The sequence below is a fragment of the Sphingopyxis sp. YF1 genome (assembly GCF_022701295.1).
Lineage (GTDB): Bacteria > Pseudomonadota > Alphaproteobacteria > Sphingomonadales > Sphingomonadaceae > Sphingopyxis.
Genome location: NZ_CP033204.1, coordinates 167,228 through 391,212, shown reverse-complemented (window position 1 = coordinate 391,212; position 223,985 = coordinate 167,228). Strand labels below are relative to the sequence as shown.

Annotated in this window: 228 protein-coding genes and 1 tRNA gene (2 of these 229 running past the window's edge); 117 read left to right on the top strand and 112 right to left on the bottom strand. The window is 68.1% G+C overall.

What is annotated here, in order from left to right:
- Both parC and EAO27_RS02035 read left to right on the top strand, forming a co-directional pair.
- On the top strand, nt 1-304 hold the end of the coding sequence (parC, locus tag EAO27_RS02040; protein WP_242776605.1) for a DNA topoisomerase IV subunit A. Its footprint begins 2,003 nt before the window's first position; the window shows 304 of its 2,307 coding nt (coding positions 2,004-2,307); its start codon lies beyond the left edge, outside the window; the stop codon is at nt 302-304.
- An 87-nt stretch (nt 305-391) separates the two neighbouring features.
- Entirely contained in the window at nt 392-2,071 is a 1,680-nt protein-coding gene (locus EAO27_RS02035) for an EAL domain-containing protein (protein WP_242776603.1), read from the top strand.
- Here the strand turns inward: EAO27_RS02035 and EAO27_RS02030 are convergent.
- The 4 genes from EAO27_RS02030 to EAO27_RS02015 are packed head-to-tail and all read right to left on the bottom strand — an operon-like array spanning nt 2,044 to nt 4,967.
- Nucleotides 2,044-3,252 carry a CCA tRNA nucleotidyltransferase gene (locus EAO27_RS02030; RefSeq protein ID WP_242780395.1) on the bottom strand — a complete coding sequence of 403 codons (1,209 nt, stop codon included), beginning with the start codon at nt 3,250-3,252 and terminating at the stop codon, nt 2,044-2,046. The two genes, EAO27_RS02035 and EAO27_RS02030, sit on opposite strands and share 28 nt — an antisense overlap.
- The gene (locus EAO27_RS02025; RefSeq protein ID WP_242776601.1) at nt 3,249-3,833 is read right to left on the bottom strand and encodes a CoA pyrophosphatase; all 585 of its coding nucleotides are present in this window, start codon (nt 3,831-3,833) and stop codon (nt 3,249-3,251) included. Before EAO27_RS02025 ends, EAO27_RS02030 begins: the two co-directional genes overlap by 4 nt.
- Nucleotides 3,833-4,417: a DUF1285 domain-containing protein gene (locus EAO27_RS02020; RefSeq protein WP_242776599.1), complete on the bottom strand. Its 585-nt coding sequence runs from the start codon at nt 4,415-4,417 to the stop codon at nt 3,833-3,835. Before EAO27_RS02020 ends, EAO27_RS02025 begins: the two co-directional genes overlap by 1 nt.
- Nucleotides 4,418-4,463: 46 nt before the next feature.
- Nucleotides 4,464-4,967 carry an N-acetyltransferase gene (locus EAO27_RS02015; protein WP_242776597.1) on the bottom strand — a complete coding sequence of 168 codons (504 nt, stop codon included), beginning with the start codon at nt 4,965-4,967 and terminating at the stop codon, nt 4,464-4,466.
- 89 nt (nt 4,968-5,056) lie between these two features.
- On the opposite strand from EAO27_RS02015, the gene EAO27_RS02010 reads away from it, so the two are divergent.
- Nucleotides 5,057-5,428, top strand: a complete 372-nt coding sequence (locus tag EAO27_RS02010; RefSeq protein ID WP_242776595.1) for a dihydroneopterin aldolase — start codon at nt 5,057-5,059, stop codon at nt 5,426-5,428.
- Complete coding sequence (locus EAO27_RS02005) at nt 5,425-6,192, top strand: SDR family oxidoreductase (RefSeq protein ID WP_242776593.1); 768 nt, start codon at nt 5,425-5,427, stop codon at nt 6,190-6,192. The genes EAO27_RS02010 and EAO27_RS02005 overlap by 4 nt, the downstream gene beginning before the upstream one ends.
- Nucleotides 6,193-6,322: 130 nt before the next feature.
- On the opposite strand, the gene EAO27_RS02000 is transcribed toward EAO27_RS02005, so the two are convergent.
- Together EAO27_RS02000 and EAO27_RS01995 are read right to left on the bottom strand one after the other, a co-directional pair.
- On the bottom strand, nt 6,323-7,756 hold the full coding sequence (locus tag EAO27_RS02000; protein ID WP_242776591.1) for an NAD-dependent succinate-semialdehyde dehydrogenase: 1,434 nt from the start codon (nt 7,754-7,756) through the stop codon (nt 6,323-6,325).
- 46 nt (nt 7,757-7,802) lie between these two features.
- Nucleotides 7,803-8,402 carry a TIGR02466 family protein gene (locus tag EAO27_RS01995; protein WP_242776589.1) on the bottom strand — a complete coding sequence of 200 codons (600 nt, stop codon included), beginning with the start codon at nt 8,400-8,402 and terminating at the stop codon, nt 7,803-7,805.
- A 46-nt stretch (nt 8,403-8,448) separates the two neighbouring features.
- On the opposite strand from EAO27_RS01995, the gene EAO27_RS01990 reads away from it, so the two are divergent.
- Both EAO27_RS01990 and EAO27_RS01985 read left to right on the top strand, forming a co-directional pair.
- Complete coding sequence (locus tag EAO27_RS01990; RefSeq protein ID WP_242776587.1) at nt 8,449-9,369, top strand: SMP-30/gluconolactonase/LRE family protein; 921 nt, start codon at nt 8,449-8,451, stop codon at nt 9,367-9,369.
- A 16-nt stretch (nt 9,370-9,385) separates the two neighbouring features.
- A complete protein-coding gene (locus EAO27_RS01985) occupies nt 9,386-10,075 on the top strand; it encodes a VIT family protein (RefSeq protein WP_242776585.1) in 690 nt (229 codons plus the stop codon).
- On the opposite strand, the gene EAO27_RS01980 is transcribed toward EAO27_RS01985, so the two are convergent.
- Nucleotides 10,072-10,455, bottom strand: coding sequence for a DUF488 family protein (locus EAO27_RS01980; RefSeq protein WP_242776583.1), 384 nt, complete (start codon nt 10,453-10,455; stop codon nt 10,072-10,074). The two genes, EAO27_RS01985 and EAO27_RS01980, sit on opposite strands and share 4 nt — an antisense overlap.
- Before the next feature lie 57 nt (nt 10,456-10,512).
- Between EAO27_RS01980 and EAO27_RS01975 the strand changes: the two genes are divergently transcribed.
- Complete coding sequence (locus EAO27_RS01975; RefSeq protein WP_242776581.1) at nt 10,513-11,619, top strand: DUF2855 family protein; 1,107 nt, start codon at nt 10,513-10,515, stop codon at nt 11,617-11,619.
- A gap of 69 nt (nt 11,620-11,688) precedes the next feature.
- Here the strand turns inward: EAO27_RS01975 and EAO27_RS01970 are convergent, their stop codons facing one another.
- The 6 genes from EAO27_RS01970 to EAO27_RS01945 all read right to left on the bottom strand — a co-directional run bounded on the left by EAO27_RS01970 (nt 11,689) and on the right by EAO27_RS01945 (nt 15,717).
- Nucleotides 11,689-12,243 carry a PepSY domain-containing protein gene (locus EAO27_RS01970; protein WP_242776579.1) on the bottom strand — a complete coding sequence of 185 codons (555 nt, stop codon included), beginning with the start codon at nt 12,241-12,243 and terminating at the stop codon, nt 11,689-11,691.
- A 103-nt stretch (nt 12,244-12,346) separates the two neighbouring features.
- Nucleotides 12,347-12,652 (bottom strand): hypothetical protein, encoded by a 306-nt coding sequence (locus EAO27_RS01965; protein WP_242776577.1) that lies wholly within the window; start codon nt 12,650-12,652, stop codon nt 12,347-12,349.
- A 104-nt stretch (nt 12,653-12,756) separates the two neighbouring features.
- Complete coding sequence (gene rpsI / locus EAO27_RS01960) at nt 12,757-13,254, bottom strand: 30S ribosomal protein S9 (RefSeq protein WP_242776575.1); 498 nt, start codon at nt 13,252-13,254, stop codon at nt 12,757-12,759.
- Nucleotides 13,254-13,733, bottom strand: coding sequence for a 50S ribosomal protein L13 (rplM, locus tag EAO27_RS01955; protein WP_242776573.1), 480 nt, complete (start codon nt 13,731-13,733; stop codon nt 13,254-13,256). The genes rpsI and rplM overlap by 1 nt, the downstream gene beginning before the upstream one ends.
- Before the next feature lie 164 nt (nt 13,734-13,897).
- Complete coding sequence (locus EAO27_RS01950; RefSeq protein WP_242776571.1) at nt 13,898-14,662, bottom strand: hypothetical protein; 765 nt, start codon at nt 14,660-14,662, stop codon at nt 13,898-13,900.
- 23 nt (nt 14,663-14,685) lie between these two features.
- Nucleotides 14,686-15,717 (bottom strand): COX15/CtaA family protein, encoded by a 1,032-nt coding sequence (locus tag EAO27_RS01945; protein WP_242776569.1) that lies wholly within the window; start codon nt 15,715-15,717, stop codon nt 14,686-14,688.
- Between the two features lie 101 nt (nt 15,718-15,818).
- Here EAO27_RS01945 and EAO27_RS01940 point away from each other — a divergent pair, with 101 nt between their 5' ends.
- The 5 genes from EAO27_RS01940 (at nt 15,819) to EAO27_RS01920 (ending at nt 19,730) form a co-directional block, all read left to right on the top strand.
- Entirely contained in the window at nt 15,819-16,742 is a 924-nt protein-coding gene (locus EAO27_RS01940) for a M48 family metalloprotease (RefSeq protein ID WP_242776567.1), read from the top strand.
- Nucleotides 16,743-16,795: 53 nt separating this feature from the next.
- Complete coding sequence (gene msrA, locus EAO27_RS01935) at nt 16,796-17,332, top strand: peptide-methionine (S)-S-oxide reductase MsrA (protein WP_242776565.1); 537 nt, start codon at nt 16,796-16,798, stop codon at nt 17,330-17,332.
- Between the two features lie 134 nt (nt 17,333-17,466).
- Nucleotides 17,467-18,012, top strand: a complete 546-nt coding sequence (locus EAO27_RS01930; protein ID WP_242776563.1) for a YfiR family protein — start codon at nt 17,467-17,469, stop codon at nt 18,010-18,012.
- Nucleotides 18,009-19,214: a diguanylate cyclase gene (locus tag EAO27_RS01925; RefSeq protein ID WP_242776561.1), complete on the top strand. Its 1,206-nt coding sequence runs from the start codon at nt 18,009-18,011 to the stop codon at nt 19,212-19,214. Before EAO27_RS01930 ends, EAO27_RS01925 begins: the two co-directional genes overlap by 4 nt.
- Before the next feature lie 18 nt (nt 19,215-19,232).
- Complete coding sequence (locus EAO27_RS01920) at nt 19,233-19,730, top strand: OmpA family protein (RefSeq protein ID WP_242776559.1); 498 nt, start codon at nt 19,233-19,235, stop codon at nt 19,728-19,730.
- A gap of 9 nt (nt 19,731-19,739) precedes the next feature.
- On the opposite strand, the gene EAO27_RS01915 is transcribed toward EAO27_RS01920, so the two are convergent.
- A complete protein-coding gene (locus EAO27_RS01915) occupies nt 19,740-20,516 on the bottom strand; it encodes a hypothetical protein (RefSeq protein WP_242776557.1) in 777 nt (258 codons plus the stop codon).
- Between the two features lie 129 nt (nt 20,517-20,645).
- Between EAO27_RS01915 and galU the strand changes: the two genes are divergently transcribed.
- On the top strand, nt 20,646-21,509 hold the full coding sequence (gene galU / locus EAO27_RS01910; protein WP_242776555.1) for a UTP--glucose-1-phosphate uridylyltransferase GalU: 864 nt from the start codon (nt 20,646-20,648) through the stop codon (nt 21,507-21,509).
- A gap of 34 nt (nt 21,510-21,543) precedes the next feature.
- Here the strand turns inward: galU and aqpZ are convergent, their stop codons facing one another.
- Entirely contained in the window at nt 21,544-22,269 is a 726-nt protein-coding gene (aqpZ, locus tag EAO27_RS01905) for an aquaporin Z (protein WP_242776552.1), read from the bottom strand.
- 99 nt (nt 22,270-22,368) lie between these two features.
- Nucleotides 22,369-23,655 (bottom strand): methyl-accepting chemotaxis protein, encoded by a 1,287-nt coding sequence (locus EAO27_RS01900; protein WP_242776550.1) that lies wholly within the window; start codon nt 23,653-23,655, stop codon nt 22,369-22,371.
- Nucleotides 23,656-23,832: 177 nt separating this feature from the next.
- Here EAO27_RS01900 and EAO27_RS01895 point away from each other — a divergent pair, with 177 nt between their 5' ends.
- Nucleotides 23,833-24,138 carry a hypothetical protein gene (locus tag EAO27_RS01895; RefSeq protein WP_242776548.1) on the top strand — a complete coding sequence of 102 codons (306 nt, stop codon included), beginning with the start codon at nt 23,833-23,835 and terminating at the stop codon, nt 24,136-24,138.
- Nucleotides 24,139-24,159: 21 nt separating this feature from the next.
- Here the strand turns inward: EAO27_RS01895 and EAO27_RS01890 are convergent, their stop codons facing one another.
- Nucleotides 24,160-24,825: a S24 family peptidase gene (locus EAO27_RS01890; protein WP_242776546.1), complete on the bottom strand. Its 666-nt coding sequence runs from the start codon at nt 24,823-24,825 to the stop codon at nt 24,160-24,162.
- Nucleotides 24,826-24,950: 125 nt separating this feature from the next.
- On the opposite strand from EAO27_RS01890, the gene EAO27_RS01885 reads away from it, so the two are divergent.
- Together EAO27_RS01885 and EAO27_RS01880 are read left to right on the top strand one after the other, a co-directional pair.
- Nucleotides 24,951-25,205 (top strand): hypothetical protein, encoded by a 255-nt coding sequence (locus EAO27_RS01885; protein ID WP_242776544.1) that lies wholly within the window; start codon nt 24,951-24,953, stop codon nt 25,203-25,205.
- Nucleotides 25,205-25,525, top strand: a complete 321-nt coding sequence (locus EAO27_RS01880) for a hypothetical protein (protein WP_242776542.1) — start codon at nt 25,205-25,207, stop codon at nt 25,523-25,525. The genes EAO27_RS01885 and EAO27_RS01880 overlap by 1 nt, the downstream gene beginning before the upstream one ends.
- On the opposite strand, the gene EAO27_RS01875 is transcribed toward EAO27_RS01880, so the two are convergent.
- Together EAO27_RS01875 and EAO27_RS01870 are read right to left on the bottom strand one after the other, a co-directional pair.
- On the bottom strand, nt 25,522-26,307 hold the full coding sequence (locus EAO27_RS01875; protein WP_242776540.1) for a hypothetical protein: 786 nt from the start codon (nt 26,305-26,307) through the stop codon (nt 25,522-25,524). The two genes, EAO27_RS01880 and EAO27_RS01875, sit on opposite strands and share 4 nt — an antisense overlap.
- Before the next feature lie 19 nt (nt 26,308-26,326).
- Nucleotides 26,327-27,550 (bottom strand): TIGR04063 family PEP-CTERM/XrtA system glycosyltransferase, encoded by a 1,224-nt coding sequence (locus EAO27_RS01870; protein WP_242776538.1) that lies wholly within the window; start codon nt 27,548-27,550, stop codon nt 26,327-26,329.
- A gap of 134 nt (nt 27,551-27,684) precedes the next feature.
- On the opposite strand from EAO27_RS01870, the gene EAO27_RS20900 reads away from it, so the two are divergent.
- From EAO27_RS20900 to EAO27_RS01840, 7 genes are all read left to right on the top strand, one after another.
- Complete coding sequence (locus EAO27_RS20900; protein ID WP_278190115.1) at nt 27,685-27,819, top strand: hypothetical protein; 135 nt, start codon at nt 27,685-27,687, stop codon at nt 27,817-27,819.
- Entirely contained in the window at nt 27,812-29,194 is a 1,383-nt protein-coding gene (locus tag EAO27_RS01865; protein ID WP_242776536.1) for a putative O-glycosylation ligase, exosortase A system-associated, read from the top strand. Before EAO27_RS20900 ends, EAO27_RS01865 begins: the two co-directional genes overlap by 8 nt.
- Before the next feature lie 180 nt (nt 29,195-29,374).
- Entirely contained in the window at nt 29,375-30,595 is a 1,221-nt protein-coding gene (locus EAO27_RS01860; protein ID WP_242776534.1) for a mechanosensitive ion channel domain-containing protein, read from the top strand.
- Nucleotides 30,596-30,688: 93 nt separating this feature from the next.
- Complete coding sequence (locus EAO27_RS01855; protein WP_242776532.1) at nt 30,689-31,147, top strand: MaoC family dehydratase; 459 nt, start codon at nt 30,689-30,691, stop codon at nt 31,145-31,147.
- 72 nt (nt 31,148-31,219) lie between these two features.
- The gene (locus EAO27_RS01850) at nt 31,220-32,401 is read left to right on the top strand and encodes an acetyl-CoA C-acyltransferase (RefSeq protein ID WP_242776530.1); all 1,182 of its coding nucleotides are present in this window, start codon (nt 31,220-31,222) and stop codon (nt 32,399-32,401) included.
- Between the two features lies 1 nt (nt 32,402).
- Nucleotides 32,403-32,987, top strand: coding sequence for a carboxymuconolactone decarboxylase family protein (locus EAO27_RS01845; RefSeq protein WP_242776528.1), 585 nt, complete (start codon nt 32,403-32,405; stop codon nt 32,985-32,987).
- Between the two features lie 17 nt (nt 32,988-33,004).
- Nucleotides 33,005-33,295, top strand: a complete 291-nt coding sequence (locus EAO27_RS01840; protein ID WP_242776526.1) for a putative quinol monooxygenase — start codon at nt 33,005-33,007, stop codon at nt 33,293-33,295.
- A 323-nt stretch (nt 33,296-33,618) separates the two neighbouring features.
- On the opposite strand, the gene EAO27_RS01835 is transcribed toward EAO27_RS01840, so the two are convergent.
- Both EAO27_RS01835 and soxR read right to left on the bottom strand, forming a co-directional pair.
- Nucleotides 33,619-34,104, bottom strand: coding sequence for a hypothetical protein (locus EAO27_RS01835; RefSeq protein ID WP_242776524.1), 486 nt, complete (start codon nt 34,102-34,104; stop codon nt 33,619-33,621).
- Between the two features lie 89 nt (nt 34,105-34,193).
- Nucleotides 34,194-34,664: a redox-sensitive transcriptional activator SoxR gene (gene soxR, locus EAO27_RS01830; protein WP_242776522.1), complete on the bottom strand. Its 471-nt coding sequence runs from the start codon at nt 34,662-34,664 to the stop codon at nt 34,194-34,196.
- A gap of 184 nt (nt 34,665-34,848) precedes the next feature.
- Here soxR and EAO27_RS01825 point away from each other — a divergent pair, with 184 nt between their 5' ends.
- Both EAO27_RS01825 and EAO27_RS01820 read left to right on the top strand, forming a co-directional pair.
- Complete coding sequence (locus tag EAO27_RS01825; protein ID WP_242776520.1) at nt 34,849-35,244, top strand: VOC family protein; 396 nt, start codon at nt 34,849-34,851, stop codon at nt 35,242-35,244.
- A gap of 63 nt (nt 35,245-35,307) precedes the next feature.
- The gene (locus tag EAO27_RS01820; protein ID WP_242776518.1) at nt 35,308-35,772 is read left to right on the top strand and encodes a pyridoxamine 5'-phosphate oxidase family protein; all 465 of its coding nucleotides are present in this window, start codon (nt 35,308-35,310) and stop codon (nt 35,770-35,772) included.
- A gap of 143 nt (nt 35,773-35,915) precedes the next feature.
- Here EAO27_RS01820 and EAO27_RS01815 read toward each other — a convergent pair whose 3' ends face one another.
- Nucleotides 35,916-36,905, bottom strand: coding sequence for a dipeptide epimerase (locus tag EAO27_RS01815; RefSeq protein WP_242776516.1), 990 nt, complete (start codon nt 36,903-36,905; stop codon nt 35,916-35,918).
- 24 nt (nt 36,906-36,929) lie between these two features.
- On the opposite strand from EAO27_RS01815, the gene EAO27_RS01810 reads away from it, so the two are divergent.
- Complete coding sequence (locus EAO27_RS01810; protein WP_242776514.1) at nt 36,930-37,325, top strand: DUF1232 domain-containing protein; 396 nt, start codon at nt 36,930-36,932, stop codon at nt 37,323-37,325.
- 405 nt (nt 37,326-37,730) lie between these two features.
- On the opposite strand, the gene phaZ is transcribed toward EAO27_RS01810, so the two are convergent.
- Nucleotides 37,731-38,951, bottom strand: coding sequence for a polyhydroxyalkanoate depolymerase (gene phaZ, locus EAO27_RS01805; protein ID WP_242776512.1), 1,221 nt, complete (start codon nt 38,949-38,951; stop codon nt 37,731-37,733).
- A gap of 272 nt (nt 38,952-39,223) precedes the next feature.
- On the opposite strand from phaZ, the gene EAO27_RS01800 reads away from it, so the two are divergent.
- Nucleotides 39,224-39,481 (top strand): YjhX family toxin, encoded by a 258-nt coding sequence (locus EAO27_RS01800; RefSeq protein WP_242776510.1) that lies wholly within the window; start codon nt 39,224-39,226, stop codon nt 39,479-39,481.
- Nucleotides 39,482-39,897: 416 nt separating this feature from the next.
- On the opposite strand, the gene EAO27_RS01795 is transcribed toward EAO27_RS01800, so the two are convergent.
- Nucleotides 39,898-40,290, bottom strand: coding sequence for a hypothetical protein (locus EAO27_RS01795; protein ID WP_242776509.1), 393 nt, complete (start codon nt 40,288-40,290; stop codon nt 39,898-39,900).
- Nucleotides 40,291-40,516: 226 nt separating this feature from the next.
- Here EAO27_RS01795 and EAO27_RS01790 point away from each other — a divergent pair, with 226 nt between their 5' ends.
- Complete coding sequence (locus EAO27_RS01790; RefSeq protein ID WP_242776508.1) at nt 40,517-42,304, top strand: ABC transporter transmembrane domain-containing protein; 1,788 nt, start codon at nt 40,517-40,519, stop codon at nt 42,302-42,304.
- A gap of 49 nt (nt 42,305-42,353) precedes the next feature.
- Nucleotides 42,354-42,896 (top strand): DUF1993 family protein, encoded by a 543-nt coding sequence (locus tag EAO27_RS01785; RefSeq protein ID WP_242776507.1) that lies wholly within the window; start codon nt 42,354-42,356, stop codon nt 42,894-42,896.
- A 68-nt stretch (nt 42,897-42,964) separates the two neighbouring features.
- Here the strand turns inward: EAO27_RS01785 and EAO27_RS01780 are convergent, their stop codons facing one another.
- From EAO27_RS01780 to EAO27_RS01725, 12 genes are all read right to left on the bottom strand, one after another.
- Complete coding sequence (locus tag EAO27_RS01780) at nt 42,965-43,585, bottom strand: nucleotidyltransferase family protein (RefSeq protein ID WP_242776504.1); 621 nt, start codon at nt 43,583-43,585, stop codon at nt 42,965-42,967.
- A 188-nt stretch (nt 43,586-43,773) separates the two neighbouring features.
- Complete coding sequence (locus EAO27_RS01775; RefSeq protein ID WP_242776503.1) at nt 43,774-44,208, bottom strand: biopolymer transporter ExbD; 435 nt, start codon at nt 44,206-44,208, stop codon at nt 43,774-43,776.
- 257 nt (nt 44,209-44,465) lie between these two features.
- Entirely contained in the window at nt 44,466-45,587 is a 1,122-nt protein-coding gene (locus EAO27_RS01770) for an OmpA family protein (protein ID WP_242776501.1), read from the bottom strand.
- Nucleotides 45,588-45,722: 135 nt separating this feature from the next.
- On the bottom strand, nt 45,723-46,169 hold the full coding sequence (locus EAO27_RS01765; RefSeq protein ID WP_242776498.1) for a DUF2793 domain-containing protein: 447 nt from the start codon (nt 46,167-46,169) through the stop codon (nt 45,723-45,725).
- Nucleotides 46,170-46,181: 12 nt separating this feature from the next.
- On the bottom strand, nt 46,182-48,359 hold the full coding sequence (locus EAO27_RS01760) for a phage tail protein (protein ID WP_242776496.1): 2,178 nt from the start codon (nt 48,357-48,359) through the stop codon (nt 46,182-46,184).
- A gap of 12 nt (nt 48,360-48,371) precedes the next feature.
- Complete coding sequence (locus EAO27_RS01755; RefSeq protein ID WP_242776494.1) at nt 48,372-48,806, bottom strand: NlpC/P60 family protein; 435 nt, start codon at nt 48,804-48,806, stop codon at nt 48,372-48,374.
- Nucleotides 48,799-49,620 (bottom strand): DUF2163 domain-containing protein, encoded by an 822-nt coding sequence (locus EAO27_RS01750; protein ID WP_242780393.1) that lies wholly within the window; start codon nt 49,618-49,620, stop codon nt 48,799-48,801. Before EAO27_RS01750 ends, EAO27_RS01755 begins: the two co-directional genes overlap by 8 nt.
- Before the next feature lie 2 nt (nt 49,621-49,622).
- The gene (locus EAO27_RS01745; protein ID WP_242776492.1) at nt 49,623-51,983 is read right to left on the bottom strand and encodes a DUF2460 domain-containing protein; all 2,361 of its coding nucleotides are present in this window, start codon (nt 51,981-51,983) and stop codon (nt 49,623-49,625) included.
- Complete coding sequence (locus tag EAO27_RS01740) at nt 51,983-52,552, bottom strand: tail tape measure protein (protein WP_242776490.1); 570 nt, start codon at nt 52,550-52,552, stop codon at nt 51,983-51,985. Before EAO27_RS01740 ends, EAO27_RS01745 begins: the two co-directional genes overlap by 1 nt.
- A complete protein-coding gene (locus EAO27_RS01735; protein ID WP_242776488.1) occupies nt 52,542-52,745 on the bottom strand; it encodes a phage tail assembly chaperone in 204 nt (67 codons plus the stop codon). Before EAO27_RS01735 ends, EAO27_RS01740 begins: the two co-directional genes overlap by 11 nt.
- Nucleotides 52,742-53,068, bottom strand: a complete 327-nt coding sequence (locus tag EAO27_RS01730) for a GTA-gp10 family protein (RefSeq protein ID WP_242776485.1) — start codon at nt 53,066-53,068, stop codon at nt 52,742-52,744. Before EAO27_RS01730 ends, EAO27_RS01735 begins: the two co-directional genes overlap by 4 nt.
- Nucleotides 53,065-53,472, bottom strand: coding sequence for a phage tail protein (locus EAO27_RS01725; protein WP_242776483.1), 408 nt, complete (start codon nt 53,470-53,472; stop codon nt 53,065-53,067). The genes EAO27_RS01730 and EAO27_RS01725 overlap by 4 nt, the downstream gene beginning before the upstream one ends.
- 48 nt (nt 53,473-53,520) lie before the next feature.
- On the opposite strand from EAO27_RS01725, the gene EAO27_RS01720 reads away from it, so the two are divergent.
- A complete protein-coding gene (locus tag EAO27_RS01720; RefSeq protein ID WP_242776481.1) occupies nt 53,521-53,856 on the top strand; it encodes a hypothetical protein in 336 nt (111 codons plus the stop codon).
- Between the two features lie 435 nt (nt 53,857-54,291).
- Here the strand turns inward: EAO27_RS01720 and EAO27_RS01715 are convergent, their stop codons facing one another.
- The 12 genes from EAO27_RS01715 to EAO27_RS01660 form a co-directional block, all read right to left on the bottom strand.
- On the bottom strand, nt 54,292-54,684 hold the full coding sequence (locus tag EAO27_RS01715; protein WP_242776479.1) for a DUF3168 domain-containing protein: 393 nt from the start codon (nt 54,682-54,684) through the stop codon (nt 54,292-54,294).
- A complete protein-coding gene (locus EAO27_RS01710) occupies nt 54,681-55,223 on the bottom strand; it encodes a hypothetical protein (RefSeq protein ID WP_242776477.1) in 543 nt (180 codons plus the stop codon). Before EAO27_RS01710 ends, EAO27_RS01715 begins: the two co-directional genes overlap by 4 nt.
- The gene (locus EAO27_RS01705) at nt 55,223-55,501 is read right to left on the bottom strand and encodes a hypothetical protein (protein ID WP_347567107.1); all 279 of its coding nucleotides are present in this window, start codon (nt 55,499-55,501) and stop codon (nt 55,223-55,225) included. The genes EAO27_RS01710 and EAO27_RS01705 overlap by 1 nt, the downstream gene beginning before the upstream one ends.
- Nucleotides 55,502-55,666: 165 nt before the next feature.
- On the bottom strand, nt 55,667-55,843 hold the full coding sequence (locus tag EAO27_RS01700) for a hypothetical protein (protein ID WP_242776475.1): 177 nt from the start codon (nt 55,841-55,843) through the stop codon (nt 55,667-55,669).
- Complete coding sequence (locus EAO27_RS01695; protein ID WP_242776473.1) at nt 55,840-57,186, bottom strand: hypothetical protein; 1,347 nt, start codon at nt 57,184-57,186, stop codon at nt 55,840-55,842. The genes EAO27_RS01700 and EAO27_RS01695 overlap by 4 nt, the downstream gene beginning before the upstream one ends.
- 123 nt (nt 57,187-57,309) lie before the next feature.
- On the bottom strand, nt 57,310-58,452 hold the full coding sequence (locus EAO27_RS01690) for a phage major capsid protein (RefSeq protein ID WP_242776471.1): 1,143 nt from the start codon (nt 58,450-58,452) through the stop codon (nt 57,310-57,312).
- A 113-nt stretch (nt 58,453-58,565) separates the two neighbouring features.
- Complete coding sequence (locus tag EAO27_RS01685; RefSeq protein ID WP_242776469.1) at nt 58,566-59,048, bottom strand: HK97 family phage prohead protease; 483 nt, start codon at nt 59,046-59,048, stop codon at nt 58,566-58,568.
- On the bottom strand, nt 59,045-59,362 hold the full coding sequence (locus EAO27_RS01680) for a DUF6127 family protein (RefSeq protein ID WP_242776467.1): 318 nt from the start codon (nt 59,360-59,362) through the stop codon (nt 59,045-59,047). Before EAO27_RS01680 ends, EAO27_RS01685 begins: the two co-directional genes overlap by 4 nt.
- A 15-nt stretch (nt 59,363-59,377) precedes the next feature.
- A complete protein-coding gene (locus EAO27_RS01675; protein ID WP_242776465.1) occupies nt 59,378-60,484 on the bottom strand; it encodes a phage portal protein in 1,107 nt (368 codons plus the stop codon).
- A 176-nt stretch (nt 60,485-60,660) separates the two neighbouring features.
- Nucleotides 60,661-61,887 carry a terminase family protein gene (locus EAO27_RS01670; protein ID WP_242780389.1) on the bottom strand — a complete coding sequence of 409 codons (1,227 nt, stop codon included), beginning with the start codon at nt 61,885-61,887 and terminating at the stop codon, nt 60,661-60,663.
- A 158-nt stretch (nt 61,888-62,045) separates the two neighbouring features.
- On the bottom strand, nt 62,046-62,600 hold the full coding sequence (locus EAO27_RS01665) for a hypothetical protein (protein ID WP_242776463.1): 555 nt from the start codon (nt 62,598-62,600) through the stop codon (nt 62,046-62,048).
- A 297-nt stretch (nt 62,601-62,897) separates the two neighbouring features.
- Nucleotides 62,898-64,124: a HEPN domain-containing protein gene (locus EAO27_RS01660; RefSeq protein WP_242776461.1), complete on the bottom strand. Its 1,227-nt coding sequence runs from the start codon at nt 64,122-64,124 to the stop codon at nt 62,898-62,900.
- Nucleotides 64,125-64,271: 147 nt separating this feature from the next.
- Here EAO27_RS01660 and EAO27_RS01655 point away from each other — a divergent pair, with 147 nt between their 5' ends.
- On the top strand, nt 64,272-64,895 hold the full coding sequence (locus EAO27_RS01655) for a GNAT family protein (RefSeq protein WP_242776459.1): 624 nt from the start codon (nt 64,272-64,274) through the stop codon (nt 64,893-64,895).
- An 11-nt stretch (nt 64,896-64,906) separates the two neighbouring features.
- Here the strand turns inward: EAO27_RS01655 and EAO27_RS01650 are convergent, their stop codons facing one another.
- The 3 genes from EAO27_RS01650 to EAO27_RS01640 form a co-directional block, all read right to left on the bottom strand.
- Nucleotides 64,907-65,527: a hypothetical protein gene (locus EAO27_RS01650; RefSeq protein ID WP_242776457.1), complete on the bottom strand. Its 621-nt coding sequence runs from the start codon at nt 65,525-65,527 to the stop codon at nt 64,907-64,909.
- 78 nt (nt 65,528-65,605) lie between these two features.
- Entirely contained in the window at nt 65,606-65,959 is a 354-nt protein-coding gene (locus EAO27_RS01645) for a hypothetical protein (RefSeq protein WP_242776455.1), read from the bottom strand.
- A 163-nt stretch (nt 65,960-66,122) separates the two neighbouring features.
- Nucleotides 66,123-66,959 (bottom strand): 2OG-Fe(II) oxygenase, encoded by an 837-nt coding sequence (locus tag EAO27_RS01640; RefSeq protein ID WP_242776453.1) that lies wholly within the window; start codon nt 66,957-66,959, stop codon nt 66,123-66,125.
- A gap of 237 nt (nt 66,960-67,196) precedes the next feature.
- Here EAO27_RS01640 and EAO27_RS01635 point away from each other — a divergent pair, with 237 nt between their 5' ends.
- From EAO27_RS01635 to EAO27_RS01625, 3 genes are all read left to right on the top strand, one after another.
- A complete protein-coding gene (locus EAO27_RS01635) occupies nt 67,197-67,382 on the top strand; it encodes a hypothetical protein (protein ID WP_242776451.1) in 186 nt (61 codons plus the stop codon).
- 41 nt (nt 67,383-67,423) lie between these two features.
- A complete protein-coding gene (locus EAO27_RS01630) occupies nt 67,424-67,924 on the top strand; it encodes a hypothetical protein (protein ID WP_242776448.1) in 501 nt (166 codons plus the stop codon).
- 149 nt (nt 67,925-68,073) lie between these two features.
- Nucleotides 68,074-71,652: an RHS repeat-associated core domain-containing protein gene (locus tag EAO27_RS01625; RefSeq protein ID WP_242776446.1), complete on the top strand. Its 3,579-nt coding sequence runs from the start codon at nt 68,074-68,076 to the stop codon at nt 71,650-71,652.
- A gap of 345 nt (nt 71,653-71,997) precedes the next feature.
- Here EAO27_RS01625 and EAO27_RS01620 read toward each other — a convergent pair whose 3' ends face one another.
- Nucleotides 71,998-72,213: a hypothetical protein gene (locus EAO27_RS01620; protein ID WP_242776444.1), complete on the bottom strand. Its 216-nt coding sequence runs from the start codon at nt 72,211-72,213 to the stop codon at nt 71,998-72,000.
- A 280-nt stretch (nt 72,214-72,493) separates the two neighbouring features.
- Here EAO27_RS01620 and EAO27_RS01615 point away from each other — a divergent pair, with 280 nt between their 5' ends.
- From EAO27_RS01615 to EAO27_RS01575, 9 genes are all read left to right on the top strand, one after another.
- Entirely contained in the window at nt 72,494-74,197 is a 1,704-nt protein-coding gene (locus EAO27_RS01615; RefSeq protein ID WP_242776442.1) for a M28 family metallopeptidase, read from the top strand.
- A 151-nt stretch (nt 74,198-74,348) separates the two neighbouring features.
- On the top strand, nt 74,349-74,591 hold the full coding sequence (locus EAO27_RS01610; RefSeq protein WP_242776440.1) for a hypothetical protein: 243 nt from the start codon (nt 74,349-74,351) through the stop codon (nt 74,589-74,591).
- Nucleotides 74,592-74,653: 62 nt separating this feature from the next.
- Nucleotides 74,654-75,964 (top strand): L,D-transpeptidase family protein, encoded by a 1,311-nt coding sequence (locus tag EAO27_RS01605; RefSeq protein ID WP_242776438.1) that lies wholly within the window; start codon nt 74,654-74,656, stop codon nt 75,962-75,964.
- Between the two features lie 116 nt (nt 75,965-76,080).
- A complete protein-coding gene (locus EAO27_RS01600; RefSeq protein WP_242776436.1) occupies nt 76,081-76,458 on the top strand; it encodes a BlaI/MecI/CopY family transcriptional regulator in 378 nt (125 codons plus the stop codon).
- On the top strand, nt 76,458-78,188 hold the full coding sequence (locus EAO27_RS01595) for a M56 family metallopeptidase (protein WP_242776434.1): 1,731 nt from the start codon (nt 76,458-76,460) through the stop codon (nt 78,186-78,188). The genes EAO27_RS01600 and EAO27_RS01595 overlap by 1 nt, the downstream gene beginning before the upstream one ends.
- 112 nt (nt 78,189-78,300) lie before the next feature.
- Nucleotides 78,301-79,062, top strand: coding sequence for a hypothetical protein (locus EAO27_RS01590; RefSeq protein WP_242776432.1), 762 nt, complete (start codon nt 78,301-78,303; stop codon nt 79,060-79,062).
- Nucleotides 79,059-81,149 (top strand): TonB-dependent receptor plug domain-containing protein, encoded by a 2,091-nt coding sequence (locus tag EAO27_RS01585; RefSeq protein WP_242776429.1) that lies wholly within the window; start codon nt 79,059-79,061, stop codon nt 81,147-81,149. Before EAO27_RS01590 ends, EAO27_RS01585 begins: the two co-directional genes overlap by 4 nt.
- A 105-nt stretch (nt 81,150-81,254) precedes the next feature.
- The gene (locus EAO27_RS01580) at nt 81,255-81,638 is read left to right on the top strand and encodes a reverse transcriptase-like protein (protein WP_242776427.1); all 384 of its coding nucleotides are present in this window, start codon (nt 81,255-81,257) and stop codon (nt 81,636-81,638) included.
- Between the two features lie 175 nt (nt 81,639-81,813).
- Complete coding sequence (locus tag EAO27_RS01575; RefSeq protein ID WP_242776425.1) at nt 81,814-82,854, top strand: rod shape-determining protein; 1,041 nt, start codon at nt 81,814-81,816, stop codon at nt 82,852-82,854.
- Between the two features lie 85 nt (nt 82,855-82,939).
- Here EAO27_RS01575 and EAO27_RS01570 read toward each other — a convergent pair whose 3' ends face one another.
- The 3 genes from EAO27_RS01570 to EAO27_RS01560 form a co-directional block, all read right to left on the bottom strand.
- Entirely contained in the window at nt 82,940-83,125 is a 186-nt protein-coding gene (locus tag EAO27_RS01570) for a hypothetical protein (protein WP_242776423.1), read from the bottom strand.
- A complete protein-coding gene (locus EAO27_RS01565) occupies nt 83,088-84,374 on the bottom strand; it encodes a radical SAM protein (protein ID WP_242776421.1) in 1,287 nt (428 codons plus the stop codon). Before EAO27_RS01565 ends, EAO27_RS01570 begins: the two co-directional genes overlap by 38 nt.
- A gap of 171 nt (nt 84,375-84,545) precedes the next feature.
- The gene (locus EAO27_RS01560) at nt 84,546-85,196 is read right to left on the bottom strand and encodes a TetR/AcrR family transcriptional regulator (RefSeq protein ID WP_242776419.1); all 651 of its coding nucleotides are present in this window, start codon (nt 85,194-85,196) and stop codon (nt 84,546-84,548) included.
- 65 nt (nt 85,197-85,261) lie between these two features.
- Here EAO27_RS01560 and EAO27_RS01555 point away from each other — a divergent pair, with 65 nt between their 5' ends.
- The 4 genes from EAO27_RS01555 to EAO27_RS01540 all read left to right on the top strand — a co-directional run bounded on the left by EAO27_RS01555 (nt 85,262) and on the right by EAO27_RS01540 (nt 90,026).
- Nucleotides 85,262-86,689 (top strand): efflux transporter outer membrane subunit, encoded by a 1,428-nt coding sequence (locus EAO27_RS01555; RefSeq protein ID WP_242776416.1) that lies wholly within the window; start codon nt 85,262-85,264, stop codon nt 86,687-86,689.
- Nucleotides 86,689-87,822, top strand: coding sequence for an HlyD family efflux transporter periplasmic adaptor subunit (locus tag EAO27_RS01550; RefSeq protein ID WP_242780387.1), 1,134 nt, complete (start codon nt 86,689-86,691; stop codon nt 87,820-87,822). The genes EAO27_RS01555 and EAO27_RS01550 overlap by 1 nt, the downstream gene beginning before the upstream one ends.
- A gap of 108 nt (nt 87,823-87,930) precedes the next feature.
- Nucleotides 87,931-89,484, top strand: a complete 1,554-nt coding sequence (locus EAO27_RS01545) for a DHA2 family efflux MFS transporter permease subunit (protein WP_242776413.1) — start codon at nt 87,931-87,933, stop codon at nt 89,482-89,484.
- A 65-nt stretch (nt 89,485-89,549) separates the two neighbouring features.
- Entirely contained in the window at nt 89,550-90,026 is a 477-nt protein-coding gene (locus EAO27_RS01540; RefSeq protein ID WP_242776411.1) for a hypothetical protein, read from the top strand.
- 20 nt (nt 90,027-90,046) lie between these two features.
- Here the strand turns inward: EAO27_RS01540 and EAO27_RS01535 are convergent, their stop codons facing one another.
- Entirely contained in the window at nt 90,047-91,072 is a 1,026-nt protein-coding gene (locus tag EAO27_RS01535) for an adenosine deaminase (RefSeq protein ID WP_242776409.1), read from the bottom strand.
- The gene (locus EAO27_RS01530) at nt 91,065-91,640 is read right to left on the bottom strand and encodes a phosphoribosyltransferase family protein (RefSeq protein WP_242776408.1); all 576 of its coding nucleotides are present in this window, start codon (nt 91,638-91,640) and stop codon (nt 91,065-91,067) included. Before EAO27_RS01530 ends, EAO27_RS01535 begins: the two co-directional genes overlap by 8 nt.
- 87 nt (nt 91,641-91,727) lie before the next feature.
- On the opposite strand from EAO27_RS01530, the gene EAO27_RS01525 reads away from it, so the two are divergent.
- From EAO27_RS01525 to EAO27_RS01505, 5 genes are all read left to right on the top strand, one after another.
- Nucleotides 91,728-92,786, top strand: coding sequence for an endonuclease/exonuclease/phosphatase family protein (locus EAO27_RS01525; RefSeq protein WP_242776406.1), 1,059 nt, complete (start codon nt 91,728-91,730; stop codon nt 92,784-92,786).
- A gap of 100 nt (nt 92,787-92,886) precedes the next feature.
- Entirely contained in the window at nt 92,887-93,342 is a 456-nt protein-coding gene (locus tag EAO27_RS01520; RefSeq protein WP_242776404.1) for a DUF983 domain-containing protein, read from the top strand.
- Nucleotides 93,335-94,696, top strand: coding sequence for a PLP-dependent aminotransferase family protein (locus EAO27_RS01515; protein ID WP_242776402.1), 1,362 nt, complete (start codon nt 93,335-93,337; stop codon nt 94,694-94,696). Before EAO27_RS01520 ends, EAO27_RS01515 begins: the two co-directional genes overlap by 8 nt.
- A gap of 289 nt (nt 94,697-94,985) precedes the next feature.
- A complete protein-coding gene (locus EAO27_RS01510; protein WP_242776400.1) occupies nt 94,986-95,873 on the top strand; it encodes a hypothetical protein in 888 nt (295 codons plus the stop codon).
- 91 nt (nt 95,874-95,964) lie between these two features.
- A complete protein-coding gene (locus EAO27_RS01505; protein ID WP_242776398.1) occupies nt 95,965-96,936 on the top strand; it encodes a magnesium and cobalt transport protein CorA in 972 nt (323 codons plus the stop codon).
- Nucleotides 96,937-97,134: 198 nt separating this feature from the next.
- On the opposite strand, the gene EAO27_RS01500 is transcribed toward EAO27_RS01505, so the two are convergent.
- The gene (locus EAO27_RS01500) at nt 97,135-97,785 is read right to left on the bottom strand and encodes a glutathione S-transferase family protein (protein ID WP_242776396.1); all 651 of its coding nucleotides are present in this window, start codon (nt 97,783-97,785) and stop codon (nt 97,135-97,137) included.
- Between the two features lie 208 nt (nt 97,786-97,993).
- Between EAO27_RS01500 and EAO27_RS01495 the strand changes: the two genes are divergently transcribed.
- From EAO27_RS01495 to EAO27_RS01475, 5 genes are all read left to right on the top strand, one after another.
- Nucleotides 97,994-99,637, top strand: a complete 1,644-nt coding sequence (locus EAO27_RS01495; RefSeq protein WP_242776394.1) for a CHASE domain-containing protein — start codon at nt 97,994-97,996, stop codon at nt 99,635-99,637.
- A gap of 22 nt (nt 99,638-99,659) precedes the next feature.
- Nucleotides 99,660-103,277, top strand: a complete 3,618-nt coding sequence (locus tag EAO27_RS01490; protein WP_242776392.1) for a hydantoinase B/oxoprolinase family protein — start codon at nt 99,660-99,662, stop codon at nt 103,275-103,277.
- 81 nt (nt 103,278-103,358) lie between these two features.
- Nucleotides 103,359-104,030: a DUF969 domain-containing protein gene (locus tag EAO27_RS01485; RefSeq protein ID WP_242780385.1), complete on the top strand. Its 672-nt coding sequence runs from the start codon at nt 103,359-103,361 to the stop codon at nt 104,028-104,030.
- On the top strand, nt 104,027-104,965 hold the full coding sequence (locus EAO27_RS01480; RefSeq protein ID WP_242776390.1) for a DUF979 domain-containing protein: 939 nt from the start codon (nt 104,027-104,029) through the stop codon (nt 104,963-104,965). Before EAO27_RS01485 ends, EAO27_RS01480 begins: the two co-directional genes overlap by 4 nt.
- A gap of 1 nt (nt 104,966) precedes the next feature.
- Nucleotides 104,967-105,959, top strand: a complete 993-nt coding sequence (locus EAO27_RS01475) for a DUF2891 domain-containing protein (RefSeq protein ID WP_242776388.1) — start codon at nt 104,967-104,969, stop codon at nt 105,957-105,959.
- On the opposite strand, the gene EAO27_RS01470 is transcribed toward EAO27_RS01475, so the two are convergent.
- The 4 genes from EAO27_RS01470 to EAO27_RS01455 are packed head-to-tail and all read right to left on the bottom strand — an operon-like array spanning nt 105,956 to nt 110,628.
- Nucleotides 105,956-107,191 (bottom strand): nucleotidyltransferase family protein, encoded by a 1,236-nt coding sequence (locus EAO27_RS01470; protein ID WP_242776386.1) that lies wholly within the window; start codon nt 107,189-107,191, stop codon nt 105,956-105,958. The genes EAO27_RS01475 and EAO27_RS01470 overlap by 4 nt on opposite strands.
- Complete coding sequence (locus EAO27_RS01465; protein WP_242776384.1) at nt 107,188-108,909, bottom strand: ABC transporter ATP-binding protein; 1,722 nt, start codon at nt 108,907-108,909, stop codon at nt 107,188-107,190. The genes EAO27_RS01470 and EAO27_RS01465 overlap by 4 nt, the downstream gene beginning before the upstream one ends.
- A 7-nt stretch (nt 108,910-108,916) precedes the next feature.
- The gene (locus tag EAO27_RS01460; RefSeq protein WP_242776382.1) at nt 108,917-109,402 is read right to left on the bottom strand and encodes a lasso peptide biosynthesis B2 protein; all 486 of its coding nucleotides are present in this window, start codon (nt 109,400-109,402) and stop codon (nt 108,917-108,919) included.
- Nucleotides 109,399-110,628: a cupin domain-containing protein gene (locus EAO27_RS01455; RefSeq protein WP_242776380.1), complete on the bottom strand. Its 1,230-nt coding sequence runs from the start codon at nt 110,626-110,628 to the stop codon at nt 109,399-109,401. The genes EAO27_RS01460 and EAO27_RS01455 overlap by 4 nt, the downstream gene beginning before the upstream one ends.
- 151 nt (nt 110,629-110,779) lie before the next feature.
- On the opposite strand from EAO27_RS01455, the gene EAO27_RS01450 reads away from it, so the two are divergent.
- The 13 genes from EAO27_RS01450 to EAO27_RS01390 all read left to right on the top strand — a co-directional run bounded on the left by EAO27_RS01450 (nt 110,780) and on the right by EAO27_RS01390 (nt 121,722).
- Nucleotides 110,780-111,373: an aspartyl/asparaginyl beta-hydroxylase domain-containing protein gene (locus tag EAO27_RS01450; protein ID WP_242776378.1), complete on the top strand. Its 594-nt coding sequence runs from the start codon at nt 110,780-110,782 to the stop codon at nt 111,371-111,373.
- Nucleotides 111,370-112,299 carry a hypothetical protein gene (locus EAO27_RS01445; protein WP_242776376.1) on the top strand — a complete coding sequence of 310 codons (930 nt, stop codon included), beginning with the start codon at nt 111,370-111,372 and terminating at the stop codon, nt 112,297-112,299. The genes EAO27_RS01450 and EAO27_RS01445 overlap by 4 nt, the downstream gene beginning before the upstream one ends.
- A 3-nt stretch (nt 112,300-112,302) precedes the next feature.
- A complete protein-coding gene (locus tag EAO27_RS01440; RefSeq protein ID WP_278190114.1) occupies nt 112,303-113,157 on the top strand; it encodes a sulfotransferase domain-containing protein in 855 nt (284 codons plus the stop codon).
- 52 nt (nt 113,158-113,209) lie between these two features.
- Entirely contained in the window at nt 113,210-113,494 is a 285-nt protein-coding gene (locus EAO27_RS01435; protein WP_242776374.1) for a PqqD family peptide modification chaperone, read from the top strand.
- Between the two features lie 130 nt (nt 113,495-113,624).
- On the top strand, nt 113,625-113,765 hold the full coding sequence (locus tag EAO27_RS01430) for a hypothetical protein (RefSeq protein ID WP_242776372.1): 141 nt from the start codon (nt 113,625-113,627) through the stop codon (nt 113,763-113,765).
- 245 nt (nt 113,766-114,010) lie between these two features.
- Nucleotides 114,011-115,834, top strand: coding sequence for an asparagine synthase-related protein (locus EAO27_RS01425; RefSeq protein WP_242776370.1), 1,824 nt, complete (start codon nt 114,011-114,013; stop codon nt 115,832-115,834).
- A 170-nt stretch (nt 115,835-116,004) separates the two neighbouring features.
- On the top strand, nt 116,005-116,463 hold the full coding sequence (locus tag EAO27_RS01420) for a sulfotransferase family protein (protein WP_242776368.1): 459 nt from the start codon (nt 116,005-116,007) through the stop codon (nt 116,461-116,463).
- Nucleotides 116,460-117,308: a glycosyltransferase gene (locus tag EAO27_RS01415; RefSeq protein ID WP_242776366.1), complete on the top strand. Its 849-nt coding sequence runs from the start codon at nt 116,460-116,462 to the stop codon at nt 117,306-117,308. The genes EAO27_RS01420 and EAO27_RS01415 overlap by 4 nt, the downstream gene beginning before the upstream one ends.
- Nucleotides 117,287-118,105 carry a sulfotransferase gene (locus EAO27_RS01410; protein ID WP_242776364.1) on the top strand — a complete coding sequence of 273 codons (819 nt, stop codon included), beginning with the start codon at nt 117,287-117,289 and terminating at the stop codon, nt 118,103-118,105. The genes EAO27_RS01415 and EAO27_RS01410 overlap by 22 nt, the downstream gene beginning before the upstream one ends.
- On the top strand, nt 118,102-118,857 hold the full coding sequence (locus tag EAO27_RS01405; protein WP_242776362.1) for a sulfotransferase family 2 domain-containing protein: 756 nt from the start codon (nt 118,102-118,104) through the stop codon (nt 118,855-118,857). The genes EAO27_RS01410 and EAO27_RS01405 overlap by 4 nt, the downstream gene beginning before the upstream one ends.
- Nucleotides 118,858-118,917: 60 nt before the next feature.
- Entirely contained in the window at nt 118,918-119,937 is a 1,020-nt protein-coding gene (locus EAO27_RS01400; RefSeq protein ID WP_242776360.1) for a LacI family DNA-binding transcriptional regulator, read from the top strand.
- Between the two features lie 140 nt (nt 119,938-120,077).
- On the top strand, nt 120,078-121,268 hold the full coding sequence (locus tag EAO27_RS01395) for a GGDEF domain-containing protein (protein WP_242776358.1): 1,191 nt from the start codon (nt 120,078-120,080) through the stop codon (nt 121,266-121,268).
- 157 nt (nt 121,269-121,425) lie between these two features.
- Nucleotides 121,426-121,722 (top strand): hypothetical protein, encoded by a 297-nt coding sequence (locus tag EAO27_RS01390; RefSeq protein ID WP_242776356.1) that lies wholly within the window; start codon nt 121,426-121,428, stop codon nt 121,720-121,722.
- Nucleotides 121,723-121,796: 74 nt separating this feature from the next.
- Here EAO27_RS01390 and EAO27_RS01385 read toward each other — a convergent pair whose 3' ends face one another.
- A complete protein-coding gene (locus EAO27_RS01385; protein WP_242776354.1) occupies nt 121,797-122,267 on the bottom strand; it encodes a MarR family winged helix-turn-helix transcriptional regulator in 471 nt (156 codons plus the stop codon).
- Between the two features lie 250 nt (nt 122,268-122,517).
- Between EAO27_RS01385 and EAO27_RS01380 the strand changes: the two genes are divergently transcribed.
- Complete coding sequence (locus EAO27_RS01380) at nt 122,518-124,854, top strand: EAL domain-containing protein (protein ID WP_242776352.1); 2,337 nt, start codon at nt 122,518-122,520, stop codon at nt 124,852-124,854.
- A gap of 27 nt (nt 124,855-124,881) precedes the next feature.
- On the opposite strand, the gene EAO27_RS01375 is transcribed toward EAO27_RS01380, so the two are convergent.
- Both EAO27_RS01375 and folE read right to left on the bottom strand, forming a co-directional pair.
- Nucleotides 124,882-125,568: an RNA polymerase sigma factor gene (locus tag EAO27_RS01375; RefSeq protein WP_242776350.1), complete on the bottom strand. Its 687-nt coding sequence runs from the start codon at nt 125,566-125,568 to the stop codon at nt 124,882-124,884.
- Nucleotides 125,565-126,227, bottom strand: coding sequence for a GTP cyclohydrolase I FolE (gene folE / locus EAO27_RS01370; protein ID WP_242780380.1), 663 nt, complete (start codon nt 126,225-126,227; stop codon nt 125,565-125,567). The genes EAO27_RS01375 and folE overlap by 4 nt, the downstream gene beginning before the upstream one ends.
- Nucleotides 126,228-126,343: 116 nt before the next feature.
- Here folE and EAO27_RS01365 point away from each other — a divergent pair, with 116 nt between their 5' ends.
- Nucleotides 126,344-126,874: a DUF4142 domain-containing protein gene (locus EAO27_RS01365; protein ID WP_242776348.1), complete on the top strand. Its 531-nt coding sequence runs from the start codon at nt 126,344-126,346 to the stop codon at nt 126,872-126,874.
- Entirely contained in the window at nt 126,871-127,197 is a 327-nt protein-coding gene (locus EAO27_RS01360) for a hypothetical protein (protein ID WP_242776346.1), read from the top strand. Before EAO27_RS01365 ends, EAO27_RS01360 begins: the two co-directional genes overlap by 4 nt.
- A gap of 22 nt (nt 127,198-127,219) precedes the next feature.
- Here EAO27_RS01360 and EAO27_RS01355 read toward each other — a convergent pair whose 3' ends face one another.
- The gene (locus EAO27_RS01355) at nt 127,220-127,852 is read right to left on the bottom strand and encodes a hypothetical protein (RefSeq protein ID WP_242776344.1); all 633 of its coding nucleotides are present in this window, start codon (nt 127,850-127,852) and stop codon (nt 127,220-127,222) included.
- A gap of 617 nt (nt 127,853-128,469) precedes the next feature.
- Here EAO27_RS01355 and EAO27_RS01350 point away from each other — a divergent pair.
- Entirely contained in the window at nt 128,470-128,742 is a 273-nt protein-coding gene (locus EAO27_RS01350; protein ID WP_242776343.1) for a type II toxin-antitoxin system ParD family antitoxin, read from the top strand.
- Nucleotides 128,739-129,110: a type II toxin-antitoxin system RelE/ParE family toxin gene (locus EAO27_RS01345; protein ID WP_242776341.1), complete on the top strand. Its 372-nt coding sequence runs from the start codon at nt 128,739-128,741 to the stop codon at nt 129,108-129,110. The genes EAO27_RS01350 and EAO27_RS01345 overlap by 4 nt, the downstream gene beginning before the upstream one ends.
- Here EAO27_RS01345 and EAO27_RS01340 read toward each other — a convergent pair.
- Nucleotides 129,006-130,481, bottom strand: coding sequence for an AAA family ATPase (locus tag EAO27_RS01340; protein WP_278190152.1), 1,476 nt, complete (start codon nt 130,479-130,481; stop codon nt 129,006-129,008). The two genes, EAO27_RS01345 and EAO27_RS01340, sit on opposite strands and share 105 nt — an antisense overlap.
- Nucleotides 130,482-131,028: 547 nt before the next feature.
- Here EAO27_RS01340 and acnA point away from each other — a divergent pair.
- From acnA to EAO27_RS01325, 3 genes are read left to right on the top strand one after another with little or no spacing between them, the layout of a single operon-like run.
- Nucleotides 131,029-133,701, top strand: coding sequence for an aconitate hydratase AcnA (gene acnA / locus EAO27_RS01335; protein ID WP_242776337.1), 2,673 nt, complete (start codon nt 131,029-131,031; stop codon nt 133,699-133,701).
- Between the two features lie 15 nt (nt 133,702-133,716).
- Complete coding sequence (locus EAO27_RS01330) at nt 133,717-134,022, top strand: ribosomal protein L7/L12 (protein ID WP_242776335.1); 306 nt, start codon at nt 133,717-133,719, stop codon at nt 134,020-134,022.
- 22 nt (nt 134,023-134,044) lie between these two features.
- Nucleotides 134,045-134,320 carry a hypothetical protein gene (locus tag EAO27_RS01325; protein WP_242776333.1) on the top strand — a complete coding sequence of 92 codons (276 nt, stop codon included), beginning with the start codon at nt 134,045-134,047 and terminating at the stop codon, nt 134,318-134,320.
- Between the two features lie 225 nt (nt 134,321-134,545).
- On the opposite strand, the gene EAO27_RS01320 is transcribed toward EAO27_RS01325, so the two are convergent.
- The 3 genes from EAO27_RS01320 to EAO27_RS01310 form a co-directional block, all read right to left on the bottom strand.
- Nucleotides 134,546-136,000, bottom strand: coding sequence for an amidohydrolase family protein (locus EAO27_RS01320; protein WP_242776331.1), 1,455 nt, complete (start codon nt 135,998-136,000; stop codon nt 134,546-134,548).
- Nucleotides 136,001-136,064: 64 nt separating this feature from the next.
- Nucleotides 136,065-136,140: transfer RNA gene (locus EAO27_RS01315), tRNA-Val, on the bottom strand.
- Nucleotides 136,141-136,193: 53 nt separating this feature from the next.
- Nucleotides 136,194-137,228, bottom strand: coding sequence for a MarR family transcriptional regulator (locus tag EAO27_RS01310; RefSeq protein WP_242776329.1), 1,035 nt, complete (start codon nt 137,226-137,228; stop codon nt 136,194-136,196).
- 230 nt (nt 137,229-137,458) lie between these two features.
- Between EAO27_RS01310 and EAO27_RS01305 the strand changes: the two genes are divergently transcribed.
- Genes EAO27_RS01305 through EAO27_RS01280 form a run of 6 tightly spaced genes read left to right on the top strand, consistent with a single transcriptional unit; the run spans nt 137,459 to nt 141,215 of the window.
- Nucleotides 137,459-138,034 carry a thermonuclease family protein gene (locus EAO27_RS01305; RefSeq protein ID WP_242776327.1) on the top strand — a complete coding sequence of 192 codons (576 nt, stop codon included), beginning with the start codon at nt 137,459-137,461 and terminating at the stop codon, nt 138,032-138,034.
- Nucleotides 138,035-138,093: 59 nt separating this feature from the next.
- Entirely contained in the window at nt 138,094-138,471 is a 378-nt protein-coding gene (gene crcB / locus EAO27_RS01300) for a fluoride efflux transporter CrcB (protein ID WP_242776325.1), read from the top strand.
- The gene (locus tag EAO27_RS01295) at nt 138,468-139,676 is read left to right on the top strand and encodes an RluA family pseudouridine synthase (RefSeq protein WP_242776323.1); all 1,209 of its coding nucleotides are present in this window, start codon (nt 138,468-138,470) and stop codon (nt 139,674-139,676) included. The genes crcB and EAO27_RS01295 overlap by 4 nt, the downstream gene beginning before the upstream one ends.
- A complete protein-coding gene (locus tag EAO27_RS01290; RefSeq protein WP_242776321.1) occupies nt 139,676-140,296 on the top strand; it encodes an FMN-binding negative transcriptional regulator in 621 nt (206 codons plus the stop codon). Before EAO27_RS01295 ends, EAO27_RS01290 begins: the two co-directional genes overlap by 1 nt.
- Complete coding sequence (locus EAO27_RS01285; protein WP_242776319.1) at nt 140,293-140,529, top strand: hypothetical protein; 237 nt, start codon at nt 140,293-140,295, stop codon at nt 140,527-140,529. Before EAO27_RS01290 ends, EAO27_RS01285 begins: the two co-directional genes overlap by 4 nt.
- The gene (locus EAO27_RS01280; RefSeq protein WP_242776316.1) at nt 140,526-141,215 is read left to right on the top strand and encodes an ATP12 family protein; all 690 of its coding nucleotides are present in this window, start codon (nt 140,526-140,528) and stop codon (nt 141,213-141,215) included. The genes EAO27_RS01285 and EAO27_RS01280 overlap by 4 nt, the downstream gene beginning before the upstream one ends.
- Before the next feature lie 24 nt (nt 141,216-141,239).
- On the opposite strand, the gene EAO27_RS01275 is transcribed toward EAO27_RS01280, so the two are convergent.
- From EAO27_RS01275 to EAO27_RS01265, 3 genes are all read right to left on the bottom strand, one after another.
- Nucleotides 141,240-142,247: an NAD(P)-dependent alcohol dehydrogenase gene (locus tag EAO27_RS01275; protein WP_242780378.1), complete on the bottom strand. Its 1,008-nt coding sequence runs from the start codon at nt 142,245-142,247 to the stop codon at nt 141,240-141,242.
- Nucleotides 142,247-143,986 (bottom strand): D-aminoacylase, encoded by a 1,740-nt coding sequence (locus EAO27_RS01270; protein ID WP_242776314.1) that lies wholly within the window; start codon nt 143,984-143,986, stop codon nt 142,247-142,249. Before EAO27_RS01270 ends, EAO27_RS01275 begins: the two co-directional genes overlap by 1 nt.
- A 79-nt stretch (nt 143,987-144,065) precedes the next feature.
- A complete protein-coding gene (locus tag EAO27_RS01265; RefSeq protein ID WP_242776312.1) occupies nt 144,066-144,875 on the bottom strand; it encodes a sterol desaturase family protein in 810 nt (269 codons plus the stop codon).
- Nucleotides 144,876-144,961: 86 nt separating this feature from the next.
- Here EAO27_RS01265 and EAO27_RS01260 point away from each other — a divergent pair, with 86 nt between their 5' ends.
- Genes EAO27_RS01260 through EAO27_RS01245 form a run of 4 tightly spaced genes read left to right on the top strand, consistent with a single transcriptional unit; the run spans nt 144,962 to nt 146,814 of the window.
- The gene (locus EAO27_RS01260; RefSeq protein WP_242776310.1) at nt 144,962-145,117 is read left to right on the top strand and encodes a hypothetical protein; all 156 of its coding nucleotides are present in this window, start codon (nt 144,962-144,964) and stop codon (nt 145,115-145,117) included.
- A 7-nt stretch (nt 145,118-145,124) separates the two neighbouring features.
- Entirely contained in the window at nt 145,125-145,961 is an 837-nt protein-coding gene (locus EAO27_RS01255) for a hypothetical protein (RefSeq protein WP_242776308.1), read from the top strand.
- Nucleotides 145,930-146,451 (top strand): hypothetical protein, encoded by a 522-nt coding sequence (locus EAO27_RS01250; protein ID WP_242776306.1) that lies wholly within the window; start codon nt 145,930-145,932, stop codon nt 146,449-146,451. Before EAO27_RS01255 ends, EAO27_RS01250 begins: the two co-directional genes overlap by 32 nt.
- Before the next feature lie 57 nt (nt 146,452-146,508).
- A complete protein-coding gene (locus EAO27_RS01245; RefSeq protein WP_242776304.1) occupies nt 146,509-146,814 on the top strand; it encodes an alkylphosphonate utilization protein in 306 nt (101 codons plus the stop codon).
- Nucleotides 146,815-146,964: 150 nt separating this feature from the next.
- On the opposite strand, the gene EAO27_RS01240 is transcribed toward EAO27_RS01245, so the two are convergent.
- The 16 genes from EAO27_RS01240 to EAO27_RS01165 all read right to left on the bottom strand — a co-directional run bounded on the left by EAO27_RS01240 (nt 146,965) and on the right by EAO27_RS01165 (nt 164,038).
- Nucleotides 146,965-147,483 carry a cupin domain-containing protein gene (locus tag EAO27_RS01240; RefSeq protein WP_242776302.1) on the bottom strand — a complete coding sequence of 173 codons (519 nt, stop codon included), beginning with the start codon at nt 147,481-147,483 and terminating at the stop codon, nt 146,965-146,967.
- Between the two features lie 84 nt (nt 147,484-147,567).
- Nucleotides 147,568-148,863: an acyl-CoA dehydrogenase gene (locus EAO27_RS01235; RefSeq protein ID WP_242776300.1), complete on the bottom strand. Its 1,296-nt coding sequence runs from the start codon at nt 148,861-148,863 to the stop codon at nt 147,568-147,570.
- A gap of 38 nt (nt 148,864-148,901) precedes the next feature.
- Complete coding sequence (locus EAO27_RS01230; RefSeq protein WP_242776298.1) at nt 148,902-150,245, bottom strand: phosphotransferase; 1,344 nt, start codon at nt 150,243-150,245, stop codon at nt 148,902-148,904.
- Between the two features lie 130 nt (nt 150,246-150,375).
- Complete coding sequence (locus EAO27_RS01225; protein ID WP_242776296.1) at nt 150,376-151,023, bottom strand: hypothetical protein; 648 nt, start codon at nt 151,021-151,023, stop codon at nt 150,376-150,378.
- 56 nt (nt 151,024-151,079) lie between these two features.
- Nucleotides 151,080-151,862, bottom strand: a complete 783-nt coding sequence (locus tag EAO27_RS01220; protein WP_242776294.1) for an enoyl-CoA hydratase — start codon at nt 151,860-151,862, stop codon at nt 151,080-151,082.
- Nucleotides 151,862-152,857: a cupin-like domain-containing protein gene (locus EAO27_RS01215; protein WP_242776292.1), complete on the bottom strand. Its 996-nt coding sequence runs from the start codon at nt 152,855-152,857 to the stop codon at nt 151,862-151,864. Before EAO27_RS01215 ends, EAO27_RS01220 begins: the two co-directional genes overlap by 1 nt.
- Before the next feature lie 92 nt (nt 152,858-152,949).
- Nucleotides 152,950-154,290: a DUF389 domain-containing protein gene (locus EAO27_RS01210; protein ID WP_242776290.1), complete on the bottom strand. Its 1,341-nt coding sequence runs from the start codon at nt 154,288-154,290 to the stop codon at nt 152,950-152,952.
- Nucleotides 154,291-154,296: 6 nt separating this feature from the next.
- Nucleotides 154,297-155,226: an electron transfer flavoprotein subunit alpha/FixB family protein gene (locus EAO27_RS01205; RefSeq protein WP_242776288.1), complete on the bottom strand. Its 930-nt coding sequence runs from the start codon at nt 155,224-155,226 to the stop codon at nt 154,297-154,299.
- Complete coding sequence (locus EAO27_RS01200; RefSeq protein WP_242776286.1) at nt 155,223-155,972, bottom strand: electron transfer flavoprotein subunit beta/FixA family protein; 750 nt, start codon at nt 155,970-155,972, stop codon at nt 155,223-155,225. The genes EAO27_RS01205 and EAO27_RS01200 overlap by 4 nt, the downstream gene beginning before the upstream one ends.
- Before the next feature lie 221 nt (nt 155,973-156,193).
- On the bottom strand, nt 156,194-157,402 hold the full coding sequence (sucC, locus tag EAO27_RS01195) for an ADP-forming succinate--CoA ligase subunit beta (RefSeq protein WP_242776284.1): 1,209 nt from the start codon (nt 157,400-157,402) through the stop codon (nt 156,194-156,196).
- Nucleotides 157,403-157,528: 126 nt separating this feature from the next.
- Nucleotides 157,529-157,837 (bottom strand): hypothetical protein, encoded by a 309-nt coding sequence (locus EAO27_RS01190; RefSeq protein WP_242776282.1) that lies wholly within the window; start codon nt 157,835-157,837, stop codon nt 157,529-157,531.
- Between the two features lie 139 nt (nt 157,838-157,976).
- Complete coding sequence (gene bla, locus EAO27_RS01185; RefSeq protein ID WP_242776280.1) at nt 157,977-159,116, bottom strand: class A beta-lactamase; 1,140 nt, start codon at nt 159,114-159,116, stop codon at nt 157,977-157,979.
- 143 nt (nt 159,117-159,259) lie between these two features.
- Nucleotides 159,260-159,934, bottom strand: coding sequence for a peptide-methionine (S)-S-oxide reductase MsrA (gene msrA / locus EAO27_RS01180; protein WP_242776278.1), 675 nt, complete (start codon nt 159,932-159,934; stop codon nt 159,260-159,262).
- A 273-nt stretch (nt 159,935-160,207) separates the two neighbouring features.
- Nucleotides 160,208-161,422: a pyridoxal phosphate-dependent aminotransferase gene (locus tag EAO27_RS01175; RefSeq protein WP_242776276.1), complete on the bottom strand. Its 1,215-nt coding sequence runs from the start codon at nt 161,420-161,422 to the stop codon at nt 160,208-160,210.
- Nucleotides 161,423-161,632: 210 nt separating this feature from the next.
- Nucleotides 161,633-163,465 (bottom strand): aminodeoxychorismate synthase component I, encoded by a 1,833-nt coding sequence (pabB, locus tag EAO27_RS01170; RefSeq protein WP_242776274.1) that lies wholly within the window; start codon nt 163,463-163,465, stop codon nt 161,633-161,635.
- 27 nt (nt 163,466-163,492) lie between these two features.
- Nucleotides 163,493-164,038: a hypothetical protein gene (locus EAO27_RS01165; RefSeq protein ID WP_242776272.1), complete on the bottom strand. Its 546-nt coding sequence runs from the start codon at nt 164,036-164,038 to the stop codon at nt 163,493-163,495.
- A gap of 133 nt (nt 164,039-164,171) precedes the next feature.
- On the opposite strand from EAO27_RS01165, the gene EAO27_RS01160 reads away from it, so the two are divergent.
- From EAO27_RS01160 to EAO27_RS01135, 6 genes are all read left to right on the top strand, one after another.
- A complete protein-coding gene (locus tag EAO27_RS01160) occupies nt 164,172-165,839 on the top strand; it encodes an AMP-binding protein (protein ID WP_242776270.1) in 1,668 nt (555 codons plus the stop codon).
- A gap of 136 nt (nt 165,840-165,975) precedes the next feature.
- Nucleotides 165,976-166,431: a MerC domain-containing protein gene (locus EAO27_RS01155; RefSeq protein WP_242776268.1), complete on the top strand. Its 456-nt coding sequence runs from the start codon at nt 165,976-165,978 to the stop codon at nt 166,429-166,431.
- A gap of 94 nt (nt 166,432-166,525) precedes the next feature.
- Complete coding sequence (locus tag EAO27_RS01150; RefSeq protein WP_242776266.1) at nt 166,526-166,990, top strand: Fur family transcriptional regulator; 465 nt, start codon at nt 166,526-166,528, stop codon at nt 166,988-166,990.
- A 97-nt stretch (nt 166,991-167,087) separates the two neighbouring features.
- Nucleotides 167,088-168,611 (top strand): fumarate hydratase, encoded by a 1,524-nt coding sequence (locus EAO27_RS01145; protein ID WP_242776263.1) that lies wholly within the window; start codon nt 167,088-167,090, stop codon nt 168,609-168,611.
- A 178-nt stretch (nt 168,612-168,789) separates the two neighbouring features.
- Nucleotides 168,790-170,325 carry a M20/M25/M40 family metallo-hydrolase gene (locus EAO27_RS01140; RefSeq protein WP_242776261.1) on the top strand — a complete coding sequence of 512 codons (1,536 nt, stop codon included), beginning with the start codon at nt 168,790-168,792 and terminating at the stop codon, nt 170,323-170,325.
- A gap of 10 nt (nt 170,326-170,335) precedes the next feature.
- A complete protein-coding gene (locus tag EAO27_RS01135; RefSeq protein ID WP_242776259.1) occupies nt 170,336-170,791 on the top strand; it encodes a VOC family protein in 456 nt (151 codons plus the stop codon).
- Here the strand turns inward: EAO27_RS01135 and EAO27_RS01130 are convergent.
- Nucleotides 170,788-171,831 (bottom strand): DUF481 domain-containing protein, encoded by a 1,044-nt coding sequence (locus tag EAO27_RS01130; protein WP_242776257.1) that lies wholly within the window; start codon nt 171,829-171,831, stop codon nt 170,788-170,790. The genes EAO27_RS01135 and EAO27_RS01130 overlap by 4 nt on opposite strands.
- A gap of 130 nt (nt 171,832-171,961) precedes the next feature.
- On the opposite strand from EAO27_RS01130, the gene EAO27_RS01125 reads away from it, so the two are divergent.
- On the top strand, nt 171,962-172,237 hold the full coding sequence (locus EAO27_RS01125; protein WP_242776255.1) for a hypothetical protein: 276 nt from the start codon (nt 171,962-171,964) through the stop codon (nt 172,235-172,237).
- On the opposite strand, the gene EAO27_RS01120 is transcribed toward EAO27_RS01125, so the two are convergent.
- The 5 genes from EAO27_RS01120 to EAO27_RS01100 all read right to left on the bottom strand — a co-directional run bounded on the left by EAO27_RS01120 (nt 172,209) and on the right by EAO27_RS01100 (nt 176,668).
- A complete protein-coding gene (locus EAO27_RS01120) occupies nt 172,209-173,195 on the bottom strand; it encodes a TraB/GumN family protein (RefSeq protein ID WP_242776253.1) in 987 nt (328 codons plus the stop codon). The genes EAO27_RS01125 and EAO27_RS01120 overlap by 29 nt on opposite strands.
- Complete coding sequence (locus tag EAO27_RS01115) at nt 173,192-174,331, bottom strand: MBL fold metallo-hydrolase (RefSeq protein ID WP_242776251.1); 1,140 nt, start codon at nt 174,329-174,331, stop codon at nt 173,192-173,194. Before EAO27_RS01115 ends, EAO27_RS01120 begins: the two co-directional genes overlap by 4 nt.
- Before the next feature lie 3 nt (nt 174,332-174,334).
- A complete protein-coding gene (locus tag EAO27_RS01110; protein WP_242780376.1) occupies nt 174,335-174,973 on the bottom strand; it encodes a DUF1013 domain-containing protein in 639 nt (212 codons plus the stop codon).
- Nucleotides 174,974-175,128: 155 nt separating this feature from the next.
- On the bottom strand, nt 175,129-175,584 hold the full coding sequence (locus tag EAO27_RS01105; protein WP_242776249.1) for a MaoC family dehydratase: 456 nt from the start codon (nt 175,582-175,584) through the stop codon (nt 175,129-175,131).
- A gap of 82 nt (nt 175,585-175,666) precedes the next feature.
- The gene (locus EAO27_RS01100) at nt 175,667-176,668 is read right to left on the bottom strand and encodes an NAD(P)H-quinone oxidoreductase (RefSeq protein WP_242776247.1); all 1,002 of its coding nucleotides are present in this window, start codon (nt 176,666-176,668) and stop codon (nt 175,667-175,669) included.
- A gap of 103 nt (nt 176,669-176,771) precedes the next feature.
- Between EAO27_RS01100 and EAO27_RS01095 the strand changes: the two genes are divergently transcribed.
- The 10 genes from EAO27_RS01095 (at nt 176,772) to EAO27_RS01050 (ending at nt 190,556) form a co-directional block, all read left to right on the top strand.
- Entirely contained in the window at nt 176,772-176,969 is a 198-nt protein-coding gene (locus tag EAO27_RS01095) for a DUF1192 domain-containing protein (protein WP_242776245.1), read from the top strand.
- Between the two features lie 194 nt (nt 176,970-177,163).
- Nucleotides 177,164-179,500, top strand: coding sequence for an ATP-dependent Clp protease ATP-binding subunit ClpA (gene clpA, locus EAO27_RS01090; protein WP_242776243.1), 2,337 nt, complete (start codon nt 177,164-177,166; stop codon nt 179,498-179,500).
- A gap of 151 nt (nt 179,501-179,651) precedes the next feature.
- A complete protein-coding gene (locus tag EAO27_RS01085; RefSeq protein ID WP_242776241.1) occupies nt 179,652-180,719 on the top strand; it encodes a hypothetical protein in 1,068 nt (355 codons plus the stop codon).
- Between the two features lie 66 nt (nt 180,720-180,785).
- Entirely contained in the window at nt 180,786-181,625 is an 840-nt protein-coding gene (gene map, locus EAO27_RS01080; protein ID WP_242776239.1) for a type I methionyl aminopeptidase, read from the top strand.
- An 8-nt stretch (nt 181,626-181,633) separates the two neighbouring features.
- Complete coding sequence (locus EAO27_RS01075; protein WP_242776237.1) at nt 181,634-182,404, top strand: DUF268 domain-containing protein; 771 nt, start codon at nt 181,634-181,636, stop codon at nt 182,402-182,404.
- A gap of 94 nt (nt 182,405-182,498) precedes the next feature.
- Nucleotides 182,499-184,685, top strand: a complete 2,187-nt coding sequence (locus EAO27_RS01070; RefSeq protein WP_242776235.1) for a PQQ-dependent dehydrogenase, methanol/ethanol family — start codon at nt 182,499-182,501, stop codon at nt 184,683-184,685.
- A 381-nt stretch (nt 184,686-185,066) separates the two neighbouring features.
- Nucleotides 185,067-185,405: a P-II family nitrogen regulator gene (locus tag EAO27_RS01065; RefSeq protein ID WP_011540464.1), complete on the top strand. Its 339-nt coding sequence runs from the start codon at nt 185,067-185,069 to the stop codon at nt 185,403-185,405.
- 71 nt (nt 185,406-185,476) lie between these two features.
- Entirely contained in the window at nt 185,477-186,889 is a 1,413-nt protein-coding gene (glnA, locus tag EAO27_RS01060; protein WP_062176552.1) for a type I glutamate--ammonia ligase, read from the top strand.
- 202 nt (nt 186,890-187,091) lie between these two features.
- Entirely contained in the window at nt 187,092-189,872 is a 2,781-nt protein-coding gene (locus tag EAO27_RS01055; RefSeq protein WP_242776232.1) for a DUF3857 domain-containing protein, read from the top strand.
- 165 nt (nt 189,873-190,037) lie between these two features.
- Nucleotides 190,038-190,556: a hypothetical protein gene (locus tag EAO27_RS01050; protein ID WP_242776230.1), complete on the top strand. Its 519-nt coding sequence runs from the start codon at nt 190,038-190,040 to the stop codon at nt 190,554-190,556.
- A 42-nt stretch (nt 190,557-190,598) separates the two neighbouring features.
- Here EAO27_RS01050 and EAO27_RS01045 read toward each other — a convergent pair whose 3' ends face one another.
- The 5 genes from EAO27_RS01045 to EAO27_RS01025 all read right to left on the bottom strand — a co-directional run bounded on the left by EAO27_RS01045 (nt 190,599) and on the right by EAO27_RS01025 (nt 194,981).
- Entirely contained in the window at nt 190,599-191,402 is an 804-nt protein-coding gene (locus tag EAO27_RS01045) for a crotonase/enoyl-CoA hydratase family protein (RefSeq protein ID WP_242776228.1), read from the bottom strand.
- Entirely contained in the window at nt 191,399-192,019 is a 621-nt protein-coding gene (locus tag EAO27_RS01040; RefSeq protein WP_242776225.1) for a DsbA family protein, read from the bottom strand. Before EAO27_RS01040 ends, EAO27_RS01045 begins: the two co-directional genes overlap by 4 nt.
- Nucleotides 192,020-192,040: 21 nt before the next feature.
- On the bottom strand, nt 192,041-192,523 hold the full coding sequence (locus tag EAO27_RS01035; RefSeq protein WP_242776222.1) for a hypothetical protein: 483 nt from the start codon (nt 192,521-192,523) through the stop codon (nt 192,041-192,043).
- A gap of 56 nt (nt 192,524-192,579) precedes the next feature.
- Nucleotides 192,580-194,103, bottom strand: coding sequence for an acyl-CoA synthetase (locus EAO27_RS01030; protein WP_242776219.1), 1,524 nt, complete (start codon nt 194,101-194,103; stop codon nt 192,580-192,582).
- Nucleotides 194,104-194,237: 134 nt separating this feature from the next.
- On the bottom strand, nt 194,238-194,981 hold the full coding sequence (locus tag EAO27_RS01025; protein WP_242776216.1) for a response regulator transcription factor: 744 nt from the start codon (nt 194,979-194,981) through the stop codon (nt 194,238-194,240).
- Nucleotides 194,982-195,068: 87 nt separating this feature from the next.
- On the opposite strand from EAO27_RS01025, the gene EAO27_RS01020 reads away from it, so the two are divergent.
- Complete coding sequence (locus tag EAO27_RS01020) at nt 195,069-196,601, top strand: class I adenylate-forming enzyme family protein (protein WP_242776213.1); 1,533 nt, start codon at nt 195,069-195,071, stop codon at nt 196,599-196,601.
- Here the strand turns inward: EAO27_RS01020 and EAO27_RS01015 are convergent.
- The 6 genes from EAO27_RS01015 to crtY form a co-directional block, all read right to left on the bottom strand.
- Nucleotides 196,598-197,563 carry an AAA family ATPase gene (locus EAO27_RS01015; RefSeq protein ID WP_242776210.1) on the bottom strand — a complete coding sequence of 322 codons (966 nt, stop codon included), beginning with the start codon at nt 197,561-197,563 and terminating at the stop codon, nt 196,598-196,600. The genes EAO27_RS01020 and EAO27_RS01015 overlap by 4 nt on opposite strands.
- A complete protein-coding gene (pnuC, locus tag EAO27_RS01010; protein ID WP_242776207.1) occupies nt 197,560-198,129 on the bottom strand; it encodes a nicotinamide riboside transporter PnuC in 570 nt (189 codons plus the stop codon). Before pnuC ends, EAO27_RS01015 begins: the two co-directional genes overlap by 4 nt.
- Complete coding sequence (locus tag EAO27_RS01005) at nt 198,126-199,085, bottom strand: phytoene/squalene synthase family protein (protein WP_242776204.1); 960 nt, start codon at nt 199,083-199,085, stop codon at nt 198,126-198,128. Before EAO27_RS01005 ends, pnuC begins: the two co-directional genes overlap by 4 nt.
- Nucleotides 199,085-199,666 (bottom strand): TIGR00730 family Rossman fold protein, encoded by a 582-nt coding sequence (locus tag EAO27_RS01000; protein ID WP_242776201.1) that lies wholly within the window; start codon nt 199,664-199,666, stop codon nt 199,085-199,087. The genes EAO27_RS01005 and EAO27_RS01000 overlap by 1 nt, the downstream gene beginning before the upstream one ends.
- A 99-nt stretch (nt 199,667-199,765) precedes the next feature.
- Nucleotides 199,766-201,247 carry a phytoene desaturase gene (locus EAO27_RS00995; protein WP_242776198.1) on the bottom strand — a complete coding sequence of 494 codons (1,482 nt, stop codon included), beginning with the start codon at nt 201,245-201,247 and terminating at the stop codon, nt 199,766-199,768.
- 8 nt (nt 201,248-201,255) lie between these two features.
- Nucleotides 201,256-202,410: a lycopene beta-cyclase CrtY gene (gene crtY, locus EAO27_RS00990; RefSeq protein ID WP_242776195.1), complete on the bottom strand. Its 1,155-nt coding sequence runs from the start codon at nt 202,408-202,410 to the stop codon at nt 201,256-201,258.
- 74 nt (nt 202,411-202,484) lie between these two features.
- Between crtY and EAO27_RS00985 the strand changes: the two genes are divergently transcribed.
- The 7 genes from EAO27_RS00985 (at nt 202,485) to EAO27_RS00955 (ending at nt 209,912) form a co-directional block, all read left to right on the top strand.
- Complete coding sequence (locus tag EAO27_RS00985) at nt 202,485-203,246, top strand: sterol desaturase family protein (RefSeq protein WP_242776192.1); 762 nt, start codon at nt 202,485-202,487, stop codon at nt 203,244-203,246.
- Nucleotides 203,191-203,601, top strand: a complete 411-nt coding sequence (locus EAO27_RS00980) for a DUF2141 domain-containing protein (protein ID WP_242776190.1) — start codon at nt 203,191-203,193, stop codon at nt 203,599-203,601. Before EAO27_RS00985 ends, EAO27_RS00980 begins: the two co-directional genes overlap by 56 nt.
- A gap of 461 nt (nt 203,602-204,062) precedes the next feature.
- Entirely contained in the window at nt 204,063-205,730 is a 1,668-nt protein-coding gene (lnt, locus tag EAO27_RS00975; RefSeq protein WP_242776187.1) for an apolipoprotein N-acyltransferase, read from the top strand.
- Between the two features lie 51 nt (nt 205,731-205,781).
- Entirely contained in the window at nt 205,782-207,008 is a 1,227-nt protein-coding gene (gene metK, locus EAO27_RS00970) for a methionine adenosyltransferase (RefSeq protein ID WP_242776184.1), read from the top strand.
- A gap of 109 nt (nt 207,009-207,117) precedes the next feature.
- Nucleotides 207,118-208,026: a hypothetical protein gene (locus EAO27_RS00965; protein ID WP_242776181.1), complete on the top strand. Its 909-nt coding sequence runs from the start codon at nt 207,118-207,120 to the stop codon at nt 208,024-208,026.
- Nucleotides 208,027-208,055: 29 nt separating this feature from the next.
- Complete coding sequence (locus EAO27_RS00960; protein ID WP_242776178.1) at nt 208,056-209,132, top strand: hypothetical protein; 1,077 nt, start codon at nt 208,056-208,058, stop codon at nt 209,130-209,132.
- Nucleotides 209,133-209,189: 57 nt separating this feature from the next.
- Nucleotides 209,190-209,912, top strand: coding sequence for a tRNA (guanine(46)-N(7))-methyltransferase TrmB (locus EAO27_RS00955; RefSeq protein ID WP_242776175.1), 723 nt, complete (start codon nt 209,190-209,192; stop codon nt 209,910-209,912).
- Nucleotide 209,913: 1 nt separating this feature from the next.
- On the opposite strand, the gene EAO27_RS00950 is transcribed toward EAO27_RS00955, so the two are convergent.
- The 5 genes from EAO27_RS00950 to dgcN all read right to left on the bottom strand — a co-directional run bounded on the left by EAO27_RS00950 (nt 209,914) and on the right by dgcN (nt 215,919).
- Entirely contained in the window at nt 209,914-211,155 is a 1,242-nt protein-coding gene (locus EAO27_RS00950) for a dicarboxylate/amino acid:cation symporter (protein WP_242776172.1), read from the bottom strand.
- A gap of 128 nt (nt 211,156-211,283) precedes the next feature.
- Nucleotides 211,284-212,168 (bottom strand): LysR family transcriptional regulator, encoded by an 885-nt coding sequence (locus EAO27_RS00945; RefSeq protein ID WP_242780374.1) that lies wholly within the window; start codon nt 212,166-212,168, stop codon nt 211,284-211,286.
- 97 nt (nt 212,169-212,265) lie between these two features.
- Nucleotides 212,266-213,900: an amidohydrolase family protein gene (locus EAO27_RS00940; RefSeq protein ID WP_242776169.1), complete on the bottom strand. Its 1,635-nt coding sequence runs from the start codon at nt 213,898-213,900 to the stop codon at nt 212,266-212,268.
- A gap of 34 nt (nt 213,901-213,934) precedes the next feature.
- On the bottom strand, nt 213,935-214,924 hold the full coding sequence (gene dgcA / locus EAO27_RS00935; protein ID WP_242776166.1) for an N-acetyl-D-Glu racemase DgcA: 990 nt from the start codon (nt 214,922-214,924) through the stop codon (nt 213,935-213,937).
- Nucleotides 214,882-215,919, bottom strand: a complete 1,038-nt coding sequence (gene dgcN, locus EAO27_RS00930) for an N-acetyltransferase DgcN (protein ID WP_242776163.1) — start codon at nt 215,917-215,919, stop codon at nt 214,882-214,884. The genes dgcA and dgcN overlap by 43 nt, the downstream gene beginning before the upstream one ends.
- Before the next feature lie 284 nt (nt 215,920-216,203).
- On the opposite strand from dgcN, the gene EAO27_RS00925 reads away from it, so the two are divergent.
- Genes EAO27_RS00925 through dacB form a run of 3 tightly spaced genes read left to right on the top strand, consistent with a single transcriptional unit; the run spans nt 216,204 to nt 220,230 of the window.
- Nucleotides 216,204-217,721: a permease gene (locus tag EAO27_RS00925; RefSeq protein WP_242776160.1), complete on the top strand. Its 1,518-nt coding sequence runs from the start codon at nt 216,204-216,206 to the stop codon at nt 217,719-217,721.
- Nucleotides 217,718-218,746, top strand: a complete 1,029-nt coding sequence (locus tag EAO27_RS00920) for a serine hydrolase domain-containing protein (protein WP_242776158.1) — start codon at nt 217,718-217,720, stop codon at nt 218,744-218,746. Before EAO27_RS00925 ends, EAO27_RS00920 begins: the two co-directional genes overlap by 4 nt.
- The gene (dacB, locus tag EAO27_RS00915) at nt 218,743-220,230 is read left to right on the top strand and encodes a D-alanyl-D-alanine carboxypeptidase/D-alanyl-D-alanine-endopeptidase (RefSeq protein WP_242776155.1); all 1,488 of its coding nucleotides are present in this window, start codon (nt 218,743-218,745) and stop codon (nt 220,228-220,230) included. The genes EAO27_RS00920 and dacB overlap by 4 nt, the downstream gene beginning before the upstream one ends.
- 20 nt (nt 220,231-220,250) lie before the next feature.
- On the opposite strand, the gene EAO27_RS00910 is transcribed toward dacB, so the two are convergent.
- Nucleotides 220,251-222,656: a penicillin acylase family protein gene (locus tag EAO27_RS00910; protein WP_242776152.1), complete on the bottom strand. Its 2,406-nt coding sequence runs from the start codon at nt 222,654-222,656 to the stop codon at nt 220,251-220,253.
- A gap of 252 nt (nt 222,657-222,908) precedes the next feature.
- Between EAO27_RS00910 and EAO27_RS00905 the strand changes: the two genes are divergently transcribed.
- Nucleotides 222,909-223,985 carry the 5' end (the start) of a TonB-dependent receptor gene (locus EAO27_RS00905; RefSeq protein ID WP_242776149.1) on the top strand. 2,091 nt of this gene lie beyond the right edge of the window, so only the first 1,077 of its 3,168 coding nucleotides appear in the window; its start codon is at nt 222,909-222,911; its stop codon lies off the right edge, out of view.

Below are 223,985 nucleotides of genomic sequence, written 5' to 3'. Positions count from 1 at the left end.
CCGCACGATCGGCGGAGCGCACGACAGCGTCGCGGCGGTCGGCGAAAACCGCAAGCTCGTCGTCTTCCCGCTCGCCGAGGTGCCGGTGATGGCGCGCGGGCAGGGCGTGATGTTGCAGCGTTACCGCGACGGCGGGCTGTCCGATGCGATCAGCTTTGCCTTTGCCGACGGGCTCAGCTGGACGATGGGCGGCGAGACCGGCCGCACGCGCACCGAAACCGACCTTGCACCGTGGCGCGTGGCGCGCGGCGCGGCGGGGCGCATGCCGCCCACGGGCTTCCCGAGGAGCAATCGCTTCGACTGATTATTTCCCTGTAGCCGTAAATAGCTTTTTTACCCCCCGCCCCCTAGGCACTGTCCAATGGGGAAAGGTCGCTTAAAACCCACACCGATGCCTATTGATCGAACCGACGAAGATCGGCCGTCGCTGTTTGTCGGCTGGATCGATGCACTCCCGGTGCCCGCGGCGCTGATCCGTCCGCTCGCGCGCGGAAACTTTCGCCTCCACGCGAGCAACGCCGCCTTCGACCGGCTGAACCTGTCGCCCGCCGGCGCCAATGCGCCGATCGAGATGCGCCGCGCAGTCGAGCGCGCCGAACAGAATCCCGACGACAGCCAGGAATTTTCGTGCCAGCTCGGCGAGGGCCCCTCCGCGCGCGACCTGCGCGGATCGATCGGCCCGCTGTCGGAGGATTGCGGCGCCGAAAACCTGTTCCTGCTGACGCTGATCGACCGCACGCAGGAAATGATGACCGAGCGCAACCTGCGCCGCGAACTGGTGTCGGACAGCCTGACCGGCCTCCCCAACCGCGCCGGTTTCGAGGAACTGGTCGAACAGCGGATCGTCGCCGACCCCGCGGCCGATCATTCGATCCTGCTGCTCGACCTCGCGCGCTTTTCGCGCATCAACGAACATATCGGGCCGCTTGCGGGCGACGAGCTGATCATCACCGTCGCGCGGCGACTGAAATCGAGCCTGCGCAGCGGCGACATCCTCGCCCGCACCGGCGGCGACGAATTCGCCATATCGTCGCGGATCGCGGGCGGCCGCGCCGACGTGCGCGAAATCGCGCGCCGCATCCGCGGCTGTTTCGATCATCCGTTCCGCATCGGGGAGCTCAAGGTCAGCGTCGATTGTGCGCTCGGCTGCACGATTCAGCCGGGGAGCGACACCGGGGTCGCCGACCAGATCCGCCATGCCCAGATCGCGCTCAAGCGCGCCAAGCAGACCGACCGGATCGAAATCTATGAACCCGAGGCCGCGATGCTGTCGGACAACCGCTTCGGGCTCGAGACCGCGCTGCGCAACGCGATCGAGGAAGACCGCCTCCACCTCGCCTTCCAGCCGCTCGTCGAACTGGCGACGGGCAAGGTCGCGGGCTTCGAGGCGCTCGCACGCTGGGACAATGCCAAGGGCGGTGCGATTTCTCCGACCGAATTCATCCCCATTGCCGAGGATTCGGGGCTGATCGTTCCGCTCGGCCAATGGGCGATCGCCAAGGCCGCGAGCACGATCGCCGAATGGGACGCACGCAACGGCGGCACGCCCGTCGACTGCTATTTCTCGGTCAACGTCTCGGCGATCCAGCTCGTGCGCGACGACGTCGCCGCGGTGGTGCGCCAGGCGCTCGCGGCGAACGCGATCGGTGGCGAACGGCTGATGATCGAACTCACCGAAAGCGCGATCATCGGCGATCCCGACCTCGCGCTGTCGGTCCTCTCCGAACTCAAGGCGCTGTCAACGCGCGTCGCGATGGACGATTTCGGCACCGGCTATTCGAACCTCGCCTATCTCCAGCGCCTGCCGCTCGACGTGCTCAAGATCGACCGCAGTTTCGTCGAGCATATGGTCGACGACCGCGACAAGGTGGCGATCGTGCGCACGATCCAGAGCCTCGCTGAAACGCTGGGCATGAAGACCACTGCCGAGGGAGTCGAGACCGCCGATCAGGCGCGGCTGCTCTCCGCGCTCGGCTGCGATTTCGGGCAGGGCTTTCTTTTCGCCCACCCGATGATCGCCGACAACGCCTTCGATTATTGGCGTCAGTCGCTCGCGCGCCCGATCATCTGATCGAGCAGCTGCGCAACGCGCGCCGCCCCCGGGAAATCCTCGGCAACCCACTGCGCCTCGACCGCCTTCAGGATTCGCGCGACTTCCGGCCCCGCCGTCACCCCGCGCGCGATGATGTCGCCGCCGCGGACCGGGAGATCGGGCACCTGCCAGCCTGACAATTGCTCCGTCGCCGCCGCGGCCGCCTGTGCATCGCCGGCGAGCAGGCAGACGTCGCGCGCGGCTTCAACCCCGATCGCATGCGCCAGCCGGCGCGCCGGCGGCAGCGCCGCGCCGCGATGCCCGGCCAGCGCCGCAAGATGCTTGCGCTGGCGCGTCGAGAAACGCAGCCGGCTCGCGACCTGCTCGGCGACGCCCGCGTTGGCGGGCAACAGCGCCGCCAGCCGGCGCAGCGCCGCGGGCTCCGCCCCCGTCGCCGCCTCGTTGCCGAGCAGGCGATCGAGCGTCGCCGCATGGTCGGGCGCCAGTTCGGGCAGGATCACCGCGAAAATGCCGTCGGCCGCCATCTGCGCGACGATGCCGCGCGGGTCGGGCAGCACCAGTATCTTGGTGAGTTCGTCGGCGACGCGTTCGCGCGACAGGCTTTTGAGCGACTGGCGCGCGGCGATGACCGCGGCATGGCCGTCGGGGTCGAGCCCGCCCTGCCCGAAGCGCGCCGCGAAACGATAGAAGCGCAGGATGCGCAGATGATCCTCGGCGATCCGCATCGCCGCGTCGCCGATGAAACGAATGCGCCCGGCCGCCAGGTCGGCCAGCCCGCCGAAATAATCGTCGACCTGCCCCGTCACCGGATCGGCGTAGAGCGCGTTGATCGTGAAGTCGCGGCGCGCCGCATCGTCGCGCCAGTCGTCGGCGAAGGCGATGGTGGCGCGGCGTCCGTCGGTCGCGACGTCACGGCGCAGCGTCGTCACCTCGTGCCGGTCGCCGCTGGCGATTCCGGTGACGGTGCCGTGCGCGATCCCGGTCGGCACGACCTTGATATCGGCCGCCTCCAGCCGCCGCATGACGTCGTCGGGGCGCAGCGTCGTCGCGAGGTCGACGTCGGTCACCGCCAGCCCGAGCAGCGTATCGCGCACCGCCCCGCCGACGATGCGCACCGCGCCACCGTCCTCCGACAATGCGGCGATGATCCGGCGCAGCCCTTCGCGATCCCACCACGGCGCTTCGACGAGCAGCTTCACCGGTGCCAGCCCGCCGGCATCCGCCGCGCCAGATTGATGATGATACCCGCCGTCACGCCCCATATCCGCCGCCCGTGCCAGTGCATGTCGTAAAAATGCCGGTCCTGTCCCTGCCAGTGCGCGTGCTGGCGATCGTAATTGCCGGGGTCGAAGAGGATGTCGAGCGGCACCTCGAACCAGTCCTCGACCTCGTCGGGGTTGGGATCGAGCGGCAGGTCGGGCGGGATCACGCCGAGCACCGGGGTGATATGATAGCCGCTGCCCGAACGATAGGCGTCGGTGATCCCCGCGATCGCGACATCGCGGCGGTTGAGGCCGATCTCCTCCTCGGCCTCGCGCAGCGCGGCGTCGACCGCATCGACGTCACCCGGATCGATCTTGCCGCCGGGAAAGGCCACCTGCCCGGCGTGACTGCGCAGCCATTGCGGCCGCTGGGTCAGGATCACGCCCGGATCGGGGCGGTCGGTAAAAGCGATCAGCACCGCCGCGTCGCGCAGCGTCGGGGTGCCGAGATAGGTCTCGTCCTCGCCTTCGCCGGGCAACAGATTGGCGAGCGCATCGCGCAGCTTGTCCGAGAGCATCAGGCGGTCACCAGCGGAAAGCGCGCACCGTTCGACCAGATCGCGGGCGGGTCCTCGCCATCGGCCAGCGCCATCTCGGCAATCTCGTAATAGAGCGCACGGTCGATCCGGGCCTCGAGCCCGTTGCCGGCCGCGCCGCGCACATGGAGCCGCGGGTCGGGCGCGTCGGGATCGGCTCCGAAGCACAGCGGATGATCGGGGCCCGCCATGACGAGATCGTCGGTGTCGAGGCGGAAGACCAGCCGGCGGGCCTCGCCATCCCCATCGCTCTTCATCTCGACCGCGCGAAAGGGTGTATCCTCGACCGCGATCGTCAATTTCTCGGCCGGCGTCACCAGCACATGGCTGCCGTCGGGCTCGCGGCGCAGGATCGTCGAGAAGAGCCGGACCATCGCGGGCCGGTTGATGCGCCCGCCCTCGTGAAACCAGCTCCCGTCGGCGCGAATCTCCATCGCGCTGTCGCCTTCGCGCACCGGGTGCCATTGCTCGACCGGCGGCAACCGGCGCGCCGCCAGCAGTTCGGCCGTCTCGGCCAGCGAGAGCTGCGAGAAATCGTCGGGGAGCGAGGGCGCGGGGCTGACCATGATCCCGACATAGGCGGGCTGGCCACAGGCGCAACCCCGCGCAGGCTCAGCGTGGCCCGATCATCCCCGCGCCCGTCGGAAGCGTATGACCGTTCACCGCACGCGCGAGCAGGCGGCGCTTTTCATACGGCCCCGGTAAATCCCATGCGCCGGTCGCATCGGCGGTGAAGCCGAAGAAGCGGCCGTAATATTCGGGGTCGCCGATCATCATCAGGGCGCTGTCGGCCTTTTGCTCGGCCGCCTCGAGCATCCGTGCCATCAACGCGCGGCCATAGCCGCCGCGCTGGAGGTCGGGGCGGACCGCGACCGGGCCGACCATCACCAGCGGCGTCGCGGTCCCGTCGGGCGCCCGGTGCGCGACCGGCCAGCACTGGATCGTGCCGACCAGTACGCCATCCTCGACGCGCGCGAAACTCAGCGCCGGAACCGCGGCCGTCCCTTCGCGAATGCGATAGGCGGTTCGGCCGAAGCGATCGCTTCCGAACGCGGCGTCGAGCAAAGCCTCGACCGCCGATGCCTCGATATTCGCCAATGGAAGTAACTCGACCAACGCATGCCCTTTCGCTAATGCGGCGGCGCTTTAGGGTCCGGGATCGGCGATGGAAAGCCGAATGTCGCCCCGCCGAACAGGAATTTCTTGTGACCGATACATTGTGGCTCGAGGTGGACGGGCTGACCGTCGATGTGCTTACCGGCATCTATTCCGAGGAAACCCATCTGCCGCAGCCGCTGCGCATCTCGGTGCGCGCAAAACTGGCGATGGCCGGCCATTATGATCCGACGACACCGCTCAGCCAGTCGAAGAATTACATGCACCTGAAATTCGCCGCAACCGAGGGACTGCCCAAGGATGTGCATTTCGTGCTGATCGAAAGCGTCGCCGACCATATCATCGACACGCTGTTCCTTCAGGACGACAAGGTCGAAGAGGTCGAGGTCAAGATCGTCAAGCTCGCGATCGCCGAGGAGGGCGAATCGATCGGCATCACGATGCGGCGCGCGCGCAAGTGACGCGGCCGCTCGCGCTCGTCACCGGCGGCCTGCACCGAATCGGCGCAGTGATCGCCGCGCGGCTGGCGCGCGACGGCTATGCGATCGCGATCCACAAGCGCAGCGACGGCGAGCCCGACGCGGTGCTCGCCGAAGCACTCGCCGAGACCGCCACCGACTGGCGCGACTTCGCCGCCGACCTGGGCGACCGCGACCAGGTCGATGCACTCGTCCCCGCGGTGATCGCGCATTTCGGGCGCGCACCGGCACTGCTGGTGAACAATGCTTCCTATTTTGCCGACGGCGACTGGCATCGGCTCGCGGGCCGGGACCTCGCGGAAGCGATGCAGGTCAACCATCATGCGCCGATCATGCTCGCGCGGGCGGTCGTCCAGGCCAACGCCGATGCGGATATCCGTCCCGCGATCGTCAACATCCTCGACCAGCGCGTCGTCAATCCGGTGCCCGACCAGCTCGCATACAGCCTGTCGAAACAGGCGCTCTATGCCGCAACATCAAGCCTCGCGGCGACCTTTGGCGGCAAGGCCCGCGTCAACGCGGTCGCGCCCGGCCTGACGCTGCCCACCGAGGATTACAGCGCGGCGCAGATGGAGCGGCTGGCGAAGCGGATGCCGCTCGGCGTGCTGCCGACCCCCGATCAGGTCGCGGACGCGGTGCTCTGGCTCGCGCGGGCCGAGGCCGTCACGGGGCAGACGATCTTCGTCGACGGCGGCGCGCATCTGGTGCAGTTCGACCGCGATTTCGTGGCGCTGGAGCGGGACTGAAACATCCTCCCTGCCGCGCAGCGAGGGCGAGGTGACGGCGCGAAGCGCAGACGGAGGGGCGAAGGACGCGACCTCGCGGCCTCCACCACCGCCTGCACTCCCCACGGCTTCGCCGCAGGGAGGATTTGCCTCAATAGATATGCACCGCCTTGGTCGCGAGATAGCCGTCGAGCCCCTCGGGCCCGCTCTCGCTGCCGAACCCCGATTCCTTGATCCCGCCGAAGGGCATGTCGTTCGCCGAGATCACGAAGCTGTTGATCCCGAGCATGCCGCTTTCGATGCCGTCGGCGATGCGGTTGATCCGGCGGCCGTTCTCGGTGAAGGCAAAGGCCGCGAGACCGTAGGGCAGCCGGTTCGCCTGTTCGAGCGCCTCGTCCTCGGTCGCGAAGGGCCGGATCAGCGCCATCGGACCGAAGGGTTCGTTGTTCATCGCATCGGCATCGAGGGGCACGTCGGCGAGCGCGGTCGGCTGGAAGAAATAGCCTTCGCCGGTCGCGGCGCCGCCCGCGATCAGCCGGGCGCCCTTGGCGGTCGCATCGGCGACCATGGCTTCCAGTGCCGGCGCGCGGCGCGCGTTGGCGAGCGGCCCCATCTGGGTGTCGGCGTCGAGTCCGCTGCCGACCTTCACCTTTGCGGTACGCTCGGCGAAACCCTTGACGAAGGCGTCGTAGATGGTCTGCTGGACATAGAAGCGCGTCGGCGAGACGCACACCTGCCCGGCGTTGCGGAATTTCTGCATCACGACGCGGTCGAGCGTCGCCTCGAGATCGCAATCGTCGAAGATCAGCACCGGGGCGTGGCCGCCCAATTCCATCGTGATCCGCTGCACGCGGTCGGCGGCGAGTTTCATCAGATGCTTGCCGACCGCGGTCGAACCGGTGAAGCTGACCTTGCGGATCACCGGACTGCCGAGCAGGTGCCGGCTGATCATGTCGGGGTTGCCGTAGACGAGCTGGACGACGTCGCCGGGCACGCCCGCGTCGGCGATGCAGCGCATGATCGCGCTGGTGCATCCCGGGGTCTCTTCGGGCGCCTTGGCGATCACGACGCAGCCCGCCGCGAGCGCGGGGGCGATCTTCTTGACCATCAGATTGACCGGGAAATTCCACGGGCTGAAGGCCGCGACGGGTCCGACGGGATGCTTTGTCACCATCGCGCGCTGGCCGGCCGGGCGCTGGAGCACGCGGCCCTCGATGCGTTTGCCCTGTTCGGCGAAATAGGCGAACAGCCCCGCCGCCGACAGTACTTCGCCGCGCGCCTCGGCGATCGGCTTGCCCTGTTCGAGCGTCAGCAGCGTCGCGATATGATCGACGCGTTCGCGGATGATCGCCGCGACCTTGTGCATCAGCGCGGCGCGCTCGTCGGGGGTCTTCGCCCGCCACACGGGCCAGCCGCGCGCCGCCGCGGCGAGCGCCTCGTCAAGGTCGGCGGCGGTCGCCACCGGCAGCTCGGCGATCGTGCCCGCAGTCGCCGGGTTGTGGACCGGCCGCGCCTCGCGCCCCTCGCCGCTCCGCCAGGCACCGTCGATGAAGAGCTGGAGGTCGGCGTCGTAGGTCGCGGTCATGGCATATCCCTTAAGGTGCTGGAGGATGGCTGCGATATAGGGCGGCTCAGCGATAGTTAAAGCTGATACTAATCCGTTCGCCCTTGCCGGCGTTGGGCATCACTTCGTGGCGCAGCCAGCTTTCCCACAGGAAGACGCGCCCCGCCGCAGGCTCGGCATAGACGAAGGGGAGCAGATGTTCGGGGGCGTCGTCGGTGCGCCCCGGCGCCGCCATCAACATCGCGAGCCGCGGGTCTTCGAGCTTGAGCGCGCCCGATCCCGGCGGGACCGCGACATAGAAAGTGCCCGACACGATGCTGTGCGGATGGATATGCCCGCTGTGGGTGCCGCCGGGCTTCAGGATATTGACCCACAGGCTGTCGAGCTTGAGCGGCTTCGCGAGGTCGAAATGGCACGCCCTGGCGAACGCCTTGACCTCCTTGTCGAGCAACCGCTTCAGGTCGTGGAACGCGGGATCGCGCTCGGGCAGGTCGCCGAGGCTCGCATAGCTGGTGTAGCCCCTGTAGCCATGCTCGCGGCTCCAGCTCCGCCCCGCGCGATCCTCTTCGGCGAACAGACGGCAGCTTTCCTCCAGTTCCTCCAGCAGGTCGGGCGTACCGACATCGGCTTCATAGAAATTTGTGGCGAAGAGCGAACGAACGGGCATGATGCGCGCAAAGCACAGCAGATGACCGAGAGCAAGGGAGACGAGGATGGCCGAGTTTGAACTGATCGCCGACGGATTGCGCTTTCCCGAGGCGCCCGTCGTCATGGACGACGGCAGCGTCATCGTCGTCGAGGTCGAGCCCGGACGGATCACCCGCTGCTGGCCCGGCGGCCGGAAACAGGTGATCGCGGAGCCCGGTGGCGGACCCAACGGCCTTGCCTTCGGCCCCGACGGCAAGCTTTATTGCTGCAACAACGGCGGGTTCAACTATGTCGAATCGAACGGCTATCTTGCCCCGCATGGGATCGCCGACGATTATTCGGGCGGGCGCATCGAACGCATCGACATCGAGACCGGCTCGGTCGAAATCCTCTACCGGTCGGGCGATCACGGCGTCACGCTGCGCGGCCCCAACGACATCATGTTCGACGCGCACGGCGGCTTCTGGTTCACCGACCATGGCAAGATGGACTTTGCCGCGCGCTGCCACGACATCGTCGGCATCTTCTATGCCAAGGCCGACGGCAGCTTCATCGAAGAGGTGATCTTCCCGAGCCACAATCCCAACGGCATCGGCATCTCGCCCGACGGCAGAAAGCTTTACGCCGCCGAAACCTATACCTGCCGCCTGACCCAGTTCAATATCATCGCCCCCGGCAAGGTCGACGGCGCGAGCGGCCCCGGCGGGCCCGGCATCCCGCTCTATCGCCCCGCGGGCTACAAATTCTTCGACAGCCTCGCGATGGAGGCGTCGGGCAATATCGCGGTCGCGACGATCGGCGAATGCGGGATCAGCGTCGTTTCGCCGCAGGGCGAACTGGTCGAATTCGTCGCGACCGACGACATCTTCACCACCAACATCGCTTTCGGTGGCCCCGACCGGCAGGATGCCTATATCACCCTGTCGGGCACCGGCCGGCTGGTGAAGACGCGCTGGGCCCGTCCGGGGCTGCAACTGCAATATTGAAAGGAAAAATGGGGCGATGCACCGCGAAACCCATGCCATCGAACGGATCGGCTGGCTGCGCGCCGCGATCCTCGGTGCCAATGACGGCATCGTATCGACCGCCAGCCTGATCGCCGGGGTCGCCGCAGCCGGCACCGCGCCCGATGCGATCCTGCTCACCGGCGTCGCAGGGCTGGTCGCGGGCGCGATGTCGATGGCGGCGGGCGAATATGTCTCGGTCAGCTCGCAGGCCGACGCCGAAAAGGCCGACATCGCCACCGAAAAGCACGAACTGGCGACCGATCCCGCCTTCGAGCTCGAGGAACTGACCCAGATCTACCAGGGCCGGGGACTCGACCGTCCGCTCGCGGAGCAGGTCGCGGCACAGCTCACCGCACACAATGCGCTCGACAGCCATCTGCGCGACGAACTGGGGCTGTCGCACACGACGCGCGCGCGGCCGATTCAGGCGGCGCTCGCCTCGGCGGCGAGCTTTGCGGTCGGCGCCGCGCTGCCGCTGCTGATCGTGCTGCTCGATACCGGAACCTCGCTGCCGTGGATCGTGTCGGCCGCCTCGCTGGTCTTCCTCGCGCTGCTCGGCGCGCTGGGCGCGTGGGCGGGGGGTGCTCCGCTGCTGCGCCCGGTCATCCGCGTCACCTTCTGGGGCGCGATGGCGATGGCGGCGACGATGGCGATCGGATCGTTGTTCGGGACGGCGGTCGGCTAGCGCGCGCGCAGCCACTCGCGCAGCGCGACGGCATTGTTCCGCGCTTCGTCCTTCGCGGCGTAGAGCAGGGTCACCGGGCCGGAGGTGACGGCGGCGTCGAACTGCGCCAGCGCCGCCGCGACCCCCGCGCCGCCCGCGTCGAGTTCGGCGAAATAGCCGCCGCGAAACGCGTCCCATGCCGCGTCCGACCCCGCGGTCTCGCCGTGGAAGCGCTTGCGCAGGTCGTCGCTCGGCGACAGCGGCCTGAGCCAGGCGGTCAGCGCAGCCTTCTCCTTCGACACCCCGCGCGGCCACAGCCGGTCGACGAGGAAGCGCGCGCCGTCACCCGGCCCCGCCGGTTCGTGGATGCGTTTGACCGCGATTGTCAGGGGCTTCGCCATCTGCAAGACTATCGGCCATCCCGCGTCCGCGGGCAAGACAATCGGAGGGGTCCGGCCATGAGCACAGCCAACTGGGCGATCGACATCGATCGCGACGATATCGCGCGCGCCGAACTGGTTGCCGATCCGCCCGCCCCGCTCGCGCCGGGCCAGCTGTGCGCCCGCATCGATCTTTATGCGATGACCGCGAACAACATCACCTACGCCGTGTTCGGCAAACCGTCGGGGCTGTTCGGCAACGACCAGGGCTATTGGGATTTCTTCGCCGACCGCGAAGCGCCCGGCCGCCTGCCGGTGTGGGGATTCGCCACCGTGACCGAGAGCGCCGCCGACGGCATCGCGGCCGGCGATCGCTTCTACGGCTATTATCCGATGGCCAGCGAGGCGGTGCTGACCGCAGGCAATATCGGTCCCGGGGGTTTCACCGACGTGACGCCGCGGCGCACGACCCTGCCCCCGATCTACAACCAGTATCAGCGGATCGAGGCGCTCCCCGACTATCGCGCCGCCGACCATGATTATTGGCCGGTGTTTCGCCCGCTGTTCCTGACCGGCTGGCTGATCGCCGACCAGTTCGAGGACGAGGGCGACTATGGCGCGGCGCAGATCCTGATCGCCAGCGCGTCGAGCAAGACCGCGATCGGTCTCGGCTTCTCGCTCGCCCGGCGGCCGGGGCCGCGCCCCGAGACGATCGGGCTCACCTCGCGCGCGAATGTCGTGAACCTTGCCGCGCAACATGTCTACGACCGCGTCATCGCCTATGAGGATATCATGACGCTCAGCCCCGCGGCGCCCGCGGCGCTCGTCGACATGGCGGGCAACGGCGCGGTGACGCGCGTCGTCCACAGCCATTTCGGAAACAATCTCAAGGCATCGATCATCGTCGGCAAGTCGCACTGGGACGCCGACGCAGGGCAGGCGGCGCTGCCCGGCCCCGAACGGCAGGGGTTCTTCGCCCCCGGCCGCAGCCAGAAACGCATCGCCGACTGGGGCGGCGCGGCGTTCGGCCAGAAGATCGCCGCCGCGTGGCTCGCCTTCATGGACGTCGCACCGCGCCTCGCGCGCATCGACCGGCGCAGCGGCGGCGCGGCGGCGCTTGCCGCCTACCGCGAGATGCTGTCGGGCACCGCCGATCCGGGCGCGGGGATCATCGTCGCGCCCTGACACGACCAATCCGCCGGTCGCCCCGCAGGGCTACGGCGGTGAATGATTCGACGCTAAACCGATCCGGCGTCAGCTCGCGGCCGCCATACCGATGAAGGCGACGAGCCCGACCGCCGATCCGATCATCGCGCCTCGCCGCAGGTTCGGAACGCGCAGCGCGACGATCAACCCCGACGTGACGAGGAAGAAAAGCCCGAGCGCAAGTACCGCCGCATAGATCTTGAACGGTGTCCCGCCCTTCGCCTTGTGCAGCTGGACGAAGAAGCGGTGCCAGCCGGTCTCCTTGACGATCAGCTTCGCGCTGGTCGCATCGGCACCGGGTTCGAGCGTCACGTCGCGGCGCGATCCGGTCCAGTCGAGCTGAAAGCTGCCGCCGACGGGCTTGACCGCAGCGCTTCCGGTCGGCGGGGCGATGTCGCGCGCCGCAAGCTCGCGGACGACGACCGCCTGCATCGCGGCGGCATCGTCGCTCAGCGGTGCCGACAGGGTCACGGCATAGTCGGTCGTCACATAGTCGCCCTTCACCCCCCAGGTGTAGAGCGACCCGGTCAGCAGATAGAGGAGGATGGCCGGAAAGAGGAAGGCGGCGACCAGCATATGCCAGCGAACCAGAAGGCGGTGCATGAAAACTCCTCGAAAACAGGCTCCGATCGGGCCGATCGGGAGCAATAATCAACCAGATCGCGACAGTTGCAACCCCATTTGGCGCCCCAAATGCGGGCGCCTTCTATCCCAGCCGGTGCGGCGCGGGATCGCCGCGCTCCGCGACGAGTTGCCGATAGGCCTCGGCGCGACAGCGAGCATGGATTTCGCCGAGTTCGGCGCGTGCGACCGGATGCTCCGCCGCCAGCCGGTCGAGGATCGCCGCATCGTCCGACAGCGCGATCCGGCGGACCAGTTCGTCGGCGGGCAGGCCGAGCGCCTCGGCGATCAGGCGAAAGCTCCGCGCCCGCTGGCGGAACTCGAAATCCATCAGCCGGGAGGATTCCTTTTCCTCCTTGCTGAGCAGGGCGCGGCGCAGATCGAACATCATGGCGGCAATCTAGGTCCCCGTGCGCGGCCCTGCAACGCGCCAACGAAAAAGGGCGGCCCGTTGCCGGACCGCCCTTTCCTTCTCCGCCCGTCGGCGGAAAACTCTTAGCGCTTCGAGAACTGGAAGCTGCGGCGAGCCTTGGCCCGGCCGTACTTCTTGCGCTCGACCGCGCGGCTGTCGCGGGTCAGGAAACCGGCCGACTTGACGGTGCCGCGCAGCGCGGGTTCGAAGCGGCTCAGCGCCTGCGCGATGCCGTGCAGCACGGCGCCCGCCTGGCCCGACAGGCCGCCGCCCTTGACGGTCGCGATCACGTCATACTGACCGACGCGTTCGGTCAGGCCGAACGGCTGGTTGATGACGAGGCGCAGCGTCGGACGCGCGAAATAGACTTCCTGATCGCGGCCGTTGACGATGATCTTGCCCGTGCCGGGCTTGACCCACACGCGGGCGACGGCGTCCTTGCGGCGGCCGGTCGCATAAGCGCGGCCCTGCGCATCGACCTGCTTCTCGCGCAGCGGCGCGGTGCTGATCGGGGCGGCAACGGTGCCTTCGACGGCGCCGGCGAGATCCTTGAGATCGGTCATGGTCTGTTCGTCAGCCATTATGCACCCACCTTGTTCTTGCGGTTCATCGACGCGACGTCGATCACTTCGGGGTTCTGCCCGGCATGCGGATGCTCGGTACCGGCGAAGATGCGCAGGTTGCGCATCTGCTGGCGACCAAGCGGACCGCGCGGGATCATGCGTTCGACGGCCTTTTCGAGCACGCGCTCGGGGAAACGGCCTTCCAGAACCTTCTGGGGGCTGGTTTCCTTGATGCCGCCGGCATAGCCGGTGTGCCGGTAATAGCGCTTGTCGGCCATCTTGTTGCCGGTGAACGCCACCTTCTCGGCGTTGATGACGATGACATTGTCACCGCAATCGACGTGCGGGGTAAAGCTCGGCTTGTGCTTGCCGCGCAGGATGTTGGCGATGATCGTCGCGACACGGCCCACGACCAGGCCCTCGGCGTCGATCAGCACCCATTTCTTTTCGACCGTTCCGGCATTCGCCGACTGGGTCGTCTTGGTCAGCGCCTTCATGGCACGCTCCTTGAGACAGGGACTTGGACGAATGGTTTCCGTCCGAAACAGACGCGCCGCACATGCCCGAGGCGGATAGAGCGGCGCTTCGGAGCGGGCCAATGGCCAAAGCGGCCCCGAAAGTCAAGCAGGCAGCGGCTTTGCTGACGGGTAAAATAATACCTTTACCCCGGATCGCCGGTGCTGAGCGCGCGAATGCGCTCCTCGGCAAGCGTCCTGCGGGCGCCATCGGGACTGTCGATCCAGCTCTGTCGTCGCTCGCCGAGGACCAGCCCGGTCCGGCTGTCGATCGACCAGTGCGTCTCGATGCCGAGCGGTGCGTCCGCGACCGGTTCCCCGCGCTCGGTCGCAACAATGATCTGCACCGCCCCGTCGCTGCGGATCGACACGCCCCCGCCCGCGACGCGGGGAATCGCGGCGTTGGCGGGCGCAACGAGCGCGCGAATGTCGGCCGTCACCAGCCTGTCGCGTTCGCCGGCCGGGAGCCGGGTGAGCAATTCGGCTACCCGCCGCGCCTCGGGCTCCTGCGCGGCCGCTGCGAGATCCTGCGTCCGTTGCCCCACGCGCGCCCACAGGGTTTCGGGATCGGCGAGCGCGACGTTCCGTCCGTCGCCGCCGACCAGATAGGAGACGGTTTCACCGACGATCGGCCGGAGCAAGCCGGTCAGGCCGCGAACCACCTCGGGCCGCGCATCGGATTCGATCCGGCGGAGCGTCGCATCGAGCCGGTAGCCGCGCCCCGCTTCCTGCCATTGCAGCGCATAGACGAGCGTGAAGCTGAGCATCGAGCCGCTTCGCCCGGCGCGGCGCGTCGTCACGCGGTAGGTCAGCGGCTGCCCGAGCGGCGGCGCAAAGCCCGGCACGGCAGCCGCGGCAGCCGCGGGCGAAACAACCGGAAGCGTGTCGGGCGCGGCGAGCAGCAAGGCCATGCTCGCCAAGGCGCCCGCCGCGATCATGCGGCGCGGCGGCCCAGTCGGTGCAACGCGGCCGCCGTGACCGCGACGAGGATCGCCCCGACCACCTGGTGCAGCACCGCGATCCACAGCGACACGCCGCTGAGCACGGTCCAGATGCCGAGCGACATCTGTGCCGCGACCACCGCGACGATCAGCGCCGCTTCGGTCCGGGCGCCGCGCCGCGCGAGCGTGCGCGCGAGCCACAGCAGCGCCAGCGCCGCCGCCCACGACCACCAGCGGTGCATGAAATGGAGCAGGAAGGGATCGTTGGTGATCGCGAGCCAGGCGCCGCCGCTCCAGTCGATACCCTCGGGCACCAGATGGTCGTTCATCAGCGGCCAGGTGCTGGCGACCTGGCCGGCATTGAGCCCGGCGACCCACGCGCCGAGCAGCAATTGCACGAACAGGATGCCGATCACGGCCAGCGAGAAGCCGGTCAGCCGCGCGGGCCGGGCCTGCCGGTTGCGCGCGAGCGCCGACAGGTCGCGCGCGGTCCAGACGAGCCCCGCGAGCAGGAAGAGCGCGGTGAGCAGGTGCGTCGCGAGCCGGTAGTGGCTGACGTCGACCCGATATTCGAGCCCGGAGGCGACCATCCACCAGCCGATCGCGCCCTGCAGCCCCACGAGCGAGGTCAGCGCGGCCAGCCGCCAGCCGTAGCCCGACGGGATCGCACGCCGCCAGGCGTACCAGAGCAACGGCACCACCATCGCCGCACCAACAAGGCGGCCGAGGATGCGGTGGACCCATTCCCAGAAGAAGATCGCCTTGAAAGCGTCGAGCGACATCCCCTTGTTGATCTCCCGATATTCGGGAATCTGCTTGTATTTCTCGAATTCCTTGACCCAGTCGGCCTCGTTGGTCGGCGGGATCACGCCCGATACGGGACGCCATTCGGTGATCGACAGCCCCGATTCGGTCAGGCGGGTAATACCGCCGACACCGACGACGACGACGACGAGCAGGGCAACGAGCCAGAGCCAGCGCGCGAGCGCGGTGGGGCGGGGAGCGGATCGGGGGGAATGCGCCATGGCCGCCCTATCGTCCTTCGCCCGCGGATAGGCAAGGGGCCGGGCCGCCAGGCCGCCGAAATTCATGGTCCGGTCGGCGCGCGCCTGATAGGCGGGCTGCGATGCGCCGCCGCCTGCCCCTCCTTCTGCTCGCCGCCGCGACCCTGCTCGCGCCCGGACCCGCAGCGGCAACGGACGTGGCGGCGCTCGCGCGGCAGGAAGCGCGCCTCGCCGACGCCGGCTGGCGGCTGACCACCGCGAGCGCACGCTGGTGCCCCGCGACCGCCCCGCAGCCCGGATGGATATTGAGCGATCCGCGGCGTTTCGATCCCGGCGACCGGCCGGGCGCCGAACGGGCCTATGGCGCGCGCGGCGACGGCCCCTTCATCGCCGCCATCGCCCCCGGATCGCCCGCCGCGCGCGCGGGACTGGCGGTCGGCACCCGCCTCGCCGCGATGGAGGGCGTCCCGATCCCGGTCTTCGGCGACGGCCCGACGCTCCGCATCGACGCCGTCATCGCGATGCTGGCCGTGCACGACCCCACCGCGCCGCTGACGGTGACCGACGGCGACGGCACACTCCACCGGCTCGACGCGGCGCCGGGCTGCGCCAGCGCGTTTCGTATCGAGCGCAGCGGCGCGCAGGCCGCCGCCAATGGCCAGCTCGTCCGGCTTCGTCTCGACCTCGCGCGATCGATCGCCGACGACGGCGAATTGGCCGCGGTGGTCGCGCACGAACTGGCGCACAACATCCTGCGCCACCGCGCGCGGCTTGCAGATGATCGCTCGATCGAGCGCGTCCGCGCGACCGAGATCGAGGCCGACCGGCTGTCGGTGTGGCTGCTCGCCGATGCGGGATATGATCCGCTGGCGGCGGTGCGCTTCTGGCAGCGGCACAAGAAACCGCTGATCCGCGCCGCCACGCATCCGCCGCGATCAAGACGCATCGCCGCGATCGAGGCGGAGATCGCCGCGATGCGCACCGCGCGCGTCGCCGATCCCGCGGCCAGACCCCCGCTGCTCGCCGCGCTTGCCCCCTTGGAATAAGTGGGCGCCGCCCTATTTTGAGGGGCTCATTCCACCCCAGCAAGGACCGACCCATGACCCGAGAAACCGCGATCTTCGCCGGAGGCTGCTTCTGGTGCACCGAGGCGGTGTTCCAGTCGCTCGCGGGGGTCGAAAGCGTCGAGAGCGGCTATATCGGCGGCAGCGTGCCCGACCCGACCTACAAGCAGGTGTGCGGGGGCGACACCGGCCATGCCGAGGCGATCCGTATCGCCTTCGACCCCGCCGTCCTGTCCTACGGCGACCTGCTCGACGTGTTTTTCGCGACGCACGATCCGACCCAGCTCAACCGCCAGGGCAACGACATCGGCACCCAGTATCGCAGCGCGATCTTCCCGCTCGACGCCGCGCAGGGCGATGCCGCGCGCGCCGGAATCGCGCGCGCGCAGCCCGACTGGCCGGCGCCGATCGTGACCTCGGTCGAGGCCGCATCGGACTGGTATCCCGCCGAGGATTATCATCAGGCCTATTGGGACGGCGAAGGCCAGCGCAATCCCTATTGCATGGCGGTGATCCCGCCGAAGCTCGCCAAACTGCGCAAGGGCTTCGCCGACCGGCTGCGTAGCAGCTAGGCCGATTCGTCGCGCCGGGCGCGTCAAAATGACGCCATGACACCGGTTTTCATTGACTTTCGGGCGGTTTGGGCTAGCGGACGCCGCCACATTCGGGCAGCCTGTCCGTCCTGTGATTGGGGGTCTGACGTCGCGTGCTGGCATCGCTGTTCCTGATCGGCGCGCTGTCGACGACGCCGCAGATGTCGGTTCAGGCGGCCAGCCAGACGATCGTCGAGGATGAGAGCGGCGGCGTGTCCGGCGCGGTCAACCGGATGCTCGGCGGCATCGTCTCCTATGTGCGCTGGCCCGCTCCTGTCGAACCGGTCAAGACTTTGTGCGTCGTCGGCGGTCCGCGGCTGACCGACCGGATCGCGCCCGACGTACCCGGGCGCGGCCCCGCGATCGCGGTGCGCCGCACGACCGTCGCGGCGGCAACCGCGGCCGGCGACTGCGACATCCTGTTCCTCGGTCGCCTGCCCGACGCCGACCGCAACCGGCTGATCGGCTGGGTCCGCAACCGCCCGGTGCTGACGATCAGCGACGACGATCCCGACTGCCTCCACGGCGCGATGTTCTGCCTCGTGCACCGGCGGGGCGGATTGAGCTTCTCGGTCAATCTCGACGCGATCGCGCGCGGACCGCTGCGCATCGACCCGCGCGTGCTGAAGATCGGCCGGGGCGACGGAGGCGGAACATGAGCCGCCGCCCCGCACCGCGCACGACGCTGCAAAAGCTGCTGTCGCGCTTTCATTTCGGCATCACCCTCTTTGCCGTCGCGCTGTCGGGGCTGACGATCCTGCTCGCGGGCATCACCGCGATGCGCGGCTACGCCGACCGCAATGTCGAGCTCGCGGCGCAACTCGGCGCCTATGGTGTCGAACCTGCGCTGGTGTTCAATGACGCCGTCGCCGCGCGCGAGGGGCTGGAGCCGCTGACCAAGATCGACGGTATCGCCCGGCTGCGCGTGCTCGATCACCGCGGCCGCCCGCTGACCGAATGGGCGTCGCCGCGCCCCGATCCGGCCCCGCTGCTGACGCGCGTCTTCTTTCCCGAACCCTATGCCGTCGCGATCCGGCGCAACGGGTCGGAGATCGGGACGATCGAGGTGTGGGGCGACAGTTCGACCGTCATCGACTATGTGCGGATCGGCCTGCTCGCGGGTCTGGCCTGCCTGGTCGTCACCGCGTTGGGGACGATCGCGCTCGCGCGCCGGTTCGAATATGAGCTGGTCAAACCGCTCAACGAGATCGCGACCGTGGCGCACGACGTGCGCCTGCACCGCCGCTTCGAAAAGCGTGTCCAGCCGCTCGGCATCGCCGAGCTCGACCGGCTCGGCGGCGATATCAACGCGCTGCTCGACGAATTGCAGGGCTGGCAGGGCCGCATGGAAAGCGAGCGTGCCGCGCTCGCGCACAGGGCCTCGCACGACGCGCTCACCGCGCTGCCCAACCGCGCCGCCTTCGACGAACAGCTCGCACTGCGCGTCGCCGCGGCGGCGCAGCGCGGCGACCGGCTCGCGCTGCTCTTCGTCGATGCCGACAATTTCAAGGCCGCCAACGACCGGTTCGGCCACGCTGCGGGCGATGCGGTGCTCGTCGCGCTGTCGCGCTGCATCCGCGACACGCTCCGCAACGGCGATTTCGCCGCGCGCATGGGCGGCGACGAATTTGTGGTTCTTGTCGATCCGCTCGACCCCGATACCGAGCCCGAGGCGCTCGCCGACCATCTGCGCACCTGTATCGCGCAACCGGTCACGCTGCCCGACGGCGCCGTCTATCGCCCGTCGGCAAGCGTGGGAGTCGCGGTTTTCCCGGACGACGCGGCCGACGCAACCGCCCTGCTCACCATGGCCGATGCGGCAATGTACGCCGACAAGCTGTCCAACCGCTCCCCCCTCTGAAACCGAAAGCGTGAACCGATGACCCCCGCATTGCCCCGCCCGATCCGTTCCTTCCTGATCCTTGCCGTCGCCACGCTGCTCGCGGCCTGCCAGAGCCTGCCGCCGCAGACCGGATTCAATGCCGAACAGGTCGCGGTCCTCAAGGCGGAGGGTTTCGTCGAAACCGACACGGGCTGGGAACTGACGCTCCCCGAACGCCTGCTCTTCGCGACCGACGATGCCAATCTGAAGCCCGAGCAGATCGAGGTCATCGCCAATGTCGCGCGGCGGCTGGCGTCGGTGGGCATCGTCTCGGCGCGGGTAGAGGGTCACACCGATTCGACCGGCAGCGACGCCTACAACCTCAAGCTGTCGCAGGCGCGCGCCGAGGTCGTCGCCGGCCCGATGCGCGCGAACGGCATGACGCTGTCCCCCGAACAGGTGGTCGGACGCGGCGAAGCCCTGCCGCTGTCGGACAATGCCACCGCCGAAGGACGCCAGGACAACCGCCGCGTGGTCGTGATCGTCGAACCCTGACGCCGGGCGTCAGGGCTTGGCGCTGCGCTGGCGCTCCTGTTCCTCGATGAAACCGAGCAGGGCATCGCCCAGCTCGCGCTCGACCCGCGCCTGGGTTGCCGGTGACAGGTCGCGGTTCATCCACTGCCGGTCGATTTCGTTCTTCTGGTCGACGAGCCGCGTCATCTTGCGCCCGGTCGGGGTCAGCCCGAAGCGCATGATCGCGATCCGCTGTTGCGGGGTCAGTTCGCGCACCCCCTTGCTCACCGCTTTCTTCTTGTCGGCTTCGACCGCGTTGCCGCTGATCTCGGGCGCGCCCTCCTGATCCAGCTGCGTCACGATTTCCTTCGCCGAGGACGCATAGTCCATGTGGCCGGCAACCGAACGCAGCAGCGTCTGCCCGACGTCGGATCGCCAGAAGGTCGCCAGTTCGCCAATCTCTTTGGTGGTGAAGTTGGCCGCGAAAAATTCGCCGACCGCCTGGTTATATTCGGGCAGGATCTGCGCCAGTTCGCTCGTCATGATCGGCCGCAGCGTATCGAGGAACAATTTTTCGATACCCGGATATTCCTGTTTGAGCGCGGCAAGATTGGGATCGGTCGTGAACGCGTGGGTCGCGATGGTCGTCAGCATCCGCTCGGCCTGCTGGTCGATCTGGTTCATTCCGTTGACGAACCGCGCCAGCTCGATCGCCGCCGCCATATGCGAATCGGTGGGCGCCGCCACCGGAACCGTCTCGCCGGCAGTGGACGCCGCCGGCAAGACGAAAAGCACGGCACCAAGGCTGGCAGTGATCAAAGCACGCATGGATTCCCCCCATCGACCGCTTGCGCAGCGCCCGCGCATCGCGCCATTCGACTTGCGCAGAAGTCGCCGCGATGCAACGGATTTTCCGCTTCTTTTCTTGGTCTCAATTCGGCGCTAAGCCCGGGCGCCATGAAACCGATCCGCAAAGCCGTCTTTCCCGTCGCCGGCCTTGGCACGCGCTTCCTGCCCGCGACCAAGGCGATCCCGAAGGAGATGCTGCCGGTCGTCGACCGGCCGCTGATCCAATATGCGGTCGACGAGGCGCGCGAGGCGGGGATCGAGCAGATGATCTTCGTCACCGGACGCGGCAAGAGCGCGATCGAGGATCATTTCGACATCGCCTTCGAACTCGAAAAGACGATGTCCGAACGCGGCAAGGACCTGTCGGTGCTCGAACCGACGCGGCTCGGCCCGGGCAATTGCGCCTATGTCCGCCAGCAGGAACCGCTCGGGCTCGGTCATGCGATCTGGTGTGCGCGCGACATCGTCGGCGACGAACCCTTTGCGATCTTCCTGCCCGACGAATTCATGCACGGCAGCCCCGGCTGCATGAAGCAGATGGTCGACGCCTATGCGCGCGTCGGCGGCAACCTGCTGTCGGTGCTCGAAGTGCCGCGCGAACAGGTGTCGAGCTATGGCGTCATCACCCCGGGGACACGCGACGGCGCGCTGACCGAGGTCCGGGGACTGGTCGAAAAGCCGCGGATCGAGGATGCGCCCTCGAACCTCATCGTCTCGGGCCGCTATATCCTCCAGCCCGAGGTGATGCGCGTGCTCGAACAGCAGGAAAAGGGCGCCGGCGGCGAGATCCAGCTCACCGACGCGATGGCCGAGATGATCGGCGACCAGCCGTTCCACGCGGTGACCTTCGACGGCGCGCGCTACGACTGCGGGTCGAAGGCCGGCTATATCCAGGCCAATCTGGCGGTCGCGCTCGAACGCCCCGACATCGCGGCCGACGTCCGCGCCTTCGCGGTCGACCTGCTCAAATAGGAGGGGCGGAGGCTAACCTCCGCCCGCCTCCCGTTCACTCGCCCTCGATATTGGGCTTTGGAAAGCTGTCGGCACCCACCTTGCGATAGAGAAAGCCGCCGACGAGCCCGCCGACGAGCGGTGCGAGCCAGAACAGCCAGAGCTGCTGCAGCGCCAGCCCGCCGACGACGAGCGCCGGGCCGGTGCTGCGCGCCGGATTGACCGACGTGTTGGTCACCGGGATCGAGATCAGGTGGATCAGGGTGAGCGCGAGCCCGATCGCGATCGGCGCAAAGCCGGCGGGCGCACGGCCGTCGGTCGATCCCATGATGATCCACAGGAAGAAGGCGGTGAGCAGGATTTCGATGATCAGCGCCGAGGTGATGTCGTAGCCGCCCGGCGACCCTGCCGCATAGCCGTTTGCCGCAAGACCCTTGGTTGCAAGGTCGAACGCCGGATTGCCCGCCGCGACATGCCAGAGCAGAAAGGCCGCGACGATCGCGCCGAGCACCTGCGCAATCACGTAGAGCGGGATATCGCGCGCGTCGAAGCGCCCGCCGGCCCACAGCCCCACGGTGACCGCGGGATTGAGATGGCAGCCCGAAATATGGCCGATGGCATAGGCCATGGTGACCACCGTCAGGCCGAACGCCAGCGAAACCCCGAGCAGGCCGATGCCGACGTCGGGAAAGGCCGCCGCCAGCACCGCGCTGCCGCAGCCGCCGAACACGAGCCAGAAGGTGCCGATGAACTCGGCAAGACCGCGTTGCATGTTACTCATATGACCCTCTCCTCCCCGCCGGGACGGTCAAGGCGCCGCCGGCGCGAGGGGAAGACTAGCGATTTTGCGCGCCACGGCAAGGATTTGGCAAATCACCCGTCAGGCGGCGGCGACCGCCTCGACGAAATGGCGCGTGCGCTGGTGGAGCGACAGCGCCGCGCCCGACAGGTCGGCCGAGAGGCGCCCGAGCATCGCAGCGTCGTCACCGACCGCCGCCGCGCCGCGGCCGATCTGCCGCACCCGCGTCTCGATCTCGTGGCCCGCACCGACCGCCTGCTCGACATAGGCGGCAATCGTCAGCGTCGTCGCGCTCTGTCCGCCGACCGCATGGTCGACGGCATCCGAAAAGCCGTTGGTCGCGTCGATCGCGCGCTCGACGTCGGCGAAACCCTCGGCGACATGTCCGACGATCGCACGGATGCGCTCGACGTGCCCCGCGATGTCGCCCGCTGCCGCGCGCGTCTGTCCGGCGAGCGCCTTCACCTCGGTCGCGACGACCGCAAAACCGCGCCCGGCGTCGCCGGCGTGCGCCGCCTCGATCCCGGCGTTGAGCGCGAGCATGTTGGTGCGGCGCGCCATATCGATGATCAGCGCCAGCATCTGTTCGATCGCCTGGCTCGCTTCGCGCAGCGCGGCGGTGCGCTCGCCCGCAAGGCGGACCTTCTGGTGCGCGTCGTGGCGTACCGAGCGGGCATGCGCGCCGTCGTCGACGATCCGCTGCATCGCCGCCGCGAGCGCCTGCCCCCGGTCGCCGAGTTCGTGGAGCCCGGTCAGCGTCTGCGCCGTTGCCCCCGCGACCGACACCGCGTCGCTTCCCGCCTGCTGCGCGCGCGCCGCAAGTTCGCCAGCGACCGCCTCGACGTCGCGCGCGGTCGCCGAAAGGGCGCTGGTCAGCGCCGCGACGTCGCGTTCGAAGCCGCGCCCGGCCGCATCGATCCGCGCCGCGCGCGCGCCGCCCTCCTGCGCCAGTTCAACCTCGCGCAGCATCGCGAGCCGCGCGAGCTGGCCGGCGTCGAGCGTCTCCACGAACCGCCCCTCGCGCACCAGCAGCAGGCCTTCGGCCCCGCCCGAACGCGACGCCAGCGCGAGCAGCGCCGCGGTCGTCTCGCCGACGTCGGCGACGGGGCACGGCTCGATCATCGACGCGATCGAACCGCCGATCGTCGGGTTCTGCATCAGCGAGAACCAATAGGGACAGAAGAGCAGTTCGCGCACGCGCTGTTCGCGGATGATCCCGACGGGGCGATCGCCGGCATCGAGCACCGCAAGGATGCGCAGCCGCGGGTCGCCGCGAAAGGCGTCGATCACCCGCGACAGCGACGCATCGGTGCGGACGGCGGCCTCGTGGCCGGAGACGGGGGCAAGCAGGTCGGGCGCGGCGGTCATGGCGATCTTTGGTCAGCGGATGGTCACGCCGACCTAGAACGCGATAGTAAAGACAGATTTAACCATTTGTTTCAGTGATATGACACTATGGCGCCGCGCACCGTCCGCCCGCCGCAATCCGCTGTTCAGCGGTGCCGCGATATGCGATGAAATCCGCCCGGCCAAAAGGATCGAACGATGCGCGCGATACTCCTTCCCCTGATCGCCCTTCCGCTGCTCGGCGGCTGCGTCAGCGCGGTCAAGACCGTCGTCACCGCGCCGGTGAAGGCGGTGAGTCAGGTCGCCGACTGGTCGACCACCAGCCAGGACGAAGCCGACCGCAACCGCGGCCGCGCGATGCGCGAGCGCGAGGAGACACTCGGCAAGCTGTCGCGCCAGCGCGACAAGGCCGCCGAAAAATGCCGCGACGGCCGCGAAGACCAGTGCCAGCGCGCCGAAGTGCTCGAACATGAGATCGAAGCGGTGATGGCGCAGCCGATCTGATCCGGCCGGGGCGCCCCGGCCCTATCGGACCCGGCGCCCGGTCCATACGACCCGGCCGATCAGCCGCACCGACGCCATCGGCAGGTCGAGGCTGGGATATTGCGGATTGTCGCTGATCACCGCGATGCGCCCGGCAGCACCGGCGCGCGCGATGCGCTTCACCATCAGAGCATCGTCGAGCCGCAGCACATAGATGCCGTCGCGCAGCCGCCCCGCGGCATCGCCGCCGTCGACCAATATATCGTCGCCGTCGTTGAGCGTCGGCGCCATCGAATCGCCCTCGACGCGGATGATGCTGAGCGCGCGCGGATCGGCGCCGAGCCCGCGCAGCCATTTGGGGTCGAACGCGACCTCGCCCTCGACCGCCTCGCCGTCGACCATGCGCCCCGCCCCCGCCGAGGCACCGATCGCGAGCTTGGGCACCAGCACCATGTCGGGCCCGCGCCGCGACGCCGGCGCCGCCACGCGCAGCGCGGGCCCGCCGAGCATCGCCTCCGCCACCCCCAGATAGGCGGCGATGCGCGCACGATCCTCCTCGCCCAGCCGCCGTGGCGATCCGCGCTTGATATATTGCTGGATATAGGCGGGATTGCGCCCGATCGCCGCCGACAGCTGCGCATAATCGATGCCCTTGTCGGCCAGCAGCCGCGCGAGCGCGGTGCGCGGATCGTCGACGAAATCGGTCACGGCATCGGTCCTTCCTATTTCGTGTGTATCAATAGGATTTTTCCTAGACAAGTAGGAAAATGCCTATCAAATAGGAAATATCCTATTTGGGCGAATCGCCCGTACCACGCGATCGGGAGGGACATATGGATGAAGGCCTGTTGCAGCGGATCGAGGCGTTCCTCGTCGAATCGGCGATCCCGCAAAGCGTGTTCGGCCACGAAACCGCGCGCGACCCGCGGCTGGTGCACGACCTGCGCGCGGGGCGCCGCTGCGGGCGCCGCCTTGTCTGTCGCATGGAACATTTCATGAACAAATGGCGTGCCGACCGGCGCGCGGGCCATGTCCGCCCGCGCGGCGACCTCCGCTTCAGCCAGCCGCGTCACCAGGGAGAAAATTGATGCTGTGGTCGCCCGTTCGTCCGATCCGTCCCGGTTGCCCGCACGGGCGCCTGCGCCGGCTGCTCGCGCGCGAACTGCCGCACGGCCTGCTGCTCGGCCCCTCGACGCTGCGCCCGTGGGCGAGCGCCAATTTCGTCGGCGCGCGCCACGCCTTTCCCTGCGCATCGGGGGCGGGCGACGCCGCGCTCGCACGTCCGGCGCTGCAGGCGCGCCTCGGCGCGGTCGAATGGCGGCTGCCGGGACATATCGTCGCCGACCTCGTCGTCGAGGCGGCCGGCGACGGCAGCATGCGAATCGAAATATTGACGGTGGAGGATTAGCCGACCGCGCGGCGGGTCATCCGCGACAGCGTGCTGAGCGCGGCTTCGAGCGCAAAGTCGACCTCGACCGGTCCTTCGGCGCTGGCAGCGAGCGTCGGCGGTGCCGCATCGGAAGCCCCCGCCGCCACCGCGCGGCGGCGTTCGAGCCCGGCTTCGAAGCGCGCAACCATCGCACCGAGGCTGGTGTCGGCCGCATCGGGCATCGTCCGGCCCGCCACCTCGGCGGGCTGGAGCCAGGGCGCGTCGGCATCGTCGGGATCATAGTCGACCGGTGCCAGGTCGGCGAGGATCAGCTCCTCCTCCGCCGCGTCGCCGGAGTCCGGCACGCGTTCCGGCATCGGCGGCGCCAGCGGACCGAGGCCGCCTTCGGGCAGTTCGCGACCGGCGCGGATCGGCGGGCGCGGACTGTCGTCGGGATGGGCGTCGGCGCGGCGCCGCGGCAACGCGTCGCCCGCACCCTGCCGCATTTGCAGGAGGCGCTTCACCGCACCGCGCGGGCTGGGCAGCGCCAGCGCCGCAAGCCCGGCGAGCAGCGCGGCGATCGCCGCCATGCCGACCGCGAGCGCAAGCCGGCCGCCATTGCCGACGGGCGGCACGAAGAAATCCGAAAGCCGGTCGAGATAAAGCTGCCAGCCGATCGAGGCGACCCAGGCGATCGGCATCACCGCGACGAACAGAAAGGTCAGCGCCGAAGCGCCGATCACCGCCGGAACGGCAGGACGCAGCGCCCGCCACAGCACGGCGAGCCTGTCCCCGATCGATTTGCCCTGTTCGTCGTCCATGCTTCCAGACCTTGTCCCGTCAGGCCGCGAGCGATCCGGAATCGCCGCGCAGCAACCGTTGGTAAACGGGCTCGTAACGCAAAATGTTTGACGACCAGTTACGATGCTCTTCGACGAAAAACCGCGCCGTGCGCCGCCGCTCGGGCCAGAGGCCGCGCGCGCCGAGCAGATCCGCCAGCGCCGCGGCGACCGCCGCGGGATCGTCGGGCGCGAACAGCGTCCCGGTCACGCCGTCCTCGATCAGTTCGCGGTGCCCGCCGACGTCCGACGCCGCGACCAGCTTGCCCTGCGCCATCGCCTCGAGCGGCTTGAGCGGCGTGACGAGGTCGGTCAGCCGCATCTTCTTGCGCGGATAGGCGAGGATATCGATCAGCGAATAATAGCGTTCGACCTGCGAATGCGGCACGCGGCCGACGAAATGGATGCGCGCCGCGACCGGTGACGCCGCGGCCTGCGCTTTCAGCGCCGCCTCCATCGGACCGCCGCCGACGAGCAGCAGCCGCGCCCCGGACTGCACCGCGACGAGCGCGGGCATCGCGGCGATCAGGTCGTCGATGCCCTCATAATCGTAAAAGCTGCCGATGAAACCGATCACCGCATCGCCCTCACCAAGGCCAAGCTCGCCCGCCAGCCCGGCGTCGCGCGGCGGCGGATCGCCGAACAGGTCGAGGTCGACGCCGTTCGGCGACACGATGATCTTGCCCGGATCGACCCCGCGCGCGATCAGGTCGCCGCGCAGCCCGTCGCAGATCACCGCGACCGCGTCGGCCGATTTGACCGCATGCGTTTCGAGCTGGCGGGTGAGGAAATATTTGGCGCTGCCTTCGCGCCCGGTCCCGTTGCCGACCGCCGCATCCTCCCAAAAGGCGCGAATCTCGTATAGCACGGGAATGCCCAGCTTTTTGCCGACGCGCAGCGCGGCGAGCCCGTCGAGCACCGGCGAATGCGCGTGGAGCAGGTCGGGCTGCCATTCGCCGACGAGCGCCTCGATGCGCCGGGCGAGCGCGCCGATCTCGCGCCATTCGCGAATCGGCGAGGGCGCGGCGGCGATCGGCGGCGTGCGATAGAAGGTCAGTCCGTCGACGGTCTCGCCGTCGGGGCCCGGCTCGGGGTGCCGTACCCCGGTGACCCCCGCGACCTGCCACCCCTTCAGGGCCTGGGCCTTCATCAGCGCACGCGTGCGAAATGTATAGCCGCTGTGCGCGGGCAGGCTATGGTCGAGGACGTGGAGAATGCGGGTCATGACACGCGTTCCATGTCACGGAAGCCTTAACGCCGCGTCAACCCCGTTGCGTTAGACCTCCGCCCAGGCCCAAAGCGGGCACGACGCAACAGCAAGGCCGGCAGCGACCGATGGTCGACAATTTTTCCATTGGTTTGACCCACGTCCTGATGGCGATCGCGCTGTGGCGCCTGCTCCACCGCGACGACCTCGACCATGAGGTCAGCCCGCGCATGCTGTGGCAGCGGCGCAAGGAAGAGGCCGAAATGCGGGACCGCGGCGATGCGTGACATCGCCTTCGTCGCCTTCCTCTTCGCCTTCATCGGCGTCGGCTTCCGCAAGCCGTTCCTGTTCGTGCTCGCCTTCTGCTACATCGACATCGTCGCGCCGCAGCGGCTGAGCTATTTCCTGATCAACTCGATCCCGATCTCGCTGATCGTCTTCGCGCTCGCCATCGTCGGCTGGCTCACGGTCGACGACAAGAAGGATACACGGTGGTCGGGGCGGCAATTCCTGCTCATCGCGCTGCTGCTCTATTGCTGGATGACGACGATCAACGCCGACTTTCCGGTCGAGGCGCAGGAAAAATGGACGTGGGTGTGGAAGGCGCTCGTCTGGGCGATCTTCCTGCCGCTGACCCTGCGCACCAAGCTGCGTATCGAGGCGCTGTTGCTGATCATGCTGCTCTCGGCGGCGTCGATCGCGATCGCGGGGGGGATCAAGACCGCGGCGGGCGGCGGCGGCTACGGTTCGCTCCAACTGCTGCTCAACGAAAATTTCGGCCTCTACGAAGGCTCGATCATGTCGACCGTCGGCATCTCGATCATCCCGCTCATCCTCTGGTACCGCCGGCACGGCACGATCTTTCCACCCGACTGGCGCGTCTCGACCTTCTGCTTCGCGCTCGTCTTCGCCTGCATGCTGCTCCCCGTGGGGACGCAGGCGCGCACCGGGCTCATCTGCATCGGCGTGCTCGCGGTGCTGTCGCTGCGCGCGGTCAAGCACCGCGTCCTCTACATCGCCGGCGCCAGCGCGCTGGCGCTCGCCGCGGTGCCATTCCTGCCGCAAAGCTTCACCCAGCGCATGGAAACGATCCAGGGCTACAAGTCCGACCAGTCGGCCTCGACGCGCGTCGCGGTGTGGGCGTGGACGTGGGACTATGCGAAGGACAATCCCTTCGGCGGCGGCTTCCAGGCCTATCTCCAGAACAGCCTGCGCGTCGAAACCACCGGCAGCAGCACCTATGACCCCGACCAGCCGCAGCAATCCGAATCGACGATCCACGACGAAAAGGCGCGCGCCTATCATTCGAGCTATTTCGAAATGCTCGGCGAACAGGGCTATCCGGGGCTCGCGCTCTGGCTGATCCTGCACCTCTCGGGGCTGGTGCAGATGGAGCGGCTGCGCCGCCGCTATCTCAAGACGCGCCGCGCCGAGGAACAATGGATCGCCCCGCTCGCGACCGCGCTCCAGCACGGACACATCGTCTACATGGTCGGCTCGCTGTTCGTCGGAATCGCGTTCCAGCCCTTCATCTACATGATGCTCGCGCTCGAAATGGGGCTGTCGACCTATGTCCGCCGCCGCGAGCGCGAGGCCGGCTGGCGCCCACTGATGGCGCGCCCCGCGCAAGTTCCTCCGCGGCAGCCCGCGGCCTCCGCCTGACCCCCGCGCCTAGGGGGTCGGACGACCGGGCACGGAACCTTCTGCCCATCCCGCACGCTATCCCGGTGATCGCCATCGCGCGGTCCGATCTTTCGCGTGCCGAACGCGGATTTTTGACCTATCTGGAGCGTGCCCCGCCGCGGCCGCCCTGCTCCGTTCCGCCCGACCCAGAGGAAAGACGTGATCCTTACGCTATTGACCGCCGCCGCCACTGCCGCACCGAAGACCGCCGCCAAGGCAGGCGAAACCGTCCGGACCACGGCGAACAATCCGATCGACGACCTGCGCTACTGGTGGGACGCCAGCCTCGGCTGGATCCAGAGCCACTGGCTGCAGATCGGCATCGCGATCGCCGCCGGGCTGATCATCTATGCCCTGCTGTCGCTGGTGCGCACCTTCGCGCTCAAGCGTGCGCAGGCGGCGCCGGGCCAGTTCACGCTGACCGACATCGTCGGACGCGTCATCCACAAGACCAAGTCCGGCGTGCTCGCGATCATCGCGATCCGCATGGTCGCGGGCTATGCCCAGCCGCCGTCGCTGATCATGTCGGTGATCCAGTTCGTCTTCACCATCGCGGTCGTGCTGCAGGTCGCGATCTGGGCGCGCGAAATCATCCTCGGGCTGATCCAGCGCCGCGCCGCCGAGGGGCATAACGAGACGCTGTCGAACGCGATGGGGATCATCCGCCTGCTGATCAGCGTCGCGCTCTTCGCGATCGCCGCGATCGTCATCCTCGACAATATGGGGGTCAATGTCACCGGCCTCGTCGCCGGGCTCGGGATCGGCGGCATCGCGATCGGCCTCGCCGCGCAGGGCATTTTCTCCGATCTGTTCGCGTCGCTGTCGATCATCTTCGACCGCCCCTTCCGCGTCGGCGAGACGATCAAATATGACATGAGCACCGCGACGGTCGAACGCATCGGGCTGAAAAGCACGCGGCTGCGCTCGGTCAACGGCGAGCTGCTCGTCGTGTCGAACACCAATTTGCTGGCAAAGGAGATCACCAACTTCGCGCATCTCCACCGCCGCCGCGTCACCTTCGCGATCGGCGTCATCTACCAGACGACGCCCGACATGCTGCGCGAGCTGCCCGCGCTGCTCGAGGAGCAGGTCCGTGCCGAAGGCCATGAATTCATCCGGTCGAGCTTCGTGACCTTCGGCCCGTCGAGCCTCGATTTCGAACTGCTGTTCGACGTGTTCAGCGAGGATTTCGAGGTGGTGACGAAGGCGCGGACCGCGGTTGCGATCCGGCTGTTCGATGCGATGGCGAAGGCGGGCTATGAATTCGCCTATCCGACCCAGACGACCTTCACCGCCGCCCCCGACGGCACGATGATCATGCCCTATGCCGAGTCCCCGAAAGCGCGCACCGCGGCAGCGAAAGCGACCGGCCCCGCGTGACGCTACGGCAGCCGTGTCCTGCCGCTTCGCCCTTGTGCAATGCGGCAAGACCGGCCTAGAACGCGCCCCTCACAGCAGATGAGGGGATGAGACATGGGCGCCATCACGCCGCAGGAAATGAAGGAACTGGTCGGACAATCGCTCGGCACGTCGGAGTGGCTGCTGGTCGACCAGGACATGATCAACAAGTTCGCCGACGCCACCGGCGACCATCAGTTCATCCATATCGACGAGGAAAAGGCCAAGCTGACGCCCTTCGGCGGCACGATCGCGCACGGCTTCCTGACGCTGTCACTGTTCCCGGTGCTGATGGCCAAGTCCGACTGCCCGCGCCCCGCCGGGGTCAAGATGGGCGTCAACTACGGCGGCAACAAGGTCCGCTTCCTCGCGCCCGTCCGTTCGGGCAAGCGCGTGCGCGGCCATTTCAAGCTGCTCGAACTCGACGAAAAGCGCCCCGGCCAGTGGCAGCAGACGCTCGAATTCACGGTCGAGATCGAGGGCGAGGAAAAGCCCGCACTGATGGCCGAATGGATCAGCCAGTTCTTCGTCTGACACCATCGACCAAGGTTTGACCCGGCCGACCTCCCCCGAAAAGAACCGGATCCAAGCAGAAGGAATATCGACATGCGTGACGCCGTCATCGTTTCCACCGCCCGCACCCCGCTGACCAAGGCGGCGCGCGGCTCGTTCAACAACACCCCCTCGCCGACCCTCGGCGCCTTTTCGGTCGAGGCCGCAGTCAAGCGCGCCGGGCTCGAAGGCGGCGAGATCGACGACGTCGTCTTCGGCGCCGCGATGCAGCAGGGTTCGCAGTCGCCGAACGTCGCGCGCCTGATCGCGCTGCGCGCCGGCCTGCCCGTCACCGTCCCCGGCATGTCGATCGACCGCCAGTGTTCGTCGGGCCTGATGACCATCGCGACCGCCGCGAAGCAGATCATCGTCGACCGCCAGGACATCGTCGTCGCCGGCGGCGTCGAAAGCATCTCGAAGGTCAGCGGCAGCGGCAAGGTGTTCATCGAGCCCGACGCCGAGCTGCTCGCGATGCACAAGGACACCTATATGCCGATGATCGGCACCGCCGAGGTCGTCGCCAAGCGTTACAATATCAGCCGCGAAGCGCAGGACGAATATTCGCTCCAGTCGCAGCAGCGCACCGCCGCCGCGCAGGCCGCGGGCAAATATGACGACGAGATCGTCGCGTGCAAGGCGACGATGGCGGTCGTGAACAAGGAAACCAAGGAAGTTTCCTATCAGGAAGTCGTCGCCGCCAAGGACGAGTGCAACCGTCCCGACACCACGCTCGAAGGCCTCGCGAGCCTCAAGCCCGTCATGGGCGAAGGCCACACGATCACTGCCGGCAACGCCAGCCAGCTCAGCGACGGCTCGTCGGCCTGCGTCGTGATGGAGGCGAAGCTCGCCGAGAAGCGCGGCCTGACCCCGCTCGGCCGCTATGTCGGCATGGCGGTCGCGGGCACCGAACCCGACGAAATGGGCATCGGCCCCGTCTTCGCCATCCCCAAGCTGCTCGAACGCTTCGAGCTCAAGATGGACGACATCGGCCTCTGGGAACTCAACGAAGCCTTTGCCGTGCAGGTGCTCTATTGCCGCGACAAGCTCGGCATCCCGAACGAGCTGCTCAACGTCAACGGCGGCTCGATCTCGATCGGCCACCCCTTCGGCATGACCGGCGCGCGCTGCGTCGGCCACGCGCTGATCGAGGGCAAGCGCCGCGGCGTCAAATATGCCGTCGTCACCATGTGCATCGGTGGCGGCCAGGGCGCAGCGGGCCTGTTCGAGGTCTTCTGATTTGCGCCTGACCAAACCGCGTATCGAGCCGGTCGATCTCGACCGGCTCGATGCCGACCAGCGCGCCGCGCTCGAACCCTTTTTCGCCAGCAACGGCGGCCGCGTCGGCGGCGGGCGCATCCTCAATATCTTCCGCACCCTCGCGCACGCGCCCAAGGCGATGACCGCCTTCCTCGGCTGGGGCAACTACATCCTGTCGCGGCGCAGCGCGCTCACCCCCCGCGACCGCGAGCTCGTCATCCTGCGCACCGGCTGGAACTGCCGTTCGGGTTACGAATGGACGCAGCACAAGCGCATCGGGCTCGACTGCGGCCTCACCGAAGCCGAGATCGAACGGATCAAGGCCGGCCCCGACGCCGACGGCTGGAACGACCTCGACCGCGCGATGCTGCGCGCGACCGACGAACTCACCAACGATCATTTCGTCACCGACGCCAGCTGGGCGGCGCTCGCGCCGCTCGGCGACAAGGGCCGCATGGACCTCGTCATGACCGTCGGCCAATACACCCAGGTTTCGATGATGCTGAACAGCTTCGGCATCCAGGTCGAGGACGGCTGGACCGTCGACCCCGACCTCAAGGCCTGACGCACGGGGAGAATCGAATGAGTGCCATCGGTATTATCGCGACGCTGCGCGTCCAGCCCGGCAAGGAAGCCGAATTCGAGGGCGTCTTCGCCGAACTCGCCCCCGCGGTCGCCGCGAACGAAGCGGGCAACAGCTATTACCGGCTGTTCCGCACCGACGAGGCCGGCGTCTACAAGGTCATGGAATGCTATGACGACGCCGCGGCGGTCGAGGCGCACCGCGCGTCGGACCATTTCCGCACGATCGGTGCCCGCCTCGGCCCCTGTCTCGCCGGCGCGCCGGAGATCGAACGGTTGAGCGCGGTCTGAATGGGGCGCGGTCTGAACGGAATGATCATCCGCTGAAGGGAAACTGCCGGTTTCGACCGGCAGCAACCGCTGGAGATGTGCACCCCGGCGAAAGCCGGGGCCCAGAGCACCGACGCGAACCCGGCATGTTCCTGCAATGGACCCTGGCTTTCGCCGGGGTGCATGGAGGGCTGGATTCGGTCATTTTCCGTCATCCCGGCGCAGGCCGGGATCCCGCCCTGCAAACCATGATGCACCGGCGAGATTCCGGCCTTCGCCGGGGTGACGACGGGAAATGAGGCGACGTTCGCTCGCCACCCCGTTCCGACCTTTCGCCGATCCCCTCAACGCACGCGGCTGAAATGGTTCGTCCGCATCGCCGGCACGCCGCCCGCTTTGAAATACACGACGGTCTCGGTCATCGTCTGGCCGTCGGCGGAGACCGTGTAGGTGCGCATCGATCCCGGCACGCCCCCGCGCGCGAGCGCGGTGACCATCACGCCGGGTTCCGGCAGCCGCGTCGCCGCGGTGTCAGCCTCGAAATGCCCCTCGACGGGAACCGCGCTGCCGTCGGGGACATAGGTCGAGGTCGCCTCGACGCTCTTGCCGTCGGGCAGGACTACGGCGACGTTGGTTTTCCATTTGCCGCCGCCCACATCGCTATAGGTGATGGTGACGCTTTTCGGCCGCGCCTCGGGCGGCATCGTCAGGCGCGCCGTATCGACCGCCCAGCTGCCGAGCAGCGGTGAGGCGGCCGGCGCCTCGGCCAGCGCCGGAGCCGCGTGCACCGCGGCGACTGCGAGCAGAATCGGATAGAAACTATTCTTCATGGAGCCTCTCCACGTGCAACGCCGATTTCCGGCTATGATACCGTTTAACATCAGATTTTTGTGGCCGTCGCCGGCTTTCTTGTCCCGGGTCATTCGATTTCGGCGATCTCGCGATAATGGTCGCCCAGCACATAGCGCGGCCCCGCGCCGCGCTGCGCCGCCTTGTCGCGCGCGTTGTAGAGCTTGCAATTCTTGAGGCTCAGGCAACCGCAGCCGATGCAGTTGCCCAGCAATTCCTGCGTCCGTTCGAGCGCCGCGATCTGCGCCGCGATGCGCGCGCGGAGCCCGGCGCTGATCCGCGCCCAGTCGGCGGCGTTGGGGTTTCGCCCCGCGGGCAGGCGCGCCAGTTCGGCGCCGATCTCCTCGAGGCTGAGGCCCATCTGCTGCGCGATCAGGATGAACGATATGCGGCGGATGTCGGCGCGCAGGAAGCGCCGCTGCCCGCCGCGCGTGCGCAGCGCCGCGACCAGTCCCTTCGCCTCGTAGAAGCGGATCGCCGACACCGCGACCCCGGTGCGCGCCGCCAGTTCGCCGATCGCGATCAGGTCGTTCCGGTGCATCCTGTCCCTCCCGTCATCGCGAGGCGCGAAGCGATGTGGCAATCCGGAGGCGCATAACCGCTCCCGATTGCTTCGCGTCGCTTCCAGTGACGATCCTCGAACGCGCCGCGTCATTTCCCCTTGATCTTAACCTCACTTGAGCTTTCATAACCCGCCGCGTCAACCCCGAATAGCGGAGCAAGCCATGACGCACGCCTTCATCGAACATGTGAACCTGACGGTCAGCGACCCCGATCGCACCGCCGGCCTGTTGTCGGCGATCTTCGGCTGGCACGAACGCTGGCGCGGCCCGGCGCGCGATGGCGGGCGCACCATCCACCTCGGCAGCGAAAGCGCCTATATCGCGCTCTACGCCGGCCCCGACGGCGACCATGCCGACGCGCGCTATCCGAAGGGCGAACCGCTCAACCATGTCGGCGTACAGGTCGACGACCTCGATACCGCCGAGATGCGCGTGAAGGCGGTCGGCCTCACTCCCTTCAGTCATGGCGATTACGAGCCGGGCCGCCGCTTCTATTTCCTCGACCCCGACGGCATCGAATATGAGGTCGTCAGCTATGCCGAGCCGCGCCCGCGCTGAGCCGGGCAACGGCGCGGCGGCTCCCGCGTTGATCCTTTGTCGAGGGGGAAGAAGGAGTTCCCCATGACCGACGACATCACGAAGCGTTTCTGGAAAGCGCTCGACGCCAGCCCCTGCCTGATGGTCGGCCTGACCGGCGAGCGCGACCATCGCATCCCGATGAACGCGCAGCTCGACAAGGATGCCGACAGCGCCTTCTGGTTCTTCACCGCGACCGACAACCGCCTCGCCGCGGGCGGTCCGGCGATGGCGCAGTTCGCGTCGAAGGGCCACGACCTCTTCGCCTGCATCGCGGGCACGCTGCGCACCGAAACCGACCGTGCCGTGCTCGACAGGCTGTGGAACAACGGCATCGCCGCCTGGTACGAAGGCGGCAAGAGCGACCCGAAGCTGCTCCTGCTCCGCTTCGACCTCGACAATGCCGAAATCTGGACCGCCGATCCCGGCATCAAGGGGCTGTTCAAACTGGCCACCGGTCTGACGATGAAGAATGGCGAACTGGGACAGCATGCCGAGGTGACACTGTAGCGCTGGCCTTCACCGCGGCAGCGCCGACAGCTTCACTCCTCCGTTCATGCCGAGCTTGTCGAAGCACCGTTCTTGCTTTCCATGGAAGGAAGAACGGCCCTTCGACAAGCTCGGGGCAAATGGTTCACATTGTGCGCACCGCGCTAGTTTGGCGCCACAATCCGCCCGTCGGCGTAGCGGAACCCGCCCTCGCGATCCTTCGCCAGCAGCGCCGGGCCGTCGAGGTCGACCCATTTCGCGCGTTGCGCCAGCACGAAGGCGGGGGCGATCGCCAGGCTGGTGCAGAGCATGCACCCGGCCATGATCGACAGTCCCGCGGCGTCGGCGGCGTCGGCGATCCGCAACGCCTCGGTGAGCCCGCCCGCCTTGTCGAGCTTGATGTTCACCCCGTCGTAGAAGGGGCCGATCCGCGCGATGTCGGCGCTCGTCTGGCAGCTTTCGTCGGCAACGAAGGGAATGGGCGCATAGACGCCGTCGAGCAACGCATCGGCATCGACCGGCACCGGCTGCTCGATCATCTCGACCCCCAGCTCGGCGAGCGCCTCGGCCTCGTCGAGCGGGTCGAGCTGGCCCCAGCTCGCATTGGCGTCGGCGATCAGCCGGACGTCGGGCGCGCCGGTGCGCACCGCCGCGACGCGCGCACGGTCGCCCTCGCCGGTCAGCTTGAGCTTGAGCAGGTGAAATCCCGCCGCGGCGGCGGCCGCTGCCTGCGCCGCCATCGCGTCGGGATCGCCGAGCGAGATGGTGTAGGCGGTGATCCTCGGTGCCGGCGCACCTTCGCATCCCGCGATCCGCCACAGCGGCTCGCCCCGCTGCCGCGCCTCGAGGTCCCACAGCGCGCAGTCGAGCGCATTGCGCGCCGCCCCCGGCCCCATCAGTTCCTGCACCGCCGCGCGCGCCGCCGCCGCGTCCAACCCCGCGAGATAGGGCGCCGCGCGCAACAGCGCGTCGCGGCAGCTTTCGGCGCTCTCGCCCTGATAGTCGACCGGCGTTCCCTCGCCGCGCCCGCCGAAACCCCCGGCCGCAACCTCGGCGACCACGACATCGACGAAGGTCCGGGCGCCACGCGCAGTCACGAACGATCCCGCGACCGGCCAGCGTTCGACGCGTGCGTTTTTGAGTTGGATGCCCATCGTCAGAGCGTAATAGACAAGATCATGCCCGGCAAATCCCTAACCGAACGCATCGCCGATCTCGGCCACCGTCTCGCCGTCGAGGCGCACGCCGCCTGGCTCGCCGCGCGCGACAACCGCGTGCCATGGCATGCGCGCCTGCTCGCGGTCGCGGTCGCCGCCTACGCGCTGTCGCCGATCGACCTGATCCCCGACTTCATCCCCGTGCTCGGCTGGCTCGACGACCTGATCCTCGTCCCGCTCGGCCTGTGGACGGTACGCCGCCTGATCCCCGACCCGCTCTGGGCCGAACTCCACGCCGCCGCCGAAGCCGCGAGCCACCGCCCGTCGAGCCGCGCCGGCATGGTCTTCATCCTGCTCCTGTGGGCGGGGCTGCTCTACATCGTCTACTGGAGCGTGCGCACCTCGCCCTGGCACTGACGCGGGCGGCGAACACGATGGTCGTTTAGGGGTGGAAAGCTGCCGATTGAGTGGCGAACCGGTTTCCCCTCCCGCGTGCGGGAGGGGCAGCGAGGCTTGCCAGCTTGCTGGTTAGCCGCAGCGGGGTGGGCCGTCGCGACGCCGCTGCCCACCCCCGACCCCTCCCGCAAGCGGGAGGGGAGAAGAGCGGCCGCAATCGGTCGCTTTCCGCCAATCCTCCCTGTCGCGTAGCGATGGGGGAGTCGCAGACGGCGCGCCGCGCCAGCGGGACCGCCGCCGCAGGCGGTGGTGGAGGGGCCGCAACGCTGCGTCCTTCGCCCCTCCGTCAGCGCTTCGCGCCGCCACCTCCCCATTGCCTGCGGCCACAGGGAGGATCTAAGCCCGCAACCGCTCGAAACCCGCCCCTCACCCGCCGTTGGCGCGGATCCAGTCCTCGACCGCCGGCGCGATCTCGTCGCGCCATTTCTTGCCGTTGAAGATGCCGTAGTGACCGACGCCCTTCGCCATCAGATATTGCTTCTTCTCCGCGGGCAGCGATTTTGCCAGCGTCAGCGCCGCCCTGGTCTGCCCGATCCCCGAAATGTCGTCGCGCTCGCCCTCGATCGCGAGGATCGCGATATCCTCGATCGCGGTCAGGTCGACCTTTTGCCCGCGATGCAGCATCTCGCCCCTGGGCAGCAGGTGGCGCTGGAACACGACATCGACCGTCTGGAGATAGAATTCGGCGGTCATGTCGCACACCGCGCGATATTCGTCATAGAATTCCTTGGTCTTCTCGGCGCTCTCGCCGTCGCCCTCGACCAGATGCTTGAACATCGCCCAATGGCTCATCATGTGGTTGCCGAGGTTCATCGACATGAAGCCCGCGAGTTGCAGGAAACCGGGATAGACGCGGCGCCCGGCGCCCGGATACCAGGCGGGAACGGTGACGATGACATTTTCCTGGAACCAGGCGTGCGGGCGCGTCATCGCATGATCGTTGACCGCGGTCGGCGCCTTGCGCGTGTCGATCGGCCCGCCCATCATCGTCAGCGTCGCGGGGCGGCACTTGTGCCTGTTCGCCGCCATGATCGCCGCCGCGACGAGGCTCGGCACCGACGGCTGGCACACCGCGAGCATATGCGCCCCTGGTCCGATATGTTCGAGCCACGCAATCAGATAGTCGACATAATCGTCGAGATCGAACTTGCCCGCCTCCAGCGGCGCGTTGCGTGCGTCGCGCCAGTCGGTGATCCACACGTCGTGCCCGGGCAGCATGCGCTCGACCGTCCCGCGCAGCAAGGTCGCATAGTGGCCCGACATCGGCGCGACGATCAGCAGCTTGGGCGCGTCTTTCGTACCCTTGTGCTTGAAATGCTTGAGCTGCCCAAAGGGTTTGCGCGCCTCGACCACCTCGGTAACGCGCACCGTCTCGCCGTCGACCGCCGTTTCATACAGCTCGAACCCCGGCTTGCCGCGCGGCGCCGCGGCGTGCGCGAACACCTCGAGCGCCGAAGCGAACATCGGACTGCCGCCGAAATAGCCGAGCGGGTTCGCGGGATGCTGGATGGCCTGCGCCCCCGCGGTCGCGAGCGCGCTGGCGCCCGCAAGCCAGCTCTTCTGCATTTCAAAGGCGTGATACAGCATATTCATTCCTTGCGTTGCCCCGGCGGCGCTCTGCCGGCGCCCGTCCATTGCTTCGCAGTCTAGGCGTTCGCGCTCATTGTGCAATGCATCAAAATCGTTGCGGCGACCGATAATTCCCCATATCCTGCCCGCACGGCGCCTGTTGCGCCGGTGGAGCCTTTTATGTCTGAGATTGCGGGCAACCGCTAACATCCCGGCGACAACGGGATGATTCGAGCGTGCCGACCCATGCGTCGGCGCGCCCTTGTTGCTTGCAATCCCGGATCCATTCCATGAACATTTCCAAAGCCGAACAGCGCGTGCTCCACGCGCTGGCGCAGGGCGGTGCCATTCGCCACCGCCGCGACGAACAGGGTCGCCTCGTCGAGGCGCTCTGCTTCACGCGCGAGGGTTTCGTCCTTGCCAATATGGACCTTGCGCTTTTCCATCGCCTGCGCCGCCGCGGCCTGATCGCCTCGCGCGGCGGGGCGCCCTACCGCGTCACCCAGGCGGGACTACGCGCGGTACGCGCACAGCTCGACAATCGCTGATGGAGACCGGCGGACGATCCTGGAGGCCGTCCGCCGGTTCACCCGGGTTGGCGGTTTTGGGGTGGGGAGCGGACTCGTCTCCTGCCTTCGTCATCCCGGACTTGATCCGGGATCCATGGCAACGTCGAAATCATGGACCCCGGATCAAGTCCGGGGTGACGATGAAGGACAGGCCCGTAGCCGGTCGAAGCAGTCCCGCTCCTCCCTGTCGCGCAGCGATGGGGAGGTGGCAGCGCGAAGCGCTGACGGAGGGGCCGACACCGTCGGGCGTCCTAGTGGCCCCTCCACCACTCGCTGCGCGAGCGGTCCCCCTCCCCATGGCTTCGCCACAGGGAGGATCTATGTCCACAACCGGTCGTTTGCCGTCGTGGCACCCAGATCGACCGTGAAGGGCGAAAACGGGTAGGAAGCGGTCGTTAGCCATCGCTCGCAGTAGGGACGTGCCACGCGCTGGGCAGGTGAGGAAAATGTCCCCAGCGGTCCCATGGCTGATTGTTTTGGCCCTTGGCACGCGACGCGAGACCCCAACGGGGTGGATCGGGCCATCCAGACCAAGTGTTGTCGATCAACAGCAGGTCTTCCTCGCCGACTGTTGCCAAGAAAGCGGCGTCCACCGACAAAAGCCAGTCTTTTGGATGTCCGAATATGCCGTCCTCAGGAAAGGCATTCCAAGGAATGGGTGACCATTGGATAGCTAGCTGGGCACGGTCGTGAAAGCCTTGCTCCTGTAAATCCGATGCGTCCGCGTCCATCGGCCAAGGCGCGGGCTCCCATTCAGGTGACACTTCGTCACGACGGTAGATGGTCATACGCAAATATTAGCCAGAAACCGAACGCCCGCAATCGGTCGCTTGCTGCCATGGGTGCCGCACCGACCGGCAGCTTCCGAAACGAGGTGGAAAGCGGACGTTCCTTAAATCACCGCCCCTTTCTTCGGTCCCGCTTCACACCATATGAAGCCCCGCGCCACTCTGCATCGTTGAGCGCACCCTTCCCCGCTGCTAGGGCCGACCCATGGCAACAAGATCAGACCAGATGGCCACAACGTCCCCCGACCAGCAGGACAGACGCCCCCGCAGGCTCGGCAGCCTCGCGATGATCTGGCGATACGCCAGCCGCTATCCGCTCCAGCTGCTCCTCGCCGGGATCGCGCTCGGGGTCGCGGCGCTCGCGACGCTCGCCATCCCTTGGCAGTTCAAGGCGATGATCGACTCGGGCTTCGTCGCGGGCGGCGGCGACGTCGCGCCGCATTTCCGGCTCTTCTACGTCATCGTCATCGTGCTCGCGCTCGCAACCGCGGTGCGCTTCTACTGCGTCAGCTGGCTCGGCGAACGCACCGTCGCCGACATTCGCCAGGCGGTGCAGCAGAATCTCCTCCGCCTCGCGCCGGGCTTCTTCGAGGAAAATCGCCCCTCCGAAATCGCCTCGCGCATGACGTCGGACACCGCGATCATCGAACAGATCGTCGGCACCACCGTCTCGGTCGCGCTGCGCAACATGGTGATGGGCATCGGCGGCATCGTCTATCTCTTCTCGCTCTCGCCGGGGCTCACCGGCGGCATCCTGCTCGGCATCCCGGTGATCATCCTGCCGATCGTGCTGCTCGGCCGCCGCCTCCAGAATGTCTCGCGCTCGAGCCAGGACCGCGTCGCCGACATCGGCGCGACCACCGCCGAGCAATTGGGCGCGATGAAGATCGTCCAGGCCTTCGGACAGGAGAGGCGCGAGGCCGAACGCTTCACCGCCGCGGTCGAGGAGAATTTCGCCACCGCAAAGCGCCGCATCCGCCTGCGCGCAGTGATGACCGCGATCGTCATCGGGCTGCTCTTCGGCGCGATCACCACCTTGCTCTGGTACGGCGCCGCGGGCGTCGCCGCGGGCACGATCACCGGCGGCACCATCGCCGCCTTCGTGCTCACCGGGGGGCTCGTCGCGGGGGCCTTTGGTGCCCTCACCGAAGTCTATGGCGACCTGCTTCGCGCCGCGGGCGCCGCCGAGCGCCTGTCCGAACTGCTCCACGCCGAACCGACGATCGCCGCGCCGACCCAGTCGCGCCGTTTCCCCGATCCGCCGCACGGCACGCTCGAATTCCGGAACGTCGAATTCCGCTACCCGACGCGCCCCGATGCGCCCGCGCTCCACGGTTTCAGCCTCGCGATCGCGCCGCGCGAGACCGTCGCGATCGTCGGCCCCTCGGGCGCGGGCAAGTCGACGCTGTTCCAGCTCGCCGAGCGTTTCTACGATCCGCAGGGCGGCGACATCTTGCTCGACGGCGTACCGCTCATCGACGCCGATCCCGCCGACATCCGTGCGCGCATCGCGATGGTGCCGCAGGAGACGGTGATCTTCGCCGCCTCGGCGCGCGACAATCTGCGCTACGGCAACTGGAACGCCACCGACGAGGAATTGTGGGCCGCCGCGCGCGCCGCCAACGCCGAGGAGTTCCTCCGCAAGCTGCCGCAGGAACTCGACACCTTCATGGGCGAGGGCGGCGCCCGCCTCTCGGGCGGCCAGCGCCAGCGCGTCGCGATCGCGCGCGCGCTTCTCCGCCGCGCGCCGCTGCTGCTGCTCGACGAGGCGACATCGGCGCTCGACGCCGAATCCGAAAAGCTCGTCCAGGACGCGCTCGAAACGCTGATGCACGACCGCACGACGATCGTCATCGCGCACCGCCTCGCGACCGTGCGCGCCGCCGACCGCATCATCGTGATGGACGAGGGGCGCATCGTCGAGGAGGGCAAGCACGACGCGCTCGTCGCCGCCGACGGCCTCTACGCACGCCTCGCGCGGCTCCAGTTCCAGGACAATCTCGCCGCCGCCTGATCGACCGCTCCCGCCTGCTCCCAAACGCCTGCCCCATGAAGGATGTGCCATGACGATGCTCTACGACCTCACCGTCCCCGCCTATAAAAACGGCCTCAAGGCGCTCTCGGCGCAGCTCGGCAAGGCGCTCGCATGGGGCGAGGCGAACGGCGTCGGCGAGCTCCAGTTCATCGCCTCGCGGCTCGCGCCCGACATGTTTCCGCTCGCCGCGCAGGTCCGCTTCACCTGCGTGCAGGCGATCCAGCCGCCGGTGCGCCTCGGCGCCGCGGGCGCGCCCGCGCTGGCCGACGACGCGACCGACTTTGCCGGGCTCCAGGCGCAGATCGGGGCGACGCTCGCCTGGCTCGACACCGTCGATGCCGCCGCGCTCGACGGCGATCCCGGCCGCGCGGTCAGCTTCGACCTCCCCAACGGCATGATCTTCGACATGACGGCGCTCAGCTACGTCCGCGACTGGGCGCAGCCGCAATTCTACTTCCACCTCGTCGCGGCCTATTCGATCCTGCGCCACATGGGCGTCCCGCTCGGCAAGGCCGATTATGTCAGCTACATGATGCCCTATCTGCGTCCGGGCACCGCGCCGGCCGCCTGACCGGTTCCGCGGCGTCGCCGGGGCGGGCGCGACACCGGCATCGGGGGGACGTCCGAAGCCGGGGCTCGCTACGCCGCGTCGTGCCAGTCGACGATCGTCAGCCCCGGCCAGCACGCACGCCAGCGCCGCACCTTCGCGTCATAAATGGCTTGCGTGATCTGGACCTTGTTCGGCCGGACGATGTGATCGAACAGGTCCGCCAGTCCGAACGGCGCGAGGATTTCGAGATGCGATCCGACCGGCCGGATCGCCACCGCGCCCGCCGTCGTCGGGAAGGTCGCGATGGCATGCGCGCTCGATCGATAGGGCGGGATCGGATAGCCGAACTTGCGCGCGTACCACAGGTGGACGCGTGCCTCGTTCTTGACGTCGATCGGCAGCGGCAGGTCGGAAAACAGGTCGCGCACGCGCGCGGCTTCGCGCGTTTCGCCGCGTTCGGACATGTCGGCCGCATCGAAATAGACGAGGTCGATATCGGCCAGCCCGTGCGCGGGCGGCAAGCCGAAAGCCGCGTTCCACGCGGTCTGCGCGATCGCGCTCCCCGACACCCAGCAATCGGGCAGCCCGACGTCGCCCCAGCGATCCAGAACTTGCCGAAGGAGCGGGCTGGCCGCCACGATCGTCCGCAAGCGGGCTTCCAGCACCGTTTCGCGACCGCGCGCGTCCCCGGTTCGCTGCTGGTTCGACACCGCCCTCTCCTCGCGCCCATCCGAATGCAAGCGATGCCACCGATGCAGCGGCCGGACAAGAAGCCGGCCGCGTTTCGCCGAGCGAAGGACGCCCGCTCGGGCCGTGGACAAAGCGCGATTGGCGGGGCCCGACACAAGGCGATGCGCGGGCCCCGCCTTCGCGGAACCCGCCACATGCGCTCAACCGGTCAGATCAGCTCGCGGTAATTCTGGATCCCCGGAAAGGCGAGCTTGTCGCCGCCGTTGCGGCGGATCGCGCCGATCGCCTGATCGACGCGCAGATAGCGCGCCCGTGCGTCGGGTTCGAACAGGATCGTCGCCGGCTCAGGCCGATCCGACGCCTCCCTGACCAGCACCCCCAGCTGCGCAAGGTCGATGGCTTCGGCGTTCCAGCGGATGACGTCGTCGGTCCCGATGGTGATGCGGTTCTCTTCGGACACCTCGGGCGTATGGGCCCCCGCCGGCAGCGTGATATCGACGCTGTGCGTGGGCGGCGGGATGGTGATGATGAACATCACCAGCATCACCAGCATCACGTCGATCAGCGGGGTCGTGTTGATATCGGGGTCGCCCCTGGGATCGGCACGAAAAATGCTGCGGTGAAACTGGCTGCGTCGACGCATCGTCTCTCTCCCTCTCGGGCGCGGGTCGGGCGCCCCCCGCGGGAACGCCGCCCGGCCCGACGCTGAAGGACCGGCCCCCTCGCGCCGCTCGCAAGCAGTCACCGGCCCCTTGAGGTAATGGTATATCATTATTTCAAAAGCGCAAAGAAAAAGCGCGAACCGCTGCCGGGCCATCGCCCGCGCGCCGCGCATAAAGAAAGGGCGGCACCTTGCGGTACCGCCCCTCTTTTCTTCGTCCCTAACCGGGCGCGAAAATCTTAGTTGCCCGAACCCGGACCGTATTTGATTTCCACGCGACGGTTCTGGTCGTTGCGGACGCCGTCGGCGGTCGCCACGGCCGGACGGCTTTCGCCGAACGCTTCCGCGCTGATCGAACCGGCCGAGATGCCGCGAGCGGTCAGATAGCTCTGGACCGCGTCGTTGCGACGCTTCGACAGACCGACGTTGTAGGTCGCGGCGCCCGAACGGTCGGCGTGACCGGCGAGCCAGACCTGCGTACCCGAGCAGCCACGGTTGTAGGCGCTGATCGCGTTGTCCAGCGTCGAAGCCGCTTCCGGCGTGATGTTCGACTGATCCCAGTCGAAATACACGATGTACGGCCCGGGCTCGCACACCACCGGCGGCGGAGGCGGCGGCGGAGGCGGCGGGGGAGGCGGCGGCGGCGGCGGCGGCGGAGGCGGCGGCGGCGGGGGAGCCGGTTCCGCACCACCGAAGTTGAACGTCAGCGTGCCGAGGATCGAGTGCGAACGGAAGCGCGTCGAAACGTCGCGACCGATCTGGTCGACCAGGTCGATGTTGTTGACGTTGAAGAAGCGATACTTCAGGCCGACATCGATGTTGCGGGTCAGCGGCGCACGAACGCCAGCGATCGCCTGCCAGGCAAAGCCCGTATCCGAATCGTCGAGGAACGGACCGGCGTAGACCGGAGCGACATCGACGCGAGCGACACCGGCGCCACCGCCGATGAAGCCCTGGAGGCCGTCATCGTCGCCGAAGTCGAGCATGCCGTTGACCATGAAGCTCAGCGCGTTCGAGTCGCCGTTCAGCGGAACGCTGCCGGTGACCAGATTGCCCGAGCCATTGGCCGAAGCGGGAATGCCGGGGGTCACGAAACGACCGCCCTTGATGTCGGCTTCGCGATAACCGACTTCGACTTCCGCGCGGAAACCGCCGAAGTCGTAACCGACGGTGCCTTCGAAGTCGTAACCGGTCTTGTGATCGAGCGAACCCGAATTGTTGAAGGTGCCGATGTCGAGATCCATGTCTTCGACGATCATTACACCGCCCCCAACTCCCACATACCAGGAGTTGTCACGCGCCAGAGCCGGCGTCGCAAGGGCAGTGGAGGCCAACGCCACGGCGGCGGCAAGCTTCCTCATAGTAGATTCCCCTTTCAATTGAGATTTACGTCTCGCAGACGTCCTACCTCCGCCTTTGGTTCCGTGCAAGCGAACAAATTGCCAATCTGTTGCCCAAAAGTCGCACTTCGCGGGCGATAATAGACAAAATCAGCCTTAGATCAGAAGGCCATGGCCGACAAGAGCGAGAATCAGCGCGGCGATCGCGGCGCGCGCTTCGGAGTCGATCGTGGCGCCGCCCGCCGGACTCGCGACCGTCGCGGGCTCGATCCAGCCGCCGCCGTCGAATCGCAACCAGCTTTCGTCGCTCAGCCGTAGCGTCCGCATGCCCGCGGACGGCGCGACGAAACGCCACCCGCCCGCGGTCCACAGCGCGAGTGCGCCCTCGCGCCCCGACCAGTCGCCGGTGGCCCCCGCGCCGACGATCCAGCCCTGCCCCGCGCCCGGCGAAGGCGGCGGCGCGGCGAGCGGGCCTGCTTCGACCACCGGCTGGACGAGCAGGTCGAGCAGGGTCAGCGCCTCGTTGTGCGTCACCTCCTTCTGCGCCTGCGCCATCGCCAGCAGGGGCAGCGCGAGGCGCGCGGTACTCGGCACGTCGGTCATGGCTCGATCCTTTCAGTTGACGGGGACAAGAAGCGGCGGCGACGGCAGGAAATCACCGATCTGGCGAATCGCGAGCGTCGTTCCGGGCGTCAGCGACGCGACCGCGGCCGCATCCAGCGACAGCGACGCTGTCGCGCAATCCCATGGGCCAGCGCCGGCGACCGCGGGGACGGCCTCGACCCGCCACGCCTCGCGGCTTTCGCCGAGCGGCAGGTCGACATGGTCGCGCCAGCCGGGATCGACCCGGCTCCGCCGCGTCCAGCCGATCTGCAGCCCGCCGGCGCCGTCGCCCGCAACGCGCCCGTGCACCGGCGCCAGCGGGCGCAGCGCCGTCCCGTCCGCCGGGACCGCAACCTCGGTCAGTTCGCTGCCGTTGCGCGGCGCCCATTGCAGCACGGCCGTACCGCCAGCCGCTCCGCCGGCGAGCCCGTCGGGCAGCGCGGCCAGCGCCGGATCGTCGAGCAGCACGAACGCCGCCCCCGCCGCATGCGCGCCGGTGTCCCCGGTTCCCGCCCGCCCGCGCAGCAGCCGCGACAGCCGCCACGATCCCGGACCGGTCGCCTCGGCGATCCCGAACTGGAGCAGTTCGCCGCCGACCATCGCGCGATTGGCGCCGCCGAGCAGCGCGGCATCGTCAACCGAGGCCAGTTCCATCGAGGGATTGACCAGCAGGACCTCGATCCGGTTCTTCAGGTCGAACAGCAGCGGATCGCCCACCGGCAACGGCCCGGCGAGCACGCCCAGCGCCGCGGCCGGGCGCACCGTGCCCACCGCGACCGGCTCGCTCCCCGGCGCCGCGACGAACCATGTATCCGCGCCGCGCCACCCGTCGTTGCTCCCGGCCGCGGCGATCAGGATATGCGGCGCGCTCGCCGGCACGCTGCCCACGCCGGGCAGGTCGAACAGCCGCACGGTCCCCACCGCGTCGGGCCAGTCCGGCGGGCTCACCGGCACCCCCGGATCGGCGCTGCCGGGCGCCATCGCCAGTGGCTGGTGCCGCTGCAGTTCGATCCGGACGGCGCCGTCCTTCACCGTCCGCCCCGCGATGCGCCAGGCGCTGCCGTCGGCGAGCATCGCGACCCCGCCGACGGGCAGTGCCAGTGCAGCCAGGTCGCCGTGCCATTGCCGCACCTCGCGCCCGTCGCTCGCCGCCGCCGCCATCCGCCGCGCCAGCTCGCGCGCCGCGCCCGCCGCCAGCACCGCGGGCAGATCGACCGCCTCCTCGCGGCGTCCGCCCCCCGCGACGCGCGCGTCCTGTTGGCCGACCTGATAGTCGCGCGCGGGCTCATAGTGGCGCAGCCGGATCGTGCCCGGCAATGCCGACAGCGGCGCGCGGTGAGTTTCGGCCAGATCGTGAACCGATTCGGTTCGCCGGGTCGCGCGAAAGCCGGCCAGCGCCACCGGCGGCGCGCCTGTCCCGGCGGGCGCGAGGCGCCAGTCGCCCGGCGCGCTCACCAGCCGCACCGCGTCGACGTCGAACAGCGGCGCGAGCGCATCGCGCACGCGGCTTCCCGACGCCGCATAGCCCGCAAAACCGGTCCGCCCGGCGCAGCGCCCGGCCTCGCCGAGCAGCGCGTCGCCGACCAGTCCGGCGCCGATCGCCGCGCCGTCGGCCTCGATCTCGAAGGTCAGCGCGGGGATGCGATTGCCGAAGCTCGCAAGTTCGAGCTCCTCGAACACCGCATAGGCGAGCCCGCGAAACGCGCTGGCCGAATCGGCCCCCACCGCCGACGCGATCAGCGGGTCGACCGGCTGGTCCTCGCCTCCGTGATACCAGCGAAAGATGCAGCGCTCCTGAAAGCTCCCGCTCGCTCCGCGCAGCAGGTTGCCGTCGGCCCAGATGCGCCGGATCGCGCCGATCGGCCGCGACGACAGCGCGACCGCGAGCGACACGGCATAGCTGTATTCGGTCGTCGACGGCCGCCCCTTGCCGCCGCCGCGGCGGCTGCGCCGTTCGATCAGGTCGGTCGCCCAGATCACGCTGCCCGCGACGCGCATCGTCCCGAATATCTGCGGGATCTGCTGGCCATAGGTCGACGCCTGCACCTTCAGGTCGGCGAGCCGCGGTCCCTCGCGCCCCTTGGGTTTGAAGATTTCGGCGTCGATCGCCTGCCCCGCCATCGCGCCGATCGCCGCCCCGACCGGTCCGCCGACGATCCCGCCGACCACCGTCAGCACAAGGGTTGCCATGCCGCTGTCCCTTCAAAATGATGTTGCGCCATTTCGCGGGCCGTCGCGCGGCAGCCGCCACCGCGGGGCCGCCCGCACCGCCGCGTCGAGCGGGGTCTCGACCACCCGCCGCAGCCCCGCGTGCGCATGCACGAAGGTCGCGTCGCCGATCAGCCCCAGATGAAACTGCCCCGCCGCCAGCGCGATCAGCGCGACGTCGCCGGCGCGCGCCGCGCCCCCGGCCGGCGCGAACCCCGCCGCGGCGAGCGCCGCCTCGACCCGCGCCCGCGGCCAGCCGCGCAGCGGATAGGCGGCCGGTCGCACCAGCCGCACCCCCGCCGCGGCATAGGCCGTCCACACCAGCCCGGCGCAGTCTAGCCCCGTCGCGGGGTCGCACCCCTGCGGCCGGAACCGTACGCCGATCATGCCCCGCGCCGCCGCAAAGGCGCGGCGGCCGGGGTCATCCACCCGGATAGCGCGTCAGCAGGTCGTTGCCCGGCAGATGCGCCTCGCCGCGGAAATTGATCGCATTGCCGAAGCGCGTCCGGCACGTCGCAAGCTGCCGGTCGCAGCCCTCGGTCAGCCGCACGCGCGCAGGCAGCGCCGGCAGCACCCCCGGCACCTCGGCAAGGTCGAGCCGCAGCCCGTCGTCGGCGATCACCGGCGACGCGAGGCCGCACGCGCGCCCCTCGATCCACATCAGTTCGCCGAACGCCAGCGTCCCCGCCGTGACCGGCGCGTCGAGCGTCACGCGGCGCCCGGCGACCGCCACGACGCGCCGGACATGCGTGCGCGGGGCCAGGTCGATCCGGCACGCGCGGTCGCCCAATGTCGCGCGGCACGCGGGCGCGGTCGCGGGGCACACCGGCGCGTCGAGTCGCCGCGTCACCCCTTGCAATTCGGCGCTGAACCCCCCTCCGCGCCGCTCGACCGGGCCCAGTTCGCCGCGCGCCACGACCACGGGGTCGACATCGGGCGCGGTCCAGTCGGCAACCATCAGCACCAGTTCGGCGCCGTCCCAGCGCCCGGCGTCGAGGTCGGCCGCCGCAAGCGCTGCGCTCGACACCGCCCCCTCGATATCCATCGTCCCGGCGTCGAGGCTGTCGCTTGTCTCGATCGCCGAGGGTTTCATCCCCGGCGCCGCGCGGTATCGCGTGCCCGCGATCACCAGGTCGCGGTCGTGCGAGGTCAGCCCGACCACCACCCCGTCGCGCCGCGCCAGCCGCCAGCACCAGGCGAGCGTCACCAGCTCTTCGCGCAGCCAGCCGGGCGCCGCCGGCATCGTCACGCGGGGCCTCCATGCGGCGCGCGCACCTCGACCAGCGGGACGCTCGCCAGCTCGCCGGCAAGAAAGGTCGCGCGGCTCACCTCGAGCCGGTCCTCGGCAAAGCGCACCGCGACGTCGAACAGAAACCCGGCGCGCACCACGACCCCCGCCCCCGGCGCGGCGTCGAGCAGGATCACGCCCTCGTCGGTGACGATGAACGCCGCGGTTTCGACGCCGTCGACCGACACGCGGACACTGCCCGCGACCGGCAAATGAACGATACGCTCCTGCACCGCGTCGCCGCTGCCGTAGCGCTTGACCAGCGCGAACTGCCGCCGGCTGCCGTCGCCCGTTCCCAGCATCTGGTCCTCCGCCGCAGGCAGTCCGCCATCGGCCGCCGAGCTGTGATCGAACGGATCGCGGAAGCGGAACGCCCGCGCCGCGCCGCGCCGCGCCCGAAAGAAATCGGCCAGCGCCCGCACGTCGGCCTCCGAGCGCACCCCCGGCCCGGCATCGTAGCGCATCCGCGCATCGGCCCATTCGCTCGCGCGCTGCTCGTGCCCCGACGGCGCGCTCACGATCTGGGTCGAAAATTCGGTCACGACCAGCGCCTCGCGCCCGATCGCCAGCGGAAAATCGACCGCGTCGAAGGCCTGCATGTCGCCCTCCCCGTCCTCGCGTTCGTCGAACGCCACAAAGCCGTCGCGCGCGACCTGCGGCAGCGTCCAGACGAACGTCCGCGCCACCCCCGCGCGCCGCGCCGCGTCGGCGGCATCGGCGATCGCCTCCCATTGCCCGCGCTGTTCGGGCAGCAGCACGAAACCCGAAAAATAATGCTGCGCGTCGACCGGGTAGCCGAGCCGCGCGACCATCGCCGCGCGCGCCGGCGCGGTCTCGGCGCCGCGCCCCGCGGTCACCCAGTCATAATCCTCGAGCTGCAGCACATCGAACGCCGGCGCCGCCCAGCCCAGCGGCACATTGGCGCGCCGCAGCCCGGGCGCCGCGGGGTCGAGCACCGTCGGCAGGAACACGAGCAGATGGCTCGTGAAATCCGCCGCCCCCGCGGCATCGCGCGCGGCGGCAACCAGCGCGCTAGTCGAAGCCGCGAGCAGCGCCCCCAGCGCGTCGAGCATCGCCGTCTGCCCCGCGTCGAGCCCGCCGCGCACGTCGGGGATCGAGACGCTCGTCCCGCCCAGCGCGGCGTTCGCCGCCGCGTCATAGGCGCAGAGGCTGCCGCCGGGATTGACCCACCACCAGGGCTCGCCGACCTGGAACTTCACCGGCAACCCCGCCGCGACCGCGATGGCCACGAACGCCCGCGCGACCAGTTGCAGCCACCCCATCGCCTCGCCGTTCGCGGGCGACAGCAAGGTCGACGGCGGCACCCATCCGGTCAGCGCCGGGGCGCCCGCCGCATCGCGCTGTTTCCAGCCCGGCGGGCAATAGGCGTCGAACAATTCGTACGACAGCGACCAGATCACCCCCAGCCCCGCCGCGGCGCATCCGGCCGCAAAGGCGGCGTGCCACGCCGCCGCCGGGCCGCTCAGCGGCCCGCCCGCGATGCCCGGCTCGAACCCGTCGCCGGCGCGCGCAAGCCGCATGAAATGGCTCATCCCGACATAATGGACGACGTCGCCGCGATAGCCCAGCTGCACGATCTGCCGCACCACCCGCGCCGGGGTCAGGTGATAGACATCGTCATAACCGTTCGCGATCCCCAGCCCGCCTTTCGCCGGATCCTGTTCGGGCAGCACCGCATCGCCGACCGGCAGCACCGACCCCGACCCGCTCGCCGCGATCCCGCTCAGTTCGGCCCAGCCCTCGGCCGCCGCCTCCAGTACCCCCTCGCCGCCGTCATAGGCGGGCGCGACCAGCGACACGAACATCCGGTCGATATCGCCCGCCCACACCCGGTCGGCCTCGCCGGGCAGCATGAATCCCCCGTCGAGCGCGTCGAAATCGAGCCGGACGACCGCATCCTCGGCGCTCCCCTCGGCATAGTTCCACAGCCGCACATACCAGGCGCGCGGGCTGCCCGCCGCGTCGCGCCCCTCGATCGTCAGCGTCGGCCCGTGCAGCGCGTCGAGCGGCTTGATCCCGCCCGACCGCCAGCGAAACGTCAATAGAATATGCCGGAAATCGCGGCGGGTCTCATAACCGAGCAGCGGATGATCCCAGCGATCGACCGCCTCCCAGATCAGCCCCGCCAGATCCTGCTTGCGCAGGAACACGGCCTCGACGCGCAGCGACGTGGCGCCGGTGGTCACCACGCTCGCCATCATCGGCCGCGCGAAATCGACCGTCCAGAAACGCGGGTCGAAGCGCTTGAGCCAGCCCTTGCGCTGATGCGGCTCGGCCGCGACGAGCGCCCAGCCCATCAGTCCGCCTCCACCGCGCGCCGCACCGCGCGCGCCAGCTGGCGCCCGGTCTGCGCCAGCCGCGCCGGTTCGCCTGCCGTCTCGCCGCGCACATTCACCGTGATCGCGATGTTGCGTACCGCAACGCCCGCCGCTTCGATCCGGCCGCTCGCGGTCGGCACGAACAGCTCGGGTCCGCGTTCGCCGACGCGATAGGCGCGCCCGGCCGTCACCGGACCGCCCGTCGCGCGCCCCGGCGCCCCGAACAGCCCCTGCACCAGCGCCAGCAGCCCTCCGCCGCCGCCGCCCTGCGACAACCCGCCGCCGCCGAGCAAGGCACCGATGCCGTTCTGGATCGCGCTGCGCGCGATATCGGCCAGCACCGCCAGCGCGAGCCGCTTCAGATCCTCGAAACCCAGCTTGCCGGTGACGATCGCACGCGTCAGCGCATGTTCGATCCGCCGCCCCGCGGCGTCGGCGCCTGCCGCCAGCGGCCCCTCCAGCTCCGCACGCAGCACCGCCACGTCGCGCCGGAAGGCCCCCGTGTCGGCGCGCACGCTCACCAGCATCTCGTCGATCTCATCCGCCATCGGGAAAAGCCTCCATCATCGCCGCCAGCGCGTCCCGGTCGATCCCCGAATCGCCGCCGTCATCGGCCCAGCCGCCCAGCACCGCCGCGACATCGGCGGGCGTCGCCGCCCAGAAATCGTCGGGCCGCCACCCCGCGACGCGCGCCATCGCCCCGCACAGCTGGAGCGCGGCCGCCGCGAAATATCGGGTCATCGCCCCGACAATATCTGCCCGAGCAGCACGCGCAGCGCGGGTGTCACCGCCGCCAGTCCCTGCGCCACCACCGCTTCGCCCACGGCCTCGCGCGTCAGCCCCGCGGGGCGGCGCTGCACGCAATGCCAGAACAGGCTCGCCAACTCGCCCAGCCCCAGCCGTCCGTCGGCCGCGCGCTCGACCAGCGCGAACAGCGGCCCCAGCTCGGCCTCCGCCGCGACCAGCGCGGCAAAGCTCGGCCGCAGCACCAGCACCGCGCCGTCGACGCACAATTCGGCCTCGCCGCGCAGCGCGTTCGCGCCGCTCGTCCCGCGCGCACTCACAGGCTCGCCACCGGCCCGCTGCTTTCGAGATTCAGCGTATATTGCCGCTCGCCGTTGTAATCGCCGGCATAGTCGAGCCGCGTCACCAGAAAGCGCCCCTGCATCCGCTCGCCGCTCTCGAACGCCAGCTCATAGGCATCGATCGTCCCCGACAGCGCATGCCCGCGCAGCCGCACCTCGGCGCCCGACCCGGTAAAGATCCCCGCCGCGCTCACCGATACCGATCGCACCCCGGCGCCCGACAAGAGCTCGCGCCAGCCGCCCGAATCCTTGGTCGTGACGTTCACCGCCTCGCCGTTCACCGACAATTGCGTCGTGCGCAGCCCGGCGATCGTCGTATAGGCAGGCGGCATCGCACCGTCGCCGATCCTGAGCAGAAAAGCGCTCCCATTTTCGATTGCCATGGTTTAATCTCCTCAACAGAAAATCATGCGTTATCGGGGAGTCGCAGGATGTTTATTGCTTCGATACTTCTGGCCGCCATGGCGCCCGCGCCGACCGCGAACGTCGACACGACGCGCGCCGCCTTCACCAAATGCCTGCGCGACCACATGAAGAAGTCGCTCCAGGACAAGATGGCCGAGGCCGAATATGAAATGGCGGTGAAATCGACCTGCGGCGCCGAACGCGACGCCTTCCGCGCCGCCGTGGTCGCCTTCGGCCGCGCCGCCGGCGACAGCCAGAAAAATGCCGAAGACGACGCCGACATGCAGATCGAGGATTATCACGCGAACTTCACCGACAAGTTCAAGGACTACAGCTCGAGCAACACCCTGCCGGGCGAGTGATCCGCGCGCGCAACAGGGACTATCCGTAACCGGAACGGGCAGCCTCCATCGACGGCTCCGCCTCCGCCCGTCCCGGTGATGCGCCGCCGATCGAACACAAGGATCGAAATCGACCGGAAGCGGTCAGCCGCTCCTCCCTGCCGCGCAGCGATGGGAAGGTGGCAGCGCGAAACGCTGACGGAGGGGCAAAGGACGCGACCTCGCGGCCCCTCCACCACCGCCTGCGGCAGCGGCCCCCCTCCCCATCGCTGCGCGACAGGAAGGATTGGCGGAAAGCGACCAGAAGCGGACATTTCGTCCAGTAATCCCGTTCGTGTCGAGCGAAGTCGAGACACCCATCGGGAAAGCGTGCCTTCGGGGTGTCTCGACTTCGCTCGACACGAACGGGAATAGAAGTTGGTCCACCCCCCACCCCAAAACCGTCACCCTGGCCCGCTACCCTGCCAGACACCGGCACCGCACGACCATTTCGTGCCGCCAGCCGCCGTCCTTCGCAAAGCCGAAGCGCGTCCGCACCACGCGCGCGCCGACGATCCGCCACGCGCCCGCATCGCCGCGCAGCGCCGGCACCAGCGCCTCGATCCGCCCTGCCGCTTCGTCCCCGGCCGCGGCGCCGACGCCCGCGAGCACCAGCGTCAGCCGCACCTCGCGCCCCGCGACGTCCTTGGTCCCCCAGTCGTTCCCTTCGGCGCCGCCGACGCTCGCATGGGGCGCGCTCGCACGCGCGGGCACGCCGTCGAATATCCCGTGCACCAGCCCTGCCAGCACCGCGTCGCCGTTCAGCACCGCCAGCGCCCGCGCGCGCACCGCCGCCTCGGCGCTGCTCATCGCGCCGCGCCCAGCGACAACCGCCGCCAGGGTTGCCACAGCGCCGCGACGATCGCCGGCGGCGCCTGCCCCGGCGCGTCGCGCGCTTCGTGCAGATGCTGGATCATCCGCACCAGTCCCTGGCGGATCGCCTCGGGAACCGCGTTCGCCTCGTCGGCCAGTCCGGCGCGATAGGTCACGCGAATGCGCGCCGCATCGCCCGGCGCGTCGATGGACAGTCGCGCCGCACCGTCGCGGTCGACCGCATGCTGCCAGTCGTCGCCGGTCAGCGCGACCAGCGTCTCGCCGGTCATGCCCGCCACCGTCTCGATCGCGACCACCGGTCGCCGCGCCAGCGAAACCCACCCCGGCGCGGCAGGAAACTCCTCGGTCACGCGCCGCGCGATCAGCATCTGCCCGGTAAAGGCTTCGCACAGCTCGACCGCGGCGCGGATCAGCCCCGCGACCACCGCATCGTCCTGCCCCGCCCCCAGCCGCAGCCATGCCTTCGCCTCGGCGACGCCGACCGGCGGCGTGCCCTTCTCGATCCCGACGATCATCAGCGTTCCTCCACCCGCAGCACGATCGACCGTTCGTCGACCTGCCCGTCGCTCAGCGTCACCCGGTTGGTGACGCGATAGACATCGCCCGCGACGCCCCCCGCCAGCGTCGCCGCGCAGCGCAGCAGGTCGCGGCTTTCCGCCACGACCGTCACCCCGCCCGCGACCGCGGGCACCACCGTCCAGCCGCTCGCGACGATCACCGGTCCGCCCGGATAGGCATCGCTCCAGTCGAACGCATAATCGACCCGCGCTCCGGGGTCCTTGATCACCAGCATGATATTCTCTCGCCCTCACATGATCCTCCCTGTGGCGAAGCCATAGGGAGGGGGACCACCGCCGCAGGCGGTGGTGGAGGGGCCGCGACGTCGCGTTAAAGCCCCTCCGTCAGCGCTTCGCGCTGCCACCTCCCCATCGCTCCGCGACAGGGAGGATTTGACCGGTCACCCAACCCGTGCATCCCGCCGCACCACTACGCGCCGCTCGCCCGCCTGCGACCCGGCCGCGCGCCTGCGTCCTTCGCCGCGCGCGGCGTCGGGGCGCGGCCCCGGCCATTCGCTCGCAAGGTCGCGCGGACCGGCATCGGCGATCGCGCGCGCCGCCAGCGCCGCGCCGATCATGCCGCGGTCTCCGTCCCGGCGAGCGCCGCGATCAGGAACAGCGCCAGCTGGTCGCTGCGCACCCCGAACCGGTCGTGCCAGGCCCCTGCCTCGTCCTGCCAGCGGTCGAAACAGAGAAAGGCGTAAGGCGTCCGGCCCGGCTGTCCGTCGCCGTCGACCGGATCGACCAGCCCTTCGTCGGCCATGATCGCCCACGCGGCCTGCGCGCGCACCCCGAAATGGCGGCGCGCCGCATCGCCCTTCGTCGCGATGGCGTCGTCCCAGCGGTAAAAGCCCAGCGCGCCGGCGATGCGCCGCGCCGCGCGACCTTCGGCGGCGCTCATCGCGCCCTGCCACTGCTTGGCGCGCGCATCGGATGTCTGGATCGTCCCCGTCGCGGCATAGACGGCGGTCCAGCGAAAGCTCGTCAGCCCCAGCGCCTGCTGGTTGTCGGCGCCGGGACGAAAGCGCCCGCTCGAATCGAGGATCGCCCAGCGGTCGAGCAGCGCCGCGTTCGACACGCCAAAGCGCAGGTCGGTCTGCCCGCCGTGCGCCGCCGGCATCGCCGCGGCGATCTGCGCGCGCACCCCGGCGCCCGCGACCGATCCGTCGGCGCTGCGAAAGTTGAGCGCGCCGAACACCGCATTGGCGGTCCAGCCCGCCCCGCCCGCCTGCGTGTCGGCGATCTCGATCGTTACCGGCGCGCTGCCGTCGGTCGCCGCGCTCGCGCGGACCACCAGCCGCTGTGCGGGCGCCTCGTCGCCGACGCCCAGATTGCCTGCACAGGAAAAGCCGCCGCCGCCGCGCTGGTGGACCAGCGCGCTCGCCGGCACATTCACCCAGCCGCCCGCGCGCCGCAGCGTCAGGCTGTCCGCCGCCTCGACTGCGCCCGCCGCGGCGTGCCCCGTCGACAGCGGCTGCTTGCCCGCGATCGCGGTCTCGTGCGCGGCGATCGCCGCCGCCTGCCCCGCGACCGTCGCGCCCAGCGCAGCCAGCTCTGCGGCATTCGCACTCGTCCCGCTCCCCGCCGCGGCGACCGCCGCCTCGCTCGCCGCGAACCAGCCCGCGCCGACGGTCAGCGCGACGGTCTTGAGCCCCGCCGCGAACGCCACCGCCGCGCCGCCGTTCGACGACGCCGCGACGACGTCGCGCCGCAACCTCCCTTCGGCGTCGATCGCCCCGGTTCCGACCTCCCATTCGCCGGCGTGCGTCACGCCCGCGATGCTGTAGTGAAAGCTGGCGTCCGCCGGCACCGCGGCGGCAAAGCTGCGATGCCCCGGCAGCGCGCCGCCCAGCGCCAGCGGCCCCGCCCCGGTCGCGACGCATCGCTCGCGCACCAGGTCGGCAAAAAACAGGCTCGGCATGGCCGCGGCCTCCTTTGGTTCTTGAAGCTTTGGATTTGTTGAAGAAGCGTCGGCGCGGCGTAAGCGCCCGGCCCGTCCCCGAAAGGGAAGGGAGCCGGGCCGGGCGCCCCCTCGCGCACCAGCCTAGCTGGCGGCGAATTTCATCAGCTTGATCGCGTTCGAATCGATGATCGCGCCGCCGACCCGCTTGGTTGCATAAAAATGCACGAAAGGCTTGTTGCTGAACGGGTCGCGCAGGATGCGCGTCTCGCCGCGGTCGGCGACCAGATATCCGGCGCGGAAATTGCCGAAGGCGATCGACAGGCTGTCGGCGGCGATCGCGGGCATGTCCTCGGCCTCGACCACCGGATAGCCGAGCAGGCTCGCCGCCTGTCCCTCGACCAGCCCCGGCTGCCAGATGAAGGCGCCGTCCGACGTCTTGAACTTGCGGATGCGCGCCAGCGTGTCGCTGTTCATCACCCAGCACGCGCCCTGCCGGTACGGCGCGCGCAGGCTGTGGACCACGTCGACCAGCCGGTCCTGCGGGCTCGCCGCCGCGAACGCTCCCGCCGCCCCGCTCGCGACATATTGCAGCTCGCCGAAATCGCGCACGCCGTCGCCCTCGTTCGTCGCGACATGGGACAAGAATCCCTTGGGCCGGTTCGTCCCGTTGCCGCCGACGAAGGCCGCGCCCTCGGCGACCGCGAATTCGCGCGCGATCTCGTCGGCCAGCCAGCTTTCGACGTCGAACATCGCATCGTCGAGCATCGCCTGGCTCGCCGCCGGATTGGCGTAAAGCTCGCCCGACGGCGGCGCGATCTCGGCAAAGCCGCGCGTCGCCGTCTCGGGGCGCGCCGCGGTCTCGCCGACCCAGCCCGCCGCGGTCGCCCCCGTCGCGACCAGCTTGCGATAGCCGCTCGTCCCCGTCTGCACGACGCTCGCGATGCGGCGGATCGGCGACAGCGATTTGAGCGTCGCCGCGATGCTGCCGTCAATCTCGCGCGGCACCGCATAGCCGCCCTCGGCGCCGCTCGCGCCCGACAGGCTCTTCATCTCCACCCCGGCGTCGATCCCGCGCCGCAGATAGCGTTCGACGAACGCATCGCGCGCCGGATCGGCCGCCTTCGCCCCGTCGAGCGGCAATCGCGCCGCCGCGACCGCTTGCGCGTCGACCTGGCGCTTCAGCGCCGCGACCGACGCCCTGAGTTCGTCGACCGCCTCCGCCGCCAGCACGGCGTCGAACGCCCCGTCGAGCGCATCGGCCTTCACTTCCGTTTCCATCTCCATGCCCGTCACTCCTTCTGAAAACCGGTATCCTCCCCTGCGGCGAAGCCGTGGGGAGGGGGACCGCCGCAAAGCGGCGGTGGAGGGGCCGCAGCCTTGCGCCAGCCGCCCCTCCGTCAGCCCTGCGGGCTGCCACCTCCCCACGCCTCCGGCGCAGGGAGGATCGCCTCACGCTCCACCGCAATCACCCGCGCCAGCGCCTGCATCGGCGCCGCGACGAGGCTCACTTCGGCCAGGTCGAGCCCCAGCAGCTCGCGCGGATTGCTTCCCCGCGCCGCGATCACCCGATATCCGAACGACAATCCGGTCAGCGCGCCGCGTGCGACCAGCGCCGCCGCGGTCGGATGCGTCACGCGCGCGACGACGCGCAGCCCGCGGGCATCCTCGGCCAAAGCCTCGATCGCCCCGACCACCGCGCCGGGCCGGTGCTGCCACAAAAGCGGCACAGTACGCCGCGCCGCAAGGCTCGCCGCAAAAGCTCCCGGCCGCACGACATCGCCGCCCCGGTCCACCCGGTCGAACACCGCCGCATAGCCCGCGAACCGGATGCCGCTCTCCGCTGCGACCGCGGGGGCCCGCGCCCGGGCGCGGCCCGTCATCGCAGCAGCCCCGGCAGACCCAGCTTCACCGCCAGCCCCACGATCAGCAGCGCCAGCATGCCGCGCACCGCCCAGTCGACCGCCGCCTTCCACGCGCTTTTCTTGGCGTCGCGCCACGCGCCGAGCAGCTGGCGAAGGTCGCCGATGTCGCCATGCGCCGCCGCGTCGGCCAGCCCCAGCCGCGCCAGCGCGCGCCGCGCGCCCAGCTCGCTTGCCTCCTCGATCAGCGCGCGCAGGATCGCCGCGTCGGCGACGCCCGCGGCATCGCTGCCCGCCAGCGCGACCAGCCGCGCCAGCGCTTCGTCCTCGTCCATGTCGCTTGCCTCCGTTCAGCCGACGCCCAGCAGCGTCTTCTTCTCGTCCGCGGTCAGCCAGTCGGCCGCCGACACTTCGCGCCACAGCGCCATCCGGTCCTCGGCCAGCGCCGGCACCCGGTCGAGGTCGACGCGCAGCTCGGCGCCGTCGAACCACCCGCGCAGCCCCTGCGCGATCGCCCCCAATATCTTGGCGCACAGGGGCAGCACCGTCAGCCGCCACAGGGCGCGATTGGCCTCGCGGTAATTGGCATAGGTCGCGTCGCCGGGCAGCCCGAGCAGCATCGGCGGCACCCCGAACGCCATCGCGATCTCGCGCGCACTGCTGTCCTTCAGCGCCAGAAAATCCATCTCGGCGGGCGTCAACGACAGCGCCTGCCACCGGAGCCCACCCTCCAGCAGCAACGGCCGCCCCGCATTCGCCCCGCCCGCAAAGCTCTCCGCCAGTTCCGCGCGCAGCCGGTCGACCTGTTCGGCCGACAAAGGCATCCCCTTGTCGCCCGGATCGTGCACCAGCGCCCCCGACGGCCGCGCCGAATTCTCCAGCAACGCTGCGTTCCACTTCGCCGCCGCATTATGCGCCGCAATCGCGCCCGCCGCGGCGCCCAGGCACCCCGCGCCATAATGATCGTCGAGCGGATGCAGCGCCTTCACATGCACCACCGCCACGCGCCCGGCGCCATCCTCGGCGGGCAGCACCGCGGTCGTCCCGCCGGCCTTGTAGCGATAGGCGACCGGCCACCCGCGCGCGTCGGCCTCGACCGTCACCCGCTCGGGGCGCAGCGCAAACAGCTCGGCCGGCGCCCCCGCCCCGTTGGTCAGGATCTGCACATAGCCGTTGCCGTGGAGCAGCAGCTGCGACGCCAGAGCCTCGACCAGCCCCTGCCCGCCCGATGGCGCAGCGACGAGCGTGGCGAGCGCCGGATCGTTCGCCACCACCGGCGCCGCCCCCGCCGCCTCGGCGACCAGACGCACCGCCCGCTGGACGATGGCGTTCGACAGATACCCCTCGCGCACCTGCGCCTCCCACGACAGCGGCGCGGGCGCGCTCCAGCTCCCATAGACACGCGACAAAGCGGGCCGCGCAGCACCCTGCGCGGCCTTGCGGCCAAACCAGTTCATGATGATCTCCCTATACTGCGCGACCCCGCCGCCCGGCCTTTCTCCCCTCCCGCTTGCGGGAGGGGCAGCGAGGGTTGCGAGCTTGCCCGCTACTCGCAGCGGGGTGGGCAATCGCACCGCTGCAGGCCCACCCCCGCCTGCGGGAGGGGAGAAACGCCCATCATCCATAAGGCCAGCTACACCCGCCGCACCCCCGGCTCCTTCACCCCCGCCAGTCCCCGCTGCAATTCCGCCAGCGCCCAAACGCAGGCATCGGTCCGATCCGGCGACCGCCCCGGCCCCGCATAGCCGCCGCCGACCTGCAACCCGCAAAGCTGGTCCTCCAGCGCCGCAAAGACGCCCGCGTGCACCACCTCGCCGCGTTCATAGGCGAGCGCGACCGGCTCCGCCCTTCGCGCCTTGCCGACGCTCGCATGCACCGGCACCACCGGCAGCGTGCAGTCGGCCTGGCGCAGCGTCTGGAACACCATCTCGCCCCCCATATTGCTTTCGGCGACCACCCGGTCGGCGCCCCAGCGCGCCGCCGCCGCGGCGACCGCCTGCGCCCACACGCCCGGCGTCGGCCGTTCGACGCTCGCGTCCTCGACCACCGCCAGCCGGCGGTCGCGCAGCAGCGCCGCGACGACGATCCCGCACGCATCGCCATGGCTCGTCGCCGGCGGGTCGACCCCGATGACCACGCGCGCCGGCTTGCCGATGCCGTCCGCCGCGACCCGGCACTGCTCGATCAGCGCGCGCGTCCACAGCGCGCCCTCGGCATCCTCGAGCAGTTCGCCGCCCAGTTCCTGCCGCCCCAGCCGCGTGCCGCCGTAACTCGCCAGCATCGCCGCGACGAAATGGCCCGGCAGGTGCGGATTGTCGCGCGTGCGCCCGAATGTTTCGACCAGCCCCGTCGCGGCCTTGACGCGGCGCATCACCGCATTGGTCTGCGGCGTCGTCGTCACCAGCACGCGCGGACGGTCGCCCTCCCGCATGCCCAGCATCAGATTGTCCCACGCCGCGACCCCGCGCGGCCATTTGGCCAGCTCGTCGCACCAGGCGGCATGATGTCCGGGACCGCGCAGCGCATCGCCCGCCTCGGCCGAATAGAGCGTCGCGAGCGCGCCGCTGGCAAAGCGCAGTTCGCGCCGCGCCGGGGTCCAGCACAGGTCGCCGCGCTCATGGTCGCGCGCCGCCGCGATCAGCCCGCTCGGCCCCTCGATCATCACCTTCCGCCCGTCGGCGATCGTCGCCGCGACCAGCGCGATCCGCGCCTCGGGCATGCCGCGCGCGATCTCGCTCACCCATTCGGCGCCCGCGCGCGTCTTGCCGAACCCGCGCCCCGCCTGGATCAGCCAGATGCGCCAGTCGCCCGGCGGTTCGCGCTGCCCGTCGTGCTGCTGCCCGTACCAGCGCTCGACCAGTTCGCGCCGCTGCGCCGCGGTCAGCGTCCGCAGCACCCACGCGCGCTCGCGCTCGTCCAGCCCGCCCAGCTGCGCAAAGACGATCTCGGACCAGGCGCTCAGCCGCCCCGGCGTCCAGCGCCCGACGGTCGCGGCCCTCGGCGCCCGCCATCGTTTCTTCACGCATCGCCCCCCGGTGCGGGCAGCGCCACCGCACTGCCGTCGCGGTGACGCAGCGCGCGCCGGCGCTTCACCATGCGGATGCGCGCGATCAGGATCGCGTCGACCTCCTGCTGCGTCGCGACCTGCCGCGCCGACGACCGCGCGCGGTGCGCGGTGCCGCCCGCGACGCTCGCGCGATGCTGGCGCAGCACCGCGCTCGCCTCGGCGACCGTCATCTGGACCACCGGCTCGCGCGCCGCGTCGGCCGCGTCGGCCGTCAGCCCCTCGACCGCCTCGATCGCGCGGCGGAGCAGCGCCATTTCGAGCCGCTCGTACCCCAGCGTCAGCGCCGCCTGCCATTGTTCGGCGAATAGCGGGTCGCGCTGGCGCAGGCGATACACGCCGCCCGACCCCATCCCCGCCGCGGCAAGCGCGCGCCCGACGTTGCAACTCGCCGCCAGCTCTTCCAGGAACAGGCGCCGCCGCCCCAGCGTCCAGCCGTTGGCGCGCGGCTTGCGCCGCTGCAGGGGGCCGACGGGGCCCGCTCCGATCTCGTCCCGCTCCTCGTCCATTCGCGCCTCCAGACGAAAACGGGCCGGCAAGCCTCCAGCGGAGGCCCCGGCCCGACTCGCAATTGTCGATGATGGAACCCATGTGCCATATCAGCGTCACGATGTCAAGGTAAAATCACCTATTTGGTTATTAGGTCGAGGTGGCGCGAGCCGCCGGTCTTGCACACGGGTGCGATCCGAAGGCGGGCCGGGCTATGCCCTCGCTCCAGCCGATGCCGCGGCCGGCCTGCAATTGTGCGGACTGCAGGGCGTGCGCCATCCCGTCACAAACGGGCTGCCAAATCACCCTTTTAAAAGTCAGGCCGGCCCGTCCGATCTGGCGAGCGTGACATCGTCCCAACTGTCCGGCCAGCCGTCGATCAACAGACCGATCAGGCGCTCCGCAATCGCCTCCGCATCCCGAAGGTCGCTCTCGCGCTTCTCGATGGCGGCGGGCGCCTTGGCCGCTGGCAGCTTGCCCGAATGGACCGCCGTCGATCTCAAATTATAGCATTGCTTGATGATCTTGCTGATCCGGATGCGTTCGGCGCCGGTTGCTCCCAGCAGCCAGGCGCCGCGATGCGAAATCTTGTTCGCGATCTCGCTATTGTCTTTCGAATTGCCGTGCATCAGCAGGATTTCGAAGCAGGAACCAAGGTCTATCGCACGTTCCTCGACCGTCTTTCTGCGCCGCGACGCTTGGAGGCGGCCGATTGCCAGCAAAAGCGTGGGACTGCCCGCCTCGGCCCGGTCGAAGATCGCCTGCATGGCGGCAGACTGGGCACGCGAAATCTGCCGCGGCAGCGGACCGGCCTCGACCACCCCGCCAACCCCGCTCTCGCGCATGCATGGCCAGCCGGGATTGCTGGCATAACCATAGGACGACCCGAATTCCGGCGCGACGCCGCCCGCGGCGATCAAAGCCAGTTTGGCTTTCGACAAAAGCTCTTCGAAACGCCCGGCCGTCGCGGTGAACGCGGCCCAATCGTCGCCGCCCTCCGCGGCCGGCGCCATGGACGGAGAATCGCGCAGGCACAAGAAACGCCGGCGAATGACCAGTGCGCTCAGGCCCGGTGGCACGCCCTGCCCCGGTCCGGTCGGCATACCGCCTTCGAACGCCACATATCGTCCCAGCGAGCCGGGAAGCTGTGACGGCGGAGCCACGAAAACATCGGGTCCGATATCGACCCGATCGTCGACGACGACGTTCGTCAGCGCGTGAACGGAAACGAAGTCCACTTCGCCCGTCCGGGCAAAATCGATCAGCGAATCGACGACCGCCGGCACGGACTCCCCTCGCCTGCATCGGTCGCCGAGGTAGATGGCCGCGGCGCTGGCAGTCAGCATCATCTCGGAATTGGGCAACAGCGCCCACTTCCTCCACAGCTGCTTCACCTCGGACGCGGCACTCAAAACCTCGGCGAAGGAAGAAACCGCCTCGGACCCGATGTCGGCCCAGTCGGCTTCGAAGAGAGCCGAAGCGCGGGGCGGCGGCAGGTTGCGCAGGGCGGCGGCCAGCGCCGCGACGAGGGATTCGCGGGTCATTCCGGCTATCCGTATCGAAGCGGCAAGCGATCGACAACGTACGACACCTGCTGTTGCGCACCGCCGCCGCGTCCGCCATCAACGGGCCTCGGCGTCGGCGACGCTTGCAAAGACGACCGCATCGCGAAGGAATGGGAAACCGGCATCATGAGCGCACCCCCCGACACGATCCTCGCAGTCGACGCCGCCGAGGCGGAGGCGATCCGGGCGGCGGTGCGCGCCGCCGATCTGGCGCTGCTCGGCCCGCACCATCGCCGCGCCGGGCCGGAACATGTCGCGGGACTCGTCGCCTTGCTCGCCGATCCCGCGGTGTCGGACCCGATCTACGACCTGCCGCGCCCCTTCACCCCCGCGGTGATCGCGGCGTGGGTCGCCGGGGCGCAGGCGGCCCAGGCGCGCGGCGAGGCGGTGCTCGCGGTGGTGCTCGACGATCGCGGCACGGTCGCGGGCTACAGCTATTTCACTATCTGGCCCGACCGCTCGGCCGCCGAGCTCGCGGGGGCGAACCGCGCCGACGCGCAGGGACAGGGGCGCGGCAAGGCGGGCGCCGCGCGCAGCTTCGGCTGGATGTTCGACCATCTCGGGGTGCGGCTGATCGGGCTGACCGCCGCCACCGACAATATCCGCTCGGCGCGCGTCATCGAGGCCGCGGGCTTCGCGCGGCGCGGCGAACGCCAGAGCGTCCGCGCCGACGGCACCGCGCGCGCCTCGCTTTACTGGGAACTCACGCGCGACCAGTGGCGCGCCGCCGCGACGGCCGCGCCCTCCTGACCGCGGCGCGGCTATCCACCGCGCGCACCGCCCTCCTCCGCCGCCTCGCGCACGCGCCCGCGCACTGCCTCGACCACCGCCTGCGCCAGCGCGTCGTTACGCCGCTTGCGCGCGAACAGCCAGCCCGCCACCGCGAGGAAGGCGATCAGCACGAACAGCCCCAGCGTGTCGGTGTTGCTCGTCCCGTGCAGGATCGCGGCGACCGCGGGCACCCCGGCGAGCAACCCGCACCCCAGCCCCTGGTGCGTGCGCTTGACGATCCATTCGGCGCGCTTGGCAAAGACCTGGCTCCGCCCCGTGCTGTGGTTGACCAGCCCCATCGGATACCCCGCCCGCGACGCTTGGTCGCCGGCATAAACCACCGTCACGCGGTGGCCTTCGCGGACGCCGAAATCGGGGTCGGCGAACTCGGCCTCGAACTCCTTCCCGCCGTCATCCTCGCGCACGAAGATGCGCAGCATCTCGGTCGAACTCACCGACGTGTTCGTCGTCGCGCGCGCGTTGTAGCCGCCGCCGTGGCTGGTCGTCGTCGACACCGACGTGTCCATCCGGCTGTGGCCGTCCTGCACCGTGCCCGTCCGCACGAAGCTGTAGATTTGCTCGATCGATTCGATTGTCCCGACGTTGGCCATGCCCGCGTCCTCCCTTCAGCCTGTCCTGTCTGCGTCCCGCCCGCGGGGCGGCCGTCCGCCGCGCCCGCGCCCACCCCGTCACGCGGGGCAGAAACGCCGGTAATTGCCCTTCGCACTGCCCCAGATCTTGCCGCTCAGGCAGCCGTCGTCGTTGCGCCGGAACTCGAGCGACCCGACCTGCGGGTGCCGCATCACCATCTCCAATATGTCGCCGTTCGAATCGCGCTCGGCCTCGTACAGCCACTCGCGGTCGTCGAAATGGCCCAGATACTGGACATGGCTGTCGTCGACGAAGGTCAGCGTCTCGCCGCTGTCGGCGTCGGCGAATTCGCTCTTCGCGCTGCTGCACGCGCCGAGCGCCAGCGCCGCGGCAAGCCCGGCGGCAAACGGCGCCGCGCGCCGCACGGCGGGGGTGGAAAATCCTCTGAACATCGCTGCACTCCTGTCTCGAACCCATGGAACGGCCCGAGCCTAGCCGCGCCGGGCGGCGCGAATCCTGACGGAGTTCTCAAGGATTTCTGAAGCGTTGCGCGCGCCGGCAAATCCGCGCCCCCGGCCCCCCGCCTCACGCCGCCCCGCCTCGCGCCGCCCGACCTCAGGTCGCGTCGTGCAGGATCACCCCCAGCACGCGCCGCCGCCCCGACCGCACCGCGCTCACCCCGTGGCGCATCGCGACGCGGTAATCGCCGCGGCTGCCGCGCACCGGGCGTTCGCGCACCGCAAAGATCACCGCATCGCCCTGCCCCAGCGGCACCACCGCGGTCCGCGACTGCATGCGCGGGCGCTGTTCGGTGAGCACGAATTCGCCGCCCTCGAAATCGCCCCCCGGCCGCGACAGCAGCAGCGCCGCCTGCAACGGGAAATGCTCGGCGCCGTAAATATCCTGGTGCAGGCAATTATAGTCGCCCGCGCCATAATCGAGCAGCAGCGGGGTCGGCCGCGCCTGCCCCGCCGCGCGGCAGCGCGCGAGATAGGCGGCGTGGTCGGCGGGATAGTCCCCCGCGCGCCCCATCCGCGCCGCCCAGCGCTCCGCGATCCCCGCCAGCTCCGCATAGAGCCCGCACCGCAGCGCCGCGACGAGCGGCGGCAGCGGATAGGCGAAATAGCGATAGGCGCCGCGCCCGAAGCCGTGCCGCGCCATGTCGACCCGGCTGCGAAAGCGCCCCGCCGCCGCCGCGTCGTCATAGAGCGCGGCGACCGCGGCGCATTCGCCGGCGCCCAGCAGCCCCGGCAGCACCGCCCACCCCTCGCCATCGAGCGCCGCCGCGACCGCCGCCCAGTCCTGCGCCGCGAGCCGCGCCGCGATCGCGCCCCCCGCATCGCCCGCGTCGCCCGGCGCCGTTCGGGGCGCCGAAGCGGACGGCAGGACGGACGTTGAGACAGGCGCCGGGGCGGGCGTCAGGGCGGGCGGAGCATCGGGTATCGCAGGCATGCCGCCGCCCTCGCACCTCGCGCGCACCGCCGCGCCCCGTTTCTTGCGGTCAAAACCCGCACAGCGGGCCGAAGTAAATATCGGACCGAAAAGAATAATTTCGCCCAAAGCTTGACTTGCCCTCGAAAAGACGAAGCCCTGAAAAAGATCGTTCAGGATGCGATTCGGGTCGCTTTCGAACAGGATCGGGAGGGATATATGCGATATTTTCGCAAAACCTTGGCTATTGCCGCCACAATGGCAGCAATCGGCAGTGTTAATGCCGCCGAAACCATCACCTATACTTATGACGCAAAAGGGCGGCTGGTAAAGGTCGTGCGCACCGGCACGGTGAACAACAATGTCACCACCGAATATGAGCATGACAAGGCCGACAACCGCAAACGCCTGAAGACCACCAACTCACCGAACCCGCCGCCCTGACATCTGTCGCGATTGAACTTTGGGTCAGGCTGGGGGAGCGAATGGCGATGCGTTGGCAGAAGTTTCGGGACATGCTGCAGGAAATATTTGCACTGGCACTATTGCTTGTAGTGGTCAGTCCTGCCGCATATGCACAAACACCAGTCTATGTGACGGATGCCGACCCTATCGTCGATGGCCGCGGCGTGGACGTGCGGACCGGCGAGCTTCATGTGGAGGCGGCTCCGCTCTCGACCGGCGATCTTGGCATGGTCAATGGCTGGTCTGGCGTCGTCGATTACACAAAATTCAATGCTTATGTGACAGGGTTGACCAAGTCGGGCCCTGGCGCAACGGTGTACCTGTACGGAAAATCCATTGAATTCAAATTGGTAAGCGGCGCCTACCTCCTGCAAATGGAGACGGGTCGACCTTGGTCAAGGTGGCGGGCCCTCCTGAGAACTGGACTTACACCAGTTCCGAGGGGAAAATTTATTATTTTGTGCGCGAAATCAATGTCACGACATTCCAACCGCAATGGAACGTTATCCGCGCGCACCTGAGGACTATCACAGATTCCGACGGAAGGGTTTTTAAATACCAGTATAAAATTTCCGATGGCGCGCAATATTGCCTCGGCCCGCCACTGAATCAAACTTGTTCATATATTAAGCATATAAGAACGCAGTCGATTGCGACCAGCGACGGATATATGCTGAAACCTACATATCTGTCGAACTCGGCAAGCAGCAGCGGGTACGAAAAACTGACGAGCGTCAAGGCGATCAATCTCAGCCAAGATTATTGCAACCCCGCCGCTGACAGTTGCACGGGACTGACTCAAAGCTGGCCTGAGCAAACCTTGTCGGAAACAACAAGCGGCAGCACGGTGACGCAAACGATCATCGATCAGGACAGCAACGTCACGACGATCGAGCGGCTCGACGGCAAGGTGACGGAACTGGCCCCGCCGGCAACCAACCCCGGCCAGACACAGGCGGTCTACGACACCAGCGACCGGGTCGATCAGCTTACGACCGACGACGGCGTCTATGACTACAGCTATACGACAAGCGGCAGCACGCAGACCACGACGGTAACCGGCCCCGGGTCGACGACCGAGACCTACGTCGTCGACACGAGCATTTCGCGGCCGACATCCTATACGAACGCGGGCGGCCATACCACCAGCTATCAATATGACGCATCGGGACGCAAGACGCGCGAAACCTATCCCGAAGGCAATTACACGCAATGGACCTACGATGTGCGCGGCAACATGACCGAGGTACGGCGCGTCGCAAAGTCCGGGTCGGGGCTGGCCGATATCGTGACCACCGCCTCGTTCGATGCCTCTTGTACCAACGCGAAGACATGCAATTCGCCGAACTACACGATCGACGAAGGCGGCCAGCGCACCGACTTCACCTACGACACGACGCACGGCGGCGTGACACGGATCCAGCTTCCGGCGCCCGACGCCGGTTCGCCAAGGCCCGAAATCAACTACGGCTACACGCCGCTCTACGCACAGGTGAAGAACAGCAGCGGCGTCCTGACCAATGTACCCGACGCCCAGTACAAGGTCACCCGGATCACGGCTTGCGCGACCGCCGCGACCTGTTCCGGCACCGCGAACGAGACGAAGGTCACGATTGCGTATAATACGCCGAATCTCATGCCGAGCAGCGTCACGACCGCGTCGGGCGATGGCGTCGTCAGCTCGACGATCGGCTACACCTACGACGTGATGGACAATGTCGCGAGCGTCGACGGACCGCTCGCGGGGACGGACGATACGACCTATTATCTGTTCGGCCTCAATCGCCAGCTGCGCGGCGTCATCGGACCCGACCCCGACGGCGCGGGGACACGCAAGCGGCAGGCGGTGCGATACACGCGCACCAACGGCCGGGTCACGAGGACCGAAACCGGAACCGTCACCGGCACGACGATCGCGAGCCTCAATGCCATCGCGCCGCTCCGGACCGTCGACGTCACCTACGACGCCAAGGGCAACAAGCTGTCGGAGATCATATCGGGCACCGCCGGCGCAGTAAGCGTCGCGCAATATGGCTATGACAGCGAGAACCGGTTGCTCTGCACCGCGCTGCGCATGAACCCGGCGACCTGGGGTTCGCTGCCGACGAGCGCCTGCACCGCGGCGACCGCATCGATGACCTACGGCCCCGACCGGATCAGCCGCAACAGCTATGACAGCCTCGGGCGCGTCACCAAGGTCGAGAGCGCGGTCGGCACGGCCGCCGCCGCCGACGAGGTGCGCGCGGCCTACACTGCCAACGGGCGGGTCAGCCATGCGATCGACGCCGAAAGCAACCGCACCACCTATGTCTACGACGGCCACGACCGCCTGTCGCAGACGCGCTATCCGATGACAACCCGCGGTTCGGACGCGAGCAACGCCGCCGATTACGAGCAGTTCAGCTATAACGCGCGCGGCAATGTCACCAGCCGCCGGCTGCGCGACGGCACGGCGATCGGCTACAGCTACGATGATCTCGGCCGACTGAGCGCCAAGGATGTCCCCGGCGGGACCAACCACGATGTGACCTACGCCTACGACCTGCTCGGCCGCGCGCTCAGCGCGACCAAGGGCGCGGGCAACACGCTCGGCTTCGTCCACGACGCGCTGGGCCGGGTGACGAGCCAGACGCAGGGGCTGGGCACGACCAGCTACACCTATGATGCCGCGGGGCGGCGGCTCTCGATGGCCTATCCCGGCGGCGGGCTGACGATCGACTATGATTATGACGTCGCCGGCAACGTCACTAAAATCCGCGAGAATGGCGCGACAAGCGGGGTCGGCGTGCTCGCCGCCTATGCCTATGACGACGCCGGCCGTCGCACCAGCGTGACCTTCGGCAATGGCAGCGTCCAGAGCTTCGCCTATGACGCGGCCTCGCGCCTCGACACGCTGACCAACAATCTCGGCGGCAGCGCGACGACGCACGATCTGGTTCAGGCCTTCACCTATAATCCGGCAAGCCAGATCCGAAGCGTGACGCGGTCGAACGATGCCTACGCCTGGCAGGCGCATTACAATGTCGATCGCAGCTATGTCGCCGACGGGCTCAACCGGATCATGAACATCGGATCGACCGCCTTCGCCTACGACGCACGCGGCAATCTGACGAGCGACGGGACGAACAGCTTCGTCTACAGCCCCGAAAATCTGATGACCGACGGCCCCGGCGGCGCGAAGCTCAAATATGACGCGCTGGGGCGGCTGTCGGCGATCAATACGACCGCGATCCCGACGCCGACCGGCTTCGCCTATGACGGCGTCGACCGCATCGCCGAATATCAGACGACATCGTCGATCACCGCGCGCTATGTCCACGGCCCCGGCCTCGACAATCCGATCGTCTGGTACGATGGCAGCGCGATCGGCAGCACCACCCGCCGCTTCCTGATGGCCGACGAGCGCGGCAGCGTGGTGAGCATCACCGACAGCGCGGGCGCGACGATCAACCTCAGCGCCTATGACGAATATGCTATCCCTGCGCCGGGCAATGTCGGCAAGTTCGGCTACATCGGCCAGCTCTGGCTGCCCGAGGTCGGCATGTGGTATTACAAGGCGCGGATGTATTCGCCGACGCTCGGGCGGTTCATGCAGACCGATCCGATCGGGTACAGCGACGGGATGAACTGGTATAATTATGTCGGCAGCGACCCTGTGAATTTTAGCGATCCAACGGGATTGTTCAGTTTTGCTGGCCCACCTATCGACGTAAACGGGTCAAGGCTTAGGGGGGCGGGCGCCATAGGCTCATATTTGGACGCCATCGCGATAGCGGCTGCTCTAGTGGATGGTAATGGACCATATGATGCAGATGCCCCAATAAATGTAATTGCAAATTGCCGTAAGGGCATAAGCTGCAACCCCAAGGATAAGAATAAGGACGAAGAGAGTGAGCCAGACCTTCTGCAGTGCGCCCTGCAAACGGCAGGCGCCGGTGCTTTAGGCGCTTATAATCCAGCGACCACGCTTATGGATGCTGGAACGGCAATATCGGGAGCAATTTCACGAGATTCAAAGGAAGATAGATTGCTTCTGCCTATGGAAAGTCAAAAAGGAAAAAGAATTAAAAGGGGGGCGCTCGACGGAGCTCGAATAGGAGCCAAAAGATTCGTTGGCGGCCTGCTGTCTTCACCGTACGCACGGGTAGCAGGTGGACTATTTGCCGCTGGATACAATGTGCTAAGCGATCCGAATTGCGGATTGGGGATATTTCCTACTATAGAAGATGTTCTTCCTGTTGGATTTTAGGTATTTCTATGAAAATTATAGTTAACTTGATATTTGTATCAATATTTATTGTAATATTTACCTTAAGAATTCCTTCTGAAACAAAGAATTTAATATTTGGAACTATTATTTTGATTTTTTCAATTTTTTTATATTTTAAAAACAAGAACAAAAATCAAAAATTATCATTAATAATTTATTTATTTCCATCTGTTTCATGGATTATTATTATAATAATAAATTTCATATTCAAATTAGGCTTGAGCTATGCGTTTCTATTGATATTATTTTTTATTATATTCGCAATGTCACTCATAATTTATTCTAAAATTGAAAAAGTTGATGACCATGAATTACGGTGACGAATTACGGTGACAGCTTACTTAACCCCCAAAATTTTGTCATGGGTCCACGCTTTTTCGGCTTAAGCGCGATCTGGGTCTTCGCTTCCATATCCTCCAGCCATTGCGGCGAACCGATCGGGCGGCCGATATTTTCGGCTTTGCGGAGCGCGGCATAGGTGAATGCTTCGTCGAACGCCTCATCCAGAAAGGCCGTGAAATCGCCGACGCGCTCCAACACCGGCGCGATGGGATTACGGTGGGATTACGGTGACAGGTGCATAAACCCCTAAACCGATCCATTCCGGCGCCAACAACCCTCTCGCTGGATTGATACGTCGCTCGGCTTGCCCGAGACGGGGGCATGGCCAGACTGCCCCGCATCGTCCTTCCCGCGATCGCGCACCCTATCACGCAGCACGGTAACCGGCCGATGATCAGGCGGCACCCGGATTCCGGGTTTCGCGCATTGCTCCGCAGGGCTAGGCGGGACGCCCCCTCTCCCGTTCCGGAGCCCCGCCATGCCCTCCCGTTTCCCCCTTCCCCGCCGCCTCGCCCCGCTGCTCGCGCCGTTCCTGCTCGCGGCGTTCGCCGCCCCCGCCGTAGCGCAGGGCGTGCCCTCGGCGCCCGCGGCGCCCGACATCTCGGCCGCCAACCTCGCCGACACCGTGCGCACCCTCGCCTCGGACCAGTTCCAGGGCCGCGCGCCGGGGACGGTGGGCGAGGAGCGGACGATCGGCTATCTGATCGGGCGGCTCCAGGCGCTCGGGCTCGAACCCGCGGGCACCGACGGCGGCTGGACGCAGCGCGTGCCGCTGCTCCACACGCGCACGGGCACGCCCGAATGGCTGCGCTTTGACCGCGGCGGCGTGGCGACCCCGCTGATCCCCGGCACCGACATCTATGTCTCGACGCTCCGGCCGGACGACCGCGCGGTGGTCGACGCCGCGCCGCTCGTCTTCGTCGGCTACGGCGTCGACGCGCCCGAACGCGGCTGGGACGATTTCAAGGGGCAGGATCTGAAGGGCAAGGTCGCGGTCTTCCTGATCAACGACCCCGATTTCGCCGCGGGGCGGGGCGACGATGCCTTCGGCAAGTTCGGCGGGCGCACGATGACCTATTACGGGCGCTGGACCTACAAGTTCGAAGAGGCGGCGCGGCGCGGCGCGGTGGCGGCGCTGATCGTCCACGACAGCGACGGCGTCGGCTATGGCTGGAACGTCGTCACCGCCCCCGCCGGCGAAAACTACGACATCCTCCGCGCCTCCGACAAGCTCACGAGCCTCGCGCTGCAGGGCTGGATTTCGGACGAGGCGGCGACGAAACTGTTCGCCGGCGCAGTGCAGGATCTCGCGAAGTTGCGCGTCGCCGCGCGGCGCAGGGATTTCCGTCCCGTCGACCTCGGCACCAGCTTCAGCGCCGCGGTGCCCGTGACGCACGCGGTCGTCGAGAGCCAGAACGTCCTTGCGAAGATTTCCGGTACGACGCGCGCCGACGAAGCGGTGGTCTATGGCGCACACTGGGACGCCTATGGCGAGGGCAAGCCCGATGCGGAGGGGCGCATCTACCGCGCCGGCGCCAACGATGACGCGCTCGGCGTCGCGGGGCTGTTCGAGATCGCGCGCGCCTTCAAGGCCGCGCCGCCGCCCGACCGCACCCTGCTCTTCGCCTTCTGGACCGCCGAGGAACGCGGACTGCTCGGTTCCGAACATTATGCCGCCAACCCGCTCTTCCCGCTCGAAAAGACCGTCGCCAACCTCGGCCTCGACATCCTCCAGACCGCGGGCAGGGCGAAGGACGTGATCCTCGTCGGCAAGGGACAGGGCAGCCTTGAGGACGATCTCGCGCGCCTCGCCGCGACGCAGGGGCGCACCGTATCGGTCGAAAGCCTGCCCGAACGCGGCCTCTTTTTTCGCGCCGATCATTTCAGCCTCGCCAAGCGCGGCGTCCCGGTGCTGCTGATGATGGGCATCGCCGGGGCTTCCGACCTCGTCGACGGCGGCAAGCCCGCAGGGCAGAAGTGGGTCGATGACTATACCGGCCATTGCTACCATCAGGCCTGCGACGCGTGGGACGAAAGCTGGAACCTCGACGGCGCGATCGAGGATATTTCGCTCTTCTACCGGATCGGCGACGAGCTGGTGCGCTCAGACAAATGGCCGAGATGGAAGGACAGCAGCGAGTTCCGGGCGATCCGCGAGCAGAGCGCCGCGGCGCGCCGATAGCGGCCGGCCGCCCAAGCATCACCGGCCACCGCACGAATCGCACTACCGGTCGCGGCGGCGGAAACCACCGGCAACGACGGGCATAGCCCGGCGTAGGGGATGGGCACGTGCGCCCGGAGGAAACATCCGTGCGCCAGTCCAAGGAGCGAACATGCGTTTCACCCCCCTCATCCTCACCGGGGCCGCAGCCCTGCTGATGTCGGCCTGCTCGAACAAGGACGAGGTCGCCGCCGCACCGCCGCCGCCCGGCGCCGTGTCGGGCAGCGTCGCCGCCGACCGCGACGGCGACGGCATCATCGACGGCTATTACACCGCCGACGGCATCTATCATCCAAACATGCAGCCGGCCCCGCCGCCGCCGCCGCCGCCGACCCGGCTGGGAGAGCGGGGCTGATCCCGACACGAGCGGGAGCGCGGCCTCGCCGCGCTCCCCTTGTCACGACGGCGCTCACGACGATGCTGGCGATCTGTGCCATCGCAGCGTTGCCGCTCACGGTCGCCAGTGCCCATGCGGCGCCCAAAAAGGCGAGCAAGACCGTCACCAAAGCCGCCCCCGCGCCCGCCAGCCCGGCGCTCGTCGCCGCAATCCGCGCCGAGGCCGGCGGCGACCTCAAGAGCTTCTACGGCGAACGCGGCTATCGCCCGCTGTGGGTGCGCGCGGGCAAGATCGGGCCGGACGCGCAGTCGCTGCTCGGCTGGCTCGACAGCGCCGAACTCGACGGCCTCAAATCCTCCTCCTACCGTCCCGACCGACTGCGCGCGCTCATCTCCGCAGCGCGATCCGGAAGCCCCGAAGCCGTGGCGCGCGCCGAACTCGCGCTGTCCGACGCCTTCGCACGCTATGTCCGTGACATGCGCACGCCCGGCAAGGCAAAGATGATCTACGCCGATCGGAGCCTCAAGCCGAAGAGGCTCGCGGCCGCCGCGGTGCTGCGCGCCGCCGCCTTCCCACAGGATTTCGGCGCCTATCTGACCGGCATGGGCTGGATGAGCGAACATTATCTCCGCCTGCGCAATCTTGCCGCGCACGCCGGCAAGGCGGGCGCCTCGAAGCAGGATCTGGCGCGGCTGCGTCTCAACCTCGACCGCGCGCGCATCCTTCCCGGCCCCTATGTCTATCATATCGTCGTCGATGCCTCATCGGGGCAGCTCTGGTATTATGGCGCCGGCAAGCGCGCCGGATCGATGAAGGTCGTCGTCGGCGCCCCCGAAACGCAGACGCCGATGCTCGCCGGCCGGCTGCAATGGGCGATCCTCAACCCCTATTGGAACGTTCCCGACTATCTCGCGCAAAAGAGCATCGCGCCCAAGGTGCTCGCGGGGCGCAGCCTCGCCTCACTGCGCATGGAGGCACTGTCCGACTGGGGTTCAAACCCGCAAAAGCTCGACCCCGCGACGATCGACTGGCAGGCCGTCGCGGCCGGCGACCGGGCGCTCCGCCTGCGCGAGCTTCCCGGCGGCGCCAATTCGATGGGCAAGGTCAAATTCCTCTTCCCGAACAAGGAAGGCATCTACCTCCACGACACCCCCGAGCGCGCGCTGCTCGCCAAGCCCGACCGCCATTTCAGCAACGGGTGCATCCGCCTCGAGGATGCCGCCGAACTCGGCCGCTGGCTGATGCAACGCCCGATCGCGACCAGATCGAAGACGCCCGAGCAGGCCGTGCCGCTGCCGGCGCAGGTGCCCGTCTATCTCACCTATATCACCGCGGTCGCGACCAAGCGCGGCATCGCCTTCCGCGACGATGTCTACGGCCGCGACGGATAGGCACCGCCCGAGCCAGACGCCCCCGATCCGCGCCATTGCCTTGACGCGATAAAACCCCTTGCCAAGCCCGCGCTACAAATGTAGCACGCTACAAATGTAGCGCATGAGGTGATTCCATGTTGTCGAGCCTGCCACCCCGAGAACGCGAGATCGTCGACATATTGTACGAACGCGGCGCCTCCACCGTGACCGAGATCGGCGAGGCGCTCGCCGACGAATTGTCGGGGTCGGCGATCCGGGCCATGCTCAAGCGGCTCGAGGGCAAGGGCTTCGTCGCACGTTCTGCATCCGACCGCGGTTTCCTCTACGCACCGAGCGTCCCCGAAAAGGCGGCGAGCAAGTCGGCGCTCAGCCAGGTCGTGCGCGTCTTCTTCAACGGATCGCCCACGAGCGCGGCGGCCGCGCTGCTCGGCATGCAGGACAAGATGAGCACATCGGAACTCGACGAACTCGAAAAGCTGATCGCCGATGCACGCGAAGGGAGGGCGAAATAATGTTCGACACGATGATCACCCCCGCCCTGCTCTTGGGTCTCGCCTGGAAATCCGTCGCGGTCGCCGCCGTCACCTTGCTGCTGCTGCGGCTCGCACGGCGACGCTCGGCGGGGGAGCGCTCGATGATCGCACACGCCGGGCTCGCGGCGCTGCTACTGCTGCCCGCCGCCAACCTGATGCTGCCGACCTGGACGCCGCTGCCGCACGGCTGGTTCGCCAAGGCTGCGCCCGTCGCCGCTGCGGCGTCGGCGGCTGCCGATCTTTCAACGACGGGAGGCGTGCCGGGTGTCCCGGCTCCGATCGCGACCTCGGCACCGGTTGTGGCCGGCGCGGCCGGGGGATCGCCGTCGATGGCGGTCTCGGTCGGTGACATCGCACCCTTTCTCTACGCCATCCCGCTGATCCTGCTGTTCGGGGTGATGATGCTGGCGATCGTACGGCTGTTCGCGATGCGCGGCCGCGCCGAGATTCTCGTCGACAATTCGTGGCTGACCGCACTCGCCGAGGCGCAGCGGCGTATGGGATTCAAACACGGCACCGCCCTGCTCGTCAGCGCCGAACTGCGCTCACCGATCAGCTGGGGCGTGCTGCGCCCGACGATCGTGCTCAGTCCCAAGGCGGTACAGGCGGTCGGCGAAGCCGAAGCGATCATCGCGCACGAGCTGGCGCATGTAGCGCGCCTGGACTGGGCCAAGCTCCTCGCAGCGCGCATCGCCTGCGCACTCTTCTGGTTCAACCCCCTGGTGTGGATACTCGCGCGCGAAAGCCACCAACTGCGCGAGGAAGCCGCCGACGATGCGGTGCTGATGGCCGACATCGACGGTCCAGACTATGCGACGCTGCTCGTCGGCGCGGCACGCCACGACAATGAAGGCGCGCTGCTCGCAGCGCACGGCGTCGCACCGGGCAAGTCGAGCCTCAAGCGCCGCATCACCCGCGTCCTCGACGGCACGCTCCGCCGCGGCCCCGCAGGCCCGGGCTGGATGCTGATGAGCGTGGTGCTGCTCGCCGGCGTGACTGCGCCGCTCGCCGCCTTTTCGGCCATCACGCCGAAAGCGAACAAGACGCTCGCCACGCGCAGCGGTCCGCCCGTCACCGGCGTCGCGACGACCGCAACGACGGCAACGACCACGCACGACACGGCACGCGTTGCCGCCGCGGATTCGCACAAGCGGCTGACGCCCGACCAGCTGATCGCCATGCGTGCGGTCGGCGTCACGCCCGAGGATGTTCGCCGGATGCGCGACGACCGCTGGTCGGCCGACCCCGACGACATGATCGCCGCCAAGGCGAGCGGGGTCGACGGCGCCTATCTCGGCCAGATGCGCCGGCTGTTCCCCGGTGCCGACGTCGGCGAGATCATCGGCGCCCGCGCGGTGGGCATCGACCCGGACTATGTCCGCGAGATCCGTTCGCATTTCCCGCGCGTCGACATCGACGAACTGACCGGCATGCGCGCGATGGGGATTGATGGCGCCTATCTGCGCGAGATGCGCAAGGAAGGCGTCATCCTGCGCGATCCCGACGATGCGATCGCGCTGCGCGCGGTCGGGGCGGGGCACGCCCCCCCGCTTTCGGCATCGAAGGGAACCAAGGGTGCAAAGGGCGACAAGTCGGCGACGATCCGAATGGGTCCGGGCGGCGTGATCGAGGCCCGCTCGGGCGATGGTCGGGTCGCACGGATCGAGATGCCCGCGACACCCGAACCGCCGGCACCGCCCGAGCGCTGACGTTCGGACGTTCGTCCGAACTCACACGTCGCTGATCGAAACAATGTTTGGAAACGCCGCTGCGGCGGCGAGCGCTGTCGCTCGCCTGGCGCACGGAGGGAGAAGTGTTGCCATGAAGACCCCCATGATCGCATCGAGCCTCGCCTTTCTCGCGCTGCTCGCCTGCTCCGCGCCCGGCCGGAGCACGACCGCCGATGCGGCGCCGGACACCGATGAAATCCGCTGGCAGGTCGAATCCGATGCCGGCAAGGGCGACACCCCCCGGCTACGGCTGAGCCACCGGACGTCGACGAACGACATGGCGCTCGACGACGCGCTGGCGCGGTCGCGCCCCGAATTCGCTGCCGCCCGGGCCGCGCTCGGCGGTGCCGCCGGCGCCGTGTCCTTCCGCGTCGCGCACGAAGCGGGGACGCTCGACTGCAACGGCACCCTCGCCCGCGCCTATGACGGCGAAGGCCGGTGCCGCTTCGCGCCCGACACGGGGTTCGAGCGCGGACTCGCCGACCGCGGGCTCACCCCCGCCAAAGGATCGGATCTGCTCGCAATGCTGATGGTCGATGCGACGCTGGCGCTGGCCGACGGGCTGGCGCGCGAGGGGGTAAAACCCGAAGACACCGGCGACCTGATCGGCGCGGCCGCGCTCGGCGTGACACCCGATTATGTGCGCGACCTCAGGACCGCTCCGATGAAGCTCACCCGCATCGCCGATGCCATCGCGTGTCGCGCGCTCGGCATCGACGGACCCTATGTCCGCGAGCTTGCCGAGGCGGGCTATACCGACCTCTCGTCCGACGATGTGGTGGGGATGAAGGCGCTGGGCGTGACCGGCGCCTATGCAAAGGCGATGAACAAGACGGCGGGGGCGGCACGATGAAGACGCTGTCCAGCCTGTCCGCGCTCGCCGCGGTGCTCGCCGCCACGCCCGCCATGGCGCAGGACGCCCCCTCCGGCGACACCCCGCCGCCCGCGCCCGTCGAAGCATCGACCGCCAGCCAGCGAACCTCGGGACAGGTCTATGCCCCCGCCGACTTCGCCCGCTACGCGCCGAAGAATGCCTATGACATGCTGATTCAGGTCCCGGGTTTTTCGATCCGCGACAATGAAAATCTGCGCGGCCTGGGGGTCGCCACGGGCAATGTCCTGTTCAACGGCGAGCGGCCGTCAAACAAGGCCGACGACATGTACACCCAATTATCGCGCATCCCCGCGGGCGACGTCGAGCGGATCGAGATCGTCGACGGCGCGACGCTCGACCTCCCCGGGCTGTCGGGGCAGGTCGCCAACATCGTCTATCGCGCGGACAATTTCTCGGGGCAATTTTCGTGGCGCCCCGAATTTCGCGCCTATTACACCGACCGGCTGTTCACCCGCGGCAGCGTCTCGGTACGCGGCCGCGCCGGCACCATCGAATATGAAGCCGCGCTCGACAACGACGATTCGGCGCGCAGCGGTGCGGGCGGCCCGACACTGATCAGGGACGAGGATGGCGACATCGTCGAACGGCGCAACGACATCTGGAACACGCACTACGATACACCCAAGCTGTCGGGCCGGATCAAATGGGACGGACCGGGGGGCAGCGTCGCGAACCTCGGCGCACACTATCAGCGCAAATATGACCGCTATTTCGAAAACGGCATCCGCACGAGCCCCGATACCGCCGATCGCTACCGGACCGTGCGCACCGACAACGACAGCTGGAACTACGAGGTCGGCGGCGACTGGCAGTTCGGCGCCGGCCCCGGCAAGCTCAAGCTGATCGGGCTGCGCCGCTTCAGCCACGAACCCTATTCGCAGGAGATCGTGACCCGCTTCGCCGACGGCCGGCCCGCGGAAGGCGATCGCTTCGCGCAGGTCGGCGACCTCGGCGAGACGATCGCGCGCGGCGAATATCAGTGGAAGATGTGGGGCGGCGACTGGCAATTGTCGGGCGAGGCCGCGTTCAACACGCTCGACAATATCGCCTCGATCGGGCTGCTCACCGACGGCGAATTCGTCAACCAGCCCTTTCCGGGCGGCACGGGCGGGGTGAGCGAAGACCGCTACGAGGGGCTGCTCAGCTTCGGGCGCAAGCTCACCGACACATTCTCGTTCCAGCTGGTCGCCGGCGCCGAACATTCGACGATCACGCAGGCGGGCCCGAACGGCGTCGAGCGCAGCTTCGCGCGGCCGAAAGGGTCGCTGACGCTGTCGTGGACGCCGTCGCCCGATTTCGACGCCTCGCTCAAGATCCGCCGCCGCGTGCTCCAGCTGTCCTTCTACGACTTCCTCGGCCGCGCCTTCCTCAACGACGGCAATCAGAACGAGACCAATTTCGATCTCCGACCGCAACAGGACTGGAGCTACGAGGCCGAGATCAACAAGAAATTCGGCGCGTGGGGCTCGACCAAGATCATCCTCATCTACCGCGACGTCGAGGATCGGGTCGACATCGTGCCGGTCGGCACCGGCGAGGCGGTGGGCAATATCGCGAGGGCCAAGGCAGGCGCGATCGACTGGACCGCGACGATCAATCTCGACCCCGCGGGGCTCAAGGGGGTCAAGCTCGAAACGCGTGCGTTGCTTCAGGAATCGACGTTGCGCGATCCCTTCACCGGCGAAAAACGTCAGTGGAGCGGTTTTACCGACAGGATCATCAGTGCCGACGTCCGCCACGATGTCGCGGGCACCGACTGGGCGTGGGGCGCGGGCGCCGAATATTCGCACAACCAGCCCAACTACCGCCGCAACCAGGTCGACCGCATTTGGGAAGGCCCGGTGTGGGCCAATGTCTTCGTCGAGCACAAGGATGTGATGGGATTGACGGTGCGCGCCTCGATCTCGAACGCGGTCGGCGCACGCTCGCGCCGCGACCGCATCGTTTACACCGAGGTACGCGGCGTAAGCCCCATCGCCTTCGTCGAGGAGCGCAACCGCCGCATCGGCCCGATCTTCGCCTTTTCGGTACGCGGAAAAATCTAAACCTCCGGAGTGAACGGCCCTCCGCGGTTAAAAACGGCCTCACCCCGTTCCCCGTGGCGAAGAAAGCCGATACCCAGCCACGGCAAACCGGCTAATGCTGGCCCCATGCCGCGCCGCCGCACCAAAATCTATTTCGACGGCGGCTGCCGCCCCAATCCCGGCCCGATCGAGATCGCGGTGGTGACCGGCGGGATCGCCGCGATCGACCGGAATATCGGCACCGGGGGCAGCCTTGATGCCGAATGGCTCGCGCTGATCGCCGCGCTGCGGCTCGCGCGGGCGCGCGGGCTCGCCAATTATGTGCTTCTGGGTGACGCCGCGACGGTGATCGCACAGGCGAACGGCACCGTTCGCGCGCGCGGCGCGGCGGCGGATCATCTCGCCGTCTTCCGCGCGCTCGCCGCCGAGGGGCCAGCGCCGCGAATCCGCCACATCGGGCGGGCGCAGAATCTCGCCGGGATCGCGCTCGCACGCCTCCACGGCCGCTGATTACCGGCTCGGCCGGACTTGAGAAACCAACGGCCTGTCAGCAACCGCCCCGGCGCATGTTGACCTCCTCCTGTCACAAACGCAGTCCGCGAAGGACGAATGTGCGGGGGCCGGACCAAAGGGGGGGCGGACCTCGCCGTTTGCGCTTCGCATTCCCGAAAGTCCAAGCCCCCCTATGAAGTTCTTCCACCGCTTCACTTCCGCCGCCAGCGACATGGCGATCGATCTCGGCACCGTGAACACGGTCGTCTATGTCCGTGACCGCGGGATCGTCCTCAACGAACCTTCGGTCGTCGCGCTCGAAACGCGCGACGGGGTGCGCCGTGTCAAGGTCGTCGGCAATGACGCCAAGCCGATGATGGGCAAGACCCCCGACAATATCGAGGCGATCCGCCCGCTCCGCGACGGCGTCATCGCCGACATCGCCGTCGCCGAACAGATGATCAAATATTTCATCGACAAGGCGGCGGGCGGTACCGGTCCGCTCCGCCGGCGCAGCAATGTCGTCGTGTGCGTGCCTTCGGGATCGACGATGGTCGAACGCCGCGCGATCCGCGACGCCGCGTCGAACGCCGGCGCGCTGTCGGTGCAGCTGATCGAGGAATCGCTCGCCGCCGCGATCGGCGCCGGCCTGCCAGTCACCGAACCGCGCGGCGCTATGGTCGTCGACATCGGCGGTGGCACCACTGAGGTCGCGGTGCTGTCGCTCGGCGGCATCGCCTACAGCAATTCGGTCCGCGGTGGCGGTGACAAGATGGACGAGATGATCTCCTCCTACATTCGCCGCAAGCACAACCTCATGATCGGCGAAATGACCGCCGAGCGCGTCAAACTCACCATCGGCTGCGCGGTTCCGCCCGACGGCTCCGGCATGGTGATGGGAGTCAAGGGACGCGACCTCGTCACCGGGCGCCCCGCCGAGGTCGAAGTGTCGGAGGTCGAAGTCGCCGAAGCGCTCGCCGAGCCCGTCGGGCAGATCGTCGGTGCGGTGCGCGCGGCGCTCGAACAGACGCCGCCCGAACTCTCCGCCGACATCATCGACGAAGGCATCACGCTTACCGGCGGCGGTGCGTTGCTCCGGCGGATGGATATCGCAATCGCGCGCGCGACCGGGCTCCCGGTCGCGGTCGCCGACAATGCACTGCTGTGCGTCGCAGTCGGCGCGGGCCACGCCTTTGAGGATCGCGACTATCGCAGCGTCCTGATCGCTGCGTGAAGCCCGACGCCGCGGCGTAGCCGGGACGCGGCAGTGCCGCGGGACCGCACTGGCGAGCGCCGGTGTGGAACCCGCAGCCAGCCGGTCAGAAACGATAGGTCCAGCTGAAGTACCAGCCCGGATCGTCGAGGCTCTGCGCCATCCGCGCCTGCTGCGCATGATCGACCAGGATCTGCGCAAAGACCTTGCCGTCGCCTTCAAGCTTGCCGCCCGAAAGCTCGGCGCTCAGCTGCTTAAATTCTTCCTCGGTCAGTTCGACTTGACGTGCCATCGCTCTTCCTCCTCTTCCTTGCCTGAACTTCCTCGATCAGCGGCCGCAGCCCGCAGCATCCCCCGGGCAGACCGGCCGCGGCGCGCATGCGCGCATCGTGCGGACAGCCGCCCCGGCAAACCCCGACGAACGGACAGGGCGCCATCGCCGCCTTCAGCGACGCTTCTTCGGCGCGCAGCGCCGCCATGCCCGGCGCATCGGCAATCTGGTCGGCGAGCGACCGCACGCCGAGGCGGCCGAAGTGGAAGCCCGCACCGCCGTCATATTTGTCGCAGGGAGCGACCTCGCCCGTCGGCTCGACGGTGATGAACCGCCCCATGCACGACGCCGAATGCACGCAGATCAGCGGCTTGCCGCCCGCGACATTATTCTCGAGCGATTCGAACTCGCGAATGCTCAGCACGCCACGAAACCGGTCGTCCCACACCGCATAGAGCCGGACCATGAAATCGACAAAAGCATCGAACGGAAGGTAGGAATCGCCGTCGCGCCGCTCTCCCGACGCATCGGGGATCGCGTTGAGCAGCGCGACCCCCGTCAGCCCGCATTCGGCGAGCGATTCCAGATAGCGGGCGGGGTCGACCGCCAGCACATCCTCGGTCAGCACCGCCAGCCCGCCGAAGCGGATTCCGCCCGCCTTCAGCCGCGCGATCCCCCGCTGCACCGCGGCCCAGCTGCCGCGCCCGGCCTTGTCGAGACGGCGGCTGTCGTGCAGTTCGGGGGTGGCGTCGATGCTGACGCCGACCTCGAAATCATGCGCCTGCCAAAAGTCGATCCACGCGTCCGAAATCAGCGTCGCATTGGTCTGGATCGCGTTGCGCACCGTCTGTCCGGTCCGCTTGAAGAGCAGCTGAAGATAGACCGCCTTGGCAAAGAAGGCGACCGGGAGCAGCGTGACTTCGCCGCCGTGCCAGACGAAATCGACCTCGCGCACCGCCGGCGACGACAGCAGATCGCGGGTCGCCCGCGCCATCACCTCGAACGTCATAGGGCGGCTCGGCGCGCCGCGCCACGAATGGCAATAGGTACAGCGCAGGTTGCACAGGCGCGTCGCCTTCATGATCGCCGTCATCGACGCCGCGGGGAAGGCCGAGCGCGCAGGCGGCGACAGCGCGATGCGGTCCAGCGTTTCGCGGTCTTGCGGTGTCAGCAGGCCGATGAGCGCGCCGGCGTGCGGCGGCAGGAACGCCGCAAGGGCGTGGGCCGGCGCATCCCGGTCCGATCGCAGCTGCTGGTCCGCCTGCGGCATCCCCACCCTCCCGATATCCACCGCGCAGACTGGGTGGGCGGCCTTGCGACGGCAACGGCGAGCGCCTCCGCAACGGATGCATTTTTGGTCCGGATCGGTGGCTATCCCCCACACGGCTGCGCCGCCGCGCCACACCGGTGAGTCCGCAACGGACCCATATCGGCGGCCGGGTCAGTCGGTCGCGGCGATTCCCCATGCGCGGCGAAAGGTATCGACCGCCGCGTCGATGTCGCGCGGCAGGCGGCTATGGTCGCGCCCCTCGGGCAGGCCCAGCACGGCATGATAATAGACCCCCGACTGGCAGAGGCCCGCGAAATGATAGACCGCCTGCATCGGGTCGCCCATGCGCAGTTCGCCGCGCACCATCTTTTCTCCCATCCACGCGGCGAGGCGCGCCTTGCCCCGGCGCGGCCCGCGCTCGTAAAAGGTCTCGGCGAGGTGCGGAAAGCGCTCGGCCTCGCCGACGACGAGGCGATAGAGCGAAAGCAGCGGCGTCGACAGCAGCGTCGATATCAGCACATAACCGAACCGCCGCAGCACCTCGGGCACGGGTTCGTCGACCGGCAGCTCGACCTGCAAGGCGGTACCATAATGTTCGACGAGGTCGTCGGCGACCGCCGCGAACAGCTCCTCCTTCGACGGGAAATAGCTCCACAGCGTGGTTTTCGAACCGCCGACCTTGCCCGCGACCGCCGACATCGTCGTGCCGGCATAGCCGTTGGCGAAAAACAGCTCGCGCGCGGCATCGACGAACGCCTGGCGCCGCGCCGCGGCGGCATCGTCGGGTGCGCTCCGGCCTTCGGCCGTACTGTCTGGTATCATTTCAATTGACAACGCATTCTCCGCCGTTCAAGGGCGCATGATACCAGCTAGTATCGTTGGACGCCATGCCCCGATCATTGTTTCTCTCCTCCGCGGTTCTGGCCCTGCTGGCGGGATGCGCCGCGGTTCCCGACCTTGGGCCGAAACCCGTGCCGGCGTCGCCCGCGACGCTCGAAACGCGGCAGGCCTTTGCCGACGCGTCGGGCGAATGGCCGGCCGAGGGCTGGTGGCGCGCATGGGGCGATCCCCAGTTCGACACGCTGATCGCCGAGGGGCTGGCGAACGCGCCCGACGTCGCGATCGCCGCGGCGCGGGTGCGCGCCGCCGACGCGTTCGCCCAGCAGGCGGGCGCCGCGCTCGGCCCGCGGGCCGCCGTCGAGGCGAGTGCCGGCGGCGTCCAGCAAAGCAAGACCATGGGCATCCCGCCGCAGTTCGTGCCCGACGGGGTCGAGGATACGGGGCGTGTCGCCGCGACCTTTGCCTTCGACCTCGACCTGTGGGGCCGCAACCGCGCGGCGCTTGCCGCCGCGACGTCGGAGGCCGAGGCGGCGCGCGTCGATGCGGCGCAGGCACGGCTGATGCTGGCCACCGGAATCGCGGCGGCCTATGCCGATCTTGCGGGGCAATATGACGCGCTCACTGTCGCCGAGAATGCGGCGCGGATCCGCGCGGCGAGCGCCGAACTGGCTGCGGAGCGCACCCGCGCCGGGCTCGACAACCGGGCGAGCGAGCGCCAGGCCGAAAGCCGGTCGGCCGCTGCGCGCGCCGATGTCGTCGCGCTGGAGGAGGCGATCGCGCTGACGCGGCACCGCATTGCCGCGCTGCTCGGCGCCGGTCCCGATCGCGGACTCGCGCTGGCTCGACCCGCGCTCGCGGCGCCGACCGTCGGTCTGCCCGCCGACGCCGGCATCGGCCTGATCGGGCGGCGCCCCGACATTGTCGCGGCGCGGCTGCGCGCCGACGCCGCAGGGCGGCGCATCGACGTGGCGCGCGCCGATTTCTATCCGAACATCAGCCTGTCGGCGCTGGTCGGGCTGCAATCGCTGGGGCTGTCGCACCTGTTCGACAAGGGCTCCGGCTATGGCAATGGTGGCGTCGCGCTCAGCCTGCCGATCTTCGACGGCGGGCGGCTCCAGGGCCGCTATCGCGGCGCGCGCGCCGATTATGACCTGGCGGTCGCTTCCTATGACCGCACGCTGGTCGCGGCGCTGCGCGAGGTCGCCGACACGGTGGCGAGCCGCGCCGCCAACGCGCGGCAGCTCGCCGAACGGCGCGCCGCGCTCGCCGCCGCCGAAGAGGCGGCGAAGCTCGCCGGACTGCGCTATCGCGCGGGGCTTTCGAACCAGATCGTTGCCCTGACCGCCGAGGACGGCATGGTCGCGCTTGCGCGCGCGGTCGCCGAGCTCGAGGCGCGCCAGCGCGCGCTCGACGTCGCGCTGATCCGCGCCCTCGGCGGCGGCTATGCCGCGCAGACTTCAACAGGAGAGCTATGATGGCCGACGATACGGCGGCGACCGAGACCGACGCGGCGCGCGGCGCCAAGCGCAGGAAGCTGTTCCGCATCTTCGGCATCGCGCTGGTCGTCATCGCGGCCGGCTGGGGCATCTGGTACGTTCTGACGCAGGCGGGGCGCGTACACACCGACAACGCCTATGTCGGCGCCGATTCGGCGGTCGTCACCGCGCTGATCGCCGGCCCGGTCCACGAGGTTCGCGTCGCGGGCACGCAGGCGGTGAAAAAGGGCGACATTCTGGTCATTCTTGATGACGCCGACGCCCGCATCGCGGTCGCCGATGCCGAGGCGGCGCTGCGCCAGGCGCGTCAGCGTTACGGCCAGGCGGGCGCCAGCGCCGACGCCGCCCGTGCGCGCGTGACGGCACGCGGAGCCGATGTGAATCAGGCGCGCGCGCGGCTGCGCGACGCCGACGCGGCGGTCGCCCGCGCGCAGAGCGAGCTCGCGCGGCGCGAAAGCCTGGCGGGAACCGGCGCGGTGTCGGGCGAGGAACTGACCGCCGCGCGCGCGGCGCTGCAATCGGCGCGCGCGGCGCGCGACCTGGCCGGAGCGGGAATAGCCGCGGCACAGGCGACGCAGGGTTCGGCGAGCGGCGACCTTGGCGCCGCCGAGGCGCTCGTGCGCGGAACGACGATCGACACCGCCCCCGACGTCGCAGCGGCGCAGGCGCGGCTCGACAAGGCCCGGCTCGACCTGGCGCGCACCGTGATCCGCGCGCCGGTCGGCGGTATCGTCACCAACAAGCAGGTGCAGGTGGGGCAGCGCATCGCCGCCGGGGCGCCGATCATGACGATCGTCCCGATCGACACCGCCTATGTCGATGCCAATTACAAGGAAAGCCAGTTCGGCAAGATCCGGATCGGCCAGCCGGTCGAGCTTGTGTCGGACTATTATGGCGACGACGTCGTCTATCGCGGCCGGGTCGTCGGCATCGCCGGCGGGACCGGCGCCGCCTTTTCGCTGATCCCGGCGCAGAATGCGACGGGCAACTGGGTGAAAGTGGTGCAGCGCCTGCCGGTGCGCATCGCGCTCGATCCGAAGCAGCTGAAGGCGCATCCGCTGCGTGTCGGCCTGTCGATGGAAGCAACGATCGACACGCGCGGCGGAACGTGACCGTGCATCGCGCCAATCCGTCGCCGCGCCGGGCCGAAGGCGATGCGGTGATCGCCGGCGTGCGATCGCTTCGCTTTGTCTGCCGCGACGGGATTCGGCAGCTGAATCATGGCTAGCGCCGCCGCGCCGCCATCCGCGCTCCTGGCGGACGACCCCGCGCCGCTGCGCGGGGCCAGGCTGATCGCGGCGGCCTTTGCGCTCGCACTCGCCAACTTCGTCGTGGTGCTCGATTCGACGATCGCCAATGTGTCGGTGCCGCATATCGCGGGCGGGCTCGCGGTGTCGCCGACCCAGGGGACGTGGGTGATCACCAGCTATGCGGTCGCCGACGCGATCAGCGTGCCGCTCACCGGCTGGCTCGCGATGCGTTTCGGCACCGTGCGCTGGTTCCTCTGGTCGATCGTCGGCTTCGGCCTCTTCTCCTTCCTTTGCGGTATATCGCGTACGCTCGATGCGCTGATCTTTTTCCGTATCCTCCAGGGGCTCGCCGGCGGTCCACTGATGCCGCTGTCGCAGATCCTGCTACTGCGCATCTTTCCCAAGGAAAAGGCCGGGATAGGCCTTGCCATCTGGGCGATGACGACGACGACGGCACCGATTCTCGGGCCGATCCTGGGCGGGCTGATCAGCGACAACTGGAGCTGGCCGTGGATCTTCTTCATCAACCTGCCCGTCGTCGCGATCTGCTTCTTCGGCGTCGCGAGCCTGCTCGGGCCGTTCGAGACCAAACGCGCCAAGGCACGGATCGACACCGTCGGACTGATCCTGCTCGTGCTGTCGGTCGGCGCTTTCCAGCTGATGCTCGACACCGGGCGCGAGCACGACTGGTTCGGGTCGGCGTGGATCGTGACGCTGGCGATCGTCGCCGCGCTCAGCTTCGTCGCCTTCGTCATCTGGGAACTCACCGACGCCAATCCGGTCGTCGACCTGCGCGTCTTCCGCTTCCGGGGGTTCAGCTTCGCGACGATCGCCATCTCGCTCGGCTTCGGCGCCTTTTTCTCGCAGGTCGTGCTGACGCCGCTCTGGCTCCAGCAGGTCGCGGGCTATACCGCGACCGATACGGGTTATATCGTCGCATGGATCGGGGTGTTCGCGGTGCTGCTGTCGCCGGTCGCGGCGGGGCTGATCGGCAAGATCGACATCCGCATCTCGATCAGCGCGGGCATCTTGTGGATGGCCTTTGTCTCGATCCTGCGCGCCAGCTGGAACGCCGACGTCGATTACTGGACGCTCGCGCTGCCGCACCTGCTCCAGGGCATGGGCATGCCCTTCTTCTTCGTCGGGCTGACCGCGCTCGCGCTGTCGAGCGTGCCCGCCGACAAGCAGACCTCGGCGGCGGGGCTGATGAGCTTCCTGCGCACCCTGTCGGGCGCGATCGGCACCGCGGTCGCGACGACCGCGTGGGACAGCCAGAGCCGCGTCGCGCGATCCGAAATGGTGAGCAGCATGAACGACACCGGCGGCACGATGGACATGCTCCAGCGCGCCGGGCTGACGCTCGAACAGGCGCGCGCCGCGATCGAGCGGCTGGTCGAGGTACAGGCATCGACGATCGGGGTGCTCCACCTGTTCCTCGCCGCGGGCGTCGTCTTCCTGATCGCCGCCGCCTCGGTCTGGTGCGCGCCGCTGCCCAAGCAAGTGTCGATGGGCGCGTCGCACTAGAGCGGATCCGCATGTCTTGTTATGGCGCAGCGATCAGGCTGCGTCGCCCGGGGGATAGCGAGGCTGTGAAACATACCGAACCATTGCCGATCCATCACAGCTGGCCGATCTACGAGCGCGAGCGTCACTTCGCGCTCGGCCAGCTGCTGCCCGACGCCGTTCTCGACGCCAGTTCGGCGATGGCCGATCATGCCCGCCGCGCGCTGCCGTCGCTGCCCGCACCGGGTACCTGGGCCTATGACTTCGACACCGCCAGCCTGAGCTGGTCGCCCGAAGTCTATGCGCTGTTCGGCCTGCCCGACGGCGCGCGCATCTCGCGCGACGAAACGGCGGCGCTCTATTGCACCGATTCGCGCGTCGCGATGGAACGGCTTCGCGCCTACGCGATCCGCCACCGGCGTGGCTTCACGCTCGATGCGCAGATCCAGCCGGCACGGGGCCGGCGGCGATGGATCCGCCTGATCGCCGCGCCGGTGTGCGTCGACGACCGCGTCGTCAGGCTCCACGGGCTGAAATTGCGAGTCCCGGCCCGGCAACGCTGAACCCGGCGGCGCCAGCAGGTTCAGGCGTAGGCGTCGATCGCGGCGCGATGCTGCGCCTTCTCCGCATCATCGAGGAACGACCCGGCAAAGCTGTTGTGCGCGAGCGTGACGATGTCCGCCTTCGACAGGTCGAGCGCATCGGCGACCGCGACATAGTTGGCGTTCACATAGCCGCCGAAATAGCTGGGATCGTCGCTGTTGACCGTCGCACGGAGCCCCGCGTCGAGCATGGCCTTCAGCGGGTGCGCGGCCATGTCGCCGACGACGCAAAGCTTGAGGTTCGACAGCGGACAGACGGTGAGCGTCATGCCCTCGGCCGCCAGCCGCGCGACCAGCGCCGCATCCTCAAGGCTGCGGTTGCCATGGTCGATGCGGTCGACCTTCAACAGATCGAGCGCTTCGTGGACATAGTCGGGCGGGCCTTCTTCGCCCGCGTGCGCGACGATCTTGAGGCCGAGCCCCTTGGCGCGGGCAAAGACGCGTGCGAATTTCGACGGCGGGTGCCCCACCTCACTGCTGTCGAGGCCGACGCCGTCGATGCGGTCCAGCCAGGGCAGGGCTTCGTCGAGCGTCGCCTCGGCTTCGGCCTCGCTGAGGTGGCGGAGAAAACACAGGATGAGCTTCGAACTGATCCCGTGCTGCGCCTTCGCGTCATCGAGCGCGCGCGTAATGCCGGCGAGGACGGTTTCGAAGGCGACGCCGCGTGCCGTGTGCCCCTGCGGGTCGAAGAAAATCTCGACGTGGCGGACATTGTCGGCATGCGCGCGCGCAAGATAGGCGGCGGTCAGCTCGTAAAAATCCTGCTCGGCGATCAGCACTCCCATGCCCTGATAATAGATGTCGAGGAAATCCTGGAGGTTCGAAAAGTCATAGGCGGCGCGCACCGCCTCGACCGACGCGAAAGGGATGGCGACGCCGTTGCGCTGCGCGAGCGCGAACATCAGCTCGGGCTCGAGCGACCCTTCGATATGGAGGTGGAGTTCGGCCTTGGGCAGGCCGGCGATGAACGCCGCGCGCTCGGCGGACGATGCGAAACCTTCAGCCATGCGGCACCTCTTCTTCGCGCAGGATGATCGCCGCCTCGGGCTTGTGGCGGCGAATCTCGTCGATCGTCAGCCCGTCGATCTCGTGCGGAAAGATCAGCCACTGATCGGTTTCGTGCACGAAATAATCGGGCTTGAGGTCGGTGACGTTGCGACCGGGCTTGTACCACACGGTGGCGATCCGGATATCGCGCGGCATGTTGTGGCGGCAACGCGCGCGCAGTTCGGCGATGAAGGCGCGGATGCTGCGCCCCGAATCGAACACATCGTCGATGACGAGCAGCCGGTCGTCGGGGTTCAGCGTGTCGATCAGATAGCCCAGCGCGAACACCTTCACCTCGGGATCCTGCCGGTCGATCGCGTGGTAGGAAGAGGTACGGATCGCAATATGATCGCAATGCTGGCCGTGATAATCGAGCAGTTCCTGCACCGCGATCCCGACCGGCGCGCCGCCGCGCCAGATGCCGACCAGATGCGTCGGTTTGAACCCGCTGTCGATCACCTGCATGCCAAGGCGGAGCGAATCGGCAAGCAGGTCGTTGGCGCTGAGGAAAATCTTCTCGATGGTCATGGCGGAGACATAGACCCGCGACGCGGCGCCGCCAATCCGTCTCGCAACCGGTGACGGATCGCATCGGCCGCGATAAAGGCCGGTCCGGTGACCCGAAAGCAATCCCCGACGATCGCGATCATCGCCAGCGCCCTGCTGCTCGGCGCCTGCGGCTCCACGCCGCCGCTGCGCGTGATGGCGTGCGCCGACGCGCCCGCCGCGCCGGTGCGGAGCGACGGCGAAAGCCGGACCGCGACGCTGTCGGTCCTGACCTACAATCTGGAAGGCCTCGGCTGGCCGGCGCGCAAGGGCCGCGCGCGCCAATTGGCACAGATCGGATCGCGGCTGGCGGCGATGAACGCCGCAGGCACCGCCCCCGACGTCGTGCTGTTCCAGGAGATGTTCAGCCCCGCCGCCAAGCGCGCGGTCGCGGCGAGCGGCTATCCCGCCATCGCGCCCGGGCCGCGCCGTCTCGACCCGCCCGACGCCGTCAACGGACGGATGCCGGGGTCAGCGAAGCCGCTGAAGGGCGAGGTCGGCATCCGCCTGCTCGGCAGCGGGATCGCGATCGCATCGCGCTACCCGATCGTCGCGGTCGAAACCGACGCCTATGGCCGCCGCGCCTGCGCGGGGCTCGACTGTCTCGCGAACAAGGGCGTCATGCTCGCGCGCCTCCATCTCCCCGGCGTGCCCGGGCTCGTCGACGTCTACAACACCCACATGAATTCGCGCGCGGCGTCGGGCGTCGCCGAGCCGCGCAACCTCGCGGCGCATGCACGGCAGGCGCTCGCTGCGTCGGATTTCATCGCACGGACGCAGGCGCCCGAAAACCCGCTGATCCTCGGCGGCGATTTCAACATGCGCCATTCGGAGGCGCGGTGGGAGGGATTTTCGGCGCATCATCCGCTCGCGCTGGTGCACGAGGTGTGCATCGATCCCGCATCGGGATGCCAGGTCGCGCTGTCATGGGACGGCGACGAACCCTGGATGGACACGCAGGACCTGCAATTTTTCGCGAACGGCGAACGGCTGGCGATCCGGCCGCTGCGCGTCGAGGCGATGTTCGACGGCCGCCCCGACAGCCCGCGATTGTCGGACCATGACGGTTTCCTCGTCACCTACGAGCTGCGCTGGCCCGCGGCGACGGTACCCGTGCCCGCCTGCTGACCGCGCGCTTTTGCGTTCGCCTCTGGACTTCGCGTCGCTGGAATATTATGTATGGTAATGTGCATGGATTTATGCACGGTATCATGCAGGACATCGGACGATGACGACCGAACTCGAAGGACGCGACAAATGGCTCTGGATCTACCGGACCGGGCTCCATGGTCATTGTCCGCGCTGTGGCGAGGGGAAGATGTTCCGGCGCTGGCTCAAGGTCGCGGACCGCTGCGAGGTTTGCGGACTCGACTATGAGTTCGCGACCCCCGACGATGGCCCGGCCTTCTTTTCGCTCTGCTTCATCGCCTTTCCGCTGCTCTTCCTCGTCGTCTGGTTCGAGGTCGCGCTCAATCCGCCCTGGTGGGGGCACCTGATCGTGTCGGGGCCGCTGATGATCGTCCCCTGCCTGCTCGCGCTGCAGCCGATCAAGGGCTGGCTCGTCGCCTCGCAATATGTGAACAAGGCGCAGGAAGCCGGCACCGGCGCGCTGTGGGCCGAGCTCAACGCGCGCGTGAAGGATTCGCGCACGAGAGGGGAGGCAGTCGGCGACAGCGATGGCTGAGGCATGGGTTCCCGACCTCGCCCGGACCACGGGCGCCAAATATCTTGCGATCGCCGAGGCGATGGCGGCTGCGATCGAAAGCGGGCGGCTGCGCGCCGGCGACCGGCTGCTGCCGCAGCGCGACATGGCCGCGCGACTCGGGGTCGACCTCACCACCGTCACCAAGGCTTATGACCGGGCGCGCGGGCGCGGGCTGATCGGCGCGCGCGGCCGCGCGGGAAGCTTCGTGCTGGCGCAGGAAATGATCCCCGCTGGCGCCCCCCCGCTCGATACCGGGATGAACATGCCCCCCGAGGTCGCCGGCGGCTCGCTGCTCGCGACATGGGAACGCACGGCAAGCGCGCTGCTGCGCGCGCCGGGGGCCGGCGCGCGGCTCCATTATACGCCGGCGGGCGGGCGCGCCGCCGACCGCGCCGCGGGTGCGGCGATCTTCGACCGGCTCGGCCTTGCGAGCGACCCCGATCAGGTGATCGTCACCGCAGGAGCGCAGAACGCGCTGCACGCCATCGTCGCCGCGACGCTGCGGCCCGGCGATGTCGTCGCCTGCGGCACGCATGTCTATTCGGTCTTTCTCGCGCTCGCGCGAAAGGCCGGGCTGCGCCTCGCGCCGCTCGATCGCGTCGGTGCCGATGCGCTCGACGCGCTGTGCCGCACCACCCGGGTCGCCGCACTCTATCTGGTGCCGACCATCGACAATCCCACGACGCACACGCTCGATCCCGACGAACGCCGTGCCCTCGCGGCGGTCGCGCGGCGGCACGGCGTGCGGCTGATCGAGGACGACGCCTACGGCCAGTTGCCCGAACAGCCGCTCGCGCCGGTGACCAGCTTCGCCCCCGACCTCGGCTTCTACGTCGCCAGCCTGTCGAAGATCCTGTCGCCCGCTCTGCGCGTCGCACATGTCCGCGCGCCGTCGATGCGCGACGCGCTCGCGCTCGCAGCGGAAGTCCATGCAACCAGCGTGATGGCGCCGCCGCTCGACGCCGCGCTCGTCACCCACTGGCTCGACAACGGCAGCTACGACCGGCTGGTCGCCGAAACGCGCGCCGAGGCGAAGGCCCGGCAGGCGATCGCCGCGTCGATCCTGCCCGGCGGCAGCTATGCCGCGCACCCGTGCGGCTATCATCTGTGGGTTCCGTTGCCCGCGGGGATCGATCAGGGGCAACTCGCGGGCGTGCTGCGCGCCGCGGGGCTGACCGCGATCACCGCCGACGCCTTCGCTGCGGGTGAGGACGGCGGATCGGCGCTGCGCGTCTCTCTGGGCGGCGCGATCACCCGCGAAGACCTCGCGCGCGGACTGACGATGCTCGAAATGCAGCTGTCGGCCGGCAACCGCGGGGCCGGCGTGATCTAAGGCGGCGCGCGTTTCATATCACCCGTTCGCCCTGAGCCCGAGCGCGATGCGAACTGAACGCACGATGCTCCGGACCTTCGTTCGGTAGCGCGACCGAACGCCCGCGATCCCGCCTCGCCGCAAAACCTCGTGCGCCTGACCGGGCCCGAAAAGGCGCGCGATACGCCCAATATTATTTTGCATTTTCGCTGCAAATCATCCCTCCTATATTTACCGCATTCAAAAAAATTGGGGTCGGCAACAAGCAGGGGGAGAAATTCACATGCGTATTATTGCGCTCATTTCCTTGATGTGCCTCGCACCCGTGCCGGCTCTCGCCGACCCGCTTCAGGTCCAGTTGAAGCTCGATGCCACACCCGCCTTTGCCCAGGATGATGCGTTCGACCTCGACGAGGATATCGTCGACGAGGGCGAATATGTCGCGACGCTCGAGGTGTCGAAGAAGAATATCTGGCACAGTCAGGGAATCGCGCTCGCTATGGGGGTCAGCTCGGCGCCCCAGAAGTTCGACGATCAGGCCCCGACCAGCGCGCGCTTCTACGAAATCCGGGTCGGCGGCGACGCGATCCGGTCGCTGCACAAGCTCACGCTTGCCGAAACGAACGATCTCGCCGACGCCGCGGTGAACGACCAGTGGCGCCCCTATGCCAAGTTCCGCCATTCGGTCTTCTACGATGGCTTTTTCGACTCGCGGGCGCGCCAAGGGCAGGACCTCACCGTCGGCCTGCGCTTCGTCGACGTCCGTACGATCATGTGCGACCATGCCGCACGCCCGGCGTCGATAGTTGGCGCGTGCAGCAACACCCCGGGTGTCAGCTGGGACGTGCGCGCCGAGGTGATGCACGGCTGGTCGTCGGACGATGCACGCGAACTCACCCAATATACGCTGCGGGCCGACCTGATTGGCCGCACCGTCGCGCGGGCCGTGCGCTTCGGCGTCCGGCTGCGCGCCGACCGGTCGCACTTCGACCATGTTCTGGTCGGGACCGAAAAGCGCAAGGAATGGCGTGTTCGCGCCGGCGTCGGGGCGAATTTCACCCCGCTCGTCAGCAGGTTGCACAAAGATCTGACGCTCGATTTCGAACTGCGCCGCCAGTGGCGCGATTCGAACGATCCGGCGCGCGACAAGGATGATTTTCATTTCCTCGCCGCAACGGGCTTCACCGTCAAATTCTGACGTCCGCGCGCACGTAGACGCGACGCGCCCACTTTCCTTCCCGGCCGGGCAGCCTATCTAGGACCGGACCCCAGCCACGGAAGCCCTGCCGATGCCGATCATGGCCGCCCGCCACTACAACAATGGCCAGCTCGTGCGCGAGCTCGGTCCCGACGACATCGTCTCCGACAATTGCGACGCCGACGACTTCTTCTGGCTCGGCCTCTACGAACCGACGCCCGGCGAACTCGAGGCCATCGCGAAGCGCTTCGGCCTTCATCCGCTCGCGGTCGAGGATGCGCTGAAGGCGAACCAGCTGCCCAAGGTCGAGGCCTATGGCGACCAGCTCTTCGTCATCGCGCGCACCGCCAACCTCGAAGGCGACACGATCGAGCCCGGCGAGACCGCGATCTTCGCGGGACCGCACTTCCTCGTCAGCGTCCGCCACGGCTCGGCGCGTACCCACACGGCCGTGCGCTCGCGGCTCGAAAGCCTGCCCGCCAAGCTCGCGCACGGCCCCGACTATGTCCTCTATGCGATCCTCGATTTCATCATCGACGGCTATTTCCCGGTCATCGACGCAATCGAGGACCGGATGCTGCTGCTTGAGGAAAGCGTGATGGACACCCCGCTCGACGCAGTCGAAATCCGCCATCTCTACGCCCAGCGGCACGAGATCATCCGCTTCCAGCGGCTCGTCGGCCTGATGAAGGAAGTCGCGGGGCGGCTCGCGACCGACGACGACCTGCCCAATATCGACGCCGCGGTGCGCCCCTTCTTTCGCGACATATGGGATCATGTCCAGCGCGCCGAATTCCGCCTGACCAGTCTGCGCGACATCGCAGCTTCGGTGATCGAGACCAACGGGCTGCTCGAACAGCAGCGCCAGGGCGTCATCACCCGCCAGCTCGCCGCTTGGGCCGCGATCCTCGCGGTGCCGACCGCGATCGCCGGCATCTACGGCATGAACTTCGACTTCATGCCCGAACTCGGCTGGAAACTCGGCTACCCCTACGCGCTCGGGCTGATCTTCGGCGGCTCGGCGCTTGTCTTCTGGCGCTTCAAGCATATCGGCTGGCTGTAGCCACGACAGGCGCCGGATCACTCCGCCGTCTTCGGCGTCCACTTGCCCCTGGTCCGGCTGGTCAGGTGAAAGCGACGACAACGGTCGCAGCGATAGGGCCGCAGCACCAGCCCGCTCCGCTGCGCCGCGACCACTGCTTCCTCCGCCGTCGCGTAGCGTGCCTTGCGCGCACAGATGCTCGCCCGCGTCCGCATCGCGTCAGGCGGCCAGCACCTTCGCCATCATCCGCTCTTCCTTTTCGATCCACGGCGCCATGCTCGGCCGCGACAGGATCGCCGTGCTCCACGCCGCGATCCGGGGGTGCTCCGCGGGATCGACGGCTGCGCCGCAGTGGCGGAAATTCATCAGCGGCGACGCGACCGCAAGGTCGGCAAGCGTCAGCCGATCGCCGACCAGATACCCCGAATCGGGGATCGCGCCTTCCAGATAGTCGAGTAGCTTCGGCAGTTCTTCGCTTTCGGCGAGCGTCGCGGCGGCGAGGTCGCCCTCGCGGCCGAGAAATTTCGGGGCGACGATGCGGTTGAAGAACATCTTGCCGCTGCACGCCGCGAATACCGTATCGCCAAACTCCTCCCACCAGATCACCTGCCCGCGCGCCCGCGGGTCGGCGGGAATCAGGGCAGGCTCGGGATATTTCGCCTCCAGATACTGGATGATCGCGCTCGAATCGGCGAGCCGGAAACCATCGTCATCCATCGCGGGCATCTTGCCGAGCGGCGAAGCCGCCCGGAAGCCGGGGTCGGGATCGCCGATACCGACGCCCTTCAATTCGAACGCAACCCCCTTCTCACCCAGATAACCGAGCAATTTGCGCACGAAGGGCGACACCACCGAACCGTATATGATCATCTAACCGCTCCCGTCTGAGTTACTGCCGTCGCGACCGACACTAAGCGACGGGTTGCGATCCGCAACCCGTCGCTTGATGTCGTGCGTGCACCATATTGCGCTTGCCACCTGCCGCGCCGCGTGGGAATGTCGCGCGGGAGGAGCGCCACCGTCGGCATCTAAATCACAGGAAAACAAGACGATGCGCTCTGCTTTGGCAGATCGGTTGATGGGACTTCTGGTCCGCTTCGTTGGGCTGGTGATCCTGATCGCAACGCTGATCGCCGCCGCCGCCAGCTTCTTCTACAACCAGGCGCAGGAAGCCGATCAAGCCAGCCGCGTCGCGATGCAAGTCAACATGCGCCTGCGCGACCATGTCGGCGTGCTCGAGGGTGTCCGCGCCCTCTACCAGTCCGACACCGCGGCGAGCGGCCCCGGTATCCGCGCCTATCTCGCCGCGCTCCAGCCCAATGTCCATTCGCCGGGCATGGAAGGGGTAGGCATCGCCGCGGCGATGCGCGCCGGCGCGCCCGCTGGGCTTGAAGCGCAGCTGCGCACCAACTACGGCCGCGACATCCAGATCTGGCCCACGACGACAAACCAGCCCATCAGCTTCGGCGTCGTGCTCGTCGAACCCTATACGCCGCGCCGCAACGTCGCGCTTGGCTTCGACATGTACAGCGAACCGGTACGACGCGAGGCGATGCGCCGCGCCTGGCAAACAGGACGTCCGGCCGCGAGCGGTATCGTCCACCTCGCACAGGAACGCGCAGCCCAGCACAAGCAGCCGGGTTTCCTCATCTATGTCCCGGTCTATGCCCGCGCCGCTACGCCCCCGCCAGCGGCCTCCAAATCAGTTCCTCCCGCCACACCGACCGACGCGCCGACTGATGCGCCGACCGTCGCCACCGCCCCCGGCGCACGGCCGATCGAAGCGTTCGTCTATGCGCCCTTCCGCACTCACGACCTGATGACGGCGGTGCTAGGCGAACAGTTGAAGACGATGGACGGGGTCGAGGTCCGCGCCGGGCAGGGTCCGTCGGCGCCGCTCGTATTCCGACACGGCCGCATCGGCTGGGATTCCCACGAACAAAAGCTCCGCGTCGCCGACCGCCAATGGACAATTCGCATTTCCTACGGCCGCTTCATCGACCGGCTCGGCCGCCCGCTTGGCATCCTGCTCTTCGGCATTGCGCTCGCCGTACTCGCGACGCAACTCCACCGGCTGCAGCGGCGGCGGATCGATGCCGCGCAGGCCCTCGCCGAAGAGCAGGCACGCCACGCCGAAGACCGCGAACTGATGATGGGCGAAATGGCGCACAGGATGAAAAACGCCTTCGCGCGCATCGGCGCGCTGGCGCGCATCACGCTGCGCGAATCGGACAGCCTCGCGGATTTCGAAACCAAATTCGACGGGCGTATGCGCGCGCTGTCGGACGCAAAGCAGATGCTCGTCACCGGCGCGCACGATACCGTCGATCTCGGGCAGATCCTCCGCCGCGAACTCGAACTCGGCGGTCTCGCGGCTGATCAACTCGCGGCAGTGACCGGCCCCGATGTCCGTCTCGACGACGAAGGTGCACAGGCGCTATCGCTCGCGGTCCACGAATTCGTCACCAACAGCATAAAATATGGTGCGCTCGGCGGCACCGGCGATCTCCAAGTCCGTTGGACACGCGAGTCCGATGACGTCGAACTGCGCTGGGTCGAGGCCGGTCTCGCCGCCGCCCCCGACGTCGCGAACGAAAGTTTCGGCACCCGCTTCATCCGGTCGCTGATCGAACGGCAATTGAAAGGAAGCTGGATGCGCGAAGCGTCGGACAACCGCCTGACGATCGTCATCCGTTGGCCCGATCAGGGCCCGATGAGCTGACCGCGTCCCGGACATGCCCTCGATGAATCGCGATCCGCGCTGGCACATCTGGATCGACCGCGGCGGCACCTTCACCGACGTCGTCGCGCGCCGCCCCGACGGCACCGTCGTCACCACAAAATATCTGAGCGAGGATCCCGCGCGCCCGGGCGACGCGGCGATCAATGCGATCTGCGATCTCACCGGCGCGGGCAGCGGCGCGCTTCCCCCGCTCGCGATCCGCATGGGCTCGACCGTCGCGACCAACGCCTTGCTCGAACACAAGGGCGAACCGACGCTGCTCGCGATCACCCGCGGCTTCGGCGACGCGCTCACCATCGGCTATCAGGACCGTCCCGACCTCTTCGCGCGGCGGCTCGACCGCCCCCCGCCCCCGCATGCGATGGTCGCCGAGATCGCCGAGCGCACCGGCCCCGACGGCACCGTCCTGGCCCCGCTCGACGCGGCGCAGGCGCGCGTCGCGCTGCAAGCCGCGCGCGACGCCGGCCTCACCAGCATCGCGATCGTGCTGATGCACGGCTATCGCTACCCCGCACACGAGGCACGCCTTGCCGAAATCGCTTCCGAACTCGGCTTCACGCAAATCTCGACCAGCCATGATGTCAGCGCGCTGATCAAACTCGTCGGGCGCGGTGACACCACCCTCGCCGACGCCTATCTCTCACCCGTCCTCCATCACTATGTACACCAGTTTGTCGGGCAGCTCGGCGACGACGTCGACCCGCAATTCATGAAAAGCTCGGGCGGTCTCGCATCGGCATCGGCCTTCCACGGCCGCGACGCGATCCTCTCGGGCCCCGCGGGCGGCATCGTCGGCATGGTCGGCAGCGCCGCGCCGCTCGGCAAGGACCGGCTGATCGGCTTCGACATGGGCGGCACCTCGACCGACGTCAGCCATTATGCCGGCCGCCTCGAGCGCGATAACGAGACGATCGTCGCGGGCACGCGCATCCGCGCCCCGATGCTGCGCATCCACACGGTGGCCGCGGGGGGTGGCTCGATCTGTCGCTGGGACGGCGCACGCCTGCTCGTCGGCCCCGAAAGCGCGGGTGCCAACCCCGGCCCCGCCGCCTATGGCCGCGGCGGGCCATTGACGGTCACCGACTGCAACGTGCTGCTGGGAAAAATCCAGCCCGATCACTTTCCTAGGCTCTTCGGCCCGAGCGGCGACCAGCCGCTCGACCGCGACATTGTCGTCCGCAAATTCGCCGCGATGGCCGCGGAGGTCGGTAATATCACCCCCGAAGCGCTCGCCGAGGGTCTGCTCGCGATCGCGGTCCAGCAGATGGCGAACGCGATCAAGCGCATCACGATCGCGCGCGGCCATGACGTCACCCAAGGCTACAGCCTCGTCGGGTTCGGCGGCGCCGCGGGCCAGCATGTGTGTCTCGTCGCCGACGCACTCGGGGTCGACGAGATATTGCTCCACCCGCTCGCTGGGGTGCTCTCCGCCTATGGCATGGGCCTCGCCAAGCCCTCGGCGATCCGCGAGCGCACGCTGGCGCTCAAGCTCGAGGCCGATTGCGCGGCCACCCTCTCCGCCGCGGAAGCCGAACTGTCGGGCGCGGCCCGCGCCGACCTATCGGAGCGCGCCGAAACGACGCGCGAAACGCTGCTGTTCGTGCGCCTCGCCGACAGCGACAATGCGATCGAACTCCCGTTCGCGCCGCCCGCCGAGGTCGCAGAGGCCTTCGCCGCCGCCTTCCGCCAGCGCTTCGGCTATGCCCCGCACGACAATCTGGTCGTCGACCGCATCCGCATCGAACTGACCGAGACGGGCGACACGCCCGCCGCCCTGCCCCCGGCATCGGCCGCAGCCGAAGCCGAACCCGAAACCGTCGTCGCCTGGCTCGGCGGCGCGGCGCACGAGGTTCCGCTCCACCAGCGCAGCGCCCTTGCCCCCGGCCGCACCATGTCCGGCCCCGCGATCATCGTCGACGCGCTTTCGACGACGATCGTCGAGCCGGGCTGGAACGCGACGGTCGAGCCGGAAGGGACGTTGAAACTCGTATGTGCTCCCCGGCGAAAGCCGGGGTCCAGCGCAATCGACAACGCGCACGACAGCGCGCATTCCGCTGGCCAACCCGACCCGATCCGCCTCGAAATCTTCAACAGCCTGTTCATGGCGATCGCCGAGGAAATGGGCGGCGCGCTCCAGCACAGCGCCTCGTCGATCAACATCCGCGAGCGGCTCGATTTCTCCTGCGCGATCTTCGATCGCAGCGGCAGCCTCGTCGCCAACGCGCCGCACATGCCGGTGCATCTGGGTTCGATGGGCGAGAGCGTCCGCACCATCCTCCGCCAGCGGTCCGCCGACGGGCGCGGCATCAAACGCGGCGACGCCTATGCGCTCAACGCCCCCTATGACGGCGGCACCCACCTCCCCGACATCACCGTCATCATGCCGGTGTTCGTGGCCAAAGAAGATGAGGGCAGCGACACCCCGAGCTTCTTCGTCGCCGCGCGCGGGCACCACGCCGATCTCGGCGGCATCGCCCCCGGCTCGATGCCCCCCGACAGTCGCAGCATCGCCGACGAAGGTATACTCTTCGACAATGAGCTGATCGTCGACGACGGCAATTTCTGCGACGCCGAGGTCCACGCGCACCTCACCGCGGGTGACTGGCCCGCGCGCAACCCCGCGCTCAACATCGCCGATCTGAAGGCGCAGGTCGCCGCCTGCCAGCGCGGCGCCAGCGCGCTTGCCGACCTCAGCGCCGCGCACGGTGCCGCGACGGTCGCCGCCTATATGGCGCACGGCCAGCGGCAGGCCGAAGCCGCGGTGCGCCAGCTCATCGCGGGCCTGGGCGACGGCCAGTTCCGCTACGCGATGGACAATGGCGCCGAGATCGCGGTCGCCGTGACGGTTGACCGCGAAGCACGCAACGTCACCATCGACTTCACCGGTTCGAGCGCCACCCTCCCCGACAATTTCAACGCACCGCTCCCCGTCGTCCGCGCCGCCGTTCTCTATGTGCTTCGCACCATGCTCGACGACCCGATCCCGATGAACGAGGGCTGCCTCGCCCCCGTCACCTTGATCGTCCCCGCGGACTCGATGCTCAGCCCCAGCTATCCCGCCGCGGTCGTTGCAGGCAATGTGGAGACGAGCCAGGTCATCACCGACGCGTTGTTCGCCGCCTTCGGCGCGATGGCCCCGGCGCAGGGCACGATGAACAATTTCACCTTCGGTAACGATACGTACCAATATTATGAAACGATCGCCGGCGGCTCGGGCGCTGGCCCCGGCTTTGACGGCACCAGCGTTATCCAGACGCACATGACCAACAGCCGCATGACCGACCCCGAAATGATGGAGACGCGTTTTCCCGTCATCGTCGAGGAATTTTCGATCCGCCGGGGCTCCGGCGGTTCCGGGAAATGGCACGGCGGCGACGGTGCGACCCGCCGCATCCGTTTCCGCGAACCGATGGCCGCGAACATCCTTGCCAACCGCCGCAGGGTCGCCCCCGCGGGCCTCGCTGGCGGGGGTGAAGCCGCGCCTGGCCGCAATTGGGTCGAGCGAGCCGACGGACGGGTCCAACATCTCGCCGCCACCGACAGCGCCGAGCTTGCAGTGGGCGACGCCTTCGTGATCGAGACGCCGGGTGGCGGAGGCTTTGGAAAAGCGGGGGACTGAAGCGATGCGGGTTTGGGAAGAATTTTTGTTCGCGTCTTCGTGCGAACCCATTTTATCGCAGACACCGCGAGCGCGCGCCTGATGTTCGTCCTGATCGGCATCGCCATCATCATCGCGGGCTTCCTGCTCCGCTTCAATCCGCTGCTCGTGATCATGGCCTCGGCGCTCGCCACCGGGCTTGCCGCCGGACTCGACCTCACCGCGATCATCGCCGCCTTCGGCAAGGCGTTCAACGACACGCGCTATGTCTCGATCGTCTGGATCGTCCTCCCCGTCATCGGCCTGCTCGAAGCATACGGGCTGCAACAGCATGCGCGCAGCCTGATCGACCACATGAGGGGCGCGACGCTCGGCCGCCTGCTCACCTCCTACCTGCTGCTCCGTCAGGCGATGGCCGCGGTCGGCCTCACCTCGGTCGCAGGCCATCCGCAGACCGTCCGCCCGCTCGTCGCCCCGATGGCGGAGGCGGCCGCCGAAGCGAAAAACGACGCGCTCACCGACGACCAGCGCGAGGAGGTCAAGGCCTTCGCAGCCGCGACCGACAATATCGGCCTCTTCTTCGGCGAGGATATCTTCCTCGCGATCGGCTCGATCCTGCTGATGAAAGGCGTGCTTGAGGGCTATGGGTACCAGATCGAGCCCTTGCATTTCTCGCTGTGGGCAATCCCGACCGCGATCGCCGCCTTCGTGATCCACGGCTTCCGCCTCCGGCGCCTCGAACAGCGGATGGCGAAGCGGGGGGCGGGCGCATGATCACGCTCGGCTTCGTCTATTTCCTCGCGGGCCTCACCTTCGCGGCCTTCGCGGCGCTCGGCCTGGCCGACCGCAGCAATCCGAAGCGCTTCGGCAATGCCGCCTTCTGGAGCCTGCTCGCGCTGTCGATGCTCGCTGGAAATCATCTCGGCGACTTCGGCAACGGCCTGCTCGTCCTCGCACTCGTCGCGATTGCTGGCACCGGCCAGATCGGGCGCGTGCCCGGCGGCGACGTTCCGGCCGAAACACAGGCCGAACGCGCCGCGAAGCACGGTCCCTTCCTGCTCCTCGTCGCGCTGATCATCCCCGCCGCCGCGCTCGCGGGGACCTTCCTGTTCAAATGGGTCCCAGGCCTCGCCGACCCCAAGCAGGCGACCTTGATCTCACTCGCGATCGGCGTCCTCATCGCGCTCGCGGTCGGCATGGCGCGGCTGAAGCCCCCGCCTTTGCTCCCGCTCCAGCAGGGGCGCCGCCTCCTCGACGCGGTCGGCTGGGCGGCGATCCTGCCGCAGATGCTCGCCAGCCTCGGCGCGGTGTTCGCGCTCGCCGGGGTCGGCGAAGTCGTCGGCACCCTCATCGGCACCGCGATCCCCGCGGGCAGCCTGTTCGGCGCGACGCTCGCCTTCGGGCTCGGCATGGCGCTGTTCACGATGGTGATGGGCAACGCCTTCGCCGCCTTCCCGGTGATGATGGCGGCGGTCGGCCTGCCGCTGCTGATCAGGCAATATGACGGCGATCCCGCGGTCGTCGCGGCGATCGGCATGCTCGCGGGCTTCTGCGGCACGCTGATGACCCCGATGGCGGCGAACTTCAACCTCGTCCCCGCAGCGCTGCTCGAACTCAAAAACCCCTATGGCGTGATCCGCGCGCAGATCGGTACCGCGCTGCCGCTGCTCGCGGTGAACATCCTCTTCATCTGGCTGTTTGCATTCTGACATGACCCAGCTCACCCCCGATCATGCCACGCGCTTCGCGACCGCGACCCTGTCGCACCTCGGCCGCGAATATCCGTACAAGATGGACCTCGTCCTGAACGACCCCGAGGATGCGAAGCCCCCGCGCGAGCATCACCCGATCTTCCACGGCAGTTTCGACTGGCATAGCTGCGTCCATGGCTGGTGGCAGATCCTCCGCCTCGCGCGCCGCTTCCCCGATCTGCCCGTCGCCGCTGACATCCGCGCGCGCGCCGACGCCATGCTCGTCCCCGACAAGGTCGCGGGCGAACTCGCCTTCCTCGCGCGTCCCTATGCGGCAGGCTTCGAACGTCCCTATGGCTGGGCGTGGCTCCTCGCGCTCCACGCCGAGGCCGAGCGTCACGACGCGCCATGGGCGGCCGCGCTCGAACCGCTCGCGCTCGCTTTCGCCGCGCGCTTCCACGCCTTCCTGCCCAAGCTCACCTACCCGCTGCGCGTCGGCACCCATTTCAACATCGCCTTCGCGCTCCTCCTCGCACGCCACTGGACCGAAACCCGCGACGCCGATCTCGTCGCGCTGATCGACACCCGCGCCCGCGACTGGTTCGGGCACGATCGCGACTGTCAGGCGTGGGAGCCCGGCGGCGACGAATTCCTCTCCTCGGCGCTCACCGAAGCGCATCTGATGGCTGCCGTCCTCGGCAGCGAATTCACCGGCTGGTTCGACGCCTTCCTCCCGCGCGCCGCGCAGCAGCAACCCGCGACGCTCTTCACCCCCGCCTCGGTCTCTGACCGCAGCGACGGCAAGATCGCGCATCTCGACGGCCTCAACCTCAGCCGTGCGTGGAGCTGGCGCGCGATCGCCTCCGCGCTCGGCCCGGCACACCCCACCGCGCCCATCGCCGAGGATGCGGCGCAGCACCACCTCGCCGCCGCCCTCCCCCACGTCACCGGCGACTGTATGGGCGAACACTGGCTCGCGAGCTTCGCTTTGCTCGCCCTCGACGGGTTCTAGGACTTCCCGGTGCCCAGCCAGGCGCGCATCGCGCGCATGTCGTCCACCTCGGCGTCCAGCCCGGCATCGCCGCGCCGGCGCAGCCATTGCCAGGCATTGTCGGCCATGCGCAGCGGATAGGCCGGCCATACGCGCCAGTCGCCCACCGGCACCCCGGCATAATGCGCGACGATGTGACGCGGCGGAAAGGCGCGCCGCAGCAACAGCGCGGCGCGGCCGCCGGCCCCGTCGGCTTCGGCCATGTACGTCGCAAAGCCGCGCTCGGCGCGCGCGTCCATGTCCTGCAGCATCAGCGCTTCGGCCTTGGCGATCAGCGCACCAGGCACCCGCGCGACTTCGACACCCGCGCCTGCCAGCGGCCCCATATATTTCGCGGTCAAAGCGAAAATCAGCCGCGCGCCGCCCGCCCAGCCCTGCGCGTCCGCCACGCGCCAGAAGCGCGGCCAGTCGATCGTCGCCGCGCGCACCGCGCCCGCGATGTCGGGCAGCAGTTGCGGCCCGTTATCGAACGGCTGGCGTCCATAGGCCGCGTGCACGACCAGATGCAGCAGCGTGTCGGTGGGGTCCAGATAGGCGATCTCGGCCGGCCCCATGCGCGCGCGCATGCGCCGCGCGAGCAGTCCGGCGGTGGTCGCCGCCACCGCCGCGCGATCCTCGCCCGGCGCCGGGTTCGACAGGCGCCAGTGGATTTCGAACGCGATATGGCGCGGTCCCCAGTGCAGCGGCGGCAAATGCTTGTGGTGCGCGCGCGCATAATCGACCGGGGTGTGCGACACCGGACCCGCCGCCGCGCCGGCGTCCTGCATCAACGCAAACAGGCGCAGCGCATCCTCTTCGCTCAGCAAAAGGTCGATGTCGCGCATCGGCCGCATCGCGGGGTGCGGATAGGCCTGCCACGCGAGCCACGCGCCCTTGAGTGCGGCCCACGGCAGCCCCGCCCGATCGGCGATTCCGCCGACCGCGATCAGCGCCTGCTGGACGCTCAGCGACCGTTCGCTCGCCGCGCGCCAGCCGCGCGTCCAGCGCGCCCGCAAGTCGGCGGGTACCGGCCAGTCGGCGCCGCGATCCGCCATCTGGCGGTGCAGCAGAGGGGCAAGACGGTGCTGCTTCGCCATGTCGGCGATCGTTTCCCACGCACCATCGGACAGCGCGGCGAGGGCGGCGCGATCGACCGTGCGCGTCTTGGCAAGCATGTCGAGCAGCAGCCGGGCCAGCGCCGCGCGCTCGGTCATTCGGCCGCCTCCGCCGCCGGAACGACCCGCCCATGTTCGATCCGCACAATCTGGTCGGCAAGGTCGAGCATCGTGCGGCGATGGCCGATGATCACCAGCGTCACCGCGCCGTGCAGCCCCGCGATCGCGCGGCGGATCGCCGCCTCGTTCGCGGGGTCGAGCGCGCTCGTCGGCTCGTCGAGCACGAGCAGCTCGGGCGACAGGAGCAGCGCGCGCGCAAGCGCGATGCGCTGCCGTTCGCCCCCCGACAATTGCTGCCCGCGGTCACCCACCGCAGTGTCGATCCCCTGCGGCAACGCAAAGACGAACTCGGCCGACGCCTTTTCGAGCGCCGCGCGGAGCGCCGCCGCGTCGGCGCCAGGCGCCGCCCACAACAGATTGTCGCGGATGCTGCCGCCCAGCAGAAAGGGCTGCTGCTGCACATAGGCAACCGAACGCCGCCACAATTGCCGCGTCGCGCCCGCGATCGCCATATCGTCGACGCGCATCGTGCCCGTGTCGGGCGACAGCAGCCCCATCAATATGTCGGCAAGGCTGCTCTTGCCCGCGCCCGAGGGTCCGACGATCGCGGTCGTGGTCCGCGCCGGCAGGTCGAGGTCGATGTCCGCCAGCGCCGCACCGGCGCGCCCGGCATAGGTAAAGCCGACGCCGCGCAACGTCACGGCGTGCGCGAGGCCGATCGGCAGCGCGTCCACCGGCGCCGGCGCCTCGGCCACGGTCGCGACCGTGCGCCGCAACCCGTCGGCCTCGGCCATCGCGGGCGCCGCGTGCAGCCAAGCATGCCAGCTCTGCTGGATGATCCCCAGCATCGGCACCAGCCGCGCAAAGACGAGCAGGATCGGCAGCAGCGCTGCGAGCGGCAGGTCGAGCAACGCCAGCCCGACATAGACGAGCGCTGCCATCAACGCTCCGCCCGCGAGCTGCAAAGCGATCCGCCCGTGGCTCGCGCTCGCGGCGAAATCGATCTGCCGCACGCGCAGCGACTGCAACACGGCGGCGAAGCGCGCGCGCTGACGCGCCTCGCTGCCCAGCATCTTGGTGATGCGTATCGCGTCGAAGCTCTCGCCCACTTCAGCCTGCAACGCCTTGTTCGCGCCGCTCAGCGAACGGCCGAGCGCGACCGCGCGGCGGCGGTGGCCGGCAAAGCCGAACAGGATGATCGCGCCGCCGAGCATGGCGACAAGCGCCACCTGCCACGACAGCAGGAACGCCGCGGCAAGATAGGCGATGACGGTGATCAGCGTCGCCGCGAGCGTCAGTAACTGCTGGAATGCGCCCCCGATCCGTCCGATGTCGGTGATCAGCAGGCTCGCATGGTCCGACGCGCGCTGCGCCGTCAACCAGCGCCACTCGGCCGACACCAGCCCGGCGAAGAGCGTTTCGCGCAACCGGTCGACAACGACATGCTGAAGCTCGAGCGCATGGATCGTCTGCGCATGCTTGACCGCGGCGCGCACGACCAGCAGCGCGAGGAAGATCAGCAGCACCTGTCCGAGCGAAAGGCTGCCCGCAACGCGCGTCAGCAGCCCGCCGAAGCCCCCGCTCCCGCCCAGCCCTGCGCCTTCGCCGCCGACCAGCGCCAGCATCGGCACCAGCATCATGATGCCAACCCCCTCGGTAAGCGCCGCGAGGGTCATCAGCGTCAGCACGACGATCAGCCGGCGCCGGTCGGCGGCGGCGAACATCGCCATCAGCAGCGCGCGGGGCGCGACGGGCATCGCCGGGTCAGACAAAAGCCGCCACCTCGACCAGCGCGGGGTCGACCGGATAGCCGGTGATCCGCTGCCCCGACGCATCGAGCCACGCATGCGCCGGCGGCGCGTCGGGATCGATCGCCAGCGCGGCCCCATGGTCGCGCATCACGCCCAGATGCACCGTCGACGCGATGCCCCGCCGTCGCAGCATCGCGCGCGCCGCCATCGCTTGCGGCAGGCATACCGCCTCGACCGGCAAGCGTCCGGCGGCGAAGCGCACCGCCCAGCCGACCCGCGTCGCGGCGTCGTCCGGGCCCGAACGTGACGGCACCGGCGGCAGCGCCGACGGTGCGACGGGCTGTCCCAGCCAGCGCGCGACGCGGCGAAAGGGCAGCATCGCCACCGCGATCCGCGCCGCCAGCAACAGCACCCCCGCTTCGGCGACCAGCAGTACGCGCGGTCCGCCGAGCCGCCACGCGCTCGCCAGCTTGCGCCGGGCCAGGCCAAGGCGGCTCATGGCGGCGAGCCGAGGTCGACGAAAACCGCGCCCGCCGCGACCAGCCGGATCAGCAATTGCTCGACCTCGGCGCGCACGGCCGGGTCGAGCCCCTCGGCCAGCGCCGCGAACGGCGTATCGCCGGCGCTCGTCAACCGGCCGAGCACGGCGCCCGCCTCGGCGCCGCAGGCAAAGAAACGGCCGTTCGCCTCAATCCCGCTCTCGCTGCTCACCGCGTCGTGTTCAGGCACCAGCGCCCGCGCGCTCGCGAGCCGCAGGCGGCTGCCGTCCGACAGCCGCACCATCCGCCCCGCCGCGAAATCGGGCAGGGTGAACACCGGTCGCGCGGCGCGCGACGCTTCCTGCTCGGCAAGGAATTGCTCCGGGGGACAGGCCGCGTGCAAATCGGCCAGCGCCGCGCCCAGCGCGCGCCAGTGCGCGTCGGTCGCACTCGCCCCGCCCGCCACCGGCCAGTCGGCGCGAAACAGCGGCAGGCTTGCCGCCTTGCCCGTCAGCCAGCGCAGATAATCCTGCCCCGTCGGCGGCGTCAGCGCCAGCGTCAGGTGCAGGCTCGGTTCCTCGACCGGGGTCGCGACGTGCCACCAGCCGCGCGGGATATAGAGGAGGCCGCCTTCCTCGAGGATTTCGTCATGGACCGGAACATCGTCCGCCGCCGGCGGGGGCACCGTCTCGCCGCGCGCGGGCCTGTCGCGCGTCGGCCGCTGGACGCGCCAGTGCTTGCGGCCCGCAACCTGCAGGATGAACACGTCGTGATGGTCCCAGTGCAGGTCGAACCCGTGGTCGGCGCGCCATCCGGCATAGAGGTTGACGTTGCAACGCACGCCGAGGTCGCGGCCGATCCCGTCGGCCAGATCGCCTACCCGTGCAATCATCTCGTCGACGAAGCTCAGCACCAGCGTGGCGCCCTGCGCCAGTTGCGCCGTCACCGCCCCCGCGTCGAGCCGTCGGTTGCTCCCCGTCGCATGCACGAACGCCCCAGCCTCGACCTTCTTGCCGCCGCGAACGAGCTGGATGCGCGGCGGTTCGAGCCGCTGCGTCGTCAGCACATGGTTGATCTCGTCCCAGCCGATCAGGCCCGCGAATTGTTCCGGCCGGCCGGGCCAGGCGCGAAAGCCACGGTTCCAATATTCGTCCAGAAAGGTGCCAGCGTCGAGCGGCGCGACGAGGTCGGCGAGCGACGGCACCGCGTCGCCGGGACCCTTCCGCGCGTGCTCTTCGTCCGCCATCCGGCACTCCCCTCAACCGATACACCCCGCGCGACCTTTAGCCAGCCGCGGCGGCGGGTTCAATGCGCACGGCTAGCCCGGCACTTCGCGCTTGCCGCCCGCGCGTGCAGCCGCCAATAGGAATCAGCCGTTCGGGGGAACCAAGCACATCATGGCCGTCATCGTCACCAAACCTACGACCGTGCGCGACCTCGGGCCGGTCGATGCGTCGGCGCTCCGCGACCGCGTGGTCGCGGTCGGTGAGCGCGCCTGGGCGGGCGAGGATGCCCTCAAGGAAAATGATTTCGAGGTCTTCCACCACACGCGCCACATCGTCTTCCGCTTCACCCCGGGCAACCGCGACCCCGAGGACAGCTACGACAACCCCGCCTGGCACGTCTGGCGCCCGTTGCTGCAACCGGTGATGGATGCTGCGGTCGCCCCCTATGGCTTTGTCGATCCCGCCTTCCCGAAAGCGATGCTCGCGCGGCTCGAAGCAGGGCAAATCATTGATCTTCACCGCGACGGCGCCGGATCGAATCTACGCACGCACAAGATCCATGTGCCGCTCGTCACCAACCCCGGCGCTTTCTTCCTCTGCGGACCCAATCGCCATCACCTCGCCTCGGGTCATGCATGGGAAGTCAATAATATCGCGCCGCACGGCGGGGTGAACGAAGGCGACGCCGACCGCATCCATTTCATCTTCGAAGTCTTCGATCGCGCCGCGACCCGGGACGCCCCCGGCGCGGCCCCCGCGACATGAGCGCCGCACCCTTCTTCTACAGCCACTACGGCCTTGCCCTGCGCTCCGATCTCGCGCTGCCGCATCTGCTGCCCGGCGATCCCGCCGCACCCGCCGACGTCGACATCCGTCTTGCCTCCATCGCCGACGACCGGCTTGCCGACGCGATGCATTTCCGCAACTGGCGCGCCGAACCCGGCGAACTCCTTTTCCACGCCTTCGGCATCTGCCGCCTGCTCGTGTCGGGCGGCACGACGATCCTCGTCGATCGCGAAGCCGGCGCGACCGATGCCGCGCTCGTCTCGATCCTGCTCGGCACCGGCATTTCGGCGCTTCTGATGCAGCGGCACATCCTGCCGGTACACAGTTGTTCGATCGCCAGCGACCGCGGCGCGATCCTCGTCATCGGCCGTTCGGGCGCGGGCAAGTCGACGACGCTCGGCGGGCTGGTCGCCGCGGGTTGCACGATGCTCGCCGACGATGTCACCGGGGTGACCGTCGACACCGCGGGCGCGACCGCCATCCCCGCCTTCCCCGCGATGCGGCTCTGGCGCGACAGCCTCTCGCTGCTCGGCCGCGACGACGACGCCAGGGTCCGCGTCCGCGAGGACATGGAAAAATATTATGTCGCCGTCCCGCGCTTTCGCGCCGCACCGATGCCGATCCGCGGCGTGGTGCTGCTCCAGGGGCATAATGGCAGCGCGATTACGCGGCGCGACGTGCCGATGGCAAACCGGGTCGAGGCGCTCGCCCGCTATGTCCATCGCAAGAATTTCCTGCGCGGACTCGGTCTCCAGCCATGGGCGTTCGACGCAGTGGTCCGCCTCGCGCAATCGATCGAGATGGTCGCGATCGGCCGCCCCGGGCTCGGCACGACGCCCGCCGCCATGGCGGGCGCGGTAATCGACCATTTCGCGCTCGGCGCCGAGCTCACGCGCGCCGGCTGACCGATGACCGGAAGCATCGTCTGGCTCGCATCCTACCCCAAATCTGGGAACACTTGGTTGCGCGTGATGCTTACCCACCTGCTCCATACGCCCGGCGAGAATTTCAGCCTCAACGCGCTCGACGGCGGGATCGAGGGGGGCGATCGCCACACGCTCGACGACGCCTGCGGCATTGCTTCGGCCGAAATGACGACCGCCGAACTCATTCGGTATCGCGCCATGCTCCACCGCCAGATCGCTGCAGAAGCCCGCGCGCCCTTCTTCATCAAGACGCACGACCAATATGCGCTGGCCCCCGACGGCACCGCGCTCTTCCCGACCGATACCAGCCGTGCCGTCGTGTATATCGTCCGCAACCCGCTCGACGTCGCGCTGTCCTTTGCGCACCACGGCCAGAAGGATATCGATGCGACGATCGCGCGCATGTCCGACCCGGGTGCGATGCTCAACGCGTGGCCCGACCGGATCAGCGACTTCCTGCCCGTCCATCTCGGTCGCTGGAACGACCATGTCGCAAGCTGGACCGCTCAGGACGCAATTCCGCTATGCCTGCTGCGCTACGAGGACATGCTCGCCGATCCCGCGGCGGCGTTGACGCGCGTCGCGACGGCGGCGGGGATCGACGCGTCGCCCGCCGCGATCGCCGCTGCAGCGGCGGCGAGCAGCATCGCGGCGCTACAGGCGCGCGAAGCTTCCGAGGGGTTTGCCGAGAAGCCCGCCAACATGCCTGCCTTCTTTCGCAGCGGCCGCGCCGGCGAAGGAGCCGAAGCGCTGACGTCGGCACAGATTGAACGCATCGTCGCCGATCATCGCGAACAGATGCGCCGCCTCGATTATCTTCCCGACCTGTTCGCTTGACGCACCGCAGCCCGCCTCGCTATCGCGGCGAAGGATATCATTGGGGGTAAGAATGATGGCCGCAATCGCTGGCAATACTTTGATCACACGCAATCCGTCGGTCCTGTTCAACGATTTCGACGACGGGCTGATGATGATGGACATCGATAGCGGCAATTATTTCGACATCGATTCGGTGGGCGGCCGGATCTGGGCCCTGCTCGAATCGCCGGCCACGCTCGACCAGATATGCGAAGCGCTGCTCGCCGAATACTCGGTCGATTCAAACGCCTGTCGCGATGAAACGGGGACGTTCATTGCCGAACTCGCGGACAAGGGACTGGTTACGCTTCAATAAGGGCCGTGAAACGAACCGCCCGGCGCCTTGACTGGACGGACTTTATGCCCCATCATCCCGGCGTTTTTCGCACGGTCTCCGGCGATCGTCGCGAATGGACGGATCACGCAAAATTGGGGGTAAGTGGGACATGACCAAGACCGTGAACAAGCAAGTGCCGCGCAAGGAATGGAAAAAGCCCGAACTGCGCTCTGTCGTTCCGGCGGCGCGCACCCGCGGCGGTGCCTTCGGTCAGAACGACCAGGACGACGCCTTCTACGACCCTTCCTGATTGCCGTCCCGACTGCGGAAACTGCTGGAATGAATCCGGCGAAGACCGCGCGCGATACTGCTTTCACTTCGTCGCCTCGCGCAGTATCGCTTCGACAGCGAACGATGTTCGTTGTCAAAATGTGATATTTGGCGAGTTTCGAATGGCGGCAACGGACCGGATACAACACCGGGATCGGGACTGATGGCTCGCGCGCCGCGCGCATCGAATCGTGCGCCATTTTCAGGACGGAAGCAATCTCGGCGATGCATCGGTTTTGCGGCATCATTGACCGGCGCGGAATCCGAGCGGGCGAGAATTTCATCGCCGAAGCGCTCAGCGCTGACGCCGCGATCCTGACTGGCGGCGAAGCACGCTTCGCAGCACTGGCGACGACGGGGTCGATCACATCGCGCGGCGCGCTCCATGTCGACGACAGACTGATTCTCGTGGCCGACGCGCGCATTGATGGCCAAGCCGAATTGCGCGCCGCGCTCGCCGAAGACGCACCGGACGTCGGCGCACCCGCGACCGCACTCATCGCTGCCGCATGGCGCCGTTGGGGCGTCGACTGCCCCTTGCATCTCTACGGTGACTACGCCTTCGCACTGCACGACCTGCACAGCGGTGACGGCTTCGCAGCGCGCGACCATGTCGGCGCGCGCCCTTTCTTCTACGCCCTCGCCGACGACCGTCTCGCCTTCGCGAGCGACCCAGCGGCGTTGCTGGCGCTTCCCGACATTCCCCTCGATTTCGATGAAGAATTCGTAGCATCAACCTTGATCCATCGCACCTTCGAACCGCTCGGCCGCAGCTTCATCCGTGCCATGCGCCGCCTCGAGCCCGGTCATTACCTTCATGTTTCGAACGGTCACGCGCGGATTGACCGCTGGTGGGGGCCCGAAAGCATTGCGGTCGACAACACCGCCGGCGATGCCGAAACCATCGCGCGCTACCGCATGTTGGTTACCCAGGCGGTGACCGACCGTATGGCCGGCGCAACCAGCTTTGCCGTCCATCTCAGTGGCGGCCTCGATTCCTCGCTCATTGCGGCGCTAGCGGTTCCCGAACTGCGCGCGCGCGGACTTGCCGATCCGCGCGGTTACAGTTGGCATCTCGTTGACCCCGACGCGGTTCCCGACACCGAGCCGGGCTGGAGCGAATCGATTCGCGAGCGTCTCGGGCTCGAACTCCACGCGCCCGCGCTGTCCATCGAGGAAATCGCGGCCCTCTTCGCGCAGGACTGGACGCGCGGTCCGGACATCCGCAATCTGCTGCACGAGGGTGCTATCCAGCGCGATGCGGCAGCGCAGGGCACAGAGGTCATCCTGTCGGGCTGGGGAGGTGACGAAGGCGCATCCTTCAACGGCCGCGGCTATCATCCATGGCTTTTCGCGACCGGCCGCTGGCGCACGCTTTACCGCGACCGCGGCGCGCCGGGGATCAAGGCCGGGCTGCGGACCATCTATCACGCCGGCCGCCGTTTGATTCGCGAATTCCGGCCAGAATTGCCGCTGCGCTGGCGCGCGCGGGCGGGCAAGAGTCTCATTGATCGGGGCTTCCTGCGCCAGACCCGGTTGCTTCCCATCCCGCGCCTGCGCGAATTCGGGGTGCGCCGGACGCAGCATGATCTGCTCCGCTACAGCTCAACCACGGCACGGCTTGAAGACTGGGCGATCAGCGGTGCAGCACATGGCATCGACTATCGCTTCCCGCTGCTCGACCGCCGCCTGCTCGAATTTCTCTACACGCTTCCCCCGCGCATGTTCCGCCGCGGTCCGATGCGGCGGTGGCTGATCCGCCAAGCCAGCGAAGGGCTTCTCCCCGACCTCGTTCGCCTCAACAACAGCAAGAAGGAGCCGCTGCGCGTCGCATGGATCGAAAAGGCGATGGGCGAAGCGATCGCGCGCATCGCCGACCGCCTCGACGCGGCGCCAACGCCGCCGACGCGCGCACGATACATCGACATGGAGGCACTCCGCGCCCGCCTCGCCGACACGCGCCGCACCGGTACGAACCGCGATGCGGCGCTACGTATCGCGATCCAGTTTCTCGACATCCCCACCGACCCGGCCGCACCGAAGCCATGATCCTTTCGTTCAGCCGCGATTTCGCCTTTATTGCGGTGCCGAAGACTGGGGGGCATGCACTGCGCACGACATTGCGTCCTTTGCTGGCGCCAAATGACTGGGAACAGTGCACTTTGTTTGAAAAGCGCTTTTTCCCCGTCGCACCACTTGCAGCATTTGGCCATGGTCATTTGTCGTTTCGCGACGTCGAACCCTTCCTTCTGCCCGGGCAGTGGGACCGCATGACGAGCTTCGCGGTCGTCCGCTCGCCCTTCGACCGCTTCCTCTCCTTCGCGCGCTTCGCGTGGCGCGGCGGCGACGCGATGACGCGCGACCCGCTCGGCACGATGAAGGCGGCGCTCACCGACCCCGCGCGCCGCGACCATATCCTGCTGCGCCCGCAGCATGAATTCGTCTGCGACGCCGAGGGCCGCGTCCGCACGACGCTCCTCCTCCGCCACGAAAGCCTCGCGGCGGAGATGGTGCGCCTGTCGGCGGCGCTCGGCGCCCCGCTGGCGCCGCTCGAAGCGGTCAATGTCTCGCCCGAAACCCCGGGCGCCGTGCTCGACGCCGAACTCGCCGAGCTGATCCGCACCCGCTATGCGCGCGACTTCGCGCTGTTCGGCTACGACCCCGCGGCGGCGCCGTGAGCGCCGCGACGCTCGTCACCGTCTCATCGCCCGACTTCCGCGTCGGGACCGAGGTGATGCTGGCGAGCTTCCTCGCCGCCAACGCCTGGTTCGACGGCGAGATACTGATCCTCCACAGCCGGCTGACCGCCGCCGACGAAGCCGCGCTCGCCGCCGCCTTCCCGCGCCTGTCGTGCCGCCGCGCGAGCCCGCGGCTCGCCGCCGCGATCGACACGCTCGTCGCCGCACACCCACATCTCGCCACGCGCCGCGACCGCTTCCTCAGCCTCGAGACGCTGCTGCTTCCGCCCGGCGGCAAGGCGCTCTTCTGCGACAGCGACATGCTGTTCCGCGGCGACATCGCGCCGCTGCTCGCGATCGACGCGCCGCTCGTCGCCGCACCCGACGCCGCGATGCTGCGCGGCAATGTCCGCGCCCCCGGCACGCTCGCCGAGGTCGCGCCGGCCGACGGCGCGCGCGCCGCGAGCTTCAACGCCGGGCTGCTCGTCCACGACCCCGCCGCCGCGGGCGCCGCGACGGCCGACGCGCTCTGGCCGCTGCTCGATCCCGAAGCCTGGTCGCGCATCGCGTCGCAGCACACCGACCAGGCCGTGTGGAACCTGCTGCTGCGCGACCGCGTCCACCTTGTCGGCACCGAATTCAACCTGATGATGACGCACCGCCGGACGAGCTTCGCGCACGAGCCGGTGGCGGTCGATGCCGCGCGCGTCCTACATTTCAACGGCCCCGCCAAGCCGTGGCGCCCCGACCGCCACGCCGACGCGATCGCGCGCGACCCCGCCTATGCCGAGGCGTTCGACCTGTGGATCGCGGCGCGCGCCGCGTGGCTGCGGGCGCGGCGATGATCGCCGGCGCGGCGGGCGCGGTGCGGCGCCACCTCTTCCTGCTCGCGCCGAACAACAGCGGCTCGACCTTCCTTGCCGCCGCGCTCGCCGGCTGCGCGCGCGCCTGGTCGCTGCCGCGCGAGGGACAGCATGTCGCGGGTTTCCACGGCCCCAGCTCGCGCGGCACCGGCACCCGCCTGCTGTGGGCGGCGACCCCCGCGTCGATCGCCGCCTTTCGCGACCCCGCCGCCTATGACTGGACGCGCACCCGCCGCGCATGGGATTTCCACGCCCGCGCCGCGCAGGCCGACGCCGACACGCTCGTCGTCGCCTCGCCGCCCTTCCTGCTGATCGCCGACGCGCTCGCCGCCGAATTTCCGGGCGCCGCCTTCCTGATCATGGTCCGCAACCCCCATGCCGTCGCCGAGGGCATCCTGCGCCGCGCCGCCGCCGCGGGCCCCGTCGCGCCGGGCGACAGCCTCGCGACCGCCGCGGCGCGGCACATCGTCGCCGCGCTCGCCGCGCAGGCGGCGAATATCGCGGCGCTCGGCGACCGCGCCGCCGTCTTTACCTATGAAGAAATGTGCGCCGATCCCGCGGCGGTCGCGGCGCGTATCGCCGCGCTCGTGCCGGGCTTCGACGACCTCGACCTTGCCCGTCCGCGCGCGGTCAAGGGGCGCTATGACGAACCGCTGCGCGACATGAACGCCGAACAGATCGCGCGGCTGACCCCCGGCGAGATCGCCGACCTCGATGCCGTCTTCGATGCCCGGCGCGACCTGCTCGCCGGCTTCGGCTATGCCGCCGGCGCGGCATGAGCGATCCCGGCCGCCCGCTCTGGATCTTCCTCCACGTGCCCAAATGCGGCGGCACGACGCTGAAGGCGCACCTCGAGCGCCATTTCACGATGGACGAGCAACTCGTCGACTTCACCCACTGGGGGCGCAGCTATCGCACAAGGCACGGCCGCCCCGACTTCGCCGACCGCCCCGCCGCCGAGCGCGCGCGCGCCGAGGTGCTGGCGGGGCACCACCTCGACCTGCGCATCCGCCAGCTTGTTCCCGGGCCGCGCGAGGCGCGCTTCATCACGGTGCTGCGCGACCCCGCCGAACGCTGCGTCTCGCTGTATAATTTCCGCTGGAGCCGGGGGCATGCGCCCGACGATTTCGAGCGCTGGTACGAGGGCTGGTATCGCGAGCGCCAATCGGACTTCATGGTGCGTTTCTTCGCCGAAACGCTCTATGGCGCCGACCTGCCCGCCGACCCCGCACAGCAACTGGCGATGGCGCAGCAGATGCTCGGCCGCTGCTGGTTCGTCACGACGACCGAACATTGGAACGCGGGGCTCGATTTCCTGTGCGACGCGATGGGCATTCCCGCCGGCTGGCGCCGCCACCGCACCGCCGACGCGGCCTCGACGCTCCCGGAGTCGCACCCGGCGCGCGACGAAGCGCTCGCGCGCCGCGTCACGCTCGACGACGCGCTGCGCGCGCGCATCCACGCCGATTCGCCGGGCGACGTCGCGCTGGTCGCATGGGTGCGCGCGCACGGCTGGTCCGCCGCCGATTGACAGCGGCGGCGGCGCGGGCGAGAGCCGCGCCCGACAGACGCGCGGAAAGGGAAACAAGGGATGGTCACGGCCAAGATGCTGCGCCCGACATCGTTCGACGTCGCCGAGCGCGCGGGGGTGTCGCAATCGACCGTGTCGCGCGCGCTGCGCGGCAGCCCCGGGGTCAACGCCGAGACGCGCGCGCGCGTGTCGGAGGCGGCGCGTGCGCTCGGCTATGTCGTCGACCGCCACGCCTCCAGCCTGCGCCTGAAAAGCAGCGAGACGATCGCGCTCGTCACCATCTGCCGCCCCGGCGAGGATCGCAGCGCGATCAACCCCTTTTATTTCGCGCTGCTCGGCAGCATCGCCGAGGCGACCTCGGCGCGGCGCTTCAACCTGCTCGTCAGTTTCCAGGAAGGCCCCGACAACTTCCGCGCCGATTTCGTCGCCTCGGGGCTCGCCGACGCGATGATCGTCATCGGCACCACCAGCAACGACGCGGCGTGGGATTATTTTGCGCAGGCGCAGGCGTCGGGCCTCGACTTCGTGTGCTGGGGCAGCCCCGGCGATCCCTTCCACTGGATGCGCAGCGACAATGACGCGGGCGGCCGCCTTGCCGCCGCGCACCTGGTCGCGCAGGGACGCCGCCGCATCGCCTTCATCGGCCCCGCCGATTCGGCGCAGCGCCAGTTCGACGAGCGGCGCGAGGGGCTGACCGCCGCGCTCGCTGATCACGGGCTGGCGCCGATCGTCTGGCCCGCGATCCCCGCCGCCGACCGCCATGCGCAGGGCGTTACCGGCGCGCGTGAGCTGATCGCCGCGCACCCCGACGTCGACGCGATCTTCGCCGCGACCGACATGCTCGCGCTCGGCGTGCTGCAGGGCCTCAAGGAAAGCGGCCGCCGCGTGCCCGAGGATGTCGCGCTGATCGGTTTCGACGGCATCCGCGCCGGCACCCTCGCCGACCCGGCGCTCACGACGATCGAGCCCGACCTCGAGGCCGCGGGCGAAGCGCTCGTCGCGATGGCGCTCGAGGACGACCTGCATGCCCGCGACGGCACGCGCGTCCCCGTCCGGCTCGCGCTGCGCGGGACCGCCTGACCGCCGCGGCCCCTGCCCGACCTCCGCGCTCAGCGCCGCCCCTACCCACCCACCCGCGCGCCTTGCGGCGCGCACCGGGCGCTCGTAACCAGTCGTTAGCCTTGCGCTGGCAAGGGTCGGGGCAGAGAGGCAGCGAGGATTTGTCGGGACAGCTTTTCATATCCCTGCTCAACCCGGGCATCGGCGTCCTGCTGTCGGTCGCCTTCCTGCTGCTGTGGCGCCACCGCCGCGACCAGCACTATCTGCTGCTCGCCGCGTGGAGCTATGCCGCGATGGCGGCGGGATTCCTGATCCAGGACCTGGTCCCCGCGCTGCCGCACGAGTTGCAGCGGCTGCCCTCGAACCTCGCCTTCCTCGCCACCGGCTGCCTGCTCGTCGCCGCGACGATCGGGCGCTACGACCTCCCCGTGCCGTGGCGGACGCTGGCAATGCTGTCGACGGTCGCGACGGCGATCTTCCTGTGGTTCCTGCTCGCCATGCCGAGCATCACCGGCCGCATCCTGACGATCAGCATCGGGCTCGGCCTCATCGCCGCGCAGATTCCGCTCGCGCTGCGCCGCGCGCCGCGCGCGCACCTGATCGACCATATCCTGTTCTGGGTCGGGGTGCTGTCGGCGGCCAATTTCCTGATCCGTCCGCTGCTGATCGTCGCGCTGACCGGCGGCTTCGCCAATTATGACGGGTTCCAGCAGTCGGTCTACTGGACCACGGTCCAGTTCAGCCAGGCGATGATCTCGGTGATCTTCGCGCTCAGCCTGATGGTCGCGGCGGCGATCGACCTGACCGCCGAGCTGCGCCAGCAGGCCGAAAGCGACGAGCTGTCGGGCCTGCTCAACCGCCGCGGTTTCGAAGCGGCGGCGGGCCGCGCGGTCCGCGCCTGCGCCGACGACGGGCGCGCCGCGGCGCTGCTGATCGCCGACCTCGACGATTTCAAGGCGGTCAACGACACCTATGGCCACGCCGTCGGCGATGCGATCATCGCCGCGTTCGGCGCGCACGCGCGCGCGACCGCCCCCGCGGGGACGATCGCGGGCCGCATCGGCGGCGAGGAATTCGCGCTGCTGTTGCCCGGCACCGCGATCGAGGCCGCACGCGCGCTGGCCGAGACGATCCGCACCGGCCTCGCCGCCGCGTGCACCGACCGGCTGCCCGCCGGGCTGCGCCCGACGGTGAGCATCGGGCTCGCGGTCGCGGTGCCTGGCGCGGGGCTGTCGCGCCTGATGCGCGAGGCCGACCAGGCGCTTTATGCCGCCAAACGCGCCGGGCGCGACCGCGTCCGCACCTTCACCCCCGCGGCAATCGACGACCCGCGCATCGCCGCCGCCTCCTGATCGGGCAAGCCCCGGTCGCGGGCACGCATCCCCGCCCTCCCTTGCAGCCCCTTCGCCGCAAAGCCGCGCTTTCGCGGCGCGGAGCTTTTGTGCATTGCACACTAACCATCCATATAATAATATAGCTTAGTATCTAGGCTTCGAAGGGGTTTTCATCATGCGTATCGCCACCATCCTCGCTCCGCTCGCGCTGCTTGCCGCGGCCCCGCCCGCGCTGGCGACCGACACCGCGGCACCCGCCGCCGCCGCGCTCGAACGTGCGCCGCGCGAGGGCGAGGTGCTGCGCGACGCCAAGGCGCGCATCGTCGGCAAGGTCTATCGGGTACAGCCGTCGGGCGGCGTGCTCGCGATCGTCAACCGCGAAACGGTGCGCATCCCCGCCGACACGCTGAGCATCGTCGACGGCAAGCTGGTCACCTCGCTGACCAAGGCCGAGGCGCTCAAGCGCAAATAAGGCTCCAAGCCCGTCCCGTTTCGGGCGATGCGAAACGGGGCGGCGCGGCCTGCCGGTCCCGCCGGTCTCCCCTCTCAATCCGGATCGGGACGGCAGGCCACTGCATCAATCGCGTCGCCGCCCAGATTGGCGGTGATGCGGCCCAGCATCGCGTGGAGCAGCGCCTGCTCCGCCGCGTCGAAACCCGCGAAGGCGGCTTCCTCTTCCTCGGCGCCGATGCGCGTCAGTTCGTCGATCACCGGATCGATCGCGGCGGTCAGCCAGATGCGATGCGCGCGCCGGTCGGCAGGATCGGGGCGCCGTTCGACCAGCCCCGCCTCGACCAGCTTGTCGATCGAGCGGCCGACGGTCACCTCGCCCACCTCGAGCAGTTCGGCGACCTGCCGCTGCGTCGCGCCGGGGCGCCGCCGCACGCACGCGATCGTCTGCCACTGCGCGCGCGTGAGCCCCAGCGCGCGGGCGCGCCGGTCGAAGCGCAGCCGCAACATGCGCGACAGCTTCATCACCTTCATGCCCAGCGCCTTGTCGTCGTCGACCGCCTGCACGCGCGCTCCTTCCCCCCGATCGCGCGACTGTTGCCGACAAGCCGGCGGCGGCGCAAGCCCGATGCATCGCGCCGGCGGCGGGCGCCGCGGCCGCGGGGCGGCGGCGCCGGCAAGTAACGGCCCCGCTGTATTCATTCGATATTATTTGGGGTCCCCGAAAAAATGCCGGAAACTACTTTCCGGGGCGCGGAAAAATAAGCATGTATTAACGCGTTTTGGCGACATCTCGCACGGGGACCAGGGGGAATATATGTTCAGCGTCCTCGAATGCGTGGTGTACCAACATGATCCGCGGCTGGTCCTGATCGCCGCGCTCGTCTGCATCCTCGGCAACATCTGCCTCTTCGTCGTCCTCAACCGGTCGACCTTCTGCGTCGAGACGCGCCGCCGCCACTGGCTCGTGGTCGCCGCGATCGCGCAGGGAGTCGGGGTGTGGGCGACGCATTTCGTCGCGATGCTCGCCTATCGCGGGTCGATGCCGATCCGCTTCGACATGTCGCTCACCCTGCTGTCGGTGGCGATCGCGATCGGCTTTTTCTGGTGCAGCTTCCGCCTGCTCGGCAAGGCGCCGACGCTGCGGCGCAGCGCCGCCGCCGCGGCGATCGCCGCCGCCGGGGTCGGCGCGATGCACTCGACCGGCATGGCGTCGATCATCGCGCCCGCGCGCGTCACGATCGACCATGGCACCGCGCTCGTCGCGCTGCTGCTGTGCGGGCTCTGCTTCTGGGCCTCCTTCGCGGCCTTTGCCCGGACCAGCGGCTGGCGGCGGGTGATCGCGCCCGCGACCTTCGGCGTGCTCGCGGTGGTCATCCTCCACTTCACCGCCATGTCGGCGACGACGCTCGTCCCCGATCCGACGCGCGGCGCCGCGCTCGACGCCGCGGGCAGCCGCGAATGGCTCGTCCCCGCGATCGTCTTCGCCAATCTCGCGCTGATCGTCCTCGCGCTGTTCGGCTCGCTGATCGACCGCTGGCTCACCGACGCGCACGGCCTCGCCGAAGCGACGCTCGAGGCGCTCGCGATCACCCACGACGGCCGCATCGTCGAGGTCAACCACCAGCTCGCGGCGCTGCTCGGGGTCAGCCCCGGAGCACTGATCGGCAGCGCCCCCGCCGACTGGTTCGTGCGCCTCGACGGCACCCCCTTCGCGGCGCCCAACGGCCATTCGGTCGAGGCCCGGCTGCGCAGCAGCGTCGACGAGGACCAGATCCTCGAAATCGCGACGCAGACGATCGAATATCGCGGGCGCGGCTGCCAGGTGCTCGCGATCCGCGACCTGTCCGACCGCAAGCGCGCGCAGCGCGCGATCGAGCATATGGCGTCGCACGACCCGCTCACCGACCTCGCGAACCGCGCGTGGTTCGTCCACGCGCTCGACCGCGCGATCGCCGCGCGCGAGCCCTTTGCGCTGCTCGCGCTCGACCTCGACCGCTTCAAGGCGGTGAACGACATTTTCGGGCACGCCGCGGGCGACGACATCCTGTGCCGCGTCGCCGACCTGCTGCGCGCCGCGGTGCGCGGCGACGACGTCGTCGCGCGCGTCGGCGGCGACGAATTCCTGATCATCCAGTCGGCGGTATCCACCCCCGACGACGCGCGCCGCCTCGCGAGCCGCATCCTCGAAAATCTCGCGGTCGAGATGGACGTCGCGCGCGATCCGATGGCGGTCGGGATCAGCATCGGCGTCGCGCTGTATCCGCAGGACGGCGACGATGCCGAAACGCTCCAGCGCAACGCCGACACCGCGCTCTACCGCGCCAAGAACAACGGCCGCGGCGGCGCCGCCTTTTTCGACCAGGAAATGGACGCCGTCGCGCGCGAGCGCCGCGCGCTCGAGCATGACCTGCGCCACGCGATCACCCGCGGCGAGCTGCGCCTCGTCTTCCAGCCGCTCGTCGCCACCGCCTTCGGCTCGATCGTCGGCTATGAAGCGCTGCTGCGCTGGGACCATGCGACCCGCGGCGAGGTGCCGCCCGACGATTTCATCCCGATCGCCGAGGATATCGGCGCGATCGTCCAGATCGGCGAATGGGTGCTGCGCGAGGCGTGCACGATCGCGGCGGGCTGGCCCGAGAATATCTCGGTCGCGGTCAACGTCTCGACGATCCAGTTCCAGGTGCCCAACCTGCCCGCGATCGTCCGCGACGCGCTCGACCGCGCGGGGCTCGCGGCGCACCGGCTCGAGCTCGAGATCACCGAAACCGCCTTCCTGCGCAACCGCCAGAGCGCGCTCAAGGCGCTGCACGAGATCCGCGCGATGGGGGTGCGCGTCGCGATGGACGATTTCGGCACCGGCTATTCGTCGCTGTCGAACCTCAAGGCCTTTCCCTTCGACAAGATCAAGATCGACAAGAGCTTCGTCTCGTCGATCGACGACGATGCCGCGGCGCGATCGATCGTCCGCGCGATCATCGGGCTGGGGCGCAGCTTCAACATGCCGATCGTCGCCGAGGGGGTCGAAACCGAGGCACAGCGCCAGATGCTGCTCGACGAGGGCTGCCCGCAGGCGCAGGGCTTCTATTTCGGGCGCCCCGAAGCCAATCCCTTCGCCGGTGCGCTGTCGGACAAGACGCGCTCGGAGGGCTGAGACCCGCGGCCAACGCCTCCGACGCGGTCAGCCGCACCAGCCGGCGAGCACGCGCGCGGTCAGCGCGTGGCAATCGGCGCCCGCGAACGGAAAGCTGCCGCTCAGCGCCGAGCGGAGTTCGGGCGCCAGCAGCTGCTGCAACCGCCGCCGCGCGCGCAGGCAGCGCGTCTTGACCGTCGCCGGCGCGATGCCCAGCAGCGCCGCGGTTTCGTCGACCGACAGGCCTTCGACCTCGCGCAGCACGAAGGCGGTGCGGAATTCGGACGGCAGCTGGGCGATCGCGGCCTCGAGCGTCGCGCGGATCTGGCCGCGCGCGAGCTCGGCGTCGGGCTTTCCGCCCGCCATCGATCCGCGCATCAGCCGCTCGCGATAGTCGTTGAGGTCGGCGACCGACGCCGCGTCGAAGCGCCGCCGCCGCCGCTCGCGCGCCCGCGCGCGGCCCAGCGCCTCGTTGATCGCGATCCGCGTCAGCCAGGTCGACAGCGACGAGCGCCCGGCAAAGCTGCCGATCGCCGCAAAGCCGCGCATATAGGTGCTCTGCACGACATCCTCGGCCTCCTCGCGCTCGCGCAGCACGCTCCACGCGGCGCGGAACAGCCGCTGGTTGTTGCGTTCGGTGACGACGCGCGCCGCCGCGCGATCGCGCGCCGCGATCCGCGCCGCGAGTTCGAGGTCGGACAGTCCGGCGGGGTCGATCGATGCCTGCGTCGTCATGCGTCCAGCCCCCGATCCCCGCCGCGGCGCGGCAGCGCGTCCAGCAATTCGCGGCGCAGCCCCGCATCGTCGCCAAATTCGCCCAGCCAGCACCGCGTCACCATCGACACGCCGTGCTGCCTGACCCCGCGCGACGACATGCAGCCGTGCCGCGCCTCGATGATCACCGCGACGCCGCGCGGCTGCAACGCCGCGTCGAGCGCGGCGGCGATCTGGCGCGTCAGCCGTTCCTGAAGCTGCAGGCGCCGCGCATAGGCGTCGACCAGCCGCGACAGTTTCGAAATCCCGACCACCCGGTCGCGGGGGCGATAGGCAAGATGCGCCACCCCCGTGATCGGCGCAAGATGATGTTCGCACGTCGACACGAGCGGGATCGAGCGGAGCAGCACGGTGTCGTCATAGCCCGCCGCCTCGCCGAAGGTGCGGCGGAGCAGGCCGCCGGGATCGACCGCATAGCCCGCGAACCATTCGCGCCACGCGCGCGCCACGCGCGCCGGGGTTTCGAGCAGCCCCTCGCGCCCCGGGTCGTCGCCCGCCGCCGCGATCAGCGTGCGCACCGCCGCCTCGATCTCGGCCGCGCCGGGGCGCGGCCGCGCGGCCCCGGCAAAGGCGGTCGCGTCGGGGGCGTTCGCGGCGGGTTCGGGGGCGAGGTCGTACATGGACATGGGCGTCTCCTGCATGGGGCGTGCATTGGATGCCGCGCCGCGCCGCAGGTTCCCGGGCACCTTTTTGCCGCGGCGCCATCCAAGGGGGCGCAACGACACAAAGGAGATATATGATGCTCAAGACGATCCTGTGGTTCGGCGCGGCGACCGCGCTGATCATCAGCGCGCCGCTATCGGCGCACGAAGCCGCCAAGCCCGACGACGCGCAGATCGCGCATGTCGCCTACACCGCAGGGCAAATCGACGTCGACGCGGGCAAGCAGGCGCTCGCCAGGTCGCACAACCCCGCGGTGCGCAGCTTTGCCGAGGCGATGGTGCGCGATCATGCCGCGGTGAACGACAAGGCGCTGGCGCTGGTCGCGCGGCTCGGCGTGACGCCGCAGGCGAATGCGACGAGCAGCGCGCTGTCGGCGCAGGCGGCGCAGAAACACGCCGAACTCGCGGGGCTCGACGGCGCCGCCTTCGACCGCGCCTATGTCGCGAACGAGGTCGCCTATCATCGCACGGTCAACGACGCGCTGCGCGACCTGCTGATCCCGTCGGCGACCAACGGCGAGCTGAAAGCGCTGCTCGAAACCGGGCTGACGCTGTTCAGCGAGCATCAGGCGCACGCCGAACATCTGGCCGCGAGCCTCAAGTGACCCGGGCGCTGCTCGCCGCCGCCGCGCTGGCCGCCGCGCCGCTGATCGGCGGCGCGGCCCCCGCGCCCGCGCCCAAAGTCTACAATGTGGTGATCGACCAGATGAAGTTCGGCGCGGTGCCGCCCGGCGCGCGCGTCGGCGACACGATCCTGTGGGTCAACCGGGACATGTTCCGCCACACCGCGACCGCGCGCGACCGCAGCTTCAACGTCGACCTGCCCCCGGGCAAGAGCGGCCGGACGATACTCAAACGCGCGGGGCGCATCGCCTTCTACTGCGTCTATCATCCGGGCATGACCGGGACGCTGACCGTCGGGCGCTGAGCGCCGCGGCGCCGGCGCGAGATCAGCCGGCGTCGTCCCCGGCGGGCGCGGGCAGTGCGGCGCGCAGCGGCGCTTCGGCCGCCCAGGCTTCGTCGAGTTCGGTCTCGGTCGGCGGCGCGGGGCCGCCGCACGCGGGGCAGCGCGGCCGCTCGGGCTCGTTCCGCCGCATCGCGCGCCGCCGCCGCACCAGGTTGATGCGCTGGATCAGGATCGCGTCGACCTCCTGCTGCGTGACGATGCGGCGCTGCTGCTTGACCCCGTCGTCGAACACGATCCCGCTTTCAAATTCGGCGCGGTCGATGAAACGGTGCCGCACCGCCTCGGGCAGCACGAACGCCGCGGCCTCGGCGGGGGTCATCACCCGTCCCAGCGCGCCCGACAGGTCGCCGCGCTTGATCAGCAGCCGCAACAGATTGTCCGACGGCGTCACCCGCCGCTCAAACTCCTTGCCGCCGCGATAGATGATCGTCTCGCGCCCCTCGACCGCGCGCTGATAGGCGACCGCCTCCAGCCCGCGCAGCGCCTTCGCCAGCGCCTCGGCGCACGCCGCATCGAAGCGCGGGAACAGCGCGCGCGAGCGATTGACCGATGTCGTGCTGACCCCCGCGATCCGCGCCGCATCGGCGACGCACCCCGTCTGCGTCAGCGTGGCCAAGAACACCCGCGTCCGCGCCGCCGTCCACCCGTCCTCGCGAATACGCAGGCCGGGCATCAAGGGATTGGCGTCCCGCGCGCAAACGGCCGCGCCATCGTTACTCCCCTCCCGCAGGCGGGAGGGGGTGGTCGGAGCCCCGTGGCTCCGACCACGGGAGGGCCTGTTGCGCCCCTCACCACCGCCCGAAACCACAACCGCTTCCCCCCGCGAGCCCCGCGCCGCCTTACGCCCCATAACCCCATCTCCCGAATCACCCGGAACGAATCGGAAGAATTTTGAACCTATTTGGACAATTTAGGAAAGCGAAATTTTCCCTGTTCCGTCACCCCGGACTTGATCCGGGGTCCAGGCTGTGGCGGCGTAATGGACCCCGGATCAAGTCGGCATTTATCCCCTTGGCATCCGTGGCTCCTTTATCGTCATTGCGAGGAGCGGAGCGACGAAGCAATCTCCAGCCATCGGCAAGGCAGAGCGATAGCTGGAGATTGCTTCGCTTCGCTCGCAATGACGCCATACGGATGCGAGCGGGATAAACGCCGATCAAGTCCGGGGTGACGAAGCCGACATTGACCACCCCTTCCGCCCCATGATATGACATTGTCATAGGAGAACCCGCCATGGCATCGCGCGCCGAAAAGCCCGTCACCGTCACCCTCGGCCCGCTCACCGCCGCCGCGCAGGATCGCGTCAAATCGGGGCGCTACGCCTCGGTCAGCGAAGTCGTCCGCGCCGGTCTGCGCGCGCTCGACCGCGAGGAAGCGCTGCTCGACGAACTGCTCAAGGCCCGCGTCGCCGAAGCCCTCGCCGACCCCCGCCCCGTCCAGCCCGCCGAAGAGGTCCGCAGCGGCCTTGCCGCCCGCCACGCCAAACGGACGGGCAAAGGCGCTTGACGGCAAGCGTCCGGGTCGTCTGGCGCCAGACCGCCACCGACGACCTCTACCGCCTCTACGACTGGATCGCCGACCGCGCCGATCCCGACACCGCCTTCGCCTACACCAGCGCCATCGAAGCCCACGCGGCCGACCTCGCCACCTACCCGAACCGCGGCACCCCGCGCGACGACCTCGCGCCGGGCGTCCGCACGCTGAACTTTCCGGGGCGGACGGCTATTGCACTTGCCGTCGTAGTTCCGGCCTATGATTTCGTCGCCCCATCAAGCCATAGCACCGGCCACGAATTCGGCAATTTTGTTGAAATCGTCTGGAAGACTTACTCTAAGCGCGGAAATGAGTTCTCGCCTAACGTTCTCTTCGGGTAACGTTAACACCTCTGCCAGAGCAGGAAACTCACAGTGCTTTCCAGCAGCCAAGCATTGCTCGAACATCTCGCGGAGCGACGCCGCATTTGGAACGCCCCAAACGTCGGCCGGTGATTGCTCCCAGCCTTCATCTTGACTGCATAGGGATATCGCTTTTTCAAATAGCCATTTTTCTGGCCATTCGTCACCGGGTAAAAATGACAAACGTGCCGCCACCCATTCGCGAATAGCTTCGCTTTGGGTTGAGAATTTTCCGTCACACATATCAGCGACATCACCCGCGATTCCGACTTTCCCGCTGCGCTGGTCACCGTCCATTATGCAAAGACAACGGCGCCGGTTTTCCATGTATCGCGCAGCCATCAGACGCTTCAAGCTTGAATAGGAGCCAATTTCCATTAGCCGAGTACGCCCTCTCAAACTTTGGTCCATACTCGCTTGGACCATTGCCATCGCAACCTCATCTTCCACAAATATATCTATCTCTTCGGAACCACTACGCCCCATCCGACCGCAAGCGTAATCCGCTGATATTTCAGGGAGAACGTTCGTTTTCCCTCCTATTGGCTCAACAAAGATTCGCGCCTCAGGAGGCAGAGCAGCGAGCACCTCATAGGCATGAGTCGTGCATATTATTTGACACTTCATCTCTAAGCATAGCTCTTTTAATTCCTTCACAAGACGAACCTGAGCCAATTCGTGAAGGCCAAGCTCAATCTCATCAATAATTATTAGACTTCCACTTCCAGAAGAGAATATTGTCGAAAGAATTTCCAAAACAGCACTTTCTCCGGCCCCCATATTGAAACCAGAATAAGCGAGATCTCCAGACTTCACCCTGGGAAGAGAGTATCTTGAGTGTTCAAGATGCTCAAAATCAGAATACTTTTTCCCCAGTATTCTTCCAGCTATGCTTGCAATCTTCTCCCTTACAGAAACATCCAAATCATTTGGCTTAAAGTATGTTCTATATGACTTGTGAGCGGATCGTTCATAATATGGAACCACTCTCTGAACACCATGATATATCACTGTGCGCTTAACACGCTTATCATAGTTGTTCCATTTCCCCCCCTGCTTCTTCTTTCGAACTTGCAGCCCCTCCCTCGGAACGCCGCTCTTCCATCGGTCATGTCGGATGCTGTACGCAATTGCGACACCTTGCGGCCCCACCTCGCCAATAGATTGGATAAAAAAGTCACTAAAAGTATAATACGACTGAACCCTGCCTGGCAGCCTAAATCCATCTGATCCATTATGGAATGCACAAGCAGCTATAGCTAGTATAGTTGACTTTCCAGAACCATTTGTGCCAGCAATTGCTGTAATTGGATATTTAAAATCCATCTCAAACGCACTAAGCCCCCTCATTTTACCAAAAACAAGATGGACCTTACTAAGTGACTGGCGCGTATAGTCATTCGCGAACCATCTAAGGTTCCGCTTGTCCAATTGTGAATACGCGTATGACATCTCGCCCCTCCATCGACACCTGTGTCGAATATCGGCGCCATCTACAAGGGCATACGGCCATACAGCTGGGACTAAAAAACACCCCTTGCTCGACACAACTTGGCGACCGGCGACAATTTCCAGCCTTCATTCAGCTCAAGCACTTGATTCCGGGCCCAACTCAGCAACGTCGAAAAGCTGGACCCCGGATCAAGTCCCGGGTGACGAATAGGAGAAAGCCACACCCCTTTGTGGCTTCGTGGCTTTGCGCGAAAAAATCTTCGCACCCTCGCCATCTCCGCGCCGCCTCTGCGCGAACGAACCTCCCCCACCCCCTTGCAATTCCCCCGCCCCGGCGTAAGGCGTCCCCAACAAAAACCGCGCGCGCGACTCCCGTTTGCCCCGCTCTCCCGATCGGGCTTCGGGCGTCATTTCCCCGCCGCGCCCAACAGGGGACTGCAAGTCTATGACCACCACCGGCCACGACACGCTGGGAACCCGTTCGACGCTCGACGTCGGCGGCAAGAGCTACGCTTATTATTCGCTCGACAAGGCCGCGGCGAAGCTCGGCGACGTGTCGCGCCTGCCCTTTTCGATGAAGGTGCTGCTCGAAAATCTGCTGCGCTTCGAGGATGGCGGCTTCACCGTGTCGACCGACGACGTCAAGGCGCTGGTCGACTGGCAGAAGGACCCGCATTCGAACCAGGAAATCCAGTATCGCCCGGCGCGCGTGCTGCTCCAGGATTTCACCGGCGTTCCGTGCGTCGTCGACCTCGCCGCGATGCGCGACGCGATCGCGACGCTCGGCGGCGACACGTCGAAGATCAACCCGCTGGTCCCCGTCCACCTCGTCATCGACCACTCGGTCATGGTCGACGAATTCGGCCACCCCAAGGCGTTCGAACAGAATGTCGAGATCGAATATTATCGCAACGGCGAACGTTACGACTTCCTGAAATGGGGATCGAAGAGCCTCGACAATTTCAAGGCGGTGCCCCCGGGCACCGGCATCTGCCACCAGGTCAACCTCGAGCATATCGCGCAGGCGGTGTGGTCGAGCGCGGATGCGTCGGGTGAAACCGTCGCCTATCCCGACACCTGCGTCGGCACCGACAGCCATACGACGATGATCAACGGCCTCGGCGTGCTCGGCTGGGGCGTCGGCGGGATCGAGGCCGAGGCCGCGATGCTCGGCCAGCCCGTGTCGATGCTGATCCCCGAAGTCGTCGGCTTCAAATTCACCGGCGCATTGAAGGAAGGCGTCACCGCGACCGACCTCGTGCTCACCGCGACGCAGATGCTGCGCGCCAAGGGCGTCGTCGGCCGCTTCGTCGAATATTTCGGCCCCGGCCTTGCCTCGCTGAGCCTCGCCGACCGCGCGACGCTCGCCAATATGGCGCCCGAATATGGCGCGACCTGCGGCTTCTTCGGCGTCGACGACAAGACGCTCGATTACATGCGCCTGACCGGGCGCAGCGAGGAAAATATCGCGCTGGTCGAGGCCTATGCCAAGGCGCAGGGGCTGTGGATCGTCGAGGGCGCCGCCGACCCGATCTTCACCGAAACGCTCGAACTCGACCTTGCCACCGTCGTGCCGTCGCTCGCGGGGCCGAAGCGCCCGCAGGACCGCGTCTCGCTCCCCGAGGTCGACGACGTGTTCAACGCCGACATGGCGAACACCTACAAGAAGGCGCAGACGCGCGTTCCGGTCGAGGGCAAGGATTTCGACATCGGCGACGGCGACGTCACCATCGCCGCGATCACGAGCTGCACCAACACCTCGAACCCCGGCGTGCTCGTCGCCGCGGGGCTCGTCGCGAAAAAGGCCGACGCGCTGGGGCTGAAGCCCAAGCCGTGGGTCAAGACCAGCCTCGCCCCGGGAAGCCAGGTCGTCACCGACTATCTCGAGAAGGCCGGGCTGCAGAAGCATCTCGACAATATCGGCTTCAACCTCGTCGGTTACGGCTGCACGACCTGCATCGGCAACTCGGGTCCGCTCGCCGAGCCGATTTCGAAGGCGATCAACGAGAACGGCCTCGTCGCCGCGGCGGTGATTTCGGGCAACCGCAACTTCGAGGGCCGCGTGTCGCCCGACGTGCGCGCGAACTTCCTCGCCTCGCCGCCGCTGGTGGTGGCGTACGCGCTGAAGGGCACGGTGATCGAGGATTTCACCACCACCCCGATCGGGCAGGACCAGTCGGGCAACGACGTCTTCCTGAAGGACATCTGGCCGACCAACCAGGAAGTGGCCGAGACGGTCGCGGGCGCGGTCGATCGCGACATGTTCGAGGCGCGCTACGCCCATGTCTACAAGGGCGACGAGCATTGGCAGAAGATCGAGGTCGAGGGCAGCGACACCTATCAGTGGCGCGCGGGATCGACCTATGTCGCCAACCCGCCCTATTTCGAGGGCATGACGATGACCCCGGCGCCGGTCGCCGACATCGTCGACGCGAAGCCGCTCGCGATCCTGGGCGATTCGATCACCACCGACCACATCAGCCCCGCCGGCAGCATCAAGGCGGACTCGCCGGCTGGAAAATGGCTGATGGAACATCAGGTCAGCAAGGCCGACTTCAACAGCTACGGCGCGCGCCGCGGCCACCACGACGTGATGATGCGCGGCACTTTCGCCAACATCCGCATCCGCAACGAAATGGTCCCCGGCATCGAGGGCGGCATGTCGCGCTACGGCGCCGAGGTCATGCCGATCTATGACGCGGCGATGCGCCACAAGGCCGACGGCACGCCGCTCGTCGTCATCGCGGGCAAGGAATATGGCACCGGATCGTCGCGCGACTGGGCGGCGAAGGGCACCAATTTGCTGGGCGTCCGCGCGGTGATCGTCGAGAGCTTCGAGCGCATCCACCGCTCGAACCTCGTCGGCATGGGCGTGCTGCCGCTGCAGTTCCTTGAGGGCCAGAGCCGCGAGACGCTGGGCCTGACCGGCGACGACCAGTTCACCATCACCGGCGTCGCGGATTTGAAGCCGCGCCAGACGGTCACCGTGAACGTCACGCGCGCCGACGGTTCGACCTTCGCCTTCGACACGCTCTGCCGCATCGATACCGCGAACGAGGTCGAATATTATATGAACGGCGGCATCCTGCACTACGTGCTGCGCAAGCTGGCCGCATAAGGAAAGGCGGGGACGATGGGCGCCTTGATCCCCTTCGTCCTCGGCCTGCTGATCGGGGTCGCGCTGACGCTCTTCCTGCTCCGCAAGAGGCGCGAGGACCGGCGCGACCTCACCGCGCCGCCCCCGCGCGCGGCCCCGCGTCCGCCTGCACCGCCCCCGATGGCCCGCGTCGGCGACGCGCATATCGACGACGACGAGATCCGCGACCTGATCCGCCAGAATCGCAAGATCGAGGCGATCAAGCGCATGCGCGAACGCACCGGACTGGGCCTTGCCGAGGCGAAGGACGCGGTCGAGGCGCTCGAACGCCAGATGCGCTGACGGCCGGCAGCGAACCCACCGGATGGCGCCCTTTTCCATCGCGATCGAGGTCATCGGCTGGGCCGCCGCCGCGATCATCCTCGCCGCCTATGTCCTGCTCTCGCTCGGCAAGCTCGAAGCGCGCGGCTATCTCTACCAGTGGATGAACGTCGTCGGCGCAGGCGGCTTCATCATCAATTCGGGGTATAATGGCGCGCTGCCCTCCGCAGTGCTCAACGTGATCTGGGCCGCGATGGGGCTGTTCACGCTGTGGAGCGTATGGCGCGCGCGGGTCGCCGCGCGCGCGGCGGTGCCCTGAACGCGATCATCGCCGCGACCCGGGGCCCTCCAAAGCAGCGCGCGTAAAATTCGCATCATGCCCAAGTCCGTTTGTGCTGAGCTTGTCGAAGCACCGTTCTTTCCCGAGGCGTCAAAAGGAAAGGACGGCCCTTCGACAAGCTCAGGGCGAACGGTTCATAATAGACGCACGATGCTCCAACGGCGCTTTCCGGACAGCCCCCTCGCTGGGGGCGCGGGGCGATGGCTATTTCGGCGACGCCGCATCCCATGCCGCGACTCTGGCCTTCGTATCGGCCAGCATCGCGTCGAGCGCCGCGCGATCGAGCACCTCGCCGCGCATCACCACCGTATCGATCGCGCGCGTCGCCGCGATATCCTGAAGCGGATTTTTCGTCAGCAGCACGAGGTCGGCGGCCATGCCCGGCTTCACCGCGCCGTAACGGTCGAGCCAGCCGAACCATGCCGGCCCCGCGCGCGTCGCCGATGCGAGCGCCTGCGCCGGGGTCAGCCCCTTTTCAACGAACAGCGCGATCTCGTCGTGCAACCCGAAGCCCGGATAGTTGAAACTGTTGAGGAAACCCGCGTCGGTCCCGGCGATGATCGGCACCCCCGCCTCGGCGAGCATCGGCAGGATCGTGCCCATATCGTCGATATGCTGGTGCCGCGCCGCGATCGTGGCGGCATCGGCCTTCGCCGCGCGTTCGACGCGCCAGGCATAGGTCTGGCGCAGTTTCGGCCCGATATAGGCGAGCCCCGCATCCTTGCTGTGATCGTCGCGGTCGAGCCAGGCGATGATCCGGCTGCCGTTGAGCGTCGGCGTGACCGACACGCCCTTGGCAGCGAAGCGGCGATAGGTCGCCATCGCGGTGTCGCGGTCGAAGCCGGCGTCGAGCCGGCGGTTCGCCTCGGCGCGATCGATGCGCCCCGCGGCATAGTCGGCAGCGATCGCGGCCTCGTCCTTCGCCCCGGCATTATAGGCATAGTCGAGATGCTCGATCGAGCTGATCCCGGCATCGACCGCCTGTTCGGTGGTCAGCGCCATCGGGATATGCCCCGACGTGCGCAGCCCGAGCGCCTTCGCCTGCTGGAGCGCATAGAGGAACAATTCGGGCTTGAGCGTGCTGTCGGTGATCTTGACGAAATCGACCTTGTCGCGGTTTTTCAGCCGGTCGAGCGCGGCATCGACGTCGGCGGTGCTGCCGACCTCGATCGTGCCTTTCCACAGCGGCGCAATCCCTTCGATCTTGGCTCCCGAGGTCAGCAGCCGCGGCCCGAACAGCGCGCCGCGGGCGATCTCGCCGCGCCAGGCGAGCACCTGATCGGGCAGGTCCCCCGATGCGTCGCGGATCGTCGTGATGCCGTTCGCGACATAGAGCGGCAGCAGGGCGCGATTTTCTTCGATCAGATCGGGGCCGCCGCCGAAATGAACGTGCATGTCCCACAGGCCGGGGATCAGATATTTGCCGCCCCCCTCGACCGTTCGCGCGGCGCGCCAGTCCTTTGCGATCGCCGCATCGGCGCCGACCGCAACGATATCGCCGCCCAGCAGGACGACCGCCTGCCCCGGCTCGGCCTTCGCCTTCTCGACATCGATGACCGTCACATGGCGGATGACGACGTCGCCCTGCCGCGGCGCGGCGAGCGCAGGCGAACCCGCAACAAAAAGAAGCGAAGCGAAAGCGGCAAGCAGATGTTTCATGGGGGCGACCTTTCCGAACCGGAAAGCCCTTAGCGCGATCGCCCGCTCCGCAACAGGGGAGGAATGGTGGGCGCTGACGGGCTCGAACCGCCGACCCTCTCGGTGTAAACGAGATGCTCTACCAACTGAGCTAAGCGCCCCCGAAGGGAAGCGCGCCCCTGCCACAGCTTCCCCGCGCTGGCAAGCGTGCCCCCTATTCTTCGAGGGCCTCGAAATAGCGCACGAGCGCATCATATGCAGATTCGGCAAGGCCGATGAAGATGCGGCGGCCGTCGTGCGGGTCGGCTTCGCGCAGGAAAAGCCCCGCGTCGGTCATCGTCTTGATCCATCGCAGCGCGGTCGTCGCGGGGACCGCGGCGGCGATACACAGGCTCGACACCGACACCGGCTGACGCTCGAGCCGCGCGGCATACAGATCGAGCAGCATGTCCCACGAGGGATCGGCGAACAGGTCGGCGGGAAAATATTGATCGCGCATCCGCCGCTGGCGAAGCATGCGCCGCACCGTCTTGGCACGCTGGCGCTCGATCGTGCGCGCGTCGCATTCGAAGCCGTGCGGCATGCTGGCATAGTCGCGCGGCGGCGAATGCAACGCATCCCCCGGCCGGGTTGGCGCCAGCCCCGGTTCCACCGGGGTACCCGCCAGCCCCCGTTGTCCCGCAAGCGTATCGAGCAGGCGCGCGATTCGCGCGACCTCGTCCTGAAGCCGGTCGATACGCTCCATCGCCGCATCGCGGGCATCCTCGCTCACGTGCGACGCCGGAATCCGCCGCGCCGCCGCCAGCGCGATCCGGCGATCGGTCGTATCGGCATCGACCAGATATTCGGCGCGCAGCGAATCGGGGATCGCCGCCGAAACGCGATCGAGCGCGGCGAGCGAGGTTTCGCACAGCAATCCGCAATCGCTGTCGCCGACCGCGCGGACAATCTGCGCGAGCGTTTCGCTTTCGACCGTATCCGCCGCGGTCAGCCAGACGACATCGCCGCGCGCCAATGACCCGATCTGCGCGGCCGCCCGGTGCGGCGCAGCCCGTTCGGTCCGTCGCATCGCATCGCAGGCATCGGCTTCCCAGCGCGGATGTTCCGGCCCGACGACCAGCAGCCGCCAGCCGATGCGGCGCTCGCCGCCGCGCGGCCACCAGACGTTCCTCGCCGCATCATGGTCGGGAGCAGGCGCCGCGCCCGGCGCCGGTTCTGCGATGCGAATCCAACTGCCCTGCTCCATCATCCTGCCCTTTCCGGAGGCGATCGCTCCGCTCTGGTGTCCTTATGCCTTCAAATCGACCCCATTCGCCCCTTGTTCGCTCCGTGCTGCCGCCGTTCCGGAGCCCGCCGCGAGCGTTCGCGCCGGCGGCCTGCGAAAACGGAAGAAGCTGATCCATTTTGGACATGTTTTGTTCTCATCGTCAATCCCCTTTCGCACTTGCCGCCGGACCGCCATCGCGGCAGGGGCGAACCATGTCCCCGACAACCCGCCTGCGCTGGCGCCGACGCCTTCGTTCGCTGGCCGCGCTGCTGCTGATCGCCGCGATGGCGATCGCGGTCTGGACCGCGCTCCCCGACCCGACCGAGTCGGTCCCGCTGGTCCATGTCATCGACGGCGACAGCCTGAAGGTGAAGCAGGGCGGGATCGGCGTGACCGTCCGGCTGACCGGGATCGACGCAGCCGAATATCGGCAGGATTGTGGACGCGCCGACGCGAGCCGCTGGCCGTGCGGGCGCGAGGCGCGCGCGGCGCTGGTCGCGCTCGCCGGCCCCGGCCCGCTCCATTGCAGCCTGAACGCGCACGACAAATATGGCCGGACGCTCGGCACCTGCCGCACCGCGCCCGCCCCCGACGGGGTCGACATCGCCGCCGAAATGGTCCGGGGCGGCTGGGCGGTGGCGACCGGCGATATCTACCTGGCCGAAGAAGCCGGGGCGCAGGCGGCGAAACGGGGCCTCTGGCAGGGCGATTTCGCGCGCCCCGCCGACTGGCGTGCGGCGCATGCCCGGCCCGCGGCCGCGACCGGCACCGTCGCGCCCGACCGCTGACCCGCCGCCGGACGATGCCACCGCTTTCCGCGCCGGGCTTTTGCGGCTAGGGCGGGCGGATGAATGGCCTTTTTCCCGTGATGATCGGCGGCGCGATCGGCGCCGGCGCCCGCCATCTGGTCGGTCAGGCGATGCTTGCGCGCCTCGGCCCCGGCTTCCCCTGGTGGACGCTGTCGATCAATATCGCCGGCAGCCTGTTGATGGGCCTGCTGATCGGCGCGCTCGCCCGCGGCGACGGCGGCCATACCGCGCGGCTGTTCATCGGCGTCGGCGTCCTTGGCGGCTTCACCACATTCTCCTCTTTCAGCATGGAATTCTGGATGCTTTTCGAACGCGGTCAAAACGCTCAGGCGGCCGCCTATGTCTTCGCATCGATGATCGGCGCGATCGCCGCTTGCGGCGTCGGCCTGTTCATCGTGCGGCAGGTGCCGGCATGAGCGAGCCCGGAACCAAGCTCGACGGCGCCACGATCGCCGAGGAGGACGACGGCATCCGGCTCGACCGCTGGTTCAAGCGCCACCGCGAGGGCACGCCGCACGCGCTGCTCGCGCGCTGGGCGCGCTCGGGGCAGCTGACGCTCGACGGCAGAAAGGCCGACGTGTCGGACCGCATCGCGACCGGGCAGAAGCTGGTGATGCCGACCCCGCCGGTCGAGGCCGAGGCGCGCCCGGCGCGCAAGGGCCGCCCGCTGACCGATGCCGATATCGAACTGGCGACGGGGATGGTGATCCACCGCGACGCAAGCGCGATCGTGCTCAACAAGCTGCCCGGGCTCGCGACGCAGGGCGGGACGAAGACCGAGCAGCATGTCGACGGCCTGCTCGACGCGCTGAAATTCGACGGGCCGGTGCGGCCCAAGCTCGTCCACCGGCTCGACAAGGACACGTCGGGCGCGCTGCTGATCGCGCGCACCCCGCGCGCCGCCGCCTATTTCGCCAAGAGCTTTTCGAATCGCAGCGCGAAGAAAACCTATTGGGCGATCATCGTCGGGGTGCCCGACATCGCGCAGGGCGAGATCGACCTGCCGCTCGCCAAGCAGCCGGGATCGGGCGGCGAGAAGATGCACGTCGACGAAAAGGGGCTGCCGTCGAAGACGCGCTATCGCGTGATCGAGCGCGCGGGCAACAGCGCGGCGTGGGTCGAACTGCAGCCGCTGACCGGGCGCACGCACCAGCTGCGCGTCCATATGGCCGCGATCGGCCATCCGATCGTCGGCGACGGCAAATATGGCGGCAAGGGCGCGTTCCTGACCGGCACGATCAGCCGCAAGATGCACCTGCACAGCCGCCGCCTGCGCATCGACCACCCCGACGGCGGGGCGATCGATATCAGCGCCGAGGTGCCCGAGCACTTCGCCGCGAGCCTCGACGCGCTCGGCTTCGACACGCTGCTCGGCGAGATCGCGATCGACGATGGCGCCAAGGGGCCTTCCCCGAGGGCTGCCGAAAAGGCCGCGGCGAAGGCGCACAGCAAGCAGATCCGCAAGGCGCGGCGCGGCGAGCGGCGCGGGCGCACCGCGACGAGCAAGCCCACCGACCATGTCGGCAAGCCCAAACCCAGGGCGAAGACGGGCAGGCCGGCGGCGAAGCGAGGCCCCGCGAAGCCCGGCGGCGGCAAACCCTCCCCGCGCAAGACGCGCTGATGCACCCCGATCCCGCCTTCCGGCCGAAGGATGACGACCTTGCCGCGCTGCTGGTACGCGAGATCGGCTTTGCGGCGATCTTTGCGGGCACGCCCGACGGTCCGCGCGTTGCGCACGTCCCGGTGCTGCTGAGCGACGACGACGCGGCGCTGCGCTTTCACATCGCGCGCGGCAACGCGCTCACGAGGCACCTCGACGGCGCCACCGCGCTCGCGGTGGTGCAGGGCCCCGACGCCTATGTCAGCGCGAGCTGGTACGCCGATGCCGACCAGGTGCCGACGTGGAACTATGCGGCGGTCGAAATGGAAGGCACGGCGCACCGGCTGGATGATGCCGCGCTGATCGACCAGCTCGACGCGCTGTCGGCGCTTCACGAGGCGCGCATCGGCGCGACCCCGCCGTGGACGCGCGCCAAGATGAGCCCCGCGCTGTTCGGCCGCCTGACCGGCGCGATCGCCGCGTTCGAGCTGCGCATCTCCGCCTGGCGGCCGACGATCAAGCTGTCGCAGAACAAGGCGCCCGACGAGCGCGACCGCGTGATCGCCGGGGTCGAGGCCACCGGCCATGGCGCACTCGCACAATTGATGCGCCACCTCGGCGGCGGTAGGGAGCGGGCATGACCCCCGCCAACGACGCCCTCGCCAAGAAGCGCTTCTTCGCCATCACGCTGATGCGCCTGATGGGCGCGCTGTTCGTCCTGTGCGGCTTTGCGCTGATCAGCGGCGGGCTGGCGATCGCCGGCCAGCCGACCGACCGCTGGATCGGCGTCGCCGTGGTGCTGGTCGGCGCGTTCGATTTTGCGGTCTTCCCGCTCATTCTCGCGCGCCGCTGGCGCTCCCCCAAAGAGCTGTGAAGCGCTTCTGGAAAGAGGCCGCCGCCGTCGCCGCCGACGGCGGCTGGGGCGTGGCGCTCGACGGACGCGCGGTGCGCACCCCGGCGCGCGCGCCGCTGGTCGTCGAAAGCCGCGCGCTCGCCGAAGCGATCGCCGCCGAGTGGCAGGCGCAGGGCGAGACCGTCGATCCCGCCGCGATGCCGCTGACCGGGCTCGCCAACGCCGCGATCGACCTGGCCCGCGCCGATCCCGCCGGTTTCGCGGCGCCGATCGCGGCCTATGCCGAGAGCGACCTCCTCTGTTACCGCGACGACCGCGACGCGATGCTGCAGGGCGAACAGGCCGCGGCGTGGAACCCGCTGCTCGCCTGGGCCGAAGCGCGCCACGGGATCGAGTTCGCGCTGGCGCAGGGCGTGCTGCCGATCGACCAGCCCGAAGCGACGCAGGCGGCGCTGCGCGACGCGGTGCTTGCGCTCGACCCGTTCCGCCTCGCCGCACTCGCACCGCTCGTCACCATCGGCGGCTCGCTCGTCGCGGCGCTCGCGCTCGTCGAGACGGCGTTCGCGGCCGATGCGCTGTGGGACGCGGTCAGCCTCGACGAACTGTATCAGGAACGCCGCTGGGGCGCCGACGGCGAGGCGCAGAAAGCGCGCGCCCGGCGCGAAGCCGACTGGCACAATGCCGCGCGCTTCCTGACCCTGCTCTGACGAGGCGCACCGAACGCGTCGCCGCTAGATATCGACGACGATCTTTCCGAAATGCGCGTTCGCGACCTGGTGGCGGAAGGCATCGGCGAGGCGATCGAGCGGGAAATGGTCGCTGATCACCGGGCGAAGACCGTTCGCCTCGATCCCCGCGATCATGTCGAGCTGCTGCTTGCGGCTGCCCACCGTCAGCCCCTGAACGCGCAGATTCTTCGCCATCAGGAGCGCGGTCTGGACCGGCCCCGCGAAACCCGCGAGCACGCCGATCAGCGCGACATGCCCGCCGACGCGCGCCGCGACCATCGACTGGTCGAGCGTTCCCGCGCCGCCGATCTCGACCACGCTGTCGACCCCGCGTCCGCCGGTCAGCTCCATCGCCTTCGCACCCCAGGCGGGAACCGCCTTGTAGTTGATCAGGTCGTCGGCGCCGAGCGCCCGGAGCTTTTCGAGCTTGGCATCGGAGGAGCTGGTCGCGATCACCCGCGCGCCAGCGGCCTTGGCGAATTGCAGCGCGAACACCGAGACGCCGCCGCTGCCCTGCACCAGCACCGTCGATCCCGGTTGCACCGCGCCGTCGACGAACAGCGCGCGCCACGCGGTGAGCCCGGCGCAGGTCAGCGTCGCGGCCTCGGCCGCCGACCAGCCTTGCGGCACGCGGGTGAACCAATGCTGCGGCGTCACCACGACGTCGCGGGCATAACCGTCGATGCCGTCGCCGGGCACGCCGCGAAACGCGCTCGCGGGCGGCTCGCCGTCGTTCCATTCGGGAAAGAAGAGCGACACCACGAGATCGCCGACGGAAAGGCCGGTCACTCCCTCGCCCACCGCCTCGACCGTTCCCGCGCCGTCGGACATCGGGATGCGCCCGTCGGCGGCGGGAATCATCCCCGACACCACGGCATAGTCGTGATAGTTGAGCGACGATGCCGCGAGCCGCACGCGAATCTCGCCCGGCCCCGGTGCACCGGGGTCGGGAAGATCGACGGTCGTCAGCGTATCGAGCGAGGCGGGTGCGCGAACCTGGACGGCCCGCATCATTCGGCCGCCATCGCCATTTCGACGCGCTGCGGACCGCGGATGACGCCGCCGGGGGTCGGCCCCTGCATTTCGCCGTCGCGGAAGGTCACGAGCCCCGACTTGATCGTCGCGACATAGCCTTCGGCCTTTTGCAGCAGGCGCTTGCCGCCCGCGGGCAGGTCGAAGGCGAGCCACGGCTTGCCGAGCTTGATCGCGTCCATGTCGATGATGTTGAGGTCGGCGAGATAGCCGGGCGCAAGCACGCCGCGATCCTCGAGCCCGTACAGCACCGCGGTGTCGCGGCACTGGCGCTTGATCGCATGTTCGAGCCCGATGCGGTTGCCGTTGCGGTCGCGCACCCAATGCTGGAGCATGAAGGTCGGCGAGGCCGCGTCACAGATCGTCCCGCAATGCGCGCCGCCGTCGGACAGGCTGTTCACCGTGTCGTCGGCGGCCTGCAGATCCTCGAGGAAATTGAGGTTGCCGTCACGATAGTTGAGGATCGGGAAATAGATGAAGCCCTTGCCGTCGTCCTTCATGAGGAGGTCATAGGCATATTCGGCGGGCGTCACGCCCGCCGCCGCGGCGCGGTGCGCGATGCTTTCGTCCATGCGCGGTTCGTAATTGAAATCGGGGTCCATCTCGAAATGGACGGGCCAGCCCTCGGCCACGACCTTCAGGAAGTCGAGAATGTCGCTTTCGGGCCAGACATTCGGTTCCTGCGTCATGCGGGTGCGGAACGCCGGGTCCTTCAGATGCGCGAGCTGCTGCTCCCACGGCAGGTCGATGATCTCGTTCCACGCCGGCTTGAAGCGGAAGGGGTGGACGGTGCCCTGCCACGCCATGATCACGCCGTTGCCGCGCAGCGCGATCTGCGCGACGATGTTCGCACCCGTGGCGTTCTGCTTGCGCATCTCCGAAATCTGTTCCTCGAGCGGCAATTCCTTGGCGATCGACTGGAGCGCGGCGAAAGTCACCGGCAGGCCGGTTTCGCGGCTCAAATCGCCCATCCACTGGAACTCGTTCCACTCGCGCTTCATGTCGCTCGCCATTTCGAACACGCCGTAACCGACGCGCCCCATCGCGCGGCCGATCGCGACCAGTTCCTCGGCAGTCGCGGTGGTGCCGGGGACGAGTTCGCCGTCGATCGACTTGTGGAGCACGGTGCGGCTGGTCGAGAAACCGAGCGCGCCCGCGCGCACGCCTTCCTCGACGATGCGCGACATTTCGGCGATATCCTCGTCGGTCGGGATCGCGCCCGGCTTTTCACGGTCGCCGAGCACATAGGCGCGCACCGCGCCGTGCGGGACGTGGCACGCGACGTCGACGGTGCGCGGCAGCTTTTCGAGCGCGTCCATATATTCGGGGAAGGTTTCCCAATCCCACGACATGCCCTCGGCGAGCGCGGTGCCGGGGATATCCTCGACGCCTTCCATCAGCGAAATCAGCCAGTCGTGGCGGTCGGGCTTGGCGGGCGCGAAGCCGACGCCGCAATTGCCCATCACGACGGTGGTGACGCCGTGCCAGCTCGACGGTGCCATTTCGGCATCCCAGGTCGCCTGGCCGTCATAATGGGTGTGGACATCGACGAAGCCGGGGGTGACGATCCGGCCCGCGGCGTCGATCTCCTCGCGCCCAGCACCCAGCTTTTCACCAACCGCAACGATCCGGTCGCCGTCGATCGCGACATCCGCGACAAAGGCGTCGCCGCCCGTTCCATCGACGATCGTGCCGCCGCGAATCACCAGATCATGCATCTCCGCTCTCCCGATTATTTGGTTTCAGGGAGAAACCTATCACGGATATCCGATATGCCAAGGGGCAGACGGCGCGCGCCTAGCCGCCGGGAGGCGCTTCGCGCACAAAGGGCGAAAGCAGCTGGCGGCCCCAGCGATCGGCATCGCGATCATAGGCCGGCCCCAAACCGAGCGTCTCGACCCGTTCGGCATCGGGCGCGCGCCAGGTGCCGAAGAGCCGGTCCCAGAGCGTGAGGAAGGGGCCGAAATTGCTGTCGGTCTGCACCGGCCGGCTGCTGTGATGGACCAGATGCACCGCGGGCGTCACGAACAGCCGCGCCGCATGGCGCCAGAGCGCCCCGTCGGTACGCACATTGGCATGTTCGGCAAGACCCGCCACCAGCAGGACGATCTCGGCAAGCGCGACCGCGGCGGGCGGCAGCCCGAACAGCCAGATCGGGACGAGCGCAAAGGCGAAAGGAACCAGCTGTTCGAGCGGGTGATGACGAAAGCCCGTCGTGGCGTCGATCGCGGTGTCGCTGTGGTGGACGCGGTGGAGCCGCCACAGCCAGCCAATGCGGTGCGACGCGCGATGCGCCCAATAGGCCGCCAGCGTGCGCAGCAACAGCGCCGTCGCCACTGCGGGCAGGAAGGACATCGGCGGCAGCGGCCATGGCGCCTTCGCATCCGCGGCGACCGCCGCGGCAAAGCCGACAAGACCGACCGGGAGCAGCGCGGCGACCAGCAGCGTGAGCACGCCGAGCAGCAGGTTGGTCGCCGGCCGCCGCAACCCCGAAGCGGGATCGGCGCGCGCGCCGAAGCGCGTTTCGGCAATGGCAAGCACGACAAAGGTCAGCACCATCGCCCAGGGTGCCAGCGTCACCAGCCAGTCGGGATCGGGTCCGCGCATCGTCGCAGACCTAATCGCGCTTGCGGCGAAGGCAAGCGCTGGCTAGGCTCGGGTCGGGTCGCACGTCTTTTTCAGGGGGAAATATCATGCGCGCACTTGCTTTCACCGTTCTTCTCGCGATTCCCACGGCCGCGATGGCCGGCGTGATTGCAACCCCCGGCCCCGAAGCGGGCGTCGGCGCCGGTGCGATGGCCGCGGTCGCCGCCGGATATCTGTTCCTGAAGCGCCGCCGCAGCCGTTAATCCCGCAATGATCGCAGCGGCCGCCGATCCACCGCGACGGATCGACCGCGACAGCGTCTTTGCCGCCGCGCTGCTGATCGTCATCGCGGCAGCGTTGACGACGCGCGTCGGCGCCGCCGTCGCGCATCACGGCCTGCTCACCGCCTTCACCGAACTGTTCGGTATCAGCGCGATCGTCTGGTTCGCGGCTTTCGCGATCTGCGCGATCGCGCGCGAAGACCGCGCCCGATCGCCCTGGCATCGCGGCGACGCGGCAGTGCTCGCCGCCATTGTCGTCGCCGCGCTGCTGCCGCTGCCGGCGCTCGGCGCCGCGGCGGTGTTCGGGACCGGAGCCTGGCTTGCCTGGCGGTCGGAGCCGGGGTCGGGCACCCGGCGGATCGGGCTCGTCGCGCTCGCGCTGAGCGCCCACCTGCTGTGGGGACCGCTGATCCTGAAATTGCTCGGCAGCGAGCTGCTGGCCTTCGATGCCGCGATCGCCGCGCTTTTCGCGGGCGGCGGCGCCGAGGGCAATGTCTTCGGCCAGGCCGGATCGCAGGCTTTCGCGGTCGGCCAGAACTGCTCGTCGCTGACCAATCTTTCGCTCGCCGCGGTCCTTGCCGTCACGCTGGCGCAGCTGTTCGAGCTGCGCTTCGATCGCCGGCTCGTCGTCGCGGCGCTGCTCGCGATGCTCGCGACCGTCGCGGTCAATGGCACGCGGCTCGCGACGATCGCGCGGCGCCCCGAACTCTACGACTATCTTCACAGCGGCGCCGGCATGATGCTGTTCGGCTGGGCCTCGCTGCTCGTGACCGCGGCGATCGTCGGCACCGCCGTTGCGCGCCACCCCGATTTTGCGCCCCGCTGACCGCATCCTCGCCGGCGCGGCCGTGCTCGCGCTCGCGCTCGTCGCCGCGAAGCTTCTGTGGCTGCCGCGCAACGTCTACCCCGACCGCGAGCGGCTGGCGGGGACGATCGAGACGAGGCTCGCGCACGCGGGCCTGGCGAGCAGCCGGCCGTGGGAGGCGGCGCCCTTTCGTATCCGCGCCGCGCACGGCCGCTGCACCATGATCGTCCAGCAACTCGACGTCGAGGCGGCCGAAAAGAGCATCTTCGTCGAGCGCGCAAGCCGCCTTGGCCCCGTGCGCTATCTCTATGGCGGCACGCTCCGCACCGATTTCCCGCGCGCGGGAACCGTGCTGCGCGACCAGTTGCAGCGGCAGGCGGCGCGGCTCGGGATCGCCATCGCCATCGACCCGATCATCGGGGTCGCGGCATCGCCGGGCTGCCCCGATCCCGTGCGGCTGTTCGCCGGGCTGGCGCTGCACCCGCGCGCGGGACCGCCCGCGCTGCCCTGACGCGGCCGCGCGGGTTGCAACTTGCAGTCGCCGGCAATCTCTCTAAACGCTGCGGCCATGAGCGACGAAGATTATGTCTATGACGAAGCGAGCGGCGAATGGCTGCCCGCGAGCGAGGTCGCGGCGCGCGCCGCCGCCGCCGCGGCGGGTCCCGAGGTGCGCGATGCGGTCGGCAATCTGCTCGCCGACGGCGATTCGGTCGTGCTGGTCAAGGATTTGACCGTGAAGGGCGCGGGGCAGACGCTGAAGGTCGGCACGGTGATCCGGTCGATCCGCCTGACCGGCGACGCGCAGGAAATCGACTGCCGCCACGACGGGATCAAGGGGCTCGTGCTGCGCGCCGAGTTCGTCCGCAAGCGCTAGGCGGTGTGCGTTTAATATGAACCGTTCGCCCTGAGCTTGTCGAAGGGCCGTCCTTTCTTTCAACGGTGAAGAAAGAAGAACGGTGCTTCGACAAGCTCAGCACGAGCGGGCTTGGGAATTATGCGAATTTAACGCACGCTGCTCTAAGGGTTACCCGGCCGGCGGTAATTCGGCGTCCCACTGCGGTCGCGCGGCGTCCATGCCCGCGACGACCTTGTCCCAATAGGCCTCGGTCCGCCCCTGGAACTTCATGTCGAACGTCTCGACGGTGCGGAATTCGAGCACTTCGACCCCGTCGGGGCCGGGCCTGTAGCTGTAGGGCACGTCGCGCCCGACGAAGAAACCGTCGCCCGCGCCGAGCTCCTCGGTGCCGAGCCGCAGCGACCCGGCGATCACATAATAGAGGCAGTCGGCGTCGTGGCTGTGCAGCGGCAGTGCAAAGCCGCTCTTGAACCACGCATAGGTCAGGCTCATGTGCGGCAGCGCGAAGAGGACCCGCGTGACATTGCCCTCGCCCACCCCGGCCCCGACCCAGCGCCCGATGCCCGCCTCGACGATCGGAGTCAGCCCGGCGAGCGTCATCCGGCCGGTGTCGTGGAGGTCGGGCGCGTCGGCGCCGCGATAGATGCGGAACGGCACCGCGTCCGGTTTGCGATCACCCTCGGCCATGGCTCTCTCCTCTTCGCGTTGCGATTTGCAGCGATCATGCCGCAACGCGAAGAGGCGAGTCCAGCCCGCGTCGGATCTTGGCGCCTATATCTTCCCCAGCGTCTCGCGCCGCGGGCCGAGATAGCCGAACAGATAGGCGCCGACCTTGCGCATCTGGATTTCCTCGGCGCCCTCGGTGATGCGGTAGCGCCGGTGGTGGCGGTAGATATGCTCGAACGGCTTGTGGCGCGAATAGCCGATGCCGCCATGGACCTGCATCGCGCGGTCGGCGGCCTCGCAGCACAGCCGGTTCGCCCAGTAATTGCACATGCTGACCTTGTCCGACAGGCGGTGCTCGACCTCCTTGTGCGGCATATTGTCCATTTCCCATGCGGTCTTGCGGATCAGCAGGCGCAGCATCTCGGCCTGGGTCGCGAGCTCGACGAGCGGGAACTGGATCGCCTGGTTGCGCGCCAGCGCCGCGCCGAAGGGCTTGCGCTCGCGGGCGTAGCGCACGCTTTCCTCGATGCAGTAGACCGCCGCGCCGAGCGACGACGCGGCCTGGCGGATGCGGTTCTGGTGGACGAAGCTCTGCGCGATCGACAGCCCGCCGTCGACGGGGCCGAGCCGCGCGCTGTCGGGCACCCACACGTCGGTGAAGCTGACGCGCGGATGGTCGGTCGGCATGTTGAAGGTCCAGAGATATTCCTCGATCTTCAATCCCGGCGTCGGGTTGGGGACGAGCAGGCAGGTGATCCCCTTTGCATCGCCGTCTTCGCCGCTGGTGCGGCAGAAGGTCGCGCAATGCGTCGCGACGTGCATGCCCGTCGTCCACATCTTCTCGCCGTTGATCAGCCAGCCGTCGACGCCGTCGCGGGTTTCGCGCACCGCGCGCGTTTCCATGTGCGTCGCGTCCGATCCATGATCGGGCTCGGTGAGGCCGAATGCGGTGCGGCGCCTGCCCTCGAAACCGCCGAGGATGAATTCCTGCTTCTGCTCCTCGCTCGTCGCGAACTGTTCGAACATCTCGACGAAGGGGAAATTGCCGACGATGCTGTGCTCGTTCTGCAAATCATTGTGGAGACCGAGGCCTTTCGCCGCAAAATGCTCGCGGATCACCGCCATCCACAGATTCTTGCCGTCCTTGCCGCCATATTTCCTGGGCGCCGAGAAACGCCAGTGGCCCGCCGCATCGGCCTTGCGTTTAGCCTGATTCAACAGCTCCTCCCACTCGTGGCGCGGCAGGCCCTGATTGTCCCAGTCGGTGCGCGCATGCTCGCGGCGATGGTCGAAGAAGCGGATATTGTCGTCGGCCAGTTCGAGCGGCTTGATCTCGGCCGCGATGAAGGCGTCAAGTTCGTCCAGATAGGCCTGCAGGTCGGCCGGAATCGCAAAATCCATCTCGTCTCTCTCCTCGTTTTTTTCCAGCGCGGCGGCGCTCATCCGCCCCAGAGGCTGCGCGCGCGGGCGAGCGCGGCATATTTGGGGCTGTCGACCGCGCATTTGTCGAGGGCTGCGCGGCGCAGGCGCGCGAGCAGTCCCGGTTCGGACAGGTCGGTCGCGCCCGCCAGCAGCGCGCCGGCCAGCGCCGCATCCTCGGCACGCGTTCCGGCATCCAGATCGCGCATCACGATGCCGAGCGCGTTCATCGCGACCACCGCCTCGAACTTGGCATGCCCCTCGGCCTTCGGCTTGATCGCACCCTCGATCCAGTCGCGCACCGCCTGCACGATTTCGCGGTTGGTCGGCTCGCCCGCCGGCGCAGGCGCGGCGGGCGATGATGGCGGCAGCGCGCGCGCGCGTTCGGCGGCGGGGGCTTCTTCCTCGAGCAGCAGGACGAGGTCGAGTTCCTGTTCGGCGGTGCGCCGCCCGACGACGACGCGCTCGACCGTGGTGTCGGCGCCGCTGCGCCATGCCTGCCCCATCTGCAGGCAGCCGAGCGCCCACCACAGGGTGCGATAGACGAGCCAGAAGCGGAAGCGGGTGCGGTCGACCGGCGCGCCGCCCGCCGCCTCATAGGCCGCGAAATAATCGTCGAGGCTGCCGACGCCGAACGCCGGCCGGTCGAGTTGACCAAAGCGCCAGACGGTCATGCAGCCGAAGGCGAGATCCTCGTGCGGATCGCCGAGATGCGCGAGTTCCCAGTCCAGCACCGCCGCCAGCCCGTCGCCGTCGACCATCACATTGCCCATGCGGTAGTCGCCGTGCACGAGCACGGGATCGGCCGCGGCGGGCAGATGCTCCTCGCACCATTTGACCGCAAGCGCGATCGCCGGGCGGTCGCCACCGTAAGCCAGGAAACGCGCCTTGAGTTCGGCGAGCGCCGCCGCGGTGTCCATCACCGGAATCCCGTCGGGAATCGCCGCGCGCGGCAACGCGTGGATGTGCGCCAGTTCGCGCCCGAGGTCGGTCACCAGCGACGGCGGCGGCGCGGGAAGTATCCTGGCCGGGCTGACTTCGGCGACGATGCGGCGCATCACATAGCCCGTCCCCATGCCGTCGCCGTCGGCGAGTACCCCGACGACTTCGGGCGCCTTGACCCCGCCGGCGTGCGCCGCCCTGACCAGCGCCGCCTCGACCGGATGGCCATAGGGACGGCCCTCCATATATTCGGCCGAGGGCGCGCGGCGCAGCACATAGCCCGCCGAGCCGTCGGAATCCGCCCAGTCGAACGCCCAGCTTTCCATATTGGCGCCGCCCGACAGGCGGACGAGCCCGGTGAGCTCCCCCGGTCCGGCGAGGCGGGTCATGAAGGCGGCAAGCGGGGAACTGAGATCGGTCATTACTTAACCTTGCTAAGTATTTTTGGCGGCGGCAAGCGCGAATCGCACCCTACCCGCGCAATCGCAAAAAAGGACAGGTTTCATCGCAACCGGCGACGGGTTGCGGCCGCGACGGGGCCGGGCCGGCTGCTCAGTCGCGCACCCGCCCCGCTCGCCGGTCGTGCCATTTCGCCGCAAAATGCAGGCCCCACGCCAGCGGTACGCCGAGCAGGTAAAGCGCGGCGGCGCCCCCTGCCAGGATATCCTCGTCGACATGGACGGCATAGGCGGCGAGGACCATCGTCCCGATCAGCGCGACCATCGCGATCTGGTACCAGTTGCGTCCGCTGCCGATCCGCGCCGGATCGATCGGCAGCGGCGCGCGGGCGCGAACCGCATCCTCGATGGCATCGCGGCGGCGTCGCCAGCCCTCGACATAATCCCATATCTCGATGCCGACGAGCCCGACCTCGACGACGAAAGCGCCGAGCCCGATCGCGGGCGCATGGAAACGCTGCTCGATTTCCAGCAGGTCGAGCAGCCATCCGCCGCCGAAAACGACGACGAGCAGCGCACCGACCGCCCAGGCCGCGTGCATCGGAACCGACGCGATCATGGCATCGACATACGCCTCGACATCGTCGCGCCAGCGCGCGACCTCTTCGGCCTTCACATGCCGCGCGCGGCCGTCGCGCGCGCGATAGGCCGGGCCCATGGCGGTGTCGACGAACCAGCGGTCGAAGCGCCGCAATTCGCCGTCGCGAAGCTGTCGCTGCTGGTAATCGCTCATGAACGCCATCGTCGCCCCTCCGCTGCGACCCATGCGCCGCGTGGGGTTACCAGCGCGATAATGAATCACCCCGCGCGTGCGCGGCCGCGTGCCATCACGGCGAGCCGCCGTGCCTCGACCGCTTCGGCGCTGACGGTGCCGTTCGCCGCCTTCGAGCGCGCGGCCTCGAGCGCCATGCCCTCACCGAAGGGCAGCGCATGGCCGTCGTCGATCAGCCGCTTGTAGCTGCGCACCATCGCGGGATCGGCGCTCGCGATGTCGCGCGCGAGCGCCTGTGCGGCGGGCAGCAGGGCATCGGGGGCCACGACGCGATTGACCAGCCCCCAGGCGCACGCCGTGTCGGCGTCGAGGAAATTGCCGGTCAGCGACAATTCCTTGGCGCGCGAAATGCCGATCAGGCGCGACAGTTTCTGCGACAGCCCCCAGCCGGGCATGATGCCGACGCGCGCATGGGTGTCGGCAAAGCGGGCACCGGTCGAGGCGATCAGTATGTCGCACGCGAGCGCGACCTCGAACCCGCCGGTGATCGCGACGCCGTTGATCGCGCCGATCACCGGTTGCGGGCAGAGTTCGATCGCCTTCACCGGATTTTCATCGGCGCCCTCGGCGTTCGCGGCGCCGAGGTTGCTCGTATCGGCGCCGAGTTCCTTGAGGTCGAGCCCCGCGGTGAACGCGCGCTCCCCCGCCCCGGTCAGCACGATCGCGCGGATGCCCTCGTCGGCCGCGAGTTCGCGCATCGTCGCAGCGAGTTCGGCGCGCAGTGCGCGCGACAGCGCGTTCATCGCTTCGGGGCGGTTGAGGGTGACGGTGGCGACGGCGTCGTCGCGGGCGACAAGGACGAGGGACATCAGGCTATTTCTCCATAAGAGGCATAATCCTCTACATGGATGTTCGGCCGGCGAAAGCTGGTAAAGCTCATGCTCGCCGACAGGTCGAGCGCCTCGACCTGATGCCACCAGCCGACGGGCAGGAAAACGCCCTCGCCCGGGCCGATGACGGTTTCGAGCACCGGCGGGTTCTGCGCATCGCCCGGCCCCGCGGGCAGCGGGGCATTGCCCCAGTCCGAAAAGCAATGGCGGCCGTTGCGCATGCGCGCGAAGGCCCAGGGCGGCGCCATACGCACGCGCTTGCGGCCCAGCACCTGAACGAGCAGATTGTTGGTCAGGTCATGGTGCCACGGGGTCAGCGTGCCGCGGGGGCCCAGCCAGAAAAAGCCGTCGCGCGGCCGCGCTCCGTCGAGCAGCGCGACCGGTGCCATATCGTCCCACAACATGCCCAGCACCGCGGCGTTGGCACCGCTGTTGTACGCGGTGAGATAGATGTCGTTGCTCGGCTCGTCCTTGCGGAGCCAGTCGATCAGCTCGCCGAAACGGATGCGGCGGCGATGATCGTCCTTGGCGCGTTCGTAATCGGGGTCGCGCTCGCGCTCGACCTGTGCCTCGACGACGGCGTCGCCCGCCACGGCAGCGAAATGATCGAGCGACCAGCGCGTGCGCGCGGGCCAATGGTCGATCAGCCCCGTCAGCTTCGCGGGGCGGTTCGCGTCATAATGATGGCGGTAGAAGGTGTCGGGATCGGGCCGGTCCAGCGTGTCGAGCACGAAGCCGCCCGCCGCCTCGAAGGCGAGCCGCTGCTGGTTGGCGAACAGCCATTGCTGCTTTGCCATCCGCGCCGCCTGCCGCCGCAGCATCGCCGCCATCGGGTCCTTCGCCAGCCGGTCGACCTCATATCTCGCCGATGCCGCCGAAACACCCGCCCCGACGAGGCGCGCGCGGAGCGCGGCGTCATCCTCGCCGGCGGCAAGGCCCTCGGCGATCAGCGCGCGTTTGTCGGTGTGGGCCATGGCGAATTCTCCTGCGACCCCACAAGGCTATGCCGATGACAGGAGGATGACAATCGGCCGCGGCGGCGTCCATCCGCACGCAGCGCCCGGCGTCAGGGCGTCGCGGGTGCAGCGGCTTCCTCCGCCGCCGCGTCGCTGAGCGCGCCGTTCTGGATCAGCCATTGCGGATGAGCGGCCTGCGCGCTCGCCATGATCCGGTCGATCGCGGCGGCGACCTGTTCGCCTTCATCCTCGCGGTCGCGGCGCACGACGACGCGGCGCGCCTGCCCGTCGACGAGGATCTCGTCGCGCGGGACCAGCCCGCCCACGATCAGTTCGGCCAGGATCGCGCGGCTGTCCTCGTCGCGGCGTTCGAGCGCCGCAAGACGCTGGTTCAGCCGTTCCTCGAACTGCACCGCGGCGTTGGTCTGCTGGCGCAGCTGGACGATGCTGATCCGCGCATTGCGGTCGAGATCGCGGCGCACCGCCTCGGCGAGCGCATTGTTGAGACGCCCTGCATAATGATCGACGAGCACCACCCCGTCGACCGCGACGGTATCGCCGTCGAGGCGCACGTTCAGGCTGTCGATCCGGTCGGAGGCGCCCAGCATCCGGTCGAGTTCGGACTGCACCATCGTGCGCGCCCGGATCTCGCGCGCGATGTCGTTGAGCGACAGTGCCAGGGGGATCGAGAGGATTCCCAGCGTGACAACGATGCCGACGACCTGCATCGCGGTGTGCTGGGGGGTCAGCGACGGGCCGAAATGGTTGAGCCGCGCGACGATCGTCGCGGCGAAAGCAATCGCCAGCGTGTTGGTGAGAAACAGCAGCGCGGCGCCGAGCGCGAAGTCGGGGCGCCCCGTCACCAGCCCGAACCCCACGGTCGAAAGCGGCGGAACGAGCGCGGTGGCGATCGCCACGCCGACCATCACCCCCGAGAGCTTGCGCATGATCGCATAGACGCCCGCGATGCCGCCGACGACCGCGACGCCGAGGTCGAGCAGCGTCGGCTGCGTCCGCGCACGCAATTCGGCGGTGACGTCCTGGATCGGCGAGACCCAGATGATCAGCATGGCGACGACGACGGCGACCGCCATACCGGCAGCCAGCGTCACCAGCGAGCGCTTGATCAGGCTGCTTTCGATCGTCGCGAGCCCGAAGCCGAGCCCCATGATCGGGCCCATCAGCGGCGACACGAGCATCGCGCCGATCACGACCGCGGTCGAGCTTTGCAGCAGCCCGAGCGTCGCGATCGCGGCGGCGAGGATGATCAGGAGCAGGAATTTCTTGTCGAGCCGGGCATCGCGCGCGACGCTCGCCAGAATCAACGAGCGGTCGAGGGCGTCATCGCCCCCGACCGTTTCGCGATGATCATCGTTCCGCGTTGCCCGGCGCCCGCCGGCATTGAACGGCGCGTCGCCCAGTCCGGGCATCCCGGGACGATCGCCGGTCATGCCCGGTCAGATCTTCCCGGTGAGTTCCGGGACGGCGTTGAAGAGATCGGCGACGAGGCCGAAGTCGGCGACCTGGAAGATGGGGGCGTCCTCATCCTTGTTGATCGCGACGATGGTCTTGCTGTCCTTCATGCCGGCGAGATGCTGGATCGCGCCCGAGATGCCGATCGCGAAATAGACCTCCGGCGCGACGATCTTGCCGGTCTGGCCGACCTGATAGTCGTTGGGGACATAGCCCGCGTCGACCGCGGCGCGGCTGGCGCCGAGCGCGGCGCCGAGCTTGTCGGCGAGCGGAACGATGACTTCCTGATATTTCTCGCTCGATCCGAGCGCGCGCCCGCCCGAGACGATGATCTTCGCCGAGGTGAGCTCGGGGCGATCCTGCTTGGCGATCTCGGCGCCGACGAAGCTCGAGAGGCCGGCGTCACCGCCCGCGCTCACGGCTTCCACACTGCCCGAACCGCCGGTGCCGGCGGCCTTTTCGAAGGCGGTGCCGCGCACGGTCAGGACCAGCTTCGCGTCCGAGCTTTCGACGGTCGCGATCGCGTTGCCGGCGTAGATCGGGCGGGTGAAGGTCTTGGGACCCTCGACCGACAGGATTTCCGAGATCTGCATCACGTCGAGCAGCGCGGCGACGCGCGGCGCGATATTCTTGCCGGTCGTCGTCGCGGGCACGACGAACGCGTCGTGGCTCGCCATGAGGTCGGCGACGAGCGGCGCGATATTCTCGGGCAGGTTATGCGCGAAGGCGGCATTGTCGGCGACATGCACCTTGCCGACGCCCGCGATCCCGGCGGCGGCAGCGGCGACGCCGTCGACGCCGCTCCCTGCGACGAGCAGATGGACTTCGCCGAGCTTCGAGGCGGCGGTCACCGCGGCGAGCGTGGCGTCCTTGACGGCGCTGCCGTCATGTTCGACCCAAACGAGCGTTTTCATGAATGCACTCCCATCGCCTTGAGCTTGGCAACCAGTTCATCGACATCGGCGACCTTGACGCCGGCCGAGCGGACGGGCGGTTCCGACACCTTGACCGTCTTGACGCGCGGCGCCGTGTCGACGCCGTAATCGGCGGGCGATTTGGTATCGAGCGGCTTCGACTTCGCCTTCATGATGTTCGGCAGCGACGCGTAGCGCGGCTCGTTGAGGCGCAGGTCGGTGGTGACGATCGCGGGAAGCTTGAGCTTCACCGTCTCGAGGCCGCCGTCGACTTCGCGGGTGACGGCGACATGATCGCCCTCGACCGCGACCGCGCTGGCAAAGGTGCCCTGCGCCCAGCCGGTCAGCGCGGCGAGCATCTGGCCGGTCTGGTTGTTGTCGCCGTCGATCGCCTGCTTGCCGAGGATCACAAGACCCGGCGCTTCGGCGTCGGCGATCGCCTTGAAGATCTTCGCGAGCGCCAGCGGCTCGACCTCATCGTCGGTCTGGACGAGGATCGCGCGGTCGGCGCCCATCGCCAGCGCCGTGCGCAGCGTTTCCTGCGCCTTCGCCGGACCCACCGACACCGCGACAACCTCGGTCGCAACGCCCTTTTCCTTCAGGCGGATCGCTTCCTCGATCCCGATCTCGTCGAACGGGTTCATCGACATCTTCACATTCGACAAATCAACGCCGCTGCCGTCCGCCTTCACACGTGGCTTCACATTGTAATCAAGAACCCGCTTCACGGGAACGAGGATCTTCATGGCTTTTCAGCTCCTCTCAAAAATTGTGCACCGCGCCATAATTGGCGTTTACGTAAACGTCAACCAGCAGTCCCTTGGGCCTCTCCCGCAGGGGAGAGGTCAGGACGACCGGCTCCGGAGACCCGGTCGGTTGGCGAGGGACGGTCGTTGCCGCCCCCGCCGCTGCGATCAGCGAACGCATTCGCAAATCTCGCTGCCTTCCCCGGGGAGAGGGTTCTTTGTCAGGCCGCCTTCTGAACCTCGGCAACGATCTTCTTCGCCGCGTCGCCCAGATCATTGGCGGCGACGATAGGCAGACCACTGTTGGCCAGGATGTCCTTGCCTTCCTGCACGTTGGTGCCTTCGAGGCGCACGACCAGCGGCACCGACAGATTCACTTCCTTCGCCGCCGCGACGATGCCGTCGGCGATGATGTCGCACTTCATGATCCCGCCGAAGATGTTGACGAGGATGCCCTCGACCGCCGGGTCCTTGAGGATGATCTTGAACGCCGCGGTGACCTTTTCCTTCGAAGCGCCGCCGCCGACGTCGAGGAAGTTCGCCGGGAAGGCCCCGTTGAGCTTGATGATGTCCATCGTCGCCATCGCGAGGCCGGCGCCGTTGACCATGCAGCCGATGTTGCCGTCGAGCTTGATGTAGGCGAGGTCATATTCCGACGCCTCGACCTCGGCCGGGTCTTCCTCGGTCAGGTCGCGCAGTTCGGCGATATCCTTGTGGCGGAACATCGCATTGCCGTCGAAGCTGAGCTTGGCGTCGAGGACGAGCAGTTCGTCGCCGTTCGCGCCTTCGCAGACGGCGAGCGGGTTGATCTCGATCTGCTCGGCGTCGGTCGCGAGGAAGGCGTTGTAGAGGCCGGCCAGAACCTTGGCGGCCTGCTTGGCGAGGTCGCCTTCGAGTTCCAGCGCCGCGGCGACGCTGCGGCCGTGGTGCGGCATCAGCCCCGTGGCGGGGTCGATGGTGATCGTGTGGATCTTGTCGGGCGTGTTGTGCGCGACGGTTTCGATGTCCATCCCGCCTTCGGTCGAGGCGACCACCGCGATGCGGCTGGTCGCGCGGTCGACGAGCAACGCGAGATAATATTCCTTTTTGATGTCGGCGCCGTCGGTGATGTAGAGGCGGTTGACCTGCTTGCCGGCTTCGCCGGTCTGGATCGTCACCAGCGTGTTGCCGAGCATTTCGCGCGCATGGCTTTCGACTTCCTCGAGCGTCTTGGCGAGGCGGACGCCGCCCTTCGCATCGGGACCGAGTTCCTTGAACTTGCCCTTGCCGCGGCCGCCGGCGTGGATCTGCGACTTCACGACATAGAGCGGCCCGGGGAGCTGCTTCGCCGCGGCGACGGCTTCCTCGACGCTCATCGCGGCGATGCCCTTGGGCACCGCGACGCCAAATTTCGCGAGCAATTCTTTCGCCTGATATTCGTGGATGTTCATGAGGTCTGCCGGGCCTTTCGACTCTGGAAGGGGGAGATGATCGGCGCCGCCTAAGCACAAGTTTCGCGGCAAGGCTACCCCCTAGGGCGCCAGCCGCGGTCGCAATTCATCGACAGAATTTCTTGATCAGCGCAAAGCGCAGAGCGCGGCCGAACTCGTCGATACCGCCAATATCTCCGGGTCCTTGAGCGCGCGGACCTTGCGCAGGAACTGGTCGAGCGACAGGTCGGCGATCCGCTTGTCCTTGAGACTGCCGAGCGCCGAAAGGCGGCGAAGCTGGACCAGCGACAGCCGGTCGACCATGCGTTCGGCCATGCACGCCGACATCGCTTCGGACAGCCCGGCATTGTGGAGCCCCGTGCGCAGCCGGGTTTCGGGCGTCGCGCAACCGGCGAGAGTCAGCGCAGCGAGGACAGAGAGGGTCAGATATTTCATGCCGACCGCCTATAGGGGAGCGACGGACTTTCCCAAACCCCGTTCGCGCCGGATTGCCGAAACGCCCGCCGCTCCGCTTCGGCGCGGAAGGAAGCCGCCCCCGCCGACAAGCGGCGGGGTCCGCCCCATCGACGGACGATCAGCGGCCGTGAAATTCGGCGACGGCGCGCGATACCGACTGCATCGTCGCCATGCGCGCGGGGATCGGCGAGCTGGCCTCCCCCATCATCACGACGATCGCATATCGCGTGCCGTCGGGCGCCGTCGCGATGCCGATGTCGTTATAGCCCGCGGTCATGCCCCTGAAATCCTGCCCCGTCCCGGTCTTGTGCAGGAAGCTCCAGCCCGCCGGCAGGCCGGCCTTGAGCCGCTGCGGCCCGCTCTTTGTCCGGCTCATCACGCCGAGCAGATATTGCGTCGAATCGGGCGACAGCAAGGTGCCGCGCGCGAGGCGCGTCAGCGCGGCCGCGATCGCCGCGGGGCTCGCGCCGTCCATCGGATCGCTGCGATAGGCGTCCATCGCCGCCTTGCGCGTCGCATCGGGCAGCGCCGCACGCGCGGTCTGGAAAGCGCGCCCGACCGAATAGGCCTGCTGCCATTTGAGCCCCGCGATGCCGCTCTGGAGCAACCGCTCGCCGGGGCCGAAACGGATCGCCCCGAGATCCTTTTTGGCGATGAAGCGCCGCACCGCGTCGGGTCCGCCGACGGTGCGCAGCAGGCTGTCGTTCGCGGTATTGTCGCTGTGCGTGATCGCGGTTTCGATGAGGTCGCGCACGCTCATCGTCACCGAGCCTTCGGACCGCACGCGCGCCGCCAGCGGCTGGTGGAACAGCGTCAGATCCTCAGGCCCGATGCGCACGCGCTGGTCGAGCGTCAGGCGCCCCTGATCGACCGCGTCGAGCACCGCCAGTGTCACCCAGAGTTTTGACACACTCTGTTGCGGGAACAGCTCGCCGCCGCGCTGCGCGATCGCCCATTCGCCGTCGATGCGCTGCACCGCGATACCGGTCTTGCCGGGAAAGGCCTTCCATATCTGGGCGATGCGATCGCTGAGCCCCGCGGGCGCCCGCCGGAAACCCGGATCGGCGGAAAGCTGCGGCGCAGGGGTCGCGCTGCGCACCGGCGGACCGATCGGCACGCTGACCGCACCCGCCGGATTGCGTACCGGCTGCGCTTCGCGCGGCGTCGGCACGATGGCGGCGCTGCTGACACATCCCGCGAGCACCACCGCGCTCGTCACCACGGCAAGCAGCGGCTTGCCTGACCATTGAACCTTCATTCAAACCCCGAGGCGGTTGCGACCGTCATTCTGTCCCCCGGCCCCTTTTGGCCGGTCTCCTTCGTCCCGCAGCCCGGATGCGGCGACCAGTGATTTGCGACGAACGATTCCTCCCGCACGGTGAGCGGCGGAACCCGGCCGATTCAGGGCGCGGGAGCGCGCCGGACGAGCCCCGGATAGAGGCTTTTGAACGCCGCAAGCTTCGGGGCGTCCCAGCGGACGATATAACCATTGCCCGGATTGCGCTTCATGAAATCCTGATGATTCGCCTCGGCGCGATAGAAGGCCCGGTAGCGCTCGACGGGGACCACGAGCGGCCGCCGGAAATAGCCGCCCTTGCCGATCTGCGCGAGATAGGCGGTCGCGACCTGCCGCTGCGTCGCATCGAGCGGGACGATCGCGGCGCGATACTGGCGGCCGACGTCGGGGCCCTGGCGATCCTTGAGCGTCGGGTCGGCGATCACCGAGAAAAGAATCCGGAGCAGCGTGCCGTAGCTGATCCGTGTCGGATCATAGACGATCCGGACCGCCTCGGCGTGGCCCGACGTACCGTCGTGGGTCAGCTCGTAGCGCGCGGTCGCGGCGCTGCCGCCATGATAGCCCGATTCGACCGAGATCACGCCCTCGACATGTTCGAAGACGCCCTCGACGCCCCAGAAGCAGCCGCCGGCGAGCACGGCCGTCGCCCGCTTGACCTTTACCGCGGGATCGAAGGCAGCCGCGGGGAGCTTGACGGCGCTTTCGGCCTGCACCGGCGCGCACGCCGCGAGCAGCGCCACCGCGACCGTCGCGGCGACCGGGCGCCGCGGCCGCGTCACAGCGGCATCGCGAACGCCGGCTGCTGCGTCACGACGTACAGGGCACCGATCGCGAAGCCGGCGAGCATGGTCAGAAACCAGTCGGAGCGGAGCATGGAGAGCATCGGAACCTCTTCTTGTCTGTCGTTCGGATACCGACGATATGGCGCGCCCCGGACCGTCCGTCAGTGATGATGGTCACCTTTAGGCATCAGGGCTTACTTTCCGGTGAACCGGATCGTCGGGCAGGGTTCAGCGTGCCACCCCCTCCCGCCGACGGGAGGGGGCATCCGGTCAGCGCAACGCGGCACACGCCTGCTGGATGCGCACGCACGCTTCCTTGAGCACCGCTTCCGACGTCGCATAGGAAACGCGGAACGCCGGCGACAGGCCGAAGGCGCCGCCGTGCACCGCCGCGACGCGCGCCGAGTCGAGGAAATAGTCGATCAGCGCTTCGTCGCTGTCGATCCGCGTGCCGTCGGGGGTCGTCTTGCCCATGCAGCCCGACGCGTCGGGATAGACGTAGAAGGCGCCGTCGGGGACGGGGCAATCGAGCCCCGGCGCGTCGTTGAGCATCGCGACGACCATGTCGCGGCGCTTGCGGAACGCCGCGTTGCGATCGTCGAGGAACTGCTGCGGTCCGCCGAGCGCGGCGGCGGCGGCGGCCTGCGCGATCGAGCAGGGATTCGAGGTCGACTGCGACTGGAGTTTGCCGATCGCCTTGATCAGCCACGCCGGGCCGCCGGCATAGCCGATGCGCCAGCCGGTCATCGCATAGGCTTTGGAACAGCCGTTCACGGTCAGGATGCGGTCGGTGAGGTCGGGGCAGCGCTGCGCGAGCGTCGAGAAAGCGAAATCGGCGTACCACACATGTTCGTACATGTCGTCGCACATCACCATGACGTGCGGGTGGCGGCGGACGACTTCGCCGATCGCGTCGAGTTCCTCGGGCGAATAGGCGGCGCCCGACGGGTTCGACGGCGAGTTGAAGATCACCCAGCGCGTCTTCGGCGTGATCGCCGCGTCGAGCTGTTCGGGGGTGATCTTGTAATGCTGCGCCGCCGACGCCGCGATGACGACGGGAACGCCGCCGCAGAAGGCGACGATGTCGGGGTAGCTCACCCAATAGGGCGCGGGGATGATCACCTCGTCACCCGGATCGACCGTCGCAACGAGCGCGTTGAACAGCGTGTGCTTGCCGCCGACGTTCACGGTGATCTGGTCGAGCCCGTAGTCGAGCCCGTTGTCGCGGCGGAACTTGCCGCGGATCGCTTCCTTGAGCGCGATGGTGCCGTCGACCAGCGTATATTTGGTCTGGCCGTTCCGGATCGCCTCGATCGCGGCTTCCTTGACGAAATCGGGGGTGTCGAAATCGGGTTCGCCCGCCGACAGGCCGATGACGTCGACCCCCGCGGCCTTGAGCTGGGTGACGCGCGCGGTCATCGCGAGCGTCGCCGACGGCTGGATGCGGCCGAGCGCGGCCGAGACATGGGGCGGGAAGGTCGACATATGGCGTCCCCTGGACTGGTGCTGATGCAAGCGTTTTGGCAGAAAATTGCGCGGGGCCGCGCCTAGAGCCTCCGCCCGCAATTCGCAAGGCGGGACGGGGATAATTTACCTATGCAGGCCTAAACTCGTCGCGTCATCCCGGCGAAGGCCAGGATCTCTCCCTATCGCCAGGACGCACCGGCGAGACCTCGGCCTTCGCCGGGGTGACGATCAGCTTCGGACCTCGTCGGCCAGCCGCGCCGGCACCAGTCCGCGCAGCGAATTGCCGATGAAGAAACCGTCGGCAAGGTCGGCAAGGCGCAGGTGCGATTCGGCCGCGCGACCCTTTTCGATCAGCTCGGCGCGCAGCACCCCGGGCAGCAGCCCGAGCGACAGCGGCGGGGTGAGCAGCACGCCGTCGCGCTCGACGAAGATGTTGCTCCAGCTCCCCTCGGTGACGAAGCCCGGCTCGTCGACGAACAGCACCTCGGGCGCGCCGCTCGCCACGCGCAGCTCGTCGTAGGGCGCGCGCAGGCTGGTCTTGTGGGTCAGGCGAAAATCGTCGGCCGCCATGGGCGCGGGCCGCACCGCGACGGGGACCGGCAGTTCGGCGAGCCGCGGCACCGGCGTCACCTCGATCGCGAGCGCGCCCGACGGCGCGAGCCGCATCCGCACCCGCGCCGCGCTGCGCAGGCGGAAGGTCGCCGATTGCAGGCTGTTGCGCGCGCCGTGCCGGTCGAAGGCGAAGCCGAGCGCCGCGGCGCTCGCCTTCATCCGCGCGAGATGCCCCTCGAGCCGCTGGACCCCTTCGACGGGATCGAATTGCATCGTTTCGATCAGATCGAATCGCTCGCGCGCAGCCGCCACAAATTCCCCCTTGGCCAGACATTCGCGCCATTCTTCCGACGGCACGCTGTCGGCGACGATTCCCGATCCCAGTCCCAGCGTGGCCCGAAACGGCGCGCCCTGCAAGGCACCGGCGCGCGGAAAAACCAGCGTGCGGATCGCGACATTGAACGCCGCGTCGCCGCCGGGCTCGATAAAGCCGATCGAGCCGGTGTAAAGCCCGCGCGGCGTCGTTTCCAGCGCGTCGATGATTTCCATCGCCCGCACCTTGGGCGCGCCGGTGATCGAGCCGCAGGGAAAGGCGGCGCGCAGCACGTCGACCGCCCCCGCCGCGGCCGGCAGCGTCGCAGCGACGTCGGACACGAGCTGGTGGATCGTCGGAAAGCTTTCAACGCGGAACAGGTCCGGGACCTTCACCGTTCCGGGCGCCGCGACGCGCGACAGGTCGTTGCGGATCAGATCGACGATCATCAGGTTTTCGGCACGCTGCTTGGGATCCCCGGCCAGTTCGCGCGCGCCGTGCGCGTCGGCGTCGGGGTCGGCCAGCCGCGCCGCGGTGCCCTTCATCGGCCGCGCGATCACCTCGCGCCCGCGCAGCGCAAAGAAGAGTTCGGGCGACAGCGAGGCGATCGCCTGTTCGCCGGTCCAGACAAAACCGCCGTAGCCGGCGCACGCGGTGCGCCGCAGCCGTGCATAGACGGCGAGCGGGTTGCCGAGCGCCGCCACCTCGGCGCGAAAGGTCAGGTTCGCCTGATAGATGTCGCCCGCGCGGATGAAGGCCAGCACGCGTTCGACAGCATCGACATAGTCGGCGCGCGACACGCCCGGGACGACCGGGCCGAGCCAGGCACCGGCGGGGTCGGGAAGGCAGGCGGCGACCGCGCCGGCGTCGATCCGCTCGACCCTTTCGAACAGGCCGAACCAGCCGAGCGGGCCATTCGCATCCGCGGCGGTTCCCGCGGGGCCGCGCCATGCCTGGGCGAGCCCCGTGCCCGCTTCATAGGCAAGATAACCCGCGGCGTGCAGCCCCCGCCCCTGCGCCGCCTCCAGCGCGTCGAGCAGCGCGGGAATGTCCGCCGCCGTATCCGCAGTCAGCAGTTCGACCGGCCCCTCGAACAGTCGCGCCGCGGCGGCGCCCGCGACGCGCGCGTCGTCGAGCAGGACAAAGGGCGGGCACGCAGGACCCGGGATACCGATGCGACCGGCGCGCGTCATCATGACAAGGACAGACGGGTCAAGACGGAGTCAGCGCTCGCGGCGGACGCGAACGCGTTTCTGGCCGCCGATCTCGGCAAAATAGCTGCCCATCGCTCCGGGATAGATCAGCACCTTGTCGCCTGGTTTCGGGTCGCGCGGCAGCACGGTCTGGTCGGTTTGCGCCCACACGGCCCCGTCCTCGATCTCGAAGCGCAGCTTGTCCATGTCGTAGCGGCGCGCCCATTTGACCGTCGTGTCGAGCCGCAGCGCGGGCTCGTCCTCGTCGTCGCCGCCCAGAAACGGCAGGTCGCGCAGCGTGAAGCCGAACAGCCCGCGCCGCGCCTTTTGCGCCGCCGCGCGATCGAACATGGTGATGTCGCGCGCCTGCTCGGCCTGCTGCAGCGCGGAAACCTGGCGATCGAAACAGGCGAGCCGCGCGGCGGTGTCGGCAACGTCGCGGCACGCATAGACCTGCTGCACCTGCGGCGGGGTCGCGGGCGGATCCTTGTCCTTTGCCATCGCAAAAGAACCCGGCGCCGCGAGCAGGATCGTCGCCGTTCCTGCGACCGTCAAAATCCGCGCTGCTGCACCCATGGCCGTCCTCCCTGCCGTCGTTCCTGACTAGCGGTCGCGCGGCACCGCTGCAAGCGTTGCCCCCCGATTGCGATGCTCTCGCGTCGTGCCTAGGATGAATGCCCCTCTCCCGAGCAAAGGACGATGCGCCGCGATGAACACCCCCTACGACTGGTCGACCAACTATCGCCACCCGACCGCCTGGGATCAGGATTTCGCGCCGATTTCGCTTCCGGACATGCTCGCCGCCAGCGTCGCGCGCCGCGGCGACGCGGCGATGCTCGATTTCATGGGGCGGCGCTTCGGCTACAACGAGGTCGCGCGCGGCGTGGCGCGCGTCGCCCGGGGGCTGCAGCTTCGCGGAATCGGCAAGGGGCACCGCGTCGGCCTGTTCCTGCCCAACGTCCCGCATTATGTTGCCGCCTATTATGGCGCGCTCGCCGCGGGCGCGACGGTGGTCAACTTCTCGCCGCTCTACACGCCGCACGAACTCGAGGCGCAGGTCGAGGATTCGGGCACCGACATATTGTTCACGATGAGCGCGACCGCGCTTCTGCCGACCGCGCTCGAGGTGCTCGACGGATCGAGCCTCAAGCAGCTCGTCGTCGGATCGGTCGCGGGCGGCCTGCCCCGCGCCAAGTCGCTGCTCTATCGCATGCTTCGCCGCAAGGAGGTCGCCGAGCTTCCGGCCGACCCGCGCGTCACGCGCTTTTCGGCGCTGGTCGACAATGACGGACGCCCCGATCCGGTGGCGATCGATCCCGAAAGCGACGTCGCGCTGATCCAGTATACCGGCGGCACCACCGGCACGCCCAAGGGCGCGAAGCTGACGCACCAGAATCTGACCGCCAATGCGCGGCAGGTGAACAGCATCGACCCCGATCACGACGCCGACGACCGTATCCTCGGCGTGCTGCCCTTTTTCCACGTCTTCGCCAACACCTGCGTGCTCAACCGCACCGTGCTCAACGGCGGCATGATCGCGATGCTGCCGCGCTTCGATGCCAAGCAGGCGCTCGCGACGCTCGGCCGGACGAGGGCGACCGCGCTGCCCGGCGTGCCGACGATGTACCAGGCGCTGCTCGACCATCCCGATCTTGCCAAGACCGATTTCTCTTCGCTGCGCGTCTGCATCTCGGGCGGCGCGCCGATGCCCGCCGAGCTGCGCGAGAAATTCATCGCCGCCACCGGCGCCGCGCTCGTCGAGGGCTATGGGCTCACCGAAAGCTCGGGGGTGGTGTCGACCAACCCCTATGACGGCCCGGTCAAGGCGGGCACGATCGGCCAGCCGCTGCCCGCGACGCACCTCCGCCTTGTCGACAAGGAGGATTCGATGCGCGACGCCCCCGCGGGCGAACCCGGCGAACTCGTGGTCAAGGGACCGCAGATCATGCAGGGCTACTGGAACCGCCCCGCGGCCGATCAGGACAGCTTCACCGCCGACGGCTGGCTGCGTACCGGCGACGTCGCGGTGATCGACGAGGACGGTTATGTCCGCATCGTCGACCGCCTGAAGGACATGATCGCGGTCGGCGGCTTCAAGGTCTATCCGAGCGAGATCGAGGCGCGCCTCTACGAACATCCCGCGGTCAAGGAAGCCATCGTGCTGGGTGTCCCCGACGCCTATCGCGGCGAAAGCCCCAAGGCCTTCGTCACGCTCGAAGAGGGTTTCGACATATCGGGCGAAGCGCTCGCCGCCTGGCTCAACCCGCAGCTCGGCAAGCATGAGCGCGTGAGCGCGGTCGAGGTGCGGCTGAACCTGCCCAAGACGATGATCGGCAAGCTGGACAGGAAGGCGCTGCGCGCGGAGGAAGGGGCCTGACCCCGGGCGTACCGCCAACAAGATCGGAGCGCGCCGCAGAATTGGGCCGGCATGGCGTGAAATCGCCCATGAGACATTGTAACCTGCGTCATGATATGCCATATCAGCCATCGCAATTGCCCCAACGGAGAATCGGGTGACCCGTGTCGCCAGCCCTGCCCCTGTTCTGACGCGCCCTGCCTCCTTCTTGAGACGGGGGGCCGCGCTGGTTCGGGCTGCGCGCGAATCGCGCCCGCTGACCGCGTTGTCGGGCGACCAGCTCGCGATGAGCCTGTCGGGCCTATGCCTCGTGCATTGCGTCGCGACGACGGTCTTCTTCGCGTCGGTCGCCTCGGTCGGCGGCGTGTTCCTCGACAATCACCTGTTCCACGAGGTGGGCCTGGTCATCGCGATCGGTTTCGCGCTCGTGACGCTCGTCTCGGGCGTCCTCAGCCACGGCTATCTGATGCCCTTCGGCGTCGGCTGCTTCGGGCTCGGGATGATGGCGGGCGCGCTGTCGCGGCCGCACGACGGCAGCGAAGTGCTCGCGACGATGATCGGCGTCGCGGTGGTCGCGCTCGGGCACGACCTCAACCGCCGCGCGCGGAACTGACGCGCGCGCCCCGCGCTTGCGGGCGGCCGCCAAACACCCTACATTGCGGGGGTTAGGGGCATGATCGGCGCGGTTGCGCGCCTAAGGAAACGCCATGGGCAAACATGACCATCCGCACGTCGAGGCCAGCGGAGCCTCGCTCGCCGACGCGGCGCAGGCCGCGCTCGAAAAGGGCGGAGAGGCGTGGACCGACATGCGCGCGCAGATTTTCGATGCCGTCGCCGAAATCGGCAAGCCCGCAAGCGCCTATGAAATCGCCGACATCGTGTCGCAGAAACGCGGCAAGCGCGTCGCACCGAACAGCGTGTACCGCATCCTCGACCTGTTCGTCGCGAACAACCTCGTCCGCCGCGTCGAGAGCGCCAATGCCTTCGTCGCGAACAGCCATCCGGGCTGCCTGCACGACTGCATCTTCCTGATCTGCGACAGCTGCGGCACCGCGGTCCACATCGACAATGACACATTGTCGGATGGTGTCCGCGCCGCCGCCGACGCGACGGGTTTTGTATCCGAGCGCCCGGTGATCGAGGTGCGCGGCAAATGCACCGAGTGCCAATAGGCTGAAGATACCAACCGGCAGCTAACCCCTTCCCGTCGCAGGTTGCCGGGTCTAGGGAGACCCCGAATCCTGACACAGGGCAAAGGGGACTGCACCCATGAACACCGTCATCATCCGCGAGGACGACCTCGTCGAGACCATCGCCGACGCGCTCCAGTACATCAGCTATTTCCACCCGATGGACTATATCCGCGCGCTCGCCGCGGCCTATGAGCGCGAGGTATCGCCCGCCGCGAAGGACGCGATGGCGCAGATCCTGTCGAACAGCCGCATGTGCGCCGAGGGGCACCGCCCGATCTGCCAGGACACCGGCATCGTCACCGTCTTCATCAAATGGGGCATGGACTGCCGCCTCGACAGCCCCCGCAGCCTGCAGCAGGTCGTCGACGAGGGCGTGCGCAAGGCCTATCTCCACCCCGAAAACAAGCTGCGCGCCTCGATCCTCGCCGACCCGGCGTTCAGCCGCGTCAACACCAAGGATAACACGCCCTCCGTCCTCAACGTCGAGATGGTCCCCGGCGCGAAGGTCGTGATCGACGTCGCAGCGAAGGGCGGCGGCAGCGAGAACAAGTCGAAGTTCAAGATGATGAACCCGTCGGATTCGATCGTCGACTGGGTGCTCGAAATGGTGCCGCAGATGGGCGCCGGCTGGTGCCCGCCGGGCATGCTCGGCATCGGCATCGGCGGCACCGCCGAAAAGGCGATGCTGCTCGCCAAACAGTCGCTGATGGACCCGATCGACATGACCGAGCTGCTCGCGCGCGGCCCCGCGAACCCGACCGAAGAACTGCGCATCGAGCTGTATGAAAAGGTCAATGCGCTCGGCATCGGCGCGCAGGGGCTCGGCGGCCTTGCCACCGTGCTCGACGTGAAAATCAACGACTGGCCGACGCACGCGGCGTCGAAGCCCGTCGCGATGATCCCGAACTGCGCCGCAACACGCCATGCACACGTCACCCTCGACGGCAGCGGCCCCGCCTTTCTCGAAAAGCCGGTGCTCGCCGATTATCCCGAGATCGACTGGAAGCCCGACCAGGCCGCGATCCGCGTCGACCTCGACAGCCTGACCCCCGAGGTCGTCGCAAGCTGGAAGCAAGGCGACCGGCTGCTGCTCAACGGCAAGATGCTCACCGGCCGCGACGCCGCGCACAAGCGCATCGCCGACATGCTCGCGAAGGGCGAGCAACTCCCCGTCGAGTTCAAGGGCCGCGTCATCTATTATGTCGGACCGGTCGATCCGGTCGGCGAGGAAATCGTCGGCCCCGCGGGTCCGACGACCGCGACGCGCATGGACAAGTTCATGGACATGATGCTCGATCAGGGGCTGCTCGCCTGCGTCGGCAAGGCCGAACGCGGCCCCGCCGCGACACAGGCGATCGCGAAGCACAAGAGCGCCTATCTGATGGCGGTCGGCGGCGCGGCCTATCTGGTCGCGCGCGCGATCAAGGGCAGCAAGGTCGTCGGCTTCGCCGACCTCGGCATGGAAGCGATCTACGAATTCGAGGTGCAGGACTTCCCGGTCACCGTCGCGGTCGACAGCGAAGGCCAGAACGTCCACGTCAACGCCCCCGCGCTGTGGCAGAAGCGGATCAAGGACGAGGGGTTGCTCGAGAAGGCGTGAGCGCGTCGCTCCAACTCCCTCTCCGTCACCCCGGCAAAGGCCGGGGTCACGCCCTCACGACCTGAAACCTCCGAAACGGCGAGATCGCGGCGAAGGCCGGGATCCCGCCGGTGCCGCCTTGCCATCTCCTCCAATTTGAAGAACACTCCCCGCAACATAGGCAGCCAGGGGACGCGGCATGGATTTCCGTAACGTCGACAAGCTGAACCGCCGCGACTTGATTCGCGGTTCCGCGATGCTCGGAGCGGGGGCGATGCTGATGCGGCCGCTGCCCGGCCTCGCCGCACAGGGTCCGATGGCCGACATCCGCAAGGCGGCCGAGGCGGGCAAGGTCGCCTCGATCAAGCGCATCCGCGACTGGATCGCTCTCCCCTCGATCGCCGCCGAAAACCGCAACATGGCCGAGGGGGCGGCCTATATGGCCGAGCTTGCGAAGGACGCCGGCTTCACCAATGTCGAGATCGTGCCGACCGACGGCCATCCGGGCGTGTTCGGCACGATCGACGTCGGCGCGCCGCGCACCCTCGGCATCTATTTCATGTACGACGTCAAGCAGTTCGATCCGGCCGAATGGTCGTCGCCGCCGCTCGAGGGCAGGATGGTCGATCGCCCCGGTTTCGGCCAGGCGATCATGGGCCGCGGCGCGGTCAACCAGAAGGGCCCCGAGGCGACCTTCCTCGCCGCGCTCCACGCGATCCGCGCCGCGAAGGCGAAGCTGCCCGTCAACATCGTCCTCGTCTGCGAGGGCGAGGAGGAAATCGGCTCGCCGCATTTCCGCCAGATCGCGACCAAACCGAATATTCTCGCCGCGCTGAAGAAATGCGAAGGTATCTTCATCCCCTTCGCCTCGCAGGGCAAGACGGGCAATGTCACCGTCAACCTGGGGTCGAAGGGAATCATCGAGCTGGAACTGGTCGCGAGCGGCGAGAAATGGGGCCGCGGACCGAAGGGCGACGTGCATTCGAGCCTGAAGGCGATGGTCGATTCGCCCGCGTGGCGGCTGGTGCAGGCGCTCCAGACGCTCGTCACGCCCGACGGCAACACCCCCGCGATCGAGGGCTGGTTCGAAAATGTCCGCCCCTTGAGCGAGCGCGAGAAGAGCCTGATCCGCGAGGCGGCGAAGGCCGGCGACGAAGCGCAGCAGAAGGCCGCGCTCGGCATAACGCACTGGATCGACAATCTCGCTTACGACGACGCGCTGATCCGTCTCGCGCAGGAACCGACGGTCAATATCGAGGGGCTCGTCGCGGGCTATACCGGCCCCGGCGGCAAGACCGTGCTGCCCGGCCGCGCGGTCGCCAAGCTCGACCTGCGCCTCGTCCCCAACCAGACGCGCGCCGAGGCCGAGAAGAAGCTCCGCGCGCATCTCGACAAGCATGGCTTCACCGACGTCGAGGTCAATGTGTCGGGCGGGTACGACCCGACCGAGGTCGACGAGAACAGCCGTCTCGTCCGGTCCGAACTCGCGACCTACAAGACGCTCGGCGTCGCGACGAGCCTCAACCCGCGGATGGCGGGAAGCTGGCCGGGGTCGACCTTCACCGCGCCGCCGGTGTCGATCCCCGCGGCACATTTCGGCATCGGTCACGGGTCGGGGGCGCACGCCCCCGACGAATATTTCCTCGTCGATTCGACCAACCCCAAGGTCGCGGGGCTGGTCGATGCGACGATGGGTTTCGCCGAATTCCTCTACACGCTGGCGGCGATCAAATAGGGGACAGCAAGTGAGCGATCTCAACGGCGTCGCGCACGTCATCCTGACCGCGGGCGACTTTGCGCGCTCGACCGCTTTCTGGCGCGACGTCATCGCCTATCTCGACCTCAAGGTCGTGCTCGACAGCGAGCATATGCTCTATGGCGTCGGCGGACGCACGGCGATCGGCATCCGCACCGGTTCGCCCGAGAATGCCGGCAAGCGCTTCGATCAGGGGGCACCGGGGCTCCACCACGCCTGTTTCCGCCTGCGCCACCGCGACGCGGTCGACCGGATTCATGCCTTCCTCAAGGACCGGACCGACATCGTCCTTGTCCACGGTCCGCGGGAAGAGCCGTGGGCACCGGGCTATTATTCGATCCTGTTCGAGGACCCCGACGGCATCCGCATCGAGTTCAACCATGTCCCCGGCGCCGGCCTGCTCGCCGAGGGGCAGGAAATCGGCGGCACCAACGCCTTCGACTAAAAGCCGTAGACCAGAGTGAAGCGCGTCTGCGTGTCGACGCTTTCGACCCCCGGCGGCGGCGAGGAGTCGATCTGGGCCGAATAGGCGATGCGTGCCGACAGCGCGCTGTTGATCTTGGCGTTGAGCGCGGTCTGCGAACTGGTCGAGCTGTTCGCTTCGCCGACGATCGTTGAGGCGACCTGCGTCAGCCGCAACGTCGGCGACAATTGCCAGCCGAAATCGAGCCCCGCGAGCCCGGTGAGTTCGCCGTCGCGCGCGCCCGTGATGAAATCGGTCATGCGCCAGGCGGGACCGCCCTTGACGCTGAGCGCGACCTTCTTGCCGTTGAGAAGCTTGTAGCCGAGCCCAGCCGAAAGGTTCCAGCGCGTGTCATAGCCGAGGATGCGGTCATGTTCCCATCGCCCCAGCCCGTAAGCGAAGCCGCGGTTATCGATGCGATATTGCGGCTCGACCTCGACGAGATAGCGTTCGACCGAGGTCTTGCCGTTGGTGCGCTGATAATCGGCCTGGCTGCGGAACTTGTGCGTCCAGTCGATGCCCTTGCGCGCGAGCGCGACCCCGGCGCTCAGCCCCGCCGAGCGGGTGTTGCCGCTGCTCAGCGACCCGCCGATCTGCCCCTCGCCCTTCCAGTTCTGCCAGAATTTGGCGCTCGCCAGCCTGGCGCGCGCGGCGTCGGCCTCGGCCTGCTTCGCCTGGGTCCGCGCCGCCCGGAAATCGGCAACGATCAGGTCGATCTCTTCGGCCGCCGCGGGGTTGGTGCCCTTTGCGAATTTGGCGACGGTCTCGACCTCGCTGTCCTTGCCGCTCGCAACCGCGGCGTCGAGCATCGCGCGCACCGGGGCCGGCAGGCGCGGCTCGGGCTCGACCGGCGGCGCGGGCACCGGATTGGTCAGCAACGGATCGGTCGCGACGGGTACGGGCTCCGACACGGCCGGCGCCTCCGTCACGGGCTGTCCAGCGACGGGTTCGGCCGCATGAAGCGCGAGCGGCGCGGTCGCCGTGAACAGGCCGAGCATCGCGAGACGGGGAAAGGGATTCATCGAAGAGGTCCTTCGCTGGGGAGGCAAGGCGCCGGTCCGGTCGATCGTGGGACGCGGCCATACCGCATCCATCCGGTCCATAGCCGCAAATCCGCTGGCATTTCCACCCCGTACGCCCCATTTGGTCGCCATGTGGATCGCGATCATCGCCATTTTCGCCGCGGGCATCGGCAATTTCGCGATGCACCGCGCCTTCATGGAAAGCGACGACCCGCTGATCCAGCAGATGGTGCGCCCGCTCGCCGACAAGGTCGGGCCCCATATCACCTATGTCTTCGAATATCTGTTGCTGGTCGGCGCGATGGCAATCGCGACGCGCAACTGGTTCACCGGGCTGATGCTCTATGGCCTCTACACCATCTTCAACGCGATGGCGTTCAGTTGGGTGATGCACCGCGGGGAGTGACCGACGGCCGCCACGCGGGGCCGGTGATCGCAAGGTCCTGCCGCGCGAGCCGGTCGAGCACGCCATCCTCTTCGGCGAGGATGCGCAGCGGCACCACCGCCAAAGTGACCCCCGGACGCGCCGCGGAGTCGGTGATGGCGTCGACCCACGTCTGGCGCAGCGCCGGTCCGAAACCATCGTTCGTCCACGGCCAGCAGCGCCCGAGCGCATCTTCGAGCGGGTTCGCCATCACCGCGGGCACGTCGAACGCCGTCCACGCCCGGCCGCGCTCGGTGACGACGTCGCCGCCCGCCTCGGTCGCCGCCATCGCCGCTTCGAGGCACGCGATGTGCGTTTCGGGCGCCGCCGCGAACAGATTGTCGAGCATGTCCTCGCCGCGCACCTCGCCGACCGGCTGCATCGGAATTTTCGACTGCCGCGCCGCCTTGCGCACGACATCGGACGCGTCGTCGGTCGTGTCCTTGTTGAACGCCAGCCGCTTCGAAAGCAGGTCGAACGCCGTCATCAGGAAGTTGGAACGCGCATAATTCTGGTCGAAGCGCGTTTCGAGCGCCTGCAACCGCGCCATCTGGGTCGGGGTCAGATAGTCGCCCGCAACTCGTCCTTTCGGCAATTTGGTGAGCCCGCCGCCCCTGAAGATCAGCCGCAAGATGTCGCCCGGCGAGACTTTCGCCCGGGTTCCCAGAATGACACGCTGCGCGCGGTCGGTCGCACCTTCGAGCCGCTCGGGACGCCAGGGCGTCGCCTTCGGAACCGCCGCGATCTCGCCGACCAGGATGATCGTTCCGGCGGACGTCGCGATCGTCCACATCGGCGCGCCCGAGCGACGCGCGGTGACGACGATATCCTCGGCTACATCGGACGCGGACGGTGCATCAGCATCGGGGTCCGTGGCCGCGACGGCCGACGGCGACGCCGCCGCGAAGAGCGCCGCGAACAGGACGCCGCGCGCCCTCACGCCACCCCGTGATACCACCACACCCCGTCGCGATCTTCCTTGCGCACGCGCCCTTCGACCTCGAGCCGCTTAAGATGCGCCAGCGCCTCGCCGGTCGCCATGCCCAGTTGTTCGGGTCCGATCGGCCGATTGAACAGCAAGGGAAAGCTCTCGACCGCGCGCATCGGCGCCTTCGCGATCGCCTCGGCGAGGTTGTAGAGCCGCATGCGATGCTCGTCGCGCAGCGCCATCAGCCGGACGTGCAGCCCCTTGAAGGGCTGGCCGTGCGCCGGACAGGTGGTGACATCGCCCGGCACCGTCGCGATCAGCTTGTCGATCGACGCCAGCCATTCGCCCAGCGGATCGGCCTCGGGCTCGGTGATGTTGATCGACACGTTCGAACTGATCCGCGGCAACACCTGGTCGCCCGACACCAGCACGCCCTCGCGCTCGTTCCACAGGCACGCATGTTCGGGGCTGTGCCCCGATCCGACGACGACGCGCCATTTGTGCGGCCCCATGCCGAGGACATCGCCGTCCTTGATCCGCGTGTAGCTGCGCGGCAGCGGGTACATCACCATGGCGAAGCGGCCCCAGCCGCCATTCTTCTGCGCTTCGATCTGTTCGTCGTCCCAGCCCGCCGCGCGCGATTGCGCGAGCGCCTCTTCGGGCACCGTCTCGCCGGTATCGCCGACGATCATCCGCGCGGTGAGCATCTCGCCGCGCGTCATCCACAGCTGGACGCCCTTCTTCTTCGCGATCCAGCCGGCAAGGCCGATATGGTCGGGGTGCAGGTGCGTGCCGATGACGCGGGTGACCGGCACGTCCCTGAGCGCGCCCGCATAAAGCGCCTTCCACGCATCCGAACAGATGGTCAGGCACACGCCGGTGTCGACCACCGCGACGCCGTCGTCACCGTCGGCGGTGACATCGTCGAGCAGCCAGCTGTTGATATGACCGAGCGACCCCGGCATCGGGATGCGCGCCCAGCGGATCCCCGGCGCGATGCGGATCGTCTCACCCGGCCCCGGTGCGGCATCGCCCCAGGGATAGGTCAGCCCGGCGTGGCTGGTCGCGGTGAAGCTGTCGTCCTGGGTGAGCGAGACATCCGGCGAGCCGCTGGCCGCCGGAATACCCTCGTCGTCGACCCCCGACATGCGTCAGGCGGCCGTTTCGTCGTTCGCGGCTTCCTCGGCGGCGCGCGCTTCGGCGGCGGCAACGCGTTCGGCGCGCAGTTCCTCGAGCAGCGCCTCGCGGTCGCCTTCGAGGCGGCTGTCCTCGGGCGCCTTGATGCCCGCCTTTTTCGCAGCCTTGGCGACCAGCGCATCGAGTTCGCGCTGCGAGCAGAGGCCGAGGGTCACCGGATCCTTGGGCACGATGTTCGCGCTGTTCCAGTGGCTGCGGTCGCGGATCGCACCGATCGTGTTGCGGGTGGTGCCGATCAGCTTGCCGATCGCGCCGTCCGACACCTCGGGGTGGTTCTTCAGGATCCACGCGATGCCGTCGGGCTTGTCCTGACGCTTGCTCACCGGGGTGTAGCGCGGCCCGCGGGTGCGACGGATCGTGTCCTGCGCCTGCTTGCTCATCTTGAGCTTGTAATTGGGGTCGTTCTGGCCCTTTTCGATCTCTTCGACCGCAAGCTCGTTCGCGCGCACCGGATCGCGGCCGGTATATTTGGTCGCGGCGGTCTCGTCGGCGATCGCCTGGACCTCGAGCACGTGAATGCCGCAATATTCGGCGATCTGCGCAAAGGTGAGACCGGTGTTGTCGACCAGCCAGGCGGCGGTCGCGTGCGGCATCAGCGGGGTGGCGTCTACATTGGCCATGGCCGGGTTTCTCCAAGCGGAAATAATAAGGGCCGCCCCTCGCGGGGCGGCCGTTCCGGCGAGGGTTGTAGACCGGATCGCCGCCCGGGGCAAGGGCGCAGGCTGCGGCCCCGGTCGCCGTGTCCCGGCTATTGCGGCCGGGCCGGCAACTGGATCAGGTTGAGGAAGGACATCGCCACCTCGCCCGCCTGGTTCGTGACCGTCATCCGCATCGTGACAACGCCGCGATCGGGCTTGCTGGCCGACCGGCGGACATCGACAATCTCGCGCCGCACGGTCAGCCGGTCGCCCGGCCGCACGGGGCGCAGCCATTGCAGGTCGTCGACCTTGAGCCCGAGCAGCGGCGTCGCGCCGAAGGGCGCGGTGTCGACGAATTCGCGCATCACCACCGACGCGACGTGCCAGCCGCTCGCGATGATCCCGCCGAACCGCCCCTGTGCCGCCCCGGCCGGGTCGACATGCATCGGCTGCGGATCGAATTCGCGCGCGAACCGGATGATGTCCGCCTCGTTCATCTCGATCGGTGCCCCGGTCCAGGCCTGACCGATTTCAAGATCTTCAAGGAAAAGCGAACGAACGGTCACGACAATCTCCGGCTGCGAACGCCCTTTGCGTTCGGCGATGCCGGTGCTGGCCCCCGCCCGCTTTGTCAACCGCCGGCCGGGGTCAGCCCACCGTCAGCACGATCTTTCCGACATGCGCGCCCGCCTGCATCCGCGCGTGCGCGGCGGCCGCCTCGGCGAGGGGGAAAGCCTGATCCATGGCGGGTTTCCACGCGCCGTCGGACAGGCGCGGCCAGAGCGTGCGGTGGATCTCGTCGGCGAGCGCGGCCTTGAAATCGGCGCTGCGCGCACGCAGCGTCGATCCGGTCAGCGTCAGCCGGCGGCGCATGACCTGCGCAATGTCGATCTCGGTCCTGGCGCCGCGCTGGAAGGCGATGGTGACGTGGCGCCCGTCGTCGGCGAGGCAGGCAAGATTGCGCGGCACATAGTCGCCGCCGACCATGTCGAGCACCGCATCGACCCCGCGCCCGCCGGTAAAGGCCTTCACCGCCTCGACATAATCCCCGGTCGAATAGTCGATCGCCAGGTCCGCGCCGAGCGCGGTCGCGGCGGCGCATTTGTCGGCGCTGCCGCAGGTCACGATGACCTTGATGTCAAAGAGTTTGCACAGCCCGATCGCGGTGGTGCCGATGCCGCTCGTGCCGCCGTGCACCAGCACGGTCTCGCCCTCCGCGACCCAGGCGCGCTCGAACAGATTGTGCCACACGGTGAAGAGGGTTTCGGGCAGCGCCGCCGCCTCGGCCATCGAAAAACCGCGCGGTACGGGCAGGCAGCTGCCCGCCGGCGCGGTGCAATATTCGGCATAGCCGCCGCCCGCGACGAGCGCGCAGACATGTTGCCCCAGCTGTTCGGGGTCGCCGCCCGGCCCGACCGCGACGATCGTGCCCGCGATCTCGAGCCCCGGCAGGTCCGATGCCCCCGGCGGCGGCGGATAATGGCCCATGCGCTGGAGGAGGTCGGGACGGTTCACACCCGCTGCGGCGACGCGGATCAGCACCTCCCCCGGCCGCGGTTGCGGCACCGGCCGCTCCTCGGACACCAGAACCTCGGGTCCGCCCGGCTCGCGGATCGCGATGGCGGTCATGCTGGTCGGCAAGCTGGTCACGCTCTGTCCCCCTGTTTCCCACAGGCGCGCCTTATTGACAGCACGGCGCCGCGGGTCAACAGTCCCGCCCGAAAAACGCCGGTAAAAGAAGAGGCTCGGTGCGATGGACGACGACGACCTTCCCCGCCGCCGCGACGATTTGCTGGCGGCGCTGACCAAGCAGCCGCTCGACCCGCTGTCGGTTGCCGAACTCGACGACCGCATCGCGGTGCTCGAAGGCGAGATCGAACGCACGAAGAAGCACCGCGACGCCGCGGGTGGTTTCAAGGCGAGCGCGGAGGCGCTGTTCAAGAAGGGATAAGGCCTACGGCTCCCATCGCGATGCGACAGGGAGGGTCGCCCCAGAATCCTGACGCGCCGTTAACCATACTGCAAAGCCTGTCATCGTAATTTCACATGCGCCTCCGCTTTTCCCTTGCGGCGGGGCGGCGGCGTCGCCACGTTGTTGTCCTAGGGGCAGCCTCTCCCCGGCTGATCCCGCAAGGAGATAAGCCCATGCCGTCTTTTTCGGAGAGCCTCGAAAAGACCCTGCATAATGCGCTGAAGGCCGCATCGGAGCGGCATCACGAATATGCGACGCTCGAACATCTGCTCTATGCGCTGATCGACGACGATCATGCCGCCGAGGTGATGCGCGCGTGCGGCGTCGCGCTCGACGACCTGCAGTCGGCGGTGGTCCATTATCTCGACACCGAACTCGACAGTTTGAAGGTCGAGGGGCACAGCGACCCCTCCCCCACCAGCGGCTTCCAGCGCGTCGTCCAGCGCGCGATCCTGCACGTCCAGTCGTCGGGCAAGGACGAGGTGACGGGCGCCAACGTGCTCGTCGCGCTCTTCTCCGAACGCGAATCCTATGCCGTCTATTTCCTCCAGCAGCAGGACCTGACGCGGCTCGACGCGGTCTCCTACCTCAGCCACGGCGTCGGCAAGGGCGGCAAGCCCGCGGCGCAGGCCGAGCCCGAGGAGAAGGAAGAGGCGAAGGACAAGTCGGACGCGAAAAACAAGAAGGAAACCGCGCTCGACCAGTTCACGGTCAATCTCAACGAAAAGGCGAAGGGCGGCAAGGTCGATCCGCTGATCGGCCGCAGCGCCGAGGTCGACCGCACGATCCAGATTCTCTGCCGTCGCAGCAAGAACAACCCGCTCTATGTCGGCGATCCCGGCGTCGGCAAGACCGCGATCGCCGAAGGCCTCGCGCGCAAGATCGTCGAGGGCGACGTCCCCGAGGTGCTGCTGCCCGCGGTGATCTATTCGCTCGACATGGGCGCGCTGCTCGCGGGCACGCGCTATCGCGGCGATTTCGAGGAGCGGCTGAAGCAGGTCGTGACCGAACTCGAAGGCCTGCCGCACGCGATCCTGTTTATCGACGAAATCCACACGGTGATCGGTGCGGGGGCCACCAGCGGCGGCGCGATGGACGCGTCGAACCTCCTGAAGCCCGCATTGTCGGGCGGCGTGATCCGCTGCATCGGCTCGACGACGTACAAGGAATTCCGCAATCACTTCGAAAAGGATCGCGCGCTGCTGCGCCGCTTCCAGAAGATCGACGTGATCGAGCCGACCCTCGAGGACACCAAGAAGATCCTCGCCGGGCTGCGCGAGGCGTTCGAGAGCCATCACAACGTCAAATATACCAGCGACGCGATCAACGCCGCGGTGGAGCTGTCGGCGCGCTACATCAACGACCGCAAGCTGCCCGACAAGGCGATCGACGTGATCGACGAGGTCGGCGCGATGCAGATGCTCGTCGCCCCGTCGAAGCGCAAGAAGACGATCACCGCCAAGGAAATCGAGGCGGTGATCGCGACGATGGCGCGCATCCCGCCCAAATCGGTGTCGAGCGACGACAAGAAGGTGCTCGAAACGCTCGAGACCGACCTCAAGCGCGTCGTGTTCGGCCAGAACACCGCGATCGAGGTGCTGTCGTCGGCGATCAAGCTGAGCCGCGCGGGGCTGCGCGACCCCGAGAAGCCGATCGGCAACTATCTCTTCTCGGGCCCGACCGGCGTCGGCAAGACCGAGGTCGCCAAACAGCTCGCGTCGATCATGGGCATCCCGCTCCAGCGTTTCGACATGTCCGAATATATGGAGCGCCATTCGGTCAGCCGCCTGATCGGCGCGCCGCCGGGCTATGTCGGGTACGACCAGGGCGGGCTGCTCACCGACGCGATCGACCAGAACCCGCACTGCGTGCTGCTGCTCGACGAGATCGAGAAGGCGCATCCCGACCTGTTCAACATCCTGCTCCAGGTGATGGACAACGGCCGCCTGACCGATCACCACGGCAAGACGGTCGACTTCCGCAACGTCATCCTGATCATGACGACCAACGCGGGCGCCAGCGACATGGCGCGCGAGTCGATCGGTTTCGGCGCCTCGACGCGCGAGGATGTGCAGGAAGAGGCGGTGAAACGCATGTTCACCCCCGAATTCCGCAACCGCCTCGATGCGATCGTGCCCTTCGGCTACCTGCCGCCCGAGGTCGTCGCGCGCGTCGTCGACAAGTTCATCCTCCAGCTGGAAATGCAGCTCGCCGATCGCAACGTCCACATCCAGCTCGACGATGCGGCGCGCGAATGGCTGACCGGCAAGGGCTATGACAAGCTCTATGGCGCGCGTCCGATGGGCCGCCTGATCCAGGAAAAGATCAAACAGCCGCTCGCCGAGGAACTGCTCTTCGGCAAGCTCGTCCATGGCGGCGAGGTCAAGGTGAAGATGAAGACCGGCGAGGATGCCCATGTCGGCAACCCGCTGACCTTCGAAATCATCCCCGCTGCGCCCAAGGCCGGCAAGGGCAAGGCGAAGGCCAAGCCCGAGAAAGCCGCGGAGTAATTCCCCGCCCCTCCCGTTCGCGGGAGGGGCGTACCTCCCTGGCCCGCGAAGCCGCGAAACGCGCCCGCCATCCGCGTCTGTCCTCCGGCTATTAAGCCGATCGTTACCCCGCCCCGCTAGGTATCCGCCCCGAACGCGAGCGGAGATTCCCATGACGACACAATTGCAGCATTGGCTGGGCGACGGCGACGGGATGCAGGCGTTCGACCGCTGGTTCGACAGCGTCATGCGCGGCGGCGACCACGATGAGCTCGACGCCTTCCTGACCGAGGAACTGCTCGCACACCCGCACCGCATCAGTTCGCTGTGCCTGTCGCGCCCGCTCGCGACGGTACGCGTCACCGGATGGGACGAACTCGCCGTCGATCTGGCCGACGAGGAGGCGCGCCATGCAGAAAAGGGACCGGTCACGGCGATCGGCGCCGATCTTTCCGACCATTGCGATCCCGACGACGACAGCTGGCCGCTCGAGGTGAGCTTCTACGACGATGAGGTCTTTGCCTTCGGCGCGGGCGACCTCGCGGCGATCAATGCCGAAGCGGCGAAAACCGGCACCGCATGGCAGGGCGGGTTCCGCGACATCGGCAACAGCCTGACCGTCGTCGGACTCGGCCGCATCTATCGCGCGATCGGTGACAATGCCCCCGGCTACCCGCAGCGCGGCACGCCGGCGAGCATCGATCAGGTAGCGGATCGACTCGGCCGCTATTTCATCACGCTACGCTTTCACCAGGCACTCGTCCGCGACGCGGCGCACCACGGGCTGCCACGCGCGATGGTGCTGCTCGGCGGCGCGCACGATGTCGCGCCCTGGTACGAGGCCGCCTATTGGTGCGACACGATGCGCGAAGACGACGGCAGGGTCGCCTCGCTCCTCGCCGCGCGCGAAGCGACAAAAAAGGCGCACTTCCGGGCCGAGACCGAGAAGATGATCAAGGACTGGCGCGACCGGCGCAATGCAATCGTCCGTCGCCAGCTCCGCGCCGACAAGCATCAGCAATTTGCCGATTACAGCGCCGCGCGCGACGCGCTCTTCGCCAGCAGCACGGGACTCGGCGACGGGCGCCCCGCGCACGACCTGTCCGATCATGAGTTCGAAATGCTGCTCCATGCGTGGCGCCGCCAGCGTGCGGACATGATCGGCGACGATCCCGACGCGATTCCCGTCCCCGAGAAACCGCGCGGCGGGCTGTTCGGCCTTTTCCGCCGCGCGTCCTGATCCGCACGCACGCTGGCGGACGCGACGCCCCTCGCATTTCGGCGCTGCTTCGCCTATATTGCCCCCATGTACGACTATGTCTCCGTGACCACCGCCGACGCCGCCTCGCCCACGCCGGTGCGCGACGGCACGATCAAGCTGCACGACGAGGCGGGTTTCGCCGGCATGCGCAAGGCGGGGCGGCTGTCGGCCGAGATCCTCGACGCGCTCGTCCCTTTCATCCGGCCCGGTGTGACCACCGCGGCGATCGATGACCTCGTCCGCACGATGATGCTCGACGGCGGCGGCATTCCCGCGACGCTCGGCTATCGCGGTTTCACCCACAGCTGCTGCACCAGCATCAACCACGTCGTGTGCCACGGCATCCCCGACGAAAAGCCGGTGCGCGAGGGCGATATCGTCAACGTCGACGTCACCAGCATCATCGACGGCTGGCACGGCGACACCAGCCGCATGTATCTGGTCGGCGAGGTACCGATCAAGGCGCGGCGGCTGGTCGAGGTGACTTATGAGTGCCTGATGCTCGGGATCGAACAGGCGAAGCCGGGGAACACGATCGGCGACGTCGCGCACGCGATCCAGCAGCATGCCGAGCGCCACCGCTATTCGGTCGTCCGCGATTTCTGCGGCCACGGACTGGGGCAGATGTTCCATGACGCGCCCGAGGTCGTCCACGCCGGACGCCCCGGCACCGGTCCCGAACTGCGCCCCGGCATGTTCTTCACGATCGAGCCGATGATCAACACGGGCAAATATGCGGTGAAGATGCTCGCCGACGGCTGGACCGCGGTGACGCGCGACCGCAGCCTGTCCGCGCAATATGAGCATAGCATCGGCATTACCGAGACCGGGTGCGAGATCTTCACCGCAAGTCCCAAGGGATGGCATCAACCCCACCTCGTCTAGGAGCATCCATGGCCTCAACCCTGCGCAGCCTCGGGGTTGCGGTGCTCTCCTCGGGTTTCAATCCGCGCAGCCTGCGCCATTTGAAAAAGCTCCGCCGCTATTTCAGCGACCGGAAGGCCTTTGTCGCCAAGGGCGGGCGCGTCGACGTCGACTATCCGATCCTGACCGATTTCGAGAGCAATGCCGGGTCGGGATCGGGGCAATATTTCCACCAGGACCTGCTCGTCGCCCAGTTCGTCCACGATGCGAAGCCCGCGCGGCACCTCGACATCGGCTCGCGCATCGACGGATTCGTCGCGCATGTCGCGACCTTCCGTCCGATCGAGGTGATCGATATCCGCCCGATGCGGCCGAGCGTGCACCCGAACATCCGCTATGCCGTGCTCGACCTGATCGAGGGCGATGTCGCGGCCTTCGGGCAGGCCGATTCGGTGTCGTGCCTCCACGCGATCGAGCATTTCGGGCTCGGGCGTTATGGCGATCCGCTCGATCCCGACGGCCACAAGCACGGCTTTGCCAATATCGCGCGGCTCGTCGCGCCCGGCGGCCGACTCTACATCTCCTTTCCCGTCGGGCGAAAGACCGAGGTCTATTTCAACGCGCACCGCTGCTTCGCCGCGCGCGACATTTTCGACTGGGGCGAAGCGATCGCCGACTTCACCCTCGAACGGTTCGACTGGGTCGACGAACAGGGTGAGCTTCGCACGAATGGAACGCCGGAGGATGCGGCGGAATATCGTTACGTGCTCGGCATCTACACGTTGCGCCGCGACGGCTGACCGATCGTCCCCGCCCCAATTTCCCACTTGCACCCTTGCCGCATCGGGCGCAGACTTGACGTTAACGTCAAGCATAGACGTGGGGAGAGCATGGATGGCGAAACGGGTCTGGAAGGCCGCGCTGCTGGGCGGCGCGCTATTGGCACTGGCGGCGTGCAACGCGTCGAAGAATGACAGCATCTCGGGCGGCGGCTCGCTCGACGACGCCGAAAAGGCCAGCGAGGCCCTGCTCAAGACCGGCGGCAACGGCGATGACTGGGCCGGCATCGGCTACAGCTATGACGAACAGCGCTTCAGCCCGCTGACCGACATCAACGACAAGAATGTCGGCCAGCTCGGCCTCGCCTGGTCAGCCGATCTCGACGACGCGCGCGGGCAGGAAGCCACGCCGGTGGTCGTCGACGGTGTGATGTACGTTACCCACGCCTGGTCCAAAGTATCGGCCTGGGACGCCGCGACGGGCAAGCCGCTGTGGAAGTTCGATCCCAAGGTTCCCGGCGAACGCGCGGTCAGCGCCTGCTGCGACGTCGTCAACCGCGGCGTCGCCGTCTGGGGCGACAAACTCTTCGTCGGCGCGCTCGACGGCCGCCTGATCGCGCTCGACAAAAAGACGGGCAAGGAGCTGTGGTCGACGCAGACCTTCGACACTTCGAAGCCTTACACGATCACCGGCGCGCCGCGCGTCGTGAAGGATATGGTGCTGATCGGCAACGGCGGCGCCGAATTCGGGGTGCGCGGTTATGTCACCGCCTATGACGCCGACACCGGCAAGGAACGCTGGCGCTTCTACACCGCCCCCAACCCGAAGAAGGAAAAGGACGGCGCGGCCAGCGACGACATCTTCGCGTCGAAGGCCAATGCGACCTGGTCCGACAAGGGCGAATGGCAGACCTCGGGCGGCGGCGGTACCGTGTGGGACGCGATCGTCTACGACAAGGATCTTGACCAGATCTATCTCGGCGTCGGCAATGGCAATCCGTGGAACCACGGCACGCGCTCGAACGGCGAGGGCGACAACTGGTTCCTCTCGTCGATCGTCGCGCTCGATGCTTCGACCGGTCAATACAAGTGGCACTATCAGGAAACCCCGGCGGAAACGTGGGACTATACCGCGACGCAGCCGATCATCCTCGCCGAACAGGCGGTGAACGGAACCCCCACGAAGGTGCTGTACCACGCGCCGAAGAACGGCTTTTTCTTCACCATCGACCGCACCAGCGGCAAGCTGATCGACGCCAAGCCCTTCGTCGACGGGATCAACTGGGCGACCGGATACGACCTTGCGACCGGACGTCCGATCGAGAATCCCGATGCGCGCTTCTACAAGACCGGCAAGCCCTTCATCGCGGTGCCGGGCGCGCTCGGCGCACATAACTGGCATCCGATGAGCTTCAACCCGAAGACCGGGCTCGTCTACATCCCCGCGCAGCAGATCCCGCAGGGCTATCTCCAGGACATGGACGAGCTCGACAAGAGGAAGGTGCTCGGCTTCAATATCGGGACCTCGCTCAACAAGACGATGCTCCCCGACGACAAGGCGGCGTTCAAGGCCGCGGTTGCCGCGACCACCGGGCGGCTTGTCGCCTTCGACCCGCGCACCGGCAAGGTCGCATGGGGGGTCGACTATCCCGCCGCGTGGAACGGCGGCACGATGACCACCGCGGGCAATCTGGTGTTCCAGGGCACCAGCACCGGCCGCTTCCGCGCCTATGCCGCCGATACGGGAAAGCAGTTGCTCGACCTCGACATGCAGTCGGGGATCGTCAGCGCGCCGTCGACCTTCCGCGTCGGCGGTGTGCAATATGTGGCGTTCATGACCAGCAAGGGCGGCGCCTTCCCGCTCGTCGCCGGGGTCGCGGGCGGCGTGACGCGCAAGGTGCCCAACATCCCGCGCCTCGTCGTGCTCAAGATCGGCGGCACCGCGAAGCTTCCCGCCGCGCCCGCGACGACCGCGCTTGCCTGGACCCCGCCCGCGATGACCGGCACGCCGGAACAGATCGCGGCGGGCAAGGCGCATTTCGGCCGCTATTGCCAAGTCTGCCACGGCGACAGCGCGATCGGCAACGGTTTCACCCCCGACCTTCGGGTCTCGGCCACCCTGTCCAATGCCGACGCGTGGAAATCGGTGCTGCTCGACGGCGCGCTCAAGGACCGCGGCATGGTCAGCTTTGCGAGAGTGCTGACCCCCGCCGATGCCGAGGCGATTCGCGCCTATGTCATCGAGCGGTCGAACTGGACCAAGGCAAACCTTCCCGACGCATCGGCACCGATGGGCCGCTGACGGCCATATCCTCCCTGTGGCAAAGCCATGGGGAGGGGGACCGCCGCGAAGCGGTGGTGGAGGGGCGCGCCGGTGCGTCATTGCCCCTCCGTCAGCGGCTACGCCGCTGCCACCTCCCCATCGCTGCGCGACAGGGAGGATAAAAATGCAGATTTGCCGCTTTTTTAGGCACTGCAATGACGCCGTTGCCCACCCCTTGGGCAGCGGCGTCTTTTCGTTTCAAAATTCTGGCCGAAACCCCGCGATTCGCCAATTGGCACGGCTTTTGATTGGTGCAAGATGGCGGGACACCGCACCGACTCGACGGCAAGCCGGACCAGGCCAACCTGATCCGGCTTGAGGCGCAAAGGGCGGCGGCCAGCCCAAAGGGGGACGAAAAGCGTGAAGAAGATTGAGGCGATCATCAAGCCGTTCAAGCTCGACGAAGTGAAGGAAGCGCTGCACGAAGTGGGTGTCAGCGGGATCACCGTCACCGAGGCGAAGGGCTTCGGGCGGCAGAAGGGCCACACCGAGCTGTATCGCGGCGCCGAATATGTCGTCGACTTTCTGCCCAAGGTGAAGCTCGAGGTGATCGTCGAGGACGGCATGGCCGAACGCGTCGTCGAGGCGATCGCCGCCGCGGCGCAGACCGGCCGGATCGGCGACGGCAAGATCTTTGTCATCCCGGTCGAAACCGCGCTCCGCATTCGCACCGGCGAACGCAACGAGGACGCGCTTTAATCTCTCGCATTTTTTGGAACCCCAACACACCCCGGCACGCCGGACCATTTCGCAAGAAGGAAGCATAGACGATGGCTACGAAGCCCAAGGATATCATCGCGCGGATCAAGGAAAACGACATCGAGTGGGTCGACCTGCGCTTCACCGACCCCAAGGGCAAGTGGCAGCACCTGACCATGGTCGCCTCGATCCTCGGCGAGGACGAGCTCGAAGACGGCCTGATGTTCGACGGTTCGTCGATCGAAGGCTGGAAGGCGATCAACGAGAGCGACATGATCCTCAAGCCCGACCTCGACGCGGTCTATGACGATCCCTTCTCGGCGACCCCGATGCTCGTGATCTTCTGCGACATTGTCGAGCCGTCGACCGGCGAAGGCTATGCCCGCGACCCGCGCACCACCGCGAAGCGCGCCGAGGCCTATGTCGCGTCGACCGGCATCGGCGACACCGTCTATGTCGGCCCCGAAGCCGAATTCTTCATGTTCGACGACGTCCGCTTCGAAACCGGCTACAACAAGTCGGGCTTCGAGATCGACGATATCGAGCTGCCGACGAACACCGGCCGCAGCTATGAGGGCGGCAACCTCGCGCACCGTCCGCGCGCCAAGGGCGGTTATTTCCCCGTCGCACCGGTCGACAGCGCCGTCGACATCCGCGCCGAGATGGTCTCGACGATGCTCGAAATGGGCCTGCCCTGCGACAAGCATCACCACGAAGTCGCGGCCGCGCAGCACGAGCTTGGCCTGACCTTCGGCACGCTCACCGAAACCGCTGACCGCATGCAGATCTACAAGTACGTCGTGCACCAGGTCGCGCATGCCTATGGCAAGACCGCGACCTTCATGCCGAAGCCGATCAAGGACGATAACGGCAGCGGGATGCACACGCACATCTCGATCTGGGAAAAGGGCAAGCCGCTCTTCGCGGGCAACGGCTACGCCGGCCTTTCGGACATGTGCCTCTATTTCATCGGCGGTGTCGTGAAACATGCCAAGGCACTCAACGCCTTCACCAACCCGACGACGAACAGCTACAAGCGTCTCGTCCCGGGCTTCGAAGCCCCGGTGCTGCTCGCCTATTCGTCGCGCAATCGTTCGGCCTCGTGCCGCATCCCGTACGGTGCGGGCGCCAAGTCGAAGCGCGTCGAATTCCGCTTCCCCGACGCGATGGCCAACCCCTATCTCTGCTATTCGGCGCTGCTGATGGCGGGCCTCGACGGCATCCAGAACAAGATCCACCCCGGCGACGCGATGGACAAGAATCTGTACGACCTGCCGCCCGAGGAACTGAGCGAAGTCCCGACCGTCTGCGGCTCGCTTCGCGAAGCGCTCGACAGCCTGCTCGCCGACCACGACTTCCTTCTGAAGGGCGACGTCTTCTCGAAGGACCAGATCGAAGCCTATGTCGAACTGAAGTGGGACGAGGTCTACCGTTTCGAACAGACGCCGAGCCCGGTCGAGTTCGACATGTACTACAGCGCCTGATCCGCAGGATCGGCCAAAAGAGACAGGGGCGTCCGGTCCGAGGGGGACCGGGTGCCCTTTTTTTTGCGGCCGCTCCGGCACAAGACGCCGGCCGACGACCATCTTTTTCTTTTTCGGCCGGCGGTCATAGCAAAGACATTGGTATGCGGCACAAAACAAGCTAGACGAGCCCCATATAGGGGGGATGTTTATCTTGCGTTCGATGGCCGTTTTTCTTGCCGGTTCCTGTCTGGGACTGGCGTCGCCCGCTATCGCGGCCGACGCCCCGAGCTATGCCGCGCCTGCGGCGTGGGTTGTACCGACCACCGGTCCGCTGCCCGCGGGTGACGCCGCGACACCCTGGCTGCTGAGCGACAGCCAGGTGCTGATCGAGGCCGACAAGCGATCGACCTTCAACGACCACGCCTATCGCATCGCTTCGGCCGACGCGCTGCGCAACTGGGACGATCTGCAGTTCGTGTGGCAGCCCGACCGCGACGATCTGATCGTCCACCGGCTCGAGATCATTCGCGGCGGCGCGACAATCGACCTGCTCGCGCAGGGATTGAAGCTGACCGTGCTGCGCCGCGAAAAGGATTTCGAGCAGAAGACGATCGACGGCTTGCTCACCGCCACGGCGGCGATCGAGGATCTGCGCGTCGGCGACACGGTGCGCTTTGCGGTGACGCTCGTCGAGCGCAGCGACGTGCTCGCGGGCAACAGCGAGGCGATCGTCGATGTCCAGGCCAAGCCCGCCGCGATCGCACAGGGTTCGGTCCGCGTGCTGTGGCCCAAGGATTTGCCGGTGAAATGGAAGGCGTTCGGCAAGGGCGTCGCGCCCGTCGAACAGGACAAGGGCGGCTATCACATCCTCTCGCAGGCGCAGCCGGTGGTGAAGCAGGACGAGATGCCCGCCGACGCCCCGCTGCGTTACCGGCGTCCCCCCGGGCTCGAATTTTCGACCTTTCCGAACTGGACCGACCTGTCGCGCACCATCGCCCCGCTCTACGCCACCGCGGGGACGGTGAAGGAGGGCGGCACGCTCGCCGCCGCGATCGACCGGATCGCCGCAGCGACCGCCGATCCCAAGGCGCGCGCCGCGCAGGCGCTGGCGCTCGTCCAGAACGAGGTCCGTTACCTCTACAACGGCCTCGCCAACGGCAATTATGTGCCGCAGTCGCCCGAGGCGACATGGTCGCTGCGCTACGGCGACTGCAAGGCGAAGACACTGCTGCTGCTCGCGGCGCTCGATCGCCTCGGCGTCGCGGCGCGGCCGACGCTTGTCCATTCGACGCTCGGCGACGCGCTGTCGCAGCGGCTGCCCACGCTCGGCGCCTTCGACCATGTCATCGTGCAGGCGACGATCGACGGCACCGACTATTGGCTCGACGGCACCACCGCGGGGACGCATATCGAGGACCTCGCCGACGTCCCGCCTTTTGCCCATGCATTGCCGCTGACGGCCGACGGGCACGATCTCGCGCCGCTGCCGGTCCGCCAGCCCGCGCGGCCGCAGATGACGGTCAGCATCGCCTATGACCAGTCGGCGGGCACCGCCTTCCCGCCGCTGTTCGACCTCGACTTCACGATGCGCGGCGAACTTGCGGCGCGCCTCGCGACGATGAAAGCGCAGGCGACGCCCGAGCAGCTGCGCGACATGGCGCAGGGTGTTCTCTCCGACTTCGTCAACAACGGCCAGATTCATACGCGTTCGATCGAGGTCGACGAGGCAAGGGGCACGACGACGCTCCGCGCTTCCGGGATCGGCAACCTTCTGTGGAAGCGCGACGAACCGCGCCCCTATCTGCCGCTCGACGGGCTGATCTCCGATTTCGAGGTGCGCGCCGACCGCACGCGCGCAGCCTGGCGCGACATCCCCGTCTCGGGCGGCGGCGCCAGCCTGCTCGTCCGCCACATCCGCCTGAAGCTGCCCGCCCGTCCCGGTTTCGCGACGGAAGGCGACGCACAGGCAGACATGACGATCGGGGGCATCCGGCTGCGCCGCGACGCCCGGCTCGACGGCGCGAAGCTGGACCAGAGCGAGAGCATCTGGACCAGCGGCGCCGAAATCGCCACCGCCGACCTGCCCGCGGCGCGTGCGCAAACCGCCGCCGCCAAGCAGCGCGAGTTTCGCATCCGCGCGCCCGAGGGCTATCCGTCGCGGGCCGAGGAGATTGCCGAAGCCAAGAAGGCAAAGCGCCTCGCGCCGCTGCTCGCCGCCTACCAGAAGGCGATCGACGACGATCCCGAGGAAGCGAACGGCTACCTCAACCGCGCGGTCTTCTACAGCGGCATCTTCGAACCGCGCGCGGCGATCGCCGATGTCGGCGAAGCGCTGAAACGCGACGCCGATGCCGATACCTATCTGCGCCGCGCCGGCCTCTATTTCGACACCGGCGATTTCGCGCTGTCGCTCGCCGACGCCGAAAAGGCGCTGGAGCTCGATCCGGGTTCGGAGTCGGCGACCGATTTCCAGATCCGCCTGCTCGCCGAACTCGCGCGCTATGACGAGGCGCTGGCGATCGTCGACGAACGCATCGCCACGGCCAAGGACAAGCGCGGCTGGGTCGGGCTCAAGGCCGACACGCTCGGCAAGGCGGGACGCGCCGAAGAAGGCGCCGTCCTGCTCGACGAGGCGCTCGCGGCGCGCCCGGGCGACGCCAATCTGCTCAACGAGCTCTGCTGGCTCAAGGGCACACGCGCCTTCGCGCTCGAATCGGCGCTCAAGGAATGCACGCGCGCGATCGAACTAACCGACGAACCCGCGCAGGTGCTCGACAGCCGCGCAATGGTCTTCTTCCGCCTCGGCCGGTTCGAAGAGGCACGCGCCGACCTCGACGCCGCGCTCAAGATCAGCCCCAGCGTGCCCGGTTCGCTCTATCTGCGCGGGATCATCCTGCTACGCGGCAACGATCGCGAGGGCGGACAGGCCGACCTGGCGCTCGCACGCCTGCAACAGGGACGGATCGACGCCGAATATGCGAAATTCGGGATCAAGCCCTGAGACGCGCTCCTTTCTCGACGGGAGGGAAGGCTATCGCACCGTCATTCCGCCGCGGCTGGCGGTGATCAAGGAGCCGAGCCGGCAGACGATCGGCGCCGCCCCTCTTCCGGTTACGCTTTCCTAACACGCCATGACTACATCCGGTCCGGCGATGCGGGGGACGGCATGATGCGCAGGATGGCGATGATCGCGGCAGCGCTGCTGCTCACCGGGTGCGGCAAGATCGGCGACCTCGTCGCCCAGACCCGGACGGTTGCGGCGCCACGCGAGCAGGTGTTCGCGAAGATGTTCGACGACAGATCGACCTTCACCGGGTTGCCGCTCGTTACCAATGGTGGTTCGACCCGGCTCTATGAGCTGGTGGTCCAGAAAGGCGATCCCGCCTGGCCGGCGGTGGCCCCGAAAAACCGCCCCGACGCGTACAAGGTAAAGCTTGCGGTCACGATGGACATCCCGCGCGAAACCCACATCCTCTACAGCGAGGACGACGGCGCGCTCAGCACCGGGCTCAAATTCACCTTCGAGGAACTGGCGCCCGACCGGACGCGCGTCGCCTTCACCATCGACGAGCTTTCGGGTCACGCCTCAGACGGCATGGCAGTCAATGCGGCCAAGATGCATGCGATCGCCCGCGAGGCGCTGAACAGGCTCGACGATTTCGAGAAGGTCGACGAACCCGCCTGACGCCCGGCGCGACACGGCGCGCCCGGCGTCAGGCGTTCCATCCTAGTCGGCGAATTTCGGCGCGCGCTTTTCCATCCCCGCCATCACCGCCTCGATCTGGTTCGGGGTACGGATGACCTTGACCTGTTCGTCGCTCTCGGCCTGCAGGATTTCGGCGTCGCTGGCGTCGGCGAGCATGTTGCACAGCCGCTTGGCGCCGCGGATCGCGTGCGGATTCTTGTTCGCGATCACCGCGGCCAGTTCCATCGCGCGGGCGTGCGGATCGTCGGACACATGCGTCGCAAAGCCGAGCAGCTTCGCTTCCGACCCGTTGAATTCGCGGTTGGTGTAGATCATCTCGCGCAGCACATCGTCGGCGACCTGTGTGCGCCACAGCGCCATCCCCGCGACGTCGGGGACGAGCCCCCAGCGCATTTCCATGATCGCGATGCGCGTGTCGGGATGGACGATGCGAATGTCGGCGGCGGCCATGATCTGGCTGCCCGCACCGAAGGCAACCCCGTGCACCGCCGCGATCACCGGCACCGGCAGTTCGCGCCAGCCCCAGGCCGCATATTGGGCCTTGTTCGATACGCCGCGCGTACGATCGGACAGCGTCCCGCCCGCACTGCTCGCGCCCGGATCGCGATCGGCGCTGAGGCTCGACAGGTCGAGTCCGGCGCAGAAAGCGCGTCCCTCGCCCGAGAGCACGACGACGCGCAGCCCCGGCGTGGCCTTGAGCTGGTCGATCGCCTCGGCCAGCGCTTCCCACATCGCGCCGTCGAGCGCGTTCATCTTGTCGGCGCGGATCAGCCGGACGTCGGCGATGCCATTGTCCAGCAGAGTAATCGAAATGCGGTCCTTCATTCACGGGTCCTTTTGAGCGCCGCCTCGACGAGCGGCAGTTGGTCGTTACCGAAATACATGTCGGTGGCGTCGACGAAGATCGTCGGCGAGCCATAGCCGCCGCGCGCGACAACCTCTTCGGTGTTGGTCCGCAGCCGCGCCTTGGCCGTGTCGCCCGCCGCAGCAGCGCGCAGCGCCGCGCCGTCGAGCCCCTCGGCTGTCGCCACCGCTTCCAGCACATCGGGATCGTCGAGGTTTTCCTGCCGGTCGAAATAGCTTGCGAATGCGGCGCGCGCAAACCGCAGCAGCGCGGCCTGATCATCCTCGAGCACCGCTGCGAAACGCATCGCCTGAACGCTCTTCGCCGGATGCCATTGCGACGGGAAATTCATCGGCACGCCCGCGAGCCGGGCCCAGTCCTTCAGCACCTTCCAGCTGTGCTGCAATCGCCGGTTGTCGGCCTGTTCGCGCGCGGCATAGACGGCGGGGTTCACCGCATTGAAGACCCCGCCGACGAGGATCGGGCGGTAACGCGCCGACGCGCCGGTGCGTGCGAGCACGCCCGGCAGGTTGTGAAAGGCAAGACAGGTCCAGGGCGAGGACAGGTCAAAGAAGAATTCGACGCGTTCGTCCGTCACCCTGGCCCTCCCATTTTCGCCTCAGCCGACCGTCAGTTCGACGTCGCGCACGCCCGGACAAGCCACACGCACCGCCTTGTAGGCCGGTTGCGCATTCGGGATGTCGAGGCTGAGCGTGACCGGCGTCACCACCTGCGGCGTCGCCCCGTCGGGCGCATTCGCACGCAGCAGCACGATCTGGGTCGGCGGGTTCATCTTGTCGAGCGGGCCCGCCTGGAGCGCGGTCGCGAAACCGGCGACGGGCGCATTGGCGGTCCCGCTGACTTTGAGCGTGTTCGTCGCCTTGTCGATCGTGGCGGCGAGCTTGACGTCGGCCAGCTTGTTGCAGGCGTTGGGTTTCGCCGGATCGATCGGGATCGCGGCGGGGGTAGCGGCAGGCGCTGCCGCGGGGGCGGCGGTCGCATCGGCGGTCGCCGTATCGGCCGGGGGCGGCGCTTCCTTCTTGCCGCAGCCCGCCAAGGTCACGGCGAGCGCCATCGTCGCCGTCATCATCGCCTTTTTCATCAATCTGCCTCCAGCATCGAGGCGGCGGTCCGTCGGTCCGCCGCCGACTCGCGCGGTCAGTTCGGCCGCGCCCAATATTGGTCGCGCAGCAGGCGCTTGTATAGCTTGCCGGTGTCGTGGCGCGGCAGCGCTTCCATGAAATCGATGCGGCGGGGGATTTTCACGCCCGACAGCTTCTCGCGCGCATAAGCGCCGAGTTCCTCGCGGAAGGCGTCGGTCGCGTCGGCCATGTCGGCGGGCTGGATGACCGCGATCACTTCCTCGCCCATCTCCTCGTGCGGGCCGCCGACAACCGCGACATCGGCGACCTTGGGGTGGGTCACGAGATGATTCTCGATCTCCTGCGGATAGATGTTCACCCCGCCCGAGATGATCATGAAGCTCTTGCGATCGGTGAGGTAGAGATAGCCTTCCTCGTCGAGATAGCCGACGTCGCCGAGCGTCGACCAGCCCTTCGAATTGCGGCTCGACGCGGTCTTTTCGCTGTCGCCGTGATATTCGAAGACACTCTCGCTTTCGAAGAAGACCGCACCTTCCTGCCGCGGTCCCAGTTCGGTCTCGTTATCGTCGCCGACGATATGCACCGCGCCGAGGATCGGGCGGCCGACCGACCCCTGGTGCGTCAGCCATTCGACGCTGGAGATAAAGGTCATGCCATTGCCCTCCGACCCCGCATAATATTCGAACAGCACCGGCCCCCACCAGTCGATCATCGCCTGTTTGACGGGGATCGGACACGGCGCCGCGGCGTGGATCGCGACCTTGAGCGACGAGGTATCGTAACGGCTCCGCACCGCCTCGGGCAGCTTGAGCATGCGCACGAAATGCGTCGGCACCCACTGGCTCGAATTGACGCGATATTTTTCGATGTGCGCGAGCGCCGCTTCGGGATCGAATTTCTTCATCAGCACCACGGTGCCGCCGAGGCGATGGATCGTCATCGACCAGCGCAGCGGCGCGGCGTGATAGAGCGGGGCGGGCGAGAGATAGACGCTGTTCGCGTCGATCTGAAACACCGCCGAAGCCAGCATGACGAGGCTGTTCGCCGCATCGATCGCGGGATCGTCGGGCAGCGGCACGCGCACCCCCTTGGGGCGGCCGGTGGTGCCCGACGAATAGAGCATGTCGACCCCGGCGCGCTCGTCGGCGACCGGCGTCGGCGGCATCGCCGCAACGGCTTCTTCCCAGCGCGGCCAGCCCGCGATGTCGCCGCCCATCGCGAAGCGTTCGATCCCGGTCGTCAGCTGGAGCGCGGCATCGCCGAGGCTCGCCGAAACGACGAGCATCTTCGCGCCGCTGTTTTCGAGAATATAGTCGGTTTCGTCCTGCGTCAGCCGCGACGAGATGCAGACGTAGCGCAGCCCCGAGCGCTGCGCGCCCCAGGTCAGCCCGTAATATTGCGGCGTGTTGTCGAGCATGAAGGCGACGACATCCTCATGCCCCAGTCCGCGCGAGCGGAAGAATTGCGCGGCGCGATTCGAGGCGGCGTCGAGTTCGCCATAGCTGATCGCCTCGCCCGTCTCGGCGACGATGATCGCGGGTTTGTCAGGGTTTGCCTTGGCGTGGACGGACGGATGCATCGGGCTACTCTCCAGCAGGGGTCATTGGTTTCTTTATGTCAGAAGTCAGTAGCAAGCTGAAACTATTGGTCAAGCGAGGGCCATGCGACGGCGCGCCGCAGCGCAGGATCGGTCAAATCGCAGAAGCATTTCGGTCAAATTCCGTGCAGCCGCTTGCGCAAAGCACCATCGGGACGCGACCGCAGCGCATAACCCTCGCCCTTCACCGTGCGCAGCATCGGCCAGGCAAAACCGCGATCGACCTTCGCCCGCAGCCGCGACATGTGCACGGCGACGCGATTCGTGCCCGGATCGAAATCGATTCGCCACACCGCCCGCAGCAGCACGTCGCGCGACACGGCGCGGTCGGGAACGCGCGCCAGATTGGCGAGCAGGTCGAATTCGCGCAGCGGCATGCGGATCAGCCGCCCCGCCCGCTCGACGCGGCGGTCGATCAGGTCGATGCGCAGCTCGTCCGTCCCCAGCTGACCGCTGGCGAGGCGGCTGCGGCGCAGCAGGCCGGCGATGCGGGCAACGACTTCGGCCGGATCCCGCGTCCAGCCGACCGCATCGTCGGCGCCCGCGGTGAGCGCAAGCAGTCGCTCGGCGCGGCTCTCGCGCCCCGAAAGCACCAGCAGGGGGCGCCGCGCCGCGATCGCGCGCGCCAGCCGGATCATGCCGGGCGCATCGCCGCCTTCGGCGAACGGGTCGACGGCGAGCAGGTCGAAGCAGCCGTCGGTCCATGCGCGCGCATCCTCGTGAAACGACGGCAGCAGAACGGTCCGGAACCCGGCATCGGCAAGCGCCCCCGCAAGCGTCTGCGCGCGCCGTGCGCCGGCATGCCGGACACCGACGAGCGGCGGCAATCCGGGCGCGGCGCGACCACCGCTTCGCGTCATCGTCCCTCCCTTCGCGCGCCTCCTTTTCGATCCGCCGCGCCCTTCACCGCGTTGCACGCCGCGCCCGCTGTGCTAACGAATCGCTTCATGACCAGTACCGACCTGCTCGCCGGCGACTTCGCCACCCTCCCCGATCTCGTCCGCGCGCACGCCGCCGAACGCCCCGATGCGATAGCCGCGGCCGATCCGATTCGGCGGCTGAGCTGGTCCGAACTGGACACAATGACCGACCGGATCGCGGCGCGGCTGCAGACCGACGGCTTTTCCAAGGGCGATCGCACCGCGATCGCGGGGCTCAACAGCGTCGAGCAGATGGCCGTGATCCTCGGCACGCTGCGCGCCGGCGGAATCGCGGGGCTGATCACCAACAGCGCGACCGGCGAGCAGATGGCGGCGATGATTGCCGACACGGGCGCGCGCCACCTGTTCCTCGACAGCGCCGCAGCGGCAAGCCTCGAGGGTCAGAATGTCGCCGCGAGCGATCGCATCGCGATCGACGGCAGCGACGCCGGCACGCCGCTCGACGACTGGATGGCACCTGCCGGAACGTTGCCCGCGCCGGTCGCGATCGAGCCGCTCGACGGTTTCAACATCATCTATTCGTCGGGCACCACGGGCACCCCCAAGGGCATCGTCCACAGCCATGCCATGCGCTGGCAGCATATCCAGCGCGGCGTGCCCGCCTATGGCCCGCACGCCGTCACGATCCTCTCGACGCCGCTCTATTCGAACACGACGATGGCGAGCTTCCTTCCCACAGTCGGTTCGGGCGGGCAGGTCGTGCTGATGAAGAAGTTCGACGCGCGCGGTTTTCTGGAACTCGCCGAGCGCGAGCGCGCGACGAACACGATGCTGGTGCCGGTGCAATACCGCCGCATCATGGCGCTCGAAGATTTCGATCGCTTCGACCTCAAGAGCTTCGTCATGAAATATTGCACCTCGGCGCCCTTCCCCGCGACGCTCAAGGCCGATGTGCTGAAGCGCTGGCCCGGCGGGCTGGTCGAAATCTATGGCATGACCGAGGGCGGTGCGGCGTTCATTCTCGAAGCGCACCAGTTCCCCGACAAGCTGCACACGGTCGGCCGTCCGGCGCCGGGCCATATCGCCAAGGTGATCGACGAGACGGGCAAGGAATTGCCCCAGGGCGAGGTCGGCGAAGTCGTCGGCCGGAGCCCCGCGATGATGACCGGATACAATAACCGCCCCGACGCGACCAAGGCGATGCACTGGCACGACGCCGAGGGGAATCTCTTCTATCGCCATGGCGACATCGGCCGGATCGACGAGGACGGTTTCCTGACTCTGATGGACCGCGCCAAGGACATGATCATCTCGGGCGGATTCAACATTTTCCCGAGCGACCTCGAAGGCATTTTGCTCGCCGACGAACGCGTCGTCGAGGCGGCGGTCGTCGGCATGCCGAGCGAGGAATGGGGCGAGACCCCGGTCGCCTTTGTCGTGCTGAAGGACGGGGCCGATGCCGAGAGCGTGCGCGCCGACTGCAACGCCAAGGTCGGCAAGACGCAGCGGCTGAGCGCGATCCGGGCGGTCGGCGAATTGCCGCGCAGCCCGATCGGCAAGGTACTCAAACGCGAATTGCGCGACGCCTACGCGGGTTAGAGCCCCGCCGCCTCGATCGCCGCGAGCGCGCTCTGGAAGCGCGCGTCGCCTTCGCCCGTCACCCACGCCCACGGCAGGTGCCGCCGGTCGAGTTCGGCGATCGCCGCGTCCATGAACTGGCGCCGCGCGAGATCGCTCCCGAACAGTCGCGTCCCGTCGTCGCGCCACGGCAGGTCGAGCGCGGGAACGAGATAGAGGTCGGCGACATCGTCCCACGCGTCGATCGCGGGCAGGCGCGCGCCGAGCAGCATGATCGCCCACGCCTGCGTCATGAGCGGGTCGGTGTCGGCGATCATCAGCGGGCCGGCCTGGCGGCGAAGCGCCGCATCCATCGCGACATGCCCCTCGAAAATGCGGAGCAGGTCGTCGGCGTCGAGCGCGGTCCCGAACGTCTCGCAATAGGTCCGCCCATATTCGGGCATCTGCACCGTGTCGAAATGGCGCGCGAGCCGCGCCCCGAGCGTCGATTTGCCGACGCTTTCGGGACCGTGCAGCACGATGCGGTGGCGATAATGCGCGCGCACCGGTTCGGAAAGCCAGCGCCACGCCGCCGCGGGATCGTCGCGCACCGCCGACCCCGAAACGGGGATTGCGGTCCGATCGAGATCGATGGGGACGAAGCGTGCGCCGACGCGCGCCGCAAGCTCCCCGCCATAGGGTTCGGACGCAAAGACGCGGTCGATGGGTTCGGGGTGCGCGGCACGCACGATATCGGCCCAGATCGACCAGAAATCGGGATGCTCGGCCGGTTCCTGCGGCACGACGGCATCGTGGCCGACGACATGACAGTCGGGATAGAGCTCGCGCACCCATCGCAGCCGCAGCGTCCCCGGGATCGGGTCGTCGGGTAGCCAGCAGACGAGAATCGTGAGCCGATCGACCATGGCGCGCGCGCTCTCGATCAGCAGTTGATGCCCGGCGTGGAGCGGCATGAACTTGCCGAGAAGAAATCCCGTCGTCATGCCGCGCCGCGCGCCGCGGCCGCAGCGCGGCGCCACTGGAAGAGGCCGGCGAGCGACATCAGCAGGAAGATCGCATAGAGTCCCGCGGTGAGCGTCAGCCCGCGCGAAGCGAAGAGCGGGATGGCGAGGATGTCGACCCCGATCCACAGCCACCAATTTTCGACCATCCGCCGCGCCATCAGCAATTGGGCCGCAACGCTCATCATCGCGATGCCGCCGTCGACCCACGGCGCCGCCGCGTCGGTGAAGCGCGCCATGCCCGCGCTCCACACCGCCCAGGCCGCGACGATCGCGCCGCCCCAGACCAGCCGGCCTTTGGGCGCCATCCAGCGCACCGGAACCTGCGCCGCCGCGCTCGCCGCGCGCCAGGCGATCCAGCCATAGATTTGCACGACGAAGAAAAAGCCTTGCAGCACCATGTCGCTGTAAAGCTTCGCTTCATGGAAAATCAGCGCGTAGAGGCAGACCATCGCAAGTCCGAACGGATAGTTCCACACGCTGCGCGCGACGACGAGCGCGACGTTGATCAGTCCGAGCGCGACGGCCACCCATTCGAGTTCGCTCATGCCGCGGTCCCGGCGCGCGGCCGCGTCCACAGTCCGTCGCGGCTGATCCGCCGCTGCGGCGGGCGGCGCAGCACCGACCAGCCCGCGCGCGCGACCCAGCCAAGCTTGGCAGCGAGCGAGGTCGCAGCGCGGTGGTCCCACGCATGGTCGCCGCGCGCCTTCACCTCGCGCGCGATGTCGCCATAAATACCCGCCGCGGCGAGCACCGCCCAGCGGCTGCGCGGGCCCAGCTTGCGCGCGCCCCAACGCGCCGATGCCTCATATTCCTCCGCCATTTCCGACAGCCATTTGGCCATCACCGCCAGACGCGGGCGGAACGCGGGGTGCATATGCTGTCCCGGCGGAATGTCGAGTTCGACGAGCCATTCGACCGGCAGGTAACAACGGTCGGCAGCGGCATCTTCGGCGACGTCGCGTGCGATATTGGCGAGCTGGAAGGCGATACCGAGATCGGAGGCACGGTCGAGCGTGGTCTCGTCGGCGGGGTCGATCCCCATCACGAGCGCCATCGCGACCCCGACGGCACCCGCGACATAATAGCAATAGCGCAAGAGATCGGCCTCGCTGCGCGGACGCCAGTCATCGGCATCGAGAGCGAAGCCGGCAATGATGTCGTCGATCACCGGCCGCGGAATCGCCACCTCGGTGAGCAGCAGGCCGAGTCCGTCGAAGGCGGGATCACCGGTCGGTTGCCCCGCGTAAGCCGCATCGGTGTTCGCGCGGATGCGGTCGAGCGCGGCCTTCGCATCGTGGCCCGGGGTCATCGCACCGCCATGATCCTGTCCATCGACCAGATCGTCGGCGGCGCGGCACCATGCGTAGAGCAGCCAGACGCGTTCGCGCGTCGGACGGTCGAAGAGCTGGCTGGCGAGCGCGAAGCTTTTCGAACCCCGGGCGATGCTGTCGTGCGCGAAGCCGTGCAGGTCGTGCGCGTCATAGCCCCCCGTTGCGGGCATTACAGATCGTCGGCCTTCATCGCAAAGATCGGCGCATGGGGCTGATAGGTCGCCATCTTGTCGAGCAGTTCGTCGAGCCCGGCATCGACGATCATGATCCCGGTGTGCGCGGGACGGATGAAGCCGACATCGATCATCCGCCGGTTGAAGGCGACCAGATCGTTGTAGAAACCCGCGGCGTTGAGCAGCCCGACGGGCTTGGCGTGATAGCCGAGTTGCGCCCAGCTGATCGCTTCCCACAATTCGTCCATCGTGCCCACCCCGCCCGGAATGGTGAGGAAACCGTCCGACAGGTCGGTGAACATCTTCTTGCGTTCGTGCATGCCCGACACGATGTGCAGTTCGGTGCAGCCGGTGTGCGCGACCTCGGTCCCGACGAGCGCCTCGGGGATCACGCCGATCACCTCGCCGCCGGCTTCGAGCGCGCTGTCGGCGACCGCGCCCATCAACCCGGTCCGGCCGCCACCGTAGACGACGCCGATGCCGCGGCCCGCCAGCGTGCGCCCGACGTAGCGTGCGGTTTCGATATAGATGGGGTCGGCGGGAGTGGCGGAGCCACAATAGACGGCAAGGCGTTTCATAAATCCTCCCTTACCCGTTCGTGTCGAGCGAAGTCGAGACACCCCGCGTCGATTCCCGACCGATGGGCGTCCCGACTTCGCTCGACGCGAACGGCAAAATCATGCGGGTGCTTCGAGCATCAGCGCCGCGGTAGCCTTGGCACTCCCCACGACCCCCGGAATCCCTGCGCCCGGATGCGTCCCTGCCCCCACAAAGTAGAGATTCGAAATCACGTCGTCGCGGTTGTGCGCGCGGAACCAGGCGCTCTGCCACAGCAAGGGTTCGAGGCTGAAGGCGCTGCCGAGATGCGCCGACAGGTCGCGGCCGAAATCGGTCGGGGCATAGTGAAAACGCGTGACCAGATTGGCCCGCAAACCCGGCAGCACGCGGCGCTCGACCTCGTCGAGGATTGCATCGGCAAAACGCGTCCCGAAAGCTCCGTCCCAGTCGGCCTGCGCCTTGCCCAGATGCGCCACCGGCGCGAGCGCATAGAAGCTTGCATGGCCCGGCGGTGCCATGCCGGGGTCGGTCGCGCTCGGGTGGTGAAGATAGAGCGAGAAATCGTCGGGCACGACGCCATTCTTGTAGATATCGTCGAGCAGCCCCCGATAGCGCGGACCAAAGAGGATGCTGTGGTGTGCGATATCGGGATAGGTGCCCTTCACCCCGAAATGAACGACGAACAGCGACGGCGACCAGCGCTTGCGCGCAAGGCCTTTCGCGACCTTCGCGCCGCGGGGATGATCGAGCAGGTCGCGATAGTTGTGCATCAGGTCGCCGTTGCACGCGACCATGTCGGCGGCGCCATGCCAGCCGCTTGCGGTGCGCACGCCGGTCGCCCGGTCGCCCTGCGTCGCGATCTGCGTCACGGGATCCCCGAGCCGCAGATCGCCGCCCAGCCGCTCGAACAGCCGCACCATAGCCGATACCAGCGCGTTGGTGCCGCCCCGCGCCCACCAGACGCCGCCCTCCTTTTCGATCGTGTGGATCAGCGCATAGATCGAGCTGGTCGTCATCGGATTGCCGCCGACGAGCAGCGTGTGGAACGACAGCGCCTGCCGCAGCCTTTCGTCCTCCACATAAGAGGAGACGATCGAATAGACGCTGCGCCAGGCGCGATATTTCATCAGCGCGGGCGCGGCGCGGATCATCGCGGCGAAGTCGAGGAAAGCGACGGCGCCGAGCTTGACATAGCCCTGCTCGTAGACCCCCTTCGAATAGCGCAGGAAGTTTTCATACCCCGCGACATCGGCGGGGTTGAGCTTCGCGATCTCGGCGGCGAGCGCCGCCTCATCGTTCGAATAGTCGAAGGTCGAGCCGTCGGGCCAGTCGAGGCGGTAGAAGGGGGCAACCGGGACGAGGTCGACGTCGGCCGCCATATCCTGCCCGCTCAGCCCCCACAGTTCGCGCAGGCACGGCGGATCGGTGATCACCGTCGGCCCGGCGTCGAAGGTAAAGCCGTCGCGCTTCCAGTGATAGGCGCGCCCGCCGGGCCGGTCGCGCGCCTCGACCACCGTCGTCGCGATTCCCGCCGACTGCAGACGGATCGCGAGCGCGAGGCCGCCGAAACCGGCGCCGATGACGATCGCCCTTCGCCTCATCGGGCGGCTCATTTCCAGTCGAGCTTGCGGATTGCGCTCAGCGCGCGGCCGACCGGAACCGGCGGTTTGCCCGACAGGATGCGCAGCTTGTCGGCGCGCGTCGACTGCCCGGCATAGAAGCGCGCGATCAGCTTCGGCGGCAGGCGGTAGAAACGCTCGAAGATACGAACGCGTTCGGCGGGTTCGGCGGCGCGAAACAGCATCGCGTCGAGCAGCCGGTAGAAGCGCTGCCGCCGCCAGCCGCGCGCCGCGCGCGCGCGCAGCGTCGCGCCGAGCGCGGAACCGTCGACGAGCGCGGGCAGCGCCGCCGCTGTGCGCACCGCGTCGGGCAGCGAATAGCCGGTCGTCGCGTGAAACGCGCCGGCGCGCGAGCCGATCCGCGCGACGCGATCGGCGGCGGGCCAGAAACGGTCGAAATCGCCCGCGATCACCACCGGCAGAACGCCGCTCTCCTCGCGCGAGACGCCCGCGACATCCCACTCGCGCCACGCAGCATAAGCACCGATCCGTTCACGGACGAGGTCGAGGTCGAGATCGGGGCTGTCGCTGTAATAGGTATCCTCGACGAACAAAGTCTCCGCATCGAGCGGCAACAGGTAGACGAAGCGATACCCGTCGAGCTGCGCGACGCTCGCGTCCATCACCACGGGGTGCGCCAGCCCGTGGCCGCCCTTGACCGTCAGCGCCTGTCCGACGAATTTCTGCCAGCCGCAGGTCAGCGCCGACATGTTGCCTGCACCGCGCGCGTCGATGACGTGCCGCGCGTTCAGCCGTCCCCCGCGCGCAAAGAGAATGTGGTCGGGCGCAACATGCTTGGCGCGGTCGGCGACGACATGCCCCGCGGGCAAGGCCGCCGCGACCGCTTCCGCCAGCGCCTCGCCGGTGATGCTCTTGTACCCCATGCGGAGCGTGCGCCGGTGGCGCGGGAAGCGCACATCATAACCATGCCAGTAATGGCGGACGAGCGGCGCGACGAGCCAGCGATGCCTTTCGGCGATGTCGCCGTCGAAGAAGGACCAGATATGGTTGCCCCCGACCGGGCCCGGTTCGATCAGCCGCACGTCGAGTTCGGGCCGCTTCGCCGCAAGCGCCATTGCCGCGAGCCCACCCGCGAGCCCGCCGCCGACGATGGCGATGTCGCAGGAAGGAGTGGCGCTGGTCATGCCCGGGTCCTAGCCGCGCTTGGCACGTCGCGCAAAGCGATTGCGCCGCAATGTGCAGGCGCTATCCCGAAATCATGTCTGCCGCCCCCGCCATCCTGCTCTCCGCGCTCGCGATGACGGCGATCGTCGGGGTGCGATACCTGATCAGCAGCGGCGGCTTTGCGCTCGCGACGCGGCTGAAGCATCCCGGCCTCTATCGCGGACTCGAGGGCCAGATGAAACGCGAGATCGGCTGGAGCCTCGCGAGCGCCGCCATCTATGGCGTGCCCGCGGGCATCGTTGCCTGGGGGTGGCAGGCGCACGGCTGGACGCGCATCTACACCGACGTCGATGCCTTCCCCCTCTGGTATCTGCCGGTCAGCCTGCTGGCCTATCTGCTGATCCACGACACATGGTTCTACTGGACGCATCGCTGGATGCACCGGCCGCGCTGGTTCCGCATCGCGCACGCGGTGCACCATGAGAGCCGTCCGCCGACCGCATGGGCCGCGATGAGCTTTCACCCGGTCGAGGCGATCACCGGCGCGATCGTCATCCCGGCGCTGGTGTTCCTGATCCCGGTCCATGTCGCGGTGCTGGGGCTCGTGCTCGCGATCATGACCATCATGGGGGTCGGCAATCATATGGGCTGGGAGATGTTCCCGCGCGCGCTCGTTCATGGACCCGCAGGACGCTGGCTGATAACCGCGACGCATCATCAGCAACACCACACCGCCTATCGGGGGAATTATGGACTCTATTTCCGCTTCTGGGACAAGGCGTGCGGCACCGATCTGGGGCTTGGCGATTTTGCCGCTGCTCGCCGCGACCGCGACCCCGCCGCCGCCGACGGTTGAGGTCAGCGTCACCGGACTGCGCAGCACCAAGGGGCAGATCCTCGTCTGCCTGACCACCAACCCCAAGGCCTTTCCCGACTGCAGCAAGGACAAGACGTCGGTGCGTATGGCGGTGAAGGCGGCCGACGCCGGTGATTTCGCGGTGCATGCGCCCGCGACCGGCACCTATGCGATCGCGGTCGTCCACGACGAGAACAGCAACAACAAGATGGATGTCGCGATCTTCCTGCCGAAGGAGGGCTTCGGCTTTTCGCGCAATCCGGCGATCACCGTCGGCCCGCCGAGCTTCAAAGCAGCCAGCTTTGCGGTGACGGGCGACATGCGCCAGTCGATCAAGATGAAATATATGCTTTAGGCAGCGCGTGGCCGGTTGGCGCGAGCGCCGCGCGGTGGTTCCAAAGTTCAGCGAAGTTCAGCCTGTTGCATCCCCGATTTGGACGCTCGAGGAGTGCGAAACGCGCCCGTCACGCGCTTCGTCGTGACCGCACCCGCAAACGGAACCCGACCGGGTTTGTCCACCAAATGAAAGCGCCGGATGAAGGCTCGCACAGCCCGATAATTCAGGAAAGGCCTATTTGGGGCGGCGCCGGCGGGGTGGAGAGCGCGCAATCCTCCATGCCCGTTCGTGTCGAGCGAAGTCGAGACACATCAAGGACGCGCCCGGCCGAGGGGCATCTCGACTTCGCTCGATGCGAACGGGGTCTGGTTTGCCATGATGTCCGCTTCGCTCGTCGGCTGCCATTTACACCGGCGACACGCCCGGGAGAAATGCGAGCGCCATTGTGGGCCGCGCGGCACGCCGCTAAAGCAGAGCGCGTGACCGCGCTGACCCCCCGCATCGCCGCTCTTGCCGACCGCTGGCCCAAATCGCTCGCGCTGCTGCTCGGCCTCGTCTCCGCGACCGGCTTCGCGCCGCTGAACCTGTGGCCGCTGACCTTGCTCGCGCTCGCGGGCTGGATGGCGCTGGTGGCACGCAGCCCGGAGGGACGCCGCGCGCTCGGCATCGGCTGGGCCTTCGGGGTCGGCCACTTCACCCTCGGCCTCAACTGGATCGCGACTGCGTTCACCTATCAGGCGGCGATGCCGGCCTGGCTGGGATGGATCGCAGTGGTCCTGCTCGCGCTCTACCTCGCCGTCTACCCCGCACTGACGGCGTGGGGGGCGTGGATGGTCGCGCGGTTCAGAGGCGATACCAGCGCCGCAGCCTCGCTCTCCTTCATCCTCGCCTTTGCTGCGCTATGGGCGCTGACCGAATGGCTGCGCAGTTGGGTGTTCACCGGTTTCGCGTGGAATCCTTTGAGCGCGATTTTCACGCCAATCATGCCGGTCCTGTCACCCACCCGGCTTGTCGGTTCTTACGGCATGTCGGCGATCGTTATGCTAATCGCCGGCTTGATCCTCCTTCAGGCTATCAGATGGGTACCGACGTGGTGGCGGGCGGTGGGCCCTTCGTTGCGGGATGGCACCTTTCCGACCGTGATTCTCGGCGGGGCGCTCGCCGCCATTTTTGTGCTGTCGGCCCCGTTTATCCATTTGGCGCAGCTCCGTGACGTGACCGGTTCACCCGCCGACGATCCGGCGCAAGCGAAGCGCAATCCCGTCCCGATCACCGTCGTCCAGCCGAACGTCGGCCAGCAGGACAAATGGGAAGGCGACAAGGCAGCCGCCAACTTCGCCAAGCTCGCGCGGCTGACCACGCCAAAATCCGACACCCCGCGCCTCGTCCTGTGGCCGGAAGCGGCGATCCCCGACTATCTCGAAACCGGCTATCCGCTCTATTATTACGACCGCTCGCCCGCTAACGCCCGCACGCGGATCACCAGCCTGCTGAACCGCGACGACGTCATCCTGCTCGGTGCGCTGAAGCTGGAATTCGACAAGCAGGGCGAAGCGGTCGGCGCGCGCAACGCGGTGATGACGCTCCATGCCGACGGAACGCTGGGCGCACGCTACGACAAGGCCCATCTGGTCCCCTATGGCGAATATCTGCCGATGCGGCCACTGCTGTCCGCCATCGGCCTGTCGCGTCTCGCACCCGGGGACATCGATTTCTGGCCGGGACCGGGGCCGCGGACGCTCGACCTCGGCGCCTTTGGCAAGGCGGGGCTGCAAATCTGTTACGAGATCATCTTCTCAGGTCAGACCGTCGACCGCGACCATCGCCCCGATTTCATCTTCAATCCCTCGAACGATGCCTGGTTCGGCGGGTGGGGTCCGCCGCAGCATCTGGCGCAGGCGCGGCTGCGCGCAATCGAGGAAGGACTGCCCGTCGTCCGTTCGACGCCGACCGGGATCAGCGCGGTGATCGACGCCGACGGCCGCATCCTCGAATCGATCCCGATGCACACCGCCGGACGGATCGACACCGACCTGCCGCCGCCGCACGCGCCCACGCTCTTCGCGCGCTACGGCAACATGCTTCCCGTCGGTTTCGCGCTGCTGCTGCTCGCGCTCGCCATTGCCTTTCGGCGGCGCGGGCGTTAACAACGGCGCATCACATAAAGCTTCCTTTATATTCGATCCAAAAGGCTCTCCATGCGCAACAGCTTCCTCTTCACGTCCGAAAGCGTGTCCGAAGGCCATCCCGACAAGGTTGCCGACCAGATTTCGGATTCGATCGTCGACCTGTTCCTGTCGAAGGACCCCGAGGCGCGCGTCGCGTGCGAGACGCTGACCACGACTCAGCTCGTCGTGCTCGCGGGCGAAATCCGCTGCAAGGGCGTGTTCGAGAATGACGCATGGGCGCCCGGCGCGCTCGAAGAGATCGAAAAGACCGTACGCCAGGTGGTGAAGGACATCGGTTACGAACAGTCGGGTTTCCACTGGGAAAGCTTCCGCTTCGAAAACAACCTCCACGGCCAGTCGGCGCATATCGCGCAGGGTGTCGACGAAAGCGGCGACAAGGATGAAGGCGCTGGCGACCAGGGCATCATGTTCGGCTATGCGTCGGACGAGACCCCCGACCTGATGCCCGCGACGCTCGATTACAGCCACAAGATCCTCGAGCGCATGGCGGCCGACCGCAAGGCGGGCAACGCCCCGTTCCTCGAGCCCGACACCAAGAGCCAGGTCACGCTGCGCTACGCCAACGAACGCCCGGTCGAAGCGACCGCGATCGTCGTGTCGACCCAGCACGCGCCGGGCTATTACTGGCACAATGGCGAGGGTGACGAGGCAAAGTACAACCAGCTTCGCACCTATGTGCTCGGCGTGATCGCCGACGTGCTGCCCGCCGAACTGCTGACCGCGAACACCGTCTATCACATCAACCCGACGGGGCGTTTCGAGATCGGTGGCCCCGACGGCGACGCCGGCCTGACCGGTCGCAAGATCATCGTCGACACCTATGGCGGCGCGAGCCCGCACGGCGGCGGCGCGTTCAGCGGCAAGGACCCGACCAAGGTCGACCGCTCGGCCGCCTATATCACCCGCTATCTCGCGAAGAATATCGTCGCCGCAGGCCTCGCGCGCCGCTGCACCATCCAGCTCAGCTACGCGATCGGCGTCGCCGAACCGCTGTCGATCTATGTCGACCTGCACGGCACTGCCGCCGACGGCGTCACCGAGGCTGCGATCGAGCAGGCGATCCCGCAGCTCGTCCGCCTGACGCCCAAGGGCATCCGCACCCACCTCGGCCTCAACAAGCCGATCTATCGGCAGACCGCCGCCTATGGTCATTTCGGCCGCCAGGCGACCGGCGAAGCCTTCCCGTGGGAACGCACCGACCTCGTCGACAAGCTCAAGGCCGCAATCGCCGGCTGACCGCTGAAGCAGCGCTTGCCAGCGCCCTCCCGTTCTGACAGCTAGGTTGTCGCGGTTCGGGGGAGAATGGGTGATGGCAAGCACCTGCTGTTGGCCGTTTTTTACGGCGATGCTGCTTGCAGCGACTCCGGTCGCCGCGCAGGAACCATTGCCGACAACGGCCGGCAAACCATGGACGCACGCGCATAGCGGCATCGTCATCCCCGCCGCGCTCGACGAGCTGCCGCGCGTCCGCGCCACGAGCTTCGCAGCGCCCGAACTCGACATCAGCCAGAATTTCGCATCCGGCGACGGCCGCGAATCGCTCACCGTCTATATTTTCCGCGACACCAACGGCGCGGTTCCCGTCTGGCTCGCGCAGGCGGTGCGCGCGATCGCGCTGCGCGAGGACCTCAAGGCGCCGCCCTATGGCATCGCCCCCGTCGCCTTCTCCCCGCCCGGCCAGCCGGTCGCCAGCGGGCTCAAGGCCGTGTTCGCACCGGTCGGCGTCGAGGGCGTCCGCAGCACCGGGGTTGCGCTGTTCGCGGTCGGCGGCTGGTATGTGAAACTGCGTGCCCATTCTGCGACGCTCGCCCCGGGCGACCTGTCGGAGTGGATGGAAGGCGTGCTCGGTGAATTGACGCTGCCGCGTGGCGCGCCGGCCGCTGCGGTCCAGCCGGTCGCCGATTGCGGCCCGGGGCTGCACTTTCAGGCTGCCACCGTCGATGCATCTCCCGCAGCCACCGCCCCTGCGCCGCGCCTGGCGGCAGCGCGCTGGTGTCTCGACAGCGTCGTCGCGGGCAATCAGGCGGTCTATCGTCCCGACGGCGCCCGCGACCGCTACCTGCTCGCCGCGGGCGACAACGGCAAGGGTTTCTCGGTCCAGCCTCAGGCCGGGCATTATGCGATCGATTTCGTCACGCCCGCCCAGACCTTCCTGATGGCGGCGCAGGACAGGATGCCGGCGCCGCAGCGCGTGCTCGACCTCGCCAAGGCGGGGCGTTCGACGGGCGCGGTTGCGACCTGGCCCAAACCATAATTGTCCCGAGCGAGAGAATGGAGCCCCCGATGAAAACCCGTGCATCGAAGCCCCTGCTGTTCGTCGCCGCGCTGGCCTGCATCGGCAGCGCGTCCGCCGCGTCGGCGCAGCAGATGCTGCCGGTCAAGAACGGCAAGGCGTGGAAACACAAGCATAGCGGCATCAGCGTTCCCGCCACGCTCGGCGGCAACACCCGCAGCCGTGCCATCGCCTACGCGCCCGACGACCTGGACGTCGGCCTGCAGTTCGACGCGCAGAACAGCAACGACTCCCTGTCGCTCTACGTCTATCGCAACACCAACGGGAATGTCGCGCTCTGGTTCGCGCAAGCACAGGGGGCGGTCGAGATCCGCGACGCCTATCACAATCCGGCTCTCGCTGCCCCCGTGCGCGCCTTCGCTCCGCCCGGCCAGACCGCAGCCAGCGGGCTGGTCGCGACCTATGCGCCCGGCGCGGCGTCGGCCTATCGCAGCACCGGCGTGATGCTCCTTCCCGTCGGCGAATTCTACGTCAAGGTTCGCGCATCATCGCAGACCCGGTCCCCCGCCGAACTCGGCGCGTGGATGGAACAGGCGCTGGCCGAAATTCGCTGGCCGTCGACGATCGCCCCGGCAACGGCGGCCGAACCCGTCGCCGATTGCCCCGACAGGCTGACGTTCGATGGCACCGCGCAGGACGCACCGAAGGATGGCGCCGCCGCGCTGATGAGCAGCTTGCTGTCGCTCGCGGCCGGCAATGCCAAGATCGGCGGGGCGCAGACCCGGCCGGCCCGCTGGTGCCGCGATCGCATCGTCGAACCGATGCAGACCCTCTATCGCCCCGACGGCGATGCCGAACGCTACCTGCTCGCGGTCGGCGACAACGGCAATGCGGTGATCGTCGGCCCCGAATTGTCGATCGCCGATCCCGCTGAAGGCAAGACGCCCGCATCGCCGCGCTTTGCGATCGGGCTCGTTACCGCCAACCGGACGGCCAATTATGTCGCGCAGGACCGCCTGCCCTCGCCCGAGCGCGCGATGGAGATCATCCGGGCGAACCGCAAGGTGTCGAGCGTGACGACGTGGGGCAAAGACCGCAATGTGGAACTCGACAGCAACGCCATGTGAAGCCGACGCCGCGCTCCGGGCTTTCCCGGCGGCGCGTCCCGCGCTAACGCGCGCGGCATGACAGCCCACAAGCCCGGTGATCCGACCACATTGAACCGCCTCTACGGCCGCGCCAAAGGCAAGCCCCTGCGCGCCGGCCAGCAAGACTTGATCGACACGCTGCTGCCGCAGATCGCGGTCCCCGCCGAGGGCGAGGTGACCGCCGAACGGCTGTTCGGCTATGATCGCCCGCTCCACTTCGAAATCGGCTTCGGTGGCGGCGAGCATATGGCGGGGCGGGCAGACATGCTGCCCGACCATGGCTTCATCGGCGCCGAACCCTTCGTCAACGGCGTCGCACAGGCGCTCGTCCATGTCGCGGGCGATCATGGCGCCCGCCTCCCGCTCGGCAACGTCCGCATCCATCATGGCGACGCGCTCGAGGTGCTCCGCCGCATCCCCGACGGCGCGCTCAGCTTCGCCTATCTGCTCCACCCCGACCCCTGGCCCAAGGCACGCCATGCCAAGCGGCGGATGATGAACGACGGCCCGCTCGACCTGATCGCCGCGAAGCTGAAACCCGGCGGCGAATTCCGCTTTGGCACCGACCATCCCGTCTATCTCGAGCATGCGCTGATGGTGATGCGCCGCCATCGCCATCAGTTCGAATGGCTGGCGAAGGACGCGAAGGACTTCCTGACCCGCCCCGCAGGCTGGCCCGAAACACGCTACGAAGCCAAGGCCCGCGCGCAGGGGCACGAGGTCTGGTATTTCCGTTACCGCCGCAAGGGCGCCGAATAGCTCAGCGCTGCGGCGGCGCGCGGTAGACCGCTTCATCAAGTTCGCCTTCCCAGCGCGCGACCGTCGTCGCGACGGTCAGGTTCGCACTCGCGCTCGGCACCGTGCGCGTCATGTCGAGCAGGCGATCGAACGGCAGCACGAAACCGACGATCAGCGCGGTCTGCTCGGGCGCGACGCCCACCGCCGACAGCACCGCCGTGAGCATGAAGAGCGACGCCGAGGGCACCGGCGCGGTGCCGAAGGCGGCGAGCGCCCCGGTCAGCAGCACGATCGCGAGCACGCCCGCGTCGATCGGCAACCCGAACGCCTGCAGGCTGAAGATGCTGAGCAGCCCGACATACATGGCGGTGCCGTCCTTGCCGATGCTCGCGCCGAGCGGCAGCACGGTCGAATAGACGCTGGGCGAAACCCCCAGATTGCGACCCGCAACCGTCATCGCGACGGGCAGCGTCGCCGAAGAGGAAGCGGTCGAAAAAGCGACCACCAGCGCGTCGATGATACCGCGAAAAAAGGGGATTACCGGCAACCGCGCCAGCAACCGCAGGATCAGGCTGTGCACGAAGACGATCTGGATCAGCGACCCGACGACGACCGCGAGCGCAAGCCAGCCGATATTGACGAAGACCGCCGCGCCATTGGCGGCGACGGCATTGGCGATCAGCGCAAAGACGCCGATCGGCGTCGCTTCCATCACCAGCCCGACGATCTTGAGCAGCACCGCCGAAAGCGACTGGAGCAGATTGGCAAAGGGCTTGCCCGGCTCGCCCGCGAGCACGGTGCCGACCCCGACGAGGATCGCGACGAAGATCAGCGCCAGCATGTCGCCCTTCACCAGCGCCTCGACGATATTGAGCGGGACGATGCCGACAAGCTGGTCGTAGAGCGGTACGGGTTCGCCGAGCGCCTTGGGCACCGCGTCGCCGACGGGAACGCCGACGCCCGGCTCGATCAGCATCGCGACCGCCATGCCGACCGACACCGCGATGGCGGTGGTCAGCGCGAACAGCCCGACCGTCCGGCCGCCGAGCGGCCCGAGCCGCTTCGGATCGGCGAGCGCGGTGATGCCCGCGGCGATGGTGACGAGCACGATCGGCGCGACGAGCATGCGGATCGCGCGCACGAACAGATCGCCGAGCACCGCCACCTTCGGCGCGGCTTCGGGCCAGACGAGCGCGAGGGCCAGCCCGGCGACGAGCCCGCCGAGCACGCGCTTCCAAAGCGGAATGGCGAACCAGCGGCGCATCACCGCACAAAGTCCAGGACGGTAGAGGCCATAGCGCGAAGGGCGGATCCAGGGAGCATGGCCTGGCAGACTAGGCGGGCATGCGCCGCGCTTTGCATAGTGATTGAACGCTCCCCCATAACCCCGCGCTATATATCGTCGATGACCTGCGCGACGAGCTTCAGAAAGTCGGTCGCGAGCGCGGTCGGCGGACGGTTGTGCAGATACATCGCGTACAGGTCGAACGTCAGCGGCGGCGTGAGCGGGCGGATCGCCAGCCCCGGCGCCAGCGCGGCCTGCGCGGTGAAGCTGTCGACGACGGTCAGCCCGACCCCCGCGCGCACCAGCGCGGTCGCGATGTAGAAGGTCCGCGCCGACATCGCATGGTCGAATTCGAGCCCCAGCCGTCGCTGCTCCTCGACGAACATCTGACCGATCGGGCCGCTGGCGGCGACGCTGATGAAATGATGCTCGCGCAGGTCGCCGAGCGCGAGCCGCGGCGGCGCATCGGGGATTTCGGCTTCGCGGTAGAGGACGACCAGTTCGCCTTCGCCCAGCCAGCGGCTGCCGATCGGCGCATTCTGCGGCACCTCGACCGCGATCGCGACATCGGTTTCGCGCTCGAGCAATTTGCGGACAAGATCGTCGTGATGCACCGTCTGCAGGTCGAAATTGACATGCGGGTGATCGGACAGGAAGCGCGCGACCGCTTCCGGCAGCACCCCGAGCGCGAGCGACGGCAGCGCCGATATGCGCAGCATCATGCCCGCACCACGCCGCAGATTGCGCGCGCCTTCGCGCAGCGCGTGGACGCGATCCTGGATTTCGCTGACTTCCTCGAACAGCGCGTGTGCGTCTTCGGTTGCGACAAGGCGGCCGTTGGCGCGTTCGAACAGCGGGAACCCCAGGATCGATTCGGCGTGGCGGAGCGTCTTCGACACCGACGGCTGCGAGATGTTCAGCGCGCGCGCCGCCGCGCTGACCGATCCGTTGGTATAGACGGCATAGAATATCTCGATGTGGCGCAGGTTCATCCCGGCCATCGTTACCGGCACTCCGCAGCGCGGCAAGACAATTCGGCCCGCCGCCCGTTCCGGCGTCCGCAGCGGGCGGCCGCCATCGTCGCCAAATCTATCGGCATCCGGCCCCGGCCGCCTTGCGCGGCAATGGCCACCCGCCCGCTCGCCCCGTGGGCTCGCCATTTTCGATCGCCAGCGCCCCGTTGACCGTGACGAACCGCATGCCGGTCGAGAAGAGCGCGGGATGCGCATAGTCGGCGCGGGGCGCAAAGGTCGCGGGATCGAAAGCGATCACGTCGGCGAAAGCCCCCGCCTTGAGCTCACCGCGCCCTTCGAGCCCGAACAGGCGCGCGGTCGCGAAGCTGCTCTGCCGGATGAAGGTACCGAGATCGAGAACACCCTTTTCCTTCACATAGGTCGCATATTTGCGCGCGTAGGACGCGTAGTAGCGCGGATGCCCCTGCGAGGCGTCCGAGCTGGTCACGACCCACGGGCGCGCCATGAAGGCGGCGATGTCGGCTTCGTCCTGATTGAAGGAGGCGACGCCGGCCTCGCGTTGCTTCAGGATGAGGATCGCCGCGTCGACAGGATCGATCTTGCGGTCGGTCGCCACCTGTTCGAGCGTCTTGCCCTCGAAGGCCGCAGGGCCGGAGGTGATGAGCAGCGCCGCCGCGCCGCCGCGGCGGCGAAGATTCTCGGCAATCTCGGGGCGCATGCGCGCCATCGTAGCGGCATCGTCGAAGCGCTCCAGCATCGCCGCGCGTCCGCCGTCCTGCGCCCAGCGCGGCAACAGCGCCGCCGACAGCCCGGTGCCCGAGGCCGACCACGGATATTGATCGGCGTGAACGACCTGCCCCGCCTTCTGCGCTTTCTCGATCCGCGCGATGATCGCGCCTGCCTGGCCATGGACGTCGACGCCCAGCGCCTTGATATGCGCGATATGGACCGGGATGCCGGCGCCGCGCCCGACCGCGAGCGCCTCTTCGACCGCGCCGGCCAGCCCGATCGTATAGGATGATTCGTCGCGGATATGGCTGTCATATATACCGCCGCGCGCCGCTGCGACCTTGGCCAGTGCAACGACCTCGTCGCGCCTTGCATAGCTCTGCGGCGCATAGAACAGCCCGGTCGACAGGCCGAGGGCCCCGTCGCACATCGCCTTGTCGACCAGTGCGGTCATCTGCCCGAGCTCGGCCGCCGTCGGCGGACGATCGGCGGCACCGACCACCTGCGAACGCACCGCGCCAAGGCCGACATAGGCCCCGAAATTGATGCCGAAGTCGCGCGAGGATTGTTCGAGCCCCGCCTCGCCATCGCCGCCTGCCCCGGAATCGGCAATTCCGAAGATGCGCGCGACATCGGGACTGCCGCCTCCGTCGACGCCGATGAAGGCGGTGGTCACCCCCTGGGTCAGGAAAGGCAGCACCAGCCGCGTCGCGGGGTCCTTCGACGCCAGCGCGTCGTTCACATGCGCGTGCGGGTCGATGAAGCCGGGCGCGACGATCAGCCCCGTCGCATCGATGGTCCGGACCGCGGTGCCCGGCGCCTTCGGACCGACATAGACGATCCGCTCGCCGCGAATGGCGACGTCGCCGCGAAAGGGGGCGGCATCGCCGGTATAGACCGTCCCGCCGCGCAGCAGGAGATCGGCACCGCCTTGCGGTTCGGCCACACCATGGGGAACGAAAAAGGCGGTCGCGGAAAGAAGCGCGACCGTTGCCGCGGTGAACTTGATATGGCGGATCATTGCGGCACCCCGTTCTGGTTGTTTTACAAAGACGTCAGACCGTCCCCCAAAAGCCCGCAGCGGGCGGTGTCAACACACCTTGGACGCCGTGGACGCCGCCGGCGCGGTCGGCCGCGAGCCACAGCGGCCCGTCGAGGTCGACGAAGGAGGAGCGCGCCGCGATGACCAACGCGGGGGCGATCGACAGCGAGGTCGAAATCATGCTGCCGGTCATCACGCCGAGCCCCGCGGCGGCGGCGGCATCCGCGAGCGCAAGCGCGCCGGTCAGGCCGCCCGTTTTGTCGAGCTTGATGTTGACGACCTGATATTTGCTCGCGAGCGCCCCGACATCGCCCGCGACATGCGCCGATTCATCGGCGGCGATCGGGACGAGCGGCCGGAAGCCTTCGAGCGCCGCATCGGCGTCCGCAGGCAATGGCTGTTCGAGAAGGTCGATCCGCAGTTCGGCGAGCAGGGGCTGCAGCCGCTCGACCTCGGCGATCGTCCAGCTTTCATTGGGATCGACGATGACGCGCGGCTTCGGCGCCGCGTCGCGCACCACGCGGATCTGCGCCTCGGGATCGGAGCGGTCGACCTTGATCTTGATCAGCGGGAAATCGGCGAGCTCGCGCGCCGCCGCCGACATCGACTGGAGCGAGCCGAGGCCGACGGTCATCGCGGTCGGGGTGGGGCCGATATCGGGGAGCCCCAGACGCTGGGTGACGCTGCGGCCGGTGAGCCTGGTTTCGAAGTCCCAGAGCGCGCAATCGACTGCGTTGCGCGCGGCTCCGGCGGGCATCAGGCCGAGCAGTTCATCGCGCGTCGCCCCGCCGGCGATCGCGCCTTCAGCCGCCGCAATGGCATCGAGCGCGCCGGCAATCGTCTCGCCATAGCGCGGATAGGGCACCGCCTCGCCGCGCCCCGTGACATCGCCGGCCGAAATCTCGACTGTGACCACATCGGCCACCGTCTTCACCCCGCGCGATATGCGAAAGGGGCGCGCTAGAGGGAAGGCGTCGCTACGCGCGACGATGGTTCGAAACATGCGATGATCCTGTCGACGATGGGGTCCACGCCGTGGGCGAACGGGTCGGTGCACGGCAGCCCGAGCGCGTCCGCCGTCGCGGCGCAAAGGCGCGCAGCCTCGTCCGGCGAAAGCTTGGACGTGTTCAGCGCGATCCCCACCGCCTGCACCGCGGGGTTGGTCAGTCGCGCGACCTGAAGATTGGCCTCCAGCGTTTCCTTGAGACCGGGCAGCGAATAATGCGGAAGCCCGCGCATGTGCGGCCGCACCGGGTCATGACACAGCAACAGCGCATCGGGCTGCGCGCCGTGCAGCAGGCCCGTCGAGACACCCGCAAAGGAGGGGTGGAAGAGCGAGCCCTGCCCCTCGATCAGATCCCAGCCGTCGTCGTCGCGTGCCGGCGAAATCTGCTCGATCGCGCCCGAAATGAAATCGGCGATCACCGCGTCGAGCGGAACGCCGCTGCCCGCGATCAGGATGCCCGTCTGCCCGGTCGCGCGAAAATCGGCTTTCAGCCCGCGCGCGCGCATCCCCTTTTCAAGGCACAGGGTCGCGTACATCTTGCCCACCGAACAGTCGGTGCCGACCGTCAGCAGGCGCTTGCCCGCGCGCGGCTTGCCGTTTCCGACCGGAATATCGGATCGCGGATCGCGCACGTCGTGAAGCTCGCGCCCGTGGCGCGCCGCCGCCTCGACCAGAACAGGCTCGTCGCGCAGCCGGTTGTGCAGACCCGACGCGACATCGAGTCCCGCCGCAAGCGCCGCGAGCGCGTCGCGTACCAGATCGTCGCCGAGCTTGCCGCCGGCGTTGGCGATGCCGAGGACGAGCGTCCTTGCGCCCGCCGCCACGGCTTCGGCAAAATCCATGCGCGGCAGGCCCAGCGTCAGTTCGCAATCGTCGTGACGAAATTCGCCGACGCATTCGTCGGGCCGGAACACCGCCAGCCCGCGCGAGGTCTTGATGCCGACCTCGTCGTTCACATGGCCGAGATAGAGAAGATAGGGACTCGCGATCATGAAAGCCTCTCAGCTTGGGATGGCGGCATCATGCGAGAAGTTTCGAACCGGCGCGCCTTCAAAGACGACACGGGGTTATAACTGAAAGCTATGGCGACCGCGCCGGCACGCCTTGCCGAACTTGACGGACCGCTCCGACTTACACAGAAACGCTGGCCTTGGACGGGTGTTGAGACGATCGGGACGAATGGATCGATGACAGGGTTTCGTGGCGGCCGGCGCGTAGCGCCGAAAGGGAAAGCAACGCCGTCTCCCCGCTCAGCGCCCCCGGCGGGGACAGCCGCGTGACCGCTGCCGCGATCGACGCGAGCGGCCTCGCGGGGGCAGGCGAGGCCTTGGACACATCGGCCAGACCATCGGCCCGGCGCCTGTTCGGGCTGTACCTGCTGCTCGGCTTTTCGGCCGGCCTGCCCTTCTACATGTTCAACGCGGTGCTGACGCTGCGCCTCGCACGCCACGGGGTCGATATCGTCGTCATCGGCTTCTTCGCGTGGATCGCGTTGCTGCCGACTTTCAAATTCGCCTGGGCGCCGCTGGTCGAGCGCTATGACGTGCCCGGCTTTTCGCGCTTCTGGGGGCGGCGGCGCGGGTGGATCATGCTCTCGCAACTCGGGATCTTCCTGTCGATGGCGGCGATGGCCTTCACCTCAAGCGACAAGAGCCTGCCACTCACCGCGCTGTTCGCGATCCTGCTCGCCTTCTGGACGACGACGCTCGAGGTCGCCGCCGACGGATGGCGCATCGAACTGGCGCCCGATCAGGCCGCACAGGCGCCGATCGTCGCCGCAAACCTGTGGGGGTATCGCAGCGCGATGGTGGCGGCAGGCAGCGGCGCGATCCTCGTTGCGGCGTGGGCCGACTGGACGATCGCCTATCTGGTCATCGCCTTCGCGGCCTTCCTGCCCTTTCCGATCCTCGCCGCGATGCGCCCCGAACGCGAAGGTGCGGGCGGACGCATGGCGGCGCTGGCCGGCGGCACGCTCGCCAGCCTGCTCATCCTGCTCGCAACCGCGCTCGTCACCGCCGCCGTCGGCTGGACCTTGCTGTCCGCGGTGCAAGGCGCAGGCCTGTCGGCGAAGACCAATGTCACGCCGGCCGTTCTCGCCATCGCGCTGCTGCCCTTTGTGGCGCTGGCGCTGGCGTTGCCGCGGATCATCCGCCTGCCCGCGGGCGCCCTGTCCGCGAAGGCCGGTTTCGCCACCCCCTATGTCGAACTCTTCTGGCGCTACCGTTATGCCGTGCTCGCGGTGCTCGCCTTCGTCTCGCTCTATCGCATGGGCGACGTGCTGACGCTGACGCTGTCGCACCCGCTGTGGAACGAGAAAGGCTACAGCCTGCACCAGATCGGCATCGCCGACGGCGTGGTCGCGCTGTCGGCGAGCATGGCGGGGGTTGCCCTCGGCGGGTTTCTGTCGACGCGACTGCCGCTCGGCTGGACACTCGGCATCGGCGCCGTCACCGCCGCGGCAGGCAACTGGATCTATGTCTGGCTCTGGCACAGCGATCCGTCGGCCTTCGTGCTCTACACGTCGGTCGCGGTCGACCAATTCGGCAACGGTTTCGCTGGCGCGGTCTTCGTCATCTATCTGTCGATGCTGGTCAGCCCGGCCTATCCGGGGGCGCAATATGCGCTGCTGTCGGGCTTCGCCTTCCTGTTGCCGCGCCTGCTCGCAGGGGCATCGGGCTCGATGCAGACCCAGATCGGCTACGACGGCTTCTTCCTGCTGTCGGGCGCGTTGAGCTTTGCCGCGATCTTCCTCCTTCCCCTGATCGTCCGCGTGAAGGCGCGCGTGCCCGAATGACGATCGACACCGTCTGCGACCGGGCCTTTGCACCCGCGCTCGACGCCGTCGAGAGCGGTCGGATTCCCGGCGCGACGCTCGGCGTCATCGATGCCCGCGGCCGTAGCGCGGTACGCCTCGCCGGCATGGCGGCGCTGATCCCCGCCCGCGAGGTGCTGACGCGCGACCACTGGTTCGATCTCGCGTCGCTGAGCAAGGTGATCGCGACGACCGTAATGATCCTCACGCTGGCCGAGCAGGGTCGGCTCGATCTCGACCGTCCCCTGACCGACGCCATCCCCGACCTGCGCCAATATGACGTCGCGGGCGCCGCCGAACGACGGCTGACCTTTCGCGACTGCCTGATGCACCGGACTTTCCTGCCCGCGGTCGAACCCATCTATACCTATGGCGACGATCCGGCGCGGTTGCGCGCTTTCGTGCTCCAGCGCGAATGGCGCCACGGGCCGCCCGTCTATTCGGACATCAATTACATCCTGCTCGGCATCGCAATCGAGCGGATCACCGGCGCGGCGCTTTCGGACTGGCCGCTCGGGACGGGACTCGGTTTCGGCCCGCCGCCCGGCCCCGCAGTCGCGACCGAATATTGCAGCTGGCGCGTGCGCGTGATGCAGGGCGAAGTGCACGACGAAAATGCCTATGCGCTTGGGGGCGCGCCGGGCCATGCCGGACTGTTCGGCACGATCGACGGCGTGCTCGGTTTTGCGCATGCGATGCTCGACGGATCGATGCTGTCGAAGGCGATGCTGGCCGAGGTCCGCACCGCACAGGAAAGGCATCGCACCTGCGGCTGGGAACGCGCCTTCGCCGGATGGCACGGCGGCGACGCCTGCTCGCGCGATACCATCGGCCACACCGGCTTTACCGGCACCGGCCTGTGGATCGATTTCGAGCGCGGGCTCGCCTGGGCCCTGCTGACCAACCGGGTGCATCCGACCCGGCACGCCGACAGCGGCATCATGACATTGCGCCCCGCGGTGGGCGATCAGATCATTTCAGCCTGGGACGCATGGGAGACGACATGACGGCATCGAAGACATATCTGGCCCCGGCGATGGCGGTGCTGCTGCTGACGCTTGCTCCCGTGCAGGCCCGCACCCCCGCGACTCCGGCGGCAACGACGACGCTGCCGGTGCTGGCCGAACAGAAGCTGGCAGAGGGACCGGCGGGAACGCGTTTCGGACTTTTGGTCACGACGCTCGACGGCGAGGAATTGGTATCGATCGCGCCCGACCAGCGTTTCATTCCCGCGTCGAACACCAAGATGTTCACGACCGCCATCGCCTATGCGCAATTGCCGCTGCTCGAAAGCACGGCCAAGGGTGCGGGAGTGCGGCTCGAAACAGGCGCCGGCGGCGCGACCGACGTCGTCCTTCACGGCCGCGGCGACGCGCGCCTGTCGAGCGCCGACGACTGCACGACCGATTGCCTGCAAACGCTCGCCGATGCGGTCGCGGCCAAGACCCGCCACGTCCGCAACGTCATCGGCGACGACAGCTGGTTCCCCGACGAACGCTGGAGCCCGGGGATGAGCTGGAACAATATCCAGTCGCGCTACGGTACGGGCGTGTCGGCGTTGACGCTCGACGACAATGAACTCGTGGCCAGGGTGGCGCCCGGCGCGATCGGCACCGCACCGGCGCTTCAGACGTGGGGCTATTACACCATCGAGAATCGTGTCACGACGGTTCCGGGCAAGGATGAGGCGATCGTCGCCGACCGCATGCCGAACAGTCGCACGCTGCGCCTGACCGGGACTCTCGGGGTCGACGCGCCGCCGATGACGCTGCGGTACGGCATCGACGATCCGGCGCATTATGCCGCGTGGCGCCTCGCCGAACTTCTCCGTGCCCGCGGGGTACGCGTCGATGGCGAGATCGCGGTGCGCCACCGTCCACTGAGCCCCGCCGACGACCCGGCAACCCGCAAGGATGCGCCGGTTGTCCTGCCCGCCGAACCCGCGATGCTCGCCGAACTGCCTTCCCCCTCGCTCGCCGAGAATATGGTGCGGATCAACAAGGAGAGCCAGAACCTCCACACCGAATTGATGCTGCGCCGCGTCGCGCGACAGGCGGGCAGCGGCTCGATCGCCGACGGGCAGGCGGTGATGCAGCGGGTGATGGCCGAGGCCGGGCTGGATCGTACCAGCTATGACTTTTCGGACGGGTCGGGCATGTCGACCTACAACCGTATCACGCCGCGGGCCGCAGTCGGCCTGTTACGCTGGATCGCGCGCCAGCCGTGGGCCGCGGCCTGGCGCGACACGCTGCCGGTCGCCGGGCGCGACGGCACGCTGCAGAACCGCTTCAAGGGCACGTTTCTCGAGGGGCGCTTGTTCGCCAAGACCGGATCGCTCAACGCTTCGCGCGCACTGTCGGGCTATCTCGTCACACGCAGCGGACGAACGCTGATCTTCTCGGCGCTCGCCAACGACATGCCCGACGGGACCGACGGCCAGGCCACCGCCGCGGTCGACGACGCGCTCGTCGCGATCGCCGAGGCGCTCTAGCTGCCCCGGCCGTCCGCATATTACGCCGGCTGCCCTGCGGCCGGCGCCAATATCGTTCGCGCCGTCGCATGTCGGTCGACCGCCGCCTTGCTGAACCACAGCGGCTGCATCTCGCCCGCGAGCCATTTGGGATAGAAGTCGCGATAGCGCGGCGACCGCGGGTCGGCCGATTGCCCGGGCAGCAGCAGGAAGCGGCTATTGTCCCACGCGCCGACGTCCGCCACGAACAGATAGCTCGCGCCATGCGTCACGTCGAAGCCGCGTTTGGAGTTGAAACCGCGCGCCATCGGCGTCTGCCCGTCACCGCCCGACCGGCCGCCCTCGATCTTTGGAAAGGCCCTGGCGATCGCCCGGTTCGCCGATGCCATCGGGTGTGCGATCGTCACGCGATGCAGGTCGCCCCAGCGCCAGCCGGCCGGGTCCGGTCCACCGACTTCGACGGCTTTTTTCCATCCCGCCGCCAGCGCTCCGTCGACGAGCGCATCGCGCGCCGCGATGGGGTCGTCGCCCAGCCGCTTGTCGGGGGACGCGAGGATGCGCAACATTTCCGCAAGATTGACCGACGGGATCAGGTCGCGCGCCGCGGCCGGCATGATCCGGTCGTAAAATGCCTCCGACAGCGCCGGCATCACCATTTCGTAGAGCAGCGCCGCGGCGCTGTCGGCTTCGATCCCGCAGTCCCAGCGCCGGAGCAAAGCGGCCGCCGGCGCGGCGTCCACCGAGGGGGTCGCCGGCATCAGCTTGACGAGCGCCCGCGCGGGAAGCGACTGAACATCGTGCTGAAGCGCGATGCTGTCCGCGATCCGGTGCTTTGGCTGGACGCGCAGCACTTCGGCGATACGGTCGTAACGGAAGGGATCGCTCCAGCTGAAGCTGATGATCCGCTCGCGATAGGGATAATCCGCGGGGATGTTCATCTGGTTGGCCGAGGCGAACCAGCCCTCGGCCGGGTTATAGACGTGCGGCATCTCCTCGACCGGCAGGATCCCCGTCCAGTCGAAATCGCCATCGCCCGGCGCCGGGAACAGGCCGTCGTGCTTCGGGCGGCGCGGAACGAAACCGATCGTCTGCCATCCGGTGTTGCCGTCGATATCGGCATAATGGAAATTGGTCGGCGAAACGTGCAGCTTGAACGCTTTGCGCAGCGATGCCCAATCCTTCGACAGATTGATCGCGATCATCGCGAAGCGCGCATTGGCGCCGGGCAGCATACTCACCGTAGCGAAAGCCACCGCACGGTTCCGCGCCGCATCCTCCGATACGATCGGACGTCCGTCGGCGTAGCGCAGCGTGACGCGCTCGGGCGAGGCATCCTTGACGCGAATCTCGTCGTCGTGCGCCTCGAACGCCTTCCATTCGCCTTTGTGCCAGTATCGGCCCGGATCGCCCTCCTTCGTGCGGAGGATGAACAGGTCCGTCTGGTCGATGTGGAAATTGGTGCGGCCGAAGGCAAAGCGGTCGGTGTGCCCCTGCATGATCCCCGGCAACCCCGGTGCGCCAGCGCCAATCACGTCGAGCCCCGGCGCGGTGAGATGGACCATGTGCCGCGGACTCGCCCGCCCGATGCCGAGATGCGGATCGTTGGCGAGGATCGGACGCCCGGTGGCGCTGCGCGACGAAGCGATGGTCCAGGCATTGCTGCCGAGGGCGAAGCGGTCACCCCAACGCGTTTCGGGGTCGAAACGCGCCTCCTGCAACGGTTCGAAGCCCCCCGGCCGGTTGGCGGGATCGAGCAGGCCGAGGTCGGCATTGCTCACCGCCGCCGTATCGAGCCCCTCGGGGACGGTGAAGGACCAGGAGGGGCGCAGTGGCGACATCAGCTGCTCGGCATCGAGCAGCCCCCGTGCCTGAAGCTGCGCGCGGCGCAGTTCGTCGTCGGCGTCGCCCATCGAGATTCCCCGGTCGCGTACCAGATCCCGGACATCCCAGCGCAGCGGACTGATCCCGAGGATGCCATATTCGAGCGGCAGTTGCGCCGGGTCGGCCGCCAGTTCGTCGATCCGGGCGTTGACCCCGGCAACATAGCCGCGCGCGCATTCGAGCACGTCGGGCGGCAGCGCCGCCAGTTCGGCATCGATGTCGCCCCGATAGAGGAAGAGGCGCGCGGCCTTGTCAGCGGCGACGAAGCGCGCTCCGAAAGCTTCGGCCATCCGTCCCATGTCGCGGCGATGCTCCATGTCGATCTGGAACAGCCGGTCGCGCGCGACCAGATAGCCCTGGCCGAAGAAGGCGTCGTGCAACGAGGCCGCGCGGACGTGCGGCACGCCCAGTTCATCCTCGACGATCTCGATCGGCGCCCGCGCGCCTGGCAGCCTGACGGCGCGTGCCGCGCCCTTGCCGGTATGGATCCGGGATTTTGCGGCAAGGCTTCCCGGCATCGCGATCAACGCAACCGAAGCCAAGAGAAATGCGCGGCGCTGGATCAAAAGGGCCTCCCCGACGGTGAATGAAGACGGCAGGGTTCGACCCTATCCGGGCGACGGACGACAAGCCCATAAAAAACGGGCCAAGCCCTATAGCTCGAGGCTATCCGTGTCATCGGCAACCTGTTTCGCCGCCACATGCCTTCGGGCTATATATCCATATATTCAGGTTATTAGGGTAGTTGTTGACCTGCCGGGACCACCCTGTAACCTCCCTGTCACGAAACCGGCTGTCCACACGCCCCGGCGGCGTCGATGGTCCAACCGGCGGGACGAGCATCTCCAAAAAACAAGAAGGCGGAGCGAGGCATCCGCCGAGCAGGCAGGTGGGACAAGAAGGACGAACCGGGGCGGGCAATCAGGCGGCGCACGGTTCGTACCTTGGGCAAAAAGGGGACTTTAGAAATGCGTGATCTGGGACAAGTTCGTTGGTCGTTCGGCCGCAAGGGCCGCTTTGGCGCGGCGATGACGGCGCTCGCGCTAGTGCAGGGTGCGCCGGCCTATGCGCAGGAGTCGGCAGCAACGCCGACCGCCAGCAGCGAAGCGGCACCAGGCGACCAGATCGTCGTTACCGGCTCGCGCGTCGCGCGCGATGGCTTCCAGGCTCCGACCCCGCTCGTCGTGCTGACGCAGGAAGACATCCGCAACACATCGCCGTCGAACAATATCGCCGACTTCGTGAACCAGCTGCCGCAGCTCGCCGGCTCGACCAAGCCGGCCAACTCGCGCCTGAACATCTCCAACGGCTCGGCGGGCATCAACGCGCTGAACCTGCGCAATCTGGGCGAAGGCCGCGTACTCGTCCTCGTCGATGGACGCCGTTCGGTCGGTTCGACGATCTTCGGCTGGGTCGATATCAACACGATCCCGCAAGCGCTGGTCGACCGCGTCGAGGTCGTGACGGGGGGCGCCTCGTCAGCCTATGGCTCGGACGCCGTCACCGGTGTGGTCAACTTCATCCTCAACAAGAAGATGGAGGGGCTGCGGATCACCGGGGACATCGGCATCACCGACAAGGGCGACGGGTTCAACTATTCGGGCAGCATCGCCGGCGGGAAATCCTTCGCCGACGGCCGCGGCCACTTCGTCTTCAATGCGGAGATCGCGCATCAGGACGGTATCTACGAAATCGATCCCAACGACCGGCCGTGGAACCACAAGGGCTATCTGGCCATTTCCAACCCGACCTATACTGCGACCAACGGACAACCCCAGTTCATCACCTTCCGAGAGAATGCCGGCCAGACGAACCAGGCGCCGGGCGGCTTCATCACCGGATCGACCGGAGCCGTCGCCAACTCGTTGCGCGGTCTCTATTTCGGCCAGAACGGC

Excerpts from the sequence above, each read along its gene's own strand:
- EAO27_RS02035 (WP_242776603.1), top strand. The coding sequence starts at position 392 with ATGCCTATTGATCGAACCGACGAAGATCGGCCGTCGCTGTTTGTCGGC.
- EAO27_RS02025 (WP_242776601.1), bottom strand. The coding sequence starts at position 3,833 with ATGCTCTCGGACAAGCTGCGCGATGCGCTCGCCAATCTGTTGCCCGGC.
- EAO27_RS02020 (WP_242776599.1), bottom strand. The coding sequence starts at position 4,417 with ATGGTCAGCCCCGCGCCCTCGCTCCCCGACGATTTCTCGCAGCTCTCG.
- EAO27_RS02000 (WP_242776591.1), bottom strand. The coding sequence starts at position 7,756 with ATGACCGCGACCTACGACGCCGACCTCCAGCTCTTCATCGACGGTGCC.
- EAO27_RS01995 (WP_242776589.1), bottom strand. The coding sequence starts at position 8,402 with ATGCCCGTTCGTTCGCTCTTCGCCACAAATTTCTATGAAGCCGATGTC.
- EAO27_RS01990 (WP_242776587.1), top strand. The coding sequence starts at position 8,449 with ATGGCCGAGTTTGAACTGATCGCCGACGGATTGCGCTTTCCCGAGGCG.
- EAO27_RS01985 (WP_242776585.1), top strand. The coding sequence starts at position 9,386 with ATGCACCGCGAAACCCATGCCATCGAACGGATCGGCTGGCTGCGCGCC.
- EAO27_RS01980 (WP_242776583.1), bottom strand. The coding sequence starts at position 10,455 with ATGGCGAAGCCCCTGACAATCGCGGTCAAACGCATCCACGAACCGGCG.
- EAO27_RS01975 (WP_242776581.1), top strand. The coding sequence starts at position 10,513 with ATGAGCACAGCCAACTGGGCGATCGACATCGATCGCGACGATATCGCG.
- EAO27_RS01970 (WP_242776579.1), bottom strand. The coding sequence starts at position 12,243 with ATGCACCGCCTTCTGGTTCGCTGGCATATGCTGGTCGCCGCCTTCCTC.
- EAO27_RS01965 (WP_242776577.1), bottom strand. The coding sequence starts at position 12,652 with ATGATGTTCGATCTGCGCCGCGCCCTGCTCAGCAAGGAGGAAAAGGAA.
- rpsI (WP_242776575.1), bottom strand. The coding sequence starts at position 13,254 with ATGGCTGACGAACAGACCATGACCGATCTCAAGGATCTCGCCGGCGCC.
- rplM (WP_242776573.1), bottom strand. The coding sequence starts at position 13,733 with ATGAAGGCGCTGACCAAGACGACCCAGTCGGCGAATGCCGGAACGGTC.
- EAO27_RS01950 (WP_242776571.1), bottom strand. The coding sequence starts at position 14,662 with ATGGCCTTGCTGCTCGCCGCGCCCGACACGCTTCCGGTTGTTTCGCCC.
- EAO27_RS01945 (WP_242776569.1), bottom strand. The coding sequence starts at position 15,717 with ATGGCGCATTCCCCCCGATCCGCTCCCCGCCCCACCGCGCTCGCGCGC.
- EAO27_RS01940 (WP_242776567.1), top strand. The coding sequence starts at position 15,819 with ATGCGCCGCCGCCTGCCCCTCCTTCTGCTCGCCGCCGCGACCCTGCTC.
- msrA (WP_242776565.1), top strand. The coding sequence starts at position 16,796 with ATGACCCGAGAAACCGCGATCTTCGCCGGAGGCTGCTTCTGGTGCACC.
- EAO27_RS01925 (WP_242776561.1), top strand. The coding sequence starts at position 18,009 with ATGAGCCGCCGCCCCGCACCGCGCACGACGCTGCAAAAGCTGCTGTCG.
- EAO27_RS01920 (WP_242776559.1), top strand. The coding sequence starts at position 19,233 with ATGACCCCCGCATTGCCCCGCCCGATCCGTTCCTTCCTGATCCTTGCC.
- EAO27_RS01915 (WP_242776557.1), bottom strand. The coding sequence starts at position 20,516 with ATGCGTGCTTTGATCACTGCCAGCCTTGGTGCCGTGCTTTTCGTCTTG.
- galU (WP_242776555.1), top strand. The coding sequence starts at position 20,646 with ATGAAACCGATCCGCAAAGCCGTCTTTCCCGTCGCCGGCCTTGGCACG.
- aqpZ (WP_242776552.1), bottom strand. The coding sequence starts at position 22,269 with ATGAGTAACATGCAACGCGGTCTTGCCGAGTTCATCGGCACCTTCTGG.
- EAO27_RS01900 (WP_242776550.1), bottom strand. The coding sequence starts at position 23,655 with ATGACCGCCGCGCCCGACCTGCTTGCCCCCGTCTCCGGCCACGAGGCC.
- EAO27_RS01895 (WP_242776548.1), top strand. The coding sequence starts at position 23,833 with ATGCGCGCGATACTCCTTCCCCTGATCGCCCTTCCGCTGCTCGGCGGC.
- EAO27_RS01885 (WP_242776544.1), top strand. The coding sequence starts at position 24,951 with ATGGATGAAGGCCTGTTGCAGCGGATCGAGGCGTTCCTCGTCGAATCG.
- EAO27_RS01880 (WP_242776542.1), top strand. The coding sequence starts at position 25,205 with ATGCTGTGGTCGCCCGTTCGTCCGATCCGTCCCGGTTGCCCGCACGGG.
- EAO27_RS01875 (WP_242776540.1), bottom strand. The coding sequence starts at position 26,307 with ATGGACGACGAACAGGGCAAATCGATCGGGGACAGGCTCGCCGTGCTG.
- EAO27_RS01870 (WP_242776538.1), bottom strand. The coding sequence starts at position 27,550 with ATGACCCGCATTCTCCACGTCCTCGACCATAGCCTGCCCGCGCACAGC.
- EAO27_RS01865 (WP_242776536.1), top strand. The coding sequence starts at position 27,812 with ATGCGTGACATCGCCTTCGTCGCCTTCCTCTTCGCCTTCATCGGCGTC.
- EAO27_RS01855 (WP_242776532.1), top strand. The coding sequence starts at position 30,689 with ATGGGCGCCATCACGCCGCAGGAAATGAAGGAACTGGTCGGACAATCG.
- EAO27_RS01850 (WP_242776530.1), top strand. The coding sequence starts at position 31,220 with ATGCGTGACGCCGTCATCGTTTCCACCGCCCGCACCCCGCTGACCAAG.
- EAO27_RS01840 (WP_242776526.1), top strand. The coding sequence starts at position 33,005 with ATGAGTGCCATCGGTATTATCGCGACGCTGCGCGTCCAGCCCGGCAAG.
- EAO27_RS01835 (WP_242776524.1), bottom strand. The coding sequence starts at position 34,104 with ATGAAGAATAGTTTCTATCCGATTCTGCTCGCAGTCGCCGCGGTGCAC.
- soxR (WP_242776522.1), bottom strand. The coding sequence starts at position 34,664 with ATGCACCGGAACGACCTGATCGCGATCGGCGAACTGGCGGCGCGCACC.
- EAO27_RS01825 (WP_242776520.1), top strand. The coding sequence starts at position 34,849 with ATGACGCACGCCTTCATCGAACATGTGAACCTGACGGTCAGCGACCCC.
- EAO27_RS01820 (WP_242776518.1), top strand. The coding sequence starts at position 35,308 with ATGACCGACGACATCACGAAGCGTTTCTGGAAAGCGCTCGACGCCAGC.
- EAO27_RS01815 (WP_242776516.1), bottom strand. The coding sequence starts at position 36,905 with ATGGGCATCCAACTCAAAAACGCACGCGTCGAACGCTGGCCGGTCGCG.
- EAO27_RS01810 (WP_242776514.1), top strand. The coding sequence starts at position 36,930 with ATGCCCGGCAAATCCCTAACCGAACGCATCGCCGATCTCGGCCACCGT.
- phaZ (WP_242776512.1), bottom strand. The coding sequence starts at position 38,951 with ATGCTGTATCACGCCTTTGAAATGCAGAAGAGCTGGCTTGCGGGCGCC.
- EAO27_RS01800 (WP_242776510.1), top strand. The coding sequence starts at position 39,224 with ATGAACATTTCCAAAGCCGAACAGCGCGTGCTCCACGCGCTGGCGCAG.
- EAO27_RS01795 (WP_242776509.1), bottom strand. The coding sequence starts at position 40,290 with ATGACCATCTACCGTCGTGACGAAGTGTCACCTGAATGGGAGCCCGCG.
- EAO27_RS01790 (WP_242776508.1), top strand. The coding sequence starts at position 40,517 with ATGGCCACAACGTCCCCCGACCAGCAGGACAGACGCCCCCGCAGGCTC.
- EAO27_RS01785 (WP_242776507.1), top strand. The coding sequence starts at position 42,354 with ATGACGATGCTCTACGACCTCACCGTCCCCGCCTATAAAAACGGCCTC.
- EAO27_RS01775 (WP_242776503.1), bottom strand. The coding sequence starts at position 44,208 with ATGCGTCGACGCAGCCAGTTTCACCGCAGCATTTTTCGTGCCGATCCC.
- EAO27_RS01770 (WP_242776501.1), bottom strand. The coding sequence starts at position 45,587 with ATGAGGAAGCTTGCCGCCGCCGTGGCGTTGGCCTCCACTGCCCTTGCG.
- EAO27_RS01765 (WP_242776498.1), bottom strand. The coding sequence starts at position 46,169 with ATGACCGACGTGCCGAGTACCGCGCGCCTCGCGCTGCCCCTGCTGGCG.
- EAO27_RS01760 (WP_242776496.1), bottom strand. The coding sequence starts at position 48,359 with ATGGCAACCCTTGTGCTGACGGTGGTCGGCGGGATCGTCGGCGGACCG.
- EAO27_RS01750 (WP_242780393.1), bottom strand. The coding sequence starts at position 49,620 with ATGCCGGCGGCGCCCGGCTGGCTGCGCGAAGAGCTGGTGACGCTCGCC.
- EAO27_RS01745 (WP_242776492.1), bottom strand. The coding sequence starts at position 51,983 with ATGGGCTGGGCGCTCGTCGCGGCCGAGCCGCATCAGCGCAAGGGCTGG.
- EAO27_RS01740 (WP_242776490.1), bottom strand. The coding sequence starts at position 52,552 with ATGGCGGATGAGATCGACGAGATGCTGGTGAGCGTGCGCGCCGACACG.
- EAO27_RS01735 (WP_242776488.1), bottom strand. The coding sequence starts at position 52,745 with ATGACCCGATATTTCGCGGCGGCCGCGCTCCAGCTGTGCGGGGCGATG.
- EAO27_RS01725 (WP_242776483.1), bottom strand. The coding sequence starts at position 53,472 with ATGGCAATCGAAAATGGGAGCGCTTTTCTGCTCAGGATCGGCGACGGT.
- EAO27_RS01720 (WP_242776481.1), top strand. The coding sequence starts at position 53,521 with ATGTTTATTGCTTCGATACTTCTGGCCGCCATGGCGCCCGCGCCGACC.
- EAO27_RS01715 (WP_242776479.1), bottom strand. The coding sequence starts at position 54,684 with ATGAGCAGCGCCGAGGCGGCGGTGCGCGCGCGGGCGCTGGCGGTGCTG.
- EAO27_RS01710 (WP_242776477.1), bottom strand. The coding sequence starts at position 55,223 with ATGATCGTCGGGATCGAGAAGGGCACGCCGCCGGTCGGCGTCGCCGAG.
- EAO27_RS01705 (WP_347567107.1), bottom strand. The coding sequence starts at position 55,501 with ATGCTGGTGATCAAGGACCCCGGAGCGCGGGTCGATTATGCGTTCGAC.
- EAO27_RS01700 (WP_242776475.1), bottom strand. The coding sequence starts at position 55,843 with ATGATCGGCGCGGCGCTGGCGGCGCGCGCGATCGCCGATGCCGGTCCG.
- EAO27_RS01695 (WP_242776473.1), bottom strand. The coding sequence starts at position 57,186 with ATGCCGAGCCTGTTTTTTGCCGACCTGGTGCGCGAGCGATGCGTCGCG.
- EAO27_RS01690 (WP_242776471.1), bottom strand. The coding sequence starts at position 58,452 with ATGGAGATGGAAACGGAAGTGAAGGCCGATGCGCTCGACGGGGCGTTC.
- EAO27_RS01685 (WP_242776469.1), bottom strand. The coding sequence starts at position 59,048 with ATGACGGGCCGCGCCCGGGCGCGGGCCCCCGCGGTCGCAGCGGAGAGC.
- EAO27_RS01680 (WP_242776467.1), bottom strand. The coding sequence starts at position 59,362 with ATGGACGAGGACGAAGCGCTGGCGCGGCTGGTCGCGCTGGCGGGCAGC.
- EAO27_RS01675 (WP_242776465.1), bottom strand. The coding sequence starts at position 60,484 with ATGAACTGGTTTGGCCGCAAGGCCGCGCAGGGTGCTGCGCGGCCCGCT.
- EAO27_RS01665 (WP_242776463.1), bottom strand. The coding sequence starts at position 62,600 with ATGGACGAGGAGCGGGACGAGATCGGAGCGGGCCCCGTCGGCCCCCTG.
- EAO27_RS01660 (WP_242776461.1), bottom strand. The coding sequence starts at position 64,124 with ATGACCCGCGAATCCCTCGTCGCGGCGCTGGCCGCCGCCCTGCGCAAC.
- EAO27_RS01655 (WP_242776459.1), top strand. The coding sequence starts at position 64,272 with ATGAGCGCACCCCCCGACACGATCCTCGCAGTCGACGCCGCCGAGGCG.
- EAO27_RS01650 (WP_242776457.1), bottom strand. The coding sequence starts at position 65,527 with ATGGCCAACGTCGGGACAATCGAATCGATCGAGCAAATCTACAGCTTC.
- EAO27_RS01645 (WP_242776455.1), bottom strand. The coding sequence starts at position 65,959 with ATGTTCAGAGGATTTTCCACCCCCGCCGTGCGGCGCGCGGCGCCGTTT.
- EAO27_RS01640 (WP_242776453.1), bottom strand. The coding sequence starts at position 66,959 with ATGCCTGCGATACCCGATGCTCCGCCCGCCCTGACGCCCGCCCCGGCG.
- EAO27_RS01635 (WP_242776451.1), top strand. The coding sequence starts at position 67,197 with ATGGCAGCAATCGGCAGTGTTAATGCCGCCGAAACCATCACCTATACT.
- EAO27_RS01630 (WP_242776448.1), top strand. The coding sequence starts at position 67,424 with ATGGCGATGCGTTGGCAGAAGTTTCGGGACATGCTGCAGGAAATATTT.
- EAO27_RS01625 (WP_242776446.1), top strand. The coding sequence starts at position 68,074 with ATGCTGAAACCTACATATCTGTCGAACTCGGCAAGCAGCAGCGGGTAC.
- EAO27_RS01615 (WP_242776442.1), top strand. The coding sequence starts at position 72,494 with ATGCCCTCCCGTTTCCCCCTTCCCCGCCGCCTCGCCCCGCTGCTCGCG.
- EAO27_RS01610 (WP_242776440.1), top strand. The coding sequence starts at position 74,349 with ATGCGTTTCACCCCCCTCATCCTCACCGGGGCCGCAGCCCTGCTGATG.
- EAO27_RS01605 (WP_242776438.1), top strand. The coding sequence starts at position 74,654 with ATGCTGGCGATCTGTGCCATCGCAGCGTTGCCGCTCACGGTCGCCAGT.
- EAO27_RS01600 (WP_242776436.1), top strand. The coding sequence starts at position 76,081 with ATGTTGTCGAGCCTGCCACCCCGAGAACGCGAGATCGTCGACATATTG.
- EAO27_RS01595 (WP_242776434.1), top strand. The coding sequence starts at position 76,458 with ATGTTCGACACGATGATCACCCCCGCCCTGCTCTTGGGTCTCGCCTGG.
- EAO27_RS01590 (WP_242776432.1), top strand. The coding sequence starts at position 78,301 with ATGAAGACCCCCATGATCGCATCGAGCCTCGCCTTTCTCGCGCTGCTC.
- EAO27_RS01585 (WP_242776429.1), top strand. The coding sequence starts at position 79,059 with ATGAAGACGCTGTCCAGCCTGTCCGCGCTCGCCGCGGTGCTCGCCGCC.
- EAO27_RS01580 (WP_242776427.1), top strand. The coding sequence starts at position 81,255 with ATGCCGCGCCGCCGCACCAAAATCTATTTCGACGGCGGCTGCCGCCCC.
- EAO27_RS01575 (WP_242776425.1), top strand. The coding sequence starts at position 81,814 with ATGAAGTTCTTCCACCGCTTCACTTCCGCCGCCAGCGACATGGCGATC.
- EAO27_RS01570 (WP_242776423.1), bottom strand. The coding sequence starts at position 83,125 with ATGGCACGTCAAGTCGAACTGACCGAGGAAGAATTTAAGCAGCTGAGC.
- EAO27_RS01565 (WP_242776421.1), bottom strand. The coding sequence starts at position 84,374 with ATGCCGCAGGCGGACCAGCAGCTGCGATCGGACCGGGATGCGCCGGCC.
- EAO27_RS01560 (WP_242776419.1), bottom strand. The coding sequence starts at position 85,196 with ATGATACCAGACAGTACGGCCGAAGGCCGGAGCGCACCCGACGATGCC.
- EAO27_RS01555 (WP_242776416.1), top strand. The coding sequence starts at position 85,262 with ATGCCCCGATCATTGTTTCTCTCCTCCGCGGTTCTGGCCCTGCTGGCG.
- EAO27_RS01550 (WP_242780387.1), top strand. The coding sequence starts at position 86,689 with ATGGCCGACGATACGGCGGCGACCGAGACCGACGCGGCGCGCGGCGCC.
- EAO27_RS01545 (WP_242776413.1), top strand. The coding sequence starts at position 87,931 with ATGGCTAGCGCCGCCGCGCCGCCATCCGCGCTCCTGGCGGACGACCCC.
- EAO27_RS01535 (WP_242776409.1), bottom strand. The coding sequence starts at position 91,072 with ATGGCTGAAGGTTTCGCATCGTCCGCCGAGCGCGCGGCGTTCATCGCC.
- EAO27_RS01530 (WP_242776408.1), bottom strand. The coding sequence starts at position 91,640 with ATGACCATCGAGAAGATTTTCCTCAGCGCCAACGACCTGCTTGCCGAT.
- EAO27_RS01520 (WP_242776404.1), top strand. The coding sequence starts at position 92,887 with ATGACGACCGAACTCGAAGGACGCGACAAATGGCTCTGGATCTACCGG.
- EAO27_RS01515 (WP_242776402.1), top strand. The coding sequence starts at position 93,335 with ATGGCTGAGGCATGGGTTCCCGACCTCGCCCGGACCACGGGCGCCAAA.
- EAO27_RS01510 (WP_242776400.1), top strand. The coding sequence starts at position 94,986 with ATGTGCCTCGCACCCGTGCCGGCTCTCGCCGACCCGCTTCAGGTCCAG.
- EAO27_RS01505 (WP_242776398.1), top strand. The coding sequence starts at position 95,965 with ATGCCGATCATGGCCGCCCGCCACTACAACAATGGCCAGCTCGTGCGC.
- EAO27_RS01500 (WP_242776396.1), bottom strand. The coding sequence starts at position 97,785 with ATGATCATATACGGTTCGGTGGTGTCGCCCTTCGTGCGCAAATTGCTC.
- EAO27_RS01495 (WP_242776394.1), top strand. The coding sequence starts at position 97,994 with ATGGGACTTCTGGTCCGCTTCGTTGGGCTGGTGATCCTGATCGCAACG.
- EAO27_RS01490 (WP_242776392.1), top strand. The coding sequence starts at position 99,660 with ATGAATCGCGATCCGCGCTGGCACATCTGGATCGACCGCGGCGGCACC.
- EAO27_RS01485 (WP_242780385.1), top strand. The coding sequence starts at position 103,359 with ATGTTCGTCCTGATCGGCATCGCCATCATCATCGCGGGCTTCCTGCTC.
- EAO27_RS01480 (WP_242776390.1), top strand. The coding sequence starts at position 104,027 with ATGATCACGCTCGGCTTCGTCTATTTCCTCGCGGGCCTCACCTTCGCG.
- EAO27_RS01475 (WP_242776388.1), top strand. The coding sequence starts at position 104,967 with ATGACCCAGCTCACCCCCGATCATGCCACGCGCTTCGCGACCGCGACC.
- EAO27_RS01470 (WP_242776386.1), bottom strand. The coding sequence starts at position 107,191 with ATGACCGAGCGCGCGGCGCTGGCCCGGCTGCTGCTCGACATGCTTGCC.
- EAO27_RS01465 (WP_242776384.1), bottom strand. The coding sequence starts at position 108,909 with ATGCCCGTCGCGCCCCGCGCGCTGCTGATGGCGATGTTCGCCGCCGCC.
- EAO27_RS01460 (WP_242776382.1), bottom strand. The coding sequence starts at position 109,402 with ATGAGCCGCCTTGGCCTGGCCCGGCGCAAGCTGGCGAGCGCGTGGCGG.
- EAO27_RS01455 (WP_242776380.1), bottom strand. The coding sequence starts at position 110,628 with ATGGCGGACGAAGAGCACGCGCGGAAGGGTCCCGGCGACGCGGTGCCG.
- EAO27_RS01450 (WP_242776378.1), top strand. The coding sequence starts at position 110,780 with ATGGCCGTCATCGTCACCAAACCTACGACCGTGCGCGACCTCGGGCCG.
- EAO27_RS01445 (WP_242776376.1), top strand. The coding sequence starts at position 111,370 with ATGAGCGCCGCACCCTTCTTCTACAGCCACTACGGCCTTGCCCTGCGC.
- EAO27_RS01440 (WP_278190114.1), top strand. The coding sequence starts at position 112,303 with ATGACCGGAAGCATCGTCTGGCTCGCATCCTACCCCAAATCTGGGAAC.
- EAO27_RS01435 (WP_242776374.1), top strand. The coding sequence starts at position 113,210 with ATGATGGCCGCAATCGCTGGCAATACTTTGATCACACGCAATCCGTCG.
- EAO27_RS01430 (WP_242776372.1), top strand. The coding sequence starts at position 113,625 with ATGACCAAGACCGTGAACAAGCAAGTGCCGCGCAAGGAATGGAAAAAG.
- EAO27_RS01425 (WP_242776370.1), top strand. The coding sequence starts at position 114,011 with ATGCATCGGTTTTGCGGCATCATTGACCGGCGCGGAATCCGAGCGGGC.
- EAO27_RS01405 (WP_242776362.1), top strand. The coding sequence starts at position 118,102 with ATGAGCGATCCCGGCCGCCCGCTCTGGATCTTCCTCCACGTGCCCAAA.
- EAO27_RS01400 (WP_242776360.1), top strand. The coding sequence starts at position 118,918 with ATGGTCACGGCCAAGATGCTGCGCCCGACATCGTTCGACGTCGCCGAG.
- EAO27_RS01390 (WP_242776356.1), top strand. The coding sequence starts at position 121,426 with ATGCGTATCGCCACCATCCTCGCTCCGCTCGCGCTGCTTGCCGCGGCC.
- EAO27_RS01380 (WP_242776352.1), top strand. The coding sequence starts at position 122,518 with ATGTTCAGCGTCCTCGAATGCGTGGTGTACCAACATGATCCGCGGCTG.
- EAO27_RS01375 (WP_242776350.1), bottom strand. The coding sequence starts at position 125,568 with ATGACGACGCAGGCATCGATCGACCCCGCCGGACTGTCCGACCTCGAA.
- folE (WP_242780380.1), bottom strand. The coding sequence starts at position 126,227 with ATGTACGACCTCGCCCCCGAACCCGCCGCGAACGCCCCCGACGCGACC.
- EAO27_RS01365 (WP_242776348.1), top strand. The coding sequence starts at position 126,344 with ATGATGCTCAAGACGATCCTGTGGTTCGGCGCGGCGACCGCGCTGATC.
- EAO27_RS01350 (WP_242776343.1), top strand. The coding sequence starts at position 128,470 with ATGGCATCGCGCGCCGAAAAGCCCGTCACCGTCACCCTCGGCCCGCTC.
- EAO27_RS01340 (WP_278190152.1), bottom strand. The coding sequence starts at position 130,481 with ATGAGGGGGCTTAGTGCGTTTGAGATGGATTTTAAATATCCAATTACA.
- acnA (WP_242776337.1), top strand. The coding sequence starts at position 131,029 with ATGACCACCACCGGCCACGACACGCTGGGAACCCGTTCGACGCTCGAC.
- EAO27_RS01330 (WP_242776335.1), top strand. The coding sequence starts at position 133,717 with ATGGGCGCCTTGATCCCCTTCGTCCTCGGCCTGCTGATCGGGGTCGCG.
- EAO27_RS01325 (WP_242776333.1), top strand. The coding sequence starts at position 134,045 with ATGGCGCCCTTTTCCATCGCGATCGAGGTCATCGGCTGGGCCGCCGCC.
- EAO27_RS01320 (WP_242776331.1), bottom strand. The coding sequence starts at position 136,000 with ATGAAACATCTGCTTGCCGCTTTCGCTTCGCTTCTTTTTGTTGCGGGT.
- EAO27_RS01310 (WP_242776329.1), bottom strand. The coding sequence starts at position 137,228 with ATGATGGAGCAGGGCAGTTGGATTCGCATCGCAGAACCGGCGCCGGGC.
- EAO27_RS01305 (WP_242776327.1), top strand. The coding sequence starts at position 137,459 with ATGTCCCCGACAACCCGCCTGCGCTGGCGCCGACGCCTTCGTTCGCTG.
- crcB (WP_242776325.1), top strand. The coding sequence starts at position 138,094 with ATGAATGGCCTTTTTCCCGTGATGATCGGCGGCGCGATCGGCGCCGGC.
- EAO27_RS01295 (WP_242776323.1), top strand. The coding sequence starts at position 138,468 with ATGAGCGAGCCCGGAACCAAGCTCGACGGCGCCACGATCGCCGAGGAG.
- EAO27_RS01290 (WP_242776321.1), top strand. The coding sequence starts at position 139,676 with ATGCACCCCGATCCCGCCTTCCGGCCGAAGGATGACGACCTTGCCGCG.
- EAO27_RS01285 (WP_242776319.1), top strand. The coding sequence starts at position 140,293 with ATGACCCCCGCCAACGACGCCCTCGCCAAGAAGCGCTTCTTCGCCATC.
- EAO27_RS01275 (WP_242780378.1), bottom strand. The coding sequence starts at position 142,247 with ATGCGGGCCGTCCAGGTTCGCGCACCCGCCTCGCTCGATACGCTGACG.
- EAO27_RS01270 (WP_242776314.1), bottom strand. The coding sequence starts at position 143,986 with ATGCATGATCTGGTGATTCGCGGCGGCACGATCGTCGATGGAACGGGC.
- EAO27_RS01265 (WP_242776312.1), bottom strand. The coding sequence starts at position 144,875 with ATGCGCGGACCCGATCCCGACTGGCTGGTGACGCTGGCACCCTGGGCG.
- EAO27_RS01260 (WP_242776310.1), top strand. The coding sequence starts at position 144,962 with ATGCGCGCACTTGCTTTCACCGTTCTTCTCGCGATTCCCACGGCCGCG.
- EAO27_RS01255 (WP_242776308.1), top strand. The coding sequence starts at position 145,125 with ATGATCGCAGCGGCCGCCGATCCACCGCGACGGATCGACCGCGACAGC.
- EAO27_RS01245 (WP_242776304.1), top strand. The coding sequence starts at position 146,509 with ATGAGCGACGAAGATTATGTCTATGACGAAGCGAGCGGCGAATGGCTG.
- EAO27_RS01240 (WP_242776302.1), bottom strand. The coding sequence starts at position 147,483 with ATGGCCGAGGGTGATCGCAAACCGGACGCGGTGCCGTTCCGCATCTAT.
- EAO27_RS01235 (WP_242776300.1), bottom strand. The coding sequence starts at position 148,863 with ATGGATTTTGCGATTCCGGCCGACCTGCAGGCCTATCTGGACGAACTT.
- EAO27_RS01230 (WP_242776298.1), bottom strand. The coding sequence starts at position 150,245 with ATGACCGATCTCAGTTCCCCGCTTGCCGCCTTCATGACCCGCCTCGCC.
- EAO27_RS01225 (WP_242776296.1), bottom strand. The coding sequence starts at position 151,023 with ATGGCGTTCATGAGCGATTACCAGCAGCGACAGCTTCGCGACGGCGAA.
- EAO27_RS01220 (WP_242776294.1), bottom strand. The coding sequence starts at position 151,862 with ATGTCCCTCGTCCTTGTCGCCCGCGACGACGCCGTCGCCACCGTCACC.
- EAO27_RS01215 (WP_242776292.1), bottom strand. The coding sequence starts at position 152,857 with ATGGCCCACACCGACAAACGCGCGCTGATCGCCGAGGGCCTTGCCGCC.
- EAO27_RS01210 (WP_242776290.1), bottom strand. The coding sequence starts at position 154,290 with ATGACCGGCGATCGTCCCGGGATGCCCGGACTGGGCGACGCGCCGTTC.
- EAO27_RS01205 (WP_242776288.1), bottom strand. The coding sequence starts at position 155,226 with ATGAAAACGCTCGTTTGGGTCGAACATGACGGCAGCGCCGTCAAGGAC.
- EAO27_RS01200 (WP_242776286.1), bottom strand. The coding sequence starts at position 155,972 with ATGAAGATCCTCGTTCCCGTGAAGCGGGTTCTTGATTACAATGTGAAG.
- sucC (WP_242776284.1), bottom strand. The coding sequence starts at position 157,402 with ATGAACATCCACGAATATCAGGCGAAAGAATTGCTCGCGAAATTTGGC.
- EAO27_RS01190 (WP_242776282.1), bottom strand. The coding sequence starts at position 157,837 with ATGAAATATCTGACCCTCTCTGTCCTCGCTGCGCTGACTCTCGCCGGT.
- bla (WP_242776280.1), bottom strand. The coding sequence starts at position 159,116 with ATGAAGGTTCAATGGTCAGGCAAGCCGCTGCTTGCCGTGGTGACGAGC.
- EAO27_RS01175 (WP_242776276.1), bottom strand. The coding sequence starts at position 161,422 with ATGTCGACCTTCCCGCCCCATGTCTCGGCCGCGCTCGGCCGCATCCAG.
- pabB (WP_242776274.1), bottom strand. The coding sequence starts at position 163,465 with ATGATGACGCGCGCCGGTCGCATCGGTATCCCGGGTCCTGCGTGCCCG.
- EAO27_RS01165 (WP_242776272.1), bottom strand. The coding sequence starts at position 164,038 with ATGGGTGCAGCAGCGCGGATTTTGACGGTCGCAGGAACGGCGACGATC.
- EAO27_RS01160 (WP_242776270.1), top strand. The coding sequence starts at position 164,172 with ATGAACACCCCCTACGACTGGTCGACCAACTATCGCCACCCGACCGCC.
- EAO27_RS01150 (WP_242776266.1), top strand. The coding sequence starts at position 166,526 with ATGGGCAAACATGACCATCCGCACGTCGAGGCCAGCGGAGCCTCGCTC.
- EAO27_RS01145 (WP_242776263.1), top strand. The coding sequence starts at position 167,088 with ATGAACACCGTCATCATCCGCGAGGACGACCTCGTCGAGACCATCGCC.
- EAO27_RS01140 (WP_242776261.1), top strand. The coding sequence starts at position 168,790 with ATGGATTTCCGTAACGTCGACAAGCTGAACCGCCGCGACTTGATTCGC.
- EAO27_RS01130 (WP_242776257.1), bottom strand. The coding sequence starts at position 171,831 with ATGAATCCCTTTCCCCGTCTCGCGATGCTCGGCCTGTTCACGGCGACC.
- EAO27_RS01125 (WP_242776255.1), top strand. The coding sequence starts at position 171,962 with ATGTGGATCGCGATCATCGCCATTTTCGCCGCGGGCATCGGCAATTTC.
- EAO27_RS01115 (WP_242776251.1), bottom strand. The coding sequence starts at position 174,331 with ATGTCGGGGGTCGACGACGAGGGTATTCCGGCGGCCAGCGGCTCGCCG.
- EAO27_RS01110 (WP_242780376.1), bottom strand. The coding sequence starts at position 174,973 with ATGCCGCACGCGACCGCCGCCTGGCTGGTCGACAACACCGGTCTCACC.
- EAO27_RS01095 (WP_242776245.1), top strand. The coding sequence starts at position 176,772 with ATGGACGACGACGACCTTCCCCGCCGCCGCGACGATTTGCTGGCGGCG.
- clpA (WP_242776243.1), top strand. The coding sequence starts at position 177,164 with ATGCCGTCTTTTTCGGAGAGCCTCGAAAAGACCCTGCATAATGCGCTG.
- EAO27_RS01085 (WP_242776241.1), top strand. The coding sequence starts at position 179,652 with ATGACGACACAATTGCAGCATTGGCTGGGCGACGGCGACGGGATGCAG.
- map (WP_242776239.1), top strand. The coding sequence starts at position 180,786 with ATGTACGACTATGTCTCCGTGACCACCGCCGACGCCGCCTCGCCCACG.
- EAO27_RS01075 (WP_242776237.1), top strand. The coding sequence starts at position 181,634 with ATGGCCTCAACCCTGCGCAGCCTCGGGGTTGCGGTGCTCTCCTCGGGT.
- EAO27_RS01070 (WP_242776235.1), top strand. The coding sequence starts at position 182,499 with ATGGCGAAACGGGTCTGGAAGGCCGCGCTGCTGGGCGGCGCGCTATTG.
- glnA (WP_062176552.1), top strand. The coding sequence starts at position 185,477 with ATGGCTACGAAGCCCAAGGATATCATCGCGCGGATCAAGGAAAACGAC.
- EAO27_RS01055 (WP_242776232.1), top strand. The coding sequence starts at position 187,092 with ATGGCCGTTTTTCTTGCCGGTTCCTGTCTGGGACTGGCGTCGCCCGCT.
- EAO27_RS01050 (WP_242776230.1), top strand. The coding sequence starts at position 190,038 with ATGATGCGCAGGATGGCGATGATCGCGGCAGCGCTGCTGCTCACCGGG.
- EAO27_RS01045 (WP_242776228.1), bottom strand. The coding sequence starts at position 191,402 with ATGAAGGACCGCATTTCGATTACTCTGCTGGACAATGGCATCGCCGAC.
- EAO27_RS01035 (WP_242776222.1), bottom strand. The coding sequence starts at position 192,523 with ATGAAAAAGGCGATGATGACGGCGACGATGGCGCTCGCCGTGACCTTG.
- EAO27_RS01030 (WP_242776219.1), bottom strand. The coding sequence starts at position 194,103 with ATGCATCCGTCCGTCCACGCCAAGGCAAACCCTGACAAACCCGCGATC.
- EAO27_RS01025 (WP_242776216.1), bottom strand. The coding sequence starts at position 194,981 with ATGACGCGAAGCGGTGGTCGCGCCGCGCCCGGATTGCCGCCGCTCGTC.
- EAO27_RS01020 (WP_242776213.1), top strand. The coding sequence starts at position 195,069 with ATGACCAGTACCGACCTGCTCGCCGGCGACTTCGCCACCCTCCCCGAT.
- EAO27_RS01015 (WP_242776210.1), bottom strand. The coding sequence starts at position 197,563 with ATGACGACGGGATTTCTTCTCGGCAAGTTCATGCCGCTCCACGCCGGG.
- pnuC (WP_242776207.1), bottom strand. The coding sequence starts at position 198,129 with ATGAGCGAACTCGAATGGGTGGCCGTCGCGCTCGGACTGATCAACGTC.
- EAO27_RS01005 (WP_242776204.1), bottom strand. The coding sequence starts at position 199,085 with ATGCCCGCAACGGGGGGCTATGACGCGCACGACCTGCACGGCTTCGCG.
- EAO27_RS01000 (WP_242776201.1), bottom strand. The coding sequence starts at position 199,666 with ATGAAACGCCTTGCCGTCTATTGTGGCTCCGCCACTCCCGCCGACCCC.
- EAO27_RS00995 (WP_242776198.1), bottom strand. The coding sequence starts at position 201,247 with ATGAGGCGAAGGGCGATCGTCATCGGCGCCGGTTTCGGCGGCCTCGCG.
- crtY (WP_242776195.1), bottom strand. The coding sequence starts at position 202,410 with ATGACCAGCGCCACTCCTTCCTGCGACATCGCCATCGTCGGCGGCGGG.
- EAO27_RS00985 (WP_242776192.1), top strand. The coding sequence starts at position 202,485 with ATGTCTGCCGCCCCCGCCATCCTGCTCTCCGCGCTCGCGATGACGGCG.
- metK (WP_242776184.1), top strand. The coding sequence starts at position 205,782 with ATGCGCAACAGCTTCCTCTTCACGTCCGAAAGCGTGTCCGAAGGCCAT.
- EAO27_RS00965 (WP_242776181.1), top strand. The coding sequence starts at position 207,118 with ATGCTGCTTGCAGCGACTCCGGTCGCCGCGCAGGAACCATTGCCGACA.
- EAO27_RS00960 (WP_242776178.1), top strand. The coding sequence starts at position 208,056 with ATGAAAACCCGTGCATCGAAGCCCCTGCTGTTCGTCGCCGCGCTGGCC.
- EAO27_RS00955 (WP_242776175.1), top strand. The coding sequence starts at position 209,190 with ATGACAGCCCACAAGCCCGGTGATCCGACCACATTGAACCGCCTCTAC.
- EAO27_RS00950 (WP_242776172.1), bottom strand. The coding sequence starts at position 211,155 with ATGCGCCGCTGGTTCGCCATTCCGCTTTGGAAGCGCGTGCTCGGCGGG.
- EAO27_RS00945 (WP_242780374.1), bottom strand. The coding sequence starts at position 212,168 with ATGAACCTGCGCCACATCGAGATATTCTATGCCGTCTATACCAACGGA.
- EAO27_RS00940 (WP_242776169.1), bottom strand. The coding sequence starts at position 213,900 with ATGATCCGCCATATCAAGTTCACCGCGGCAACGGTCGCGCTTCTTTCC.
- dgcA (WP_242776166.1), bottom strand. The coding sequence starts at position 214,924 with ATGTTTCGAACCATCGTCGCGCGTAGCGACGCCTTCCCTCTAGCGCGC.
- dgcN (WP_242776163.1), bottom strand. The coding sequence starts at position 215,919 with ATGATCGCGAGTCCCTATCTTCTCTATCTCGGCCATGTGAACGACGAG.
- EAO27_RS00920 (WP_242776158.1), top strand. The coding sequence starts at position 217,718 with ATGACGATCGACACCGTCTGCGACCGGGCCTTTGCACCCGCGCTCGAC.
- dacB (WP_242776155.1), top strand. The coding sequence starts at position 218,743 with ATGACGGCATCGAAGACATATCTGGCCCCGGCGATGGCGGTGCTGCTG.